A 230,686-nucleotide genomic window follows, 5' to 3' on the forward strand; every position below is an offset into this window, starting at 1 on the left:
TATAAAGAACTTTTAACACCTGAACATTATAAAATTGTAGAGTATAGTGATCCATATAAAAATTATTGTGATGCTCAAAACCAACAATATATAAATTATAATATTTCACAAAATAGGGACTATGCTTACTTGAAAAATGCTGATATAGAAAATGGCAGTCTAAAAAGTGCTGATGTAGAAAACATTCTCCCAGAAAGTAATATTTCAGAAAGTTATGATTCAGAAAACACCGTCTTAGAAAACAGTGCTTTGGAAATTGCTGATTCAGAAAATACCGTCTTAGAAAACAATACTTTGGAAATTGCTGATTCAGAAAACACCGTCTTAGAAAACAATACTTTGGAAATTGCCGATTCAGAAAACACCGTCTTAGAAAACAATACTTTGGAAATTGCCGATTCAGAAAACACCGTCTTAGAAAACAGTGCTTTGGAAATTGCTGATTCAGAAAACACCGTTTTAGAAAACAATACTTTGGAAATTGCCGATTCAGAAGATACCGTCTTAGAAAGTAATACTTTGGAAGATACTAATCCAGAAAACATTACCATTGAAAACCATAAAACAACTGTTATCTCGGAAACATTGCCGATTTGTGAAAACATTCCTCATACTTCCCAAGTTACTAAGGGACCTGTAATAATAAAAGCTCCAGTAGTAATAACAGAATGTAAAGTAATCATTAATATTGAATCTTCCCTTAAACTGGAGGATTCTATACTAGAAATTAAAGATATCAAAAAAAATGTATATTTAAACCAATGTAAACTTATTCCCGACTGTGAAAGTCACAAGCCTGATACCGGAATATTATTTATAAATGGTTTTATTAGGAAAAATATTGAATACACTACAAAGGAATATGTGGATGAGATAAGATTAAAAGGTAAATTAAAACATGCTGCAGTTAAAGTACCTTTTAAGTGTACTACTAGAGTCACATTCAAAACTCCCCCTAAACTTGTATCTTCTGTCTCTCAAGATAAAGTGGATATGTCAGAAAACAACATTAAAACTTGTGATTCCTGCAAAGAATATCTGCTGGGCTCAGATATTCATGAACAAAATTTTAGATCAACTGAGTTATTTAATGAAGAAGTATTCTGTGAACTAATAAATTCAGAAATTACTGAAACCGACATTCTTGAAAACCCAGAAAATGAGAATTGTAAATTATCTTTAGATCAGGGATTCCATATCATAACTGAAAAAGTAGTATTGCTTTTGACAATAAAACTACTGCAAAATCAGGATGTGGAAATTTTGAAATAAGGCAATTTAGTTAATAGCCGTAAGAGTTAATGGATTAAGACACAACTTATGGCTATATTATTGCCTAATTTTTAATTAAGAAAGAATTGTGTGCAATCATAATTAAAGTTAATAAAGTATTTTACAAATAGTAAAAGCCCTAGTTCCCAATAGAAGGTAATTAAGGCTTTTACTTAACAATATCTTTTAGATCTAATTTCTATAAATATGCCACATGGCATTGTTTGTTCCTCTAGCAAATACATCCGTTCTGTTTGGTCCCCAGGATACCGCAGCTGGTTCAGAAGTTATGTTTCCACCTATACCCTGCCAATTACTCCATCTGGCTCCATTCCATGACATTGTAATCAATTGGTTATTTGATCCTCTTGCAAACACCTCGAGTCTATTTGCTCTTCTCGAAGAAGCTGCGGGACCTGAAGTCAATCTCCCTCTGAGATCCTCCCATGAACTCCATCTGGATCCATTCCACCATAGATGATATAATCGATTACCTTGTCCACGCACAAATACATCAATTCTATTATTACCCCACGACACGGCAGCAGGTGCTGAAGTCAATGTACCTCCAAGGCTTTCCCAGTCACTCCACCTGGATCCGTTCCACCATTTATGCCAAAGAGCATTATCTGTACCTCTTACAAAAGTATCCAGCCTGTTAGGTGCCCAGGATGAAACGGCAGGTGCTGAAGTCAATGTACCCCCCAGGCTTTCCCAGCCACTCCAGCGAGAACCATTCCAGAATATATGCCACATGGCATTATCTGTACCTCTTACAAATACGTCAATTCTATTATTACCCCATGATACAGCAGCAGGTGCTGAAGTCAATGTACCTCCCAGACTTTGCCAGTCACTCCACCTGGATCCATTCCACCATTTATGCCAAAGAGCATTATCTGTGCCTCTTACAAAAGTATCCAGCCTGTTAGGTGCCCAGGATGAAACAGCAGGTGCTGAAGTCAAATTCCCTCCCAGATCCTCCCACCTGCTCCATCTGCTAGTTAAAATTGGAGGAACGACCATATTTCTATAATCTTCTTCATAAAAGGATCTTAAGTCTTCAGAATCATTATAATATCCAGGATTATAAAAGTTCCTCATCCTTTTATTTAAAAAAGGACAAACAGCTTCACCAGAGCAATAGGGGCAACGGAAAAATTCATTATTATACATTAGGAACCTCCTTGTATTCTTGTTCCTGCTTAAATAATTACCAATTATATTGTATGGGTAAAATTAGAAAATGTTACAAAAATAGCGTTCTTAATTTAAAATATAAATTCTGCTTTAACTTAAAACATTAATTCAACAATTTTCAGAGAAACATTTAAGGAAGGACATCTCTGCCCTTCCTTAATCCATTTACAATATATCTTCACATAGATAACTCCACATAAACAATAAAAAACAATTTATTATTTAAAATACTCCTGGCCTAATAAATCAGCTGTCAATATGGCATCATACAGTTGATTCGGGGTCACGTCACCTGCCAGATGATGAATTGTTTCACCAGGCACACACGCTTTTTTTGCAGCTATATGGACTCTTTCCTCATCCATTACACCAACCTCTTTTAAGGTGATTGGAAGGCCTACACTATAACAAAAATCCATAACTTCTTTTATTTCTTCCCTAGGAGCACTTTCCAGAATAAGCTGCACAATGGTACCAAATGCAACTAAAGAACCATGCATACTCTTCTCACACTCTTTCAATGCTGTAAATCCATTATATACAGAATGAGCAACTGCCAATCCACCATTGTCAGCACCTACTCCGCTTAAATATACATTGGCTTCGATTACAGCTTCCAAAGCCGGTGTTATCAAATGCTTTTCACAAGATAATTTTGCCTGGTAACCAGATTTGAGCAAAGTCTTATAACATAGCTGGCATAGAGCCATAGCCGACAATGCTATACCTCCATTTTCCAGACTTGGTGAATCAGTTCTGATGCAGGCTCTAGCCTCAAAATATGTGCCCAGTGCATCGCCCATTCCTGCTACAAGAAACTTTACAGGAGCATTTGCAATAACTTCACTGTCTACGATTACAGCTTCTGGATTTTTCGGATAAAATAAGTATTTGTCAAAGGTACCATCATCATTATATATAACCGAAAGTCCAGTACAAGGTGCATCAGTGGCTGTAACTGTAGGAACAATGGTCACAGGACATTTCTCATAATAAGCAGTTGCCTTGGCAGTATCAATGGCAGATCCTCCTCCAATACCTACAATCACTTTAATTTGTTCTTTTCTTACAATTTCCCTCATTTTTTCAATTTCTCCATTAGAACTGATACCTTTAAATATTTCAAAATGCAGCTTGCAGTCCGTTTTTTCAAAACTCTTTTCGATTTTTGCATGGGAATTCTTATATCCGCTTCTACTGCAGATAAATAAATATGATGATCCTAAATCCTTGGTTTCTTCATAAAAATTCAGCAATGCCCCTTTACCTTGTATATACTTTAATGGAGCCCTTAACAATTTTAATATTGCCATAAATAAAACATCCTTTCCTCAGTATCTATGAGTGTAGTATTCCCTACTCTTCCCTTTAATTTTTCCAGAACAATCCCTCCCAATAATATTTAAATAAAGATACTAGCAATAGAACTGCATTCGTAAGCAATTACATTGATGTCCATACTTTTTTCTCTATAAATTTAATTTAGCAAAAATCATGCCAGGAATAAAAGAATATTATATGCCAATTTTGACCTGTAAAATAATTTAATTAAAAGATTATATTAAATACTTTTCTCATAGATGGAAAAATCATTTCCCATTTTTGTACTAGTTGGAATTTTCGCTATTAATAGAATATTCAATTATTAATTATGTTTACAATACTTTTCTTTATATACTCAGATACTAGGAAATCCGTTACAATATCATCTTTGGGGAAATAATCTATTTTTTTTGCTTCATCTATCTTAAAAGTTTTACACACATCTTTATTCCTTTTTTCTCTTAAAGAAATGAATTTCATATTAAATACATTTTTATATTTTCCCAAAATGGAATTTAAAATAACCAGCTTTTGAACTTCATTTGTTCCTTCATATATTGTGAACATTTTAGAACCATGATATACTAACATTCTGCATGAAAACTTCTTACATAAACTTCACAAACAACAATAAGGCTTAAACCTTCCTGTTACTGTTTAAGCCTTATTATTTTTTATATTATCTAAATTTTCCTCTATGCTGCCAACTCGGCCATTTTCTTTTTCTCTAAATGTTTATTCATAAGAACCATTATGACCGGGCACAAAAATGCACTTATAATACAAGATGCTGCTATTTGCGCCGTGGCTGCCCCCAATATGGGAGCTAAGGATTTGTCCACAGCAGCTATAGCTACCGGAGTCCCTACGGAGTTGCCTCCTGTAGAACCATTGGCAAAAGCTGCAATAGGTCTCTTTTCTCCAATTGCCTTAAGGGCAAAATACCCTCCAAAGCCTGTTAATACAGCTGTTAGCACTCCCAATAATACTCCTGGCAATCCTGCTTTTACTATACTTGTTAAATTCATTCCTGCTCCCAGTGGAAAAGCAAAGAAAGGTATAAGTAATTTTTGTCCGGAAGCCAGAAATTTACGAATTTCTTCATCCAAACTTCCCAAAATCATTCCCAAAACTATAGGAGCCAAAACAGCCAGGAAAGCTGTAATCGGTACAGCAACCAAACCTGAAGCACCCAAAACTAACATAGTAAAGAATGGTCCATTATTTAATGAAAGTACAGCCACAGCACCTACATCGCTTTCATCTCCATACTGTTCTGTCAGCGCCACAAAAAGCCCGCTGTTTGTATTGGTCATTGCAGCTATAATTGCCAGTGGTGTCAATCCCCAGATTCCAGCAGCTCCAAATATCTTTCCTACAGCTAATCCTATAATTGTACCAATTCCACATTTGGCTACTGTTAGAACAGCACCTTTTTTAAAGGATTTCGGCGCCACTTTCAAGCTCATTTGAGAACCCATGCAAAACATAAACACTCCTAAAATTGGCAGAGATCCCTGTTTAAACATTGCAGTGGTAAATCCACCGATGGTCAACAGCTGCGGGAAAAACGTATTAATGACCGCCCCCAGCAATAGAGGTATTACCATTATTCCTCCTGGTACTTTATCAATTGTTTTTTTTATTTGCATATATCACCTTATATAATGAATATAATATATATTCATTATACCCTTTCCCTTATCAATAATAATTTAACGTCGTTAATATATATTTGGTTTAGAATGTTGATATAAGTTTCAATATGCCAAATTCTCTGTGATTAAGTGATTCTGCTCTGGTTTTTCTGCCATTTATTACCTGAAGCATTTCAGCAAAAATATCTTCCCCTACCTGTTTAACAGTTTTGGATCCTTCAATTATAGTTCCTGCATTTATATCCATATTATCACGCATATTTTTAAATGTTTCCGGATTACCCGTTACTTTTATTACCGGTGCAATAGGATTTCCAGTAGGAGTTCCCCTCCCTGTAGTAAATACAACCAGCTGGGCACCGCCGCTTACCATGCCGGTCATAGATTCAATGTCCTGTCCTGGCGTATCCATAACATATAATCCTTTACTTTTTGGTGCTTCTGCATAATTCAATACTCCCTTTATGGGCGCAGTTCCACCTTTATATATACACCCTAAAGATTTTTCCTCTATTGTTGTCAAGCCACCTTGAATATTACCCGGAGTAGGCTGTCCACCTCTCATGTCAACTCCCATTGTATTGGCTTTCTTCTCACAATTAGAAACTATTTCCAATATCTTGTTTCCTATTTCCTTGTTGACAGCTCTCTTGGCCAGTATATGTTCAGCTCCTATGAATTCTGTAGTTTCTGAAAATATGGATGTACCATTTAGTGAAACCAATTTATCTGATGCATATCCCACTGCGGGGTTTGCAGCAAGCCCTGATGTAGTATCAGATCCACCACATTCAATTGCCAGAGTTATTTCTGATATATCTATTTCCTCTTTTTTAATCTCAGCTGCTTCTCTGGCCATGGCAGCTGCAATTCTAGTACCTTTTGTAACTGTGTTTATGGTTCCGCCGCATTCTTGTATTATTAAATAGTCAACTTTTTTACCTGTAGATGCTATATCTTTTGCAACTTCTTTTGTTGGAACTCCTTCACATCCCAGCCCAACTACAAGCACTGCTGCTACATTAGGATTTTTCCCCAGTGATTTCAATGTGGCTATTGTAAGATCCATATCGGCACCAACTTGACAGCATCCATGCTGATTTGGTATTGCTATGGCACCATTTACATGACTTGCAATTCCTGCTGCAACCTCACTGGCACAAACTGATGCAGGAAGTATTAATATGTGATTTCTTATACCTACTTGTCCATTTTCTCTTCTGTATCCATAAAGTTTCATTATTTAGACACCTCCAAGTCTCCACGTCCTCTTTCACTTACAACATTATGCACATGAACATAATCTCCAGACTTTATATCTTGAGTAGCTTGTCCTATAGACTCCTTATACTTTATTATTTCTCCACCCTTGGATATATCCTTTACAGCAAACTTATGGCCGAAGGGAATATCTTCATTGAGTACTATCTGAATTTCTTTGCCAAATACATCAATTAATACCTTTTCACCTTTTTTTAAATTTTTTACTGCAGTAGCTACATTATCATTTTCATTTGCTATAACCGCAAATTTTAGCATGTGTATTCCTCCCTCTATAATTTTTTCATTTATACTATGTAGCAAGTATCATGCCAAATTTATTTACTACACAATAGGTATATATAACAATCATCAGTTTCATAGTGGAACAAAATTACGTTTCAAAAATGAACGATGATGCATTATGCATCATCGTTCATTTTCCTCCACAAAGTTGTTCTGCTGATCTTTAATATTTTTGACGCCTTACCTACACTGCCATCACAATAATCCATGACCTGTTTTATGTATTCATCTTCAACCTGCCTTAAATTTTTAAACTTTATCTTATTTGAACCGATGTCTTTTTTATTTTTTATATCCTCTCTTTCAGTTTCCTCTAATAATTGCACATCCTCTAACCTCAATGCATTACCATTGCAAAGAACTACTGCTCTTTCTATAATACCCTGAAGTTCTCTGACGTTTCCCTTATAATAATAACTATTTAAGTAATCTCCAGCCTCATCTGATATGTGTTCAATCTTTTTATTGTATTTTACAGAGTATTTATTTATAAAAAATTTTGAAAGCTCAATTATATCCTCATTTCTATCATTCAATTCAGGTACCAAAAATGAAAGTATATTAATTCTGTAATATAAATCTTCTCTAAATTTCCCCACACTTACCATATCCTTTAATTTTTTATTTGTAGCAGATATTATTCTGACATCTATAGGTATTAACTTGTCGTCCCCTATTCTCATAACCTGTTTTTCCTGAATAACCCTGAGCAATCTGGTCTGCACATCAAGTGGCATTTCCCCTATTTCATCTAAAAATATTGTACCTCTATGAGCGAGTTCAAACACACCTGCCTTACCACCTTTTGCCGCACTTGTAAATGCTCCTTCCACATATCCAAAAAGTTCGCTTTCTATGAGATTCTCCGGCAGGGCTGCACAATTTATAGCTACAAAAGGCATATCTTTTCTATTACTGCTGTTATGAATACTTTGGGCAAATAGTTCTTTTCCAACTCCCGATTTACCTAAAATCAAAACCGGAGAATCATAGTGGCTATATATTTCAGCTTTTTTAATACATTCTTTCATTTTACCGCTTCTATATATTATGTCCTTAAAATTGTACTTAGCTGTAAAACCTTTTTTCTGGAGTTTAATTCTTATTTTCTGCTCTAACTCCTGTAATTTAGTAATATCCTGAAATGTTGCCACTACTCCATTTATCTTATTATCCACAATAAAGGGCACCCTGTTAGTTGCTATTCTGCAATTATTCACATTTTGAATTTCCCCCAATTGCACACATCCTGTTTTTAATACTTCATCCAATTTCGTATTTTTGACTACATCTTCAATTCTTTTTCCAATTGCCTCTTCTTTTGAAATATCAAATATTCTCTCAGCTGTAGAATTGAATATAGTAATTTTTTCTTCATTATCTACAGATATTATTCCATCATGGACAAAATCCATTATAGTTTTAAACCTTTCTGCTTTTTGTTTTTCAAGTTGTATGCCCTTGAATATTCTTCTGGATTCTCTCATTGCATCTATAATGGATTCTCTTCCGGATTCTATTATATAATTTTTACAATTTAACTTATTGGCCGCATAGGTGCCTACAGTGTCACCTACAAATATGCTTATACCCTCATCAACATATGGCTTTAATAATTCTTCAGATTTTTTTTCATCATGGATTTCAATCTTAACTATATCCAGATCTAAAAGATCCCCTATTATTTCACACCTGTATATTATATTTTTATATCCAGCCGCACCAATTTTACCTTTATAATTAAATAAATCCCTGAACCCTCTTAAAATATCAAATGAGCTTATGCTGAGTTCAACTACGGGTATATCTACAACATCCTTTATCATAGTGTATGTTCCACCCCTGGATATAATTACACTTGCCCCATCTTGTACTGCCTTTTTAGCGGCAATTACCCCTGCACTTAATCCACCAACTACAATTTCTATATTATTATATTCTTTTATTTTAATCACTTGCTCCGCCAAATCAGCTAAATTTTTAAATGGAGCTATAAATGCTATATCTTTCATCATTATCTCCTTCAGTAAAATTATAAAATACTATTTTATAATTAATTATCCTGTTTTATACCTAAACTTGCAATGTAAAATTTTACTTCTTAGTATATTCAAGCTGCAGGCTGCTATACAGTTTTTTCATAATTATTTTTTATCCAGGATATTTTTGATTGTTTTTGCACTGTACCCTGTAATTATAATGGAAGGTGAAAACAGATATTACATATCTCACAATAAGTATAAATTAATTATTGACAGTTTAAAATATTTTTTACTCAATTTTAAATACTGATAAACCTTTTCTGAAAATAAAAAACTATATGGCAATTAGGTGTAATATGTAATGATTATGATAATATTAAAGATAAATAAATTTTTTTATTTATAATAAAAGAATTTATGAAATTATTAATTTATAGTTGGGGGCTGATTTATTTGGATAAACGATTATCTTTGTCGTCGTACATAGTAGTTGGATCTATGTTGTTCGGACTGTTTTTTGGGGCAGGAAATTTGATATTTCCAGTACATATGGGGCAGGAGGCAGGTGCACACGTATCTGCTGCAACAATTGGATTTCTCATAACAGCTATTGGTCTTCCCTTTTTAGGTGTTGTTGCCATTGGTGTTTCTAGAAGTACAGGTCTATTCGATCTGGCAAGCAGGGTTCATCCTTTTTATGGTTATGCAATGACACTGCTGCTCTATTTGACAATCGGACCATTCTTTGCATTACCTAGAACTGGAACAGTTTCTTATGAAATTGGACTTGCTCCTTTTATTCCAGGTCAATATGGTAAATTGGGGCTTGCTCTGTTTACCGCTGTTTTTTTTCTTGCAGCACTGTTTTTTTCCTTAAAGCCAAGTGAAATTCTCACCTGGGTGGGAAAAGTTCTAAATCCGCTTTTTTTAATATTTCTTGCTATTTTAATAATAACAAGTATTGCTCATCCTATGGGAACTGCATCTAGTGCAAAAATTGTTGATGCCTATACCAATACTCCTTTTTTTAAAGGATTTTCGGAAGGTTATAATACTATGGATGCACTAGCTTCCCTGGCTTTTGGAATTATAGTTGTAAGAACATTAAGAGACCTTGGAGTCACAAGTGCCAAAGGAATTGCAGTAGGAACTATTAAATCAGGTGCAGTAACTATTTTACTCATGGGGCTGATTTATGGATGTTTAGCTTATGTAGGCGCTACAAGCGTGGGGAAATTCCCTGTTTCTGAAAATGGAGGAATCGCACTGGCTCAAGTAGCCAGATATTATTTCAACTCCTGGGGCAGCATTTTGCTTGCATTAATCGTAACAGTAGCCTGCTTAAAAACTGCAATTGGCCTTATAACTGCTTGTTCTGAAACATTTTATGGATTGTTTCCAAGGAGTTTTAGCTACAGAGGTTATGTAATTATTTTTACACTTATAGCTTGTCTCGTGGCTAACGTTGGATTGACTCAGATAATTCTACTTTCAATTCCCGTTTTAATGTTCTTGTATCCATTGGCCATTGCATTAATTATACTTGGTTTACTGTCCCAGTTTTTCAAAAACCGTCAGTGTGTATACGTACTTACTACCTTGTTTACTCTTTTTGTAAGCGTAGCCGATTGCCTGAATGCTCTGCCATCTGCAGTTAAATCGCTGCCTTTTGTACAAAATATCTTGAAATTCTATGGAAATTACGTACCATTTTTCAGCCTGGGTATGGGATGGGTTGTGCCTATGTTTACAGGCCTTATTCTTGGACTTGTTATCTGCTTTTTCACAAGATCAAGGACAAGCCTCATTTAGATTTTTATTTTAAAATTATAACAAAAAAGAGCTGTGCATAATTAATTCTTTATTTAATTATGCAGCAACTCCTTTATATCAATTTCTACAGATCTTTTTCTTTTAAAATTCTATTAAGAACAGGCACAATTTCGTACAAATCACCCACAATACCATAATCCGCATTTGAAAATATAGGTGCATTTTCATCAATATTAATGGCAGTTATGATCTTTGCATCACGGATGCCGCCCAGATGCTGAATCTGACCGGATATTCCTATAGCCATATAAAAGGATCCCTTGAATTTCTGTCCGGATATTCCTACAAACCTGTTCAGCGGCAGCCATTCCCTTTCTTCAGCAAAAGGTCTTGAACAGCCAAGTTGTGCTCCCATATTTTGGGCCAGCTCCTGTATTATAGGCAGATCATCTTTGGAAGCCAGTCCAAGTCCTATACTGCACACTCTATCCGCCTCTCCAATATTATCACCCAGGGGTACAGCTGACTTGCCTTCAATTTTCATGTTTTCACTGTGAAGATAACTTAAAAATTTGCGTACTTTTTCTTCTGCAGTTCCCTCTTTTATAATAACTCTCCTGCGATTTCCCGTTATTGCCTTTGATGCTGATTTTTTTACTGCTGTATCAGCAGTACTGCCGGCAGTATTTTCTGAAGGAGCTTTTTTAGGTTTTCCTAAAATGAAATTAGAAATAACCAGCTTTTGGATTTCATTTGTGCCCTCATATATTGTACATATTTTAGCATCACGATACATACGTTCCACGGCAAATCCCTTGATATATCCGGAACCTCCATAAATTTGCACTGCCTCATTGACAACTTCCAGACAAATATCAGAAGCATACAGCTTTGCCATGGCAGATTCAGTTCCATAGGACTCATGCTCCTCTTTCAATACAGCTGCACTGTATACCATGAATCTTGCTGCACGAATTTTAGTAGCCATATCAGCAAGTTTAAATGCAATAGATTGCTGTCTGGAAATGGGCTTGCCAAATTGAATCCTTTCCTTAGCGTAATTCAGTGCTTTTTCATAAGCTCCCTGGGCAATTCCAAGTGCCTGTGCAGCAATGCCGATACGCCCACCTTCCAAAGTCATCATGGCAATTTTAAAACCTTCCCCTTCTTTGCCAAGGAGGTTTTCCTTAGGTACTTTCACATCATGAAAGAGCAGCTCAGCTGTAGCAGAGGAACGAATACCCATTTTATTATAGTGTGTGCCAAAGGTGAATCCTTTCCATCCCTTCTCCACAATAAAAGCACTTATACCTTTGGTTCCAATTCCCGGCGTTGTGACTGCAAATATTACATAAGTATCGGCATAACCTGCATTTGTAATGAACACCTTAGCACCATTGAGGATATAATAATCACCATCTAGAACGGCAGTAGTCTCTGTTCCCCCAGCATCACTGCCAGCATTTTCTTCTGTCAAACCAAATGCACCAATTTTCTTTCCGGAAGCTAGTGGAGTGAGGTATTTTTCTTTTTGATTTTCTGTTCCGAATTCCATAATGGGCCATGATGCCAATGATACATGTGCCGATAAGATAACACCTACCCCTGCATCTACCCGGGACAATTCTTCCACTGCAATGATATAGCTCAATACATCTTTGGCAGCTCCTCCATATTTTAATGGATATGGAATCCCCATAAAGGATGATTGCCCCATTTCCCTTACGATTTCTTCCGGAAACATATTTTTTTCATCTAATTGAAATGCTATGGGCTCAATTTTTGTTTCAGCAAATTTTCGAACAGCATTTTTAATGGCTTCCTGCTCCCCAGTCAATTTAAAATTCATAAAACCATCTCCCATCGTAATATAATTTTTTATAAAATACATAAAGAACTAACAAATGTGTAAACAAAAAATTTCAGCTGCATAATAGCATAATTTTCTATTTATAAATAATTATACAATATCTTATTATTTATACAAATCACTTAAAATAAAAATAAAATCCCTGATAAAAAACAAGCAGCTTATAGGCTGCTTAAATTAAAATTATATGGGGGAAACTTTATTTATTATAAGAAAAATTACAGGGTTCACCATCACAATTCAATACTAGGTCATCTGTTTCAGTTGCAAATATTTCCTTTTCATCTATAACATCTTCATATATTCTTTCTTCTAATCTAAAATTTTTTTCATTTCTCATAACGAATGCCTCCGTTTATCAAATTTAAATAATCATTTATGTAATCTAAATAATAATCACTATTTATTAATTATTATTATAACACATATCAATAATTAATCAATACTTTCTTGATATATTTTTTTATTTAATAAAAATTATCTATCTGAATCTAGGAATCCCTTTATAAAGAATGCAAGGTGATTATTGTGATTGGTTTTGCAGCAGCCTTTTACCCAATTCGTAAGCCTTTTTGCAGTCCTGTGGGAAAATTTCATGGTGTCTTTTTGTTTTCTTCTGTGAATCAAATATGGTATTGACATATTTGGAATAATCGGGAAATTGTAAAGTATTCGTTACATAGAGTGATTCCGCTGGACCAAAAATACGGGTCATAAGGTCTTGATTTCTTTGAAAATACTGTTTGTATCCTGCTTGAGTCATGTTGTCTTCATCCACATTCATAGTATAAATCAAGCCCACTGGAATTGTTTTTTTCAATAAGGTAGATTGCTTTTTGTCATAAACTAGATATTGAAACACCAACCGTTCCAGAAAAGAACGCAAAGCCCCTGTCACATCACCCAGATAGACCGGCGACCCCATCAGCAGTGCATCAGCCTTCTCAATTTTTTCAAAAACTGGTGTCAGATCATCCTGCAGTGCACATTTTCCATAGCTTTTTCCTCCATCCAACTTACAGGAAAAGCAACTGATACAGCCCCTATATGAAAGATCATATAGATGAGTCATCTCGGTTTCAGCGCCAAGGGACGCTGCTCCGTCCAATGCGCTTTTCAGCAGAGTAGCAGTATTCCATGTTTTCCTAGGACCTCCATTGATTGCAATTACTTTCATTCTACTCCATCTCACTTTCATATCATCGTAAATATCTAAAATCAATATATATTTAGTATACCATTTATAGTAAACTCCAAGTCAATAGTTTTTTCAATATCATCTTTGAGTTTAAATTCCACCAGACAGTTAAATTTAAATTTTTCCATGAATGCTTACCTTACAAAACATGGAATTTCATTACCTTGACGTTAACGTCTAGAAGTAGTATAATTTATTTTTGTTACGAAAATATATTTGACTTAAAATTGAAGAAGGCGATATTATGAATCATGATAATTATAAAATAGAGGAAGTAGCTTTAAAAACCAAGCTGACAAAAAGAACTCTCAGATATTACGAAGATATAGGTTTAGTAATTCCCCAAAGAACTGAATGCGGCTACAGATTATATTCTGATGAAGATGTAGGAAAAATCGAAAGAATTAAGGATTTAAAAAACAGTCTGGGCTTTTCTCTAAAAGAGATAAAAAACTTAATGATGATTAAAATTTCAGTAGCTGACATGATTGAGGACAGCAGCAATAAAAATACTGATAAAATACATAAATATATTGAAAGTATAAGCTCACAGATAAATTCTATAAATGAAAAAGAGAAATCTTTAGAAAGAATAAAAAAGCGATGTTATGATCTGCTAAATAAATTGCAGAAATTGAATGACAATACATACAATATATAATCTATTTTCATAGAGTTTTTAGAGATATTAATTTATTTTCAATTATAAAATAGGGGATGACATAAAATGAAAAAACCAAGTTATAAATGGATTGCTCTTTCGTGTACAACTATAGGGGCTCTTTTTTCTGTTTTAAGTGCAAGTACACTCATGATTGCACTGCCTGTAATTATGAAAGACCTAAATTCAGGTATAGGTATAATAATGTGGACAATAATGGGATATATGTTTTCACTGACTATTTTAGTACCTTCTATTGGCAGAATAGCAGACATGTTTGGGCGGAAAAAATTATATGTTTCAGGATTCGCCCTATTTACAGTAGCATCATTATTTTGTGCATTATCTTTAAATGGAGTTCAGCTTTTAATATTTAGGATGATACAATCTATAGGTGCCTCCTTTATGATTGCAAACAGCACTGCAATCATAGCAGATGCTTTCCCCAAGGGAGAACTTGGAAAAGCACTTGGAGTAAACTCCATGGTGGTAAGTGTAGCAGCTGTTATAGGTCCAATTCTTGGAGGATTTCTAATAAATTTCGGCTGGAGAAATATATTCTATATAAATATTCCTATAGGAATTATAGGAACTATCTGGGCTGCGGTATCTCTTAAAGAGATGAAAGAAACTTCTAATCATGAGGAATTCGATTTTAGAGGTACATTTACCTTCACTTTTGGATTGTTCTCATTACTTCTTGCCCTTACTATAGGAGGATTTACACAGTGGTTCAGCAAATCCGTAATAATATTATTTTCAATTGCAATATTGCTTATCGGTTCATTTACCTACATTGAAAATCACACAAAATATCCTATGCTGGATATGAGACTTTTAAAGACAAGACTTCTTGCTTTTGCCTATGCAAGTACACTTTTAAATGGTATTGCAAGAGGTGCTGTAACCTTCCTTCTCATATTTTATTTTGAAGGTGACAAGGGCATTGATCCAATTACAGCTGGTATGCTTCTATCGCCCTTTGCAATTGCCATGATGGCCATGTCCCCTATAAGCGGATGGATTTGTGATAAATATGGTTCGAGAATATTGAGTTCAGCAGGTCTTTTTGTTTCTGCTTTAGGTTTGATTGGTTTTATGAAAATAAGTACAACTTCCTCCATGTCCACTTTAATAATCTGCATGGTAATTACAGGGATTGGATCTGGAATGTTCTTTTCTCCAAATACCAGTGCTATAATGGCAAATGTACCAGCTGATAAAAGAGGAATAGCAGCAGGCGTAAGAACTATGTTCAACAATGCTGGAATGGTACTTAGTATAGCTATATCAATGGCCATAATTTCCTCGAGTATATCACCTGGTGCCATGCAGGCACTTTTCGTACATTCCCATGTTTCTTCAGCCAGTATTGCCTCCACCCAATTTATAAACGGACTTAGAATGGCTTTTACAATTTCTTTCTTCTTCAGTTTATTTGCAGCTTTTATATCATATTTGAGAGGTCCGGCACCAAAATGGAATTCTCAATCAGCTAATTAAACTATTTTACAGCCTGCCGGATATATGTGGAATTAAATAAAGATTTAATTCTATCTGAATTTTATGTATAATTAAGTCATGATAAGAAAAACTCATAAATATAAAATAAAGGAGGCAGCACTATGAAACTCAGTGCAAGGAATCAATTAAAGGGAAAAGTAATTGAAATCAAAGATGGAGCTGTTAACGGTGAGGTTATAATAGACATAGGAAATGGAAACAAAATATGCTCTATTATAACAATGGATTCAATAGCAAGTCTAGGACTTAAGGTTGGCTCTGAAGCTACAGCAGTAATTAAAGCGTCAAATGTAATGTTGATGGCTTAAGAGTATATGTTATATAATTCATTTTGAAATTACTATAGGATTATGTTCCTGTAGTAATTTTCATTATAGCACGGAAATGAACGTAGATTTACTTTTTACAGAACCTACGCTCACTCCTGTAAGTTCCCATATCATTTATTAGCTTTGCAATTCTCACCCTTTCATTTATTCCAATAGCTATACAGACTTTTTGGTCATCTTCTCTTAAAATTGTAATATGCTTAATATTTCTTAAAAAATTAAAAACAATAAGTTAATTGGTAAATTTTAAAATCTATCTAATGGTGAAATAAACGAATTCCCGTAAATGCCATTGACATATTATACTTATCACACGTATTAATTACATTATCATCTCTAATTGAACCTCCTGGCTGAGCAACATACTTTACACCGCATTTATGGGCATATTCTATATTATCCCCAAAAGGAAAAAATGCATCGGATCCTAAAGAAACATCGGTTAACCCTGTTAACCACTTTTCCCTATCTTTTTTAGTAAAAGGTTCTGGTTTTTTTACAAAAAATTCTTCCCAAATTCCGTCTTTTAACACATCTAAATAATCATCTGACAAATATACATCTATAGCATTATCTCTCTCAGGTCTTCCTATATTGTTTTTAAAAGGTAAATTTAAAACTCTGGGGTTTTGTCTCAAAAACCATATTTTAGCTTTATTTCCTGCTAAACGTGTACAATGAATTCTCGACTGCTGCCCGGCACCTATGCCTATAGCTTGTCCATCTTTTACATAGCATACAGAATTGGACTGGGTATATTTTAGTATAATCAAAGAGATAAGAAGATCTCTTTTTATTTTATCTGAAAAACTTTTGTTTTTTGTGGGAATATTTTCTAGGCACTGTTCAGTAATTTTTATATCATTTCTTTTTTGTTCAAAAGTAATTCCAAATACATCTTTTCTTTCAATCACATTGGGAATAAAATCAGGGTTCATTTCAATTATATTATATTTACCTTTGCGTTTATTTTTCAATATATTCAATGCCCCCATATCATATCCAGGAGCAATAATTCCATCAGAAACTTCTCTGGAAATTAAATTTGCAGTATCACTATCACATATATCTGACAACGCAATAAAGTCTCCATAAGAAGACATTCTGTCAGCTCCCCGTGCTCTAGAATATGCTGCAGCCATGGGTGATAGCTGCAAATCATCAACAAAATAAGCTCTTTTCAGATCATTGTTCATGGGAGTTGCTATTCCAACCCCTGCTGGACTGACATGTTTAAAAGATGCCGCTGATTCCAAATTTGTCAATTCTTTTAATTCTTTAACCAATTGCCATCCATTTAGCGCATCAAGTAAATTAATATACCCTGGATTTCCATTTAAAATTTTAATAGGTAATTCGCCGTCAGATATAAAAATTCTTGAAGGTTTCTGATTTGGATTACATCCATATTTCAAATTTAACTCTTTCATAAAATACACTCCTTTTCTAAAAGTAAATGATAATGGAAACAAATAAAAAAAGCCTACAGTCCGGGGTTATTGCCCAGACGGTCGACTTAATAAAATTATATTCCCTGTGGTTATTTCCACTTCCGCCAGTTATATAATAAAATCAGCTTAACATAATGCAATAGGCTTGTCAATAGCTTGTTTTGATAGCGGAAAGAACAATTTCCATGCCGCAGCAAATGTTATTTTTCTGACAAAAATCAGCTCCACAGATATGCTCTATACTGCCGTTTATAATAAAATATTTTTAAGAATCAGGCAAGGTAACATTTCTTATCCTTATTGCTGCTGTATAGCCTAAATGCAGTTATTAAAGCACCCATCAAACACAATACAGCAGCACATATGTACACCCATCTCATCCCATACATAAATACATTATCCTTTCCTTTTACATAATCAATTACCCTATACCCCATTTTGTGGCTCATTCTATTATACAGTAGAAGAGTTGAAAGAGAAGTTCCCACAACAAATCCCAAATTTCTGACAAGTGCATTAACGCTTCCTGCAATACCCAGCTTATTTCTCGGCACAGTAGACATAATCAATGAATTATTAGGTGATTGAAACATTCCATTTCCTATGGTCATAATCACTATGTAAATCACTATCATAATTAATGGAGATTTTTCGCTCAAACTGGATATAAAAAATAATCCCAGACTTGTAAAAAACAACCCAATCAATGTAAGAACCTCCGAGCCCATTTTGTCTGATAGATGTCCGCTTAAAGGAGCCACTATAGATAATACAACGGGGGATACCATCATATACAATCCAGTGGAGGCCGGAGAAAGCTTCATGGTATCCTGAAAATAAAATGGCAATATTATATTGGACGCACTTATTGCAACAAAAGAAATAAATCCACAAATTATGCTTATGGAAAACAGGCTGTTTTTAAAAATCTCCAATTGAAGCAGTGGTAGTTTTGTTTTGGTTTCTACAATAATAAATATTATAAACGCTATAAATGAAATTATAAATGAAGAAATCATAATTGGGTTATTGTATCCCATACTCTGTCCTTCAACCAATGCCCCAAACATCAATACAACAGATACCATAAATAAAAATGAACCTTTACCATCAAGTTTTTCATCAAGTACTTTATCTGACTTTGGAAATATTTTTATAGACATTATAAACACAATTATTCCTATTGGCACGTTTATCAAAAATATATATTCCCAGCTGGCGGCGGAAATAATAAATCCACCTAATGGAGGACCTGCCATTCCTCCTAATGCAACGGATGTTCCTATTATTCCAAGTGCACTTCCTCTCTCATTTGCTGGAAAGACTTGAGTTATAATTCCCTGGTTGGTTGCCATGGTGGCAGCCGCACCTACTGCCTGTATAGATCTTGCTGCTATTAAAAATGGAAGTGAATTTGTCAGCCCACATAGAAGTGATCCCACAGTAAATAATACAACTCCAAACCTAAATACTTTTGTCTTTCCCTTTATATCACCCAGCCTTCCGAATATCAAAATAGTAGCTAAAATTGTTATCAAAAATCCGGTAACAACCCATTCTATACCTGCCATAGCCACATGCAATTTAGCAGACATATCCGGCAAGGCTACATTTACAATACTTCCATCAAGTGTTGACATAAATGTAGCTGAGACAACAGTAAATAAAATCATCCATCTCTTGTCATATGTTTTGTTGTTTTTATTATTCAATTTTTTCACCTTCTAGTATATTAATTTTTATAGTTATATTTATAGTTATATTTAGGATCTAAAAATATTTTTAATCTTCTCCAGATAACCATTGATAATGTTAATTATAGAAAAAATCTCAAAAAAATAATAGCCCCCTGTGCAAATGGATGGCTACTAGTTTATCTAAATAATTAATAGTAATATTAGTTGCTTAAGCAACTAGATTATATTATACTTACAGGATGTTAGCAGCACCCTGTTATTCTTTATTTTACGTTTATATTATATCACATTTTATTATTTAAATTCAACTGTCTGTCTTTTTGAGTATCTTCGAAGACTTGCATATCCAACTAACTGGTGTTATAATTCAAATTATTTGTATATACAGATAATTTGAATTTCATGATCAATTATAACTTTTACCCGGGAGGAAAATCAGTTGATATTTAAAATAAAAAGCAATCAAAAAAGTTTGCCTGTGGGTCTCATTATACTATTAGGAACTTTAAGTGCCTTTGGTCCGCTTTCAATGGATATGTACCTGCCATCACTGCCGTTAATTGAAGCTCAAATGCATACCAGTGCCTCCTTGACACAAATGAGTATTACAACCTGTTTAATTGGACTTGCTATAGGTCAATTATTAGTGGGACCTTATAGTGACAAACACGGGCGGAAAAAGCCCCTTGTAGTGGGACTAATTATTTTTACAGTCATATCATTCCTATGTTCTTTTGTCACTTCAATTTGGATATTAATTGTTTTAAGATTTATTCAGGGATTATCTGGTTCAGCAGGCTTGGTAATTTCCAGAGCAATTGCCAAGGATTTATACGATGGTACAGAATTGACAAGATTTTTTTCATTATTGATGGCAGTAAATGGTGTATTCCCAGTTTTATCTCCTATTTTCGGGGGTATAATCTTAAAATTTACTACCTGGAAAGGTATCTTCATTGTTTTAGGTGTTATTGGCGCAATCTTATTTCTAGTAACACTTCTCTGTTTTAAAGAAACATTGACAATTGATGATTCCCCAGAAAGCGAATCTCAACATCCGCTTACCATAATTAAGTCCTTAATTCGCGACAGGGTCTTTATCAGTTATGCCTTAATACAGGGATTAGTTATGGGCGCAATGTTCTGTTATATTTCCGGTTCTTCTTTTGTACTGCAAAATATGTTTGGTTTATCTTCCCAGGGTTTCAGTCTGGTATTTGCAATTAATGGTCTAGGTATTGTCTTAATGTCCCAAATTACAGGTAGACTAGCTAGTAGATTGGGAGAAAATTTATTATTACAAATAGGTATTTCCGTTGCTGGATTAGGAAGTATGGCCTTATTTGCCAGCCTATTTTTACCAAGGCATTTATTAATGGTAATTGTTCCACTGTTCTTTATTGTGTCAATGGTGGGTATGGTAAGCACATCTTCCTTTTCTTTGGCAATGCAGAATCAAAAAAAATCAGCTGGAAGTGCTTCTGCAATACTAGGGCTTGGTATGAACTTAATTGGCGGATTGCTTTCTCCATTGGTAGGTGTTGGTGGAAGTTACACTTATGTACCAATGGCTGCACTTATTCTCATTTGCGATATCAGCGCCGTTTTGATTTTCTATTTTTATTTGAACAAGCAAGCTCCAAAGAGTAAATCTAAGGCTATTTAAATCATCTTGTTACCTTTTTTGTTTTTTCTAGAATAGCTGTTTTTACCACCAGATGTTTTCTTCCTTATATCCCTATTTTTCACTGCACCTGAAGTGCCTATAGCCACACTTGAACTATTCACAGTATATGGATGTTCTTCAATGATCCGTATTGACTTTGATATGATTTTTTCAATGTCCATGAGATATTGCCTTTCTTCCTCATCACAAAATGAAAGTGCAGCTCCTTTTGATCCCGCCCTTCCAGTACGTCCTATTCTATGAACATAGGTTTCTGGTACGTCCGGTAAATCAAAATTTATTACATGAGATATTTTTTCTACATCAATGCCCCTTGCAGCTATATCCGTTGCTACTAAAACCCTTATTTTCTTTTCCTTAAAGTTACTTAATGCAAGTTGCCGCGCATTTTGTGACTTATTACCATGAATAGCTTGAGCCTTTATCCCAGCTTTAACAAGCTCTCCCGTTATTTTATTTGCACCATGCTTTGTTCGAGAAAATACAAGAACAGATTCAAAAGATTTATCCCTTAGCAGATGAATAAGCAAAGACCTTTTATTTCTTTTCTCAACAAAATATACCGCCTGACTAATAGTGTCAATAGTAGATGAAACAGGAGTAACTTCTATTTTTACTGGTTTTATTAGAATAGAATCTATTAATTTTGAAATTTTCCGGGGCATAGTGGCGGAAAATACCATGGTTTGTCTGTCTTTAGGAAGTTTTGCTATAATTCTTTTCACATCATGTCCGAGTCCCATATCAAGCATTCGATCTGCCTCATCAAGTACGAAAAACTTTATATGTTGTAGATTTATATATTTTTGCTGCATTAAATCAAGAAGTCTGCCAGGTGTTGCAATTAAAATATCTACTCCTGATTTTAATGCATCGGTCTGTGGTTTTTGTGAAACTCCACCAAAAATAACAGTATTCTTTAGTCTTGTATATTTTCCATATGAAGTAAAGCTTTCTCCTATCTGCATAGCTAATTCCCTGGTGGGAGCTAGAACCAATGCCTTAATATTTGAAGATCCTTTTTGAACTATTTGGCTATTATAAATAAGTTGCAATATAGGAACAGCAAAAGCTGCTGTTTTTCCAGTACCCGTCTGGGCACACCCCTCAAAATCATTTCCTCCAAGTATAGCTGGGATAGATTGTTCCTGTATAGGAGTAGAACCCGTATATCCCTGGTTTTTTAAAGCTCTTAAAATAGGGTCAATAATATTTAATTTTTGAAATAACATTTTTCTCCTTTGTAAGCAACTGCCAATTTTTTATGCCTTATTGAATTTACTCAAACTGGCCGTCCCGCTTATTATTTTCTGCATATTTTTTATTTTAGTTACTATTCCAGCTTGTCTTAAAATTTAATTATAGACAAGTAAAAAACCCTAAAATAGATTAACTATTTAAAGGGCAAAATATTCATTAACTATATACTAGAAATGTTTCCTGATTAAAACTTTCTGACCTTCTCTAAATGATCTGTATTTCATTATTAGCTATTGATTTAAGTCCTTAATAAGGATAACATTGTTTATTATATAAAGCAAGTTATTTTAGTCTTCAGCCCCTTGCAGCCGGTTAAGTTTTGACAGCCATAATCAATACCTTGCTTATTCTCTTCCTGTCACACTGCAGCACAATAAATTCATAGTTTTCATAAGTTATTTTGTCATTAACCTGTGGATAAGAAGGCAGCTGTGAATAAATCCATCCACCTACCGTATCAATATTTTCACTTTCAATGCTGATTTTAAGCAGATTATTTACATCCTTAAGAAGAATTTTACCATCTAAAATATAATTTCCATCTTCAGTCTTATTGATTTCACTGCCTTCTTCATGAAACTCATCCTGAATTTCGCCAACAATTTCCTCCAAAATATCTTGAACAGTCACAAGTCCAAGAGTTCCTCCATATTCGTCTATAATTATTGCCATCTGAGTTTTTTCTTTTTTGAACACTTTAAGCAGCTCACTTATGGAAATCCATGTTGGAATAAACTTAACTTGACGAATAATATTTTTTACACCTTCTATTTGGCCTTCAATTTTTTGCTTGTATAAATCCTTAATGTGTACGAACCCAATAATATTATCTTTACTGTTCATGCATATTGGATATCTTGTATGCTGATGTTCCAGCGCAAAAGCTACAATTTCTTCAAAAGAGTCATCAACATAAATACAGCACATGTCAGTACGTGGTATCATTATATTCTTTACAGTTTTATCAGAAAAATCAAATATATTATCTACAAAAGTCAGCTCTGTTTTATCTATAAGCCCATTTTTGTAGCTTTCTTGAAGCAATAGTTTTATTTCTTCATCCGTATAAGCATCATCATTTTCATTAACTTGTGAAATCCCAAATATTTTCAAAACAAGATCTGTACTGTGATTAAAAGTCCACATTACCGGGTAAGTTGCTTTATAAAATATAATAAGAGGCAGCGCCGTACACATGGCTATTTTTTCTGTACTAACAATTGCCAATGATTTAGGTGCAAGCTCCCCTAGCACAATATGAACAGCGGTTATAACTGCAAATCCAATTACAAAACAGACTGAGTGTATAACAGTTTCAGGAACATGAAACAAATTAAACAGCGGCATAAGCATGTCTGAAACTGCAGGTTCTCCCACCCACCCTAAACCTAAAGATGCCAAAGTTATCCCCAGCTGACATGCAGATAAATATGAGTTCAGATCCTGTATTATTTTCAAAGTAAATTTTGCACTTTTATTTCCATCAAGTACTAATGTTTCTATTCTAGATTTTCTAACCTTTACAATGGAAAATTCTGTAGCCACAAAAAAAGCATTCATGAACACAAGCAAGCATATGACAATGATATTTATTAAAGTAATCATAATTTAGCAGTTTCCCTTTCCTGTCACCCATATATTATGGTGTGATGCGGGCTCAGGCTGTGATTTCATTAAAAATTCCTCCTTGAAATATAAAATTTCCTTATTATAATAATATCATAAAACACCAATCCAATAATAGAATTTTTTTATTTTTTTCTGCATTAGTATTATAAAATTCAGTTTTATTATTATAACTAAGGCTGTAACAGCTGATATTATAAGTGGCATTTTAAGACTTATACTTTTGAAATTATATATTTCGGATATATCACCTTCACACATCATACCCCATATTTCATTGCTGTAAGGTGGATTTATCAAAATGCCCTTTCCACCCACCATTATGTGCCTGTAATCCGGATAACCGGGCCAGCAGTCTAAATTGCTCCCATTCTTTATAGTATTTTTTACGCCTTGATGTAAATCTCCTGTTTTAGGATCAGTGAATCTTATTTCAAATTCCGTATGTTTTTTAATTTTGACAACTCCCCAGTTAGATGTTCTTACTCCCTCTTTAAGGTTATCACCCTTAGTGAAAGTATTGTCTTCAAACCTGCTTCTTGAAATAGCTGTTCCCGGCAATATATCTCTATACGTTTTTACAATAAATAGATAGTTGTCTCCGGAATCTTTATATACATGAGTATCTTCATCCTGGATTACATTGCTCATATCGTCATTGAGAACTCGTCCTAAAAGTATTCTTTCATTCCCCAAATAATTGGTATATGGTATGGAAAACATCAAAGTGACTTCAGCTGCAAATTTTTTCTGGGATAGATCAATGTCCATGGTATTTGTGTCCTCATAAGGACCATACATTAACTTTTCATTTTTCATGCTGCTTTTATAGTTTGGAGAATTCCTCATATCAAGTCCCATATGTTTTTCGCAGGTAGATTCCAATACTTTCGCCTCATCATCCAATATAAAAAATTCGCAGCAGATACATTATCTTTCCATATCCTAAAAAATAGAGATCCATACATATTTATATAACCTAATGGTCATACTAGAGAGAAAGAGGAGTGATGATAATGTTTAATCCGTTTGACCAAAAGCCCATACCCCTGGAAGATGGTATCATGGACTGGAAAACCATGTATCCAAAGTCATATTCAAAACAAAATGTGGATCCTTATACAAAAGTCCGTATCATTTTGATGAATGGAATTGAAGTAGAAGCAGCTCTTTTCTCTCATCAATTCCATCGTCATTGCAGCAACAATGACCTGCGCCGGGAATTGGCGATGCTGCGCCGAATTGAACAACAGCAGCAGAAACACATTAACTGGCTCAAACCTATTGATGAAACACAGCTTGAAACAACTATCGGATACGAACATGTTGCTGTGGATCTCACCGCCTGGCTGGCACAAAATGAACCCAATTCTTATGTGAAACAGGCACTTGATTTTGCATTGCTGGAGGATTTTGATCATCTTTACCGTTATTCAAATCTATTGGATTTAGATGAAAACATTCCTTCACAGCAATTGGTAAAAAAATATGTAGACATTACTCCGGGACGTCCAACCATTGCAGAACACCGTTATCCGGAAGAGGAAGCCAAACGATTTGTTGATTTTAAAACAGCGGATATCCGCACAAAGTTAAGCACCATGATAATTACCGCAGGAGAACAGCAGACCATGAATTTCTACATGAACCTAGGCAATACATACTACAACGATGTTGGACGCCAGCTTTACATGGAAATCGCCATGATAGAGGAGCAGCATGTAAGCCAATACGGATCGCTTATTGACCCAAACTGCACATGGCTGGAAAGTCTGTTGCTGCATGAATATATGGAATGCTATCTGTATTATTCCTTCTACCAGGATGAAGTGGATATGAATGTAAAATCCATTTGGGAGATGCATCTGCAGCAGGAAATATCCCATTTGCACAAAGCAGCCCAGCTTCTTGCCAAATATGAAAACAAACAGTGGGAACAGGTTGTTCCTGGTGCTTTTCCAGAATTGCTTAAATTTCACGACACCAGGGACTATGTGCGAAACCTTCTTGCAAACCAAATTGAACTGACTGCCGATAAAGAAGATTTTAAAAATGTTCACGATCTTCCTTCAGATCATAAATTCTTCTATTACCAAAATAAAATGAACCATGACATTTCCGCCGTGGCCAGTCATGTAGTAATCCATCAGCATCAGAAGAAGAAAAGTGAAGATTATCGTTCAGAATTGCATCCAAATCCAGTACCTGAATTATCAGATCGAAAGCAAGACAATACTACCATAGCAAGAACAAATAAATCCATGTCAATAATTTAGATACAAAATAGTAATTGAAATTGTGGCCCTAGTTTTAAGACTTGGCCACAATTTTAATATGCCTTGATTTGTATAAAAGCCTATTTTTTCTTCACTGTGATTTTTCTTGATATATTCCCCCAAAAATCCACAGTCCTTATTTCATACTTGGATTTTTCTGAACTATTCCTACATACAAATTCTCCTAATGATTGTTTATTATTCCCTCCATACTTTCTCTGAACTGAGGGTGAATATATTTCCTTTCCATTACAATATAATTTATACCCTGCTACATTTTTAGTTGTTTCCCATTGAATCAAAGTCTCATTATTTCCTTTATTAATTTTAATCCATTGGGGTGCATGGGGTTTTTTATTATAAATTTCATGCTGGTACAAATATCTTTTATAAGCCCTGTGAAAACCGCTGTTTATATTATTTGGGCTATAATAATGACTATAGGCAAAAGTTATCATGTCATCTACAAATGGATTCTCAAATTTCATCTGTTTTATAAATCTCTTTATTGGGGCACTAGACCAACTAATGTGATCAAAAGTCTCCACGTTGGCCCAGAATAAAATACCCTTTTTTGACTTTACAGCTTTGTTAAGAGCATTAAACCAATCTTTTACCTCCGTTATATGAAGACCGCCTCCACCAACTGAGTCCTGAGGGCAGAAAATATCTCCTTTTTTTAAATTAGTCAGTTCAAAAAAATGCTTCCAATTATCTGCATAAACTTGTGGGATTGAATATTTTGAGTTCATAAAAGGCGATATCATAAATGGCAGTCTTGTATTATTGTCATCCATATAATTTAAATTTATATTGACAGCATTAGCCAATATTTTAAAATCCCTTGAGTTTTTAAAATTAAGATTATCCACTTCATATACCCAATACCATCCATAAAAAGCATTTTTATATTTTTCATGGTATTTTTCATATAATTCCCTTACTATCAGGTTTCCGCTTTTCATCTGGTTGTACAGCCATTCTGGTTTTCTAGGTCCCATTTTCCACCACATACTGTTATAATCAATTCCCAGGAATACTTTAAATCCAGCTTTTTCACAGTTTCTTAGACATATATCTACTACATCGTATGCTCCTATTTTACTTTCATTTTTTATTGAGGTTTTATATATTCTCCTAATATCTTGATTTTGAACAATAAAAGTATTCATAACAATATACTTCATTTTAACTTCTTTTAAATAGGAAAGCTCTCTCTGCCATTTTAAGTCATTCCAGTTCATCACCATATCCGGTTGAATAAATGTCCCTGACACTTGTGGAAAATATTTCTTTCTTATTTCTTCATAAGAATTAATCAATCCGTAAAGAAACTTACTGATCATATAATACCCCTCATCAGACTTTCAATTATTTATATCTTCTATAAAATGGATATGATTTTTCATGATTTTATAGAACCTTTAATTAATTTTTAAGTTTGACACAAATATTTATCTACTTTATAATTTAGTTACACAATGAAAGAAAATAAGGAAGCGAAAATTAATATGATAAATATTATCAAAACTGCAATTATAACTATAGTAATATCATTTATATCTGGATTACTGTTAGATTATTATAAAAACCTGGCGCCTAAAATATTATGTACCATAGGAAATGGTATACCTATGGTGATAAATAACAAAAGGATTTTTGCATACATTATTACTGTCAGCAATGTATCCAATAAAATAATTCATCAGTTAACTCTAAATATACAAAGTTCACAAAATAACTTAAAAATTACAGATGCCAAGATAACAAAAGGTTTGAAATTTGATTCCTCAATAAAAAATAATATTTTAGATGTGTATATACCTTTTTTAAGTAATGGTGATAAATTTTCAGTTACATTATATGTGGAAAATGCAGTACCCAGCAAACCTGCTATTATAATCAGATCACCTGAAAATTTTAAGAGGATAGACTCTATAGAACAAAATGGGATCCTGTCCTTATTGTTTAATATACCTAAAAGTATAAATCAAGCACTACGGAAAACAATGGGAAAAAACAAAGCAGCAGTTTCCAATAAAAAAGATGATTTTCCAAAGGTTATAAATAAGGCATCAGACGATGGGAAAACAACAAATATGGGAAATAGAGAATTTATGCATAAAAATAAGAAACCCAGCAAAAATAAAAAGGCAATGATAATTATTGTATCAATTATTTTAGTTATGATTGTTGGAGCTTTAGGGAAATCTTATTTAAAGGGAAAACCTAATAATACAGCAACTCCTACTGTAAAAACTACTGTTCACGGACAATCCAATAATGCAGCAGGGTCAACAGGTGGAACAAATAAAAGCACAGATACAAAGACATCAACAGATGGGACCACCGGAAATTCAGATTCAAAGACATCAACTAGCGGAACATCCGGAAATACAAATTCAAAGACATCAACTGGTGGAACATCCGGAAATACAAATTCAAAGACATCAACTGGTGGAGCATCCGGAAATTCAGGTTCAAATTCATCAACTGGTGGAACATCCGGAAATTCAGGTTCAAATTCATCAACTGGTGGAACATCCGGAAATTCAGATCCAAATTCATCAACTGGTGGAACATCCGGAAATACGGATTCGAATTCATCAACTGGTGGAACAACTGGAAATTCAAATTCATCAACGGGAAATACTGGTGGAACAACTGAAAATACAGGCAATTAACTTATCAATATATTTTTTGAAATACATTGTATACTACAGGATGTTTGCCGCATCCTGTAGTATTTTCTGTATTTCTAATTATTTATCACAGTTACCCCCAACTACTTAAATACATAGTTTTGTCTTATTATGATAAAAAGTTGTTGACAAAGACATGTACACAGTTTAGAATTAAATTCATCAAATAAAAGTTATGATGGAGACAAGTAAAAAATATTTCACCAACAGTGAGCTGGAGATAGTGTGAACCCAGCGGCAGAGTTTTTTTGAATAACACTCCGGAGCTGCAAACTGAAATATTTGCAGACTGTCTTTTAAACCAAAGGTTTGAAACAGTTCCATATAAAGTAGGGGCGTCGTATTCCATGCGTTATTTGGATACCAGTAGTAGCTGGAAAGAGACCAATATTATGATATGGTAAATTAGGTGGCACCACGGATAAGCGTCAATTCGTCCTATTATTAAGACGAATTGACGCTGTTTTTATATCTAAGGAGGGCTATTAATATGTGTACAATTATGTGTTATACAGGAACAGATATGAAATATGAAAAATTTGCAAAAGCATTGCAGAGAACCGAGTCGAGAGGACCGGATATGATGGAGATTCTTAGTTTGCCATCTGGTATTTTGGGTTTTCAAAGACTTTCCATTATGGATTTAAGTTTTAGCGGAATGCAGCCATTTACAAGGAAAATGGATGCAGCTATATGTAATGGTGAAATTTACGGCTTCCGTGAAATCAAAAAGGAACTAATAAAAAAAGGACATAAGTTTATTTCTAATAGTGATTGTGAAATATTGCTTCCCATGTATTATGAATATGGACTGGATATGTTCTCAAAATTAGATGCAGAATTTGCAGCTATTATCTACGATGGGAAAAAGAACAGTTACATTGCAGCACGAGATCCAATTGGAATTCGTCCTCTATTCTATGGTTATTCTAAGTCAGGTAAAATTATATTTGCAAGTGAATCCAAAAATTTAATTGGTCTTACAGATAAGATTATGCCATTTCCGCCAGGACATTATTATGCTGATGGTAAATTTACATGCTATTGTGATATTGCTGCAACAGATGCTGACTACTGCAAAGACGGCCTAGAAGTTATCTGCAGCAAAATTCATGATAAATTGGTAGCTGCTATAGAAAAACGTATGGATGCCGATGCTCCTGTAGGTTTCTTGCTAAGCGGGGGACTGGACAGTTCGTTGGTATGTGCAGTTGCTCAAAAAATAGCTCCTGGAAAGCCAATCAGAACATTTGCCATAGGTATGACCGAAGATGCAATTGACTTAAAATACGCACAGGAAGTTGCAGATTATATTCATAGTGATCACACTGTTGTTTATATGACAAAAGAAGAAGTGCTTCAATCCCTTGATGAAGTTGTTAAAATTCTCGGGACATACGATATTACCACAATAAGAGCAAGTATGGGAATGTATTTGATTTGCAAGAAAATACATGAAATTTCTGATGTGAGAGTACTTCTGACCGGTGAAATTTCCGATGAATTATTTGGCTATAAATATACCGATTTTGCTCCAAATGCAGAAGAATTCCAAAAGGAATCGCAGAAGAGAATCCAAGAGCTTTATATGTATGATGTACTTCGTGCAGACCGTTGTATCAGCTCAAATTCGATGGAAGCAAGAGTACCTTTCGGAGATTTGGATTTTGTAAAATATGTTATGTCTATCGACCCTGAAAAGAAACTGAACAAATACAACAAGGGCAAGTATCTTTTGAGACATGCATTTGAAGGCGATTATCTGCCGCAGGATATTTTATATCGTGAAAAAGCAGCATTTAGTGATGCTGTAGGACATTCTATGGTAGATTATTTAAAAGAATATGCAGAAACCTATTATTCTGATGAGGACTTTGAAAAACTATGCATCAAGTATGAATATCACGCTAAACCATTCACAAAAGAATCTTTGTTATACAGAGAAATTTTTGAAAAATACTATCCAGGGCAGGCAGAAATGATAGCAGATTTCTGGATGCCGAATAAACAGTGGAAAGGCTGTGACGTAAATGATCCCAGTGCTAGAGTATTGGCAAATTACGGTGCCAGCGGTAAATAATCAAGAGAATATAATTTGTATAAAATAAATAAGACTTAGTTTTATATAACTGAAAATTTTAATTTTCAGTTATATTTTTTTATATCTTGAAGCATCACCTACATGGCTTACACATTTTTAGGGTTTTTCAGTATCGAAGCTGCTTCCGGAAACAAATTTTTAGCTTTAGTGGATGTTATCACACATTCCCGTGATAAACATTTTGTGTAAATAATCATGTTTGTATATTTTTGTACCCGGAATGATGTGAAAATGCCAGTTTAAGTAAAACAGGCGTTATAATTGTAGTCAAAATTACCACAATTAAAGTTGGAAGAAATATTTTCTCTGAAATTATTCCCTCCTGAAGCCCTATATTTGCAGTAATTATAGCCACTTCTCCCCTTGAAATCATACCGGTTCCAATTTGAATGGATTCATGCCTGCTCATTTTGAGAAGCCTTGCAGCACCTCCACAGCCTATTAGTTTTCCAGTCACTGCTGTAATAAACATAACTATGGTGATAAAAAGCACTTCCAGATTAATTCCCTTTAGATTTGCTTCAATTCCAACACTGGCAAAAAATATAAGGGATAAAAATCCTGATGAAATTGCCTTTATGTTTCTCTCCACATATTCCTTATGGGCAAATGATGAAAATATAAGACCGCATATATATGCACCGGTAATAGCTGCTATACCCAAAACTTCAGCAATATATGCAACTAACAGGGCCGAAGCTATGGAAAAGGTAAGCAGTTCCCTGCCTGGTTTTATATGATTTTTGAATTTATTTATAAATTGAGGCAGATATACTACTCCCATTATAGCAAAAACACAAAATAAAATTATTTTTATAAATACAAATACAAGCGATAATATTTCCGCTTCTCCAGTACTTGATCCAGAGGTTTGTGCCACCGCAAGAACTACTGATATAAGCATAAGACCCAATATATCATCTATTACTGCTGCACCGAGAATATTTATACCGGTTTTCGTGTTAAGTTTTCCAAGTTCTTTAAGAGTTTCTACTGTAATACTCACGCTTGTAGCAGTTAAAATAACCCCTACAAATACATTCTCCAAAAAGTTGTCAAAAAATAGATAGGCACTTAAGGTTCCAAGTACAAGCGGAAGCACTATACCTGCCACTCCAATTATGAATGAAGAAAATCCTGCTTTTTTAAATTCTTCCACATTGGTTTCAAGACCTGCTAAAAACATAAGCATAATTACACCAATATCTGCAAGGAGCTTAATATTATCATCATATTGTACAATATTCAATACAACCGGACCAAGTACTACACCTGCAATCAACGCTCCTAAAACTTCAGGCATTTTCAATCTTCTGCTTATCATTCCTCCTATCTTTGTAAATATGAGAATCAATACAATATTAAGCAATATCTTTTCCATATATAATTCCTCCTGGACAAAAAAATAGAAAGCCCCTAAAAGGACTTTCCACCCTAAAAGTCATATTATCTTGAAATCAAATCACTTGATTCAACCGGCATTAACTAGCTTAATCTACAGACATATCATTTTGATAATCATAACATATCTAAAAATATTACGCAATAATTTATATATGCCATTACAGGGCAAACGCATGAAAAGTTATAATCTCTTATGTCCCAGATAAACTCTGGAATAAATTCTATCATTGCTAAATTTTCACATATGGTGGTATGAACCAATAGCTTTTTTTTAATTAACCAGATAGTCCTTGTTATTGGATATATCCCGTGACATCAAAAATAAGCCCTATTTTATCAAGCCAAAAATGTATGCTTTACAATTGAATCAAGAAAATCTTCATTTGTCATTGCTTTAGCCCTTTTCCTTGGGCCACTCATAGGTTTTTCTGTTTCTATATTTCTAAGTATATTAAGTGCAAACTTCCTAAGTAATGATAGATTCTCTGGACTGTGTTCCTTTCTTGTCCTGTTAGAATCTTCATTAAACACTACATCAAGTACCCAATGCATACTTTCAATTCCCCAGTGCTTACGCACAGCATTTGAAAATTTTACAGCATCAGCCGGTAGAGAACTTATATAGTATCTTTTCTCTATTGTTATTTTCCCTTTTTCTTCACTCTTTCGTACAGCTATTCCTATACTTTTTAAACTTTTCCATTCACTGCGTGTACTGAGCCAATCTATACTTTCTGTAATGTAGTATTTTCGTACTTCATTTCTTCCATGTCCCTTATCTACTGTCATTGTATAATTGTATGGAATACCTTTAAAGCCCGTTTCTACTGCATCATCTAAATATTCTTTAACTTCTTCATAAAAAAGCTTCTGGTTTCCTTTTAGTGCAAGCACATAATCAGAATTCTTATCCACTATCGCTTTTACTATATCTTTCTGACATCCCATTGCATCAGTAGTTACAATACATCCATTAATATCTAGTAATTTTAGAAGTTCTGGAATAGCCGTAATTTCATTACTTTTTTCGGCAGTTTTTACCTGTCCTATAACTATTCTATATTTACTTGCCCATGCACTTACTATATGTATTGCTGATTTTTCTTCAGCTATATTACGTGCTCCGCATACAGTCTTTCCATCAATCGCTATAATAGATCCATTCAAACTTGCTGATATTTCTTCTATCCATTTCATAAAACTACTTCTAAATTCTTTTGGGTCAATCCATTCAAAAACTCTTTGCAAGGTATCATGAGAAGGTATCCCATATGGCAAAGTCAGATATTTTTTGAAGAAATCGATCCTGTCGTTTGCAAAATCTTCTATAGCCACCCAGCTGTCACAATTTGCTAATGTTGCAACTACAGCTATGAATAATATTGATGTTAGGTTATGTTTAATTTTTGTATCCTGTCTTTGATCTGTTATAAGTCCAAAATAATGTGTTAACATTTTACGTTTTACCATGGTATTTTACCTCATATAAATTTATATGATTTATAATACCACAATAATATGTTTAAAAGAAGCTCCAAACTTACTATTTTAGGCATTTTAACACTTTGTTTACTCATGCGTTAACCCTGTATGCCATTATGCTTTTATCAGCACATCTTAAGGCCTGTATTTTCATTTTAAATATTCATTAATTATTATAGTACTGTAAAACAAATTCTAGTAGTAATTGAAAATAGGTAACTATAGTTTTTTACAGACATCTTCAGCCCATTTTTGGGCTTTTTCTACATTTTTTTTCGTATCATTTTTAAGAGGATTTTTGAATTCAATTTCACCTAAAAATTCATTTTTCCCAAGTTCACTTTTCATATTTTCAAAAGTTCTTCCATTATTCCCACCATTGCAGCTAAATAAAGCTATTTTCTTGTGGTTTAAATTTGTCCTGTTAAAAAAACTTCTCATGGCAGGAGCAAAATTCCACGCCCAAACTGGAGTTCCAATAAATAAAGCATCATACTCTTCCGGTTTTATATCATAGGGCAAAAGTTCCGGTTTTTCCCTGGCCATAGATTTTTTACCGCCTGTAAGATATCTCATCTTGCTGTTTGGATCTATATCCTTTTTGGGCTTTATCTCCAGTATATCACCTGATACAGCTTTTGAAACAGTTTCAGCTATCAACTTCGTATTTCCTTCAAGGGAGTAGTATACAACGAGAATTTTATTTTTCATAACAAAATATACCTCTTTTCCATTTATTAAAAATTCTTCTCTGTTTCTTGAATCAGGTTCCAGGATCAGCATGGACCATCAAGGAGCACCTGATTGATTTTCTTCTCATTTGCCATGGTTCTTTACTCTATTCTCCATGCTATATCGCAGGACTTTTTTTGGACATATGTCCACACATTCTCCACACAGAATACATTCCGGGTTACTGCATTCTCCTTTGGATACCATTTTCTCCACATCTAGACTCATGGGACATTTTATGCTGCACTGACTGCAGGAAATGCATTTGTCTTGTTCTGCTTTGATATGCAGCTGCGGAATATACAACAATTTACCCACCTTTGTACCAATTACCATGAATGGTGCCATCCAACAGAAATAATGGCAGGCGGCCCTTTTACCAAACAAAACTGATGGAATAAAAAGCAATAGCAATACGCCATAATAGATAATATAATCATAAATATTTGATATGGATATCCCATGGTCAGTCATATGAAACGGATTGATCGTCACATTATTTTTACTTAAAATAAAACATGCCGCAATTGAAACTATCCAAATAAACCAGATACCATACTTTATATTATTTTTCCATCCCTGTTTCAGTGATTTCTCATTTACCAGCATAGCACATTCTTGCAGACCACCTGCTGGGCATAAATATCCGCAAAAAAATCTTCCAAAAAATATTGAGCCGAACAACATCATTGAAAATGTAATGAAACTTCCATTAATTATCCTTTCCATGGCTCCCATAATAATGATGTCTGGTGAAAAATACCACATCGTTATCGGAAATAATAAAAATGCTGTTATCAGCAGCAGTTTTCTAACCTTCTGCCTTTTCATACCTCATTCCCCCTATATCAACTTACTTATTGATTTAAATGAATTTAATCAATAAATAGATTTCTTGAACAAAGCTGTACTAATGCCAATATCACGATAACTCTCTTTGGTGCAATTATGCTATACCACTCATATTCAATATTTTCATTATCATCTTTAGATACAATTATTATAGTTAGATTTGGTACTCTTGACAATAGATACTCATTTTTAATATTCCTTGTCTAAAAACAAATTACAATCTAATGTTCATCTATAAATTTTTGCAATTCATCGTACCATACATCAGGTTCAAATGTTCCAATTCCAGTTTTCTCTCCAAACAAAAGATCTACTTAAATGCACAACCTGGCACATAGACTTATTTCATTGCAATCCCTCCAAACAAATATTCCATTATAAATATATTTTATCAGGTAATTTTTATTAAAAACAAAAATAATATTAATTTGTTATTAAGAAAATTATATCATCTTGTACAATATCTTACTATTATTATATATATCAATACCTTCACTAGATAGCTCCACATCTCTTGATAGATTAAGCAGACTCAACTTGAATTTAAAGAATTACTTGATACCTAAAAATTTTTTTATAATTTCAAAGGCTAAATCCATTCTTCCAACTTGGCAATGTTGTTCACCACCAGTTTCTCTGGTAAAAAGATGTGTCTGGATGTTTTCAGAATGAATTAATTCTTTTTTTATTTTTTGAAGTCTTCTGACAGGAACGTATTGATCCTCTTCTCCAGCCAGTAACAGGCATTCTTGATTTACAAATTTTATTATTTTTCCTGTATTGTACCTTTGTAAGTTCCTTATTAAATCATATGCGTTGTCTTCTCCAGTTATTTGACATCCGTTTTTTACCTTCCATTTTAAATCAATGTCTTTACAAATAACTTTCTGAATAATTGAATTGAGTAATCTTTTTGCTTTGAACTTCAATAACAATTTTAAAACCCAATATTTTGAAATCCCCAAATTCATTTTTAAAGTATCCATAGGTGTATAAAAAATATCCATAGCAACAACCTTATCTATTCTTTTTTCAAAGGCTGCTGCCCGTAATACAAAATATCCACCCCATGAGAGACCAATGGCATCTACTCTGGGTAATTTGAAATAATCTAATATGACAGAAACAGGCTGCTCGAAATTAGGTATAAACCTCATGCCTCTTGAAGAAGTATTTCCCTGACCAGGTCCATCAAAAATTAAAATATTGTAATTTGTTCCTTTCATATACTTAAAAAAAGTTGCAACTTCCTCTAAATATCCATCGAAACCGCCAATTACTAATAGTGTTTTATCAGCATTTTGATTTTTCAAAAATAATGCAGGAAGAAAGCTATTTTTATAGGCAACTTTATATCTTTCATATTTAAATGTATGAAATCCCTTATAAAAGCATCTGATAAATCCTTCGTACAGCTCTTTTTTTCTCAAATCCTCATTAGTTAAATAAAACATAGCAGCCTTGTAATAATTAGCTGCAATATTGAATTTTTGTTCTTTTTCCTTCTTTTCTGCTGATTCAGACCACCAGATGCACCATGAATTCAAATCCTTTATACTTTTTTTCATATCCTTCAAGTCACTTTGAATAGATGAATCATTTTGAAAATCTGAAGTAAAGCGGTTGATCTGGAAATCCAGTTGTTTGTTCCCTGTAATTGTCATCACCTTAAATCACTCCTTTTAATCTAGAGTAAAAGAAGTTAATATAAAAAGGAAGAACAAAATAATACAAATTGTATGAAATCGTACATACTATTCAAATTTGTTTTATATCAGGAGGATTTACATGGAAGATATCAGAGTTGCTAAAACTAAGGAAAGCATTAATCAAAGTTTTTTTTATTTACTAACAAAATTTAGCTTTTCACAAATCACTGTAGGAAATATTTGTGTTAAATCTCGAATTAGTCGTTCAACATTCTATTTTCACTACGAAGACAAATACCATTTACTTAGGGAAAATATAAAAAAATATGTAGAATTATTTGATCCTTCTCTAAAAATCAGATTTACTCACATCAAAGAAAAGAAATTTGTTGAGCTCCTAAATACATTATCTCAAAAAGTACTCAGTCCCAACCAAGAAAGACTGCTATTGCTGTTCAATATCCATGAAAAACAGGGTGGAGACTTAGAAAAAGCTCTCAAAAATAAGCTACAACAAAAATTTAAATTTGAAATACTAAATAAAGTAAAAACAGACATTACATGTGAATTGTTGTCGGAATTATATTGTAATAATGTAATTACATTGATCAAATGGGCACTTAGAAATGAACTGTCAATAAACGATATAAAATTTGTAGCATATACCCAGGAAATTCTTTTAAAAAAAGTTGTAAATTTTACTCATTAGTATACCTTGTTTTATATTTATTTACTATTACAATTTGCTTATACGTCGCATTTACCTATTCCCCAACTTTGCTAACTTCACATACAACAGTATTCTTGCCTTGTTCTTTAGCTTTGTAAAGAAATTTATCCGCTCTTTGCAGCAGTGATTCTGTATTCTCATTTTTTTGGAGGGACACAAGTCCAAAACTGCAGGTAACATTTTCTACTCCGCCACATTTGTTTTCCAGAATGCAAATTCTCATCCTTTCTGTTATTTCAAAAGCCTGGTGGATATCAGTATTTGGAAAAAGTACTACGAATTCCTCCCCACCCCACCTGGCAAAAATATCGGTATTCCGAAGATCACTTTTTATTGTTGATGTTATATTCTGCAGAACACTATCGCCAATAAGATGTCCGTAATTATCATTGACTTTTTTAAAATCGTCAATGTCAAGGATAACCAGTGAAAGGGGATTTCCGTACCTGTTACAATAATCAATCCACCAGTTAAGCTCCTGATCAAATTTCCCCCTGTTGTAAATGCCTGTAAGCGAGTCGGTTACTGACAATCTTAAAAGTTCCCTGCTATCCACAAACCGTTTCCTCCTATAAAAATTGGTCAGGTATGCCTGCATATTTCCAAATATAATAAATATTATACTGTATTCAATAACTTTCAAAAGTACACCGGTTTCCATATTCTCTATATAATTAGTATAAAGCATGAAAAAAATCAGGTTGAAAAAGATAGAAATAATTTGTGCATTAACGAGCTTGTTAGGCGTAATATATACTGCCAGAGTGATAGCCATTATACTGAAGATTGGTGTTAATCCATTAGGTCCATATTTAAGTATTATCATTATAAAAGAAATAAAAAATCCAATCTCATATGCTGTTATCAAATAGATCAGATTGGAATAATTATTGATTTTCTTTACGGCAAAATATATAATTATGGATAAAATAAAAAATAATGTTCTGATTAGTACTATGATCATAAATAAAGAGGGACTTTCAATGGTGAAATAATCAGAAATTATAAAGGACATATATATTACTCCAAATATAAGAGCAATATATCCTGTGATCCTGGAATAATACTTCATATCATAATGTAAAAATTCTCTTTCTAAAGTCTTGTCCACAAATTCACAGGAAAAGGATATATCATACTTGCCTTTACTTTTCATTGATAAGAAACCTCCAAGCTTCAATTTACCATTACCACTGCTTATTCATATATATAAAATTTTACTACTGTTAGCCAATTTTCTCAACAGAACAGGCAAGGAAGAATATTAAATGGATGAGATAATAAAACTTTTTAAAGAAAATGGCTTTGGATTTCTAGCAACTGTGGATAATGGAAAACCTATCTACATATTTTGACTTCCCTCAAGATATAAGAAAAATAATATATGCTACCAATGCTCTGGAAGGTTTCAACAGGCAGCTTAGGAAATTCACTAAAGTAAGAACAGTATTTCCTACAGATGAATCTCTTCTGAAGGCACTATAACCTGGCAACAGAGCAAATAATGTTAAAATGGACATCACCTTATCCAAACTGGGGTAATACACTTGCTCAATTAACTATAATGTTTAAAGAGTGAATAGAACCATTTATATAAAATTATTGCCCGTACTATTTTGTATAAAAATGAATAATAATAGTATTATTGCAAACAATACTATTATTAGAAAGCTACAACATCCCATTATTAGTTATTCCCTAAAAAATAAAAATTACTACAGGAGCTTAATCCCATAGTAATTTCCAAATGGATTTTTCTCTATCTATCTTATTTTACACAAATCTATGAACGTTCCCAATAAATATTTAGTAATGCATTTGAAATTTTCTCAAATCTTTCATCAGTTATACCAAGTTTTTTCTTAAATCTTTTATCTTCCATTCTTGCAACGATTACCTTGTTAGGAGATATTTGTCTAATAATATCTTTTATTTTCTGAATTGATTCTTCATCATCGTTATAGCCCTTAATGATAGTAATTTCAAATATAAATTTTCCTTTGTACTGTTTATTAAAGGCGACCATATTTGAAACATATTCTGACAATGTATATCCTTCAATAGGTCTTTGAATTTTTTGAAAATCCTCTTCTGTTATTATTTTTATTTCTCCAACAATTTCATCACATTTATTAGCAATTTTCATATATTTATCTCTACCTAATAAATATCCATTAGAAAGCAGTCTTACAGGTAAACCTTTGCCTTTGATAAAGTCAATAATATCATCGATTTTATCATTTACTAAGGCTTCTCCTTTTGAGTTAATAAATATTAATTCTGGTTTTGTATTTTCTATCATACTTTCTATTTCAGCCAATGAACTTTCTATTTTATTAAATGACCTTTGAGTATCTACTTTATTTTGAGACCTTCCAATAGGACAAAATATGCAGTCAAAGTTGCAATACTTTTCTGGAAGTATGTTAATTTCCAGTACCCTTTTTCCATCTTCAATATAAATATCTTTATAACTGAAATCGCCCATTGCCGTATCCTCCTCAAATTACTTTATTGATACTTCTTTGTTGTTAATATCAAGAATTGAAATCTTACATGTTCCGCCTAAATTATCACGTACTGTTTCTGCTAAATCTTTTAAAGCATTTTCAAACTCTTTTAATCTTCTTTCATCAATTAATTCAACGCATAAAAAAGCATTCTTTGTATTTTCAGTGAGCATTGTTCTTACTGATTCCCGCCAATTAAAACATCTGCAAATTGCTCCTTCATCATCTTTATATACTATTTCACCTTCATATGGTGGTTCATTTTTATCCGTTCCTAATGTAATAAAATTTTCATTTCCGACTGCCTTAGTTAATCTTATATTCCCAACAAATGCATCAATATCTTCGCCACCACAAGGCATAGCATATCTTAAAGAAATAGAATTGTAAATATCAACTAATCAATTAATAGTCCCTATATGATTTCCTTTATGCACTCGTTTTAGCAATGCTTCAATAGATGATCTTGCACCTTTCTTTGTTTTAAATTTTTTGAAGGCTTCTCTCCATACTTTTATAACTTCATTACTACTGAATTCTGCATTTTCCAGATATTTTAAGGTTTTCTCTTCTGAATCATGAATCATATCCTTATATTGCTTTTCATTTTTTATAGAGTTATCTATGCCATGACAAACAACAACTCCTATCCTGGCACCTGGAAATAAACTCCAAAAATCATCTTCAATGACAAACTTTTTCACTAAAATTCCTCCTTCATATTAAAATTAAATAGCTGCATATTTTCTTCTTATTATTTTTCTTTCAGTAAAACTATACTTATTTTTTACTATTTTTAAATTATATACGATAATTAATCTATTGATATTAATTTTAAACCAACGATTCCAAGAACTATAAATGCAATACAAATCATGCGCATTAAATTAATCGGTTCTTTGAATAAAATAATACCTAAGATTACGGTGCCAACAGTTCCTATCCCTGTCCAAATTGCATATGCATTGCCTAGTGGTAAGCTTTTTAAAGACAATGATAAAAAATAGAAACTTACAACCATTCCCATAATAGTTAATATACTAGGTAATATTTTTGTAAGTCCTTGAGAATATTTAAGCCCTATTGCCCAACTTACTTCAAAAAAACCTGCTGTAACTAAATAAATCCATTCCATAAACCTTACCTCCCTAAATTAGTAGTTAAGATTTATAGTAATATTTCATGGCTTATTTAAAAGAAAATAAAAAAAAGCCTAAGGAAATATTATAAAAATATCTCCCAGGCTTTTATCCTTCCGTGTACACAATTAAATGTGCGTTCTCTCTCGGACCGGCCAGTTACAAACTGCGGAACCCTAGAAAACTTAAATATATAATTAAATTATGATTCACAAGTTTAAACTTACAGGTTGATTTTAGCATAATATTAAGATTGCGTCAACTATATGCCTTCCTTCGCAAAATCTTACTGTTACGTATTAATTATATAAAATAATATTATTAGTTTTTACAATAATTTAAAATATATATTAACTATTCCAATTTAAATTATAAATAAACTTCTTTTTCTGCTTTGCGTTCCTGTGATAACGCTGTTTTCTTAATGCCTTGAATCACACCTTCCAGTGCTAACAATCTATAAATACATGCAGAGCAATTATAGTATTACCTATTAAGGCAATAAAAAATAGCAACCCCTGCTGCAAATGGATGGCTACTATTTTTTATTATAAATTACTAGCCACACCAGTTAACTGAGCAACTAGATTGTACACTACGGGATGTTCTCAGAATTAGGAATTTCCAATATTTCTCTAATCCAGAGAATTCGTCTTTTCAAGATATTCAAAATCCAATGGAATCTTACTTTCATCACCCCTACGTATGTTAGTAAATCCACACTCAAATAACATTCTGCGGCAGCGTGCCATATCCATACCACGATTTTTAGAAGTATCACCCTGACAGTCACGAGGATTTGCTCCGCTTTCTGCAGTAATGATATTTGCACCTGATACATAACTAAGCTGGTTTGGCTCATGAACACCCATGTAAGCCATAGTAGGCAGGGTGACAGTACATAGTGCAATAACAGCAACAATGTGTGCAAGCCTCAATTCACTGATTTGGCCATACTTTGCAAGAGGTGTACCCGGTACCGCTACCCTGCGCATTGCAGCATGCTGGTATATTCCCATTTCTGCACCAATAAATATGTTGTCAACCAGCTGATCTATTGTGTGCTCAGGGCCAATTGGTTCACAGCATGTATAAAGCTCCAGACCGGCATCAAGAGCATTTTGCATTGTCCGGATTCTATTTTCAGGTTTTAAGTTTGTATCCATACCTTCTCCCAGGCGGCAAACGTGATACACACCGGTGACACCCGCTTCTCGTATTTCTTTAAATGTATCAAGGTCGGTATCCCCTATATTTGCCCATATCTGTGTGGTTACAGGAGCAATCTTTTTTGCACGGTGTATAATATTTAGGAAATTTTCAATATTATACTCATGCATTGTCATAAGGTACAGTCCATAAAGGTCTCCTTCTTTACAGAAACTTTCCATTTTCTCCTGCAGTTCCTCCTGTCCAATATGACTGTATTCAAACTTTGTATGCCCGTCTCCAAAGGTACAGAACTTGCATTTGCCAGGGCATGGAGATGTTTCCACGCCAATCTGACCCAGTATGATGGCCGAATTGTCATTTTTCCCTCTGATTATACTGTTGGCAGTACTGCGTATCAGCCCGGACTCGTAGCTTGTCTCATCAATAGACAGCAGGTATTTACATTCCTCCCGCTTTAGGGGGATATTACTCCAGGCTTTATCTAAAATTTGCTGAAGTTTTCGTTCAATTTTCATTTTTTATCTTCTCCTTTTAACTGCATATCCTCTGATAAGATCTCAGCTAAAACCTCTGTGACATAGGCCACCAATTTGGGACAAAAGCTAAAGAGCAGTCCCTTTTCCAGAATAATTTTCATTTCCTCCGGTTTACTGATGTCATAACCCAGCAGTTCCCTGCAAACTGTAGAATCATACCTCATTAAAAATTTTTTTCTGAATTCGTTTACTTTAACTATATTTTGATTTTTGATATCCGGAGTGTTCTTCAAATAATGACCATATTTCAAACCAATTGCTATCAATGCACCGATGACTGCACCACAGGTTTCTCCACAGAACATGCCGGCCCCAAAGCTGGCAGCCATTTTATTTGTCTGTTTTGTATCCATGCCAAGTTCTTTTGCAAAGCTGGCAAGCACTACCTGGCCACAGTCAAAACCCTGTTCAAACAATTCTGCAATTTCATTTTCTCTCATTGAAGCTTTCCCCCTGTCTCTGAATAACTTTATTCCATATATCTGTTACTTGTTTAAGTAGTAACCCCTCCGCAGCTAGAGCCGCTGCCAGCCGTACAGGCATAACAATGATTCCCAAAAACAATCTTTCGAGAGGTCATGCTTCTTCCTTTTAAATCTTGAATTTGGCCAACGCCCTCTGCTGTCATTCCAAGAGCCTGATTAAAATCACAGTCATACAATAAACCATCCCAACCCACTGACAACTGGCTGCGGCACATCATATTTTCTAGTGCTTCAGGGTTAAAGGCAGACACCAAACGATTCATATAAGACTTTAGATTTCCACTTCTTTCTAAAAATTCACCAAACCGACCGATGGGATTATTCGTAATAGTATATAACTTATTAAATGTAATTCCGTATTGTTCCATCAGTTTCTTTTTGTACTCCAATGTCAGCCTGTCCTGCTTTGGTGGTAAAAAAGCACCGCCTGGATTGTATACCAAATTCAGCACCAAATCTGGCGTTTTACCATATCCCAGCTGGTTAAATTTCTTCAGCATATCAATGGATGCCTTAAAAACCCCAATGCCTCTTTGCCGGTCAGTATCCTTTTCTGAGTAGTATGGCAGAGATGCTACAATTTCCACCTTATGCTGAGCATATAACTCTGGCAAATGAGTATAACCTTTTTCCGTTAGAATAACCAAATTAGATCTAACTATAGTATGTATAGCCTTTTTCGATGCTTCCTCTACCAGCCATTGAAAATCAGGATTCATTTCAGGTGATCCTCCTGTAATGTCAAGTACGGAGAAGTCATTTTCTTTAAATACCTGCAGACAATCTTTCATAGTTTGGCGGTTCATGATTTCTGTGCGTGTAGGACCGGCCTCCACATGGCAGTGTTTACAGGCTAGATTGCAGCGATTGCTGATGTTTATTTGCATGACATCCAGTTGGGGCTTTGTTATACAAAAGTCTTGATCCTGAACCTTTTCCGAAAAAGGAGGGATTCCATCAATGTGCTCCAAATATAAATTTTTTTTCATGTTTGTTCCCCCTAAAGTTCAAGTTTTCTAATTACATTCTTTGCCTGCATACCATGTGCTAATGTAGCTCCTCCCCTGATAGCTGCAGCAACGTGAACAGCTTCAATCATTTGCTCCTGATTCACACCCATTTCCAAAAGCGTCTGTGTATAAGAATCAATACAATAAGGACATTGGACAGCATGTGCCACCGCAAAAGCAATAAGTGCCTTTTCTTTAGCGGTCAATGCTCCATCAGCAAATACCTGACCATAATAAGCCATAAATTTTTCCCACATTTCGGGCGCATCTTCTCCCATATTCCCAAACTGAAGTAAATCTTCCGGATTATAATAAGTATCCATTTTTTCCTCCTTCTGTATATTAAATAAATTATTAGACATTATCTAATAGTTATGCTATAATTTTATAATATTATAAATAATCTGTCAATATTCTTTCACAAGAAACTCTAATTTAAAGGGAAATATTTCATGATATGAATTTTTATATGGAATAAACCCACCCGAAATAAATAATATGAAAAAATTTGCTGATTATATTTATGAAATATGGCTAAATATAAAATACTTAAAAGCAGAAGGTGTTTAATATTATGAAACTTTATACAAAATGTTCCTGTGAAGGTGGTAACTTAGATAAATTCCTTCACCCAATAATACTTAAAATACTTTATGAATGTGATGCTTATGGTTATATAATTTTAAAAAAAATAGCTGAGTCTTCCATGATAAAAGGTACTAAACCTGATCCTACAGGGGTATACAGACAATTAAAGGCTATGGAAGAAAGAGGACTGCTTACATCAAAGAAACAGGTTTCTGACAATGGGAATTTAGTAAAATGCTATAGTATTACTAAAGATGGCACAGAATGTCTTTTTAAATGGATTCACACACTTAAGAATTATAGGGATTCTATAGATCTTTTACTTGAAGAAATACAAAAAACAATAAAATAAATAAAACTAATATGGAGGCGTTAAGAAATGGGGAAAACTAAGCTTTGTATAATTGGTGGATTTTTAGGTGCCGGCAAAACAACACTTCTTTGGGAGTCAGCACGGAAACTGACGGATCAAGGGAAACGCGTGGGATTAATAACCAATGATCAGGCATCTGAATTGGTGGATACAGCATTTCTTGAACTGGCAGGCGGTACTGTATCAGAAGTCAGCGGCAGTTGTTTCTGTTGTAATTTTAATGGTTTTACTGATGCTATTTCAAATTTAGAAGCCCAAAAACAGGTTGATATAATTATTGCTGAGCCTGTAGGCAGCTGTACAGATCTCTCTGCAACAATAATGCAGCCATTAAAACAAAGGTTTGAAAAGGATTTAATTATTTTACCGCTTACAGTGCTGGTGGATCCAGAAAGATTGCATGATATACTTCATGGAGGGACATCAGGTCTACATACAAGTGCAGCTTACATTATTGAAAAACAGCTTGAGGAAGCAGATATCATTGCAATTAATAAAACAGATTTGTTATCACAGGATTGTCTTGATGAATTAAAGAAACTCACAGCTGCCAAATGGCCTTTAGCTACAATTCTTACATTGAGTGCAAAAAATGGGGAAGGCTTGGAAATGTGGTTAAATGAAATTATGAATAGTGTGGATGCAGGAAACCACCTGGCAGAAGTAGATTATGACGTTTACGCAGAGGGTGAGGCAGTTCTGGGTTGGCTTAACACCACATTAATGCTGCAGGGTAAATCTGCAAACTGGGACAATTTAGCGGAAAAGTTGTTGAAGGAATTAAGTCATCGATTTGATACTTTAAAATCAGCTGTTGGGCACGTAAAATTATTAATTGAAACAGGAGAACATTATGTTATTGGTAATTTGACAGGTAGGAAAGAATCACTGAATATTAGAGGCAGTGCAGGCATGGGAAATAAGGCTAAAATGATTCTTAACGCTCGCATTGAAATGGATCCAGCGGACTTAGAGCGTATAGTATCAGAAGCAGTTTCTGCAGTATGTGCAGAAGAAGGTATTACTCAAAAGGTTGAAGCATTAAAATGCTTAAGCCCAGGGCGGCCAAATCCAACTCATCGATATAATTATATAGTAAGGTAAATTTTTTTGATTGCAATTTTCTTCACTAAAAGAAGCTGAAAATTATATATTATGGAGTCACCAACTGATACTGACTATAGAATTATCACATTGGGCATGCTATAATTTATTAGTACAATTTAATAGGCTGTGTGTAGGCTGCTGGTATCACTTATCCCTCTTGAAGGGAGGTGATACAATGAGTAATGACATCTTAATGTTACTTTTTGAAGCAGGATTATTCCTCATTTCACTATTAACATTTATAGTATTACTTATTAAAACAATAAAAAATAGCAGCCCCGATTCGCAAGTGAATGACTACTACTTTATTTATTTAATAATTTAGTGATACCAGTTGCTTGAGCAGCTAGATTATATTCTACAGGATGTTACCATAATCCTGTTTTTATTTTCTCTCTTTGTATTTATATTATAACACATTTTACAATTTAAAAACATATTTTTGTGAAATCTTTTTATCCATATGAACTTTAAACTAATCCCTTAAACCAACTCACATCAGAACATATCACAAAAAAACTGCACTTCTTATGATATTTTCTACTCCATAACTGCTATAATGCAGATTTTATTTTAACAAATAAAAAATTACAAAATAGTTAAATGAGCAAAACATTTATCATAAACAACCTTCATATGAGCCTAAGAATCACTTGATTTACGTTTCATGCTTTTAATAATTAACTTTGTCCCATTATCAACTCTGTAAGATTCTGTTATTTTCTGAAGTGCTTTATTATATGTAAAATCATCTAAAGAATTATTCTTTAAGTATATCATCGTCTTTTCGGGAAACTTTATATAACAAATTGACACAGCCCAGGCAACTGCCATTTTTACATAATAGTCATCTTTCTTTATCCCATCCAAAACATCCAGCACAGTATTTATGTAAACTTCATCTATATAGAAATCCAGCAGAACCACTACACCAAAACGAATATAAAATTCTTTATTTGATTTCAAATAAGGCTGTATAAAATTCCAGACTCTTTCTTTATTTGACTTTATAAATTTAAGTCCATTGCAAAAGCTGTCACAAATACCCCAACCATCAATCTTGGGAATAAACTCGCCAATAAGCCGAAGCCTTTCCTCCACATCCACCCTTACACACCCTATCACTATCCCCTGAAGAATTATTTCCTAATAGTACTCACTTTCAGCTGTTTTGAGATATTATTTCCGGTCTCCTTTTGCTATTTTCTTTGCAAGTTTTCTCAAGAGAGGCATTCTGACTCCAATTATACTGGAATCAGTAGGAGATATTTTAGTATGGAATTCTTTATATTTTTCATCTGCCAGTTCAAAAATTTTTTCTCGTATTTTTTGATTCAATTTGATTCTCCTTATCTTAATGGGTGCATTTAATTAAATTGCTGGAATACCTTGTATTTTAAAATTATGTTTTATCATGATGTTTATCTCCCATAAATTATAAATAATTCATCTAATAAGATTATTGTTCATTATACAAATTGTTGTTTAGTTCATCATTTCTTTAACTACCTCAAAATTATTTTGCAAATATCTGCTGTCAATAAAATCATATGCCAGAATATTTGTATCAAGCCATAATTGCATTACTCTATACCGCTCCCAAACGTTAAGTAAACTATCAATCATATCGTTAAATCGTTGCGTAATTTCTTTCCAGAAGCAATACTTAATATTAATGCGGTATACACGGTGCACATCATTATTTATGGCATCTGTGCTGCATGAGCAGATTAAGTTTTTTATATGGAAAAGCATACCACATATTTCAGTGACTTTCCACTACATTTATGCAAGCATTGACTGGCAAATACTTGAAATGTAGATGGTGGAAACAATGAATATCTTACTTATAGAAAAGCTGTCGGAGTTTTCAGATGCGCATCCGGCAGTAAATTATTCGGATGCACATAACACAGGGATCATCCTTTATTTCAATGATTCTCAAACACTGCTGGAGCTTGGTTTATTACCAAATAATGGTATAGCAAATATTCAAACGTAGTTTATATCACATTAGGGCGCTTGAAACCATGTATATGCTCAAAAAGCAGGCCAGCTCCTACCTTATGTGCCGACCTGCTCGGTCAGTTTCTTATTATGCTTATACTATTGGCCTGTTCTTTTTGTGGTATAGCACAACGGTTACAATTGAAACAAGAACAATCACAGCATTTGCGGTAATGGTTCCCACCCAAGTCATAGTCATGGTGCCAAATATGGGGGATGCCGCATTAAACATAGTGTGGAATAATACGCACATAAACACACGGCCTTTTCCTGATATTTTGTAGATTGCCCCGTTAAAAAAACGAAACGCAATGAGCTGAACTGCAAACATCCAAAAGTTAATGAGTCCCTCGCCGTGATTCGTCCCCGGAATGAAGAAAAGAGGAATATGCCATGCCGTCCAAACGATTCCAGTAAAAATAGAAGATAAAATAAAGCCATATTTTTTGTTGAGCCCAGGCTGCAATATGTACATCCAACCAGCCTCCTCCAAGCCACCGATAATAAGATTGCCAGGCAGAGAAAGGAAGAACGTATAAAATGGAAGCACCATTTTTGTGCGGCCTGAAACTGCAATGTGTATCAAAAAATACAGTACAAGCCCTGCAACAACGAACAAATAGAGAGAGATGTTATTTTTGGCATAAAAAACAGTTTTCAACCATTCCTTAAAATTCGTTATTTTGTTATTTTTCTTCAGAACCATATAGGAAGCAATGGCAGGCGACAAAATATAGACTGCAAAAGGAATATTCATCCCAAATTCCTGTAACGAGTGAACCCAATTGTGAACCGAATATCCGAATTGCCCAAGAGCAATCAAAGCACCTGACACAAGATAAGCTATGCAAAATGTCAGGATTGTAAATTGTACTATGATTTTTTTGTCTGTCACGATTTCTTCACCTCGCATTTTGAAGTATACATTAAATTGTAACAGATGAACCCCTTGACTTTTATCATCTAATGTTTGCTTTCTGTCAATTAATTTAAAGCTGCGCTTCGCAAAAATATAAATACTGTTGGTCCGCCTCATCACTTTATTGCCAACATCCGATTATATAAATACTGAGTAATTCAAATTTTTCATTATTTATCGTACCATATGTTTCCACAAATTTCCACTATCTTTGTGCAATGATTGACTGAACTATACTTGGCATGTAGAAAAAAGAGCAGTCTAGATTTGTAAAAATAAATCCAAACTGCTCGATAAGTTGGAATTTGTTTATTTGATTATAATGCTTAAACTATAGACTAACAATAGACATTTTTATATATTATTCCAAAATAATTTGTTTTATTTGCTTAGTTAAACTTCTTAGAATTTCATAGAGTTCCACTTTTGTAGTTAGCTAGTCTTTTCCAAAGGCTTTATTTGTTAATCCTTTTAGTATATCATCTGAAATGATCTCAATCTCTCTTATATACTGACCTAAACCATAATGAGCGAGACAGTTACGAAATTTTCTATCAAATAAACAGTCATCTATATAAAAATCAGTATTCTTTTGAGTATTCACCTCTTTAATGAAATCACAAAGATAATACATTTCCGTACATCAGTTTTTTAAACAGTCCTAAGTACTCATCTGATTCTTGAATTATGCTACTACTAAAAAAAACAAAATCATTTAATTTATCTTTATACTTGTTTACAGCTCTATTTGTAGAAGCTCTACCAAAACCATATTTTGAAAATTCATCTATAGATACATTGATTATTCTATTCTTCTTCTCTTATAGTTGAACTTTTCCCGCTTTCCATCTTATGCAATATAAAACTACGCTACAAATTTTTTATTTATAATACTTTCTTCTGAAGTAACTCCTGTACTTTTATATCCCGATAGTTACAGGGTTCTTTATTTAAAGAATCATTTTTATATTCAATGGATTGCTTTGGGCACCAATGTATACAGGCTAAACGTTCTTCAACATTGATGCTGTCACACAGGCCTTTTATCAATTATTTTATTGGGGATAATTGTAACAGCAATCTCAATTGAGCCCATGGCTATTGCAAAAATACACAGCATCCTTACTTTAGATACAGAAGTATTGATGTTACCTACATTTCCATATGGGAAAATATTAAATATTAAAATATTTACCTGCAGGATTACCAGAATCCACGGTAGGCATACATTGGAATCAACGATTACTTGAAATATTATAATTATAAAAGGCCGCATCAAAGCCTTGGCTATAAGACTCATGCTGAAATATACAATAAATAATTTATTTTCCTTCCTGAAAAAATTATACCTGCAGATGGAAATTACGTCAAGAATGATGACGCACCATCTACGATGGCAGCTCTCTTACACAATTTTCATTCACAGATGAAGTGTATTTAAGTGAAATCATTAAGATACTATTTATTTACCTAACTATAAATTTGCTAAAAAATTGTCTTGACAAGGGGTGCACTTTACTATACAACGTATATATAAGGATGTATGCTAGAGATATAATTAAATTATTTCATCTAGTTCTCATAGATGCTGTAAAATATTCACTTGTATTATGCGTCAATTGATACAGACTAAAGCAAGAAAAGAGTTTGCAAATGAATAAAATATTAAAATTATGGAATTTGATAAAATCCAAGTTACTGTATTTACTGCTGATTTTATCTGTAATACCCAGGTTATCATACACAAATAAATTATATCCTGCTGATGTGATTTTTATAGGTTTAGTTATATTGCAGTTTATCCTTACATATATGCAATTTAACACCATGAAATACAGTGAAAAGAAAGCATTGATTTTCCTTGCATTCTGCATGGCATTGAGTGTAATACTCCTGCTTTTAAATTCAAACAACAATTTCATATTATTTTATTATTTTTTCATACTGGATAATGTATTTGAATTTGACAACCGGAAAACAAGAAGATCACTCATTTTCTGCCATATGTCAGGGTTTATCCTGTATTTGCTGGTGGATAATATTTTAATAAGCAAAATTCCCTTCTATAAAGATATACCTTCTTATATATCTGGCATTTTTGTATATATTATAGTTTTATTTGTATATATCTGCATTCATGAATACAGATATGAAATGAATAATCTCAAGATGCTGAATTGTTCTTTAATCGACTATTCATTTAAGGAAAGAGAACATCTTATTTTAAACGAGAGAAATAGAATATCCCAGGAGCTACATGATTCTCTGGGCCATTCACTTATGGCTCTCTCTATGAATATAAAATACATCAAAGCAATAAAAGACAGGGAAAAAATAAATCATGAAATAAACGAATTGGAATCTCTAATAAGCAAAAGCATTCAGAGTTTACGGGAGACTGTATACAATCTCAGAAAACTTGATGAAAATTTCAGCCTTCATAATGAAATAACATCAATAATCTCCAAATTCAACAAGTTGAATATTATAAAAATAACACTTGATTATGATAACAATATAGAAAAATCATCAATTGCAATAAAGAATATCTTGATTTCAACAATAAAAGAATCCATAACAAATAGTTTAAAACATGGAAATTCAACCAAAAAAAATTACATATCCAATATTCTAAGAAAATTGAACTTAAAGAGAAGAACTCAGCTGTCAGCTCTTTTTATAAAAAAATAATAGATTATATATATGACTTTAGTCATTGTATATTAGTCTATTTTTTTGCAAATTATTACCTAATTCACCTTCCAATTTCAAACACAGAAGTTATAATAATAATTGTTATTAGCAATATATCGGGGGAGGATTTTAATAGCATGAATTTATTTGGCTATAGATTTTTTTCAAACACATTTGAACACAATATCTTTCAGGACATTTTCTGCATATGGCTGATTTCCGAATGCATAATTTTTATATTCACTTTCCATAAATCATTTTTCAGAAAAAGCAGCAAAAAATTCAAAGATAAAGGTTCCTTTTTTTCAATTGTAATTGGCGTTTATGCCTGTATCTATTTTAGTTTTTTATTTAGGAACAAATTAAATTTAATTTTACCGCACCCTTTTTTCTTTATTGGAGTAATTTTCATGATGACTGGGATCATTATAAGATGCTGGGCGGTTTTTACACTGAGAAGATTCTTCTCACTTTCTGTCATAATAGAATCCAAACAGTCCATTGTAAAAAATGGTCCATATAAATTAATAAGACATCCAGCATATACAGGATCCATACTCACACTTGTTGGAATCTCAATTTCAATTAGATCCATAACATCTATATTAACTACCCTAATAATAATCTCAATTGTATATGGATATCGAATAAAAATTGAAGAGAAAACTCTTATAAATTCATTTGGCAATGAATATCTCGATTATATTAAAAGTACATGGAGAATAATACCATTCATATTTTAAAATAAAGAGGTTTATTCCCCATTTCGCCTTTGGCATTCATATTTTTTCCTATTAATACGGCAAATAAAAACACTTTATCTATTATCAATCTTTTCGGGATAAAGATCATGATAATAAAGTCTTTTGGCAGCAACACGTTCCCATGGCGTACCTTTTTTACCGTAGTTGGTATAAGGATCAATTGAAATTCCTCCCCTTGGAAGAAATTTTCCCTGTACTTCTATGTATTTTGGAGACATAAGTTTTATAAGATCCTTCATTATTTTGTTCATGCAGTCTTCATGAAAATCTCCATGATTTCTAAAACTAAAAAGATAAAGTTTAAGTGATTTGCTTTCTACCATCAGCTTGTCCGGTACATAAGAAATATAAACAGATGCAAAATCCGGCTGGCCGGTTATGGGGCAAAGGCTTGTAAACTCAGGACAGTTAAACTTAACAAAATAATCGTTATCCCTGTGTTTATTAACAAACGTTTTAAGGATCGATGGATCATAATCAAACTTATAGCTTACATTTTCTTTGCCCAGAACAGTGGAATCCTTCAATTCATTCTCCCTGTCATTCATATTATCAACTCCAATCAAAATTTTATTTTACTCTCTAGATGTTTAACAAGCAGTACTCCTGCAATAGAAGGTATAATCTGACCTATACACAAACTTACAGCAAGTATGGTATAGTTCACATTTAATATTTTTGACAGCCATATGGGCACAATAAGCCCAGGCCCGCAAACAAGCGGTATAATCATAAGCCATCGATTAAAGTGTGCACGCTCTATCAAATAGGTAAACGTACTTGTTATAACACCTACTAAAAATCCTCCCAATATATCATAAATTCCCATTCCACCCATAATCGTATTGCTGATCATATTTCCAATTCCAAGAGGAACTATCAAGTAGGGAGCAAGTGCACTTAATGAATATAGTGCTGTAGCTATCCTTATCTGATACTGACCAAATGCAAATCCCTGGGTAAGATACATTAATATAGCATATAATGCAATTACTATTCCCGATGTTGCAATCTTTCTTGTGCTAAAAACTTTTCTGTTTTCCATTTTTCCTCCAATCCAGAGGTAAATACAAAAATAAAAAGCACCTAGGTGCTTTTTTAAAAGGATTATTAAATAATCCATACCCCTAGTTTTGTTTAAAGACAGGATGGTTACGAACTGTCTTTTTCAATTTTACTTTCATCATTATATATCATAAAATATCTGAAATCAAGAACTTTATAAGTAGATTTTCTGCAGTTGTAATATAATAGAAATTTACGTATAATAATTATGTAATTACATTTTGGCTCTTTATTATTAATAAATACGTTTTGTGTATTTTTAAGGGATGGTGAAATTTGTAAATGTATGAAGATGACTATATAAAAAGGCTGATAAAATCAATCAGTGAAATGGCAGTTGCCATCGTTGCAGGACGAGATGCTGTACAAAGCAATATCAAACTGGATAAATTTAATATATCCATTTCTGAAGATGGATTACTGGAAATGATGGTTAGAAAATATGTAAGCGGCGGCAAAATTAATGAAGCTCAAGATATGATAATTGATGCCATAAAATCACATAGATCAAAGCAGAATTATAAGATAGCATTAGCATTTTATGAAGAAATCAATAAATGGGATGAAAATAAACTTAGTAAATGTAATTTTTCAAAGCAAAAAATAATAGAGGGATTAAAAAATATAAAAAAATTATATACTCAACCTTAATAACAAATTTCCCACCTTCTTTTCAAGGGAAAAGTTTCTTTCAAAATTATTGAGTCTGGAAACTCAAATTCTCATATAAGAAATTTATATATCAATAAACCAATTCCAATTATCTTGTCATTACTCCAAGTATATCTAACATTTTCTTAGGATTATTCACAAATGATTTCATTATCTGATAAGTTTCAGTATCTTCATAATCAACTTTTCTTAATCTGTCATCCAATTGATAAATTATAGAATCTGGATAAGCCAATACTATTGGTGAATGAGTAGAGATTATGAATTGAGAATTTTCCTCAATTAAATCATGTATTCTCGAAATTAGAACCATTTGTCTTGTTGGAGATAATGCAGCTTCCGGCTCGTCTAAAATATATAAACCATTTCCTCTAAATCTATTCATAATCAATGACATAAAAGACTCTCCATGAGATTGTGAATGTAATGAATTCCCGCCATATGAGTTAGCAGCCTCTATATCGTCAATATTCGAGGCTAAATTATAAAAACTTTCTGCTCTTAGAAAAAAACCATCTTTGGGCATTCTAGTTCCTTTAATCAATTTTAAAGTTTTCCATAAATCAGAGTGGGTGTTTCTTGTTGAAAAATTAAAGTTTTTGGATCCCCCTTCAGGATTGAAACCATATGCTACAGCAATTGCTTCAAGTATGGTAGATTTACCAGTTCCATTTTCACCTACTATATATGTTACTTTAGGATGAAGTTTTATAGTTGATAAATTTTTTATTACAGATAAACAATATGGATATTTAGAAAATGAATTTATTCTTTTTCTATTTAATTTAACTTCTCTTATAAAATAATTAAGTTCCATTTTATCCTCTCCGTATTATATAAATATTGTCCACTATAATTTACTACTGTAAATTACTATAGGTATTATATCATTTTGTTAAACTTTAGGAAATACAATGGATATTGAGAATTTGCCATTATTATAAAAAGCTTCTATTGTTCCATTCAACTGTCTGGTAATTTCCCTGGCTATTGTCAGTCCCAGTCCTGTAGTCTTTTTATTTCTAGATTTATCCTGCGTGTAGAAACGTTCAAAAATGCAATCTAAATCATCTCTGGTCATGGGCTCACTAAGATTGGAAAAAGTAAACATATAACTGGATGATTCCTTCGATTCCTGAATTTCGAAACAATATTCTCCCCTGCCATGTATAACTGCATTGAATAAAATATTTGAAAATATTCTTTTCACTCCCTGTTCATCTCCTCGTATCATACAGGACTTTTCCGGAAAGTGAACAGTTGGTTCCTCCCCTTTCTTGTAAAAATCATCATAATACATCACAAGTGTATCCATCAAAACTTTTTTTGCGTTCATAGGCACATGTTCATAAGTAATCTCCCCTGATTCAATACGTACATATTCAAATAACTGTTTCAGCAGTGTCTTGACCATATTCTGCCGTTCCAATACTATTGCCAGATACTCTTGCTGTTCTTCATCTGCAGCATCTGCCTGGAGCATTTGAACGTACCCGCTGGCAGTTGTAAGTGGTGTACGCAAGTCATGTGAAATATTAATTATACTTTGTCTGAAATTCCTGTTCAGCCTTTTAATTCCTATGCGGGACACTCTTACATCCCGAATTAAATTATTGAGCTGATTAACCATCTCTGTAATATCCCTTTGTTTTGCTGTTACTGTCAGCAGCTGATTGGTATCTGTATTCATAATTTCTTTTAATTGTCTCGTAATATGCTTGATATTCATATGATAATACAGATGATAAAAAACAAGTATGATAAACATAAATATCAATAAAAAAGTTGTGATTACCCAGATATATTCCATATTGACTCCTTTATGTGAATTACCCTGTATCTTTCATTATTTCTATAATACATTTATTTAATATATTTACAAGAATTAAACTGGTCTTTGAATATCTTCAAGCCTGTCAGTCAATCTACATCTCTCTTTGAGAACAACAAACTGGACCCCAGAATTGTAATTATTCCAATTAAGAAAAATACAATTGAACACTTCATAACCTCCTCTGGTTTTGAAGTAAAATCAATTATAGTCTTACGCATATTTGTAAGAGAATATCTTGTGAAAACATCATTCCTGGTTAATAAAGCAAGCAGATTTGCTATGAAATTGCTGCCTGTAACTAGTAAAATAGAAACTATAATTGTAATACCTTCGTTTTTTAATAGATAAGATAAAAAAGTGCCAATTCCTGCAGTACCCCAGAACATGCAAATCACCCCAATATTCATCCGAATAAATGCAGCTGTATCAATTTCTCCTAATTCAGATAATATTGTACATGATAATAAATTTAAAATTCCAAACCCCAATAGAATTATCGTAATAACAGAAGACATGGCTATATACTGTCCAAGAACCAATTTCCATCTGGCTATTCCATGACAGGCCATTTGCCGTATACTGCCATTTGAATATTCAGCAGTAATTAGGCAGGCTATAAAAATAGGGATGATATAGAAGATAAAATCTGCGCCATAAGAGCCTTGATAATTGGAAAATCCTGTTCCTGACATCTTTCCTTTTACCTTGAGAGAAACAGAGGCTGCAAAGGAAATACAATTCATTGCCAGCAATATAATTGATATAGCATAAAAAACCCTGCTTTTAAATATTTTATAGAATTCACTGGAAACAACATTCATCATTATTGATTGCCTCCCATCATCTTCAGGAAATATGCCTCTGTATCATTTCCTTCCAGGCAAATTTCTGATACTAAAACACCATTCTCAACCAATTCCTTATTGATCTGTTCAGGTATATCCAGGCAGTCATAAATGCAGATTTTTCCTTCATCAAATACTTTGAAATCTTCACTTTCCATGTTATTTTTTAAAATGTAGGTTGCTTTTTCAGAATCATTTACCGCAATGACAAGACATTTTTTGCAGCGCTCTTCCAATTCCACTGCCTGAAACTCATCCACAAGTACTCCTTTATCTATGATCCCATATTTTGTTGCGATTTTGGCAAGCTCTCCTAAAATGTGAGAGGAAATCAATATGGTAATTTCATTTTCACTATTTAGTTTTAACAGCAGTTCTCTAACTTCTTTGATACCAGAAGGATCCAATCCATTGATAGGTTCGTCCAGAATAAGAAAATCAGGATTACCCAACAGGGAGATTGCAATGGACAGACGCTGTTTCATGCCAAGGGAAAAAGCCTTGGTTTTCTTTTTACCTGTATTTTGTAAACCAACCAGGCCCAGAACCTCATCCACATTGCCATAGTCCGTAATACCAAGCAGCTTATCATAATAAATCAGGTTTTCTCCTGCTGTCATGTCAGGATAAAGTGCCGGCTGTTCAATAACACATCCCATTCTTTTTCTGTTTTTTTCTAAATTGCTGCTTTCAAACAGCTGGATATCACCCTCATCCTGGTAAATCAATCCACAGGCAATTTTCATAATTGTTGTCTTGCCTGCACCATTTTTTCCTATTAATCCGTAGATATCACCCTTCTCAATATTCAAATTAACCTTATTTACAGCTGTTTGTTTTCCATATTTTTTAGTTAATCCATCAGTCTGTAATACCAACTCCATATATTTTGCCTCCTATTTTTTATAATTAAAGTATTATTTAAACCTATATTTAAATAATAGATAAAAGGTATTAAAATAGAGTTTAGAATTTATCAAGAAAGTACAAAGTTTATACATTAATTGTCCTGCATTTTATACCCTATTCCCCAAACTGTTTTTATGTATGCTTCTCCATGTTTCAATTTATTGCGCAAATTACTGACATGTACCGTAACCACTCTTTCATCCACAATACATTCCTCAGACCAGATGCTTTCAAATATATTCTGTTTGGTAAATACTTTCCTTGGATTACTAATCAACAATTCCAATATACTATATTCTTTCATTGTAAGTTCAATAGGCTGGCCCTTGACAGTTACGATATGATTTTCACTGTCCAAAACCAGATCTTTGAATTGAAATATATTGGTTTTATATGTAGTTGTACCCTTGTTCACTCTTCTCAATACTGCACCTATTCTTACAATTAATTCCTCATTATTGAAGGGTTTTGTTATATAATCATCTGCCCCATCTCGAATGAGTCCAAGTTTAGTGTCCAAATCATCTTTTGCAGATACACATATAATAGGAATTTGGAATTGTTCGTTAATTTTCGTTAAAATCTCTTCCCCGCTCAATCCGGGCAGCATCAGATCCAATAAAATCAAATCAAAAGACTCTTTTTCCAATAACAAAAGAGCCTCTGTGCCGGAAAATGCAGCTGCCGCTGTGTATTTATTTTTTCTCAATAAAGTTTGCAGCATTTTGTTGATTTCAGGATCATCCTCTACAATTAATATCTTATTCATCCTTCTCTACCCTTCTATAAATAATCTATATATCATATATTTTTGCCTTCTGTTTGCTTTGCTATATTTTCTGGATATTTTAAAGCGTTTATTTTTAATATGGCTATTAACAGCTTTACCTGCTAAAAAGTCAAACGCATATCGTACCAAACTGCTCCGCCATGTGTTGATTCTGAAATTCCTCCATTTTTAAATCCGAATTTTGCATAGTAGTGCAGCAGTTTTTCTTTGCAGGTAAGCACTAATCCCTTACGTCCCTGTGTCCTGGCATCGTCAATAACCCTGCTGATTATTTTTTCTGCACAACCTTGCCTGCGATACTCAGGAATAGTGTTTACACCAAAAATCATCTGCCACTTACCATTTTCATCATGCAAACTGGCATCTTCAAACATATCATCAGATATTTTCGGTTCATTTGTCACCATTCCATTTACAAATCCAACCAGCTTTCTGTCATCTTCCAGAAGCCAAAAATGATTAGGATACACAATCAATCTCTTTTTAAAATTACTTTCTGAAGCAGCTTCCGCTGCGGGGAAACATATTAACTCAACAGCAGTAATGGCCTGTAAATCTTCAATGGTTGCAAGTCTTATATTCATATTTAAAATTTTCTCTACATTCATATATTTTCGCCTCCTGTTCTGGATTTGGTGATTTCAACCTGAATGGCTGGGTTTTCATCCAGTATATGAAATCGTACTTCATATAGGGTAAAAATAATTTCATTTTCCTAATATCTACTTTTTCAAATTTATAATTTTTCTATTTTCCTTTCCGTAGTTGAAATACAAAAAACCCCATAGACCCAAATACTAAAATTAAAAGAACTGGCAGGAATAGAGATGATAGATTTTTTCCAGTGGTTGAGTATATGGTTAAATATGAAAATACCAGGGCTAGTGACAGCTTTATAGTTCCTATCATGGTTTTTAAGATTCTATATACTTTTTCTTTGTTTTGATCCGTTACTTGCATTCCTGCATTCCATATTTGCGGAAATTTTTCTACAATTGATAATCCAACAAACATAATCCATCCAACAGCCAAAAGCACAATCAAAGAACTTTTATCTGTTATTTTGTCAACCTCACCAGCAGCATTATAATGTCCGGGGATTTCAGCTGGGATTGTCTCCCACGAAACAATCAAAAAAATAACTGCTCCTGCTAGGGATAATAGACTTAAAAAGTTAACGATTATATCATATTTATTCTTTTTAATCTTCATTTACATATTCCTTCCCGGATTTTTTAAACATATTATAAATTCCCTATTTGCTTTTCCTACAAGAAATGCCTTTAGATTACTAAATAGATTATATCATTTTTATACAATATCCTGCACCTCGGGATAATTTTTTTATATAGACAATATAACCGATTGTCTTTTAGTATTTTTATAATCCTCATTTCAAATTATAAGAGGCAAGTAATCTACTCACCTCTTCATAAAATACTTATGTCAGTCACTTTTAAAATACTGCTTACAGCTTCCATTAGTTTGAAGCTAAATACATACCTGCAGCTGTATAAAGATAGTAAGAAAGTCCAATCTGCTGCTTTTCAAGCATATTTCTATGAAAATCATCATCTAAAAAAAACCTTGTCTGGACTGCAAATGACTCTGCATCAACCTTATGACCATGCTTAATTAAAAATGTAATATGATTTTTCAATACCTCTTGTATTCTTTCATCATCAGCCTTCCATCCATTCTTCAGACCATCACTTATATAGACAATAAATTTCTTTGCTTCCGTGGCCTGTTCATTCATAATATCCACGTCTTGTACCTCGGGCATACCATATCCATATTTATCTTTAATATATTCACTTTGTTCCGAGAGTGCACCTTCCCATTCTTTTTTGTTAAATCCATAAAACATTGCTGATTTATCCATAATTCCTCCTTTCTTACCAAGGACAATCGAATCATTTATAGTCTTTAATAAACAATCTAGTCTCTGCCTGCGCGCAAGGAGCAGTTTCTGCTGTTCAACTAAACACTCTAATCGATTTGGTTCATCCTTCAGTGCTTTTTTGATATCCTTGAGGGAAAAATCAAGTTCACGATAAAATAATATTTGCTGCAAACGCTGAATTTCATTCATCCCATAGAGACGATAGCCGGCATCAGTTATCTCACAGGGTTCCAGCAATCTTATTTTGTGATAATAATGAAGTGTTTTTATAGTAACACCTGTCAATTTTGCAACTTCTTTGACCGTATACAGCATAATTCTTCACCCCAAGTGTAATCATAATCCCTCCTCCAAGGTAAGAGTCAAGGTTATTTCTTAATTTTTTATTTGCACTCAATAATTACTTACTATTTTACATTTTTTCTTATTTAATTTATACTGTAGTTATTACGTTATTTACGTATTAAAAATCAGTTTGTATTATGAGCAGTCATCGTGAACTCTCCTCATTACTACATACTTTTAAACTCACGAAAATATAATCTTACCAAAACCTATCGCACCAGCCACCCATAATCCTGTCTGCAATCCACGATATAGTCAATGAACACCATCTGGTCCTTAATCTGATACAGAATCAAATACCATTTCTCAACAAACATCTTGTGATACTTGTTCAGCGGTATAAACTCGACATTTAAAAAAGGAAAACGCTCCGGCATATTGGAAAGGGAACGGATAGCTGTCATCAATTTATTTTTTGTTCTACGGGCAGTCAGGGGGCTTTTCTGTGCCAGAAACTGAACATGGCCCATCAGCATCTGACGGGCACGGTCAGAGACAATCACTTTATATTGAGGTTTATTTTCCATGTTCCACCTCGTCAATTATGCTGTCCAGGCAGCTGTCCAGTTCATCCGGCGTCACTCCGGCACGTCCGGCCAGACGGTCTTCTTCAACGGACAGCAGTTCTTCACGCAGCTTGAGCATTTTTTCCCTACGTATAAACGCCTCTATATCCATAACCACGAGATCACCCTCGCCGTTTTTGGTAAGATACACAGGCTCACCGGAGGCTTTGCACAAAGCCGCAATCTCATTATAGTTCTGCCTGATGCTTGCGGACGGTTTAATCTGCATGGTATCAACTCCTTATAGTAATATTCTAACCATATTATACTTCTTTCATGCTATGAAATCAATTGAAAATTTGCCCTTAGCCGTCATCCCAGTCAAACTGCTGTTCTTGGCATTTCCAGTGTAGTGGGCTGTACTGATGATAGCAGTCAATACTATTTTAATACCGTACTGTTCGGCAGGTACATATCCTGCTTTCAAATAATATTCTTCACTACCCAAAACCACTGAAAATTCATACCCCATCCGGACAGCAATTTTATGGCCCTGAGCAATTAACGCTTTTCCTATACCCTGGCGTTGATATTCAGGTAAAACTGAAAGTGGTGCTAATGCCAGTTCTGTTTTCCCGCTTATGTGGATTTCAGTAAACATAATATGTCCAAGAATCCTTTTATTTTCTTCTGCAACCAGAGATAGTTCTGGTACATATTCTGCACTTTTCCGTAAAGCAACAACTAAATCCTGCTCGCTGCCATCACTATGCTCTACTTCTTCAAATTAAATTGATCCATCTCAATTTCTGCAACATAACATGTTTTCTGCTTCAAATCAACGATGATCTCCCGTTTCATAGCACCATTTTGCAATATCTGCAATCAGTTTCAAAGGAAGCGGCTTATTATATGGCAGCCGCACAGTGCCTCTGCTTGTTTTATATTCTGTTAAACGGCTGCTGAAATTCTCGATGGCCTTATCGCCAGGATACAATCCGATATGATTTTTGAATGCTGCGAAATGGATGATGTTATGCTTGTTCCAGTAAGTCGGCATACTCTACGAGATACATTCCTGTGCCTCCGGCAATACGCCGCGAATGGTATCCCTAACCTGATGTAAAAACGGCTGAATACTCTCAGGCTGTGCGGCAATATATGCATCAATTGTTTTCGGCGGCTCGCCGCAAAAATGATCTTGATTCCGTTTCTTGAACTCACGTCCACATTTTGGACATTTCCACATGAAATATTCACCTAACCCTCTCCTTAGTAGTAACTTTTACGCTGTCACCCAGCTGCTTGCCTATTTTGGTTCGAATGTCCTTACGCAAGCCTATAATGCAGCACATGAATTTCATGTTTCAGTACAAACAGCCCACAGATATTTGATGGAATATAGATAATATTTGCAGGCAATTACACAAAACCTTGCAGTATTACACATGATACATCTTTATTCTTTCTGCCAATTCCCTATTTTATAAGTATACTTTTTCTGTTTATCTGAAGTTCATTTGATATCAACTAAATAATCAATTCCTCAATTGCTGGTATACTGGCCACAGCACAAATTATAGGAATTAGTACACCTGTATCAATATAAAGAAACAGTACTGGAAATATGCACATGAATACAAGGTTTTTCATTACAAGTGCCGAAATTCCCTATGAGACTGATTATCTCATAATCACCCTGATCAAATAACTTTTTCGTAAAAACTTTTGTTTTAAGCTGATAATAGCCTAGTACTGCACTGTCACAGGTCCCTATTCCGTTATAAGTCAATGCCATAATCCCACTTATATCAACTCATTACATAAAAAATCTACGTTATTTGTGGTCTGTATATGTCAATTTTGATCTTCGTTTTCTTAAAATATGCAGTAAGTACTATTAAAGACATTGTGATTTATTTGTATTTATATATTCATGTGCCCATTCAGATAGATTTTCTAAAATTGGAATAAGAGTTTTTCCGGTATAGGTAAGAGAATACTCTACTCTAGGTGGTATTTCATTGTATACAAATCTATTAACAAGTCCATTTCCTTCAAGTGACTTAAGCTGCTGTGTAAGCATTTTTTGTGTTATTTTAGGCATTTTCTTTTTTAATTCTCCAAACCTTAGAGTATTGCTGCTCAAATACCAAAGAATAATTGGCTTCCATTTTCCACCTATTATATTTAAAGTTAATTCCATAGAACATTGGTATTCTGTATTTTTATATTTTATCATTGGGAACATCTCCTTAAATAGATAGTATACAAATGGTTACTATAGCACTTGTAAGTGCGTACTTGCTATGTTTTACATTGATGTATATTATTATAACGTAAGTAATTTTCGTATACAAATTTTAAACAAAAATGAGGCGTAGATGATGAAATTAATTAAGATAAACAAAGAGAAATGTATTAAATGTGGAATTTGTACAAAAGTGTGTCCAACAAAATTTTTACATATGGACGAAAATGGCACAAGAGAGGTCGTTGAAAAAGTTTGTATCGGTTGCGGACAGTGTACTGCAGTGTGCCCTAATAGTGCAATTGATAATATGAAGACTCCTTTAAAAGATCAAGTTAAACTACAAAAATTTCCTGTAATAAATGAAGTAGCAGCGGAAAAATTTCTTAGATCACGCAGATCAATTCGCTGTTATAAAGACATACCTGTAGAAAAAGAAAAGCTTATAAAATTAGTTAATATTGCAAGACTTGCTCCTACGGCAAGTAATAGCCAGGGAATTTCATATATTATTATTAAAAATAAAGAATTGCTTAGGGAAGTAACAGACACTGTCATGGAGTGGATGGAAGAACAAGTAACTAAGTCCTCAGGATACTGGAGTTTTTCTGCTCATGTTAAAGATTATAAGGAAAATAGAAACGATGTAATACTACGGGATGCACCCAATTTGATTCTGGGAACTGCTTCTAAAGATTTAAAAAATGGCAGACAAAATACAGTTTCACAGTTTACATATATGGAGCTTTTTGCAACCTCTTTAGGACTAGGAAGCTGCTGGGCCGGACTATTTGAAATGTGTGCTTTTGCAGAATATGCATCTCTATTAAATTTGATTAATATTCCCCAAGATAAAGTAATAACGGGTGCTGTTATGGTTGGATATCCAAAATATAAATTTCAGAGATTAGTTAATAGGAATCCGCTAGAAGTTAATTTCATTGAATGATATTCTAAGGCTAAAAAATATTTAGACTTGAAAAAGCACTATCATCACCCTATTCTATTTTTTACAGTGACCATAGTGCCGATTTTTTTGGTACTTGAATGAATCCATGCCTGACTTTTCAATTTAAAATTTTACATTATTTAATTATACAAGTCTGGATTTATCTGCTTGATGCTATACTTATAATTTTTCCAGCATCTCATAGCTCAATGTACGAAATACCTGACAATAATTTTGAAATCCATCCTGCCCGATAATATAAATATTAGGCATATAGTCCAATCTCTTTTTTGAATACATAATACGTTCCAAGCCATTATCTATAGCTGTATGATTACTTAAAGCCACATCTACCTTTTTACAAATTGCTTCACTTATAAAGTAATCCAATGACTTGAGATATTGTTTCACTTCATTCTTATTCTTTGTCCATGGTGGTGTCGTTCCTCCCCATAATGCTGCCATATGCATTTTCCCTTTTTCCTTTACAGGGAAAATGTAGCTTAATCCTCCCGGAGTATGACCAGGAGTACCATAAACATATATTGTTTTATCACCTAATGTTATGGTATCACCATCTTGAATATAAACATCAATTTTGTAATCTTTCCACGTTTCCGGTCTATCAGGCTTTGTTGGATGTTCTTCCCAAAAAATATCATCCACTTTAGAAAGGTATGTATCAACATGATATTTTTCAACAAACCATTTACCACATCCTGTATGATCAACATGTCCGTGTGTCAAAACCAGCTTTTTTATTGTATCAGGATTCCAGCCAACATCTTTAATGGAATCTACTATTGCCTTAAAAGCTTCTTTTGCGGGCCAAACAGCATCCATTACTATCAACCCTTCACTTGTCTTTAATACAAAACAATTTGTTTGTTTTTGTGCAACAATTAGCAAATCGTCAAAAATCTTAGCATGTGTGAAAAATGACATATCTTCCATTTCCCTGATTGTTTCTTTCGTAAAAACTGGTTTATTTAATCTATTCATTTAATATACACTCCTCTGTACAGTAATAATTTTATAGTTGCACAGAGGATAAGCGATTTCTTGGATGCATTCGTAAAAATATCTTCACAACTTCACCTTCCCTACAAATTTATTTTTTGTCTGTATATTACCTTTAAATAATCGTTGTTTCGCATTTTTAGAATATTATGTATTAGTATTACTAAATATTTAATAATGAACTTGAAATTTCCTCAAATCTTTCATCAGTTATACCAAGTTTTTTCTTAAATTTTTCATCTTCCATTCTTGCTACAATTATTTTGTCAGGAGATATTTCCTTAATAATACTTTTTATCTTCTCAATTGATTTTTCATCATCATTATAGCCCTTAATGATAGTAATTTCAAATATAAATTTCCCTTTGTATTGTTTATTAAAGGAAACCATGTTTGAAATATATTCTGCTAATGTATATCCTTCAATAGGTCTTTGAACTTTTTGAAAGCCTTCTTCTGTTATTATTTTTATTTCTCCAATAACCTCATCACATTTATTAGCAATTTTCATATATTCATCTCTACCTAGTAAATATCCATTAGAAAGTAGTCTTACAGGCAAACCTTTGGCTTTGATAAAGTCAATAATATCACCAATTTTATCATTTACTAAAGCTTCTCCTTTTGAGTTAATAAAGACTAATTCTGCTTTTGTACTTTCTATTATGTTTCCCAGTTCAATCAATGAACTGTCTATTTTATCAAATGACCTTTTGGTATCCACCTTATTTTGCGACCTTCCAATAGGACAAAATATGCAATCAAAATTACAATACTTTTCTGGAAGTACGTTAATCTCAAGTACCCTTCTTCCATCTTCCATATAAATATCTTTATAACTGAAACCACCCATTATCTCATCCTCCTTCATGTTAAAACTAAATAGCTGCATATTTTCTTCTTATCACTTTTCTTTCATCAAAATTACATTTATTTTTGCTATTTTTAAGTTATATACAATTATTAGTCTATTGATGTTAATTTTAGACCAACGATTCCAAAAACTATAAATACAATACAAATCATACGCATTACATTAATGGGTTCTTTAAATAAAATAACGCCTAAGACTACAGTGCCAACAGTTCCTATCCCTGTCCAAATTGCATATGCATTGCCTAGTGGCAAGCTTTTTAAAGACAATGATAAAAAATAAAAGCTTGCAATCATTCCTATAACAGTTAAGATGCTAGGTAATATTTTTGTAAATCCTTGTGAGTACTTCAGCCCTATTGCCCAGCTTACTTCGAAGAAACCTGCTGTAACTAAATAAATCCATTCCACAAACTTTACCTCCCTAAATTAGCAATTAAGATTAGTATAGTAATATTTCATGGCTTACTTAAAAGAAAATAAAAAAAGCCTAAGGAAATATTACAAAAATATCTCCCAGGTTTTTATCCTTCCGTGTACACAATTAAATGTGCGTTCTCTCTCGGACCAGCCAGTTGCAAACTGCGGAACCCTAGAAAACTCAGACATATAAACTTTTTTATAATTTATAAGTTGCAACTTATAAATCTAATTTAGCATAGTAGTGGATTTAAATCAAGTCAATATTTTTTCTTTGCAAAATTTTACTACTATAAATTAATTTACAAATAGATTATATCATTTTATACAATGCTCCGTACTTTTTTAAATAGCTTTTTTGTATATTTATAGTGGATGTACAATAGATTTATTAATGCTTCCTATAGATACTATATTAATCAGAGTTGGTTTATTCTTATTATCAAGACAACATATCATAAACTCTTCTCTATCTGCATTTTCAAGAAATATTCTCCCTAGCTTTTCTACATCCCTTGATGAATTTATAACTCTCATATCAAATAATATATTCTTCTCCCTTATCATTTTTATTGAAACTATGCCTATCCTCTTGCGAGGAATAATTTTAGATTTACTTGTTTCAGATATCTCTTCATTAGTTTTATTTTTCATCTTTCAACTCCCCTTTGCTCTTATTTTTAGGCTGCTTTTGATTCAACAGTTCACCCAAATTCTTTATGAATTCCTTTGAAAATACCAAATTATCTATAGCCTATTTTATCAATTCAAGCAGTTCTTCTTCCGTTACATCCAGTGACCTTGGAATATACCTCTGCGGTGTCAATGTTGTATCTTTGTATAGGCTAAACCTTATTTCTTCTCTCTCTTTGACCTTTACAAATATTTTCTCAATACAGTAGGTATATTCTTCATCTGATATTTTTCCCCGGCTGAATATCTGACAGTATTTAGTATCCTTTATGATTTTTCTAGCCATATTACTCCCCTTCCATTAAAACCAAAAAAGGCGTTAACCACTATAAATACAGCAGTTAAGACTTTTTAAACAGAAAAATAACCATCCAATCTCTTTCTTTAATTCGAGATTGGGTGGTTATCTGTTATCTTCTATCCACTTTTTAACTTCATTATCCATGTTGTTCTTTAGCAGAAATATACTTAGTGCATATTCATTGTTGCAAACTATGCATATACTCTCCAGTTTATCTTCTCCTATAGGTTGTTCATCAACCCATTCCGGAGTTGCTCCTAAAAGTCCATTGTCTTCTGGATTCAATCCTATTTCCTTCAAATCCTAAACATTGTCTCCATCTTCGATGTATACAATTATTCCATAGTCTTTTAGTGAAAATTCATTTATTGTCTTTTCTTCTGGCTTTCCTATGTCGTTGTATACATTCTTGAAATATTCTTCAATTAAATAGGTTGCGCGTGGGCTACTGGTATCACTTATCCCTTTTACAAGGGAGGTGATACAATGAGTAATGACATCTTAATGTTACTTTTTGAAGGAGGATTATTCCTAATTTCACTGTTAACATTTATAGTTTTACTTATTAAAGAAATAAAAAAATAGTAGCCCCCGCTGCAAATGGTAGCTACTATTTTATCTAATAATTAGTGACACCAGTTGCCTAAGCAACTAGATTGTATACTACAGGATGTTAGCCGCATCCTGTTTTTATTTTCCCTCTTTGTATTTTTATTATAACACATTTTATAATTTAAAATCATATTTTTATAAAACTTTTTATTAATAGTAACTTCAAGCAAATTTCTTTAACCAGCTCATATCAACCAATTACACAAAAGCTGCGTTATTTATGGTAAGGTTCTCCCTTAATTATCTTAAATCCCCTATAGACCTGCTCCAAAAGCATTACCCTGAAAAGCTGATGTGGGAAAGTCATCTTTGAAAAACACAATTTATAATCAGACTTTTGTAAAATTTCCCTGGAAATACCAAGTGAGCCTCCAATTATAAAAGTTATGCTGCTGTTTCCAGCTAAAGCCAGCTGCTCCACTTTACTGGCAAACTCCACGGAGGAGATCATATTTCCTTTTAAGTCAAGAACTATTATATAATTTTCCTCCTTCAAATGTTTCAATATTCTCTTGCCCTCCTTTTCTTTTATCACATTTTCTTCTTTTTCAGAAGCATTTTCTGGAGTCTTTTCATCCATGACTTCAATGACATTCAGTTTACAGTATCTGGAAAGTCTTTTTGAATACTCCCCAACTGCATCTTTTAAATATTTTTCTTTCAATTTACCTACTGCAATTATTGTAATATTCATATTATCTCCATTTCCTAAATATCCAATTTAAAAATTCTAAGCCTATAGGCATTCACAGCTGTATTCTCCAGTTTTTCCATCAACTTATAATTGGCATATGCACCTACTACTGCCCCAATTTCAAGAATAAAGCTGTTCATTTTTTCCTGAATATTTTTTGTAAAATCATTTACAGCACTAGCTTTACTTTCCATGTCTTCTTTCCACTTAAATAATTCTTTTAAGGCTTTATCCTCATATAAACTCATATAATTTTCCCTTTTTATATTTTTATTTTCTATTTAGACTTTTTAATTTATTTAAAATACTTTTATACTCCACCTCAAGCATTTCTTTGTCACAATTTGGAAGTGACATTTTAGAAATAATCTCAGTAAGTTTCATCTGCAAAATTGATTTCTCAATACTATAGTTGTTATTATCATTTTTCAACTTCTGCTGTTCCTGGAATTCTTTCAGATTCCCATGGAATTCCGTTATTTGCCCATCTTTTAATAAAAGCAGTCTCTTCGCAACTGAATTTATAAATCTACTGTCATGGGACACAAATACAACTGTCCCGTCATAAACTTTAATAATATCTTCAAGAGCTTCAATTGAATATATGTCAAGATAGTTGGTAGGTTCGTCAAGAAGCAGTACATTGACATCTGAAACAAATAATTTTGCAAAGGAAACTTTTATCTTTTCTCCTCCGCTGAGTACAGAAACTTTTTTGTATACCTCATCATCAAAAAACAATAATCTTGCCAAAATTGTTCTTACAGAACTCTCGCCCTGAATGGAATTTTCCATTACATTCTCAAGTATGGTTTTATCATAATAAAGATTTTGAAAGTCTTGATAAAAATAACCTATTTTTACCCTGGGTACTTTATATATTGATTTAAAATTACTGTATATAAGATTTAGCAGCGTAGTTTTCCCCGAACCATTAGGTCCCATAACAGCTGTTTTACTTTTATTGTATATTTTAAAATTGGTATTATTCAAAATAACATTGCTTCCATAGCTAAAACATATATTGTCACCTGATATAACTATTTTATTCTTAGGAGGATCAGTAAGGGAAAAATCAAATTTTACCTCTGGAATTCTATTCAGTTTTTCTTTAACCTCCAGTTTCTCAAGACGGGTTTCTATGATTTTTGCTGCTCCTTCCACTTTTTTTCTTTTTTCACCGGACTCTCTCCTGTGAAGCCTTGCTTCTGAATTTCCCATTCTCTTTGGAGTTTTTTTCATGGATTTTGATTTACTTTCTCTTTCAGTAACAGCCTTCTCAAGCCTTGATTTTTCACTTATATATTGCTCATATTCATTTTGTACACTTTTCATTTTTATAGATTTTTGTTTTTTATAACAGGAATAGTTTCCTTCATAAAAGACAAGTTTCCCATTTTCTATTTCAATGATCCTATTACAAAGTGAATCCATAAACTCTCTGTCATGACTTATTAATACAAAAGTTTCTATTTCGCCCAGCTTTTTTCTCAAAACACTGATACCTTCATAGTCCAGATTTGAGGTGGGCTCATCCACCAGGAGCAGTTCTGTGCCCTCGCTTAATGCAGCTGCAATATTGAGTTTGGTACGCTCGCCTCCGCTGACGTTTCCAGTGTGAACTTTTTTCTCAACCCTGAATTCTTTCAATATTTTACCCTGGGCTGTTATATTTTCATCTGAAAATTGTTTCATGTATGAAATAGAACAGTACCTGTGAATACTCCCTTCATCTTGCTTCACTTCCCCAGCTAAAATATTTAAAAAAGTACTTTTACCTGCACCATTTCTCCCTACAACTCCTACCTTGTCTCCAGTTTTTATCTTTAAATTCTTAAGAGATATAATCAACCTGTCACCATAATATTTTTTTAGATCATTAGCCTCTAAAATAAGCATAAAAAAATCTCTCCTTTGCATAAAGCCGGAAAGATAAACAAAAAACAAGTACATAAATGATGCACTGCAGCTGCAGCATCATGGTATTGTTGTTTCATTTAAACTAATCCAGCAAAATAAAGACCTAACGGCCTGTAAAATTTAAATTCAATTTGATTTAAAAGCTGAATTAGTTGTTCTTCATTAATTACATACCCTGCCCTTTCATAATATTGATTATATTTTATCAGATTTATTTATAAACATCAAATTATCCATTTTGAAAATTCATCCATTTATATTATAATATTAATAAACTCAAGTTGCATTGGAGGCTTGTTATATGAAATTCAACGAATTTAAATATGAAAGACCTGATTATGATAAAATCAAAAAATCAATTGATTCTCTTGTGAATAAACTGAAAGTTTCCCACAGCTGTGAAAAACAGCTCGACTGTATAAATCGCATAAACCACATAAGAAATCACCTGCAGACTATGGGAACCCTTGCTGAAATAAGGCACAGCATAAATACAAAAGATAAATATTATGATAAAGAGAGAGCTTACTGGGATGAATATTCCCCTCTGTACGATGAACTGGATTTTACATTTTACAAAGAACTGGTTCAGTCAGAATTCAGAAAAGAACTGGAAGAAAAGCTTGGTACACAATTTTTCACTCTGGCAGAATTTTCTCTAAAGGCTTTTTCACCAAAAGTCATAGAGGAGCTGCAGTTTGAAAATAAATTATCCTCTGAATACACAAAATTACTGGCTTCTGCAAAAATTCCCTTTATGGGTGAAACCAGAAACCTATCTGGTCTGACGCCTTTTATGCAGAGCAAGGATAGAGAAATAAGGAAAAATGCTTCAGATGCCAAATACAAATTTTTTGCAGACCATGAAGATGAAATTGACAAAATATATGACGACCTTGTGAAGGTGAGAACTAAAATAGCCAAAAAATTGGGCTTTAAAAATTTTGTGGAACTTGGTTATATAAGAATGAAGAGAAGTGACTACACTCCTGAAATGGTGTCCAACTTCAGAAATCAGGTTAAAAAATACCTTGTACCTGCTGCTTCAATCCTCTATGAAAAACAGAGAAAAAGACTTGGACTTGACTCTCTCACCTATTATGATGAAAGTTTTGAATTTACCACAGGAAATGCCAAGCCAAAGGGAAGTTCTAACTGGATAGTTGAAAATGCCCGTAAGATGTACTCCGAATTATCTGATGAAACCGGAGAATTTTTCAATTTCATGCTGCAGGAAGAACTTCTGGATCTTGTTACCAAAGAGAACAAGGCTGGGGGCGGATACTGTACCTATATACCGGATTATAAGGCTCCCTTTATATTCTCAAATTTCAACGGCACTTCAGGAGATGTGGATGTTTTGACCCATGAAGCCGGTCATGCCTTTCAGACTTACCTGTCCCGATGGATTGAAGTTCCGGAATGTATATTTCCAACTTACGAGAGTTGTGAAATACATTCAATGAGCATGGAATTTTTCACCTGGCCCTGGATGGAACTTTTTTTCCACGAAGATGCGGATAAATACAGGTTTGCCCATCTTGAAAGTGCCGTAAAATTCATACCTTATGGAGTAACTGTAGATGAATTTCAACATTATGTATATGAAAATCCGGAGGCAGCTCCTGAAGATAGAAAAACTGCCTGGAGAAATATAGAGAAAAAATATCTGCCTCATAAAAATTATACCGGATGCAGCTTTCTGGAAAGAGGAGGCTGGTGGTTTCAGCAGTCCCACATATTCAATGTGCCTTTTTACTATATAGATTATACTCTGGCACAGATATGTGCCCTGCAATTCTGGGAAAAAGCAATGGGCAATAAAAAATCCGCCTGGGAAGACTATATAAAGATATGCAGAGTTGGAGGCACAAAATCCTTCTTAGGAATTGTTGAAACTGCAGACCTAAAGTCACCTTTTCAGGATGGCTGTATAAGTTCAATTATGAAACCTATAAATGAGTGGTTCAATTCCATAGATGATAAAGAGCTGTAATTTTAGAATTTCACCAGAGTAAAATCAATCTTACTCTGGTGTTTCTTAACACTTAATTGGGTTCAGTGGTATTTCAAGTATTACAAGAGCTCCCCCTGTGATTTCAGAATTTGACAATTTCACAAATCCCCCATGAAGTTTCATAAAGGACCTGGCAATAAAAAGCCCCATACCATAATGATCTATTGAGTTTCTGCTGCTGTCACCCCTGTAAAACTGCTCTCCAGCCAGCTGCAGTTCTTCCTCTGAAAATCCCCTTCCACTGTCTTCAACCGAAAACATTATACTGTTGCCGTTTCCCTCCAACTTGAAATTAATTTTCTCACCTTTTGGTGAATATTCAACTGCATTTGATATCACATTTACAAGGGCCCTGTACAGCAGCTCTTCATCTCCATGGAAAAATTCCGGCACATTTTCCCCTTTGCCGCTGACAAACTGAATATCTTTTCTATCTGCAAGAGTCTTCCCTGCGGTTTCCACTCTTTTGAAAAATATTTTCCTGTCTATTTTCACCGGGTTAAATACAATACTGTTTTCCGATTTTATCATATCCATAAGCAGTGTCAAATAGCCTTCAATTTCACTGGCGCTTTCAAGAATATACCGGTTGTATTTCATAGCCCCAGAATCACTGCAGCTCTCTTTCATAAGTTCTGCATTTCCCTTTATAATGGTAAGTGGTGTCTTTATGTCATGGGCCAGTGAAGAAATTTGATTTTTTCTTGCGTTTTCCATATTCCACTGTTTTTCCAGTGAATCCTTCAATGCCCTTTTCATCTCATCTAAAGAATTTATAACCTTATCAATTTCATAGATTCTTGAATGCCCGGGACTAAAATCAAGATTCCGCTGTTTTATCCTCTCTGTAATTTTCATCAATATACCCATCTCTTTTGAAAAATATCTTCCAAATCTTGCAGAAAGTAAAAGTACCTCCATTATAAAAATTAAGAATGCAAGAATATATAATAAATTTTCGATATCAGGAAAATATTTCCTGAGAAATAGATTTGTAAACTGCGCTCTCAGCGGATACCTGACAATACAGATTTCATTACTTCTGTAAAAAAACTTGTAATAGCGATTTCTCCCTGAAGTCACTTTATTGTTTTTAAAATCCCTCCATACCTTCTGAAATTCTCTGACTTTAAAATTTCCATAGAGAACTTCACCCTGCCTGCTGTAAACACCATACTGACAGCCTTCAGGTACCAGAGCTTCAGTTACCTTTTCCACCCTTGTAATCTCATTCCCATTTTGTTGGATTTTCTTCTCAAAATAATTGGCAGGAAACACAATATTTGCTTTAAGCATAAAATCAAATCCAAAGAAGACAAACAGAAAAAGTATAAAAGTGCTGAAAATAAAATATATAATATATTTCACAAATAAACTTCTAAAATTTTTACTGTTCTTTAAACCCATTTGTAGCCAATCCCCCAAACCGTTTCAATTGGATGACAATTTACCTTATGGAACTTTGCCCTTATGTTCTTTATATGTTCCACAACAGCAGAACTGTCACTTTCCCTGTCAAATCCAAATACGGACTCATATATCTTTTCTCTGGAAAACACCTGGCCGTGGTTTAGTGCTAAAAATTCACTGATTTCATATTCTCCCTTTGTCAAAGGCACCAGTTTGTCTTTGACATATACTTCTTTTGCAGACATTTTAAAATTAACCCTTCCTATGGCAAAACTGTTGTGCTTCTCCCTGTGCTCTCTTCTTAGATGAGCTGCTACACGGGATCTCAGCTCTCCAATCCCAAAGGGTTTTGTGATATAATCATCTCCCCCCAGTCCAAGTCCCTTTATAATATCCCCTTCAGAGGTCTTTGCCGTCAAAAATATAATAGGACAATCCACCAGATCCCGGATTTTCCTGCAGAGGGTAAATCCATCCATATCCGGCATCATTATATCCAGAAGTATCAGATCATAATCCTGACATTTTTCCACCGTAAAATTTGAAAAATTGCTGACAGCAGTAACTTCATGTCCTTCCCTGAAAAGTGCAGCTTTTATAATTTCAAGAATCCCCTCTTCATCGTCAATTGCCAGTATCTTAGCCATTTTATCACCTCATCTGCTCAGTCTTCATTTCTTCCCTCAAAATAATGAAAGAAAACCACACTTATTATAATTATAGCAATTGTCATTGCAGTGCAGGTATAAATTCCACTTTTAAAATCCCATATAATATAAGCACTATTTGTAGTATTTGCATTTAAGCCAATATAATAATCAGAAAATCTTACTCCAAAAGCACAGGGAATCCACTTCCATATCTTATCTCCAAGACCTGTGAGCATTAAAGCTGAAATCAGACTTTCCCCGATTCCAAGACCTATGGAGGCCCCGCTGCCAAATTTCAGACTGCAGAGTGCATGGAGAAAATATAAAAATACCGTGCTTGAAAAAAGCAGTAAAACAATTTTTCCACAAATTGCTGCAGAGATGAGATTATCATTATTTGAAAACTCCATTCCAGCTTCAAAAACGCCTGCTGCGATAAACAGGGAAAATAACTCCAGCAGGAAAAGCATTACTATTTTGCTGAAAAAGCTGCCCATCTTCCTCCTTGCCATTAAAAGCTGCTGAAAATTTCCCGCATCTGCCTCCTGCTCCAGTGCATTACCTGTAACTATTCCGATTATAAGTGGAAATCCTATGGACAATACTTCGAAATATCCGGATATCTTTGAAAATGTATTTACAGTAGAATTTGAATAGTAAACTATAAACGCCGCCGCTATAAAAAAAGGAACTAGAATGTGAATCCACAAAATAGAGCTCCTCTTTATTTTCTGGAAATCCCCCCTGACAAGCCTAAAGAACTGAACCATCTATTTTGCCTCCTGTCTTTCATACCACTTTGAAGTTGCAAATGCAAGCACTAAAAACAAAATCAGTGAAATTGCAATCCCGGGCAAAATAACACCCTTTGAAAGAAGCTCCGGCCTGAAAGTCTGATTTCCCGGGACAGCCGGCAGGCCATTTGGAAGAATTTTTAAAATGGGGCACATGAGCCTGGCGGGAATAGCATAGGGTATCATCCAGAGCAAACCTTTTACCGAACACAATATTCCAAGAACCATATAAGCTGCCATATTTATGATAATTGTGAGGAACATTCCTATTTTGCTTCCAAGGAAAAGGCAAAGGGGAATCTGCCACAAAAAAGTGAGTACAAGCACTGAAACTCCTTCAAACTGGTTTAAAAGAGGCAATTTGAAAATGCCTACACCTAAAAGGTTCCCAATGACTACAGCACCGGCCAGAATAACAGCTGAAGCTTCCACCACAAGAAGTATGCACAAAAGTATCTTGGACATCCATACTTTTTTAACATCCACCGGCAGTGACATCACTGCCATATTTTTCATTCTGCCGTCCTGTTTTGCCACAAGGGTACACACTACGGATATCATTCCCGGAAGTATCATTACATACCACCAGTTATAGATATTCTGATGGAAATAGGCTGCAGAGAGGAAAAGTACCACTACTATGGTAAAAACAGGTGCCAGAAAAACAAGTTTTGTTGAAAAGCTGTGTTTTGCCTTCAAAGCCTCGGACTTGAAATATGCTGCCATGTTATTCGCCCTCCCTTCTGTACTTTCCTGCAACTTCCACAAAAAGTTTTTCCAGATCCTCTCCTGCTTTCATGTGTCCCTGATAGCCCAAAACTCCGCCTGAAATAATTCCTATTTCCTGGGCCACCTGTTCTACTTCACTCAATATATGACTTGACAATATAACTGTTATACCCTGCTTTGGAAATGATTTTACAAGCTCTCTAAACTGCTGTATTCCAAAAGGATCAAGTCCGTTTGTAGGCTCGTCCAGAATTAAAAGCTTGGGATGGTTTATAAGGGCCAGAGCTATCCCAAGACGCTGCTTCATACCCATGGAAAACTGATGTGTCCTCTTTTTCCCTGTATTTTTAAGATCAACTATGCCCAGCACTTCGTCAATTCTGTTCTCCGCCAACCCCAAAACCGTGGTTCTCACCTTAAGATTTTCCCTGGCAGTAAGGTTTCCATAAAGAGGCGGGGATTCAATAAGGGCCCCTATATCCTTCAAAGCACTCCTGCTCCAGGGCTCATTTTCAAATAAAATTCTCCCCCTTGTGGGACGAAGCATACCTGTCAGCATTTTCAGTGTGGTGGATTTTCCCGCCCCATTGGGTCCCAGAAGTCCATAGATGGAATTTTTCTTTATCTTGAGGGATATGTTCTTCACCGCATATTCTCCTTTGAAGGCCTTACAAAGATCACTGGTTTCCAAAATCAAATTATCCATTTCAATCATCCTTTCCTGTATAAAGATGATAGCAGATAATTATAAGGATTTTATAAGGAACGTAAAAAACTTTTCTTATTTGATGCTGAGCTTCTGCTCATTCTTTTTTAACTTGACATGGTGAAAGTAGAGGCATATAATAGGTTAGTATTCTTAAAATTAGAATTCTAACTATATGGAAGGTGATATATATGACATACGAAGAACTAGGAGAGCTGCATGATCTGTTATTTAAAACCGTAGGACTGTTTCATGAAAAATTTCTCCGCCAATTTCCAAAAGAAAATCGTCAATACCATGGAATTAAAAAAAATCACATTATGATCATAGGTTTCCTTTATCAGAATGAGATTCTTACTGCAACCCAAATTTCAAAGATGCTTAATATGGAAAAAGGCAGCTTAACCACCTTGATTGATCAATTAGAGGGGTTTGGTCTGGTTGTTCGCTGCGAAGATGCTAATGACCGCCGGAAGACCCTAATATCCCTTACAGCTGCCGGAAAATCAGAAATGGAAAATATAACGAGAAACTCCATTGAATGTATAAGCAAAATTTTAGGTAATGCACAATCTGATGAACTAATGAAATTTGTGGATAGTCTTAAATATGTTGTGGAATTCATGAAAAAAATTAAGAAGGTGAATTAAAAAATGGATAGTACAACGGAACTTAGAGATGGAAAAATTAGTAGTCTGCTGTGGAAGTTTTCCTGGCCAGCTGTTATAGCCATGCTGGTAAACTCCATATACAATATTATTGACCGTATATTTGTAGGCCGTGGAGTGGGTTCAATTGCTATTGCAGCTATAACCGTGGCCTTTCCAATTATGCTTATTCTCATGGCGGTGTCTGTGCTAATTGGTGTTGGTGCTACATCACTGATATCCATTCGCCTGGGAGAAAAGAAGCCAGAAGAGGCTGAAAAAATAGCCGGAAATGCCACATTGTTGTTGATATTACTGCCAATATGCATAAGTATCATTTATTTTCTTTTCAGCGATCCTATTCTTACTTTTTTTGGAGCAAGTGCTGAGGTTCTGCCTTATGCCAAAGATTTTACTCACATTATAATGCTGGCATCAGCCTTGGGTTCTATAAGTATGGGAATGGTAAATTTTATCAGAGCTGAAGGTAATCCTAAAATGGCCATGTTTACCCAGATAATAGGAACTGTGATTAATATAATCTTAAATTATGTTTTTGTAATAAGATTAGGCATTGGAATTAAAGGATCCGCACTGGCCACAATCTGTGGTCAGATATTTTCATCCATTTGGGTTTTAAGTTATTTCCTTTGGGGACCTAGTCTGCTTAAAATACGACTAAAAAATCTCAGATTACAGAAAAATATAGTCATTAGTATTGCATCTATCGGCTTTGCCCCTTTTTCCATGCAATTGGCCAACAGTCTGCAAAATACCATTTTAAATAAAGCGCTTATGACCTATGGTGGAGATATGGCACTATCGGCCATGGGTATTGTGGGAAGTATATCTACTTTAATGTTTATGCCTATTCTTGGCGTTAGTCAAGGTGCCCAGCCCATTATCGGATTTAACTATGGTGCCCGACAATTCAATAGAGTGAAAGAAGCTTTAAGAAAAGCAGCTATTGTTGGTACGGTCATAGCGGTAGTCAGCACTGCAGTGGTGCATTTATGGCCCACTCAAATTGCTAACATGTTTATCAGCAATGATATAAAACTAACCCGGCTCACCGCTCACGCACTGTCAGTCTTTTTTTTGATGTTTCCTGTAGCTGGTTTTCAAATTGTGTGTTCCCAATACTTTCAGGCAGTGAACAAACCAATTCAATCCACAATTTTGGGATTATCCAGGCAGTTGTTTTTATTGATTCCCCTATTGCTGATATTGCCACACTTTTGGGGTATTGAAGGTGTATGGAGGACTCCACCTATAGCTGATATCCTGTCTGCTTTGATAACCGCAGGCTTTGTCTTCTTGGAAATGAAACACATTAATTCACGAAGTTCTTGTGTCCCAAATGGATCAAGTCCATTAGCAGACTCATCTAAAATGAACAGCTGAAATTTAACTATAGTGAAAGATTTAATATAAGACAAGTCTCTTCACCCACATAGACAAACTGCCCCTGACTCTACAGACCCGACTCTTTAAATTTGTGCTCTGATTTGTCAGTTAATTTTTGAAGAGGTTCTTTTAAAATGGAAATAATCAAAAATACACCTGCAAAAACCATTAAAGCAAGAAAATCCTTATACACATTATTCCAGACAGGCCCTGCTATAGCCTCTCTGAATCCATTTATTGCATACGTAAAGGGCCAAAGCGGCTCCAGCACTCCAAATATCTGAGGCAGGGTTTTTACAGGATAAATTCCTCCTGCCCCAGCAATCTGAAAAACCATTATTACCACTGCAGCTGCCTTTCCTATATTTCCAATTACAGATACCAATGTAACTATAATAATGGTAAAAGTAAAACTGCAGGCAAGGGCAAATCCAATCATAAGCCCTGGATTTACAGGTTTTACTCCCACTATATACATATCTCCCAAAGTTATAATTGTGGTTTGTATAATTGATATCATCAAAAACAGAAGAAATTTTCCAAAATACTTATGGGAGGATTTCAGTTTTTCCCCACCTTCAAGTTCCCTGTATTTCATGGTCAGTATGGAAGATAGCAGCAAAACTCCCACCCATATTGCAAGAGTAGTATAAAAAGGTGCTACTCCATATCCAAACAGTCCTGAATTATATATTTCAACATTTTTCACCTCAATAGGGGATGATATAAGGCTGGATATTTTATCCGGATTCTTTTCCATTATATTTATTATTGAAGTTAAATTTTTATTATTCAGCTCCTTTATTTTGCCGCTTAATTTGTTTAACTTATTTTGAATGTCTGTCAATTTTTTATCTAGTTTACTTCGCTGATTAATTAAATTTTTGCTGTTGGATATGCCGGATTTTGCAAGAACTTTTAGTTCAGGCAACAAGTTCTGGGTTGTATCCAATGCTGAATCAATACTGTCTAAGCCAACTTCCAATTCATCTGATAATAAATTCATTGCTTCATATATTCCTGAATAAAATCTGTCTGATACATTGCTTATATTAGTGGATATACCCATACTTAATGCAGAAAGCTGATTTATGATTCCATTAATGTTGTCTTTTGAAGAACTGCTGTTTATCAACATTTTTAACTGTGTTAAATAACCTGCTTCAGTGTTTAGTGAAGTTTTCAACGATTCCAGACAATCTATAAGATCACTTACTGAATTGACAGGCATAATTTTATTTATAGTATTCAGAATTCTGATATCAGTATTTACTTTGTCTATTAGGGAATTGTTCAACCCATTCAGATTATCTATCATGCTGCTGGCTGAACTTGCACCAATACTTGCATCATTCATATTTTGCAAGTTGTTAAGTAACAATTGAAGTTGGTTTTCTTTTGATTCAATTTCATTTATATCTTTATCCAGATCACTTTGTGCAGAATTTATAGATTGTTTGGTGGATAAAGTCAATATCCTTTCCTGTGCTACAATGTCATGAAGATTGTTTATCTGCTGGGACAATTTTGGCAAATCCGTCTGAACTTCACTGAGATATTTTTGAAGATTTTCTGAGTTGGAATTTTCCTTGGATATATGGTTCTTTATACTGTCCACAGTAGCTATGGCCTCCGGTATAACATACTTCAGCTGTAAAATTTGCGGTTTATCTGTTTCAAGCTTTTTACCCATAGAATTTAATTGTTTTAGGGCCTCTTTGTTTACTGATTCTATAAAAGTGCTTCTTATATTATTTATCAGGGTAGTTTTAGCTGACTCCGTAATTTTAGTGGCTATTCCATTGAGCTTTTCATTTGACTTATATATTATACTGGGTTTTTCAGGGGATGGTGTAGTCAAAGTTAAAAGCTTGCTGGAAAAGTCAGCCGGTATTTCTATAAGTGAATAATATTTTCCTGAATTAAGTTTATAATTTCCCTGCCAGTCATCTATAAAAACCCAATTTATAGAATAATTTTTTCTTAAGTCTTTAACTATCTCATTTCCAACATTTATATTTTTTCCGTTAAAAGTTGTGCCGCTATCGTTATTTACCACCCCTATGGGCATTTTATCTGTATTGGCATATGGATTCCATGAGGCTTTAATATTGATCCACGCATAGAGAGATGGCAGAAAACACAATAATAAAATTAAAGCAAGCACTGATGGAATTGTTGTTATATTTTTCAAATCCCTTTTTAATAACTTAAATACTGTCTTCAATGCCTTTCCTCCTAAAATCAATATTAATCTAATCTCCCATACCAGATTCCCTAAATTTCATCCTGAATTTATAGGTTTTATCCTGTAAAGGTTTTTTCAGAAATAAACCAAATAGTATAAAAAATATTGAAATTAAAATCATAATTACAAAATCCATAACTACAGTGCTTATAAGCGGACCTGCAATAGCTTCCCTGAATCCACTTACAGAGTAGGTAAAGGGAAACAAAGGCTGCATTATCCTAAGAATAGGTGGATCAAGCTGTATTGGATAAGTAGCTCCGCTGCCGGCTATCTGAGTTATAAGCAAAATAATGGATATTGCCTTTCCTCCGTTTCCAAACATGGAAACAAGAGTGTATGTTATTACCATGAAAGTAAAAGATGAAAGCAGTGCCACCATTATCATCAAAAACACATTCACCATTTGAACATTCAGTAAAAGTTTGTCTCCAACAACTACTATAAGTCCCTGCACCAGTGCAAAAGTTACGAAGGTTGTCATTTTGCCAAGATATCTTTCCCTTGGTGGAAGTTCCTCATCCCCTTCAAATCTATCTGCATCTGTTTTAAAAATGGATACAAGTACAATGGAACCAATCCAAATTGAAAGTGTTGTATAAGCAGGAGCCATAGCTGAACCAAAATTTGAAATAGTGTATATGTTTTGATCCACAACATTAAATGGATTTGATATAAAGCTTCCTATAAAATTAGGATCATCCTGCAATATAGTAATTATCCGTATTATATCATTATTATTTACCAGCTTGAGTTTGTTTGCCAATCTAGTAATAATATCCTTGAATTCAAGCAGCCTGCTATTTAGCTTACTGGATGAATCTGCTGCCAGTTTACTTCCATCCATTAATGCATCTATGGAATTACCTTCTTGGGAAGTAAGCCCCTGTATGGCTGCCAAGACAGAAGAAGCACCATTTGCGGATTCAATAAGTTCATTTGCTAGAGAATTTAAATTTTTTCTTACCTGCCCATTGTATTTGTTAGTTTCATCTATTAACTGCTGATTTATATTTGCCATATCATTTGCTAGTGAGTTCATCAAATTCTTATTCATTCCATTTGAATTATTAAGCTGCTTTTGAATACTGTTTATCTTGTTTTTCTCTACATTCAACGAATCTCTGGTATTTTTTAAAGATTCCAAAAGTCTTGATGTACTGTCATCATGCTTGAATTCATTGATTTTTTCAAGAAAGGTAATGATTGAATTTATTTTATTATATAATATATTTATTTCATAATTGATTTTATTTGCGGTGGAATCTATATTGGAATACTTTACATCTGCAGCAGTTGAATTCAAATCTAATATTAAATTTTGAATTCTATATACATCAGTCTTTGCAGTATTTAAATTAACTCCAATATTGTCAAAGGAATTATTCATGGAGGATTGAATGGACTGTATATATGACTTGCTGTTTTCATTATTATTTTCTAAATTATCTATTCCTGAATTTATCACCGGAATACCTGACTTAATCTGGGAAAGCATTGAATTCAAATCACTTGAGCCATCACTTATACCTTCAAGAACATCTGTTATAATATCCATATTATTACTTAATTCTATTATCCCATCCTTTAAATTTATAATGTTCTGCTTGTTTTCATCTGCATTTTTCCCAAGAGTATTCAAGGAAGAAAATATAGTTTGATTTACTGTATATATAAAACTGGATTTTATCTGATCCACCAGAGTGTTTCTTGCTGCATCAGTTATCTTAAGGGCTACGGGACTGTTTTTTGTATCCACTTTATAAATAATCTGAGGCTTTTTAGGAGTATTTGATATTATACTTGCAAGATCCTTTGAGAAATCTTCTGGAATTTTTATCATTGCATAGTATGTTCCATCTACAATACCCACATCCGCATTTTTGCCGTTTACAAATTTCCATCCTATTTTATGATTATCTTTTAATTTTTCCACGATCTTGTTACCCGCATTTAAATCTCGGTCTCTAAACTTTGTACCTTTATCCTCATTTACTATGGCCACAGGAATATTATTTGTATTTCCATAAGGATCCCAACATGCCTTTATATTAATCCATGCGTATAGAGATGGAAGAACACATACGCCTGCAACAATCAACATTGTCATCTTATTTTTCAAGGTACTTTTCATATCTCTTTTAAAAACTTTTACAATATTTTTTAACATATATTAATCCTCCTATTGCAAATACCAAAAAACAGATGTATATTTCAAAATTTCATATTTTCTAGTAAACATTTAATAACTCCGCGAAATGATACCAGCCAATATAAACATTCTTTAAAAATAGTGCTACTTATTTATAGATCAAAAAAATAGCAGTTCATCAACAAAGCAGATGCTACTATTTTACTTATTTTTTGTACAGTTTATACTAAAAGCCCCTTATTTATGATAAAATTCTACACATAATAATATATCCATGGTCAGGCTGTAATGAAAATAGAACTGCCTATATGGGCAGCTCTAAACCAGCTTTTCCAGGAAAAGCCAAGTGCAAAATTTTCTTAAATTCCATTAAATACTTATTAGATGACTGCATTGAAACATATAGTTTTTATTCCACACGTTTTTGTGGTTCTTCATATTCTTCTCCAAAAGTTTCTACAGTTACATTTTTCATCTTTTGATCTTCATAGGGTTTATCATTATAATCTCTCTTTTGTGATACTATTTTATCTACTTCCTCAATTCCTTCTATAACTTTTCCAAATGCAGCATACTGACCATCAAGATGAGGGGCATCATCTGTCATTATAAAAAATTGTGAACCTGCAGAATCCGGTGCCATAGTTCTAGCCATGGAAATTACTCCTTTTTTATGCTTTAAATCATTGGCAAAATTATTGGATGAGAATTCACCTTTAATTGAGTAGCCTGGGCCTCCCATTCCCGTACCTTCAGGATCTCCTCCTTGAATCATAAATCCCGGTATAATCCTGTGAAAAATCACACCATTATAAAAGCCTTTTTTTACTAGTGATATAAAATTATTTACTGTATTCGGTGCAATATCTGGATAAAGCTCTATTTTTATCAGTTTTTCATTTTCCATTTCAATTGTAACTATAGGATTTTTCATTTATATTCCTTCTTTCCAAAATATCTAAATGTACAAGGTATTACAAACCCCTTGTCATGGTAATTTATACATAGACTGCATATAATCAATGCAGTCTATAATTCTTATATAGTATACGATATATTACTATATGTATTTATACAATAAATTCTTTTACAACTATTGTCAAGCAAATAATTTCTTCCTCCATATCTTATATAAATATTTAATTGTATATGTGCTTTTAACCTGCTGATATCAACCACTATGACAAAAATTCTCCTAATTTGTGCAAGTTTCATTAACCATGTTTATATAATTCCATAGTGTTCTAATGTATGTTTGATTCCATCTTCTTCTATATCCCTTGTAACAAATGACACTAAATCGAATAAAAGGGGTGTGGCATTTCCCATGGCTATGCTGTTAGGTACGTATTTAAGCATTGGCAAATCATTAATACTCTCTCCATTTATCCATACTACAAACTTGTCAAAGTTCAGTTCCGGATCATCCCAGGATTTTGAAACATCAAAACCCCGTGAAATAAATAATGAACATGGATTTGATGTTTATACAAATCCATGTTCATTGCCTGCGTGAAAATATTTCTATTCAATTAAGGCAATTGATTTTTATACTGGTCATTGCTTATTTTTTCTATAGGCTCAACATATTCTTCATCTTCATCCGTATACTCTTCCACTATATTTTCTCTTCTATTGAATTTGCCTACTGTCTGATAACTATCTTCCGTATCAAATTCAACTTGATTGTTATGTACACCATCCATGGTATACTCAATGATATCTTCTTCCGGAGGCCTGTTTTTTCTTTCGTCAGGTTTTAAATTATCAATACTTTTTTGACAATCAATACAATATTCCGCATATGGAATATATTCCAGACGCTCCCTGTCTATCTCTCTTCCACATTTTTTACAAACTCCGTAAGTACCATTTTCTATATTTTTTAGTGCATCATCTATTTTTTCCACAATAATTTCTTCATTTTTTTGAAAAGCCATTCCTCTTTCCTTATCGTATATACTGCTTGCACTATCTGCTGGATGATTGTCATAAAAGGATAATTCCGCAGACATTTCAGCATTGGATTTTATTGTTTGATTCCTTTCCATTTGTTTTAATAAGTCATTTGCTTCATCTCTTTGTGATTTTAATTTATTCTTAAAACTCTCTAATAATTTATTATCCATAATTATATAAGCACCTCTTATTTATATTTCAATATAAATATATTTTAACTAAAAAATCATTGTTTATTCTATAGTTATGAATTCTTATATTGTCTTTATGATCAAATCTATTATCATCCCAGAGCAGTTTTTCAGAATCTCCAACCCCTAAATCAAAATGATACAAAAATTGTCTAAGAATTTTCGCAGGTTCCATAACATAAGTTTTAGAATACCAAAAAGCAAAGTGGCCACTTATAGTCAGATAGTTTTGCTGTTGGCAAAATCAGAAATTCCAGAATAGTTGAATGGGATATCAAGAAAAATGCCTACCTGTGAGTTTTACCTTGTAAGTACGCTGTTATAGTACTATAATATGTGTTAAATCCCTGTTTTAATAAAAGTAATATATAAAAAGGTAGTAGATAAAATGAAAATAAGTGAAAGTTTTAAGAAGATTTTGATTGAAATGCAGTCAAGGGAAATAACTGAAAGACAGATATATATAAATGTGGCTAAAATTACAAAGGATGAAAACAACAAAAATATACTTCTAAAAGTAGCAAAAGATGAAGAAGAACATTATAGATTTATAAAAACATATACTCATATGAATGTTTCTGAAAATAAAAAAAGAGTATGGTTTTATTCCACAGTAGCAAGGATCTTTGGTTTTACTTTTGCTGTAAAACAAATGGAAGGAAGAGAAAATGAAGCCATTAAGGGTTATAGTTATGGTGAATTGTCAAAATCTCTTCCCGAATTTTCCAGGTTAGCTGAAGAGGAGGAAAAACACGAGTTCTTGCTTATTGACATGCTGGATGAAGAAAAGCTCAAATATATTGGTTCCATAGTTCTTGGATTAAATGATGCACTTGTAGAAATAACAGGCAGTGTTGCCGGATTCACACTTTCCATGGCAGATACAAAAGTAATTGCACTGGCTGGAATGATTACAGGAATCTCAGCTACTCTCTCCATGGCTGCCAGTGAATACATTGCAGAAAAAGCAGAAAGCACAAAAAATGCTGTAAAATCCAGCATTTACACCGGTGGATCCTATTTAATAACCGTTATTTTGCTCATACTTCCTTTTCTTTTTATGCCCAGAAACATGTATATACAAGCGTTGGTTATAAGCCTTGTTATTGCTGTAATTATAATATCCATATTCAATTATTATATATCTGTAGCCAAAGGATTTAATTTCAAGCAGCGATTTCTGCAAATGGCTGGAGTAAGTCTGGGAGTTTCCCTTTTCTCCTTTATTGTAGGTCTCATAGTAAAAAATATACTTGGAATAAATCTATAACATATTTTTTTTAACCTAATCTTTTATTTCTTTAATAGACAGCTTCCCGTCAAGATTAAATCAGCGAAATATATTATACAGCAATTTTAAACAAATAAGCAGCGGTAAATAATACCCGCTGCCTAAAATCAAATATTAAAAATCAACTTTTTTCCCTTCATATATATATTGGAAAAGTTTTTTCATTTCCTCTTCAGTTATCTTTGCAGGATTTGCTCCGGTACAAGCATCACCCATGGCATTGTGAGATATACGATCCAGATTCTCTTTAAAACTGCTTTCACTTATTCCATAATCTTTTAATGTAAGAGGAATATTCATGCTCTTGTTCATCTTTTTAATCATGTCAGTTAATGAATCTATCAGTTCATCATCACTATCTCCAGGAAGTTTAAGTGATCTGGCTATTTCTGCATATCGTTCCGGGCAGGCACCCTTGTTAAAATCTATAACATAAGGCAGGAATATGGCATTGGCACATCCATGCGGTATATGGAATACTGCACCAGTTTTATGGGCCATACTATGTGTTATTCCCAGAAGCGCATTTGAGAATGCCATTCCTGCCAGACATTGAGCTATGTGCATATGTCCTCTGGCTTCTGTATTCCCCTTATAGGATTCAAATAAGTATTTATCAATCATCTTTATAGCATGCAGTGCAAGTGGATCTGAAAAATCCGAACGCAGACTTGCTACATAAGCTTCTATTGCATGAGTCAATGCATCCATACCAGTGTATGCCACAAGTTTTTTAGGCATGGTCTGTGCAATCGCCGGATCTATTATTGCTATATCCGGAGTTAAATTAAAATCAGCCATAGGATATTTTATCTGAGTTTTGTAATCAGTTATTACGGCAAATGAAGTTACTTCAGTTGCTGTACCACTTGTAGACGGTATAGCTATGAACTTTGCTTTTTGTCTCAATTTAGGTATTCCAAATGGAACTACTGCTTTTTCAAAGGTAAAGTCAGGATATTCATAAAATACCCACATGGCTTTTGCCGCATCAATTGGTGAGCCTCCACCTATTGCTATTATCCAATCAGGCTCATACTCTCTCATAATCTTGGCACCGTCCATAACAGATTCAACAGATGGATCTGGCTTAATTCCCTCAATCAATTTAACTTCAATGTTTGCTTCTTTTAGATAAGATTCAATCTTGTCCAAAAAACCAAACCTTTTCATGGAGCCTCCTCCTACAACAATTACAGCTTTGTGACCTTCCAAACTCTTTAGATATTCCAAAGAATTTTCACCAAAGTAAATGTCTCTTGGCAGTGTAAATCTTTCCATTTTTTTAATTCCCCCTAATTTCAATTTTTGTATTACTTCATGTTTTAACCAATAAAACATTATTAAATATGTTTCAGCAATATATATGCCAAAAAACGGATGTTGATTTCACTATACTCCCTTGAATGCATAAACTTTGTGTTCATTTTTTTGTCAAAATCTACAATAAATCCTGTAACTTTTTCGAACAGTGCTTTATTTTATATCACTTTTCCAATTTATTTCCCCTTTGAATAGCTGTAAGTCCTGTACGTATGATTTCTTTAATTCCATAGGGTTTCATAATTTCAATAAAAGCGGATATTTTTTTCTCATCACCTGTTGTTTCAATTATAAGGCTTTTTTCATCCATATCCACTATATTCCCTCTAAAAGTATTTACAATTTCCATAATCAATAATTTACTATTTGAATCTGTAGATACTTTTACCAAGGATAGTTCCCTGCAAACGGATGGAACATCTGTTAAATCTATTACCTTTATAACTTCAATTAATTTATTTAACTGCTTGCTGATTTGTTCAAACATATAATCATCTCCCAGGGAGACAATAGTCATTCGTGATATTTCAGGATCTCCCGTAACTCCTACAGTAAGGCTGTGAATATTGTATCCCCTCCTGCTAAAAAGTCCGGCCACTTTACTTAAAACTCCCGAATGATTTTCCACCAATACTGACAGCACATACCTTTTTATAGTGATCTCCCCCTTTTAAAATGTACTTTCATTAGGATCTACCATACATTCTATTAAAAATGTCCTTTCTGAATGCAGAGCCTCCTGAAAAGTCTCCTTAAATTCATTATCATTTTTCACTCTTTTTGCCGATAATCCATAAGCTTCCGCCAATTTAACAAAGTCCGGATTGGTTTTAAAGTTAACTTCAAATTCCTTAAGACAGTTATTCTTTTGAATTTCTCTAACCAATCCCAGTCCCGAATTATTAAAAAGTACTATGATCATATTTATTTTTTTCTCTGCAATAGTAGCAAGCTCAAACATACTCATCTGAAAACCGCCGTCACCAACAAAAGCCACTACCTTTTTATCCGGGCAACCTATTTTAGCTCCAATAGCTGCCGGCAGTGAATATCCCATAGTTCCAAGTCCGCCGGAAGTAAGAAATTTCCCTTCATCCACAATTTTAAAATTACGGGCACACCAGATCTGATTTTGTCCTACATCTGCAGTTAAAATAACATCTCCCTTCAATACTTCGGATATGTTATGTAAAACATACTTTGGATTTACTTTGTCCGTATTTTTTCTCTGTATTTGTGAATTCTTTTCCCATTCCCTGATTTCATTTATCCAATGTTCACTTTTCACTGGGCATATTCCTTCATACAGTTTTTCTAAAATATTTTTTATATCACCCACTACGGGAATATCAGTATCCAGATTTTTTCCTATTTCAGCTGGATCGATATCTATATGAATTATATCGGCTTTTTCTGCAAATCCACTTATACCACAGCTTGTTCTATCTGAAACTCTAGCTCCAATGAGTATTAAAACATCTGCATTTTTTACAGCCTTATTGGCATAATCAAAACCATGAGTTCCTATCAAACCTACATAATAATCACTATCTTCATTCATTGCACCCTTTCCCATCAGTGTATTGACAACAGGTATATGAGATTTCTCTACAAATTCTCTCAATTGTTTTTCACCTTTGGAAAGAATAACTCCTCCTCCTGCACAGATAAGGGGCCTTTCACTGGTTTTAATTCTATCCTCTATTTTTTTTATCTGCCCTGCATGACCTCTGGTAGTAGGTTTATATCCTCTTATATCAACGGTTTCTGGATATTCAAAATCAATATCCACATCCATTACATCTACAGGTATATCTATAAGTACAGGACCTTTTCTTCCAGTTTGGGCTATATAAAATGCCTCCTTTACAATTTTAGGTATGCACTTTGCATCTTTTACAAGGAAATTATATTTTGTAAAGGATTCTGTAGCACCTGTAATATCCAATTCCTGAAACACGTCTCTTCCAATTAAGGTGGACTTTACCTGTCCAGTAATAATCACCATGGGAATGGAGTCCATATAAGCAGCAGCAATACCCGTAATAAGATTAGCCGCACCCGGCCCTGATGTCACAATACAGACACCAACTTTTCCGGTAGCCCTGGCATATCCACTGGCAGAATGACCTGCTGCCTGCTCCTGTCTTACCAATACATGTTCAATATCTGATTTTCTCAAAGCTTCATACATGGGAATCACCGTAGCACCAGGGTACCCAAATATTATTTTTACATTTTCTTTTTTGAAACATTGGATGATTGCCTCAGCCGATTTCATATTCATCTCTCCTCACCGTTAGTTAATATACCACTTCTTTCTATGAATAAAATCTAATATATTTTTTATGCACAACAAGCAAAAATAATCTGCTTGTTGTGCATAATCAACACTACAAAACTCATCTATCCATTTTTTTAATTTTACCCGCCCAGTAACTTGCAAGAGTGGGGCCTGAAATATTATGCCAAACACTGAATATCGCCGCTGGTATAGCTGACACAGGAGAAAAAAAGCTCATGGCCAGTGAAACACCTAAAGCCGAATTCTGCATTCCAACTTCAAATGAAACTGCCTTTCTTTTTGCATAATCCATTTTCATTATTTTGGCAGCTAGATATCCAAACAGGAAACCAAACAGATTATGAAGCACCACAGCTCCTATTGCAATTGCAGCAGTTGTAATAAGCTTCTTTGAATTTGCTCCTACAACCCCTCCAACTATTAAAACTATAGCTATTACTGAAACAATAGGCAATATATTTACTACCCTGGAAGCTGTTTTACCTGCAACTTTATTGAAAACAACTCCAAGAACAATGGGCAGAATCACTATTTTTGCAATATCAATAAATAATGCCAGAGTAGGTATTTCAACCCATTTACCTGCCAATAGCAATATTAGAGCCGGTGTAAAAATGGGAGCTAAAATTGTGGATACGGAACTTATACATACAGAAAGTGCTAAATCCCCCTTTGCTATAAAACACATTACATTAGATGCAGTTCCACTTGGACAGCATCCTACAAGTATTACCCCAATTGCAATATCCCTGGGCAATTTTAAAAGAACACATAGTGCATAAGCTACAGCCGGCATTATAATATAATGAGCAACTACTCCAACCAGTACATCTTTGGGCCTTGTAAAAACTTCTTTAAAATCTTCCTTCTTTAAAGTCATTCCCATTCCAAACATTATGACCCCCAGTAAAAGGGACACTCTGGGAACCACCCATAAAAATGTATTAGGCTTCATTAAAGCTATTATGGCAATTATTATAACTAAAAGTGCAAAATATTTATTACATATGTTACTGATTCTTTTAACCAATTCATTTCCCCTCTCTTATTATTTAAGTACTGCTCCTGTATTTGCAGAAGTTACAAGCTTTGCATATCTGGACAAATATCCTGTTCTTATCTTTGGAGCAGGTTTTACATACTTTTTCCTTCTTTTCTCCATCTCTTCAGTATCTACTTTCAATTCTATTTTTTTATTGGTGATGTCTATAAAAATATTGTCTCCCTCTTCTACAAGTCCTATTAACCCGCCTTCCATAGCTTCCGGTGATATGTGTCCTATAGATGCTCCCCTTGTAGCTCCTGAAAATCTTCCATCTGTAATAAGTGCCACATCCTTGTCAAGTCCCATACCTGCTATTGCCGAGGTTGGTGAAAGCATTTCCCTCATTCCGGGTCCTCCCTTTGGCCCTTCATATCTTATTACAATTACATCCCCCTTATTTATTTCATTGCCGAAAATAGCTTTTACCGCTTCTTCTTCCGAATTATAGACTCTTGCAGGTCCCTGGTGTACCATCATCTCCGGAGCTACTGCGGATTTTTTAACTACTGCTCCATCTGGTGCAAGGTTTCCCCTTAAAATTGCTATTCCACCTTCACTGCTGTAAGGTTTATCTATGTGTTTTATAACCTGGTAATCAAGTACCTCATATTTCTTTATATTTTCACCTACAGTCTTTCCTGTAACAGTCAATTCATTTTCCTGTATCAGACCCTTTTTTGAAAGTTCATTCATAAGAGCCTCTATTCCGCCTGCCATGTGAAGGTCTTCCATATGATGTTTTCCACTTGGGCTTAATTTTGTAAGACAGGGTGTTTTCCTGCTTATTTCATGAAATAAATCCAGATCAAGTTTAAGTCCTGCTTCATGTGCAATTGCCGGAAGATGAAGAACAGTATTTGTAGATCCTGCCATGGCCATATCTACAGTTATGGCATTTTTAAATGCATTAAGCGTCATTATATCCCTTGGCTTCCTGTCATTTTTCACACAATCCATCACATACATTCCTGCATACTTTGCCAGCTGATTTCTCTCTCCTGTCTGAGCAAGTGCAGTTCCATTCATAGGTAACCCCATTCCAAGAACTTCAGTAAGACAGTTCATGCTGTTTGCTGTGAAAAGTCCTGAACAGCATCCACATCCCGGGCATGATCTTTTAACTTCTTCTTCCAGCTGCTTTTCTGTTATCTTACCATCACTGCAGGCTCCCACCTGTTCTATACAGGTACTGAAATCAAGTTTCTTGTCATTTAACCTGCCTTCTCTCATAGGTCCTCCGCTCACCACCACAGCTGGTATATTAAGTCTGGCAGCTGCCATTAGCATTCCTGGAACTATCTTGTCACAATTAGGTATTAAAACAAGTCCATCAAATTCATGGGCAAGTGCCATTGATTCAATTGAATCCGCTATAAGTTCTCTTGATGGAAGTGAATATTTCATGCCTATATGTCCCATAGCTATTCCATCACAAACTGCAATTGCAGGAAATTCCATAGGTGTTCCGCCCGCCATAGCCACTCCAAGCTTAGCTGCTTTTGCTATTTCATCCAGATGCATATGTCCTGCAACAACTTCATTTTGTGAATTTACTATTCCAATCAAAGGTTTTTCAATTTCTTCTTTTGTAAATCCCATTCCATACATAAGTGCCCTAGCAGGAGCACCTTTAATTCCTTTCTTTGCCAAATCACTTTTCATTTTTTAAAACCTCCTCGCATTTATATAGCCCAGCAATATTTAAAGTTGCAATTCTGTATATATGTAAACAGCTTTGGCCTGCAGGATCTCACTTTACCCCGCTCTCTGTAAAGTCTTTTACTGTTTATTTTTTTTCCGTATATTTTCTATGTTATTTTAAAGCCCCTTTTTATTTATAGGGCTGCCCTGCCAAAGCTCCCCAGCTCCTCCAAAATAAAGAAGAATAAGCAGTAACAACCCTCACATAAGTTTTTTCCTTATTCACAATTCACAGCTCATAAACAAAATCCATCTGATATCAAGAACTTTGTTTATGTTTGCAGAACAAACTATTCATTATCCGGATTTTCATTTATCCAAGGCATCATCGACCTGAGTTCCTTACCGACTTTCTCAATAGTTGAATTTTGCTCCAGCCTTCTCCTTGCAGTAAATCCTGGTCTTCCGGTTTTATTTTCAAGCAGCCAGTCTCTTGCAAATGTTCCATCTTGAATTTCCGTAAGAACTTTTTTCATCTCAGCCCTTGTATCTTTGTTTATTATTCTCTTCCCAATCTTATAATCTCCATACTCTGCAGTGTCGCTGATGGAATATCTCATTTTATTTATTCCGCCTTCATACATTAAATCAACTATCATCTTCATCTCATGCATGCACTCAAAATATGCATTTTCTGGAGCATATCCTGCTTCGGTAAGAGTGTCAAAGCCCGCTTTTATAAGTTCAACAATTCCTCCGCAAAGTACTACTTGTTCTCCAAATAAATCCGTTTCTGTCTCTACTCTAAATGTTGTAGTCATAACACCTGCTCTTGTTCCGCCAATTCCTTTTCCATAAGCCAGTGCAATATCTTTTCCTTTTCCTGTAAAATCCTGATATACTGCATAAAGACATGGAACTCCTGCACCCAATGTATATTCTCTTCTAACTATATGTCCAGGTCCTTTAGGTGCAATCATAAGTACATCTATATTCTTAGGTGGAACTATCTGGTTAAAGTGAATATTGAAACCATGGGAGAAGAACAGTGCATTTCCTTCTGACAAATTATCTTTTATGCTCTCTTCATAAACCTGTTTTTGTTTTTCATCGGGAATGAGGACTGCTACAATATCAGCTTGTTTAACAGCTTCAGCTGTTTCATATACCTTGAATCCATAATCTTCAGCTTTTTTCCAGGACTTGCTGCCTTTATACAATCCAACTATTACATCAAGACCACTGTCTTTTAAATTTAAAGCTTGTGCATGTCCCTGACTTCCGAAACCTAAAACAGCTATTTTCTTTCCCTTTAAAAGATCCAGATTAGCATCCTCATCATAATAAACTTTTAACTTTTCCATAATATTTTCCTCCTGAATAATTTAATTTGTGCCCACTGTACATTGTGAATTTAATAATTCTGAAATAAGACACATCAAGTCCCCTTTTTAATTAAATGAAAATTAAGATAATTAAAAATGTTATGACTATTATTTTTAATATATTACCCTGCTTTATAATAAATGTTCCCCATAACTTATCCATAAAGCCTAAGTCAAAACAAAATTCCTAAAATTTTGTATAAAAAAACAACCAACATTCTCTCCTTGGGGCGAGAAGTTTGGTCGCGCGGTACCACCCAATTTTTTTACTCAAAGTAATAACGGTTTTACCGGTAAAGCCTACTTAATTTCAGCTCACAACTTCAAGGCTACCTTCAATAGTTATATTTATGAGTTTTCACCAAAAATCTCACTCTCTAAAAAATATACTCCTATTTACTCTTCCTTATCATTGTCTTTATACTCTATAATATTTATGCTAACTTTCATAACAATTTATTTTATTAAAATTTAGTGTATGTGACGATAATAATACGCCTTTAGAAGAATGTCAAGGGTTTTTTTTATAAAAGTTTTACTTTTTGCAGTATTATTTTTTTATTACATTATATACAAAAAAATAATTTTTTCATTTTAAAAGTCAATTATTAAAAATGTATTTCCTGCAAAAAAATTTAAATTATATTGTTGACATATATAATTTTTTATAGTATAGTAAATGCAATAAATATAAAAAACTTTGACGGAGAAGAGTAAATAAAGATATACCTTCAGAGAATGGGTGTTTGGTGAGAGCCCACAGGTTAAATTTATTGAAAATCACTCCTGAGTTGCATACTGAAATTTATTTAAAGTAAGTTATGCCGGCACAGCCGTTATACATATGAGTAATAATTTGGGTGGTACCGCGGTAGACTTTCGCTCCAGGATGGACGTATGTCTGCTTTTTTTATACCTTATTTTTATACTAAACTGTTCAATCAATTATTTATTTAAAATTATTAGTGTATATGTTCTTAATATTAAAATAAAATTAATTACACATTTCATATTTGTGTAGACATTGGGATCCCTTAATACATAAATCAAATATTCAGCTGTTATTTTAGATTATTTTATTTGCTAAAGTTAATTTTATTGTGTCTGAAATAAAGTTTCCCTCAATGGAAAATATTTCAGGCTGTATTTTATTTGTTTTATTTTTGATACTTTATGAGTTTTTGCGTTCTATTTACTTTAATTAAAAAGTCCGATTTATATCGGACTTTTTAAATGAAATTTTGCTTGCAATTATCTGTATGTTTTCAATCAGCTCTAGGTACACTAGTTGTCCTCATCCTCTTAAAGATGTCTCACCCATCAGATAGTAATCAACTTTTTGAGCTACCCTTCTTCCATCTTTTAGAGCCCATACTACAAGGGATTGCCCACGTCTCATATCTCCTGCAGCAAATATTCCTTCTTTATTGGTCATATAATTTTTATCTGTTTTCACATTTCCCCTTCCATCAAATTCTACTCCAATATCATTTAATAAGCCCTCATGTTTGGGATGGATAAAACCCATGGCTAAAAGAACCAGATCAACTTTTTGATGAAATTCCGTACCAGGTATATTTATCATTTTCATCTTTCCATTTTCCTTTTCCCATTTAACCTTTACTCCGTGAAGAGCTTTTACTACCCCTTCTTCACCTGTAAATTTTTCTGTGCTTATACACCATTCCCTCTTACATCCTTCCTCATGAGAAGTGGTTACCTTGAGAATTTTTGGGAAAGTAGGCCATGGCATGGTATCATCCCGCATCAATGGCTGTTTAGGCATGACCTCATATTGATATACAGCTTTGGCACCCTGTCTTATGGAAGTGCCTATGCAGTCCGACCCAGTATCTCCCCCGCCTATGACTACCACATTTTTTCCCTTTGCGGTTATTTCCTCTTCCATAATCCTTTTGCCCGCCAATCTCATATTCTGCTGTTTTAAAAAATCTACTGCAAAATATATTCCCTTTAACTCTCTTCCCTGAATTTTAAGATCTCTTGGGATTGTAGAACCTCCTGTTAAGATCACTGCATCAAAATTCTCAATTAATTTATCAGCAGGATAATCTTCACCCACATTGATATTTTTTCTAAAATTTATTCCTTCAATTTTCATTATATTTATTCTTCTATCCACTATGTGTTTCTCAAGTTTAAAATCCGGGATTCCATATCTAAGCAGTCCTCCTATTTCGTCCGACCTTTCAAATACAGTAACATCATGCCCTACGGAATTAAGTTCTTCTGCTGCTGCAAGTCCTGAAGGACCCGAACCTATTACAGCTATCTTTTTTCCCGTTTTTACCCTTGGTAAATTAGGTGTTATCCAACCTTCCTCAAAAGCTTTTTCAATTATATTAAGCTCTACCTCTTTTATAGACACCGGCTCCCGGTTTACTCCCAGAGTACAGGCCCCTTCACAGATGGCAGGACATATCCTCCCGGTAAATTCCGGAAAATTATTGGTAAGGCAAAGTCTTTCAAAGGCCTTCTTCCATTCATCCTTATATATGAAATCATTCCAGTCTGGAATTATATTCTCAAGCGGGCAGCCCCAGTTGCAGAATGGAGTGCCGCAGTTCATACATCTAGCTGCTTGAATTCTCAATTTATCTTTGGGAAATTTACAATATATCTCCTTATAATCTTTAATTCTTTCTTTTATCCCGCGTTTTTCAGGATTCTCTCTTTTATATTCTTTAAAGCCAGTTATTTTTCCCATAATGCTGCCTCCCTGCCTCCTACATATTAGAAGCAGCAACTGCTTCTGTTTCTCTTTCCGTTTTTGTTTGTCTTAGTATGGATTTATATGCCCTGGGTATTATTTTTTTAAATTTTTCCTCATATATATCCCATTGATTGAGTATATCCTGAGCTTTTAAGCTGTTTGTATATTTGTAATGATCCTGTACCAATTTATATACTGTATCAATATCCTCATCATCTGTGATTTTTTCTATATCAACCATTTGTAAATTGCATTTATTGTTAAAAGAGTCATCCTCGTCTAACACATAGGCCACACCGCCGCTCATACCTGCTGCAAAATTTCTTCCCGTCTTGCCTATGATAACTACTGTTCCTCCAGTCATATATTCACAGCAGTGATCTCCTACACCCTCAACTATAGCTGTAGACCCACTGTTTCTCACTGCAAACCTTTCTCCTACACTGCCATTTATAAAAGCTTTTCCAGAGGTAGCTCCATATAAAATAGTATTTCCAGCTATAATATTTTTCTCTGCCACAAAAGTTGATTCCTTAGGCGTCTTGATAATTATCTTACCTCCGGATAATCCCTTTGCTACATAGTCATTGGCATCACCCTCAAGTATTAAAGTAAGTCCATTTACTCCAAATGCACCAAAACTCTGCCCTGCGGATCCTTTAAAATTCAATAGGATTGTATCCTCAGGCAGCCCTTCACTTCCATACTTCTTAGCGATTATACCGCTTAGCATAGCTCCTACCGCACGATTTACATTCTTTATTTCCATAGTTGCATTGACCCTTATCTTATCATTTATTGCCTTTTTTGCCATTTGAATAATCTTGTAATCCATAGCTTCCTTCATACCATGATCCTGAGGTATTACACAATAGGATTTAATTCTCTTGGGCATATATGGTTTATATAAAATAGCAGATAAATCCAGTCCCCTGGCTTTCCAATGTTTAATTGTTTCTTTTGCCTGCAGCATGTCTACCCTGCCAACCATTTCGTTCATTGTCCTAAATCCAAGTTTAGCCATATATTCTCTTACTTCCCGTGCAATAAAAGTTAAAAAATTTATTATATATTCCGGCTTGCCTCTAAAGTGCTTTCTAAGTTCAGGATCTTGTGTGGCTATACCCATATCACAGGTATTTAAATGGCATTTTCTAAGCATAGTACATCCCATTACCACAAGAGCAGTAGTTGCAAATCCAAATTCCTCAGCTCCAAGAAGTGCTGCAATCACTACATCCCTGCCTGTCTTTAACTGCCCGTCTGTTTGAATCCTAACCCTGCTTCTCAAATCATTTAATAAAAGTACCTGCTGAGTCTCGGATAATCCTAATTCCCATGGAATTCCAACATGCTTTACTGATGAAATTGGTGCTGCTCCTGTTCCACCATCATACCCGCTTATGAGTATTAAATCTGCATGAGCCTTTGCAACCCCCGCTGCAATTGTCCCAACTCCTACTTCTGAAACTAATTTCACACTTATATTTGCCTCAGGGTTTACATTTTTCAAATCATATATAAGCTGGGATAAGTCCTCTATAGAATAGATATCATGATGTGGCGGCGGAGAAATAAGATCTATCCCCGGGGTAGAGTGCCTTGTTTTAGCAATATCCCTGTTAACTTTTTTCCCCGGAAGCTGACCGCCCTCACCAGGTTTTGCCCCCTGAGCTATTTTTATCTGAAGCTCATCTGCATTTACCAGATACTCTGTAGTAACGCCAAAACGTGCCGAAGCTATCTGCTTTATAGCACTTCTTCTGGAATCCCCATTGAGATCTAATTTATACCTTTCAGGATCCTCTCCTCCTTCTCCGGTATTACTTCGTCCTCCTATTCTATTCATAGCTACGGCTATGGTTTCATGGGCCTCTTTACTTATGGATCCAAAAGACATAGCTCCAGTACAAAATCTTTTAAGTATTTCGCTTACAGGTTCAACCTCTTCTATGGGAATCTCATTTCCCTCTTTTAATTTTAATAATCCTCGTATGGTACATAAATTTTTATCCTGTTCATTTATAATTTTGGCATAATCTTTATAAAGTTGATAATTATTGGTTCTAGCCGCAACTTGAAGTCTATATATGGTTTCAGGATTAAAAAGATGAAACTCTCCCCCCCTTCTCCATGAATAATTACCACCTACATCCAGCTGTGAAATGGGCTTTCTTATCTTATTAAATGCATTTTTGTGCCTTGATAATACTTCACTGGCTATTACATCAATGCCGATTCCGCCTATTCTTGAAGGTGTTCCCTCAAAATATTTGTCCACAAATTTCGAATCCAGACCTATGGCTTCAAATATCTGTGCACCATGATAACTTTGAAGAGCAGATATTCCCATTTTAGAGAGCACTTTTAATATTCCCTGATTTATGGCATATATATAATTTTTCTTTGCCTCATCCACAGATGTTCCGGTTATATCCCTGTTCTTTACCATCTGATCTATAGTCTGATATGCGAGATATGGATTTACCGCTGAAGCTCCATAACTTACAAGCAGTGCAAAATGCATGGTTTCCCTTGCCTCTCCTGTTTCTACAATAATTGAGACCTTTGTACGGGTCTTTTCCCGGATGAGATGATGCTGCACTGCTGAAACTGCTAAAAGACTTGGAATTGCAGCTTCATAGGAATCTACATTTTTATCACTTAATACCAATATATTATATCCCTCTTTTATTCTCTCTGAAGCCCTTTCGCAGATTTTTCCAAGAGCTTCCTTAAAGCCATCTATTCCCGTATCACACTTAAAAGTAATTGGAACTGTAGTAGATTTAAAATCCTTATTTCTTAGACTTTTTATCTTTAACATTTGCTCGTCTGTCAAAATGGGACTGTCAATTTCTATAAAGGGATCTTTTGTAATTTCATCATTCAGTATGTTGGCCTGGGGAGAACCTATATAATTCAAAAGAGACATTACCAGTCTTTCTCTTATAGAATCTATGGGAGGGTTTGTTACCTGTGCAAAAAGTTGTTTGAAATATGAGAAAAGCAATTGATTTTTATTTGAAAGTACAGCAAGCGGTGTATCATTTCCCATAGAACCCACTGGTTCCTTACCTTCCACTGCCATAGGCACTAAAATTCTTCCTAAATCCTCAAGAGTATATCCAAAAGCCTGCTGTTTCTCCCTTAATACTTCTGGAGCTATCTGTTCTTTTCCCACAACCGTATCAAACATATCCAGATTAAACCTTAATTTCTTCAATATTTTTTCATAAGGTTTGCTTTTACATATTTTTTCTTTTAATTCCTCATCCTTTATAATTTTTCCTTTAGCTGTATCCACCAGAAACATCTCTCCAGGTTTTAATTTACCCTTTTCCAGTATATCTTCATTTTTAAATTCCAGTACTCCAGCTTCTGAAGCAAGTACCGCAAATCCACTTTTTGTTATTAGATATCTGGCAGGCCTTAACCCATTTCTGTCAAGAGTGGCACCAACCTGAACGCCATCAGAAAATGAAACAGCTGCCGGTCCATCCCAGGGCTCTATTAATGAACCCTGGTATTCATAAAAAAACTTTTTATATTTTTTACTATGTCCATTTCCTTCCCAAGCCTCCGGTATAAGAAGCATAAGTGCATGTGGAAGAGATCTCCCATCTTGATATAAAAGTTCCAGTACATTGTCAAGAGAAGCAGAATCACTGCCGCCGCTATCTATTATGGGGAAAAGGTTCTTTATATTTTCACCAAAGGTTTTGGATTTAAGTACACCCTCACGTGCTTTCATCCAGTTCCTATTTCCTCTTATGGTATTTATTTCTCCATTATGCCCCAAATATCTAAATGGCTGGGCCAAGTCCCAGGTTGGAAAGGTATTTGTGCTGTATCTCTGGTGTACCAGCGCTATGGCACTTTTAAAATTTATATCATTCAGATCAATATAAAATTTTTTTATCTGATCCGCTAAAAGCAGACCCTTGTACACTACAGTTCTGCTTGAAAGGCTGCATACATAAAAGGCATTTGCAGTTCCTTTAAAATTTTCCCTGACCTTATTCTCCACTTCTTTTCTTATTATATAAAGTTTTCTTTCAAATTCAGTTTGATCCTCTGCATTTTTGCCTATAAATATCTGCTTTATAATTGGTTCAGTACCCTTTGCAGTTTCGCCTATATCCCTATTATCAGTGGGAACATCTCTCCAGCCCAGAACCCTCTGGCCTTCTTTTTCCGTAATTCTCTCAAATATTCCCTCACACTGCAGTCTTAAAGCGGTTTCTCTGGGAAAAAACACCATTCCCACTCCATATTCTCCAGATCCAGGCAATCCTATACCTAGATTATCGCAATTTATTCTAAAGAATTCATCCGGAATTTGAACAAGTATACCTGCTCCATCTCCAGTTTTGGTATCAGAGCCTACTGCCCCCCTGTGTGTTAAATTAACTAAAATCTGAATGCCTTTTTTTACAATACCATGGGTTTTCTCACCTTTTATACTTGCTATAAACCCCACTCCACAAGAATCTTTCTCATAATCAGGATCATACAAACCCTGTTTTGAAGGAAATCCATTATTACAATTCATGCTACAAAGCCCCCTTTTAGAATCATTAAATAAATACCACCAGCTTAACTGGTGGTTTTATTTATACAGCAAAGATGCATTTTTTAAGCCCCAAAATACATCTCAAGCTTTTTCTTTTTAATTTTTAACATTGTACTTCAAATTAAAAAATGCAAAGCCCTAAAAATGTTATAATCTTTAATGATATTTTAGTAAAAATATTATCACAGTTTTTTATTATATGCAAGTCATATATAAAAATATTTCACTTTTATATGTGTTTTATAACCTGCGTCCCATATTTTCTAATATTAACTGCTGAATTTGCTCCCCATATCATTTATGAATTGCATAAATGTACTTCCGATATTATCTAGTGACCACAAACCGGTGGCCTTGAAATCATATGTGTTATAAGCACTATAGTCTTCATAATCTATATTATAAGTCTGTATTATAGGATATATTGGCTTGTCCAATCCATAAGTTTTATAATCCTGAACCATCTTATTCAAACATGAAGCAACGGACCACTGCATATCTCCCCAATAACATTGAGGTGCCGAAAAATCACAGTATTCATTAAAAACTGAATAAGGTATATCCTGATGATAACTAGCTATCGGAAAAGATGTATATCCAATTATGGCATTAGGGCACTTGTTTCTTATAATTTGACATACCTGCTCCGCCTGCTGGGTTTTACCTGATACAGCATCTTCAGCATCAAAAACATAATAGTCACTATTGTTTAAGGCCTCTATTATAAGGCTGGCTTCATCTTCGGGATAATTAAAATGATTATATCCCCAGGTACCTACTATAAATCCAGCTTGTTTGAAGTTTCCCACATACTTTAAAAAATCATCTCTAAAGTTTGTCCCTCCTCCTGAAGGGCTTGAACCTTCATTGTATTTAATACATACATTGTTTATTCCCATGGATTTTAATTTTGCAATCAAATTATCTATACCACCATAAGCATCCACTTGGCTTTGAAGCTGCCATATCCACATGGAAGTAGAAGCTACGGCCTCCACATCCTTATTTGAAGGCTTTATAGTAACATTTAAATTCACAGGTTTATCATACCCAGCCACATTGCCTTCATAAACATAAGTTCCTGGCGAATCCTCAGTATTAACACTTTTATTCCACACAACCCCCACTTGCTTTACACTTCCATCGGACATGGTTGCCGTTACTATATCAGGAAGTACATAATTATCTCCCTGGCTTATTGATACATTTAAATCATTTACATTTGTTATCTGCAGGGTAGTTTTAAAATCCATACTAAAGCTGCTTTTTAAAGACCTGTTATATTTAGATTTTAAATTGTCAGCTACACTTAGGGTATATTCACTGTTGGGAGTATAAGACTGCTTAGGTGACACATTTACATAGAAATCATTATTACTCAAGGATATATCAAGGGGTACTTGTCCATTAGTCTTTTTATCTGTTATTTTTACACTCTCCTGAGCAGATGATAAATCTACAGGCTCATTAAATTTTATCGTCCACTTTTTATCAACAGGTACATTATCCCTGTTATCAGAATTGCTTTGTGTTATGTATTGTTGAGATCCACTTTTTAATGCTGAATCATCAGCTAAAACAAAATTGCAGTAATTTAGTTGATACACTAAAATAACTACTGCAGATATCAGAATATTTCTTGGTAATTTAAACAAAAAACTCCTTCCTTTCCGCATAAAAACAATATATTTTCTTTATTTTCACTCCCTTCTTCAAATTTTACAAAATAGTATATATTAATATATTATTTCCTTAAGATTATAGCCATATGAACAATACATTAATAATGTGTAAACAATATGTGAATTCCACGTTTCATATATTGTTTACACATTATTATATAGAAAAAATACAGATCAGTTATTATTATCTTCCTTTAAAAAATATAAGAGCAATTCACCCCGTTTTTTTTGTATCTTTTTTAGAACATCTGGTGACCAATTGTAAAATCCTCTTTTGCTTTTACTGCCCAATTCCCTATTCTTAACCTTGCTTTTAAGCAGTGAAGAAGGCTCAGTTGAATTACAAAGATCCTTAAGCAGGTATGCAGATACAGAATTTATTACATCAAGTCCTGCCAGATCAGCAGTACATATAGGACCTGTAACCGGCAGCCTTCTTCCCAGTCCATATTCAATGGCTTTATCGACCTCTTCAACTTTTGCCCATCCCTGTTCCACTATAAATAAAGCTTCTCTTAACAAGGCATGTTGAAGTCGGTTTCCTATAAAACCCAGGCATTCCTTTTCCATAGGAATTGCTTTATTACCTATAAATTCAATCCATTCAATAGTTTTTGCCATAATTTCTTGTGAAGTTTTTTTTCCAGGTACTACTTCTACAAGAGGAATTAATTGAGGTGGGTTCCAAAAATGAGCAGCTACTACTCTTTCAGGATGTACTGTGTATTCAGCTATATCTGTTGGCAAAAACCCTGATGTACAAGTTGCCAAAATCACATTTAAAGGACATAATTCATCTAAAATTTTAAAAAAATTCTGTTTCAGCCCTATATTTTCTGACAAGCATTCAATTACTAAATCAGCATCTTTGGCTGCATCTTGAATTGTCTTAACTCCCCTTATGTCATTTGAAATTTTTTTACACTGTCTTTCTGACAACCTTCCTGCGGCTTTCCAAAAATTTAGACTAAATTCTATATTTTTGAACCCCCTGTTTAAACTCATATCAGATCTTCCATAAATGACTACCTTCAATCCAGCCTGTGCACAAAGTAATGCTATGCCTGGCCCCATGGTTCCAGTACCTAATACTGATACATTTTTAATATTCATATAATCATCTCCCTGCAGCCAATGCTGCCTATTTGTCAAGTATCACTTATTACAGTTCCAGTGCCGCCGCATAATGCCTCCTTAATTTTTTCAAGAGATGTTATTATAGCTTTTTTGCCTTTTTTTGACTCTGCAAACATGACAGCCGCCTTTACTTTAGGAAGCATAGAACCTGGTGCAAACTGTCCTTCTTTCATATATTTATAGGCATCTTTAACACTCATTGCCGATATATTTTTCTGATTTTTTTTATTGAAATTTATGGCAACTTTTTCAACGGCAGTTAATATAAGCAGTGTATCTGCATCAATTATTTCAGCTACTTTTTCTGATGCATAATCCTTGTCAATCACTGCAGCAACTCCTTCAAGGCTGCCGTCATCTTTTTCTATCACCGGAATTCCTCCTCCTCCCACAGTAATTACAATATGACCTGCCCCAACAAGTGTTTTAATTACTTCTTCTTCTACAATAGTTTTTGGAAGTGGAGAAGGTACAACCATCCTCCATCCCCTTCCTGCATCTTCTTTCATCAAGCAGTTGATTTTAGACATCATTCTTTCAGCCTGCTTTCGTGTAAAAAATGAACCTATAAGTTTCGTTGGGTTTTTAAATGCCGCATCATCTTTATCTACAATAACCTGTGTAATTACTGTTGCTGCCTGATTACTCATTCCCCTTCTCTTTAATTCCTTTTTCAGTGCCTGCTGAAGATGGTAGCCAATATATCCCTGACTCATAGCTCCACATTCCTGAAAGGGCATTACACCTTTTGACCTATCAGCTAAAGCTGCAGTTTCATAAGTTGCAATAATCTGACCTATCTGAGGACCATTCCCGTGAGTAACAACAATTTCATTGCCCTCTTCAACAAGATCTACAATAGATTTTGCCGTCCTATAACAGGTTTTAAGCTGAGATTCTGCTGAATTATCCTTAGGATTCGCCTGAAGTGCATTCCCTCCTAAAGCTACCACTATCCTTGACATACAAGATTCCTCCATTTTCATTATTTGATCCAAAACCGAAATATTCATAACGCAGATAATATAAGTATTGTCAATACATTATTCTTACACCCCAATATGAACATCCGAAGCTGTTATATCAGATTTTATTTCGTATTTTTCATTCATTATTCCAAACTTACCCAATACATAGAAAATAATCGACAGGATAACTCCGACAACAGCTGCAAATGCCATTCCCTTTAACTGCACTGTTCCAATATTTATGCTGGCTCCACTTACACCAACTACAAAAGTAATTGCGCCTAAAACCATGTTGTAATTTATACTGAAATCAACCTTTGATTCTACAAACATTCTAATACCCTGAACTGCTATTATTCCATACAGCAGCATAGTAATGCCGCCCATAACCGGACCTGGAATAGCCTGTATTGCAGCTGCTATTTTACCTATGCATGAAAAGATTATTGCAAATATGGCAGCTCCTCTTATCACCCATACAGAATAAACCCGGGTAATGGCCATTACGCCTATATTTTCTCCATAAGTTGTATTTGGTGTTGACCCTGTAAAACCTGAAATAACATTACTAATACCATCTCCAAGAAGTGAACGGTAAAGTCCGGGATCCACCAGTAAATTTGAGCCGGTTATTTTGCCTGTAACTATCAGGTGGCTTATATGCTCTGCAAACACAACTATACAGGCAGGAGCAATTATAAAAATCGCACTCCAGTCAAATACAGGAGCCTGAAACTTAGGGAGTGAAAACCAATTTGCATCTGCAATGATCTTTGTATCCACCATTCCCATAATAAATGCAAGAATATAACCTGCAACTACAGCAATTAAAATCGGTATAACCTGTGCAAATCCTCTGAATATAACGGAACCAAATATTCCCACTGCCAGGGTGAATAGAGCTACAAAAATGACTTTTGGATCAGCTACATAAGGCTGAACAACTTTTCCAACTGCCGTAGCCGCAGGAGCAAGACCCGATTGAATTGCTGCATTTGGAGCAAGTTCAAGTCCAATTACTGCAACCACTGCACCCATAACAGCAGGAGGCATGACAACGTCAATCCACTTTATTCCAAACCTTTTTACAATATAGGACATCAATATGAAAAACAGTCCAAAGAAGATAAATCCTGATTGTGCATGACTGAAACCACCAAAAGATGTGATAATTAAAATAGTAGGTGATATGAATGCAAAACTTGAGCCTAAATATGCCGGAATTCCGCCTTTGGTTACGTAAGAGTAAATCAATGTACCAATACCATTCATCAAAAGACAGATTGCAGGGTTCACCCCAAGAATTAGCGGTACAAGAATGGTAGCACCGAACATGGCCGTCAAATGTTGAAAACTAAGTGGTATAGTTTCAACAATGGGTAGTTTCTCATGAATTCCTATAACACGTTTCATAAATTTTATTCTCCTCCTTAAATAATTTTATTTAATGCTTCATATACTTTATTTGCTGAAAATGGTGTCTCAAAAAGCTCAGCTCCTGTTGCATCTGCAATTGCATTTCCAATAGCAGAGGTTACTGAAATCATAGGGTGTTCTGCACAACCTCTGGCGCCATAAGGCCCATCAAGCTGCGGAGTTTCTATAAAATGCACTTTAACAAGTTCCGGCAAATCCTTCATTGTAGGTATTTTGTAATCTACAAAGCTCCTGGTCAAAAGCCTGCCTTGAGAATCATATTTTAAAGTTTCCGATAGGGCTGTTCCTATTCCCTGAATAATTCCACCAACCATTTGTCCTTTAACTAACATTTTATTTATAACATGACCTAAATCTATGGCTGTTACCACTTTCAATATTTTTATATCTCCAGTATTTATATCCACCTCTATTTCAAAGGCATGAGCACCATATGTCCAATCAAGTGCCGGTCTGCCTTGCCCTGTTTCCTTATCGAGAATTGTCAATCCCTGTGCTATATATTTTCCTCGTCCAATAAGTGGACCACCTATACCGTTTCCATTTGGATAAGTATAACCTACTGCCATTTCTTTATAAAACACTTTATTTTCTGGAAACTGCTTTACATACACACATTCATCACCAAGTGCAAGATCCCTTTTTGAGGCACGAAGAACAATTGCCCCTACATCAAAAATTTGCTCTTCAATATCATCGCAGGCCTGAAGTACGGCATTTCCTCCCAATATGGTCATTCTGCTTGCCACAGTCTGCCAATCATAAGTCGCTGAATCCGTATTTGTTTTAAACACTGCATGAACCTTTTCTATAGGCACGTGCAATCTCTGGGCTATCATCTGACTCATGGCTGTATATGCACCCTGGCCCATATCTATTCCTGCCACATTAAATCTAATGGAGCCATCTTCATTCATCTGAATCAAAGCAGAAGTAGCTGCATTACTTGGCATGGCAGGTGCCTTATGAAGTACTGCTATACCTTTTCCCCTATATATGCCAGTTTTCTTCTCAAAGGCTTTTTCAGCTTCCGTCTTACTTTTTCCCCATCCTATTTCCTCGGCAACAATTTTCAAACATTTGATAACGTTTCCAGACTGCTCATAAATAGGTTCGCCTGTTATGGTCTTAGAGCCAGGTCTTAATAGATTTTTCATTCTAAATTCCAATGAATCCATTTTCAATTTTTTTGCTACAAGTTCTATTTGTCGTTCTATTGCCCAAAAAATTTCAGCATGCCCAAATCCCCTGTAAGCTGTACCAAAAATATGATTTGTATAAACGGTATAAGAATCAAGTTTAACATTTTCTATTTCATAAGGACCTGCACCTGAATATCCAGTTGCCCTTGTTATATTTACTCCATAATCCGCATATGCTCCTGCATCCCATAAATATTCAATTTCTTCGGCTACAATTTTCCCGTTTTTCTTAACACCTGTCCTGAGCTTTGCAGTAAGCCCCTGTCTGCAGGGGAGGGTTGATATTTCTTCTTCTCTTGTTGCAACAAATTTCACCGGTTTCCCTTTAGCAGCCTTTGAAAGAAGTGCAACCAATGGTTCCAGATGAATACCTGCTTTGCCTCCAAAACCACCTCCTACATAAGGTACGGTAACATCGATATTTTGAATTGGAACTCCCAGTGCCACGCTGAACAGATTACGAAGCGTATATGGGGATTGGGCACTACTCCAAATCTTTATTTTATCTCCAGTTCCCCATTTTGCTATAACTGCATGTGTTTCAAGGGGAACATGCAAAATTTGCGGAACTTTGAATTTATTTTCAACTATCAGATCTGATTCATCAAATCCCTTTTCAATATTTCCCTTTCTGAGCTTGAAATGATTTGCTATATTTGTATCAGCTTCCGGAAAAAACACATCTGGAATTGTCTTATAATTTTTCAGATCCGGGTGAATCAATATGGAACCGGGCTTTACAGCTTCTTCTACATCCAGCAGTACTGGCAAAGGTTCATATTCAACTTCAATAAGATTCACGGCTTTTTCAGCAATATCCAAACTTACAGCTGCAACGGCCGCAACAGCTTCTCCGAAGTATCTCACTTTATCTACTGCCAAAATAGATTTATCCACAATATAGATTCCAAGCTTTTGATAAGCTTGTTTACCAGTCAACACTGCTTTTACTCCTGGTAAACTTTCTGCCCTGCTCACATCAATGCTTTTAATTAATGCATGTGCATAAGGGCTGGTCTTGAGCTTAGCATACAGCATGCCTTTGAAGCTCATATCCTGTACATACTGTGCTTCCCCTGTAACTTTTTCAATGCCATCTACTCTGGGTATACTACTTCCCACATAATTGAAATTCATAATTATTCACCTTCCCCTGCAGCAGCTTCAACAGACTCTATGATGTCCTCATATCCAGTGCACCTGCACAGATTTCCTTGTAACGCTTCTTTAATCTCGTCTCTGCCGGGATGCGGGTTTTTCATAAGCAGCGCCCTGGCTGACATAATCATCCCGGGAGTGCAGAAACCACACTGAAGGCCATTATGCTTTATAAAAGATTTTTGTAATTTTGATAATTCTCCACACTTTGCTTCACCCTCAATGGTTTGAACTTCCCCTTCCGCAGCTTCCAGTGCCATAACACAACAGGAATTTACAGCTTTGCCATTCAGAATAACCGTACATGCACCACATTCACCTGCACCACAGCCTTCCTTAGTACCTGTAAGCCCTAATTTTTCACGCAAAAACCAAAGCAGAGTACTATTTGACGTCACTTCTTCAAAAACCTCGTCTCCATTTACATACAAATGCAATTTCTCCATATAATTATTTTCCCCCTTCCAGTTCATCCACTATTTTGCAGGTTAGATATCGAGCCATTGCAATCCTATACTCCTTAGTAGATCTTACATCAGCAATAGGCTTGATCCTTGTCACGACAGTATCTACTATTTTATTTTTATACTCCGTAAAATTACATGTTTTTGAATGTTCTGTATATTCTATAAAGACCGGTGTAGTTGCCACTGCGCCCAGAGATAATTTTAGATTTCCGTCTTTCCTCAAATAACCTGCTGCGCTTATCTGTGAAAGATCATGGCCTCTTATTCTCGACCTTTTAATAAATCTGCCCTTTCCCTGAATTGGTGGATAAATTACTTTTACAACCACTTCATTTTCTTTTAAAACATTTTTCTTTACCCCTGTAAAAAAATCTTTTAGAAAAACCTCTCTATGTCCATTTACTGATGATATACAGATTCTTCCTTCAAGTACAAGTGAGGCTGGCAGCATATCTCCTCCCGGCGATGAATTGCATATATTTCCAACCAATGTCGCTCTATTCCTAATCAGTGTATTTGCAAGAACTTTAGCTGCATCAATTAATATTTGATAATCTGAACTTATGTCATGACAATCTATAATTTCATTCAGCGTCACTGCAGAACCTATGGTAAGTCCAATTTCATCATTATAAGATATGCTGTGAAGTTCTTTAATCCCCTTAATATCAACAAGATATTTGCAATGGATAGAATTATTTCTCAACGCAATTACTGCATCAGTTCCTCCAGCTAAAATCTTTGCCTCGTTTCCATACATATCCATCAGTTTTAAAACCTGCTGTAAAGTCTCAGGCCTAACGTATTGAAAATCCTGCAATTAAATCCCCCCAATCAATATGAATATATATTTAATGCCCCTAAAGCATTTTATAATTACAATTAATCATACAACCTGCATCTTTAGGGGCATTTCACAAATCCTACACAATTCTTTATCGGCGTTTTCGTTTTTATTTAGCTTCTTTAAAAATAAATCCACAACAATTTCTATTGACGCTTTCTTTAACAACTCCTACAGTTGAAATAAGTTTCATACCAATTACAGGATTTTCAACCTCCAATTGGCCTGTAACCTTAAGTCCATTTTTAAATTCAGCAACTCCAAAATACAAATAAGGCTTCATATAACCTTCTGGAAGGTTATATACTTTTGTATAGGTCAAAAGCTTCACATCTCCCTCAAGGGGTATCTTCTCAAATGTTCTGCTGCCACACTTTTTGCATACATAATGCTTAGGATGGTGGAGTTTTCCGCATGATGTGCATTTGTAGGCATACATTTTTTCACCCATAACTACTCCCCCTCCTTTGTCACTATAGTAGCCACAACATTATTTCCAAAGCCGCCAAAATTTACTGCAAGCCCTGTCTTTGCACCTTTTACCTGACGTCCATCTGCCTCACCCCTAAGTTGTTTAACCAATTCCACAACTTGGGAAACACCTGTAGCCCCAAGTGGATGTCCTTTAGCCTTTAATCCTCCGGAAGTATTAATTGGAATTTTACCATTTATCTTGGTTTCGCCGTTTCTGGCTGCAATATGTCCTTCTCCCCTCTTAAAGAATCCTACTTCCTCAGATTCCACAATTTCTAGTATCTGAAATGCATCATGAAGTTCTGCTACATCAATATCCTCAGGTCCTAAATTTGCCATTTCATAAGCTCTCTGTGCAGCTAATCTCACTGCCAGCAGATCTGTAGGTACTTCCCTTTCGGCCATGGCATGGGTATCGGTGGCTTGACCTATTCCAGCAATTTTTACCGGCTTCTTTGCAAATCTGTCTGACTTATCCATAGCACACAGCAGAACTGCTGCTGCACCGTCAGATACTGGACACACCGAATACAGTCTGAGCGGAGATGCCACATATGGATTTACTATCCCCGCATCTTCATCTTCTGTAATAGCATAGAGGTTTGGCATGGTATGAATGTGAGCCACTGGATTGTGCAGTGCATTTTCATGATTTTTTACAGATACTATGGCCAAATCCTTCTCTGTTATCCCGTATTTTTCCATACACAGCCTGGTAAACATCCCTGCAAGCGACGGTAAAGTTATGCCATAATCATATTCTGCTTCTGGATGAAGCATTGTAGCAACAAAATCAGTGCTCTCCCATCCACTGACAACTCTCATCATCTCTCCGCCCACAATTAAAACTGCATCACACATACCACTGGCAATTGCCATATATCCCAATTTTACTGCAGAAGCACCTGATGCCGGGCCATTTTCTACGGTCTCCGCCATAGCCGGCCTCAAATTCAATGTATCCACAAGTGCAGATGCAACACCACATTGCTTGTTTAAAATGCCGGCCCCCATTGTAGCTACAAAAACCTGATCTATCCCATGTTCTCCCTCCACGGTTTTTACTCCAGCATCGTCAAGAGCCTGTACTGCTGCCATACACAGCATATCCATAAAGGTTCCCTCAGACATTTTACCAAACTTTGTATGGCCTACTCCTACAACTCCTACTTCTCGCATCTTTTGTACCCCGGAATCTGAGCATAGGTAATTGGGAGAATGGAATTTTCTGCAGTCTTAAGAAGTTCTTCTTTTACCGGTCTGCGCCCTGCCAATTTATCAGCTTTGTGTTTTTCCCAAAGCTCTTTTGTCAGCACATATGTCGGTACACCACCTAGTTCATGCCATATTTCCGGCCTTGATTCCAGTTCATATTCAATCATCCATCTCTTGAAGCCGTTTGGACTTTCAGCCACTATCCAAACCTCTTCTTGATTCAAAATATCCAGATGATACTCCATTTTTGCTGCAAACAACTGTGCACCGATTCTAAGACCCTGTTTTAAAGCCATGGTATGATAGGACATACCTACCTTCTCATCTACCATACGCCCATTTACAATTCCAACTATTATTCCATCTATTGTACCAACTAAACAGTACTCATTTTTAACTCTGTAGCGATAATATCCTAAAAGCTCTGCATACAATCTAGAAGCAACAATATCATAAAAATCTTTTTCCACTGTCATGAGAGGTTTAACTGCTTCTAAAATATGAGGTACCTCTTCTCTGCTTATTTGACGAATTACCAGCTTATCCCCGCTGGCCATGGAAATCACTTTGGGAGGATATGGTTTCATAGGTAATTCAACAGGTCTTAAACTCTGTTCCATTTTGTCTACTATCATTTTCTATCATCCTTTCATATCATAATTTTATTTTGACAATTTACTCTGCATCAAAAGCCACTATTCGGCATATACAGGATTCTCCGCCTTCAAATCTCCATGGGAAACATCCAATTATCAACCTCTTTCCAAGCACCTTGTCTATATCTCCGCCAAGATTTTCAGCATGTACAATATTATATGGGAACAGATCATAGTGCATCAATTGATAGTCTTCATCCGGCCAAAAATCTTCAAGTCCTTTTCCATATTTAGATCTCAAGAATTTATCAGCTTTTTTTGCTTCTTTCGGAGCCCATTCACGAATTTTGGTATTCATAGGATGATCTGCAGAGCCGCAGTCAACACCTATCCATTTAAATTTCATTTTTTTACACCAATTTGCAAATTCCTTGGTTGGTCCTGGATGCCTCATCATAACTCTTTCTTCGTCAGCTTCAGGCTCATCCCAGGCATATCTATGATATCCCGTATGAATGATAAGTATATCTCCCTCTCTTACATCTGCTCTATCCATAATATCTTTTGAAGTATAGATCCCGTAATCTTCGGCTATATCAGATATATCAACAACTACTCCTGGTGCTACCAGTTCTTCCAGCGGGATTGCAGAAATGTCTCTGCCGTGAGTACAAAAATGCAGTGAACCATCAAGATGAGTACCTACGTGGTTTGAGTGAGTCAGTACCTGTCCATTGGCACCATTTGAAGAAAGTCTTTTGAAAAATTTGATCTGCAGCGGCTCATAAGTCGGCCAGGGTGGTGTCAAATGACTTATCTTTTGAGTTAGATCATACATTTTTACTGATTTAAAGGAATCAATAATATTCATAATATAACCTCCATTTATAATAAATTGTATTTATTGATAAAAAATTTTAAAGCGTCTTCAAAACATTTCATAGGCGGATTTACCACGCCTGCTCCAATTTGGCCAACACCTGCTTTATTGCTGGCAATGCCCGTATTTATTACCGGCGGTATTCCTGTTTCTATAACTTTCCTCATATCTATTCCAGTAGGAGTTCCCCTGAAATTGATGCCGGGTATTTTATAGGCATTATTCTCTGCATATGTTATCTCATACATGGTATTTGTATAATTAACGGCATCCTTTGGAGTACCGCCAACAAATTGTACAATTGCAGGTGCTGCTGCCATAGCAAAACCACCTATACCTGCTGTCTCAGTTATACAGCTGTCCCCAAGATCCGGGTTGGCATCTTTTTCGTCAAATCCCGGAAAATACAATCCCTGTACCATTTCACAGGGAGCTGTAAACCACTCTCTACCCGTGCCAACCATTCTGATTCCAAAATCTGTTCCATTTCTTGACATCGTATACAATATGGTGCAGTATTCAATGCCTTCCAGTGGATCAAGGCTGCATTTGCAGGCAGGCATTGATACATTTAAGAAAAAATGATCATTTTTATCTATAAAAGTCAATACCTCTTCTTTTTGCTTGTCTGAAAAATCCGTCCTCACAACAGCTGGTGCAATCTCTCTAAACAAAAGCGATGTAGCAGCCTTATTTCTATTGTGACCTTCATCCCCCATTTGAAGAAATTGGGCAAATATTGTCTTTAAATCTATGCTCCCCTTTATCTCAAGAGCTTGTTTAAGCACAGGTGCAAGATAATTCTGCATCCAATACAGTCTATCAAGTACTTCCTTTCCATAAGCTCCAAATCTCAATACTTTTCCCAGTCCTTCATTGAATGTACAATATGCATAGTTTCCAAATGTTTTATTCTGCACAATCCAAACCGGCATGGAGTAGGTAACCACACCTGCCATTGGTCCTACTGCCGAATGATGATGGCAGGGTTCAAAATTTAATTCACCAGACAATACCATTTTTATGGCTTCATCCTTATTGCCGGCCAATTTTTCATAAATCAGTCCGCCAATTATGGCTCCTTTAACTGGTTCACTCATTTTATCCCAGGCTATAGGTGGTCCTGCATGAAGTATGGTTTTTTTGGTCATTCCAGGTATAACCTCTCCAGCCATACCTACACCTACAAGAACTGGCTGGGCGGACAATAATCTATCTATAGCTTCACTGTTTGCTTTTTCTATCTTATCAGCTATGCTTTCATCTTCCAGCAGTGAAAGCCACCTGCTTGCCTGGCTGGGCGGTTTCCAATTGATCTGGATACATGGTATATGCTGACTTTTTAAATCATTATAGAAAGATTCCAGTCCCAAATTAATTGCCTTAATATCTTGTTTAAACAATCTGTTAATTGCAGTCAAATCAATCACTTCCATTCATATATTATTTATTCAATCTCCTCATCAACTTCGCACAGAACCTGACAGCCTGCGCATTTGAAGGCATGACTATAACACCAGCTTGTTCTAATTTTTCCTTTTGTTTTTTTAAATTCTGTGGATCAGCTTCCGTACCGCACACATATCCAACTACACAAAGATATTTGCCTCTGTTTTGTGCATTTTTCTTTGCCTCAATAATTTGCGGGAGCATTTCTCCTGCTGGATCAACATGGCATCCATAGCCTATAACAAAATCCATCAATATAATTGCCACTTCTCCATCACAGGTTTCTTCTGGCAGTCTTTCCACTCTTCCCATAGGATCAATCATAGGATGAGGCCTTCCTACAGTAAAATCGTCATCTCCTAAATCAATGCAGGTATTCTTTTCACTTTTCGATATGTCCTTAAGCCTGTACTGAGGTGAGAGAGGTATGTTTGAATACATCACATACCCTTCTTTATCAAGAAGCTTCATAGCCTCATCAGCTAAAGTGCCTCCTGTATACAATGCCCTTATATATTTTTGTTCACTGTCAAATTTCAAGGCTTCCCTTTCTACCAATGCATCTATTTCATTTTCCGTCTGTGTAAATCCTGTATAGTCAAAGACAGGATTTCCTTTAGATAGTGCCACAGCTTTATGGGCTGCATCTTCCAGGCTAACACAGCTGTAAGCCCCATGAGATTCAATTTCTTCCCTGTCTCCGCCTATAAAATCAACTACTACAGGTTTATCTACACTGTCCACTATATTCAAAATCCTTTTATAGACCTGTAAATCAGGCGGTTTTGAAATCAACACTATTACCTTTGTATCCGGATCATCTATCAATGACTTGAATCCCTCTATCATCATGATCCCGCCTACAGCACTTTTTAGGTCTCTTCCGCCAGTTCCAATGACCTGAGATACACCTCCTCCCAGTTTGTCAATAAGTACAGTGACCTCCTGAGTACCTGTTCCAGAGGCTCCTACAATTCCTATATCTCCTTTTCTAACCACATTTGCAAAACACAGCGGAACATGATTTATTATTGCAGTACCACAATCAGGACCCATTACCAGCAGCCCTTTATCTCTGGCGAATTTTTTCAATTCTATTTCATCTTCTATGGAGACATTATCACTAAACAACATTACATTCAGTCCATTTTTTAAAGCCCTTCTCCCTTCATCTGCTGCATATTCCCCGGGGAGAGAAATAATTGCCAGATTTGCATCCTTCATATGCTTGACAGCGGCCTTCAATGTATTAGGTTTATATTCATCTTCACTCCCTGTTTCTTCCTTCTTGAAATTTAAAAGTTCATCTACTTTATTTATAATATTCTCATAAGCATTATCCTCCTCTTCATTTACCAATGCAGCAATAAAAAAATCATTGGGAGTTAAATTCTTTACATCAGTACTGCTTAATTTCAAATTGTCTGCCAGATCCTTATTGAGATCTGTTCCCATACCCACAATTATTTCATTTACATAGGGTAGTTTTTTTATTTCTTTGGTAATAACCATTAGGGCTACAGAATCGTAATAAGTATTTTTTCTAATATCTACACAAAGTTTCATTTAAACAAACCCTCCTATATTCTTTCTATACGCTATATTTGTCAATATTTTGCTTCCTACATAAATTCCAAGAACAGTATCCGTCCCAGATGTTTCACCATAATCAATTGTATTTAACAGTGATGAAACAATAACTTTTCTGTCTTTACAAGCTATAAGGGACGTCAAAAGCTTTCTAACTGCATCATTCGTTTCTCCTACAGCAGAATGCCTCAACATTTCCGCACTGATCCTCGTAGTTCTGTCCAGTCCACTGCTGATAATCTTTTTATTCAATTCACATATGCTGGAAAAACTTAAATTGCAGCAATTCCCAAAATATATAAAAGAAATCATGAGTCCACTGATAAAATCATCCATTGCCGGAGTCAGTCCGGGACCGTATCCAATAATACTTTCTCCTCTTTCTCCCAGCTGCCGCCAATCACATTTTAATAAGTCCCTAATAAATTGTATAAATCTGCACTTTATAAATTCAAGAGCTTTTTTATAAGGACATATACAAAAATGTCTAAGCTGCAGTTCAGGTACTTCATCACTCAACGCGCTTATCAACCATCCTATTCCATGAAACTTACCATAAACACCAAGTTCCTCTTCCAATACTTTTATATTTTCCAATATCTCCTTTTCTGTGCATTTGGGGGCTTTTATCAACACCCCTGAATACCAGCTTCGTACATTATTTAGTTCAATAAGAATATTTTTTTCTGTATTATAGATAACGTTTTCACTAAATACAAACTTTAAATCTTTTCTTATGCCAATATCTATAAAATTAACTTGTCTATGATTGTCTACTAGAATACTCATAGGTGCCATATTCCTGTCACTGCTAAGCAGTGTGACAAGACCCTTCCGGGTTTCCATATTACATGCACTTTTAAATACAGAATGAACCTTGCCTTCTACTATTTGCTCATTTATTATTGCATCCAGTAAATTCTCACATATGAGAAATGCCTTCATGCCATCAACCCTTTTTTTACATTATACATGTATAATTCTAAATCTTTATCTTTCTAATAACATATTAACACGTTTATTTCCAGATAGCTTTATGTAATATATCTAAATATTCTATCAATTTATTGTTAATTATTAACAACATAAAAAGAACTGCCTCCTTATGGAGACAGCTCTTTTTATAATAAGCTTCCATTATCAACTATAAACTCAAAAAACATTTTTTATGATCATATCCTTGTCTTGAAGTTAAAAATCACCTGATTATATTCCAGGCTTTAATTGCTATTTCAAGATCCAGCCTTTCTTCTGCATTTTCTACATCCATTCCTATTATATCTTTAATTTTTTGCAATCTATATATTATGGTATTATAATGCATAAACATCTGCTTTGACATTTTTTTCATATTACCATTGCATTCAAAATAAATTTTAAGAGTTTTAATCAATTCAGTGCCATTTAATCTATCATATTCCACCAGTGGTTTTATAGTATCATTGCAAAATTTAGCAAGTTCTCCCTGAAGGCCATTAAAACACAGTATTCTATATAATCCCAGATCATCATAATGTATAATACTCCCTGAAAAAGACTTGTTCAGTTTTTCCACAATGAATTTTGCCTGTTGGTAGCTTTTATTCAGCTTATAGGCATCATTATAGCAGCGTCCAATTCCTATTTTGAATTGTTTCTTCTTGAATTTCTTGGAAATATCCATTAATATGTCATTACAAAGACTTTTTACTTTTTCCTTTACTGCTTGTGAATCCTCAGACAGATTATTTTCATATAAAATTATAATCCTGTCATTCTTATCCACATACAATATTTTTTCTTTGCTGGTTCTTGCCACTCTTCCAGTAATAAACAGCAGTGTACTGGTAACATCACTATTAAAATTTACATCCCCTAAACCTGTATTTTTAATTTGAAAATTATCATTTAAATATATTACAGCCACTCCATGCTTCTTATCCAAATGAAAATCAAAAGTCTTGGCTCTGTCCATAGCTTTATTCTGCCTATCTTCATTGTCACTCAGTAAATCATCGAAAAATTCCAATTTATAACGGCTTTCCATTTTTGATATAGAAAGCTTTTTGACAAAATCCAAGGCAATAATATGAACATAGGATTCTATAAGGATTTTATCCAAAGGTGCCAGTTCCTTTTTATCCAGCCAGATAAAAATACATCCATATTCAACCTTTTCAATAATTATTGGAATAATAACCCTCTTAATGCTCTTTCCCTGGATTGTATCCATACTTTCATTGTAAATTTCATCGGATTCATCTTCTATTCTTTTATAACTTAAACTCAGATGTTCATTAATAAGCTTATCAATTACATTTGTACTTATCTCCTCAGTACAAAAAGTTTCACAATTACCATCCATATTTTCATATATTACCAGAGAATTTTCCATATTCTCATATAGCTTTTCCCCAATTTCCTTCAAGTTCCCACCCTTCATCATTATATCCATTACTTCCCTGTTAAACTTTTCTATGGTCAATAATTTATTCATTTGATCTTCGATTACTGCATCCAAAACAATTGATATCACTTCCCTGTGGGAAACATCAATTGGTATTTCAATAATGGGAAAATTTATTCTATCTGCTAAGTCAATAATATTATGGGGTAATTCTTTTATATATCTGCCAATTTTAATTCCAAGAGCAGCCACACCCTTTTCATTCAATTCAGGAATAAGTTCCATGAGTATATTTATATTATCTTTAATAGAATATACCGTAGTAATTAAAAGCTCTCCTTCTCCAACCCATTCTATAATATCGGGAACTTCCATCACATCCACTTTTGTTATTCTCTTATTCATACCACCTTTTCCTGCTAGAATCCTGGCTCCCCTCAATTTTCCAATCTGCAGAAGTCTTTGTAAAGAAATACCAAGGTAATTATACAAGATACCCACATCCTTTGAAAATTCAGTAATTGTGAAATCTTTATGTTTTTATATTATATTTTTTAATTTTATTATATAAGGTATTTCTTCTTATTCCAAGGGCATCTGCTGAATGGGTGATATTTCCCTTAAATCTTCTAAGCACCTTTGCCAGATGCAATTTTTCCACATAATCCAATTTTAAGCATTCATCATTAATGTCCAGGATTATCTTATCATCACATTTTTCTTCGCCAAAATAATTTGCAGGTATACCTCCTGAATTTACAATGAGTTCCACAACATTTTTCAATTCTCTTATATTTCCCGGCCAATCATATTTTATCATCTTCCTCAAATATTCTTCAGATATAATAAGATCCTTTTTGCCCAATTTTTTTGATATACTGCTCATAAAATGCTTTACAAGCAATATTATATCGGATTTTCTTTCCCTTAAAGGTGGTAAATAGACAGGTAATACATTAAGCCTATAATACAAGTCCTTTCTAAATCTTCCTAATTCCACTTCCTTTTTTAAATCCTTGTTGGTAACAGCTATAATCCTCACATCTATAGGAATGGACTTGCAGCTTCCTATTTTTGTTATGACTCCTTCCTGAACTACTCTTAAAAGTTTTGTCTGCATATCAAGAGGCATTTCTCCAATTTCATCCAGCATTATGGTACCGCCATCAGCCAATTCAAATTTGCCAGGATTTCCTCCCTTTTTTGCACCTGTAAATGACCCCTCTTCATATCCAAAAAGTTCAGATTCCATAAGCTGCTCGGGAATAGCTCCACAATTTAATGCTATAAAAGGCCCTTCTGATCTGCTGCTGTAATTATGAATGGACTGTGCAAATAATTCTTTTCCTGTACCGCTTTCACCTATTATAAGAATAGTAGACTTGCTGCCTGAAATTTTCTTCGAATATTCTATAACCTTTATAAAATTTTCATCTTCCCCAAGTATCTTATCGAAGGTATAATATGCCTGATCGCTATTTTTCCTTTTTATATTTTTTATATCTTCAAACACATATATTATTTCAATAGCATTTTTTTCAGAATTATAAACCGGACTGGCAGTTAAATGGCATCGTACTCTATTTTTTGAAACATTTATATTCACTTCCTGTGAAATACTTTTTCCCAAGTATATGTCCTTTTTTACATTTATCCAATTTTCTATAATATCCTTCATCTCACATACTTTTACCTTATTGCTGCCCAGTGTACTTAAAGCTTTTTCATTGCAAATTTCTATTTTTCCATCTATATCAGAGGTTATTATTGGCATTGGAATAAAATTAAACAAGGTTTTTTTATATTTGTTATTTATATCATTTATTACTTCATATTCTTTTATCTTTAACATTTCTTCTACTGCATTAGAGGCGGCAATAACCATTCCCAGGGTATGGGAATGTACACTTTCAATATATCCTGTAAGATCAAGAACAGCTATAAGATTACCCTGTCTATCTCGTATAGGTGCGGCAGAACATGTCCACTTATGATATTCACAAATAAAATGCTGATTTCCTGAAATTTGAATTGGTTTATTAGTTTTAATAACCATGCTCATTGCATTAGTTCCTATATTTTCCTCATTCATAAAAGCTCCAGGTATCATCTTCATAGAAAATGATTTTGAGAGTATTTTTTCATCGCCCATGGCATTTAATATACAGCCCTCTTTATCTGTAAGCAATATAAAAAAATTAGAGCCTCGTACAAAATTCATTAAATTTTCTATATAAGGTTCTGCAGTTAATATCAAATTCCTATTAAAAGTAAATTTTTTTTGTAATTCCGTATCACAAATAATCCTTTTACTGAAAACCTGATTCCTTTTAATTCCCATTTTTTTGCATCTTTCATGGGAACGCTGTAATTCCCTATCAGGTTCACAATAAGTTTCCCTCATAATCTCCATAAATACCCCCCTCATATAATACAATAAAAGGTTTATAGCAACTTTTTAACCCTGTATATTCACTCACATATTCAGACAAAACTTCTCTTTAATCCATATTTTTCTCTCATTGTCCCAATATAACTCATTTATACATGCATAATTTTGTTTTATTCTAAATATGTCACAAAGTGGGATGGACAAAATACTGCCCAGTATTACCCTATTTACTCCTGCATGAGTAACAACCATTATATTGCCTGTACTGTTTTTTATGATATGCATTATTTTGGGCATAACCCTTTTTTGAAGCTGCCTAAAACTTTCTCCCCCTTCAGGTATAAAAGTATCTATATTTTCTCCTCTTTTCCTAAATTCCTCAGGGAAAATTTTTTTTATATATCCGAAGGTTTTTCCATCCCATTTTCCCATATCTATTTCTCTAAATTCTTCTACTAATACTTTTTTCACATCTCTGCATCCCAAAATTATATCTGCTGTCTGCACACATCTCTTCAGCGGGCTCAAATATGCTTTTTCTATATGAACATCAGAAAAAACTTTTTTTAATTTCCTGCATTGCAGAATTCCCTCTTCACAAAGTGGTAAATCAATATTTCCTATATAACACTTTTCATTTCCCATATCTATTTTACCATGTCTCACCAGATAAATTTTTCTACAGGTATTCAATTTTCTTTCCCACTGCCTTTTCCACTTTGCTCATTATTCTTTCTGCATCCTGTAACCTGTTTTTGATTTTTCTTTGAGCCTCCAGGTTATTATTATATTTTAAAAGTAATCTGTCAAATCTTTCTTTAAGTAAAATACATCTATCTTCTTGTACAAGTTTATCTGACAGATATAATATTTCATTTTCACTTATTTCATCGTTCTCATTCACTTCTATATCCATATGAGTACCTATTAAATTCCCCACACGTTCATATCCAAGTTCCTTCAATATATTTGCTCCAGCCTCTGCATGATTTTTTGACTTCCTGCATATATCATGCAGCAGTGCTGCTGCTTCCAGAATATCTTCACTAAAATTATACCCTTTTTTATTCAGTTCTCCTAAAATATGACCACATACCTGAGATACCTTTCTGCAGTGTCTTATTATACTATCGGATACATTATAATCATTTAAAATGCAGTAACACTCTTCTTTATCCGGAGCTTTGGAATTAAAATATTTTAAAAGCCTTAAATAATCTTCTTTAGTATCCATATCCATTACAGAGCCCTTATCAAATACAGGAATATAACTTGAATCATCCTCAAATCTGCTCAATAATCCCTTTAACCCTCCGTCACCATTCCAATTTTCTATTTCATTTTTATATCTGCAGTCTATTAAAGGCGGATGTCCCCTCTTCCCCATAAATGTAGGATAAAAAATTCCTTTATTACATATTGTATATTTACTTTTAAGCAGCCTTAAAGTGTTGGTCTTCACAAGGGGAATGTCCACAGGAAGTATAAAAAACGCTTTTGCTCTGCTGTCCAAAGTTTTTACAGCTTCTACTATGGAAGAATACATACCTTGAGAATAAGATTTATTTTCTATACACCGAACTGTGAAATTCTTCAGGGCTTCTCTTACTTCACCTCCCCTGTATCCTGTAACAACTATAACATTATGAATTCCTGAAGATATAAAGGTATTTACAGCCACTTCAATTGAAGTATATTCTCCAAATTTTAAAAGGGGTTTAAAATCGCCCATCCTGGATGAATATCCAGCTGAAAGAATTATTCCGGCAAAATCATCACAGCTCATTTTAAACTTCTCTTCTGACTTTAATCATTTCAGCTGTAATGCTTATGGCTATCTCTTCAGGAGTTTGGGCTCCTATGGAAATGCCTATAGGGCAATGTACCCTTTTTAAATCCTCTTCAGTATAGCCTTCTTCCCTAAGTTTGTTATATACAAAATCTCTCTTAGTTTTACTGCCTATCATACCTATATATTTTGCCTCAGTCCTTAAAACCTGTTCCAGTACTTCTTTGTCATAGGCATGACCTCTTGTAACTATTATAACATAACTCCCATTGTCTATTTTTACATAATTCAATATATTTTCAAAAGATTCAATGACCTTCACTTCATCTGCAGTTTTAAAATTTTCTCTGTTGGCAAATTTTGCTCTATCATCTAAAACCACGGTTTTGAACTCAAGTATTTTTGTAATAATTGCAATTTTTTGAGATACATGTCCTGCTCCCATTATATAAACACTTTCATTATTTAAAACAGGCTCTGCAAGATACAGGCCGTTATCTCCTTCAATCTTCTGAAAATGAAGGTTTCTAAAGTCTTTTCTTATGCTCCTTAATATTTTTTGGGCTGTATCATTTTCCTCTCCGTAGAAACCGGTTTCAGTACAAATCCACTTATCAATGCCGCTTATATAATTTTCATCTTCATTCAATCTGGTTATAAATACAAAATTTTCACCTTTACTTTTCAATTTAAAGGCCTGAGCATATATAGCATTCATAAGCTTGTCATCAGGATTTATATATTCCAAAAGAAGCTTTAGATCTCCTCCGCAGGCAGCTCCAATAGAAGAGGCACCTTCATTTGAAAGTGTAAACCTTCTAATAATAAATTTCTTATTATTGAATATATCAGCTGATAATTTTATGGCCATAGCTTCGAATATACCTCCGCCTATAGTACCTTCGATGGAAAAGTCCCTTTTAATAATCATTTTTGTGCCCTGCTCCCTGGGAGCTGAACCTGATTTTTCTAAAATAGTTGCAAGTACAAAATCTTGATTTTTAAATATCAGATCATTTATTGCCTCATATATATCCTTCACTTTAAAACCTTCTTTCTACAATCATATATTTTTCTCTTTAACATGCTGTTTTTTATCTCAATATTTTTTTTCAAAGGATAGACTATAATTTTGCCTGGAATTATAGTTTGAATCTTCTCAGCCACAATGTCCTTTAATCCATGGAAGTCTTCTTCAGTAAATGTGTTTATTCCTATTGTTATCTTGTTGTCATATATACCCATTTTATAATCTATAACTTTTTCAAATGATAAAATAATTTCATCCAAATCCTTCATGTAAATAAGTTTATTGTCACCGATTTTTATTATATTGTCTTTTCTTCCAATAACTTTGTCCATAGTCTGTAAAAAGGTACCACATCTGCAATTTTCTTTTTTAAAAGAAGCTATATCACCTGTAGCATATCTTATAAGAGGCATTCCCTCTCTGGTAAGAGTGGTAAAAACCACTTCACCCTGATTTCCGGACTCTAAAACTTTTTTTGACACAGGATCTATTATTTCAAAATACAAATCCCCTTCTCTTAAATGATATCCATTTAAACCTTCACACTCCACACCACCCCCGTAACCCATTTCAGTCATTCCATAATGGGTAAAAACCCGGCAGTGAAATTTATCCGTAATCTCCTTTATAAGTATTTCCGGTACATAATCCGTACTTAAAAGTATGCTTTTTATATTATCTGCAAATATTTCCGGGTAAATTCTGCTTAATTTTAAAACCTGTATGGGTATTCCCACAATACAGCTTATTCCCCGGCTTTTTATAAATTCTGCGGTATATTCATAATCTCTTATGATACCACCTATAAAGCACTTTATTTTCAGAGCACCTAAAGCTGTTTTAAGCAGGTTGCCTATGCTTCCATAACTATCTCCTGGCAGAAGTACCAGTACTGTGTCATTTTCATTTGCAATGGATTTCATGCCGAAGCAGAAAAAGTCAACAGTTGACTGCAAATCATTATCTGTAAAATAAACCCTCTTTTCCATTCCACTTGTGCCTGAAGTTCTAAGTGTGACTATCCTGGAAATACACTTTGATGGTACACATAAGAAATCCATGGAATTGCAGCTTACCTGCTGTGGAAGTGTAAATGGAATGTTCTCAAAATCTGCAAAGGAACTTATTGTATCTGCTGATATGTCTTTTAAATACTTTTTATAAAAATTACTGTGCTCTTTTACATAATATAAAGTCTGTTTTATTTTATATAATTGGTATGCCTTTAGTTCTTCTCTGCTTTTATTTTTTATCTTGGTCTTTCCCATTATCCACTTTTCAATAGGTGTGCAATCCATCTTTTCCTCCTCATATCTAAAAGGGTTCAGCATTTCTGTATATATAATCCCCCTTTGTATCTGTCATGTTGTAAATACAAAATGGAATAAGTTTTCCTTTGGGATTTACCACATGGATACAGCAATCTTTAAGTCTTTCCAGATCAATATTCCATATATCCTGAAAGGCCATGGCAGATATACTGAAAGAATAATTTCTTATGGTATAAAGTATATTTTGCCAGGTATCCGGCCTTTCTAAGTGCAATTTTTCTTCATGAGCATTTTTTTCTCTTGAAGACCAGTTTCTTGAAACAAATTTTATAGACTTCTTTGCACCTTCCTCTGCCTTTTCAACACCACAGCATCCGTTGGAATTGTTGGTAACACTTATAAGCTCTTTTTTATTCTTTAAAATATAATTGCCATGAAAGGAACACAGTGAATTTTCACAACCCGGCGGCTTCATACTGCTCACCTTTATTTTCCCTGATGTCTGATTCTCTACAGCATCCATAACTTCTGGAAGAGTGATTCTATATTCGTCATTTGGACTATATGGTATTCTTCCAAAATAGCTTACAGGCTGAAAATGAACCCCTCTTACAACAGGCAGTTTTCCCACTGCAAATTTTATTATTTCTCCTATATTGTCCGTATTTATACCAGGAACTAAAGTTGGGACAAGTACTACTCCTATTCCATATGAACTGCAGTTTTCCACAGCTTTTATTTTTACATTTAAAAGATTCCTTCCCCTGAGCCTTTTATATATACTGTCCCGAGTACCGTCAAATTGCAGAAATATAGAATTAAGCCCTGATTGTTTAAGTTTTTTTACATACTGTTTATCTTCTGCCATACGCAGTCCATTTGTATTTATCTGTATAAATTCAAATCCAAGCTTCTTTCCCATAGATACTGCCTGAGGCAGATCGTCTCTCATTGTAGGTTCTCCCCCTGAAAGCTGTATATTGCATTTTCCAGAAGATTTTAATATTGATTCATACCAAAACTTGATCTGTTCTAAAGAAGGGTCCCTGGATGCAGCTGTACTGGAAGAACCTGCAAAACAGAACTCACAATTTAAATTACACCTGCCTGTAACTTCAATTAAAGCTGTACAAGTACGCTGCCTGTGACTGCTGCATAATCCGCAGTCAAATGGACACCCTTTTTCAACAGCTGTACCTGGGTTTTTAATATACATTCTCTCTTTATTTCTCACCCATCTGTCAATAGGTGTACTTCCTCTCCATAAAATGGTTTTGAATTTTCCATGTTCATTACAGTATTTCTCCATGTATACTTCATTATCCTGCAATACTTTCACCGCGCTTATTTTTTTTCTGCAAATGGGACACAAGCTTTCAGTTTCAGAAATTACTTTCATATTGTCCATTTATCCCCTATCTCCAAATTCATAATTGTGCTCATCTAATATATATTGAATCTTCATATAACTTTTTTGAAGTATTTCCCCGCATTTTACAGGATAGCCCACTTTTTTCCCCACATCCTTTATATTTTGAATTCCAGCCAAATCCCTGCAGTCAGTGCTTTTAAATTCACGTTGAAACCAGTTTGTATATTCATCCATCATCTCCGTAAAATCCTCTTTACAATCTTCCTCTTCATTTCCCTTGCCTGCATAAAGACCTATAATACCTATACCTCCTGTAAGTACACCACAGGTTTTCTCCATAAAATTTATACCGTTGCACATTCCCCTAAAAGCCCTTACTAAATCTTCATTATCATTTTCTTCTTCCTGAAGAGCCATTTTAACCATTATCTGTGTGCAGCAGAAGCCTGATGAAGCAAGTTTATACACTTTAAATGCAGTGTCATTATCCATTGAATTTTTCTCCTTTCTTTGCCATGAGGACAAAATAGCCTGGTTTGCATTTTCTGAGTACATTTTCAAATTCACATCCATCTATAGAACATCCTGTTGTCCTATTCCAAAAATCGCCCATGGATCCATGGGAAAATATTATTTTAACCATAAGGGACTTCAGCATATCACTACAATCCTCTACATGGAGTATTTTAAATCCATTGTCCATAAGAGATTTTTTCAAAGATTTCAAATCATGCAGTCCCCTCATACAGCTGTTGATTGGAAATTCCTTCATTTCCTCTAAAAATTCAGGCCTTTTGGCATAAACATCATTTATAACAAACCATCCATCCTTTTTTAATACTCTGTACACTTCTTTTAAAACACAATTTAAATTCTTCATAAGTGAAAGAGTGCATTCAGCAAATACTCCCTTAAATTTATTATCTTCAAAAGGTATTTTTTCACCTGTTCCATAAACCAAATTTATGCTCTTGTATTTATCTCTTCCCATCTTTATTAATTTTTTAGATGGATCCACTCCTGCTGCCCTTATGCCGTATTTCTCAAAAACATAGTTCACTGTAGATCCCATGCCGCTTCCCAAATCAAGCAGTATATCTTTAGGTAAAAATTCACAAAACTTCATTGCCTTGTCTGTCAGTTCAAATCCGCCTGGCCGCAGAGTTTCACCGGTAATATCTCTCATATATTCACTTTCATAGGCATTACAGCACTTCATCATTTATCCTCCAGACTCTTTTCCACTTCCAGCATTTCACCCATTGCAAGTTTTTCATCTATAATTACCATTTTACACTTTGGGCACTGCATGAGCTTCACTTCAAAATTTCCTCCAAGATAACGTACCGTTACCTTTCTAGGCTCCAGCTTTTCTTTACATTTATCACAAATCCATGGAGTTTTTTCTGCTTTATTAATATTCATATTCACTCCTCCACTATTTGCATTCTATGCATATAAACTTTATCTACAAATAATCCACCATCAGTTTTTTCATATTCCACCCAGTGAGTTACATTGTCAATTCTAAGTCTGGCCAGATAATGAGAATTTTCAGGATTAAAGAATCTTTCATTGTTCTTCTCCGCATTATCAATAACCTTTTTCACATCTTCAATAAGAATAAACCTGTCTTCCATTTCCTCTTTCACATTTTCAGACAAAATGAGTTTGAAACCATATTCTCCATTTAAATTTTCCATATCTTCTCCCCATATGTTTTTCAGCAAGCTGACTTTAACCTTTTCTCTGTTCTCATGCCTTTTAGAAAGGGTCGGCATCTTTTTTAAAGAAATATTTTTCAAGTCATCCCCATAGATCAAATCCAGGATGTGATAGGTTTTCTTTCCAAAGGATACAAACAGATCCTTGCACATTGCACAATACACCAGGTAATCCTGATTCCCCTCTTTTATTCTATCTTTTATAAATTCATTTGACTGCTCCCTGTTTGAAAAAAACACAAGCCCGCCGTAACCACAGCATTTTGTGATTTTCCTTGAAAACTTCAGCTCTTCTATGGTATATCCAAGCTCACCTGCTATATTTCTTATGCTTTTATGAACTTTTTCATTGTATCTGGCAGTACAGGCATCATGTATATTTAATATATGCTTTTCACCTGTAATTTTATTTTTAAGAGGCACGCCATACATTTCCATTATTTCCCACAGTGAGATTATCTTTATAAAAGGCATGTATTTTTCAAATATGCTGTAACAAGTTGAACAAGCCAAAATAAAAGTAGGCTTTTCCATGTCATTCCATGTACTTTTTATTTTCTCCATGGACTTTTCCATCAAGTCCTGCCTTCCTGACCAATCTGCAGGAGCCCCGCAGCATCCTAAGACAAGTCCTACACCTTCTGTAATATTTGACATGAGATATTCATAAGTTTTTTCAATATAATCAGGCTGCGAAGCGGGAAGCTGACACCCCGGATAAAATACATATTTTACATTTTCATATCCCGGCTGTTTTTTAGCCATTGAAAAATGAGTTCCATTGCTGAATTCCATATCCTTCAGTGCAAAGTCATGGGCGGACAGAGGCATTTTATTTCTCTCCACCATACTTTTTCTTGTTTCATTTATTGCATCTTTCATACTTATACAAGATGGACACACCTCTTTACATAATCCACAGAGGGTACAGGAATTGATAACTTTATTTGCATAATGATTTCCTAAAACTATATCCTCATTATGTCTTATCTCCCTTAAATATTTTTTTGGAATCCTATTGTATTTTTTAAGGTGGCTGCACGCTTTAACACACTGTGTACAATGGCATTTCAAGCATCTTCCTGCTTCTTCTGACGCTTCTTCAGCACTATATTTTTCACAGGTTTTTTTCACCCTTTCTTTGATTTCAATATCCTCTGTATTAAAATTAACGGGAGATACATAGGAACCTTCCCTTTCCCTTACAGCTGTCATGGACTTTTTCTGAACATATCTGTCAATAGATACAGCAGCTCTTTTTCCCGAGCTTACAGAATATATAACTGATTCATTTTTGTTTAAAAGTCTTCCCCCAATAAATATAGGGGAATCCTCTATTTGAAAAGTTTCCTCATCAACTCTTAAATCCCCTTTCCATGTACCTGTACCTAGATAAACAGCATCATACTCTTTAACTATAACATCTAATTCTTTTCTATGAATTTTCCTGTTCAACTTTATGTGTATATCCCTATCAGCCAGTATATTTAACTCCTCCTGTATAATTTCCCCGGTAAGTTCCTTTCCCTGGTAAAGCCAAAATCTTCCTCCTAGTTTATTGTCACTCTCATATATTGTAATGCCATAGCCTTTTTTATCAAGGCTGTCAGCTACAGTCACACCGCTTATTCCCCCACCTATCACTGCAATATTCTTTCCATTCTTCGGAATTTGAAGCCCTTTTTTATTTTTTGAAAATCCATATTCTACAGTAATTTTCTCAAGTTCGCCTATATTTATAGAACCTCCCAAATCCTTTCTCACACATACATCTTCACAGGGGTGATCACATATTCTGCCTATTATTCTTGCAAAAGGCATTTTTTTTGCCATTATTTTATATGCCTTTTTAAAATTTTCTTTTCCTATTTCATCCATAATACCCATTACATCCACATGAATAGGACAGTATGCTGTGCAGGCTGGAGGTTCCTCTGTAATACATCTGTCACTCATTTCCAGTAATTTACTTAAATCCATATAAAATGCCTCCCATCCAACTCAATAGCATTTATATAAGTTTCAGGGCAGTTTAATAAATGCAGTCAATTTAAATCATTACACATACAAACTTACCACCCTGAAAACAAAAACTTATTTACATTTCACCACTGGCAAATATAATAAATGCTAACTGTTCATTGCTTTTAATCCTGCCAGAACCTTTTCAGGTCTTGCCGGCAATTTAGTTATACGTACTCCGCAGGCATCATAAATTGCATTTACAATTGCGGCATGTGGTGCTGAAAGCGGCATTTCACCTGCTCCGGATGCCCCATATGGGCCATTTGGTCTTTGAGTTTCTACATACTGTACATTTATATTATCAGGTACATCTTTTATTTGAGGTATTCCACAACCTGTCAATGTAGTATGCTTTTTCAAATCTTCAAAATCCTCGCTTAAAGCTAGACCAATACCTTGAGCAAGTCCTCCATACATTTGTCCATCTACTACCAATCTATTTATTATAGTTCCTACATCAGATACCAGACTCAAGCCTTGTACCCTGGTTTTTCCTGTCTTAACATCAACCTCCACTTCTGCTACAAGAGTACCATACATATAACATGGGAATGGATTTCCCTGCCCTGTCTGTACATCAGGAGTAGTACAAGGTGCTGTCCATTTTCCATCATATCTAAGGGGCAGTTTTTCAGCTATCATTTCCTCATAAGTTCTATAAGTTCCATCTGGTTTTCTTAAAGCTTCTACCAGATTTTCACAGGCAACTTTTGTAGCATTTCCTGTGAGGACATTGGAGCGGCTTCCTCCGGCAGGTCCACTATCTGGAGTTTTCTGCATATCATTCATAACCAATTTTATCTGTTCAGGTTTTATACCCAGTGGTTTTAAAACTTCATAACTAATTGTCAAAGTTCCCATATCTGCGCCCTGTCCATGATCCTCCCAGGAATTACCTACGGCTACTCCCGTAGGTGTTATTTCAGCCCAAGCTGCAGATGTATCTGCACCATCAAGACCGGAACTGTATAAAAGGAGTGACATACCTGCGCCATATTTTTTATCTACACTGTTTTTATTTTTATCTGCAGCTTTTTTCTTAGCTTCCTTATAAATTGGTCGCAGTTTATCCAGCATAGTTGGCAGACAAATTACATCCGGCTTACAGCCAGTAGGTGTAGTTGACCCTTCTCTGTATACATTTTTATATCTGAGTTCAAGGGGATCCACTTTCATCTTAGCAGCTAGTTCATCTATCAATACTTCTGAAGAAAATAAACTTTGAGGCGATCCATATCCCCTAAAGGCTGAACCCCAGGCATGATTTGTAAAAACTTCTCTTCCCTGTCCATTTATATTTGGGATATCATAGCCGGCTCCTATAAACTGTGAACCTCTTGTAGTAAGCAAATCTCCAAATTCACAATATGGTCCATGATCTACTGTCCAATCTGATTCTAATGCCAGTAATTTTCCATCTTTATCTGCACCCATCTTAACATGCATGAAGAAAGGTGATCTTTTTCCCGTATAAGTTATTTGCTGATACATATTAAAGCCTAAATATACAGGCCTCTTTGTTATCAGTGCAGCTACTCCCAACAGGGCTTCAATAGTGGGACTGAATTTATATCCAAAAGTTCCTCCTGTAGGGTTCTGGACTATTTTTAATTTTTCCAGAGGGATTCCTATACCTTCTGCTACCATGGCAGCATGGGCATGTATACCTATGCTCTTTGAATGAACTATCAATTCTCCCGATTCATTTATATATGCAAAACCTACATCCGGCTCCAGCGGAAGATGAGGCTGCCTGCCTACATAAAAATCATCTTCAACTACATAAGCTGCCTTTTTCATTATAGCTTTAGTATCCTTGCCTTTATCTATACCTGTCTCAAAGAACACATTAGGTGTTCCCGGGTGAATTTCAATAGCATCTTCAGCCATTGCAGCAGGTGCACTCATATATGCGGGAAGTTCCTCAATTTCAACTTTGACTTTATCCACAGCTGCCTGTGCCTCAGATGGAGTATCTGCAAGTACCATGGCTATGGCATCTCCAAATTGAAAAATCTTTTTATCCGTAAGTATAGGTCTTTCCTTTCCATCACCTTTATTGTTCGGGAATGCCAATCCATTTATCCTATTAGTTCCCGGTACATCTTTGTATGTTATAATCTTATAGACTCCCGGCATTTTCTCAGCTTCAGAAGTATCTATTGATAATATATTTGCATGGGACACCTTAGCCTGTACGAGCTTTATATGAAGAGTATTTTCAGGCAGCTCCAAACCCAAATCAGCTCCAAATTCCCAATTTCCAGTTACTTTAGCCAAAGCTGAAGGACGAATGGCTTTAGTTCCTATAAGACTTTCTCCATCTTTAAATTTCAACATGAGATCCTCTTTTTTTATTTCTCCTCTCATAAGTCTTGATGCATCCATAACTGCATCTACTAATGGTTTATATCCGGTACACCTGCATATATTTCTATGCTTTTGGAACCAATCTCTCACTTCTTCTCTAGTTGGATTTATATTTTCATCAAGAAGAGCTTTTGTTGATATTATAAATCCAGGTGTGCAAAACCCGCATTGTGCTGCACCATTAACCATCCATGACAATTGAATTGGATGAGGATTTTGCTCAGTTCCTATACCTTCAATAGTAGTGATTTCGGCTTCATCAGGTACTCTTTTCATTCTGACAATACAGGACCTTGTAACTTTCCCGTCCATTATTACAGAACAAGCACCACATTCACCTTTTCCACATCCTACTTTAGTCCCAAGCAAATGCAATTGATTCCTCAATACATCCGCCAAAGTTATATCCGGAGTGGATATTACAGTTCTGGCAATTCCATTGACAAATAAAGTTTTTTTAAACATTTTGAAATTCCCCCTGATTATTATTTGTTATATAAACCCTATGTTTTTATTGGGTTATATTTAACTAAAGCAATATACGTACCAAAGGACAGGTGTTGATTTTACTGCATTTTCTTTTAACTATTAATTTCATGTTCAATTTTTGAGCAATTTTCGGGCAATTTTTTTGTAATCTTTTTGAACAGTGATTCATTTTAACGCAGTAAAAAACCTCAAGATAACTTCATTTATGATATCTTGAGGCTTTTCATTCAATTAACTTGATTTAGTCTTTGTCTTGCCTATGAGAACAATTTAAATCAAAAAAAGTTTTTTACTATTTATGCATATGTTCCAGGGCTGTTCCATATCCTTAACTTTTTTCCACATTTCCTTGGTTATTTCCCATCGTAAAGATTTGGTTTTAACATAATTCTTTTTTTCCACACTATCTAGATAAATTGCCACAGTAAAGGGACTTTCATTTACATAATTCACAGAGCATTTAAAAGTGTTTTCCTCTGGATATTTGCTGACCAAAGTAATATAATGGGATCTAATTCCCACATAAGATGGAGAACCTTTAATTTTTTTGTCTGTCCTAAGAGTGCATCCCCATTCCAGTGCCTCTATGGTATTTTCATCCAGCACCTTGATTTTTGATATATTTTTACAGCCAGTAAGCTGTGCAGTAGCAAGGGTGGCAGGGTTTTTAAATATGTACTCCCTGTCACCATAATTTTCTACCCTTCCTTTATTGATTATGGCAATATTTCTGCAAATACGATATACCTCATCCCTGTTATGTGATACAAACACTGTAGCTCCACTGTAATCAGATAATATATGTACAAGTTGTTCTTCCATCTTATTTCTCAAATGACTGTCCAGTGCTGAAAAAGGCTCATCTAGAAGCAGTATTTCTGGTTTTACAGCCAGAGCTCTTGCAATGGCAACTCTCTGCTGCTGTCCCCCTGAAAGCTGGTTTGGAAATCTGTGTTCCAGCCCCTGAAGGTTCATCATATTTATTTTTTCACTGACTATTTTATTTTTTTCATCCCGGGACATTTCCTCCAAAGCAAAACTTATATTTTGACTTACAGTCATATTGGGAAACAGGGCATAATTTTGAAATAAGAAACCAACTCTTCTTTTACGGACAGGTATGTTTATTTTTTTTTCGGAATCATATAGTACTTTTTCATTTAATATGATTTTACCGCTTTGAGGTGTTTCCAATCCTGCAATACATTTAAGCGTCATACTTTTACCGGAACCTGATGCCCCAAGCAGTCCTATTATATTATCTTCTGTATCAAACTGAATATTCAAACTGAATCCAGGTAAATTTTTTTTAATGTCAACATAAAGTCCCATTTTACTTTCTCCCAACACCATATATATTTTTTTGCTGATGATCATTCCAGTAATTCATTAAAAAAATCATAACTGTTGAAATCATAACAATAATTATAACCCATATAAGAGCATTTTCCATCTCCCCATTTTCAGCTGCAAAATAAATAGCTATAGGAATAGTCTGGGTTTTACCAGGTATATTTCCTGCTACCATAAGGGTGGCTCCAAATTCTCCAAGACATCTTGCAAAAGAAAGAACAGTTGCTGCACCTATACCCGGCCATGCCAGAGGCAGTGTAACTTTCCAAAATACCTTCCATTCAGATACTCCAAGAGTTCTAGCAGCATTTACAATATTATTATCTATTTGTTCAAAAGCGCCTTTGGTTGTCCTGTACATTAACGGAAATGCCACAATGGTTGCTGCTACAACTGTAGCCGGCCATGAAAAAATCAAAGTTTTTCCAAACCTCAATAGTATTTCACCTATAGGACCATTTCTCCCAAAGATGAGAAGTAAAAAAAAACCAACCACAGTTGGCGGAAGTACAAGAGGAAGTGTAAATACGGTATCTACAACACTTTTCAATTTCCCATTATAATTAGTCATCCAATAGGCAGCGATAATTCCTATAAAAAATGTTATAATGGTAGCTAAAAAGACTGTCTTTATAGAAATCCAAGCTGGTGAAATATCGAAGCCCACAACAAATTCCCCCTCCCTAAAATCAAGCAATTCTCAGACCTGGTAAAGTTTTGCCATAAAAAATACTTTTCTCCACAGACAAAGTCTTAGAAGAACTTATCCATAGGCGCAGCAGTGCTTTCAGCAGTGCTGTGCCATGGGATAAAATTAATCATCAATTATTTTCCTACTTTAAAACCATATTTTTCAAATACAGACTTGGCCTTATCTCCTGATAAGAACTTAAGAAAATCTTTGGCTGCATCTACATTTTTGCTGTTTTTAATCACAGCAGCAGGATAAACTACAGGTTTATGAGAATCTTCCGGTGCCGTAGCTATAATGTTTACCTTCTTTGACACCAGTGCATCGGTTTTATAAACAATACCTGCATCTACATTTTTTGTTTCAACCCAAGTTAAGACTTCTTTTACATCCTTACCGTAAACAGCTTTTGGCTGAACCTTGTCCATTAACTTTAAGTTTGTAAGTATATCCTGAGAATATTGTCCTACAGGAACACTCTTGGGTTCACCAAGTGCTATCTTTTGAGCTTTGTCTGTTGCCAGATCATCAAAGGTTTTAATCTTTGACGAATCCTTAGGTACTATAAGCACTACGTCATTTTGCAGCAAATCTTTCACGGTATCGTTTACAAGCAAATTTTTATTCTTTAACTCATCCATTTGTTTTGTTGCTGCAGACATGAATATATCAGCTGGTGCTCCTTGTTCAATTTGCTGCTGAAGTGTACCTGATGCTCCAAAATTATATGTAATAGTAACATTAGGATGTTCTTTAGTATACAATTGTTTGATTTCATTCATTGAATCTTTCAAACTTGCAGCAGCTGATACAGTTAAGGTAACAGCCTTTTCCTGTTTTGTGGATGAAGCATCTTTTTGATCATTGGAGCTTGTACTGTTTGTGGTTCCACAGCCTGCTGCCAAAGATGTGATAAATAAAGTCAAAATAGTGAATAACATTTTTTTAGATCTTCTCATATAGTGTAATCCTCCCCATTTAATTATATTTTCACAATATAACATGACAGAACATGACATAAAATGTATAATCAAATTCATTCATATTATGTTATATTATGTTATATATTACATATGATTATATAGTGAAAAAAGTAATTAGTCAAGCTGTTTAAAGGATTTGCCATTATAATGTTTAAAGGATTCCGCATTATACTGCATAAATGCCACGGAACTCAGGTTTAAATAATGTGGTGTTCTAAAAAATGTACAACTTTCCATAAAAGTAGTATTATTAATTTATTCATATCCAGCATTGCTAAACTAAAAAATTACTGAATTAAATATTAAGAGGTGAACCTATTGAAAAACAAAATAATTGAAGATTTAAAGAAAATTGTAGGAAATGACTGGGTTATAGATAAACTATCACAGATGGAAAATTATTTAAATGATGAAACCGAATCTTTAATTCGACTTAATCCTCCAAAAGATTGTGTTGTAGTTAAACCAAGTTCCCCGGAAGAAATATCCCATATATTGAAATATGCAAATGAATTTCTCATACCTGTAGTTCCAAGGGGAGGGGGCACTGGAGTATGTGGTGCAGCTGTACCTTTAAAACCCAGTATAATCCTGTCTCTGGAAAGATTGAACAGGATAATTGAACTTGATGAAAAAAACCTGATGATTACAGTAGAGGCGGGAGCCACCTTGTCGGATTTGCTGGAATCATTAAATAAACAGGATAAGTTGTTTTTTCCTATACACCCTGGTGACGAAGGCGCACAAATAGGTGGTATGGTTATGGAAAATGCAGGAGGAACTAAGGCTGTAAAGCATGGGATTATGAGGAACCATGTCAAGTCCCTGGAAGTAGTTCTTCCTACGGGAGAAATTGTCACTCTTGGCGGAAAACTCATAAAAAACAATATGGGTTACGATTTGCTCAACATGATGATTGGAAGTGAAGGAACTCTTGGTGTTATTACAAAAGTCACCTTAAAACTCTATGCCAAAAATGATTATACCGGAACCCTGGTGATTTCATTTAATACAAGAAGAGATGCCTGTGATTCAGTACCTAAAATACTTCAGGAAGGAATTACACCCCTGGCTGTAGAATACATGGACAGATTTATTTCACAAAAAGCTGCGGAACATTTAGGAACAATATGGCCTGCAAATAAAGGTTCTGTGGATTTAATGTTCATGCTTGATGGTAAAACTGAAGATGAACTGTATTCTGGCAGTGAAAAAATTGTAGAAATATGCGAAAAGCATAATGCAGTAGACAGCATTATAGCAGAAACTTCAAAGGAACAAAAAGAACTTTTAGACATAAGAAGCAATGCCTATACTCCTTTTAAAGAATATGTGGCAGACGGACTTGATATGGCCGTTCCCCCTTCATCGGTGCCGGATTTTTTTGATGATATAACATTGCTGGCTGAAAAATACAATACCACCATTCCAGCTGTAGGTCATATAGCAGATGGCAATATACATAATTTCATTATGAGTGATAACGGAACTTTGCCCGTTTATTATGAAAAATTCAAACAGGAAATGTATAAAATTGCATTAAAATACGGCGGAACAATAACAGCAGAACATGGTACAGGAAAAACCAGGAAAAAATATATGCCACTTCAATTTACCCCAAGGGAGATTGAGATTATGAAAGGGATAAAGAGAGCTTTTGATCCAAACGAAATCCTAAATCCAGGTACCATAATAGATTAAAATTGATTTCATATAAATCAAAAATTTATTCAAGGGCCAGCAAGTGCTTATCATCATCCACCTAAAAAACATGTGTGTTGGCAATGCTGGCCTTTTTTACATTCAATTATTATATAATGGTTTTTTCTATATTGTTTCCCTTATAAGTTATCCAGTCACTCCAGCTGCCGCTGTAAAGTCTGGCCTTTATTCCAATTTCATCTAATGTTAGAAAGTTAAAGGTGCCATCTATACCTGAGCCACAATAAACTATTACTTCTTTTTTGCCAGATGCATCCTTAAATCTTTCTTTTAAATAAGCAGTATCTTTAATAGTATTATCCTCATTTAAATTTTCTTTCCAATAATAATTTACTGCTCCAGGTACATGCCCTGCTATTTTATCTATGGGTTCATCTTCCCCTCTATATCTTATAGGCGTCCTTGAATCTATTATCATGCACCTGTCATTATATTTTATATTGTTTACATAGTTAACATCCACTCTCATATGTTCATTTACATTTAATTTAAGAGTACCTTTTTTAATGAATTTTACTATATCCTTAGAAATGTGATTTCCATCCTTTACCCATTTATCTATTCCACCGTCTAAAACATAATTAAACTTGTGACCCATATAATATCTGAGCATCCAGCATAATCTTGCTGCATCCGCAATTTTATAATCATCATAGGCTACAACTACAGTGTTATCATCTATTCCTAAGTTCTCTGCAGTATTTTTAAATTCATCAGGTTCTGGAAGAGGATCTCTTCCTCCATGTTCCCCCGGTGTAGAGGATAATTCAGTACTTAAGTTTACAAAGGCTGCTCCTTCTATATGTGCCTTTTCATAAGCATTTCTCCCATAACTCTTGTCCAATAAATCACCCCTGCAATCTACAATTATTAAATTGTCATCCTTCAAATGTTCTTTAAGCCAGTTAGTAGTAACAAAATTTTTCATTTAATCTCCTCCATACTATATGAATTTATCCTCATAACTTTACTGCAATTATATAATCAGTCAAATTATTTTTTATCTAAATTTTTTTCTATTATCAACTTAATCATTAAAGGTAAGTTCTTTTTCTGGTTTGTACTTAAAAGCTTTACATCAATGGGTTTATCAATAACTAATTTTACTTGTGCAGGTACAAGTTTTTTTCCATTATTATCTTCAAATATTTTATAACTGCCATCAATAGCTACTGGAACTATAGAAACACCAGATTTAATTGCAAGTTTAAAGCTTCCTCTTTTAAACTCAAGCATTTTATGACCTCTGCTTATAGTACCTTCAGGGAATACAACCATGGAATATCCTTTTTTTAAATTATCTATACCTTTATCAATAGCCCTTACTGATTGCCTTATACTTTTTCTGTCCATAAATACACAATGAATTTCTTTCATGCATCCCCTTATAATCGGTATTTTCAATAATTCTTTTTTTGCTATAAATCCTATAGGTTTATGGATATAAGCAAGCATTATAAATGGATCAAAATTTCCCTGATGATTTGAAACAAATAAATAGTTTTTATCTGTTAGATTTTTATTTCCAGTTACATTAACTTCAATGCCGATTTTATCCAAAATATTTTTTGCCCATTTTGATACCAATTTTGATATAAGTTCATCTGCTTCTTTTCTAGTAAAATTTTTGTCAATAGCTTTAAACTTAAATTTTAAATACAATGTATAAATCATATAAAATACAAAGTACAAGTATAAAAATACAGTCCTCATTTTATTTTTTTCTCACCAACCAATATTAATTATATTATATCATTTCCAGCTGTAAAGTAATATCTAAATAAAACTTCTTAGAAAAATAAAGGCAGACTTATTTAACCTCTGCCTTTATTTATAGGTTTTATTCTTCAGGAGATTTTGAGCCGTGTTCCCTGCAGTGCACCCATCCGGCATATTCCGGATCCTTTTTGTCTTTTTTTAATGCTTCTCTTTCATTTAAATATTTTCTAGCATTATATCCATATATTTTCCTGTCAGCTCCTATAGGACAAACTTTTATGCATACTCCGCAGGGATAACAATATGCATTTTTAAGCTTGGCATGATATGATGCACATTTTTTCTTGTCCATGTCTGCTATAAAATTTTCCGTGGTCTTGAATGAAGAGGTTGGACAACATTTTCTGCACATTTCACATTTAATACATAAGTCTTTTTCTAAAACTGGATCTTCTGGAATCACAGCATCTGTTAAAACTGAAACCAGTCTTACCCTTGGTCCAAATTCTTTAGTTATCAAGGTATGATTGTATCCAATGGTTCCAAGTCCTGCATATTTTCCGGCTAATACCTGGGAAAAGGCTGCTGCTGGTTTCTTCACAAGAACGGAAATATCTCCATAACAATCTCTTGGAAAAAAGAATCCTTGATTTCCCAATGTATTCAAGTAATTGGCAATTTTATAAGCAGCTTCATCCAGAATTCTATTAGATGTATTATATAGCTCTGAATAAACAACAGAAGGAGTTGTTTCAAGCATTGGCAAATATATTTGGGCACCCATCACAATAACCGTTTTTATACCTGGCCATATGTTCTGGGGATAATATTCCGGATCAATTTCCTTATACTTTTCCCATCTTTCTACAGGGGCAAATCCCACCATATTCATACCTAATTTTTTTGCCCTGCTTATAATATCAAGTTTCAACTTACAATCTTCTTTTAAAGCATTTGACATATTGGTCACCTCATAAATTATAAATGAATTTACTTCAAAAAGACTAAACTCTTTAAGATACAGCAAACACACCTTGTTACCGTATTTAAAAGTTCAGCCTTTAGTTTTTCTAATCAGCTAATATATAATAATTTCTGTAAACAAAAAATTTCTAATGTACAATATGATATATTGTTTTAATTAATTTGTCAACTATTCGGTCTGGTTAATGAGGTTATGTATATCAGCATTAAAAATAATATCTGCCATTTTCCCATTTCCATTGGCATTTAAATGAAGTCCATCAATGTAATATTTTTCTTTTCCCTCCCCATTATCTTTAATAAAAAAGGAATAAAAATCTATGATTTGTATATTGTAATTTTTACAGAAACCTTTTAATAAACTGTTTAATTCTTTCAATTTATTATTTATATCACAAATGTCCATCAAAAAATTCCACTTTTCTTTTGCCATTTCAATACAAATTGGTATAGGCAATCCGAATATAGGTATTATATTATTTTGCATAAGTTGAAACGCTATGGCAGATAAATTTGCTGCAGTTTGATCTATATTTAAATTCCATACAAAATCATTTACACCTCCCATAATCATACTATGGGTCGGATTATTTAATATAACATCATTATAGGTTCTAGATAGCATACCTGCCGAAGTATCTCCCGGTATACCCTTATTTATAACTTCAACTCCTGATTTTTTTTTCAGAGTAGTTGTCCAAGTTTCACTTCTTTTCACTCCGTATCCATAAGTTACACTATCCCCCAAACAAACTAATTTCATTTTTAACACTCCTCCCTTTACTTATATTTCTCGTACAAATTTCTTTCAAAATTAATGCATTAATTTAATTTTTATATTTTTATGTAAACTCATTGAAGATATATACCATTAAGGATAAAATAATAGCAAGTGAACAATAATATAAATAATTTCGTTGGATTAAATATAAACTATACTGTGGGAAGCGATAAATCTTATGTTAACAAATTTATTTAGAGGAGTACTTATAGGATTAATAACAGGCATGCCCCTGGGACCAATTGGTGCCATGTGTCTCAGAAACACCCTTTCTTTTGGACGCAAATACGGTTTGGCTTCCGGACTTGGATCAGCAGTTACAGATAGTATTTATGCCTCACTGGCTGTTCTCGGTTTTATAATAATAGAAAAGTTTATTGTAGTACATGAATTATATTTTCGCACTATAGGCGGCCTTATATTGATTTTTTTCGGTATTTATCCTTTTATAAGTAAAAAACAAATTAAGACCTTAAACAAAAGCACAGATAAAATTAATATGGAAAGTGTCTCCCCAAATGATAATTTATTATTTAAAGCCTTTGCTTCTACCTTTTTGATGGCATTAGCAAATCCTGCCACCATTTTTTCATTCATGGCCGTATTTACGGGATTACATCTGTCAAATGTGAAAACAAGCCCCACCAACAAATCTTTTTTAATTCTTGGCGTATTTACAGGAAGCATGATATGGTGGTTTTTACTTGTTTCCACAGCTGGAAAATTCAACAGCAAGCTTAATGTTAAAAATACAAAATTCATAAATAATATTTTAAACACAGCAATAATATTCGGGGGAGTACTGGTATTTTTAAGTTCCTTTAATTCCTTCAATATCAGAAAGCCTCCATTTTTACATTCAAAATTATTTAAAATATTTTTTAATATCAGATCTAAAATACCCTTCCATAAATAAAAAAACACATTGAATCCACTGTGTATTATTTTTTAAAAAACTTTAGGTTTAAAACCTTTGCCTCGTACTTCATTTGCATCCATAATTGACATAACTGCATTGGCATCTAAATCATGAATAAATCTCTTGGCCTCTTCCACCTGTCTGGAACTCATTATGGAATATATAATTTTTTTCTGAGTTCCAGTATAAGCCCCTTCCCCATAAAGATAGGTAACTCCTCTGCCAAGCTTTTCAACTATAGCCTTTTCTATACTTTCATTGTCACTGGTTACTATAAACATTATTTTTTCCCTGTCAAATCCTTCAATTGCTCTATCAACTACTACAGAATACATATACATAGATATCAAAGTATAAATTGCAATTGGCAAATTTCCTATAACCATACCTACTGCCACTATTACCGCATTAATTGCAAAGCCCATCTTTCCTATTGAAATCCCATATTTTTTCTTTACTGCCACTGCTATTATATCCGTACCTCCCTGAGAAGCCCTGCATTTAAATACAATTCCTGCTCCAATTCCTGTAAGCATTCCGCTGCATAATGCTGATAGAAGAGGATCCGGCAGATAATAAAGAGTGTTCACTGATCTTGTGAATATCAGGGATAAAGACATGGCTGCCATACCGATAAAACTAAATATTCCAAACTTCCTGTCTACGATTTTAAATCCTATTATAAATATAGGTATGTTTATAGCTATGACAAAATATCCTGAGGGTATGTCTGTTAAATACTGAAATATAATTGCGATACCCGATACTCCGCCGCTTAAAAATTTATGGGGAATGATGAACATATTGACTCCAATAGAATATATGACATTTCCTATTATAATTACCAGTATTTTTAATATACTATTTTTTATATTTTTCATATTACCTCTCCATTTCAAATCTTTATTGCAAATAGATTTTATTATATATGTGTATAATGGTCAATTATGATAACCCATCATTAATTTGTAACATTATCTATATGCAAGTATAATCATGAATTATATAAGTCACTTGTCCCATATCGTTCCCTATCTAATGAATGCTCTTTTATCTTATTGCCAAATATTCAGATAAATATATAAAATTTAGCTGAAATAAAATAATCTTCACATTAAAGGATAAACAGAATAAAATATTATGAGAAGTAAAATCATGAGGAGACTTAAAAATGCTTTATTTTAATTATCCCGATAATTCAAATTATACATTTAATATTGGTGACACCTGCTTAAAGTTCTACAGAAATGATGAGAGTTCAGATTCCGTAAAATTAAATGAGCAAAAATTATCACCTGCTAATTTTAGTATTAACTATCCTGTAATATCAAATGAAAAAGACACAGAACCTCTTACAAAAATTAATAATATTATTGCAGATGAAGTAAGCAAACTTTTTAGAAGTCAGGTTCTGCTGCCCGAAATTGTAGATTTCCACGATGTACTGGGGAATTATGAGATAATGTTAAACCAGAAAAATATTCTCAGCATACTTTTTAATATGGGTATTTATATAAATCATGCTGCTCATGGATATACAAAATATTCTTCTATAACAGTGAACACTGAGACAGGCCAGGTATATGAGTTCAGCGATCTATTCAATTCTAAAGTATATTATACTAAAATACTGAATGAACTGGCCCAGCAATATATTGAAGAAAATAATATTGATTTAATCGATGAATATAAGGGAATAACAGAGGATCAACAGTATTACCTGACTCCGGATAGTCTGGTGCTGTATTATCAGATTTATGAGTATACCCCTTATGTATATGGCCTTTTTAAGATAGAAATTCCATACAATAAAATAAGTAATATTATTAACCCGGCAGGTCCCATCGCCAGGCTTAATAGATAGAGCAACAAATTTTATTTTGAAAAGGCAATGTCAATAGTACCTGACACCTTTTCTATTATTTTGCCAATTTATACTAATCTAATAATAATATCCTCTTTCAGTTCTTTTTCTAATTTTCTCCCTATTTCATTCAGAGTATTTCTTATATCCTCTTTGGATTCTAAAATTTTTACTCCTTGAAATATATCGGCAGCACTTATATTAACCGTCTTTTTTAAATTACATTCAGGTGTCTTATCCCTGCCTGCTGTATGCTTTTGTCTAATTGTTAACGACTTCCCGCTGACAGCTTCAAAACATCTGAGTTTTAATCTGTCACTTTCTTCCTTCATGGCAATAACCTCATAGAAATTACTTGAACTATCAAGTCTTGTCATTAAATCATCAAAAGAATTTTTAAATCTCCCATAAAACTGCTCTTTAAAATCATATTTGTTCAGTTCGTTCAATACCTCTTTACGATCCTTTTCTATTACAGTCCTGACAGGTTTACATTCACTTTCCAAAAGTTCCTTAAATATCAATGAGAACTTATCTATTAAATCCGGCAGCTCATGAATTTTGGAATAGGGTCTCTGGCTTTTTATTATTTTTTCAATTTGCTCTATTAAACCAGCAGATCTTTTATTCAGCAAATAAATTTTATTTTTTTTATACATATCTATAACATTCACTGCTTTATCAAAAAAGTCCTTCTGATTTTCAAAAAATTTCTTTATATCCACAGAATCTTCTTCATAATCCAATAGATCATCTTTTAAATCTTCAAGTTTTTCATAAAATTCTACCGAATCATTTATACCTTTAATTTTTTCAAGTATTTTCTTTCCTGAAAGCAGGATATTTTCTCCCGGATATTCAAACTGCTTATAATATGTTAAAAGTTCATTTATCTTTGCCACTTCATTCCATGATAAATCCTTGAATTTTATCATTAGACAATCTTCATCACCTGAAAAATCCGTAATTTCAAAAAGCTCCTTGAGTAAATTTCTTGCAGTTTTAATCTGATTTACAGGAATTTTCCTTCTTTTTTCCAAAAATAGTTTATCCTCGTAATCCTCCCTTGTGATATATTTTATCACTTCCCTGTCAGAAATATCTATATATTCACTGTTTAATTTCAATCTTATTTCCTTCATCTTAAATAGTTTTGCCACTGTTCCCTCTATATCAAGCCGATTCCATCCAAAAGGCGCTTTTGAATATACACTGTTCATTGTTTCCATTTTAATTGGTACATGACGGACTGTGTTCCTTTCAATATAATTATTAATCTCCTGAACTGCCAATTTATTTTCATCATTTTCTATATTTGACATAAGCATGCCGCTTTCAGTAAATATGGCATTTATATCTTCGAAAGAATCCATGTATTTATTTATATAGTTTAATTTGTCATATATACTGTCTACCAGTATTTTTAATCCGCTGTTGATTCTGTCTTCAGGACGTTTCTCTTTAATATCCAGCTTCTGAGAATATACGTACATATCAGCATTTTCAAGTGCATCATAGAGTAATATTCTCACTCTATCCCTGCGTTCTATAACCTCCTTGCTTTTTTTTATGTTTATTTCTTCTGCCCTGTCAGTAGATACTGTACTGCATTTTTGCAGTAAATATGCCTGAATTTTTAATATTTCTTCCATCTCCTCTATAAAATCTGTGTTTCCCGGCAGTTTTATTATAAGGTTGTTCTCCTGAAAGGACATTAACTTTAATTTCTGAACTGTAAGCTCTGCACTATGGTGAAAATATGGAGTTATTACCCTGATACCCATTTCACTATTTTGATTACCTCTGAATATCCTTCCGTCTACCATAGAATTAAAGTTAAAAATATATCTTGCAGAGTATCTGTATTTTTTATTCCTATATATTTCTTCAAATATTATCTGGGAAACTTTCTGTATGATTTTTTCCGGATCAATATTTATACTTCTGATTTTCTTATTGGCAGTTTGTTCTTCATAGGTTAAAAATATATACTCTTCCCCATTTTTCTCCACCATTGCTTCTTTTATCAGTGTTTTTAAAGAACTATCTACTTTATTTCTTAAATCTATTTTATCCTGATCTATGGATTCAATCATAAGAGTTGCAATATTTTCAATAGTTGATGGAATTTTTTTAAGGTATTTTATCATAAACAGCACCTTTAAAATTTCTAAATCAAAAGATTTTAATTTTTGATTACCTTCAGCATAAATCATTATATTGCTTACATCAAAACCCCGGATGTCATCCAATGTATGGTAAAAGGCTGAAAATGGTATAAGTGTCCCTATTTCATTGTCCTTATAAGCAATTCCTGCTTTTTGAAAGCAGGAAAGCATGGAACGTTCTCCTTCTGCCAGATGCTTTCCTGAAACTCCATTAATGCCAAGAGATACAAATACCTGCTGAAGCAGATTGAACTGGTAAGGCACAAAAGGGTATACTTCAATAAAATCTTCATAATCCCTATAGGGGGTTTCCCCAGGTGTATCTTCGGAAAAGGTTATAAGGTTTTTGAGTATTGAATTCTTTTTATTATATAAAAGCTTCAACGCATCATAAGCTCTGCTGTTTTTTTTCAAAATCCTCTTTTTAATCACTTCACTTACATTGGAACTTGAAAGTGATAATCTTGTATCAAATCTTCCCTGTATTTTAGAAAAATCATTTCCACTGGCTTTTGTAACTGTATCTATATCCTGCTGGCTTGTCACTATAACCCAGGCTTTTCCTCCGCATTCTGCTGCAAGATCTTCTACTACAGTTTGAAGATTCAACAAGAGCCTGTCATTATCGCCTATATACTGTCCTATCTCATCTACCAAAAACACCAGATGATAATTTTCGCCCTTGCCTTCTATATATTTCTTCACCCTTCGGGCAAATTTTTCTACACTTAACGAATAATTTTTTTCTCCTCTGTGGAACCAATTTCTGGCAGATTCGCAGCTCATTTTTGTAGATTTTGATAGTGCTTCAATTAAAGAATCTTCCTCATAATAAAAATCTTCCCTGACATCGTCCCATTCTCTTCCTGCTGCTTCCCTAAAGGCACTTTTGAATTCATGGTAAGTCCCATCTATTTCCATCTGTCTTTCAAGATCAGCCAACCAGGGTATAGAACCACAGAATCCCTGCATATCGTTAAATGCTCTCATAAATACTTTCACTATGACATCCTTATTTACCTTAAAATCCAGATCACTTTTGGATTCTATATTAAAAAGAATTACCTCCGTCAAAGTATCTCCTGCCAGCTTAATGTCCTCCATAACTTGGGGATCTTCAATTTTATCATTAAAGTATTCCACTGCTTTCCTGTTCCCCACTGTTTTATTCTCAAGAAGATATGCCAATATTTTTAAGAAGTGAGATTTACCACTGCCAAAAAATCCTGATATCCATACTCCAATTTTATCAGTATTTCCTGTTATACTATTTTTATATGCATTAAAAAAATGGCTGAAATGTTTTGAAAGTTCCCTTGTAACTACATATTCATCCAGTTCCTCATTGGCATTTTCTTTATAATCCCCTCCTATTTTAATAACACCTTTTATGTTCCTGTCAATATTTTTGTAGAATATATCTTTAATTTTCATAATATAAAATGTGCCCCCTGCTATCTTTTAAAAAGTGCAACTTTCTTATAATGATTATCATACTTTATACATTGAAAAAGCACTAGCTTATTTTTATTATTATATCATAAAAATTTAATGAGAAATTGAGATGACTATCATATATTATCAGTATAAGATTCAAATGCAGAAGGAGGTATACTAAATGAGAAGTATCAAAAAGATATCCGGCAGAGAATTAAGAAAAATGCTGGAAGACCAGTTTCCTCCACTTTTAATCGACGTTAGAACTCATAGGGAATTTCATAAAGGACATATCTCCAACAGTAAAAATATTCCTATTGAACATTTTAAAGACGCTATAAAAAAGATGCAGTTAGATCTAAATTCTATTATTGTAGTATACTGCAAATGCGGTATAAAATCTGCCAAGGCTTCCAATATATTAAGAAAACTGGGTTTTAAAAAAATTTATGATCTAGGTGGAATTGACAATTGGCATCATAGGCTTAAGCATTAATTTCATAAAAGACAGAGGAATTAGGTTATTTTATGCTATAACAATATATAACAATATATCTCAACCTAATTCCTCCTGTTTGTCTTACTTATATGAATTTTTAATACTATTGCACTGTTATTAAGTCTTTCGGATAATGATTCAGCACTTCACATCCATCTTCAGCAGCAATTACTAAATCTTCTATTCGCACTCCAACTTCTCCCGGTATATAAATGCCTGGTTCAATAGAAAAAATTTGTCCTGGCTGAACTACATCAGTATTCACTGAAGAAACATCGCCAAAATCATGATCATCTATTCCTATAGAATGTCCCAGCCTATGAGTAAAGTATTTTCCATAACCTTTTTCCGTAATATAATCTCTTGCTGCAGCATCTATATCACAAAACCTTACTCCTGCTTTAGCTTTTTCTATTCCCCTTTTATTTGCTTCAAGGACTACATTGTAAACCTCTTTGCTGTGCTCTGGTACATATTTATAGAAAACAGTCCTTGTCATATCCGAACAATAGGAGTCTTTTTTACAGCCAATATCAATAACTACACTGTCCCCTTCTTTCACAGTTGAGCCATCCATTACATGATGTGGATTTGCTGCATTGACACCATAACCTACAATTGGATCAAAAGAATGGCCTTCAGCTCCCAGTTCCTCCCATATATCAGAAAGTATCTTTCCCATTTTCTTTTCCGAATATTTTTTTGGAATAAGCTTAATCATTTTGCCTACAGCAATATCATTTAACTTAGAAGCATTTCTCATCAATTCTTTTTCTCTTTCATCCTTGCACATTCTCACCTTGTCAATAATTCCTGAGGCATTTACAAATGTACTTCCACCTTTTAATTCCATCAATCTAAGCAGAAAATGTGACGGCCAGTTCTTGTCAATACCCATAGGCTTATCTTTTTCAACGTATTCTGCAAGAATTTCCACAGGATTCTGCACATCATTATACCATACAGTCTCTATTCCTATACCTTCACTCATAGGAAATAACTCATTGATAAATAATTTGTCATGTCCACTTAATGTTATATAAAGTGCCAGCATTCTCTCACCAGGTAAAATCCACTTTCCGGTAAGATAAAATATAGCAGATGGATCTGAAATTATCATTTGGGGTAACTTTTCTTTTTCCATAAGTCTTAAAACTTTTTCAAGTCTTTCTTGTATCATTATAGATCATCTCCTAATATAAATTATTATTTTAATTTCCTATGTTTTGTAAAAATAATAAACTAATAATCAGAAAATTATAATAGTTTCTTTACAATTACAATATTATCATATTTTTTTTGGCATGTACACATTTTTTTAATAATACAGTAACTATTTTTGATTACACAGTAATTACTTTTGATTATAACTCTTTTAAAATCTTTGGTATTATTTAAGACATATTTTATTGAATATATCTTTTTATTATGATATCATGTTAGAATGAAAACTTATATAAAAATTCTAAATTCAAGATTATGGAGGGAAATAATGATTGGTAAAATAGCTGAAAAAATCCACAATTTAAGAAAGGGAAATAATCTTACTTTAAAAGACTTAAGCCAGAAAACCGGTCTTTCAGTTAGTTTTTTATCTCAAATAGAAAATGGCTCTTCTTCGCTTGCAATTACTTCCCTAAAAAAAATTTCAGATGCCTTGAATGTTAACATAAGCTATTTTTTTAAAGCTCCTGAAACTCATAATTTTTTAGTTAAGATAGATGAAGAAAAAACATTTAAAATGGAAGGTTCCAATTCAGAATTTATAAGAATAAGCGGTGATTTTCCATCAAGAAGCATGGAGTCAATGCTGGTGATAATACCTCCTGAGCAGATGCACGGAAGCAAATTCAATCATCCCGGTGAGGAATTTGTATATGTATTGGAAGGCGGTCTCATTGTTACTTTGGATGGAACCGAATATTTTGTTGAAGCCAAAAATTGTATACAATATCCTTCCACCATTGTACATTCATGGAGAAATCCCATGAAGCAGGACACAAAATTGATTTGTGTAATAACCCCATTGATTTTTTAGGCTGTGGGAGTCAAATTTGTGAATTGTATTAAAGTAATCATTCATTATGGTTCTCTCTTTTAATAGGATTCATGAATAGATAAAAATACAAGCTTTATTCATCAACAAGTCTGTATCCCACTCCTACCTCTGTGTATATATATTCAGGTCGTGTAGGGTCTTTTTCCAGCTTTCTTCTCAAGTTTGCCATGAACACTCTGAGAGACTGGGTTTCATTTCCCAAAACAGATCCCCAAATTTCATTTATAATAAAATTATGAGTTAGTACTTTTCCCGGGTACCTGCATAAAAGTTCCATTATTTTATATTCCGTAGGAGTCAAATGTATATTTTCCCCGGCTATAACCACTTTTCTTTTTTCAAAATCAATAACCAGATCTTTAACTCTGAATTCTTTTATCTCTTTTTTCTGAACACTGTTCATGCCGTTGTGCCTTAAGGATACACGGATTCTGGCAAGCAGCTCTCCTATTCCGAAAGGTTTTGTCAGATAGTCATCCGCTCCTCTATCCAGCGCTTCAACCTTCTGTCTTTCATTTTCTCTGGCAGAAACAATTATAATGGGAACTTTGGACCATTCTCTTATTCTGGATATGACCTGGACTCCATCGATATCCGGAAGTCCCAGATCAAGTATTATAAGATCCGGATTATTTGACATGGCAAGAGCCACGGCTTCATTTCCCATGTCCGTTTCAATGTACTTGTAATTTTGAGCCGACAGTGCAGCAGTTATAAACCTTCTTATAATTTTGTCATCTTCAACTACCAGAATATATGGTTTGCTATCCAACTGTCATTCCCCTTTCTTTAATCTATTATCTTTTTGCCGGGAATATTAAATCTAAAAACAGCGCCTCCATTTTTTTTATTAAAAGCCGCAATTTTTCCGCCGTGAATTTCCACAATGGATTTACATATGGCAAGCCCCAATCCAACTCCCCTTCTGGAATCGGATATTTTACTTCCATCGGTAAAAAACCTGTCAAATATATGAGGCAGTATTTTATCATCTATGCCTGAACCATTATCAATAACTTCAAAAAACACATCATTGTCTTTTCCATAGGCTTTTACCTGTATGAGAGATCCCCTTGGAGAAAATTTTGAAGCATTGTCTATCAAATTTATAAGCACCTGTTCAATAAGTTTTCCATCCATAGGAACCATTATCATTTCACCGGGAAGGCTTATTTTTATCTCATGATCCTTGAAATACTTGGAACTTCTCTGTGCTGCTTCCGTCAGCACTTCTTCCACCAGTTCCATATTTTTATCGATTTTCACACTTCCATCATCAAATCTGGTCATACTGAGCAGATTTTCCACCAGCCTTATAAGCCATTCAGTATCGTCATAAACACCCTTTAAAAGATTCTGCCTGACTTCTTCAGATATGGACTTGCCATCCTCCAAAATTGTACTCACAGCACCTTTAATTCCCGCCAGGGGACTTCTCAAATCATGTGAAATAGACCTTAAAAGACTGCTTCTCAGCCTTTCCCTGTCAATAGCCACCTTTGAGGCCTCCTGCTGACTTACGAGAACCTCCCTGTCCAGTGCAACAGCCATCTGGCTTGTAACAGTTTCCAGTATGAATTTCTGATCCGGCTCCAGAAAGCCTTCAGAACAGGATACACCTATAACTCCCAATATCTTCATACCAATTTTTATAGGTATGTAATATCCCTGTGCTCCATAGAAGGTATCCGTCCCTGCTCCTGATTCCTTTCCCTTTAAAAAGCTCCAATAAGCTGCAGCATTTTCATTTTTGTCTGAAAAGGAAATTGGGGATTTTCCTTCATGCTCATTGTAAACAAAAGGGGTGGACAGTTTTCCGTCTTGTGACAGATAGCATACAACAGTTCTGCCAATAAGTCTGGAAATATATTTTATACCTATGGATACCACATCAGAATTTCCAACTGCACTGAGCAGCCTGCTGCTTATTCTATAGAGAGTCTGTGTTCTTTTCTCCCTGATATCTGAATCAGAAGCATTTTTTTGAATCCTATTGGTAAGATTTCCAATTATAAATGCCACGACAAGCATAATGGCAAAAGTAATCAAATAGTTTTTATCATAAAATTGAAATGAATACTTCGGTTCAATAAAGAGATAATTAAACAGTGCCACCCCTATTATTGAAGACATTATTCCCATAAAATATCCTTTGGTTCTGATATACACAATTATAACACCCAAAATTAAAATCATAAATACATTTGATTCAGAAAATCCAATATATTCACAAAACAGGGCAATAAAAGTCGTAATTAATGTAATTACAGCAGCCTCCAAAATATCCCTCACAGACAGAGCAAAATCAAAGTTCAATTTTGTAAAAAATCTTTTCTTTTTTTCCTCATATAATGAATTAGGTATAACATAAACATCAATATAGGAATTGGAATCCATAAGTTTGTCAACCACATCCTTGGCATAAAAGTGAAACAATCTACTGGTCTTTTTGTTGTTCTTTCCTATTATGATTTTTGTTATATTCCTGAATTTAGCATATTCTATTATCTGATCGGATATATCATCTCCATATACCGTAGCTATTTCCCCACCCAATTGTTCTGTCAAATTGAAATAGTAATTCAGTCTTTTTACATCACCCTTTTCATTTTCGTGATTTTTGGTGGTTTTTACATAAAGCACTACCCACTTCGAGTGATAGACTTCAGCCATTCTGGCCGCAGTACGTATTACCCTTGCAGAGGAAGGAGAAGAGCTTATGCATGCCATTATTTGATCCGAGGTAGGCACTACGGTAATCTGTCCCCTGGAAAGTCTGTCAACTTCCACTTCATAATTTACCCTGTCTGCGGTCTTCCTAAGTGCTATTTCCCTCAGGGCATACAGATTATTTTTAGTGAAGAAGTGGACAAAAGCCCTTCTTACCTGTTTCCTGCTGTATATCTTCCCATCGCTGAACCGCTTTAGGAGCTCATCCGGTTCTATGTCTATTATTTCCACTTTGTCTGCATCTTCAAACACCTTGTCGGGAATAGTCTCCCTCACAGTCATGTGAGTTATGCTTTCCACTATATCATTCAGGCTTTCAATATGCTGCACATTAAGGGTGGTGTATACATCAATTCCCACATCCAGGAGCTCATATATATCCTGCCATCTTTTTCTGTTTCTTTTGCCTTTTGCGTTGGTATGTGCCAATTCATCCACAAGTATTATATCAGGCTTTCTCAAAAGGGCTTTATCCAAATCAAATTCCTTTAGAATCATACCTCTGCAATTGATCACCCTTGGAGCTATACTTTCAATCCCTTTGGTCAGTTCCATGGTATCTTTCCTTCCGTAAGGCTCTATATACCCTATTACCACATCTTTTTTAAGCTGCTTTACTTCCCGGGCCTCCCTGAGCATGGAATAAGTCTTTCCCACTCCTGCCGCATATCCAAAAAATATTTTCAACTTTCCCCGCTTGTTTTCGCTTTCATCTTTTTTAATTTCCTTTAAAAGATAGTCAGGATCCGGATCTCTATACTGGTTCATAAAAAAACAACTCCTATTATCTGAAAATTAACTTACACCCGTAATTATACCAATTCATACCAATTGAAAATCCTATTATTCCAATGATGATGGAACTCAATATATACATGAATGCATTCAGTTTTTCATTATCTTTAAATAGATTAAATCCTTCATACATAAATGTAGAAAAGGTTGTATATGCTCCTAAAAAACCATCTCCAAGAAATGAATATATGTTTGTGTCAATTTGAGCTGAAGTCAAAGCTCCAAGCATAATGGCTCCTGTTATATTTATTATAAAAGTTCCAATAGGGAATCTACTATTAGAATGTGTTAATATAGCTTTTCCAATACCATATCTTGCAATACTTCCCAATATACCGCCAGTACCAACTAGTAAATAATTCATGTTATTTCCTCCTGTGATTTAAACTACTTTATCTATATCTTGAACATCTTCATCGTAATCCGGCCTGTGGTGATTCTTTGTTATATTTAAATTTAATTTATTTCCAGCCATTATACCTAAGTACACTGCTGCAAGTCCTAAAATTGCTGACATAATCATATAAGATGCTGCCGCATAATAGTATTTTCCGGTAATTAAGTTTACCGTTTCTTTACATAATGTAGAAAAGGTCGTATACGCCCCTACAAATCCTGCTGAAATTCCAAGTTGTATATTCTCATCAATTTTTAACTTCTTAACTGCAACTGTAAGTACAAAAGCTAATATAAAACTCCCAGTAACATTTATGAATAATGTATCCAATGGTATGATAGTTGTTTGATTGAATATATGAATGTTTTTTATAAAGCTCCTTGTTATGGCACCTAAAAATCCACCAATGCCAATAAAAATAAATTTCCTCATTTGTTAGTTTCCCCTTCATTTTTAATATAATCTTTTGTAAAACACTTGATCTATTTTAGGCAAAGTTTATCATAGCCTTATAACCAATACCTGACAATGAGCACTTATTGTGACAGATACAGCTACACTTCCCAGCAAAAACTTTGATATTTTATTTCTGCCTCTATGCCCTATAATTATTAAGTCTGAATTCACACTATCGGCACAGGCTACTACTATATTTTTATATATTTATTTAACCTCCTCATTATCTGTTTCTTGATCTTTTATATCTTTATTGCTTAAGAGACATTGCTTCCGGCTTTCAAAAAATAAAAATGTATAAACAAGCTAAAAATTATTGCCGTGAGCTTATCATTCAGATATTTCTGTTTCTTAAAAAATGGAGAAAGTGCCAAACCTATTATATATGCGTGCAGTACCGCTTCTACATTAGCCAACGTAAGAATTATACTCCCTGCGCCTGCGAGAAAATCGATCCACTGATTCGTAGTTAAATTCATAAGATTACCTGCTGCAATACCCACCAATATCTCAACTAGAGATATTGAAATGCCAGAGTAATATGCTATGATACCTGTGATTATAGAGAGTACAATCCACTTTGAAAATAGAAGCCATATCTTTCTAATCCTCCTATAAATTTATTATTTATAAATTGCAGGAGTCATTAACATAAATATACATTTAAGACGAACCCCATCGTCCTCATTTAAAAATAGGCATAAAAAAACTTCTACTGACAATAGCAGAAGTCATTAATCACAAAGGATACTTAAAGGCAAACTTCATTACCTAAATCTTAAATTACTTTATTATATTATCATAAATTAAGATATATATCAATATATAATAGTAAAAAAATACAGAACAGCGTTCAGATTGTCTTGATACTTCCGATAATGCCATTCTTTCAATCACCCTTCCAATTAGACCTGAGATCGGCAGGAGCAATGTCTCCAAGCTGTACGACCACCATATCATTCTTGCATAAATTATCTTCATCAATATCAACCAGTTTTCCACTTTTAATAATCGTTACAGAATTATCCTTCAAAACATCACCCCTAAACTATTTAAAGCAATCTTTATCCCTGAATAAAAATTTTAATTTGCTTATGAATGTCGCTCAGTTCCTAAAATACCTGTTACTCTGTAATACCATATTTTCAAGGCGTCCAAGATCAACATGGCAAAAAGCGTGATGATGAACAACATCATGATAGATAAGAAGGAAACCGATGCCGTCACCCAGCCGAAGACAGCCATTAATGTGGCAAATACAATATTGATACCAACCATCCCAAGAACCCACTTACTTGGTGCAAAGGACCAGAATGGATCCCGGGTTCGCGTCATCATAATGGTTTCCATTGCCGAATAAATCAGGTATAGGAACATTAAAGAACTGATCTGTGCTGCACTTAAATTTTGAAATTTGAAGTAGAACCAGAGAATTCCCAGGCCAAGAGCCAGCCACCCTATGGTAAAAATAGCGGATATCTTTGCCAACTGAGGCATATTCCATGTTTCGGGAACTGTGGTTGGCCAGGCTTTGTCGGTTCCCAAGGTTAGGGTAACCATATCGTTCATCACAACAATGAATACAATCAGGCTCAACGAAACCGGGAAAAATCCGGTAAAGATAAATCCAAAGGTCAGAAGTGCAGCCAACTCAGCCGTACGGGCCAGCTTTGTAATAGTCCAGGTCATCATTCGCCTGTAAACACGATGCCCCCCATCAATTACTCTGGCGATATCAGACAAATGTGGTTCGGTTAAAACGACTTTGGCCGATGATTTTGCCACATCTGTGGCGGTACTTACCGCAATGCCCACGTCTGCTTGTTTCAGAGCTGGAGCATCGTTAATTCCATCTCCGGTCATTCCGACAACCATTCCTAATTTCTGTATGGCCTGAAGGATCTTGTACTTATCTTCCGGATATACATTGGCAAATCCATCGAAATCCAAGGGATTGGATAAGGCATCCTCTAATGTCCCAATTCGGCTGCCAATTCCCACCTGCTCGGCAACCGCTCTGGCGGTGCCGCTGGTGTCACCCGTTATCACGATGATGCGAATACCTAAGCTTTTGATTTTTGCAATCGATTCTTTAGCATCATCCCGCAGTGAATCAGCCAGGGCAATAAGACCCCGGCAGACCAGTTTTCCACTCTCCCCAGAAGCAACTGCCACAACCCTGGAACCTTTCGAACTCAACAATTTAACCTGTTCCATAAACTGATCCGGCACTGTCGCAATTTCAGTAATGACTGCAGGTGAACCAAGAACCACATCCACTTGGCTTTCATTCTCGTTAATCTGAGCCCTGGATATTTTGTGAACTGGATCGAATGCAATAAAGGACGTCCTTTCCGGAACAGATAAGTTTTGTATTTTTAAAGCTCCGAGTATTGCGGTGCTGATGGAGTCATTGGAGGTGTCATCGCTTGCGGCAGCCGCCAGCTTTAACAATTCGGTATTTCCCATCTGTCCAAACGAAATCAGCCTAGCAATTTCAGGACGATTGTTTGTCAATGTCCCTGTTTTGTCCACGAGTAGGACGTTCATACTTGCAGCTTCCTGAATTCCAGTCAATCCTGTTATCAATACATGGTCTTTAGCCAAATTCTGCGCTTCCAGTGAATTTGCTACAGTAAAGCTGGCAGGCATTGAAATGGGAATAGTGGCAATAAACAAAATCACCAGAAACGGCAGCAGCTCTTGCCAAGAAGTTCCATGAATGAATGCAGTGACTGCAAGGATAACAGCAAGAACAATATCCAAATATGCGAGATAACGAACAATGTTGAACAGCAATACCTGAAGCCGCCCCGGAGCTCCAGCTGTTCGAACCAGTTCTGCAGTTTTACCATAGGAACTCTTCGTTCCAATTGCAGTTACGCTTGCAATTGCCTCACCATGGCTGATGGTAGAAGCAGAAAAAATCGTTTCTCCAGCCTGTTTGGTGACATCAATGGATTCTCCTGTCAGTGCAGACTCATCAATGCTTACAGTACCGCTGATGATTTCCATATCCGCCGGTACAATATCCCCAATTCTGACGTGTACAATATCTCCAGGGGCAATCTCCCGAGACAGCAGCATCTGCCATGTTCCATTTCTCAAGGTTCGGACACCGATTTGCAGTTGCTTGTGCAGATAACCGACAGCATTCTTTGCACGTTTCTCTTGAACTTCTCCAGTAACCGCTGAAAAAACAAGTAACAGAAGAACAACTGCTGCCTGAATACCTTTGCCCAGAACTAGTTCAAATATCATGGCTGCCTGGAGCAGCCATGGAATAGGTCCCCACATCCGCCTAAGTGTTCCCATGACCGGTCCTACTCGTTTTTCCGGAATTTCATTATAGCCGTATTGTTTTCGCTTTGCTTGAACATCGGAATTACTTAATCCACTTCCCTTATATGAATTTTCGATACCAGCCGTATCTTTACTTCGAGCCATTAAAATTTCCTCCTTTTATTTTAGATTACCATTTCTCACAAATCATTAAATATGACAATTGATTCTTCTATTGTAAAAGATCCAATCAAGGTATGAGCTTATTTCTTTTTAAGATAGAAACAATAAAGGGTATGAAGATCATCTGGATTATAATATTGACAGAAGTGTATGTGCCGAATGTTTCCCAGCAAAACTCTCTTTTCTTTTTAATACCCTCGGTTGCAATATTATAAAACTCTCTCACAACATCAGAGTTTTTTATGCAGTAGTTATTCAGATCTAAAAAGATATTTGGATACAATTCTGCTACCAAATTCAACACACCTGCTCCAATATGCTCGGCATAGGGTTTATCAGAAATACTCTGAGTGTAACATTTTGTGTCATCACAGCTGAATCTCTGAAAAGCTTGTTCAACTTTTGGAGTTAGAGTCAATTCATCATCATATTCATCTGGTTTTGTAAGATACTCACTTATTTTTTGCATTTCAGCTGCGATGTCATAAATATATCCCGAAAATGCCTTTATTTTCTTAAACAATGCTTCACATTCAAGGTCTTGCATAACTTCCTGGCGGTAATATATTGTATCTTCATTATGCAGAGGTTGAAGGAAAAACGGTTTTAAATTGTATTTCTGCATTCCAGATATGATTGTATCTATAATTTGCTCAATATTCAGATCTTTAAAATATGAGGGAACTTCCTGAGATCCTCTATTAATAGCTGCATCATTTTTCTGAAATAAAATACTTGTGAAGGTCATTTTGCAGCTCCACCTTTCAAAAAGAATATAAAAAAGCTGATAGCTCCTTTTTATAGAAGTCATCAGCTTTTTAGCGTTTAGGCTCTTGCCTGGGAAAACTTCATTTCCCTTATTTAGCTTTCATTATAAATGATACCGTCCAAAATTTCAATATCAATATCTGTTAGCTTATTCTCTGAGAGTAGCCGTAATTCTTTTTGGGTTCAGCAGCAGCATTAACGCATCCTCGCTGCTTTTTACAATAATGTCAGCCTTTAATAGCGCTTTGGCAGAACAGCCTTCCTCACCGATTATAAGGATAGACAGGGCACAAATTTCAAACATCCCAATATCATTTTTCCCATTGCCTATACATATTGTATCCTCAGCACCAAGCAGCTGTACAAATTCTTTCTTTTTCACACTACCACTGCTGCCTTTTAAGACTTGAACTTTGGCACCGATGTCTTTGCATTCATTCTGCACTGAGCCATATGTATCCGATGATAAAATATAAATATCCAAAAATCTTTCGATTTCAACCAGTATTTTTTTCACAGGTGATTTTAATTTGCCGTCTGTGGCAAGAGTCCCATTAAAATCAAAAACAACGTTTTTAACAGAGAACTCATTTTGTCCCGGTATTGTTATTCTCAGCATATTTCATACTCCTCCCCCTTAATAAAACCATTTTACAAAATCATTACAACTTCAACTAAAATTATAAGAATAAATATTTATTTAATCAACTGCTTAATCGCAGAAATATTATGACTATATGTTACATTAAAGTCAAGAGTCTTTAATAACATATGAAAAACTAAACCTTTCAAGAAATTTATTATTATGCTATAATAACATAAAAAGTATATTGTAGGTGATGAAGTTCACCTTTAAATGTCTCTTTTGAGATTAATGACTTCTATTATGTTTATCATAAATAGAAGTCATTTTTTTGTTTTAGAATTCCATCTTTTAATAAAATAAAAACTTCTTAAATATAGAATATTAAGTATATCAACCAAAATTTCTGAAAAATCTATAACATCAAGTGATAGTATAGTAACTTTGAGGGGGAAAAATATGAGTAAAAATATTAAAAATATAACTGCAAGAGAGATCTTTGATTCAAGGGGAAATCCAACAATTGAAGTAGATGTTCTGTTAGATGATGAAAGCTTGGGTAGGGCAGGCGTTCCATCTGGTGCCTCAACAGGAGATAAAGAGGCCGTTGAAAAAGCAGGTTATATACCGGGAAAAAATATTTCAATTGCTTTAGATCCAGCTGCCAGTGAATTTTATAAAGATGAAAAATACAATTTTGAAAATAAAAAATTAACTTCTGAACAGATGATCCAGTACTATGAAAAGTTAATAGATAGTTACCCTATTATATCAATAGAAGATGGACTTTCTGAACATGATTGGAGTGGCTGGCAGGATTTAACTGAGAATTTAGGTAGCAGGATTCAATTAATAGGAGATGATATTTTCGTTACAAATCCATCTATTTTACAAGAAGGTATTAAAAAACATATCGCAAATTCAGTTTTAATTAAATTAAATCAGATTGGAACTGTGACAGAAACTATAGAAACCATGAAAATAGCACGTAAAGCTGGATATACAACTATGATTTCCCATAGATCTGGAGAAACGGAAGATACGTTTATTGCAGATTTTGCAGTAGGATTGAGTGCAGGTCAGATTAAAACCGGTGCAATAGCAAGAACAGAACGAGTGTCCAAATACAATCAATTTTTAAGAATCGAACAGGAATTAGGTGAAGATTCTATTATGACACAATTTACTTTGAAAAATTAGTATAGCAGCATTGAGAATACTCCTATATAATTGTTTGGTAAATAGTTGAAAATATCAAGGGTATCGTCAATCCTTTCGTTCCGCTACCCTCTACTTGTTTCTTGAAAGCAGCTATATCACCATTCATTTGTTCCATCCTTTCCTTCTGAGGTTTTCGGATTTTAATAACTATCATTCCAGCGCCTTACAGAATTTCAACATACCCATCTGTTCCGTTTATCCGTATTCTTTGTCCATCTTGAATACGCCTAGTGGCATTTTCCACACCCACAACCGCAGGCAGGCCGTATTCTCTGGCAATTACAGAACCGTGGGTCATCATACCGCCTACTTCCGTCACTAAACCTTTTATGGATACAAACATGGGTGTCCAGCTGGGGTCAGTAAATGCAGTGACCAAAATATCGCCTTCCTCTATGTGGGCCTCCTCCATTTTCAGAACGACCCGTGCCCGGCCTTCAATGATTCCGGATGAAGCAGGTATACCAGCTAAAGCACCTTCAGGGATATTGTCATTATCGTATTCGCCGAATATAACCTCGCCCTCGGAAGTCATTATCCTCGGCGGTGTCAGTTTTTCATAAACCTTGTATTCCTCTTTTCGCAACCTTATAATGCTGTAATCCAGACGGCTTGTACGGACAGCCTCACGAAATTCCTCAAAGGATAGGTAGTAGATATCCTCCTTTTCCTGGATAATCCCTTTTTGCACAAGCTTAACAGCTTCTTTCATCAGTGCCTGCTTGATAATCCAGTAATGCTCAACCATGATATATTTCGGATATTCCCGATAGCCGGCAAAATTGCGCAGGCGGTCAATCATCTTTTTCGTCTTCTTAAACTTTTGTTTTCCTCCAGACAGCTGTTTCAAACGGCTTAAGAGATCCTGTTCCTTCTGTTTCGCTTCCAGCAGGCCTTGCTCCAATCTATCCTTGTGAGCACCCGGCTCAAAGTTTTTAATATTGTTGAGAATCATGGGAATGAGGGCGGTTGGCTGTTCACTGAAGCGAGTTCTGGTAATATCGATCTCACCGGAGCAGCGCATACCATATTTCTCAAGATATGCCCCTATGGATCTGCTGACGGCACTACCGCCTTCCAGCTCCGCTAAGTCCTCAAAAAAAGTGTCATTATTGGCGTGCCCCAAATATTCCAGCACCGCCGGATATTTCCGAACCACATCTGCCACATCCAGCAGTTCCAGCCCCATCTCAGATGTGACGTTGTTGGGTGCCGACTTGGAAAGTGAGTCTGCCGCACTTTTTTCACCCAGCCACTTTTTCATTTTCTTATTAATCCAGCTTATTGCATATACACCAACGTAAATTGCTGCCATGCCCTGCGAATCACACATAGCTTTCTTTAGCAGCTTTAGATCTTTTATAATGAAATCAAACAACTCTTCTTCAGACAGTTTTGCAATCTTTTGCCGCAGATCTACGATAGACGCCTCATTCTTGGACATTAGAGCTTTAACAATGGCTCCATCACCGCTGTGGTATATTTTAATAAACTGAACGGGCAGCGCCCATGTAAAATACCCTGTACCCATGCTGAAAAATCCTTTACCGCCATGCGCTAACAATTTCATAAATTTCTTTCGCTTCATCAAGTTCCTGATGGCTTTAAGCACAAGGGGATCTATTTTGCCCATGGCAATAAGTGCTATCCTTCGTCCCAGAGGAGAAGACAGATCCTGCGACAAATCCATGAAAAATCTTCCGCCAGCTTGAATAAGGAGAGTTTTCATTGAGTTATCCTCAGGTTCCTCTTCAAACTCCAGCTGAAAAAAAGATAACCCCAGTGGTTTCATTGCATCAGTCATCATCTGCTGATGTCCAAAGGACATATACACATGGTTTTTTCCGTCCTTAACTTCCGGTACGGGGTAAAGTGTAGTGATGGGACGGCTCTGCAGTATAAAAATTTTATGTTCATACAGGCACCACTCGATGTCCTGGGGTTTTCTGAAATATGCTTCTATCCGCCTGCCTGTTTTTTCAAGTTCCAGAATCTGCTGGTCTGTCAGCGTCTGCATATTCTGGTGTTCGGCATCGAGCTTTCTTTCCTCTGTACCACCTTCTTTTAAGGCATAGACAGCCAGCTTCTTTGTGGATATCTTCTTATCAACAATACTGCCCTCACGCACCTTATAGTTGTCTGCATTTACCAGTCCGGAGACCAGAGCTTCACCCAGCCCGAAGCTTGCATCCATGGACACAACCTTCCTGTTCATCGTAATAGGATCTGCAGTAAACATGATTCCTGCAGCCTCCGGAAAAACCATCTTCTGGATAACCACGGACAGGTAGACTTTGCAGTGGTCGAAACCGTTTTGGATGCGGTAGATTACGGCTCGCTCGGTAAACAGTGATGCCCAGCATTTGCTTATATATTTCAGGACAGCTTCCTTTCCGATAATATTTAAATAGGTATCCTGCTGACCTGCAAAAGAGGCTCCGGGCAGATCTTCCGCCGTGGCACTGGAACGTACAGCATATGCACTTTTTTCACCAAGTTGTTCAAGATAACGGGTAATCTCATTATCCATACTCTGTGGAATAGCTGTTCCTTCAATGGCCCTGCGGATTTTGGCACTGATTTCACCAATGTCTTCCCTATCCTCCGCTTTTAGAAGGGACAACTCATCCAGCAGTAAATTGAACTCCTTGTTATTCCCAATAATTTCTCTATAGGCTTCAGTAGTAATGCAAAAACCTTCCGGCACTTGTATTCCCTCAATTCTTGACAGTTCCCCCAGGTTGGCGCCCTTTCCTCCCACAATTGCAATCCCGGTTTTATCCATTTCCTGAAAGCCAAGCACATATGAATTCATACATATTCTCCTCTCTATTTTACGCATATTGGGTAAATCAAATATAGGGTTACAGGTATTTCTCCCTGTAAAAATTTCTTTTGAACAGATTTATATATTCATCAAATTCTTCACATAAAGCATCAAGATCAATTCCTGTTCTAGGCATTTTACTTAAATACCCGTCAGTAATCCGGTCAAGTATTTTCATGACCAGCTTTGGATTAATGTGATCTTTGAATTTTGAAGCATCAATGCCTTCAAAAGCAATTTTGCTTCTAAATCTTTCACCTTCACTATTTGCAAGAAAAGCTTTTACCTCCGCTTTAACTTCATCATCATTTTCAAAATACACACTGTTTAAAAAAGGGAAAATGGCAGGGTGCTTTTTCATAATTGAAATTTCAATGCTGGCTGCAAGTTCAATTCTATCAAAGAAATCAGTAATGCTATTATCAAACTTTTTGTCGATTTCATTCATTATAGTACTGGTACATAGATCAATTAGGTATAAATACAAAGACTTTTTTGTGCCAAAGTAATGAAATACCAGTGCTTTTGAAATTTCCGCCGCAGCGGCAATATCGCTAATGGAAGTTTTTTTGTAACCGTTAGTACCAAAGCAGGTAAGGGCAGCATTTACAATTATATCCTGCTTCTCTATAGGTAAACTTAAAAATTTCTCCAAAAAACTCACCCTCCTAATGTTCTAATGATATTGACCTAATCGGTTAATAACATAATAACGCTATTAACCGATTAGGTCAATAGCGTCCGAAAATTTTTAACTTGTCTGAATGATCCTTTAACTTCAGACTTCAATACCTCTAAAAAATTTTTTTCTAAAGGATAGATAATAAGAATAAATTCCCGGACTTTTCAGCCCGGGAATTTATTCTTATTACGGAAACAGCTGCACACCTAATACAGCTCTTCCTTTATATTTTATCCTTTGGCAAACTTGTCATTGCCACTTTCCTTAAAAAATTCTTTCCAGGTTTTTTCAGCATAGGGTGCAAATTCTTTCGACGATTTTGTTATCTTTTCATGAAATTCAGGATCATGAAGCATTTTCTCTGCCCCGACATCATCCGGCTTTGCCCCTACTTTCTTACATACATCTATTATGACATTGGTATTATCTATCATGCTGCACGGCCTCAACATATTTTTATTATAGGGCTGCATAGATCTTAATTTCTTAAAGAATGGATCCCTGAATGCATCTATCAGATGTCTGCCTTTTAAGTTAACAGTTGAAAAGTGTGAAAATATGCAGGGTTCAACATCCTCTTTGGAATTAACATGGAAAAAGTATTTACCTGCAATGCATCCTCCAACATATGGGGCATCATTAAAGAAGTCTATAGTAAAATATGGTTTATTGGCTCTTATTTCTCTGGATCTTCTTCCCAGATAATCTCTCTGTTCTCCTGTAAGCATCATATCAAAGTCTTCATCTTCCCCGTTTACAGGCATGAATAAAAAGTACCAGCTCATTTTAGAACCTTTTTCAATCAACATATCTGTAAATTCATCACTGAGTACTGTATTTATATTAGTCCTAGTAACAGCTGAAGACACCCCGAACAGTATTCCTCTCTCATGGAGTATATCCATGGCCTTCAATACCTTTTGATATGTGCCTTTTCCTCTGCGTTCATCAGTATCCTTTTCGAAACCTTCAACTGAAAGCATAGGTATCACATTGCCGCTTTTCTTAAGTCTGTCTGCAATTTTTTCATCTAGAAAAAGTCCGCTAGTAAATGGTGTAAACATTACATCATCATATTTCTCATAAATGTCCAGAAGATAATCATTAAAGAAAGGTTCTCCACCTAAAATAATAATATAATAAATTCCAAGATCTCTTGCTTCTCCTATAATTCTGTCAACCTCCTCCGGGGAAATGTCATCCTTCTTGTCAAAACTTGAAGCGTAACACCCCTTGCAGTGAAGAGAACATCTCATGGATGGGCTTAGAAGCATAACAAATGGTATTTTAGTATCTTCTTCATCCAAATATTTTTGTCTTCTTGGTCCGGCAAACCAGTTTGCATTTGCAAAAAAGCATGAGAAAAATTTCTTCAGACATTTAGTATCCGTATTTTTTAAAATATTCTGAATGTATTCATGTTTATATTTATCATCGTTATAGTAATTCTCAACAAATTCAATTTGAGCCAATGCAGATTGGTCTTTAGTCAGCATTTTAATAGCCTTAAAAATTTTATCTATATTTTTTTCCGGATCTTTATCAAGATAACCAACAATCTTGTTTACAATAGCCTGTTTAGTAGTTTTTTCTAAATTATCTCTTATTGTCATGAAAATTCCTCCTCATAAAATATTTATGAAAATATAACAGCAACCAGTTAATATCCATATACCTGTTTTATCTTTAAGTATTAGTGCGGGTAATATTTATAACAGATTTTTTTATTGTTTTTCATCTATTAATTATATTTCAAAGCTCCATACTGAAATATTTTTACAGCATTTTTAATAATATTTTCATCATTATAATTTCTATCTTTCAAGGGCAGCATTTCTTGTAAAAATACTAATGACCAGATGGACCCAATAAAAAATTTAATTGACATCACAGGATCTATATCACTGGAAGTATAAGATTTTAACATCTTATTTAAACCTTCTGTAACTTTTCCAAGTATCTGGCAAAAAAAGAGTTCACCTATTTCTGGAAAGTTAGGAGTTTCTGCAATAATAATCCGCATTAATTTTAATTTCCGCGGATTCTTAAATATAGAAAGAAGTATCATTCCGATTTCTGTTAAAAATTCTTCTACATTTATAGACTCTTTATTAAATTTAGACAGATTAAAAATGGTCTGTATTTGTGAAAATTCTCTAATTGTAGAAAGGAATAGTTCATATTTATTATTAAAGTATTGATAAATAAAAGCTTTTGACATACCCATTTTATTGGCTATATCTTCCATATTTGTGCAGGAATATCCTTTCGTTCCAAAAACATCAAGAGCCACATCCATTATTTCTTTACGCTTATTGTTCTGAGAATAAGATACATCCTTTAAATCCATTCTTCCTATATCATTGAGGATTTCTTCCTTATTTTTGTAATATCGATAGATAGTACCTACTGATATTTTTGCACTTTTTGAAATTTCCTTAATTGTAGTACCTCTAAACCCCTTCTGCAAAATCAATTTCTCTGCAGCTTTTTTTATTATTTGTTTAATGCTATAATTCATTTATTTATATCCTCACTAAATTTTATGAATGCCAAACAACTGTATATTCACTATCTATTCCTATTATAATAGTATTACAAGTCAATATAATTAGTATTCATTCATAAATTTAAAATATCGCCTCCCCCTGCATCAAAATAAGAAGTATCCAAAATATATTATTAAGTAATTTTATAATTGTATAAAGATTTAATCTTACTGTTACTTGGCAATAACCTCTGCTTTCATTGGTATTGCTTCAACTTTACTCTGCCAGTCATGATATAGGCTTTAATGATTATGCAGAATAATGAACATTATTCTACCAGTTATTCATTGTTGATTATAATCTTAGCACTTTTACTTTTTCAAATCAATATATTTACATATAATTAATAATTCCTTCTATTTATAAAAGCTTTTCTTGAAAAGCCTTATATATGGTTCAAAACCACTTAAATACTTATCATATTCATTAAAGTAATCTGCTGTAGACTTATCAGGATTTGTTTCATTTTGTGAATAACCTTCAATAGTATATATGATGACGCTGATTGCCGTATCCACATCTATATCCTGACGGAACAAAGTGCGGTCGATGTCATAAAACAATTTAGGATATACTTCATTTGTAAGTCTATTTTTCCGCTCAAGAATGTTGTCTCTGACAGATTCACTGTCGGGAAAAGATGCATGTGCAATGAAATTAAAAATCATAGGATGCTTTTTCATCAATTTCATCTTGAGCAATGCAATCTGTTTCCACCTTTTCAGGATATCTCTCTCTTTCAAGTTGATTAAATCATAGAACTCCTCCATTACAGTTTTGATTGCATAATCATATGCATACAGGAATAAATCTTTTTTCGATCCAAAGTAATGATACAACAGCCCCTTTGACACACCGGCAGATTTGACGATGGCATCAGTGGAAGCTTTTTTATAACCATTGCAGAATTCCGCCATTGCCGCATTCAAAATACTCATACGTTTGGAAACTGCATTTGTATTGTTTCCTTTTGCCATAATGCCCCTTCTTTTATTGTTGACTTTTAGCCTATCTTTATTTTAGCACGTTGACTAAATTAGTCAATATATTTTTAATATTATATTCCAATTTAGTCAACTATATTTTTAGGCCAGCACTGAACAAAAGCCTTTGATATCGTCACCTGAAACCTTCTGGACACTCTCACCCTCCGCCGCACCGGCCTCAAATAGTTCTATCAGGTTATAATGAATCTTTATCCAGTCATTCCTCAAGCACACCTTTGAGCATTTCCGTTAAGTTTTCCAGCACAATCCCTCCTCTGCTATTTTATATGGCTTGTATAAAGTATTACTTACTGCTGCTATATAGTATTACGTATTAGATGACCCCTCAATAATTTAAGACAAAACTAAAATATCCTTGTAATAGTCCTCAGCACAATATTCATTTTAACTTTTTGTTAAAGCAAATCCTGCAAAACGGCTATCCCTCGTCTATTATATAAGGCACAGTTACTATGGCTATATTTCTTCTTTTAAGAAGCATGGTTTTGATAAACAGCGAAGTCTGATTATGAAGTATATTCCCCCACCATTTTGTAACCACAAACTGAGGCATGACTACAGTTACCGTGTCCTTTGAGCCTGCGGCATATTCTTCCGATTCTATGAATTTAACCAGAGGCCCCACTATGCTCCTATAAGGTGATTTCTTGACTACTATGGGTATATTCACACCGTACTGATGCCATTTTTTTAGAAGTTTTTCTGTAGCGGCATCCTCTACGGAAACATGAAATATTATTATATTGTCCGATATGGTTCTGGCATAATTGAGAGCCTTTAAAAAGGATTTATTGAGAGTATCAATAGGCACTATTACATATCTTTTCTGTGAAGCAAAATCTATTTCCCTGGGTTTCTCATCCATGGATAGCTTTAATTGTCTGGCTGCCTCCGTATAATGTATTTTTATTTTTCTCATAATACAAACTGTAAAAGGTATAAGTATAAAAACCACCCAGGCTCCATGTATAAATTTAGTAATTCCTATGATAACTGCAGTTACAAAGGTCATAAGGGCACCCAGTCCATTTATAACTGCCTTATGCCTCCAGGCAGAGCCTTTGTTTTTAATCCACCTTTTGAACATACCTGCCTGTGATAAGGTAAAGGATACAAATACCCCTACCGCATAAAGAGGTATCAGATAATGGGTATCTCCCTTAAAAATTATGACCAGTATACAGGACAATAACCCCAGCATAATTATTCCATTAGAATAATTGAGCCTTCTGCCCCGTTTTGCAAACTGCCTGGGTGCATAACCATCCTTGGCCATAAACGCCAGAAGCAGCGGAAGTCCTGCAAAGGCGGTATTCCCGGCTAAAATCAATATGACTGCAGTAGTTGCCTGAATTATATAGAACATAATACTTTTATCAAATATCTGCTGGGAGATCTGAGCCACCACGGTTACCTGTGAATTTGGGACAGCATGATAAAGTGTAGCCAGATAAGAAATTCCCCCAAATACCAGCAGCACAATGAAAGCTAAAAATCCCAGCACCATTTTGGCATGTTTCTGTGAAGGCTCCTTGAAACTGGGAACACCATTGCTCACTGCTTCTATACCTGTCAAAGCCGTGCACCCACCTGCAAAGGCCTTCAAAAAAAGAAAAAGAGTTATGCTTTCTGAAGCTTCAGGTACCTTATAGAGCGGTACAGGCGTATATCCCATAAAATGTATCTTGATTATTCCCCAGATTATCATGGACAATACGGAAATTATAAAAAGATAAGTAGGTATTCCAAATAATTTGGAGGATTCCCTTACTCCTCTCAGATTTCCGATAACAAGTAAAATTATTAGTCCCAATGTTATTCCAACTCTGTGGGGAAGTAAAAAAGGTACTGCCGAAGTAATAGCTGCAGTACCGGAAGAAGCACTTACTGCTACAGTCAGTATATAATCTATGGTGAGAGAAGCACCCGCTATAAGCCCTGCATTGGTTCCAAGATTGTCCTTGGCTACAACATAGGATCCTCCCCCGGAAGGATAGGCATCTATAGTTTGTCTATAAGAAAATGTAAGCATGAACATTAAAAACACAATGAGCATGGAAACATACAACATATACCTGTAAGACAGCAATCCTATTGCTGGAACCAGTATCCACAGTATTTCCTCACCTGCATATGCCACAGATGAAATAGCATCACTGGACATTATAGGAAGTCCCCAGAATACACTGAACTTTTCCCCCTTTAATTCTTCAGTTTTTAAACTTTTTCCTGTCAATCCATTTAAAAAATTTCCTAATTTAAAGCTCATTTTTAACACCTCTAAAAGTAAATTTTATCCTTAAATAACTTTCTTCCATAATGTCCAATTTTTATAACTTATAGTTCATAACAAATACAATATATTTTAATGTATGTGTTTCTTCCTGATACAATATATCACTCTAGGTATAAAGTTAAAATTAAGATTTACCTGTCCATATAAAGATTTTATAAAGATTTTATATTAAGGCAAAAAAGCGCATATCCCTAAATTAATAAATTTTCCTATTTTTAAGTAACAAAATTTATATTGGAAAATAACCTAATATTGTACACGACTTTATAAACTTGTAATAAATTATAGATGGAGGTTATTTCCATGAATTGTATCGACGCTGGAGGTCCATATTGCCCATGTCATCTTGCAGAGACCTCGGATTGTGTGCTTTGTTCACAGCTTTCCGGCAAAGAATTCTGCCAGTGTAAGGACTGGTGCGGCGTTTGCATATACGACCAATATATATCAAACGGCAGTAAGGCTAAAAATTTAAGAAAAACTTATACCTGTACTATATTAAAGAAGAGTCTTCCCGATAAAAACTTATGCTTACTTACCTTGAATGCTCCGGGAAATCTCACAAGAGAACTTATTTATCCAGGAAGTTTTATATTTTTAAGAAATATAGGAAATGCAGATTACTATGATGTTCCAATATCAATAATGGAAGCTAATATAGATAAAAACACTTTAAAGATTGCAATAAAATTAAATGGGGCTAAAACAAAAAATCTATTTAAATTGAATGAAAAAGATCAGGTATTTGTTAGAGGTCCATTTTCAAATGGAATAATGGGTCTTTCAAATGTTTACGGAGCCAAGAACGGTACCTCGCTGATTATAGCCCGCGGTATAGGTCTTGCACCTTCTATTCCTGTTATAAAAAAGTTATATTCAAATAATAACAAAATCATTTCCATAGTTGACACACAATTTAATGACAGCTTCAGTAAAAAATATTTTGATGGTTACAGTTCAGATATAGTAAATTGTACAACCATAAAAGGTGAAAATCTTACAGATAAATTCAAAACCATTCTCCAGGATTTTTTAACTGCAGAAGATATAAATATAATTCATTGTGGCGGTCCTGATATATTGATTTATAAAATTCTCCAACTTGTAGACAAAACCATAAAGTTTTCCTGCTGCAACAATTCTAAGATGAACTGTGGTGAAGGAATATGTTCCAGCTGCACCAAACATTATAAAAATGATGTAGTTAAGAGACTATGCAAGGTTCAGATGGACCCAAGAGATTTATTTAAAGATAGAAATTTTATATAGGGGGCATTTTTTATGAAAGTAATAGTAATTGGTTCTGGGTGGTCCGGATGTGCTGCAGCTCTGACTGCTAAGAAGGCAGGTGCAGATGTAACTATTTATGAAAAAACAGATATGATTCTGGGCCTGGGAAATGTAGGCGGAATAATGAGAAACAACGGCAGATATACCGCTGCCGAAGAAATAACAGCTCTCGGGGCAGGTGACCTTATAAATATTACTGACAGTCTTACCAGACATAAAAACTTGGATTTTCCAAATCATGCTCATGCATGGCTTTATGACGTAAATAAAATTGAACCAATTGTTAGAAAATATATCTTAAATAAAGATATAAAGATAAATTTGATGTCAAGGGTAGTAGATGTTAAAATGGACCTCAATAAAATAAAGGGAATCTATACCTCTGATGGGAATTACGAGGAAGCTGATGTATTTGTTGAAACTACCGGTTCCACAGGACCCATGGGAAACTGCATAAGATATGGCAATGGCTGCTCCATGTGTATACTTAGGTGTCCATCATTTGGTCCAAGAATAAGCATAAGCAGCTGTGCCGGAGTGGAGGACCTCCATGGGGAAAGAGCCGATGGAAATTATGGGGCTTTTAGTGGCTCCTGTAAACTTGCAAAAGAAACAATAGGCAAGGATTTATTAAATAGAGTTGAAGAAAAGGGTGTAGCTGTACTCAAAGTTCCCAAAGAGGATATAAATCTGGATAAACTGCAGGCCAAGGTATGCCAGCAATATGCCTTAAAGGAATTTGCCGAAAATATAATTTTACTGGATACAGGCCATATAAAACTCATGACTTCATATTACCCTCTTGATAAATTGAGAAAAATACCTGGACTTGAAAATGTGAAATTCATTGATCCTTATGCCGGAGGTAAGGGAAATTCCATAAGGTATCTTTCTGTAGCTCCTGTTTCCAATGATCTAAAGGTATCCGGAATAGAAAATCTATTCTGCGGCGGAGAGAAAAGCGGATTATTTGTTGGACATACAGAGGCAATATGTACCGGATCTTTGGCAGGTCATAATGCTGTTCGCCATGGTCTTGGAATCCCTCCATTGATTCTACCAACCAGTACCGTAATAGGTGATATAATAAATTATGCAAATCAGAAAATACGTACCAGTGAGGGGAGAAAAAACAGATATACTTTTTCCGGTGCTGAATATTTCAATAGAATGAAAGAAAAAGGCATGTATACCATAGATAAAATTGTTATAAAAAATCAAATATCAAGCCTGAACCTGTTGGATATATTCAACAAAAAACTGCTCTAAAATAGAATTCACCTACAAATACTGCCGGATAATAAAACAACCGCAGTATTTGTATTTTTCGTAAATAAGCAGTAATCTTTACCTTATTCATTCCATAATTTATCCCTCTCTTAATATCATTCCACCTGCCATACTCCCTCTTTTAAAAAGTCAGAAGCATTTTCCTGTGCCCTGTTTACTATATGGCTGCTGTACCCTAAAATGCCCAAAAGTTTTATTGCATTTTGAGTTTGGGATCTTCCATCATGTATTTTATAATCAAAGGATATATTATCATCTATAATATTTTCTTCAAAATGATAGTTGGAAAAATACCTTTCAAGTATATGGGTAAGTTCCACATCATGAGTGGCAGCCACACATACACAATTGTTTAAAGTCAGATATTTAAGTACCTGGGAAGAAGCTGATATCCTTTCTACAGTATTGGTCCCCCTGAGTATTTCATCTACAAAACATATAGTAGGAATTTCATCCTCTATACTGTCTATTATCCTCTTTAGGGATTTAGTTTCTACAATATAATAACTTTCATTATTGAATATATTGTCCTTTAACGCCATGGAAGTATATATTTTAAAATAACAGCATCTAAACTCCGAAGCCAGACAGGTGTATATGGTCTGGGCTAAAATAATATTTATGGCAACTGTCTTTAAAAATGTGGACTTTCCAGATGCATTGGAACCTGTAATCAGAATGGAATCCCTCATCACTATTGAATTGGGCACTGGATCTTTTATAAGTGGATGCAGCACATCTTTAAAAATGCTGGCTTGCTCCTGTTTTTTACTGCATCTGGTCAATTCAGGTGTGACATAATAATTCAGTCTTTTTCTATATGATGCTACAGCCATACAGCTGTCTATGGCACCTATGGCTTCAAATATAACTTCAAACTCCCTGCTTTTTTCTATAAGCATATCAGACATCTTTTCATAATTGATAAGCTCTACAAGGAAAACCATTCCCGCATATTCTGTAAGAATTCCTGTATCCGTACCATTATTGCTTTGGCTAAAGGAAGCATTTTTTATACTTTTTATCTCTTTAAGTGCGTGTTTCAGCTTTTCATTATAATCTTTAAGTGGTTCTACCTGCTCTTTTAAAATTAATCCTGCATATTTTGCTATTCTCAATATGTACATAAAAGCTTCAAATTTATGTATTATTTTTTTCTTTCTGCTGAAATATACCCCTATGTTTAGACAGAAAGATATAACTATTGTACTCAATCCAATATATGGATTTAGAAATAACACTCCTATGCCCAAAATGGGGATTCCTGCCAGAATCCTGTAATAAGTCAAAAACGACTTTCTTTTTCCTTCTTTCTTATAAAAATAATCTGATATAAAACATCCTCTATTTTTACCCAATCTGGCAAGTATATACTGTATTTTTTTTCTTTCCGCTTCGTTATTCTGAAAAAATTCTATCAATTTATTTCTATTCTCAAGTTTTTCATGATCATATAAAGGTTCTCTTAACATATTATATAAATATTGTTCTCCAGGACTGCTCTCCGTGGTATTAATATTTTTAAAAATATCATCCATACTCAAATCATTCCAGGTAATTTCATCAATAAAAAATTTACTTTTATCACTTTGCCTCTTATTATTAAAATATTCAGCTACAGTCTTCATATCATCATCACTATATTTTTCCTTCTTTTCCTTTCCCCAGTTATTTTCTATTCTTTCCCTGATTTCATTATTTGCTTTAAAATTTGAAAATACAGAAAACAAGGTGCTTACTAATATAATTATCAATATATATACAACAATAGCTGTCATAATTAACTCTCCCTTAAGAATAAATATTTTTTAATTTTTTCTTAGCAGCATATACAATTAAAACAAAATATATTCAGATTATACCATAATAGGTAATTGGAAATCAAAACAGGATTTCAAAAATTTTATTTGACATATATTTATTAAAGATATATAATATAATGATACAAGGAGGTGATAGAATGAATAACAATAAATCTGTATTAATAACGCCTGAAGTCATGGAAGAATGTTTATGTGAATCTTTGGATATAATTGAAAAAAACAGCCAGTCACATAAGAAAAATAAAAAACATTTAAAATAGTTTTTTATTTGTAAATAAATGAGTGTAGCAGAAAGTTTTATCTAGTAAAGTTTGCTTTTTAATGCCCATCAGTTAATCTTTGCATATTGTTCCTTTCTTAACAATAATTTTCTTTTAAGAGTTTATATTTTTAAAAAATACCCTGTAAATTTTCCACTGCTCCTCATAATATATTTGAGGAGAATAAAAAGTGGTATTTTTATAGGATTGCAAATGAGATCCACTGATCTAAAGGCTTTAGAAGTATTTTTTTGTTTTTACAAGTAATTTTCTACCATAAATTCAATTTTAAGTATTATACCCTATAATTTTCTCTACACTTACTTTAATATATTAATATTTATGAACCTTGCCAAATTCCAGTCCAAAATTGAACTATCCATTTTATCTTTTTTATTATTTCCCAGCAATTTTCTCTTATCAAATTCTTTTCTATCAATCTAGAGTGCTAGTTTAGTCATATTATTTAATATTTAGACTATCAATAATAACAAAGATAATTTATCCAATATAGGAGAAATAAATAATACCACCGATAAAATAACTATAAATAATACTGTTATCCAAATTACTGTATTTTGAAATTTATTATTCGTATAATCTCCCATTATATCTTTGTTGTTTGTTAATAGTACCATGAATATTAATATTACCGGACATAGAATTCCTGCAATCTGCTGGGTAACGAGCATTATGCCCACTAATGATAGCTTAGGTATCAATACTAGAGCTGAACTAAATATAATCATAAAAGTAAATATTCCATAGAAAACTTTTGCTTCGTTAAATGAGTCATTCAAACTACCTTCAAAACCAAATGCTTCACATATAGCATAAGTAGTTGACAATGGTATTACCATAGTAGCCAGAACTGAGGCCCCAAATAAACCTATGGCAAAAAGTACTGTAGAATAATTACCAACCAGTGGCTTCAATGCCATGGCAGCTTGTTCTGCACTGTTGATTGTTATTCCAGATCTATGCAATGTTACCGCCGTACATATTATTATAAAAAACGAAACTAAGTCACCCCAAAATGCTCCTAAATATACATCCAACTTTTCATATCTATAATCTTTTAAACTTAATTTCTTATCTACTATAGATGATTGAAGGTAAAATTGCATATATGGAGTTATGGTTGTTCCTATCATGGCAATAAAAGTCAATATGTAAGCTTTATTAAATTCTATAGATGGTGTAATGGCTGCTTTCATAACTTCCATCCAATTTGGATGAACTTTTATACAGGTTATGATATAAGAGAAAAACACAAAAGTAAATGCCAGAAAAGCCTTCTCTGTTCTCCTATAAGACCCCTTAGTTATTAAAAACCAAACTAAAAATGCTGTTAAAGGTATTGTAATATATTTGCTTATTCTGAAAAGCTCCAAACTTGCAGCAATACCAGCGAAGTCTCCAACGCATACTCCAAAATTGGCTATAAACAATATACTCATTGCAAACAATGACCACTTTACGCCAAAGCTTTCTCTTATTAAATCTGACAATCCTTTTCCAGTAACTACGGCCATCCTTGCATTCATTTCTTGAATAACGGAAAGGCTAAAAGTTATTATCAAAATTCCCCATAACATTTTATATCCATAGGATGCACCAATTGTTGCATAAGTAGTTATACCGCCGGCATCATTGCCAGCATTGACAGTTATAAGGCCTGGGCCAATAATACTTAATATAAATAAAATTCTATTGGTCTTTTTCATGTTTTTCCCTCCTTGGAATATAGGAGAGCAGCTTATAACTCTATCAATTAAAACAGTACTATCCTACATTTTTAAATTCTTGATATGTCCCTTTCACTTAAACATAAATAACTAAGGTATGATTCCATTAGTTTACCTCCAATAAAAATAAAAAAAGCCTAAAAAAGGCTCATCAATAAAACAACAACAAGAAATTTTTTATATCCTTCGTTGAGCTTTAGTACTATACAGCTTTGGAATATTCCAGCTACATTAAGTAAAACCTTAATCCGGCAGTACCTGTTGACCCATTGGTATCTTTCGATATTTTTGGGTAGCAGCATATATCTAGTATAGGAACCTCACCTAACAACATACTTATTAAATTTAATTCGGATAAATAATACTACCAATAGCAGCTGATGTCAATAACTATTTTCAAATAGAACATTTATTTGTAAATAATATTATATAGTATAAAAACACCTGTATAATATTTGAAATATATTATCCAATAAGCACTAAGCCATAACAGTTAATTTGATCCTTACCGTTTTTATCCTTTAACACACCTATTGGAAAACCATTTGCCTTTATTGTGGCAAACACATCTATTCCACAGGCTTCCATGGAAGGCCTTGCTTCATTAGGATGTCTGCAATTTCCTATATCACATTTTTCGCACAGCCTACAGGGACCAGCTCCGAATCCAAAAGCTTTATAATTACCCGACAAAAAAATACTTTTCTCCATATCAACTATAATTTTAGTGGTTGAGCTTAAATCCATCCCAGCTGCAACTTCAGCAGCTGAATCTGAATTCAACTTGCACTGTATAAGGAGAGCTTTATTATAACAGTTGATTATTTCTCGAGTTTCCTTATAGGAAGGGGCATTAGGAGGGCAGCAATTACTCTTGTTATAATTGTTACATCCAAATTTGCACTTCATTATTGTCCATGCAGCTATCTCTATAGTATTTGTATCAATTATCTTAGCATCATATGCACCCAGTTCCTTTGCTTTTTCAACATATGTTTCCAAATCATCATTCATTTAAAATTCCCCCTTGAAATCAAACAATTAATTGATAAACTATATTTAATTTAATTATACACTAAATAAGAACTTATCCCAATCAAGATAAGTCTTTATTTTATAATTATTAATTTTTAAAATTCTTCAATGATTCAAATATTCTTTTGGAAATAGCCTCATAACCTGCGGAATTAGGGTGGAAATTATCGGCGGCAAGATAATTTTGAGAATTATATTTAAAAAGATCATAAGTGGGAATATATACTGCATTGTCATATGATGACACCAAATCCTCCGTTTTATAATTCCATTCATTTAACAATTCCAGTTTATCTGCAGTCAGCTCATCCCCAAAAGGATTATATAACCCGATAAACGCAACAATGCTGTTTTGATTTTTACTTCTTATTAGTTTAAAAATATTCTCCAGGTTTTTCAGGTACCTATCCTGAACCGCTTTCTCATTATCTGGCTGAACAACTGCTGAAGATGCATCTGTACTTCTAAAATTTTTGATTTCATTGCCTCCAATGGAGATGAATATCATATGGGAGTCCTGTATATATTGAAGATTTTGCTGATCCTTTACAATATTTAGAAGTCCGGTCGACACATCACCATTAACTGCAATATTGGTAACCTTTATAGATTTTTTAGTTTTACTTCTCCACAAACTGGAGAAATCATTTGCAAACCCTTTGTTGCTTTCATCCCCGGTACCTCTTGCCAGAGAATCCCCCATAACCAGGATATTATATGAATTACTGTCCAATTTTTTTATTTTAGTATTCACAGCTTTATTTTCACTTCCTTTATCTTTTGCTATAGAAGTATTATTTTTACTGGGTGCATTAGTAATTGAAATGGAATATATAAAACCTGTTGACAATACTGCTGTAATTATCAGTGCAAAAATCAGTATAGTTAAAAATCTTATTTTTTTATACATCAGACTCCTGCCCCCCGACTAAACCAATATGTCTTGTTTTTGAAACACATTAAAGCTTATAATTAAAGCTGCCAGCGACCATGCACATAATACCAACACGGAAAAAGTAAGGCTCATACCTTGTATTGGCTGATAAGATCCTGCTAAATACTGAGTCAAATCCAAATTTACTGCAAAGAAGTATCTAACTAAGGGCCAATCTGATAAAAACATTTGAAGAAATCCTCCTCCTATGAGGGAAGCCAGCATTATACCTATGGAAGTTGCAGTGTTTCTCACTATTACAGAAACCATAAAAGATAAAGTTGCAATATTAATTGAAGTAAACCATCCAAGAGAATACACCAGAATGGCATATTGCCATTGATAAATTCTTATAACGCTTGAAGAATCCAGCTTGTCACCTATAACTTTAAATCCCGTTGCCATGGGTTCATTCCAGCCTCCATTGTGAAATATAAAACTTGACACAACTATACACATAACAGCTGATTCTAAAATCACTATACAGGATAAAAGCAAAACTGCAATATACTTGCTAAGTAATATCTTCCACCTGGGAACGGCCCGGGTCAGAAGCATCTTTATTGTCCTTGAAGAAAATTCTCCTGAAACAACATCTCCCGCCAGTATTATTATGAGGAGAGGTAAAAACAGATAAACTGACTGCTGCATAAAATCAATAGTAAATTTTGCACTGCTTGGGGTTATGGGATTTATATTATGGTTTAAATAATATTCCAGCTGAGCTATTTGAATATTTATGGAATTTTTTCTATCCTGCTTAATGTATTGATTATTGGCAGTATTTTTCAAATACAGTATCTGCTGGTTTACCAGTGATTTCCAATTGTAATTTTGAGTTTGAGCTGGTGTCCCTGAAAATCTTCTTATTGTATGTTTGTAAGATGCATTTTCACCATAACAAAAAAGAGATACCAGTATTAATAAAATTGCCGAAATAAAAATAAGCTTTTTCTTTGAAAGCATTTTAAATATTTCATTTTCCACTAGTTTTAGCAAATTTATCATCCCCACCCCTAAACAATTTCATTTCCCCCTGTCAGACTTAAAAATAAATCCTCCAGAGTTTTATGTTTATTATCTACATATTTTATCTTCAAACCCTGCTCTATAAAATAGGAATTTATTTCTTCCAGTTTATCCGGGGAAACCTGTGCCTCAAGCTTTTCTTTCACTATCTGCCCATTAATTTTCCATATATCTTCTAAAATCTGTTTTCCCCTCTCATTGTCACTTAGTACCCAGAATACATTTTCATTGTTTAATAGTTTATTTACATCTGAACTTTCCAAAATCGTTTTTCCATTTTTGATTATAGTTACTTTATCACACATGAGTTCTATCTCAGAAATAAGATGGCTTGATATCAGTACGGAAATATTCTGCTCTTCTGCTATTTTCCTTATCAAATTTCTAAGCTGGCTTATACCTGATGGATCCAATCCATTAGTTGGTTCGTCTAAAATAAGAAGCTTTGGATTGTGCATTAAGGCTTGTGCAATTCCAAGCCTCTGTTTCATTCCCAATGAATATGTACTTACCTTGTCTCCTATCCTGTTTTCTAAGCCTGCCAGCTTTATAGAATTTATTATATCCCCTTTTCCAACATTTTTACTCATAGATGCCAGCATTTTAAGATTATCCATTCCACTCATATAATTATACAAATCAGGTCCCTCTATAATACATCCCACATTTGACATGGCCCTTACATAATTTTTAACTATTGAACATCCGCATATTTCGATATTCCCCGAGGTAGGTCGTGAAAGCCCTACGATCATCCTGAGAGTAGTGGATTTACCTGCTCCATTTGGACCGAGAAAGCCCATTATTTCTCCTTCTTTCATGGAAAAGCTTATTCCTTTAATTATACCCTTACCCCTTATTGTTTTCGTTACATTGTCCAGCAGCAAAACCTCTTTTTCCATAACATACCTTCTTTTTAAAAATTATATAATATACATTTTATTATGATTAATTTTGCAGTATATATCAACATTATAAATACAATTTAATATTTTATTCATTTAAAATATTATCTTATTGATAATTATATATGAATTGATATATAATTATCAATCAGTACAAGTTTAATTCTATTTATAAAAATTCACTAATATAATCAAATATATTTATTTTTTATATAATAAAGTAAATACGCTATTACTTAACTAATTATACGGAGGGTGATACCATGCAAAGAATATGTGTATATTGCGGTTCAGGTTTAGGTGCACGTAAAGAATATACTAAAGGTGCCAGATTACTTGGAAAAGAATTAATCAAAAATGGAATACAGCTTGTATATGGTGGATCCAGTACTGGGCTTATGGGGGAAATTTCAAATGAAGTTCTAAAAAATGGTGGAAAAGTTATTGGTGTTATTCCCAAAATGCTTCTTTCAAATGAACCACCTAATAAAAACTTAACTGAACTTATCCAGGTTGAAAACATGAGCGAAAGAAAAGAAAAAATGTCTGATCTTTCTGATGGATTTATAGCTCTTCCAGGAGGACTTGGTACCTATGAGGAACTATTTGACACCATAAGCTGGGCCAGACTTAAAATTCATAAAAAGCCCATAGGATTGCTGAATATAGAACATTTTTTTGATCCGCTTTTAGACATGCTTGAAAATTCCTGCAGAGAGGGTTTTATAAGTGAACTCAGCCTGAAACTTCTTTTAGTTTCAAACAATGCTCATGAATTGATATATAATATGAAAACTTATAAACCTGACTAAATATCAAGGGAAAATTTTATTATAAATTTTCCCTTAAACTGTATCACTTAATAACCTGTGCAAGTATCCTTGCCACATATTTCATGGAAGCCTTGGACTCATCCGTAGTATTTATCTGTGCTCCAATCTCCATGAGTATTGCATTATTGCTCATACCCTGGTTAAAATATCTTGTTCCATAATTATAATCCAAATTGATACCTCTTGAAAAACCTGGATATAACTTGTTCGAAAGATCTACTATTTGATTTGCCAGTTCCATATTTTTGTCAAAATGAGGGTTTTTCTTGGTCATAACAAGCATAAATTTGGACACATTTTCACCATTTATTTTCATTGTCACCGAATTTTTGTCTTCTGCATAATCTCTGTGCATATCTATTATCAGTTTAAAATCTCCATATTTTTTTAAATATTTACCCAGTGTAACTGAAGACCTGGCATAACTCTGGGTATATGCTACTGCATCATGTACAGTTGTATCATTTATTGCAGATATACCATATTTATTCAATTCAGTCACCAGCTGCTGTCCCACAGCACAGACATTTTTTGTATCATCAAAACTATTGGCATCTCCAGGTTTATAGCTCTCTGTAGTATGGGTGTGATATATAAGTACATCAGGCTTTTCACTATTCATCTTCCTGTTTAAACTGGGGTCATATACACTTGTATTTTTAGTTGAAGTATTGGAACTATCTCCTCTGCTCAAATTATCATCTGTTTTAGTTATTTGTTTATTATCCAGTTTAAATTCATTGACACTGTTATTGGGAATATCCTTTCCTATAAAGGCCACTTCCTTTCCCAGTATGCTCAATGGATTTTTAGCATCTATATTAAACACTTCCAAAGCCAAATTTTTCAATGAGAAGTTGTTTTCCGCCATATCATCTTCATCAAAGCAAATGGTTTTAACCGCCGGCATTGAGTAATTCAGTACTTGAACATAAAACATATTTCCTTTAATATTATTATTTGTATTGCTGCCGGCTTCAACCAAATAGGGTAAAATAATTACAAATATAAGGCTTATAATTAAATTGAACATTTCAAACTTAGGTTTATCTTTTCTGCTAAATCTTCTATAATTCAATATATTTACTGCTTTAGCTTAAAAGCAGTTTTCCCCCCTTTCATAAACAAAATCACCAGTTATTTTTTATCTAAAACCCAATATACAAAAACAGTAATTGGAATTGTAAATATCAATCCTATACTGCTTGCAAAAGTTTTTATTATATCTGAAGCAATCATATCCTGATTTATTATATCAGTAAAACTGCTGCTGCTGGCCATATACCCCAATACCAGAAATATGGCTCCGCTTATATATGCCAGTGTTCAAGTAGTAGTCATGGTTCCTATAGTATCCTGCCTACACTCATTCCAGCTCTTATAACATCTCTATTTGAAATTTGTGGATTACTCTCCTTTAATTGTTTCTGCCTCACTATCTGATATACACCAGCTGAATTTATCTTTCCAGTATTATCTTCACTTATTGTCAGAAATACCTCATCACCTGTCTTAAACTCTATATTATCTGGCTTGAATGGCTGGATGTCATGGCTAATGTCAACCTCTTCACCATTATGCTTCCCTTCTATAATCTTTACTTTCAGGTTTTGTTGTTTTACAATAATATTTTTATCCGTATCGTTTGCTTTATTTGAAGATACTATATTTACAATATTTTCTTTTACTATACTTCCAGCATTGGCATTATCACTTTCACTTCCTTCTGCTTTTACTCTAATAGGACTAAATAGGATAACTGGAATTATCAATAGTACTATAAAGAGTACAAAACATTTGTTTATCTTAGACAACTTCATCACTCCTTAATTCAGTGTTTATTAAATAATATTCAAGTATTTTAAAAATATAACAGTTATATATTTAATGAAGCTTTCCTATATAATTAATAATTACACTAGAATATTTTTTCTTATGTTTATTGACAAGAGTTCATTCATCTATTATATTATATATGTAAATGCATATCTATTGCATTTACATAATTTTAAGGAGGTACTATATATGTTTAAAAAAAATAAGTTATCTGTATTAGCTGCTATGTTCAGCTGTATTATTTTTATTTTTTCCGGTTGCAATGGCACCAGTGGAACAGCCACAGATAATAAAACTCAATCCAAACCCAAAGTAGTGGTGTCCTTTAATGCTATGAGGGAATTTGCTTCAGCTATTGGGAAAAACAAAATAGATATTACAACTATAATTCCAAATGGTACGGAACCTCATGATTTTGAACCAACTGCAAAAGATCTTAAAATTTTAGGCAATGCCAACGTATTTGTATACAGCGGACTTGGAATGGAGTCCTGGAAGGATAAAGTTATAAGTTCAGCAGGTAATAAGAACTTAATTGCAGTAGATGCTTCAAAGGGGATAAGTCCAATTAAAAATACTGATAATAATGAAATAAAAGATCAGGGCCAGTACGATCCACATACATGGATAAGTTTAAAAAATGCCCAAATTGAATCAAAGAACATAAAAGATGCTTTAGTTAAAGCGGACTCTGCAAATAAGAATTTTTATGAAAAAAATTACAAAGACTTTTCAAAACAGCTAAATGAGCTCTACAATGAATACAATACAAAATTTTCCACTGTGACAAATAAAAGTTTTGTAACTGGTCATGCTGCTTTTGCATATCTCTGCAGAGACTTTGGATTAAAGCAAAACAGTGTGGAAGGTGTATTTGCTGAAGGAGAACCTTCTCCTCAAAAGCTGGCAGGGCTTGTAAGCTACTGCAGGAAAAACAATATAAAAACCATATTTGTAGAAGATATGGTAAGCCCTAAGGTCTCCAATACTCTGGCCAAAGAAGTGGGAGCAAGGGTGGAAAAAATATACACAATTGAAAGTAAAGAAGACAACAAGAATTATATTCAAAGCATGAAATCTAATTTAGAAATGATTTACAACAGTTTAAAATAGCTTTACGCTATAATTTATAAGAAGGACTTTAGAGTGTTTTTCTGCGGTCTTTTACCTTTTTATCTGTGTTATAATATAGTAAAAAACTGAAAAACAAATAAGGAGCTGTCCTATAATGCTAAATATAATTGCAGCCATTAATCAAAATTATGTACTAGGCCGGGATAATCAATTAATATGGCATATACCTGAAGATTTAAAAAGGTTCAAAAAAATAACATGGGGTAAAACCATTATAATGGGAAGAAAAACCTTTGAGTCGCTTCCCAAAGTACTTCCGGGTAGAAAACACATTGTGGTAACCAGGGATGAAAATTATTCTATTTTGGATAATAGAGTTACAGTTATACATTCCATTAAACACATCTTAAAATATAAATATTCACCCCAGGAAGTTTTCATAACAGGCGGGGCACAACTCTACACGCAGATGCTGCCCTACTGCAGCAGATTGTATTTAACTGAAATAATGTCTTTTGAAGATGGAGATGCACATTTTCCTGAATTCAACAGAAAGGGTTATAAAGTAATTGAATATGAGAAGCACTGTGATAAAAACATTAAGTATACTTTTTTAACTTTTGAAAAAAATTTTCAACAAAAATAGCCAACCTGAGCCTGTCTCCAGCAGACCCAGGTTTTATACTATTTTTATAAAATTCATATACAACTTGGATTAATTATTCTCCAGTGCTGTAAGTGCTGCACCTATGGCACCTACTATCTGGGGTTCTTCAGGTATAAACACCTTATTCCCAAGCTTTTCTTCCAGACACCTGACCACACCTATGTTTTTTGCAACTCCTCCTGTCATCATATAGCCTTCTTCCCTGCCCACCCGGTTTACAAGTGAAACTGTTTTTGTGGCAACTGACTTATGCAATCCATGAATTATATCTGATATCTCCTTGTTTTGGGCCACAAGGGATACAACTTCAGATTCTGCAAACACGGTGCACATGCTTGTTATATTTATGTCTTCATTCCAGTTCAAAGATTTTTTCCCCATTTCACTCAGCGGTACTTCAAGGGTACGGCTCATCATTTCAAGAAACCTTCCGGTACCTGCTGCACATTTATCATTCATGGCAAAATCCAGTACCTTTCCCCTGTCATCCAGTTTTATGGCTTTGCTGTCCTGACCCCCTATGTCAATTATTGTTCTGACCTTGTTATTTAAAAAATATGCTGCTTTCCCATGACAGGTGATTTCAGTTATTTCCCCGTCTGCAAATGGAATACTTACACGCCCGTATCCTGTTGAAATTATCTTGGAAAGTTTATCACGGCTTATATGGAGTTTATCCAAAGCTGCCTTCATGGCCTTTTCTGCTCCGCTTTGGCTCCTGGCACCGGTTCGCACTATAGAATAAGAAAGTATTTCCCTGTTATTATTCATTATCACTACATTTGTAGATGTAGAACCGCTGTCTATACCTGCAACTAAAATATCACCTTCTGCCTTTTTATTATAACTTTTTTCATCCTGTTTATTTCTCGATTTAATTGTTTCAATAAAAGCTTCTATTCTGGTTTTCATCTGACCACTACCTTCTTCTGTATAATCTGTTTCTATTTTTAACATGGGCACTGAGATTATATTTCTGAGTTTGGCATATTCAAAAGAATATGCGTCACAAAACTTTGTGGTATGATATATCAAACCATCTATGCTGCCCAAATTTTCATTTAGAATTTTAATTCTGTGGTCATTATCCACCATTCTCATACATGGAAATGAATTCAGCAAAAATGAAGCATAATTTAAAATAAAGTCCTCATTCTTCATAAGCACCGTTGACTTTGCAAAATTTCCCGTGCAGGTGAAATTGAAATTTACAGAAGCACCTGTATCCTGGATTTGTTTTACTGTGGAGTCCTTTACTCTTGATCCCATAAGTGCAATATTTATATCCGAGGGTTCGGAAGATTTTTGCGGCACTTCTGAATTGACTATATCTATAAATTTATCTTCATCAAATTTTTTCCCAGTAAATTTCTCCATGGAATTTATGAATTTTATAATTTCGCTTTTCATAATAAGATAGGAAGCCCTGTTTTTTTTCCTTGGTACATCTATAAGATATACAAAATTAAAGTCAGGACTGCTTTTCAAAACATCATATAACCTTTTAATGCTGTCACAGCAATTTACAAGGACTACATTGGAAATAGCAGAATTAATACATTCTTCAAGTACTGCTTTTGCATAAGTGCATATATTGGGATGCATCAGTGTTTCAGCTTTATCAAATCCCGAAACATGAGGATCTATTTTTACTGTCTTCTCTCCAAAAGCCTTTATAATGTGAAAAGGTGTATACTTACAGACATAACCTATCATCTTGTCACCCTCCGTCTGCCGTTTAATATTTCCATAAATGCTTCAACTCTTGTCTTTACCTGACCCTCATGGGCATTTCGTCTATCCACCCCATCACCATCTATGGATAGATAAGGTATATTCTTTTGTTTAAGAGCCCTTTTTAAAAGCATTGTCCCTCCGCTGCACTCTTTACAGCCAAAAGAGCAGAGATTTATTACACCACTGGCCTTAAAATCTTCAGCAATTTTTATTACATTTTCTATTTTCATTTGAAAAGGACCATTGAGTTTGTTTTGAAGAAATTTTTTTGCTAAAGCCTCATAAGGGTGTTTATAGTCCATTTCTTCTATATTATCCAGGTTATAGTCACAAGCTAAAAGCTGATAATCCGAATTTAAATTGAAATAACTTTTAAGTACCTCACTGTAGAATGGTATCACGTGACTCCAGAGAATTCTCTTTCCATTATAATCAGGATATTTTTCTATATCTTCAGCCTGCATTTTATAAAATTTCAGTGTTTCACTTCTGCCTATTCCCAAATGAGATGCAAATAATCTGTACATCTCCAGGGTAAGCGTATTGGGGAAATATTTACGTTCAAGGCCTTTATAAAATTTACGCATATACATTTTAGTATCATTTTCAATTTTTATTACTTCCTTGAATCTGTCTTCATCAAATTTAACCTTCATTATATCCTGAATAAATTCTACCATTTCATGCAGCTGGCCTGCCACATATTTTTCCGTATCCTCATTGTATTCATAGGGTATGTCAAGATAGTAATAAGGTATATTGTATTTATCTGAAACATACCTAAAGGTATTCAAATTCCCATCACATATCATGGACGAAGTTATGGCAAATCCGGGTTTTGGAACTACCTTTGCTTCTACAGCTCCTATAAAAGCTTTGTGATAACTGCAGAGAGTGTCAGAAATACCTGATTTCTCGGCACAATCTATAAATACATCTTCACATTGTGTACCTGAAAGAAAGGATGAAAATCCCTCAATCAAAAATGGAGTTATGCCCATGGCATGAAGTATTTCAACCGGCGAAAATATAGTGATAAAAGCTGAATTTTGCGGATTTTTAAGGGGCTTGAGTATAAAATCAACACAGAGTTCATTTAGATAATTAAGGGAAGGCGGGAGATTCTTATCCTTAAATTTTGAAACCAAAAACTTTTCAATAGAAAATCCAGCCTTTAATAAATTCAATGTTTTATAAGGATTATCTGTATTCTTTTTTATATATTTCCCATAGGATTTAACCAAATTCATTTTAAAGACCTCTTTATTTTATAATATTATCCATATGTATATAAGACAAAAAAGCCCCGCCTCTTTATATCAGAGGAAAAAGCCTGCTTTTTCCATCTCTTTTACCCTGGTTATACAAATGTTTGTTAATATTTTACTTACATTTGACTATAAAATTATGTTATCATATTATAATGTAAAATGCAAAAAATTACAAAATAACAGTATCCAGCATCTGTAATGTAACTACCTGAATCAAAAGACAACAAGGAGGATTCAATTTTGAAAAATTATAATGAACTTCAAAAATTACTATTATCAATAGATGGGAGAGGTTATTCTGCCTACAAGGAACTAAGGGGAGAATATGCCGTTGGAAAATATATACTTTCCATTGATCATGTTCAAGCTGATCCCTTTGCCCCTCCTTCAAAGGCCCGTATAATTGTATCCCGCAGTGAAGCGGGTTTTCCACATAAGTTTTTGGATTCAAGCTGCAAAATAAGGGCAGTATCGGATTTTCTAACCAGAGCCTTCCGAAACAGTATAAATAATTTTAACTATGGCGTGAATTTTAAAAAGCTGAGTGAACATTTAACCATGGATAACTGTGGTCAGGAAATTCTTGAAAGAACTTCCATACTCATAAAACAAAACCGTATTGAAGCAAGTTTTGAAATTAAACTGCCTGCTGCAGGGAGAAGAATTCTAGGTAAATCTGCCAATAGCATTTTTTCTAATATTCTTCCCAAAATCGCAGATAGTTCACTGCTTTTTAAAAACATCGATCAGAACGCACTGAAAAATCAAATAGAACTGATTCTGGATGAAGAATACATTAGAGGTGAATTGAAGAAAAGAAATCTAGTGGCTTTTATAGCCAACGGTTCTATTTTGCCCAGGGAAAACGGCATATCCGACAAACCCCTGTCACAGGGGAGAGTTCCCTTTCAAAGTCCTGAAGATCTTGAACTGGAACTACTCCTTCCAAACCATGGTGCAGTGAAAGGGATGGGAATTCCAGAGGGAATAACCTTGATTGTAGGTGGCGGATATCATGGAAAATCAACTCTGCTGAAAGCCCTTGAATTAGGAGTATATGATCATATTTTAGGTGACGGTCGTGAGTTTGTCATAACCAGAAGTGATGCAGTGAAAATACGTGCCGAAGATGGCCGCAGGGTGGAAAAAGTCAACATAAGCCCTTTTATAAACAATCTGCCCAACAACAAGGATACCATAAGATTTTCTACGGATAATGCCAGTGGAAGCACTTCCCAGGCAGCCAATGTAATGGAGGCACTGGAAGCAGGCAGCACTCTCCTTCTCATAGATGAGGATACTTCTGCAACAAATTTCATGATACGTGACGGGCGGATGCAAAAACTTGTCTCTAAGGACAAGGAACCTATTACACCTTTTATTGACAAGGTGAGGCAGCTGTATACCCAGCATAATGTGTCAACCATATTGATTGTGGGAGGTTCCGGAGATTATTTTGATGTAGCGGATCATATAATCATGATGGATGAATATATTCCCAAGGAAGTTACAGCTCTTGCCAAAAATATTGCAGGTACCAGCGGGTATAAAAGAGAAGGAACAGATGAAAACAGTTTTGGAGACATCACAGCCAGAGTACCTCTTAAATCCAGTTTTAATCATAGGGGAAAGCAGCCCAGAATAAGATCCAAGGGACTCCATACCATAATATATGAAAAATCAGCCATAGATCTTTCAGCCCTGGATCAACTAACAGACAGCAGTCAGACAAACTGCATGGCAGTAATGCTGAATTTTCTGTCACAAAAAATAATAAATGATCAGATATCAATTTCTCAGGCTGCAGATAAATTATTTAAACAGATACAAGATTTCGGTCTGGATTCAATTTCCCCTTATACAGGACATCCTGGAAATTTGGCCCTGCCCAGAAAATACGAACTTTGCAGTGCAATAAACCGTTACAGAGGTCTGAAAGTAAAATAATAAATATACTCAAATATAAAACAGGGAAAATTTTCAGTTGTCACCGAAAATTTTCCCTGTTTTTCTCTGCCCCTTATAAATTGTCCATTGTGAATGGTGCATTGTGAATTGACAATTAGGATCTGAATACAACCTCTTCTTTGGAAAACATGACCTTTGCCAAAAATACAGTGGCCACTACATATACAATATGCCATCCCAATACCACTGCAATATGCACAGGGTTGAATATTCCTGCAATAGCTTCTTTCATAACCACCACTGCATTTACAATGGGAATATTAAAAAACATGAAACCTATATTTTTAGCATCCATCATAAAAGGCACATATGTCAAAATCATTACCGGTACCAGAAATCCTCCAAGATATGTATTTGCCTCTTTCATGGAACGTGCAAATATGCTTATGGATATCTCTATGGAACTAATTGCTACAAGTACAAATACAGATACTATTCCTATAAGGGCAAAAGCACCTATGGGAATGGTAAATTTACCTCCGCCTGAAAATATATACAGCATGGAACCTATCATGGAAGCCAGCGTAACTATCAATGTAATGAGCGCTACGGAGGAAATAGCCATAAGTTTTCCCCAAAATATGGACATTCTTCCTACAGAAGTTGATAAAAGCGGCTCAAAAGTCCCTCTTTCTTTTTCCCCGGCTACCAAATCAGCCGCTATTCCTATGGTAGGGCTTATCATGAAAATGATCAATATAGTTGGAAGTACACTTAAAATACCAGCTGCTATAGGACTATCATCCTCTTTAGTTAAAGTCTGCTCCTTTATTTCAAAAGGTGTCAGTATCTGACTGTTGATTCCCTTTGCCTGAAGCCTTCCGTCAACAATGGATGCACTGTATTTATTGAAAATATCCTTTATTATGGAAGCTGCCATGGAGGACTTGTTTGAATCCTTGTCATATATTATTTTAATATTGGTTTTATCCTCACCTGCAACTTTTAAATCAAAATTTTCAGGCACGTCAATTATGAGGGCTATCTTTCCCTTCTTCAGCTTTTCAGACTCGTCTCCGCTGTTGTCCATTGTTATATTCTTCATGCTTTCAAGCACCTTATGGATGGAAGAATTTTTATCTCCCCTGTAGGCAATGGTGATATTTTTCTGGAGGGAGTCCGTAGTATTTTTCATTGTAAGATCTATTATCTTAAACATGGCCGGATACATTATAATAGGCAGGAGTATGGTAAATATAAGAGTTTTCCTGTCTCTGAATATATCTGTAAGTTCTTTTCTTAAAATCACCCAGAAATTATTCACCTGCATTACCTCCTATCAATTTTATAAATACTTCTTCAAGGCTGCCATTATTGTACTTTTTCTCCAAAGCCTCTATTGTTCCCTCTTCCACCAATTTTCCCTTATGAATTATTACGACCCTGTCACAGAGTTTTTCAACTTCCGACATGGAATGAGAGGACAGAAGAATTATCTTGTTTTCACTTTTGCATTTTATAATAAATTCATGTATGACCCTGGCCGCTGAAACATCCAAACCCGTACTGGGTTCGTCAAAGAGCATTACATTAGGTGAATGTATTATGGCCCTGGCTATGGATACCTTCTGTTTCATTCCCCTTGAAAATTTACCGGCTTTTCTGTCTATATACTCCTCCATTTTTAAATCCATCACAAGTTCATCTATTCTCCCATTTATTTTTTCTCTTGACATTCCATATAATTTCCCAAAGTATTCTATGTTTTCCCGTGCTGACAATCTGTCGTATATCCCGACTTCACCGCCAAATAAAATGCCTATCTCTCCCCTAACCTTGGAAGAATCCTTAACTGCATCGTATCCATTTACTTTTATAGTTCCCCCGGTTGGCTTTAACATAGTGGAAATCATCCTCAAAGTTGTGGTTTTCCCTGCACCATTTTCGCCAAGAAGTCCCACTATCTCTCCTTCATTAACCTGAAAGGACAGTTCCTCCACAGCCTTTATGTCTTTGAATTTTTTGCTTACATTTTTTACATCAAGCATTTTTCCCTCCACTTATTTTATTAAATTCCGTTATATACCACTTACACTTCCACTAATTCTTAAATTTTTTCATATCCTCCAACCCCTGAAATATTTCTTTTCTTGAAAAATTTCCCTCAGAAAGCTGCTCATCACTTTTTGAAAACAGCATATCATAAAAATTTTCCCCTATATGAATCAATTCATCTGAAGGATTCTTATTCAGTTCCTCAAATAACATATTTTCTGCCTCATTGTATTTACCTTGAATGATCATTTTTTTTAATAGTACTGTCAATATATCCTCTACAGACATTGATTGGACATCTATATTTTGAAGTTCCCTGCCCTGATCCTGTCTATTGGAAACAAGGTTTTGGAGAAACTTTCCTGCAGATTCTATTATCCTCAATATATAATCATCATTCATATTAAAATTCTCCTTCTAATTATCTAATATAGCAAACCACTATCCATAATACAAGAGCTGCGAACCAAACCATATAAAACATTGCCATACCTACGTGAATGCCATAAAATATATTGGAAAAGACTATTAATATAAGCAATAAAGTCATAATTACGGCAATTACATAAATTGCTCTCCTCTTTTTGCTGAAGGTTTTATTTTTCACTTCACCAACCCTGTTTATCCTCAAATAATAGGATACGCAGGGAAGTCCTGAAAAAACAGCTACAACAAATACAGGTATTAGAAGAATATTAAAAACAATTCCATAAATATATGGTATATAATCATACCTTGATAGTAATATTATAATCAAAAAAAGGACACAACCTATAGAAGACGGAATTGCTGCCTTTTTACTTGATTTGTATTGTTCTATATATTTTTGGGCTTCGGTACAACTGTCCGTGTAAATGGGTTTTATTCCTGGAGGTGCACTGAAAATATGAAGTGACTTTGCCCAAGAACATACATGGGACCATCCAGCTTCCTTGAAATATGAAAAATATTCTTCATCTGGATCTTTTCTATAATCCAGAGAATACTGCAGGTCTCTAGGAGGATTTCTTTTCAGTTTATACCCGCAAAAACCAAATTTATATAGCATCCACCCTTTTTTAGCGTAGGCTGACAGCATTTCCATTTCCTCATCTTCTGCAAATGCCAGCCCTTTACTCATAACATATTTTTTGTTAAACATACTTTAAAACATCCCCCTGTCATTAAATGCTTTTTCAGCAGTCTTCACCATTTCACGTTTTTTTTCAACATCCTTTTTTAAAAATTCAATACCTCTGTCTGTTATTACATAAATTTTCTTTTGCTGAGATTCCTCCGTAAGTTTTATAAGTCCACCCTCAAGGAGCTTTTTTATGCTGGTATATAAAGAAGCAGGACCTATTGAAAAAGTATTTTTTGATATTGTTTCAACTGATTTCATAATCAGATATCCATGCTTTGGCCCCATTAAAGAAAGTAAAATATAATAATATGTATCTGTAAGCTCACCTTTTTTCAAAGAATTATTTCTAGCCATATCTGCCTCCAAATATATCATTTAATGATACATTATTCTTTACACAAACTATATCATTAAGTGATATAGTTTGTCAATACTTCTAGCCTCAGCCTAAATGTAAAAATTACTATAGGAATATATGATAAATATTCTCTATAGTAATTTATGATAATTTTACCTTCATTATTAAAATATGTCCATTTAGTTCTTTTATATCTTAAATCTTAACACCATTTCGTTCAAATTTTCAGCAAGCTGTGCTTGATTTTGTGTAGCTTTTGCCACCTGCTGTATTGCTCTCGTGGTTTCATCCACATTTGATTTTATTGATTCTGCGTGTTCTGAAGACTTCTGTGATGTGTTTGCCATGCTTTGGACAGCTTCACTGACCTGGTTTACTGTTGCAGTGAGTTCTTCTGACATAGATGCTATTTCATCGGACATTTTACTTACAAAATCAGAATCGTCATAATACTGAATTCCCATTTCTTCAAAACTCTTAAACCTGGTATTCACATTTTCATTTATAAACTTCAGCACGTCTTTACTGTATTGAGAAAGATTTTTAAAAGCTTCTTGAACCTTTTTTATAGTATCCTGAATTCCAGTTACAGCTTTTGAAGATTGATCTGCCAGCTTTCCCACTTCATCTGCCACCACTGCAAATCCTTTTCCCTGTTCTCCTGCCCTTGCTGATTCAATAGAAGCATTTAATGCAAGAAGATTGGTCTGTTCGGCTATACTGGCAATAGTATCTGCCATAATTTTTATGTCTTCTACTACCTTTCCATCTTCAATTGCCTTAATAACATTATTTGCCCTGCTTTCATACAATCTCTGTGATTCTTCCATAGCATCTTTTCCATTCTTTCTTACATCAGCAGCTCTTATTTTAGATTCATTTGCATTATTGCTCCCTTCCAGCGCCTTTTGGGAAAGTTCATTTATGCTGGAATTCACCTCTTCTACAGAAGCAGTTATTTCCTCAGAAGCTGCACTATTTTCTTCAACGCCAGCAGCTATATTTGCAACCGAATCATCAATATTAACAGCTTTTTCAGATAGTTTTTCCACTACAGAATAAAGCTCCTGACTGGAGGCATTCATCTCCTGAAAACTGTCAGAGATCTTTTTTACAAAACCTCTCAGGTTTTCTTGAACTTTTTCCATGGCTGAAAATGTTTTTCCAAATTCATCTTTCCTATCATTTTCATAATCATATGTCAAATCAAACTTAGATAATCTTTCAGCTAGCTCCATCATCTCTAATAGGGAGTTGTTTATGTCTCTGGGTATAAAGATTTGAAATATTACGGAAAGTACTATTCCAGATATTATCAACACTGTGGTGACAATGCTTTTTCCGGGAAAAGAAATTACTCCTATAATTCCTATAGCAAAAATTAATACAGCCATGATTCCAAAACATAATGATAGTTTTGTTTTTATTCTCATGTTTTTAAAAATTTTCATATCAATATCTCCTCATTAATAAACTTGGTTAAACTCCCATATTTAAATTTCCAGCCGATTTAACAATACCTTTTAAAATTATCATATTACCTCCATAAATTTGTATATTATCTACAAATGATTTATTATTTAAATTTAATCGATAATAGCACTTTTCAATTATATGTTATAATTGCAATTATTTAGCTTTTATTATTCATTTTATATCATTTTATGTTTAAAAATGTAATATATTTTATAGTATACACATTTTTTTATACAATTACAAGTGTATTTTACACTTACAGTTTGTTATATGTTTTGCTAAAAATAGCTAAAGTCAGAATAGGTGATGCAGATGAAAACAAATTACAAAAAAATGGGGGATCGTATTAAATCAGCCAGAAAAAAGAAAAAGATTACTCAAGAGCAGCTGGCAGAAATGACCGGACTTTCAAATAATTATATAAGTAATATTGAAAGAAACTGTTCTATACCAAGTATTGATACTTTACTGAAAATTTGTAATTCCCTTGGTATAACTCCAGATTTTGTCCTATTGGATTCAATATACACTTCCAATGAATACTTAAAAGATGAAATTGCAAAAAAACTCAATAAATGTGATAATAAAAACATAAGACTTGTTTCCAAATTCTGTGATCTGCTTTTAGAAGAACAGGAAGGCAATAAAAAATAAGCACCCTAATAATGGGTACTTATTTTAAGGGAGATAATCCTTAACACATTGTCTACACCCTATAAATTTTTCAGTATCTATTTTATCATGACCATATACTCCTTTAAAGTACAGGAGCTTAAGCTTTTTTAGTTTTTGTCCAGCAATAGAAGACATTTAAAATGTCTTCTAGATTCTGAACTCCACCATAACCCTTAAATAAACTATTTTCTTTAATACATTTAAACCAATTACTGCTGCTGTTCTGTATATACACAGTATCAAAACTTTCGGTCTCATAAGCTGTATCAAATAAGTCAATGTATACACACCACCCAGAATTATTTACGGTTTCTATTTGTATTCCCGTACAAATGCTGCTCTCACATATATTTTTATACCATTCTTGAAGTACTTCTATAATTGACATAAATTACTCCTTTTTTGTTTCAGTCTAAATATTTATATTCTTTGTACTAATATAATACTACATATATATCCATATTTCAATACATAGTTATAAAAACTACATTTCTTGGTATATGCAGCATTTTACGAGAAATGGAAAATCGTAATTATTCCTTTTTGCTTTTAATAGTTCTTTGCTTCCTCCCTTGTCATCCAAAAATGAATACCCGTAGTAGAGTCCATCCATCGATCCTCATTAAAGTTCTTTACTTCTACCCACTGGCCCACACGGTAAACAAAATTTTCATCTACAAGAGACCAAGCTTCCCTGTAACTTTCTTTATAGTCAAAACTTTTTATTGTGAGAACTTTTGCCCTGTCGCAGCGGCAAGAAGGTAAAGTAGCCGAAGTGCGCTTTGCATCTGCCGGGATTAGAAGCTGCACCAAACACTCATTAAAACACTTTTTATACCCAAGAAAAGCTCCCTTCTCCGGGCAATGTAAATGAAACCATTTTGTATTCTCATCGGAAATAATCCCATCCAATTTAGCATGCTCTAACACTGCGCCATATAAATTTGCCCATTCAATATTACAACCTGCCATATCTGCATATCGAAGCACTGCACATTCTAAATTTGCATGTCGGAAATTCGTCTTACGTACAGTACATTCATCAAACAACACATTAGAAACACTGCTGTACTCTAGATTTGCCTTATCAAACCTAACTTGATGGAATGCGCTGAAAGAAAAATCAATATTAGATAAATCCCAACTTGTAAAATCCATATTGAAAAGCTCTATCTCTTCTAAAACAAGCCTTTCTTTTGGTTTTCTAGTCTTTAATATATCTTTAAGTTCCTCTTGTGATAATTTACGTATAATATTCCCCTCCTTTTATATGCCGGCAGACAACAAGCGTCTAGTTAAATTTTAACATAGTTTCTGCAAATACTGTGAATGCTGATTTTCTTTTTAAAAAAATAAAGCCCTGCAGATTAAGCTGCAGAGCCGAACAATATTTATACAAATTTATCACCTAATAAAATTTGTAAATACTTTTTTCTCCTTTTCAGGTTCCGGGATCTTTCCCTTACCGTTCTGGACCAATTTCATAAGCCATGCCATATTCTTTCCAAGCATTCTCATAATCTGTATTCCCTCTTCATCTTTTTCAGAATCCCCTGGAACTGTACCATTTATAACATTCCAGTAATTTGAAGATGGCATCAGCATCTCCCCATAATTTATATAATTATTCAATTGATTAAAAGTAGGAACTCCACCTGCACGTCTTACTGCAACAACGGATGCACCCACTTTATGTCTGAGAAGCCCTCCGTTACAATCTGCAACATAAAAAAGTCTATCCAAAAATGATTTCATTGTTCCACCAATTCCGGCAAAATAAGTAGGTGATCCCAATATTATTCCATCTGCTGTTTTTACTTTTTGAATACATTCATTGAGAATATCATCTTTAAATATGCACTCTTCATTTTTATTTTTAAAACACCCATTACAGCCGATACAGCCTCTGATCTTTGCAGCTCCAACATTAATGATTGTGGTATTTATTCCTTCTTTTTGGAGTTCATCTGCCACTATCTTTATGGCATAATAAGTGTTTCCCGTTTTATTAGGGCTTCCGTTAAAAGCTATAACTTCCATTTAGTATTCCTCCTTTTACTTAGTTAAGATTATAGATTATTTCAATTATCTATACAAGTCCCATACTATTAAACCACTATTCCCACAGCTTTTTTTGCCAGGAGATCTGCCATATCATTATATTTATCTTCTCCTGAATGAGCCTTGATTTTTTTAAATCCTATATTTATCTTTTTCATGTATTTTTGCATAAAGTCCCTATAATCTTTAGTGAGAATTTTATTTGCCTTCCATTCACCTGTGGCCCAGCACTCTATACCCTTGTAATCATACGCAATAACTATATCTGTAAAATCATTGGCCAGCGCCAGTTCCACAGCCTTTAAAGCTCCCCTTATCTCACCAAATACATTTCTGCTTTCAATCATGTCAGTAATTCTAAAAGCTCCCAAATCCTTAAAAAGCACAGTATCATTCTTTACTATTACCACTCCATATCCTGCTATACTATCACCGTTGTTGTAGGAACCATCCACATAGGCATATAGGACATCTTTTTCAGGCACATTTTGTGGCGAATAAGTTTTATCCTGACTTATAAATTCAAGTGCAGAATCATAGTCCTTAAATTTTTTATATACAGCTCCGGAAAATCCTTTGATCTGTTTTTCACAATCTTCCCAGCTATTATATACCCCCGGGATTTTTCCTTCTCTTACGCCATAAAAATTTGGCATTTCATACGCACTCTCCTTATTCTATGAGTTTAACAAGTTCCATAGGGCTGTTAACCAGTGCTTTGGCACCATTTTCTAAAAGCTCATGGACTTCTCTAAAGCCCCATGTTACACCTACAGCATACATACCGGCACTATTGGCTGTATTCATATCCACTCCTGAATCACCAACATAAAGATACTCTGATGGCAGAATTTTTGAAAGTCTGGATATTTCCAGTGCTGAAGATGGATCCGGTTTTTTAGGTATACCTTCTCTTGCACCAAGGACGAAAGCAAAGCGTTTCAGTCCAAAAAATTTGTCGATTATTATTTTAGTAAAATTATCAGGCTTATTTGAAAGTACTGACATGGTTATCCCCATAGAATGAAGCTTGTCTATTAATTCCCCCATTCTCTTATAGGGCTTTGTCAATCGATCCCATCTCTCATTATATTCCCTTTTGAATTCTGCCAGACACAACTTCACCGTTTCATCATTTGCACTGTCTGGAGGCAAAGCCCTCCACACCAATTTCTCCATACCGTTTCCAACAAAATTTTTATACTTTTCTATATCATGCACAGGAAACCCCTGTTTATTTAACACAATATTCATTGAATCTGCCATATCGGCAAGTGTATTAAGCAGTGTACCATCAAGATCAAAAATAATTCCGGAATAATTCATTATTGCAGTACCTCCAATTAACATAAATTATATTAATTATACCATCAAAATAAACAGGTTGATAATAATATGAACTAAAACTCATATGCTTCCCGCAGCATTTTAATTTCCTCGGCATACCCCTGCAGTTCATTGGGGGTTTCCAGATAAAACGGCAGGCAGCACAATTTTGGGTGATTGATAATTCTAATCACAGCTTCTTTCCCAATGGATCCTTCTCCAATTTTCTCATGACGATCTTTATGACTTGAAAAAGGATTCTTACTGTCATTTAAGTGTATTGCCTTAAGCTTATCCAGTCCAATAATTCTGTCAAACTCATCCAGAACTCCATCCAAATCATTTACAATGTCATATCCGGCATCATAGACATGGCAGGTATCAAGGCACACACCCATTTTATCAGGAAGGCTAATGCCATCAAGAATTTGCTTCAGCTCCTCAAAATTCCTGCCTATTTCCGTACCTTTTCCGGCCATTGTTTCTAGAAGCACAGTAGTAGTCTGCTCTGGCTTTAATATGGTATTAAGCATATTTACAATATATTTTATTCCAACCTGGACACCCTGTTTTACATGACTGCCGGGATGAAAATTATATAAATTGTTAGGCAGATACTCCATTCTTTTTAAATCATCTGCCATAATATCAAATGCAAATTCCCTTGTTTTTTCATTTGCAGAACAGGCATTTAATGTGTACGGTGCATGAGCAATAATTACAGAAAATTTATTTTCCTTCATAATTTTTAACAGTGCTTCTATATCTTCCGGATCAATTTTCTTAGCCCTGCCTTCTCTTGGGTTACGTGTAAAAAATTGAAAGGTATTTGCTCCTATTTCAAGAGCTTCTTTTCCCATGGCTTCATAACCTTTTGAAGCTGATAAATGACAACCTATATTTAACATAATCCCTGCCTCCAATAAAATACTACATTTTCTTTTCTATTCTCAAAAGTTTTACCCTTCTCTCCTCCATCCAAAGAGTAGTATACAACAAGTGTGCTTAATTTTTTGTCTTCCATGGTTAAATCAGCCGCCTTTCAGATTCAAAAGTTAAATACTTACAACTTATCTTAACATATTTTATATTCCAATGTCATTTTCAATATCTGCAGAAAAATAAAAATTTCATTAGGAAGCCGATAAACCCTGCAATTATTTTACAGGGTTTATCAATAATATCACTTAAAATATTTCATACTGGTTTTTTTTAATTCTTTTATACTATATAATACTTTATAATCTTCAATTCCTGCTTTATAGGATATATTTTCAATGATTTCATTGCATTTTTCCCTATTTCTTGCATGTATCATTGTATATAAATTATACTCCCATAAATCACAGACTTTTCTTTCATAACAATGACTTACATAAGAAAGAGATGCCATGTAATTTCCAACAGAATCCACATCTTTTTTACTGACTTTCCAGGCTACCATTGCATTAGCTTTAAAACCTGCTCTTCTGTGATACAATACAGCTCCTACTCTTTTTAATATTCCAGTTTCATTATAGTATTTCATTCTATTTATAAGTTCATCTTCATCTATACCCAATTCCTCTGAAATGTTTTTATAGGGATCCGTGGTTATGGGAATTGATTCCTGTAATCTATGTATTATTTTTTTATCAAGATCAGTAAGCATTTTCATTTGACCCCAGATTCAGGATTACTTTAACCTTAAATAATTTATTTGAAGGTAAATTTATTATATCTTTTAACCCTGTATTTATTTTTATTTCTTCAAGTATGCTGTATAGGCTTTCCTCAGAAGGTGTTATAATTGTAAACCAAAGGTTATAATTATCTTCTCTTATATAATTATGTGTTATTTCATCATACTTATTTATATATTGGGCAATTTCATCTACTCTGTAACCTGGAACCTTGACCCCGCAAAGAGTACTTGTGTATCCTAATTTTCTTGAATCAAAAATTCCACCTATTCTTCTTATGAAACCTTTTTCTTTCAATTTATTTATCCTCTGTAATACTTCTTCTTCTGTAATCAATAATTTTTTCCCCAGTATTTTAAATGGTCTTTTATCAATTGGGATTTCGTTTTGTATTAACTCAAGTAATCTTTTATCTATCTCATCCATAAAAACCCTCCTTGTAAAAGTTTTAAAGCTTAAAATATGCATAATTTATCTGATTCCATATAATTTCCTTTATTATAGTATGCGGCTCTTGCTCTGCATCCGCCACAAGTATCTTTATATTTACAGCTTCCACAGCTTCCTTTATAATTCTGGGTCCTTAAATTATTAAACAAAACACTATTTCTCCAGATTTCATCAAAGGTTGTTTTTCTTATATTCCCGGCGCATTGTGATAAATAGGCACATGCCTGCACATCTCCTTTTGGATTTACAACGCAATAATTTATCCCTGCAATACATCCACGTTTAAATCTTATATCAATGCCCAAACTTTTAGCAATTGGTACAAATTGAGGAGCACAAGTAGGCTTTAATTCTATATGAATCCCCTGTTGTTTTTTCATTATAACTGTTAACAACCTTCCATATTCTTCAGATTTTAATACTTCATCTTCTATATTTTTTGCTCTTCCTGTAGGTATAAGAAAGAAAATATGATGTGCAGCTGCCCCCATAGCTACTGCAAAATCACTTATATCAATTATTTCCTCCTTATTCCATTCCATAACTGTAGTATGGACTTGAAATCTTATACCTGCCTCCCTGCAATTGTTCATTGCATTAATAGTATCTCTAAATGCTCCATCATGACCTCTAAAGATATCGTGTTTTTTTGAATCAAGACTATCAAGGCTTATCCCTACTCCAGCAACGCCGGATTCTTTCAACCTCTCTGCTGTTTTCTTAGAAATCAAAGTTCCATTAGTCCCAAGAACAGGTCTCAGACCAGCTTGTGAAGCATAACTTATAAGTTCAAATATGTCATCTCTCATAAGCGGCTCTCCACCGGAAAATATCATTATCTTAAATCCGGCTTTTACAATTTGATCTATTAATGTTTTTGCCTCTTTAGTAGTTAATTCCCCTATAATTTCTTTACCTGAATCCCTATAACAGTGACTGCATTTTAAGTTGCACCTATTTGTTGTATTCCATGATACTATCATTTATCATCATTCACCTCCAATAAACAAAATTCTAAAATTAGTCATCTGATTTCCTCATCTGTAAGGTAACAGGCCGGATCTTCTGCCCAAAAATCTCCTGATACCGATTCCGCCCTGGTTCTAAAGTTTCCATTACACACATTGATCCACCTGCATTTACTGCACCTGCCTTTAAGTAATCTTTTTCTATCTCGAAGTCCACTTAATATTTTATGACTGCCATTTTTCCATATGGAACTAAATTTTTCTTCCTTAACATTTCCAAAAACATACTGCCATGTAAACTGATCTGCATGCACATTCCCATAAAAATCCACGTCAGCAAAAGCCATACCAGATCTGTTTCCTCCATTGTTTTTTAAATAATACAATATTCTTTCTGATTTATCCCTGAACATTTTTAGAGATTTTAAATATGTATAAACTCCATCTGCATGATTATCCACAGTAAGTATTTCTACTTTCGGTCCAAATTCCAATGACTTTTTTATAATTAAGTCCAAAACCTGCCGTGTTTTCTCTTTTGAAATATCTTCATCCATCATCTTATTTCCTCTGCCTGAATACACCAGGTGATAAAAACAGACTCTTGGTATATTTTCCTCCTTTATCAAATGAAAGATCCCTTCAATTTCTTTATAATTATTTCTATTTATGGTGAATCTAAGGCCAACCTTCAGGCCTGCTTCTATGCAATTTCTTATTCCTTTTAATGCACTGTCAAATGCACCTGGAACACCCCTGAATTTATCATGGCTTTCTCCTATTCCATCAAGACTTACACCTACATATCCAACATTTAATTTCTTCAACGTTCTACATATACTTTTGTCTAGGAGCGTTCCGTTAGTGGATATAGTGCTTCTAATCTTTTTTTCATTGGCATGAGCCAGTATGTCGGAAAAATTCTTTCTCATAAGGGGTTCTCCACCGGAAAACAGCAATACCGGAACATTAAAATTTTTTAGATCATCTATAAATTCTTTCGACTCATTAAGTGTCAGTTCCCCCTCATATCTTTTACTGTCTGAATTTGCATAGCAGTGTCTGCATTTTAAATTGCAGGTTTTTGTGCAGTTCCATGCAACCACAGGCCCTCTGCCCTTACTTACGCCACACTTTTCCAATGCAGCACCTTCTATATATCTAAGATTATCTCCATAATTATGCGAATTCCACAGCAGTTTAGTTATACTTATCAATTTAGAGATTCCCCTTTTCTATTTATTGTTTTTACAGCAATAGACTTATGTAAGTCCATTATAAATTAATCGAAGAAATGATTACACATTTCATCAGCAAAAACTATTAAGTTCCTCATATTTCAGTATTTACCAACAATTATCAACTTATTCTATGTCTTAGAGATGGGAATGGTAATTTTTATAACTGTTCCAATGTCCACCTGACTCCAGATATCTATTTTCCCATTGTGCCTGTCAATTATCCATCTGGCGATAGAAAGCCCCAGTCCTGTTCCTCCGCTGGATTTTGTTCTGGACTTATCCGCCCTGTAAAATCTGTCAAATATGCGGGGAATGTCTTCTTCTGAAATACCTATGCCTGTATCCGACACAACTATAACAGCTGCATTGTCCTTGAGATAAGAGTCCAGCATTACTGTCCCTCCAGAAGGAGTATATTTAATACTGTTGTCAATAAATATCCTAAAAGCTTCCTTCATAAGTTTTCTATCCGCAGAGATATCAATCTTATCATTGTAATCACTTTTTATAATATGATCTTTGTCAATTAACCTTGTTTCCTTTATCAGATCATCAATCAACTCATTGAGCATAAAATTTTCTTTTTCGACTTTTTGTGTGTTTTTATCCCCTCTTGCCAGAAATAAAAGCTTTTCTACAAGTTCCTTCATGTTTTCAGCTTCACTTTTAATAGATGCAATGGATTCTTCAAGAACAGACCTGTCATCTTTTCCCCAGCGATCCAAAAGATTTGCATATCCCTGAATCACAGAAATAGGGGTCCTCAATTCATGTGATGCATCTGATATAAACTGATTTTGCTGCTCTACTGAATTCTGTATCCTATCCAGCATTTCGTTGAAGGTTTTTGCCAAATCCTTCAATTCATTTTTTGAGCCTTTTACATCAATACGTCTTCCAAGATCATTTATGGATATTTCTTTTACAGTTTCATTCATATTTTTTACCGGGGACAAAAATTTTTTGCTGGCTCTTGACCCCAGAATAATAATTGCAGTCAAACTTATAATACCCAATATGAATACAACAGTGCTTAACAACACTGCATAATCACCTTGGCTGCCATTTTCCATATAATATCTGAAACTCATTACCGCACCTGTACCCATAAATAGAAAAGCTATTAAAAACATAAAAACATAAGTTATTGTGATTTTAAAGCTTATGGAGAATCTGAGTTTTTCAAAAATAATTTCAATAATCCTGCATATCATATTATACAAAAAAATCAAAATAGATTTAGTTATATCATATATTATTTTGAATATGGATTTCATGCTATTCATATTTCAGTTGATACCCCACTCCACGAATAGTATAAATAAATTTATCATTGAATTTGTCATCAATTTTACTTCTTAAATAGCGAATATATACGTCTACTATATTTGTATCACCTATATAATCATATTTCCAGACATTTTCCAGAATATTATTTCTGGAAAGCACTATATTTTTATTGATCATAAAATATTTAAGCAGATCAAATTCTTTTTTAGTCAGATCTATCACATTATCATGGTAGGTCACAACGTATCTGTTCATATTCATCTTCAATTTTCCCACAGTAATAATTCCAGATTGAGCCACACGCTTTTTATGTTTGAATATAACCCGAATACGGGCCAGAAGTTCCTCTATGGCAAAAGGCTTTGTGACGTAATCCTCAGCCCCTATATCAAGTGCCATAACCTTGTCCGTAACTTCATCTTTTGCAGTAAGCATGATTACCGGAACCTGAGATGTCTGCCTCAGCCTTCTGAGAACCTCCATTCCATTTATAGACGGAAGCATCACATCAAGAATTATAAGATCATGATTCCCCTTTAAAGCTGTATTCAGTCCTGTTCTTCCATCCTGGCATTGCTCCACTTCATATCCTTCGTGTTGAAGTTCCAATTGAACAAATCTAGCTATTTTTATTTCATCTTCAATAATAAGAATTTTTTCGCCAGCCATATATACCTCCTATTTGTATACATTCAGATTATCTAAATGTATTATACCCTTTTAATGCCATTAGGAAAATATAAAATAAAAGCCTGTCCCATGAAAATCACAGGCAGACTTGGTTTTTAAGCGTTGGTAAACTTTCTGTTTACCTTGTTTGTAACATGTTCAACTGCTTTACTGACTTTATCTATTTTGTCATTAATACTGCAATCATCACCGCTTTCTCTGTTAAATCTTATTTTGCAGCTGGTAATCAGTGCAATTACAAGGGATATTATAACAACCGGCATTGCAAATACGGTAAATAGTACAGCCAGTGTTAAAGGTAAATTCAATATAGTCTTTTCACTTTTTGAAATTACAATGCTCATTTTGTTGCCTTTTGAAATCACCTTTTTTATTTTTTTCACAAGGGAAGATCCTTTTAAAAATTCTTCTTCAGACTTGATTTTATTTTCCGATTCCAAATATGAAAGGGCTTCTACTACATCCCCGTTGCATTTTTCAAGTGCTTCCTTTGCCTCTTTATAACCTACATCTGCTCTTTTTCTCAATAAATCAATTTGTTCAATAGTAATAGACATATTAATTCCTCCAATTTACTTTTATTAACCTTACATATGAGTTTATATTTATACAATACAGCACTCTCATTAGATTAAAATTAGCAAAACATTAGAATTCCATTAGAAAATTAAAATTGACAAAAATATTTATTTTGTATATACTGTGTATATATCGATATATACAGTATATACGATTTACAAAAGGAGTACTGCTTATGAACATAATTATTTCCAACATATCCAAGGATCCTATTTATGAACAGATTACAAAACAAATAAAAGACAACATAATAAAGGGCATAGTCTCCGAAGGCCAGCTTCTGCCTTCCATAAGAAATCTTGCCCAGGAACTTAAAATAAGTGTAATAACCACCAAAAGGGCCTATGAGGAACTGGAAAGAGAAGGTTTTATTGAAACAGTTCCCGGAAAAGGCTCCTATGTATCAGCTCAAAACAAGGAGTTCCTAAAAGAAAAAAAGATGAAATCAATTGAAGATAAACTCATGGAAGCCATAGAGGACAGCAAAATCATTGGTCTGACGAAAAAAGAATTAAAAGAAATGCTGGATATTCTATATGACAATATGTAAATTTGGGGGGAGAATTATGAATAACATTTTGGAGATCAATAACTTAAGTAAAATTTACAAGGGTTTTACACTGAATAGTATAAGCTTTAACCTGCCCAGAGGATATATTATGGGACTCATTGGTCCAAACGGTGCCGGCAAGAGCACCACTATAAAACTCATAATGAATCTTGTAAAAAAGAATTCAGGACTTATAAAGGTTTTTGGACTGGACAATATAAAGTATGAAAAGCAGATAAAACAGAAAATAGGTTTTGTATATGATGCAAATTACTTTTACTTGGATTTGACTACAACAGCCATGAAAAATATCATATGCCGTTTTTACAAAGATTGGGACGACAAAACTTTCAATAGATATATGGATGAATTCAACCTGCCTGGCAACAAAAAAATAAAACAGTTGTCCAAGGGAATGAAAATGAAGTATTCTCTTGCCATGGCCCTTTCCCACAATGCCGAATTCATTATAATGGATGAACCCACTTCAGGACTGGATCCGGTCTTTAGAAGTGAAATGCTGGATACCCTTTGTTCAATAATCCAGGATGAGAATAAATCCATACTATTTTCCACCCACATCACCACGGATCTTGAGAAAATAGCGGATTACATCACTTTCTTGAATTCCGGCAGGATAGTTTTTTCAGATACCAAGGACAATATTCTGGACAGTTATGCCATTGTAAAAGGTGATAAAAATCTTTTACAACCTGATATGAGGAAAAAGTTTATAGGCATAAGAGAAACCTCCTTTGGTTTTGAAGGCTTGACTAATAATAAACTGGAAACAAAAAAATTATTCAAGAACAAAGTTATAATTGAAAAAGCCACCCTGGATGATATCATGGTATACACTGTGAAAGGGGAATAGGCAATGTGGAATTTAGTCCTAAAGGACATACTAATACAGAAAAAAACTTCCCTGTTTTTCATAGCATTTTTAATATTTGGAATCCTATTGTTCCAAAGAACAAATGGTAATTTCAGCGGGTATATTTCGCTTGTACTTTTTTGTATTTCCAGCAATTTTATAGAAAATGCTGCTTTGAAAGATGAAATATCCCAAAAAATTATTGTCAGCCTTCCCCTTAAAAGGTCTGATATAATTTCAGCCAAATATCTGTCCATGTTTGTATCCATGGGCATTACCATAATCATATACTATCTCATTTTACTTGTATTGACTGCCTTTGGATTTGTTAATGACCAAAAATCCATGAATTCAAATATATTATTTATATATATGGGGCAAACCTTATTTTATAGCTCACTGTATTTTCCTGCAAATTTCAAATTTGTGTATTCAAAAATCCGATATTTAAATATAATTTTAACTATACTTGTTGCTTTTGGCCCTCTATTTTTTGAAGGTCATTCTCATTTGAAAAATATTATTCTAAAAATCACTTCATATTTAAATGATGCATTTAATTTAGGATGGGCCTGGATTTGTACATTTTTATTAATAATATTGCTTTTAATATCTTTTATAATATCCTGCCGGGTATATAAAAACAAAGATTTAAACTGAAAAAGGAGGAACAGAAAATGTGGAATTTAGTTTTAAAGGACTTGCTTATACAGAAAAAAACTTTTATTATAACAATTTTAACTTGTTTACCCCTGGTTTTTGCTTTTAAGGGCAATTCCGGTGACACCAGTGTTGTGTATTCCTTTGTAGCAACCTTCACTGCTTATGCATTTTTAAGCAACAGCTTTTATAGGGATGAAGGTGCCGAGGTAATGTTAAACAGTCTTCCAATAAACAGAACAACTATAATTATATCCAAGTACTTGTCATTGCTTGTATTCGTACTTATCAGCATGATAATTTTATTTTTATTTCTCACTTTTGCACAGTATACAGGATTGATACACTTGGCTAGAACTATCAATACAGAAGGTATACTGGGGGGACTAATAGCAGTTCTATTTTTAAGCTGCATACTTTTTCCCCTGTATTTTAAATTTGGATATTTAAAAACAAGATATGCAGTAATGGCATTATTTTTAGGCATATTCTTTGTTTTTACGGCCTTTGCAAAAGTATTGGGTAAAAAAGTTCAGCTTGTTAGTACCTATTTGAAAGGTATTCCTGAGATCTCAATGAAATTTATCATAATGGCAATATGCTTCATTGTATTTTCAGTATCTTTTACTTTGTCCTGCAAAGTATACAGAAATAAAGACTTTTAATCCAAGCATAGGGTCAGACCCCCTGACAATAAATGTCAGGGGGTCTGACCCTATAACATTTTCTAACAATATTCTATATATAAGAAAAAATTTTAAAGACCTGTTTGCCCTTTTATGGCAAACAGGTCTTCTCATTGATTTTTATTTTATATTTTCATTTCTATCTGAATTTTATATATGATGGATATTTCCACTTTTTCAATTCTTCCTCAGGTAAAACATTAGGTTCTTCATGATTATTCATAAGAAGTACCCTGTAATACATTTCCGCTATCTCCTCCACATATTTTGCCTTGAGATAGGTACCCTCTATATCTTCACCTACAGTTATAACCCCATGACTTTCAAGAAGGCATGCATCTGATTTTTTAAGGGGTTCAACTACTGACTCCGCAAGTTCTTTTGTGCCAGGCCTTCCATAAGGTGCCACATGTACAGTGCCTCCATAGTACACAGCTTCATACACAATAGGGGGAATTTCCTTTTTCAATACTGCAAAAGATGTTGCAAATCTTGAATGGGTATGTACTACAGCATTTATATCCTTTCTTGAATTATATGCATAAACATGCATAAGGACTTCACTGCTGGGTTTATGATTTTCCCTATTCTCTATTACATTCAATTCCGAATCCAATACGCATATATCATTCCCCATTAAATTTTTTCTGTCTACGCCTGAGGGAGTTATCAATATGAAGCCCGTATCTTTATCCCTAATACTGAAATTTCCTGATTTATGCTTGCATAAACCTTCTTCATCTGCTTTTCGTGCTACTAAAGCCAATTCCTCTTTTTTATCTTCAAGCATAATACTCCCCTCCTATTTTACATTTCCAACTTTTACATTCTTTTTTTCTATGGTTTCCATTTCCCTGTCCATTCTTTTCATATATTTAGCATACCAGAAAAACAATCCTATAAAACAAATAAAGGCTACAAGTCCCATTACGTCTCCATTTATTATATTAGCCGCATGTGCTATACTCCACCTAAATTCCGGCCCTTCTATTCCATAATAAGTTAAAAATTGTCCTTGGGGAACTGTCAGGGTCTTTTGTACTCTGGCCAGATTTGTAAGTATAGGTGCAAATTGTGAAGAAACAATTAAATATATAGGGGTTGTTATTACACCCATTATAAACATTTTTACTATGTTCCCTCCTGTTACTATAAGAGCCGGTACTGTCGCCGCCACATTTATAATTGCAGCCAGAGGCAGAACACTGTTTACTCCGAATTTGGCAAGTATTATGGCAAATACAAGTTCCACGGGAACAAGCAAAATAGATGTAACCCATAGTTCAGAACTTCCTCCAAGCACGGACCAATCTATGCCTATGCAAAATTCCCGTCCCTTATATTTTTTCTTCATATATTCACCAGCAGCTTCAGCTATGGGACCCAGTGATTCAAGGAAAAGATTTGCCACCAGAGGGAAAAGCACCAATGCTGTTGCAATCTCAACACCAGTCTGCAGTGTAACCTTCACACTGCATCTTCCAATGGCTGCAATCAAAATTCCTACTATAAATCCCATTACACTGTTTTCCCCGAATATTCCAATCTTTTCTTTCAATTTATTTGAATCCAGATTTATTTTGTTTATTCCTGGAATAAAATCCAAAAGTCTGCTTATAGGTGCCAGTATAACTCCCTGTAAATTCATTACATGAGGACAGGTTACGTTGCTTATTTTAGATAATCTGTATACTGACTTTTGAACCAAATCCGCATTCCTCAATTCCAGTACCACTTCAATTGCTGCTGCCGCAAGAGCAAGCGGTATACTGTGAGTTATTGCAGCAACTATAGTAGCTGTAAGTATTTTACCCCATACATTCCACATATCCACATTCAAGCAGTTTGTCCATCCAAGTGCCAGCATCACTATATTTATACCTATTTGTATTGGAAAAATTATAAGTGCATAAGGCCATGCCCACGCTATGGCTGCTACAGGGGACCAGCCTACATCTATTGTAGTAAGTTTTATACCTGTAATATTTACAAATGCATTGGCAGCAGGGCTGATGGACTTAAACATAAATCCCAGCACTACATTCATTCCTGTAAAGGCTATTCCAAGAGTCAAACCACATATTATGGCTTTTTTTAATTTCATTTTAACTCCCAATGCTATTGCAATCATAATTATAGGCAGAAAAACTGCAGCTCCCAGATCCAGTATATATTTTATTACATCACCCATTTTTCTCCTCCATATTTCAGTTTATTCTTCTAGTTAAACTCCCTCTCTTTTCTATAAAAAGCCAGCTTCTTGAAAAAGAAAGGGAGCAGACAAAATCTATTTTAATATTTTTTTCAGATTTTCTCCAAAAGGAGGATATACTATGCCTTTTTCAGTTACTATGGCAGTTATATTCTCATGAGGGGTTACATCAAAGGAAGGATTATAAACTTTAACTCCCTTAGGTGCTGTCCATACTCCAAACCTGCAGGTAACCTCCTTTGGATCTCTCTCCTCTATAGGTATGTCCTTACCTGTTGGAGTATTTAAATCTATACTTGGGGTAGGTGCAGCTATATACATTGGAATATTGAAATATTTAGCCAAGATGGAAACTCCAAAGGTGCCTATTTTGTTTGCAGTGTCACCATTTGCAGCTATCCTGTCACAGCCTACTATTACAGCATCAACTTTATGCTGGCGCATAATTACCGCTGCCATGTTATCCGTGATAGTTGTCACATCTATCCCTGCCATATAAAGTTCTAAAGCAGTAAGAGTGGAACCTTGAAGCCTTGGTCTTGTTTCATCGGAATATATTTTAAGATGCCATCCCTTTTCCTTTGCAAGGTACATTGGTGCTGTAGCTGTACCATACTTTGAGGTGGCCAGCTGTCCTGCATTGCAATGAGTCAGTATTCCCATGTCGTCCTTCAACAGGGTAATTAGATTTTCTCCTATGGTTCTGCATATCTCTATGTCCTCACTGTGAATCTTTTTTGCTTCTTCTCTAAGTATTTTCTTTATATCAGCTATATTCCTGCGCCTTTCATCTTCAATTTTCCCAATCATTCTTTTAAGTGCCCAGGAAAGATTTACAGCAGTAGGTCTGCTGGAATTTAAATAATCGGCCTTTTCTACAACATATTTATAAAATTCCTCAAAAGAAGTTTCAGGTGCACTTTTAATTCCGAAATACAAACCGTAGCCTGCCGTTACTCCTATAGCCGGAGCTCCTCTCACCACCATGGTCTTTATGGCATCATAAACTCCCTCCACAGTATCATAGCTTTTATACTCTATTGAATTAGGCAATTTGGTCTGATCCAATAGTATAAGTTTATCCTCTTCATCCTTCCATTCAATTGCAAATAATTCAGACATGATTTTATCCTCCTATAATTTTAATTTGAAGAACCTTCAATTAATCTTACAAACTCATCAATGGATCCAATACCGTCCCTTTTCAAAAGAATTGATTGTCCAATTTTCAGACCCATTATCTGTGCCTTGGCCCTCTCTTTCAGATCCTCCATTATATCCATATCAGGTACATGTGCCATACCGACGATTCTCCTCATAACTTCACAAGCACAGAACCCAATGGTTTCATGAAGAAGGTTTTCTATATAATATTCTCTGTAGCCTTCAACCTTTGTTATAATATCCTTTGATTCATTTTCCCAAAGATAATTAAATTCCTTTAAAAATTCTCTCCAAATTTCTTTTATGGAACTGATAATATGATTTCTGTATTTCTCTATATCCTCTTTATTTTTATCCCTTCTGCCTTCCCAGGAAGCATAATTCAAAATAAAATTGGCAAACAGCAGACCTATATCATATCCATAAGGACCATAAAATGCAAATTCACAGTCAAATACCACAGTTTTCTCCTCATTTATGAATATGGAACCTGTATGCAGATCTCCGTGAAGTAAAGATTCAGCCTTTGTCATAAATATATTTTTCAATTTTGAAACCTCAAGAGCTATTCTTTTATCCTGCCACATCTTTTCCACATAATCTTTTATATATTCGTTTACATCATTTGACTGGGCATCCATATAAGGATCGTTCAAAACAAGCCTTTCCGTTATATCACACAATTCAGGACTTATAAATTTTCCCACAATTTTTTTCTTCTCCATAGGGCTCATTCCCATATCAGAAGTAAGGAATAAATTCCTGGCCATGAATTTTCCTATCTGTTGTGAAAACTTAGGAAATGTTTTCATTTCCATCATGGCTTTTCTGAGAATTTCCATATCCCCCAGATCTTCCATAACCGTAAGTGCATATTCGTCACTGTGATAATATATCTTAGGCACACTGCCAGGACATACTTTATCCTGAAGCTTCAAAGTTTCAGCTTCTATCCTGTTTCTGTCCAAAGTGAGCTTCCATCCGTCTCCTGCAATTTTAAGATAAGGAAGTGCCTGCTTTACAATAACCCTCTTATCATCATCCAGATCAACCACTCTAAAAACAAGATTCAGATTTCCATCTCCAACTTCTTTGCTGGCTAGCTTGTGATTTTTAGGAAATACTCCTTCTTTTTTCAGGTAATCACCTATAGTTTCGTTGTTCATAGCTTCATACTGGCTCATTTTTTTAACCTCCGTTTATCTTTATTGGTAATACTTTTTATTTAAATAAGTTTATGTTTATAAATAACATTTATTTGTTTAAATATTACACCTATATGTGAAAATTCACAAATGCTGTATAATAGTAAAATCTATTGAATTTCATTAATTGTAAATATTATATATATTTTTTCTAATTCTATCTAAAAAAACGACATTTTTAGTCCCTATTCTTTTATAAATCACACTACTATGATATATTTATATTATATTGATTCAATTTAATCTTCGTTTAATGGGGAGGTATATACCGTGACACAAGAAGAAAGAAGATTATCAATTAAAAAAATCTTAAATAACTATAAAAAAGTTGAAATAAAAGATCTCAGCAGAGATTTAAATGTATCTGAAATGACCATAAGACGTGACCTGGAATATCTTGAAAAAAAAGGTGTATTAAAAAGGGTTCTCAAAGGTGCCATAGCCACTTCCATAAACAACACGGATCCCATTGATGACAGTTTGAAAATAAGAACTCGTCAGAATATAGCAGAAAAAAGCGCCATAGCCAAATATGCCAGCACCCTTATAAAAGATGGAGACATAATATTCATGGACGCTTCCACCACTGTATATGCATTATGTCCTTACATAATAAACAAAAAAATAACCATAGTCACAAATTGTATAAGAATATGCAATTATTTTAACAGTGTTAAAAATATAAACATCATACTTGCAGGTGGGATTTTAAGATATGGAACCCTTTCTCTTATAGGAACGGATACAAACCGATTTTTAAAGCAATACAATACCAACAAGCTTTTCATATCAGGCAAGGCCCTGTCTTTAAAAGATGGACTCACGGATGTAAATACTTTCGAAATAGATGCTAAAAAGGCAGCCATGGAAAACACCGAAGAAATCATATTACTGATGGACAGCAGCAAATTAAACAAAACCTCTTTGATTAAAGTCTGCCATATCAATGATATATCCAAAATAATAATTGATGGTTTCAACGATTTTTCATCCCAGCAGCAAAACACATTGGATTTGATAAAAAATAACAACACTCATGTAATTATAGTCAATTAGCCCTTCAATTACTAATTGACTGCAAATTTTCACCATTGTCTTTTCTATTTTATCCCATTGTACTAAATTCTAGATTGTTTTTTTCCTAAAAACACTTTATTTAACATTATTCTCCTGTATTTATATAATGGGTTCATTCTTTCTTGGAACCATAGGACTTACCCTAGAAACCGAAATTAGTAGTATATACTAAAAAAAGCGGTGATAATAAATGAAATTAACCAAAGGATGGGAAATGTTTAGAATTTATATTAGTAAGGCCGCCAGATACAAGAAGTACAGCTTATACCATTCATTAGTTTTAAAATTAAAAGAGATGGGAATGGCAGAAGTAACCATGACAAGATGCCTGGAAGGCTATGAAAAATCAAAAAATTTATGAAGCCATCTAAATAATCTCAGAAGTTAGGGGAATGAGATCAAAAAGCTGGCTTCAGCTTATATTCAATCATAATTAAGATAGATGTCAATTGTTTTTTAATTTTAAATGAATTTTATTATAACCTTACAACTAGTACTTGGCAGTGTGCACTTCTCGTAACAGAAACAGCTACGCTTCCAAGTAAAAATTTTGATATTTTATTACGTCCTCTATGACCTATAATTATTAAATCTGAATCTATGCTATCAGCATAAGCTACTATACTCTGGGCTATATTACCTGAGATAATTTTTTTACATATACTTATTCCCAACTTATTAGCTTTTTTTTCTGCTGTATTTTGTGCATCATCATAAAATTTTGTTCCATCTTTCATCATCCCATCAAATTCACTTTTTGTTTCCACAAAATCTGGTACATGAACTACAGATACCAAATGTATAGTTGAATCAAAATTTTTCTTAAATTCTACAGCAACATCAAAAGCCTTTTCAGAATATACAGATCCATCATAAGCTACTACTATCTTTTCATACATCTTTATTTTACCTCCTCGTCATTTACACTATTTACATTTATTTTTCCAACATTATTTACAGGATTAAAAAATCTTTGAGCTATAAGAGTTGGCACAACAGCACTTAAAATCACTGTTGTCACTATAATAGAATACTGAATTTTACTTATAAAGCCATGGCTGAGTCCAAATAAAGCAGCTATCGAGCCAAAGGTTAATCCTGTTGACATAAGTAAAGTAGTATATATTCCTTCTCTCTTTTTATATTTATACAATATGGTAAGTGGCCTCACCCCTATATATTTAGTAATTATTTTTATACCTAAAAATACCAATACTATCCATGCGTAGTTTATAACATGGTAAGAAACATTGCTTCCGGCTTTTAAAAAATAAAAAGGTATAAATAAACTAAAAGTTATAGCTGTAAGTTTATCTGATAAATATCTTTGTTTCTTAAAAAACGGTGAAAGTGCTAATCCTATTATATATGCAGGCAATACCGCTTCTACATTTGCCATTGTAGCTATGCCACCACATAAAAATAAGATCAGGAATATATATTTTATCTCCAGTTGATATGTTTTGCCGCCAAATTTATCATTGAATTTAGTGGTGACTTTATTCAAGAAAGGTGTGATTGCGGCCATTAATATTATAAAAAGGATAAGCCATTTATTAAAGTTGGCAAATATAAGTCCCAGTGCTAAAACAGTACCTAAATCCGTAACAAAACAAGCAGCTAAAATTTTCTGCCCTAATTCTTTTTTATCCAGGCCCGTTTCAAGCATTACTGAATAAACTACGGCGACAGAAGTAGTTGAAAGTGATATTCCACAAATTTCTGAAGAATTCAAAGTCCATCCCAAAATATAATAGGACCCTAAAAAACATAATATAAATGGTGCCACAAAAGATAATATCCCTATGGATAAACTTTGTTTTAGATTGGATTTTAATATATCATGGTCTATTTCTGCTCCTGCCTGAAATGTAAGAATTATACTTCCCGCGCCTGCAAGAAAGTCAATCCACTGATTTGTAGATAAATTCATCAGATTACCTGCAATAATACCAACTATTATTTCCACTAAGGATATTGAAATACCAGAGTAGTACGCGATAATTCCTGCGATTATGGATAGGATAATCCACTTTGAAAATAAAATCCACATTTCTCTAACCCTCCTAAATTATTTATAATAAAAAAATTTATAGGAGTCATTAGCACAAATGTGCATTTAAGACGAACTCCATCGTCTGTACTTAATTATTTATTTTTATAAAAAAACTAATTCATATTTTAAAACTTATTTCAAATTAAATATACTTATACTATATTAAAAAAAGCTAATATTAAAATAATACTTCCTAACAATATTCTATATATAGAAAAAGGTTTTAAAGACTTGTTTTGTAAATACTCAATAAATTTTTTAATACTAAATAATGAAATTATAAATGATATAATAAAACTTAGAAATATGCTAAAGATTTCTACATTGCTTAACATTAGTTTACTTATAAATAAACTCCTATAATCAGAAATTATTGATGAATATATTGATAATATGGCAATAAAAAAGGAAAATTCAGCAGCAGCTAATAATGATACACCATTTATCATAGATGCCATAATCACAGCTGCAGTTCTAGACATTCCTGGTATAAGTCCAATACAGCTAAAAAGTCCTATTTTCAGAGAACGTACTAATCCAATATGGTTAAAACTTTTAACTTTATACATGTTTTTAAATTTATTTTCAACAACTGCTAGCAAAATACCACCAGTTATTAACGTTATGCCCATATTAACAAAATTAAAAAGATTTTTTTCTATAAAACCTTCCAAAGCTGAATTAACTATAATTGAAGGATAAAATCCAACTAATACCATAATCCAAAACCTAAATCCCCATTTACCAAGTCCTATATTACAAAATGATTTTAAAATAAACTTTCTGTATGTATAAATAATTGCAATCAATGTTCCCAACTGAGTTGATATAATAAATAAGGTTAAAATTTCTTGTTTAAAATCAAAAAATTTAACTAATAATGCTATATGTGCATCAGATGATATGGGAAGTAATTCTGTTATTCCTTCCACAATACCTATAATAATAGCTTTTACTATCAATTCAAGTTTTCCCCCCTCCGCAATAATAATAGACACAACAAAAAACTTCTACTAACAATAGTAGAAGTCATTAATCGCAAAGGATAATTTAAAGATGAACTTCATCACCTAAAATTTCAATTTATGGTTTTATTTTATCATAGATTTGTATATATGTCAATCTATGATAGAATAAAATTAAACTTTCCAGGCATAGGGTCAGGTCTTTTGACAATAAATGTCAGGGGGTCTGACCCTATTCCATTTATTTGAACAATTTTATAATTTCCTCCTGTGATAACGAGGCAATTCCCTGACTTCCGGAAAGCTCTCCTCCAAGCAGACTGTCTATAAGCCTTTTCTTTTCCTCCTGCAGCTGTATAATCTTTTCTTCAATAGTGCCTTTAGCTACAAGCTTTATTACTTCCACCACATGTTTTTGGCCTATTCTGTGCACCCTGTCCGTAGCCTGCTCTTCTACAGCAGGATTCCACCAGGGATCAAAATGAATTACTATGTCTGCAGAAGTGAGATTGAGACCTGTTCCCCCCGCCTTTAAACTTATTAAAAATACTGAATTTATTCCTGAATTAAACTCTTCCACCAATTTCATCCTATTTTTTGAAGATACAGAACCATCCAGGTAACTATACTCTATTCCCTCTTTGCTTATTCTCCCTGCAATATTTTTAAGTACAGAAGTAAATTGTGAAAATACCAGCACTCTGTGCCCTTCACCTATACTCTGTGTTAAAAGCTCCACCAGTGCTTCTATTTTTGCACTGCTTCCGCTGTAGTCTCCCATTACTACAGATGGATCAAGACAAAGCTGCCTGAGCTTTGTAATATATGCAAGTATTTCAATTTTACTGTTTTTAAATTCATCTTCTTTTACTTTATTTTCAATAAGATCCAGTGCATGCTTTGCATAGGTTCCATAAACCTTCTCCTGTTTATCCTTTAAATGAACCATAATTGTCTTTTCTATTTTATCCGGCAGTTCTTTTATAACATCTTTTTTCTTTCTTCTCAAAATAAATGGTTTTACAAGCCTGTTGAGATCTTCAATTACTACAGGATCCTCTTTAAATTTCTTATAATATCTCACACTGAATCTCTTTTCATCATATAAATAGCCCGGCATTATGAAATCAAATATGGACCAGAGCTCCATAACAGAATTTTCTATAGGGGTGCCTGTCAGTGCAAATCTTCTCCTTGCTTTTATACTTTTTACACTCTCCGCATTTTGACAATGAGGATTTTTTATATACTGGGCTTCGTCCAGCATACAGTAGTCAAATTCTATATTATTATATATTTCCAAATCCCTTTTTAAAAGATTATAAGTAGTTATAACAGCCTGATATTTATTTATATTTTTCAGCAGTTCTTCTCTTTCTTTTCTTGGTCCGTTAACTGCTGCTACTTTCATATCCGGAGCAAATTTTTCAAATTCATGAATCCAATTGTATACCAGGGATGTAGGTACTACAATCAATGACTTGCTGCCTGGATTTGAAAGTAAAAACGCAATTGCCTGAAATGTTTTCCCAAGTCCCATCTCATCTCCCAGTATTCCGCCAAACCCCAGATAATCCAGTGTCTTAAACCAATTATAACCTACTTTTTGATATTCCCTTAAATCAATCTTTAATTTCTCCGGTTCCTCAAATTCAAAGTTTTTTATGTTCTTCAATTTATCTCTTATTTTTTTAAGTTCTAAACTGCCCTTAATATATCTTATATTGTTTTCTTCTATATATGAATCTAAATAAATACTTTTATTTTTACTTATTTTCATATGATTGTCTACAATATTATCCTTTGAGACCACATCCAATAATCTCAAGAACTTTCTAAGTTCCAATTCTTCCAAATCAAGGTATTCCCCGCTCTTTAACTTATAATATTTAAGATTATCTCTAAAAGCCCTCAATATGGCAGCTGTCTCTTCTGATGGTATGTCATCCAGCTTGAATTTCATTTCAAAATAATCATATTTTCCTGATTTAACGTCTCCACTTATATTTTTACTGCTTATGGATTTTATACCTTTGAAGTTTTCAGAGTAAAACACCTCTCCTATTTTCTGAAGCTTTTCTATTTCCACTTTGAAAAATCTAAATATATAGTCATCCCCCCACATAAGATAAAACTTGTTATCCGACCTTTCAAATCCCAAAGATCGCAATATTTTCAAAGTCCCTGCTTCTCTTTTAGAATCCCTGTATATGATCTTCTCAGTACAATCCTCAAAAATATTAAACTCAAAAGCCCCATATTTAACTTTCACAATTAGAGCAACCTTCTTGCCTTCCTTGTCAAAATAGAACTTAAACTCACATTTTTCATTTACTATCTTATCTCTTATAGATTTGGACAATACAACATTATCTGATAATAAATTAAGGTCAGGAATTAAATCTCTAAGTATGGTATCTTCCTCAGATCCCTGCAGTATAACTGTTCTAGCTTCATTGAACACTGTAAGATAAGGATTTATTTTTGAACAATATTCAGCATCAGGAAGATATATAGTTGATCCATAAAAAAATACATTATTTCTTGAGCCCAATACCATAGGCATTCCGTTTGGCAGCTTTAAGACATAATCTTTTTTCACTATATTCAAATCAAATTTCAGCGGTGGATTATCTTCCAGCACCTCAGTTTCAATGCATCTGTATAAAAAGCCTTCATCTAAATAAACTCTATGCTCTTTTATTACCTGAAAAAATTCCCTTACCAGATAATCCGGTATGTGTATATACTTTCCGTCTACATTTGATTTTTTTACCCTGCCTCTATATATGGAACTTCCCTCTATACTTTTCAGCATCTGAATAAAATCTATAAGGCATTTGTCTTTCACACTCAACTTATCCTGTCTCATATCCAGAGTAAAATTTTTTCCGTAAGATACAGGTATACCGCTCAAGATTGCCAGCAAAAACTGGTTTATATCTTTTAAAACATAAAGGTTACTTGAGTTCATGGAAATAAGCCCTATTTTAAACTGGGCAGAAATTTTATTTTCCCATTGATTTCTATTTACGTAAACCTCTATTTTTATTTCACTCCTGCCCTTTTCATCACCTAAGAGCGTGGATAGTGTATTCTTATTACATTTGGTCCGAAAAATATTTTCAGTGTTTGATTCATTTAAAAGGGGATGTTTTACTAATTTATCAACTGCCCTGTAAAATGTGGCTATTAAATGCTTACAGCAGTAATTGTCTTTTCTGAATTCATTATTTTCATAATCCATGCAGCTGCAGTAAGTTGAAACTATGTTTTTATTTTCAGTATCCATTTGAATTTCCGTGTTATATTCATTAAAAAGGCTTTCTGAAATAACCCTGCCCTTTATGTAAATAAGATCTTCTTCACTTGAAATATCTACAGAAGAAACCAGGTCGTTATCTATAATTCTCATTCCCTTGCCATGGTTTTTCCCGCTTATCTGTTCATTAAATAATTGTAATAACTTATCCTTATCCATCATATCACCCTGGTTTATATATTTTATCTAACTGCTGTGATTTATTATTGCTGCAGTTTCCATCTGCAGTATAAACCAATGCTTATCCCTTAATAAGTTATTTTAAGATTCATATGGGAAAAACAATTATTGGAAATAAATACCACTTGAATCCAAAAATAACTTTATACAGAACTTAATTATAACATAAATAGACTTCCATGAATTCAGATAAAATTTTTACGTTCTCTTCCCTGTAATTTTTTATTATATATTAGCATAGATTATATCATAAACAATTTTTTTGGAGTAATTATGCGTTATAGAAAAAACTTATCCTATTCTAGAATGAAAGCTGTAAATTATGCTTTAACTTATGCCCAATCACCAAATTCTGCTTACAGATATTTTCTTGTACAGGGTGATAATGGCGGCGACTGTACAAACTTCATATCTCAATGCCTTAAAGCTGGGAATGCTCCCATGGTTTCTTCAGGCAAAAGCACATGGTGGTACAGCAAAAATAGCTGGTCTGTTTCCTGGGCCGTAGCCGGTTCACTTTACTGGTATTTAAAAATCAATGCTGCTGAAAAACTATATGGTGTGAAAGGTATACAAGTTGATTCTGTATCCATGCTGGAGCCGGGAGATATAATATTTTATGAGAACAAAAGAGGTAAAATACAACATTCCGCCATAATAACTTCATTTAACAGGAATTATCCTCTGATATCCCAGCATACTCCAAATCTTCTAAACATATCTTATGAAAAAGATTGGGCAGTAAAGATGTATTTTTTAAAGATATCTCTATAAACTTGAATTTATATTTTTGATTTTCTGTATCCTGCAGCCTGTGCCTCTTTTTCTGTATTAAACCATGCCTCCGGATTTGTTTTATCATAATATTTATCCCCTGGCATATGATAAATTTTCTCACCTTTTGAATTTATATTGCCCTTTATGAGTCCATGCTCCGAAGAAGTACCGTTTTCACTGGATGAATCGGTACCCGAAGAAGTACTTCTGCTTTTTATATTTGATGCAGAACCTGCAGTTCTTTTTATACTATCTCCTCTTGTAGTCCCATTGGAATTTACAGACCATAAACCTCTGTCGTTTTCTCTGGCCTCTGTACAGAACTTCTTAAAATAATCCGCATATTTTACATTGGGTTGAATTGTCATCTGCTGTGCATAACCATTGACAGCCAGTATGGCATTAAACATCTTGTTTATAATTTCGCTTTCATTTATTTCCGCAGGCGGTGAAAGCCATACATATCTTAAAAGCCTTCCATATTTGTCTGTATCACCTGTATCCTTTTCAAGATATACAGTTTTACCTAAAAGCTTTGATTTAGTGTAATTGCTTGCTTCTTCTCCATACTGCTGGTGTTCTGTTGTGCTTTCAGGTGTATTTACACCTATAAATCTCACTTTCACATCTTGTCCATTTTCCAGCTTCACATACACTGTATCTCCATCTATATGTTTGATTACCACTGCTTTTTCAAGTTGTATTGGTGATTTGGATTCTTGGTTTATAGTCTTGTTGGAATCATTATTTTTTACAGCAAGTGTTTGTGTGGGTTTATCTGCATTTTTATTATCACTGCTGGAATCTGAACATCCTGCTGCTGAAAACAGTAAGATTCCGGCAATACAAATTGTTAGAATCTTGCTAATGAATTTTTTGTTTTTCATCTTATCATCCTCTTTTAGCAATTTTTATGGAACCACAATGATTATATCACATTTATTATCTACTCATGTTATAATAATAGGGCAAAGGATGTGTAAGAATGAATTTATTAACTGCGGAAAATATAAGCAAAAGTTACAGTGAAAAAATACTGCTTGACAATATATCTTTGGGAATAAATGAAGGAGATAAAATAGGCATCATAGGTGTTAATGGTACCGGGAAATCAACACTTTTAAAAATTCTCTCCGGATTTGAAACACCAGATAAGGGCAGAATCATAAGAGCAAATAAATCTGAACTAGGATATTTACCCCAGAATTCTGATTTTAATAATAGTAGTGAAACAACGGTACTGGAACAAATTTTCAGGGGCAGTTCTCCTGTAATGAAACTTTTAAGAGAATATAAAACCATTCTCAGACTTATTAAAAAAGATCCTGATAATGTAAAGCTGCAAAATCAAATTTTTAATCTTAATTCTAAAATGGAAGCAGAAAATACATGGGAAATTGAAAACCAGGCTAAAATCATACTTACAAAACTGGGTATTGTTGATTTTGATGCAAAGATATCTACACTTTCAGGAGGACAGAAAAAGAGAATAGCCCTGGCCTCTGCCCTCATAACTCCCTCAAATATCCTAATACTTGATGAACCCACAAATCACCTTGATGATGAAACCATCGAGTGGTTGGAGGAATTTTTAATCAGCCATAAGGGCGCTCTGCTCATGGTAACCCATGACAGGTTTTTTTTAGATAAAATCACCAATAGAATACTTGAACTTCATAATGGAAATTTATACAGTTACACAGGTAACTACAGTACTTTTCTTGAAAAAAAGGCAGAAAGACTTGAAAGAGAGAACAGCGATGAAAGAAAAAGAGAAAGCCTTATAAAAAAAGAACTTGCCTGGATAAGAAGAGGTGCAAAAGCAAGGAGCACAAAGCAAAAAGCCAGAATTCAAAGATTTGAGCAGCTTACAAATGAAGAATCAATTTCAGACAATTCAAAACTGGATATGGATATTAAAAGTTCAAGGATTGGTAAAAAAGTCATAAACATAGATAATATAAGCAAGAGCTTCGGAGACAAAACCATTATCAAAAACTTTTCATACAATATATTAAATAACGACAGAATAGGGATAATAGGCCCAAATGGCTGTGGCAAATCAACGCTGATGAATATTTTAGCCAAAAAAATCCTGCCTGACAGCGGAAGCATAGATATAGGTGAAACCATCAAAATAGGATACTATTCCCAGGGAATATCCAACATGGACATGAATCAAAGGGTAATTGAGTATATAAGAGGAACATCAGAATATGCCGCCACTGCAGAAGGTGAAAAAATAAGTGCCTCTGCTGTACTTGAGAAATTTCTCTTTCAGCCCTCGGTTCAATGGACTCCACTGGGAAAACTCTCAGGTGGAGAAAGAAGAAGGCTTTATCTTTTAAAAGTGCTTATGGAATATCCTAACCTGCTTTTACTGGATGAACCTACAAATGATCTTGACATAGAGACACTTACAATTCTTGAAGATTATATTCAAAACTTTAAAGGGGCGGTTGTGGCCGTATCCCACGATAGATATTTTCTTGACAAAATAGTAAACAAGATATTTGCATTTGAAGGCCAGGGGCAGATCTCCCAGTATACCAGCAGCTATTTCTATTTCCGCCAGATACAAAAGAAGAAACAAAAAGAAGTCTCAAAAGAAAATATTAAAAAAGTCATTGAAAAAAAGGATTATACTCAGCATCAAAAAAAGAAGTTAAAATTCACCTATAAAGAACAGCTGGAATTCAGTGAAATAGATGGTATAATTGAGAACCTGGAAAAATCTATATCTCAAAAAGAAACAGAAATAGGACAGATCTCTTCTGATTATATGCGTCTTGAGGAACTTACAGCTGAAAAAGACGGTCTGGAAAAGGAACTGAATGAAAAAATGGATCGATGGACTTACTTGAATGAGCTCAATGAAAAAATTCAAGAAAATAAAGACTGAGAGTATAATAAAAGGCCCCCTAATGTCAGTCCTGCATAAGACAGTATAAAAAACTATATTGTTTATGGGCAACTGCCAAGTGAAATGTCAAAAACAAGCGTATTGTTCTCAGCGGACGATACGCTTATTTTTCGTTTTTTGTTCTAATAAGTAGAACAAAATATTTGTATAGGGGACAAAACAATATGCCGAAACAGAAACGAAATCTACGGTTACATGTTATGGTAACGCATGAGGAATTAGCCGCCATACGAGAGCGTATGACAAAAGTGAACAGTCAAAATCAAAGTGCTTTTCTCCTCAAAATGTGCAAGTGTGTGCACACTTGCCCTGCTTGCTGATTAGCGAAAGACAGGAAAAAGCCTTGGTAACTCATAGTTATTCTAACGCTAAAAGTAAAGGTTTAGCACTATCGAGAAAAAGCGATAAAGCTATTTTTGTTAGTTCTTCTGGCGTTTCCTTCATTTCATGAGAAAACCATAGAATATAAAAATTATAAATTCCTCCAGTATGAAAGTATAATTTATACTGTTCTTCTATGCTGATATTCTTCCCAGTTCTGCTTTGCTCAAATTGATAATTCAATACATCTAAAATTAAGTAAGCCAATCCATTTTTATAAATTAGTAAAAGTTCTTCTTTATACTTGTGGAAGTGCTTGAAAAGTGTAAGCATATAATTTTCAAATGAATATTTTTTTGAGTTTTTATAATCGCTCAAATAATCCTGCATAATATTTGAAAAATAGAACTTAAGTATATCTTCTTTTGATGAAAAATTACGATAATAAGTAGAACGATTGACTCCTGCCTTGTCTGTAATTTCATTTATGCTAATACTTGTAAAATCTTTTTCTGCCATGAGGATTAATAGGCTTTTGGATATATATTCTTTCATCATATGTGTTGTAATATTTTTACGTTTCATTAAGCAACAAACTCCTATTCAATGTCGCAATTAACGATGTTCTACCTTTTCAAACTTGTAAACCATCTTGCGCAGTGATATACTTTATTTAAGCAACAAACGTAGCTTAAATAAAGTATATCACTGTTCAAACTAAAGTCAATTTAAAGGAGATAAAAATATGACAAAAATCTATCCAGACCTTTACCAGTTCACTGATATTATAGAACCGATAAAACTCTCAATGCACCAGTATTTATTGCTCACCGATGAAGCTGTCCTTGTTCAAACGGGCGCTGTTCCACAAGCACAAGCTACCCTGCCACAGTTAAAGCAACTTCTTGGCGACAAACCGCTTAAATACATTTTAATTTCGCATTTTGAATCGGACGAGTGCGGTGGCCTATCCATAGTGTTGCAGAAATATCCTAATGCGGTAGCTGTATGCTCAGAAACAACTGCTCGCCAGCTTTTGGGCTTTGGAATTACTCAAAATGTAGAGATTAAGAAACCGGGGGAAAGGCTTTGCGGAAATAACTTCGAGTTTAATATTATTGGATACCCGTCTGAAATGCATATGTGGGAAGGCTTACTTTTCATGGAGTCGAAGCGTAGGATATTTTTCAGCAGTGATCTAATGTTTCAAATGGGCGAAACACATGGACAAGTTATAGAAAGCCGATGGGCTGATACAATGGCTTTAAGTGGAGCTGACCAACTTCCCACTTCTGAAATGCAAAACAAGCTGTTAGACGATTTGGGGACGCTTACCCCGGCGTTTGTAGCTTCTGGACATGGTGCTTGTATTAAAATCATTGAATAAATTAAGAGAAGTGCCAAAGGACTTCGGGCCAAGTTGGCCCGAAGTGAACCTCAAAAAAATATGAAAACATACCCGTCGCTTATGCGGAAAAAGAAAAACTGTTGCTCGGTGGGTGGATAGTTATGCTATAAAAAACGTATTACCAATACAGACTTAACGGAACTTACCCCTACCATTTTGAATGATTTGGTTAGCAAGGTGTTTGTAGAAGCACCAGATAAATCGGACGGAAAGCGTAGACAAAATATTCATATCAGCTATGATATGTTGGGGATTTTGCCAAAAATGGAAGCCCTTGCACATGAAGAAATGGCGTAGCATTTACGCTACGCCATACTTCCAAAACATACTGTCTTATTAAGGACTGACTAAGGGGCCTTTTTTATTTTTTTACCAGAAGACTACATCTAGTCGGACACACTAAAAAACAGCTGATTAATTAAGTCAAAATAATCAGTCATAAATATGCTTCCCTTCAATAAAATTTTATCATTATTCCAATATAAACAGCTCTTCTACTGAAACATCCAGGTATTTCGCAAGATTCATTGCCAATTCCAGAGTAGGATTGTACTTATCATTTTCTATGGCTATGATGGTCTGTCTTGTAACTCCAACGGTCTTTGTCAGTTCTTCCTGAGTTAGTTTATATTTTTATATATGATTTCGAAAATTATAGTCCAAATTTTAAATCTGCAGTTGATTATTTAATGATAAATTATCAACCATTTGAGTAACTTCATATAATATTATAGTAATTAAGTTATTTTGAAGGTGAATGGTTATGGCAACAAGGCCGCAAATTTTACTTGCAGGAGATACAGTGGGAATAGTTACTTTAGGGAGTCCATTATCTGCAGATATCATTAATGCTCGTATACAGACTCTTAAGAATATGGGCTTCAATGTAGTTTTAGGAAAATACGTATATTCTTATGGCGGATATATTGCAGCCACAGAACAACAGAGAGCCTCTGATCTGATGGAAATGTTTGAAAACCCTGATGTGAGGGCTATTATACCCTCAAGGGGCGGCGTAGGTGTTGCAGGTATCATACCATACCTTGATTATCCTGTCATCGCACGGAATCCTAAAATTATCACAGGGTACAGTGATATAACAATTTTATTAAATGTTTTGTATGTATGGGCTAACCTGATTACTTTTCACAGTCTTCTTTTAATAGACTTCAAACCAACTACTCCCGCATACAACCTGAATCAGTTTTTTACTGCTACATCCACCCTTATCTCGCCAAGAAAACTAGAAAATCCCCCCGGAATGCCTTTAGTAAGCAGAATTCCCGGCAATGTAACCGGAGTTATAGTGGGTGGTAACCTTACATCCTTTGTAGATAACCTTGGCACCCCATTTGAAATTGATACCAGAGGAAAGATACTTTTGATCGAAGAAGTCCATGAACCTATCAATACAGTCTATAGACATATAAATCATCTTATATTAGCAGGTAAACTTAGAGATTGTGCAGGTATTATCATGGGTGAATGCACAAATTGTGAATCTGCATATGGGAAATCCTATGAGGATTTAATTAATGAAGTTATAATGCCATTGAATAAACCTCTTATGACAAATTTGGCATCTGGACACGGCACATACAAGATGGCTATACCTATAGGTGCTCAAGCTAATCTCAACACTTATAACAATACACTGACAATACTTGAACCAACAGTGCATATGTGAAAAAACTCGGCCTGTAATACATCATCTGTATTCAAAATTCCTATAAGCCGGTTAGAGTTTTCTCCCGTTAAATCTGAAATTGTTGCTGTACCATGTTCAATATACAATATTTTAAAAAAGAGTCTTCCAAAAAAACAATTTCTTCAAGTATTCGTAGGTCTATTTTGGGGTCTGTTCGTTGATTTAGGAATGAATATATGTAGTTTTATAAATCCCAATATTTATATATGAAAAATACTTGTTTTACTTTCCGGTTCCTTTTTCATCGTTTATTTTTAAAGACCAAAAACTAGAAATCTTTCACTGATTTCTGTTTTTATAATCTCCGGTGCCGCAAAAGCAATGATTTGAAAATTCAATTTGTCTGCTATGGTAAATATAGGATCAAGTACATGTGCTCCGGATGCTTTTCCTTTCTTTCAAAAACTTGTATATGTTCTTTACATACTCCCATTCCATTAAGGAGTTGAACTTTTATGAATTATACAGCTAAAAACAAAACTTATACTTATATAGACTGCAAGAATTAGTATTTCAAAAAAGTAATTATAAAAGTGGTTCCAACACCAAGCTTACTCTGTACATTTATAATTCCGTCATGCGCTTCTATTATGGATTTTGAAAGTGCCAGACCTATCCCTATGGAGTCATTGTTTCTTGAAGTCCTAGCTTTATAAAATCTTTTGAATATGTTTGGAAGATCCTCTTCAGATATGCCCTCTCCATTATCCGATATGACTATTCTCCTGTAAATAGGATTTTCCATAAGAGCTACATCTATTTTTCCTCTTTTAGGGGTATGCTCCACACAGTTTTTAATAATATTTATCAATGCTTCACAGAGCCATTCCCTGTCATGAGGAAATACAACTTCATCACCTTCATTAAGATTCACCTCTACATCTGCAGCCTTTATTTTATCATCAAGGGCCTCTATGGAATATCTTGTAGTTTCATTCAAGCTCTGCTGCTCCATAT

210 protein-coding genes, 9 pseudogenes, 9 riboswitches and 4 other annotated features (2 of these 232 cut by a window edge) are annotated in these 230,686 nt (G+C 34.2%); of the genes and pseudogenes, 48 read left to right on the forward strand and 171 right to left on the reverse strand.

Going from position 1 to position 230,686, the window contains the following annotated elements; all coding sequences use genetic code 11:
* On the forward strand, positions 1 to 1,272 hold the 3' portion of the coding sequence (locus tag ACYUJ6_RS08910) for a CsxC family protein (protein WP_461842448.1). Its footprint begins 351 nt before the window's first position; 1,272 of the gene's 1,623 nt are visible here — the last part of the coding sequence; its start codon lies beyond the left edge, outside the window; its stop codon occupies positions 1,270 to 1,272.
* A 192-nt stretch (positions 1,273 to 1,464) separates the two neighbouring features.
* On the opposite strand, the gene ACYUJ6_RS08915 is transcribed toward ACYUJ6_RS08910, so the two are convergent.
* The 7 genes from ACYUJ6_RS08915 to ACYUJ6_RS08945 form a co-directional block, all read right to left on the reverse strand.
* Entirely contained in the window at positions 1,465 to 2,448 is a 984-nt protein-coding gene (locus tag ACYUJ6_RS08915; protein WP_461842449.1) for a PLL family lectin, read from the reverse strand.
* Positions 2,449 to 2,690: 242 nt separating this feature from the next.
* On the reverse strand, positions 2,691 to 3,785 hold the full coding sequence (locus tag ACYUJ6_RS08920; RefSeq protein WP_461842450.1) for a glycerol dehydrogenase: 1,095 nt from the start codon (positions 3,783 to 3,785) through the stop codon (positions 2,691 to 2,693).
* 325 nt (positions 3,786 to 4,110) lie between these two features.
* Positions 4,111 to 4,386 carry a hypothetical protein gene (locus tag ACYUJ6_RS08925; protein WP_461842451.1) on the reverse strand — a complete coding sequence of 92 codons (276 nt, stop codon included), beginning with the start codon at positions 4,384 to 4,386 and terminating at the stop codon, positions 4,111 to 4,113.
* Between the two features lie 104 nt (positions 4,387 to 4,490).
* Positions 4,491 to 5,447 carry a 2-keto-3-deoxygluconate permease gene (locus ACYUJ6_RS08930; protein ID WP_461842452.1) on the reverse strand — a complete coding sequence of 319 codons (957 nt, stop codon included), beginning with the start codon at positions 5,445 to 5,447 and terminating at the stop codon, positions 4,491 to 4,493.
* An 88-nt stretch (positions 5,448 to 5,535) separates the two neighbouring features.
* A complete protein-coding gene (locus tag ACYUJ6_RS08935) occupies positions 5,536 to 6,693 on the reverse strand; it encodes a UxaA family hydrolase (protein WP_461842453.1) in 1,158 nt (385 codons plus the stop codon).
* On the reverse strand, positions 6,693 to 6,992 hold the full coding sequence (locus tag ACYUJ6_RS08940; protein WP_461842454.1) for a UxaA family hydrolase: 300 nt from the start codon (positions 6,990 to 6,992) through the stop codon (positions 6,693 to 6,695). Before ACYUJ6_RS08940 ends, ACYUJ6_RS08935 begins: the two co-directional genes overlap by 1 nt.
* 143 nt (positions 6,993 to 7,135) lie before the next feature.
* Complete coding sequence (locus tag ACYUJ6_RS08945; protein ID WP_461842455.1) at positions 7,136 to 9,031, reverse strand: sigma 54-interacting transcriptional regulator; 1,896 nt, start codon at positions 9,029 to 9,031, stop codon at positions 7,136 to 7,138.
* A gap of 423 nt (positions 9,032 to 9,454) precedes the next feature.
* On the opposite strand from ACYUJ6_RS08945, the gene brnQ reads away from it, so the two are divergent.
* Positions 9,455 to 10,813 (forward strand): branched-chain amino acid transport system II carrier protein, encoded by a 1,359-nt coding sequence (brnQ, locus tag ACYUJ6_RS08950; protein WP_461842456.1) that lies wholly within the window; start codon positions 9,455 to 9,457, stop codon positions 10,811 to 10,813.
* Positions 10,814 to 10,898: 85 nt separating this feature from the next.
* On the opposite strand, the gene ACYUJ6_RS08955 is transcribed toward brnQ, so the two are convergent.
* From ACYUJ6_RS08955 to ACYUJ6_RS08965, 3 genes are all read right to left on the reverse strand, one after another.
* Entirely contained in the window at positions 10,899 to 12,623 is a 1,725-nt protein-coding gene (locus tag ACYUJ6_RS08955; protein ID WP_461842457.1) for an acyl-CoA dehydrogenase family protein, read from the reverse strand.
* Positions 12,624 to 12,843: 220 nt separating this feature from the next.
* Positions 12,844 to 12,984 carry a hypothetical protein gene (locus ACYUJ6_RS08960; protein WP_461842458.1) on the reverse strand — a complete coding sequence of 47 codons (141 nt, stop codon included), beginning with the start codon at positions 12,982 to 12,984 and terminating at the stop codon, positions 12,844 to 12,846.
* Positions 12,985 to 13,167: 183 nt separating this feature from the next.
* Entirely contained in the window at positions 13,168 to 13,821 is a 654-nt protein-coding gene (locus tag ACYUJ6_RS08965) for a flavodoxin family protein (RefSeq protein WP_461842459.1), read from the reverse strand.
* 265 nt (positions 13,822 to 14,086) lie between these two features.
* Between ACYUJ6_RS08965 and ACYUJ6_RS08970 the strand changes: the two genes are divergently transcribed.
* The 3 genes from ACYUJ6_RS08970 (at position 14,087) to ACYUJ6_RS08980 (ending at position 16,335) form a co-directional block, all read left to right on the forward strand.
* Positions 14,087 to 14,503: a MerR family transcriptional regulator gene (locus ACYUJ6_RS08970; RefSeq protein ID WP_461842460.1), complete on the forward strand. Its 417-nt coding sequence runs from the start codon at positions 14,087 to 14,089 to the stop codon at positions 14,501 to 14,503.
* Between the two features lie 66 nt (positions 14,504 to 14,569).
* Positions 14,570 to 16,006, forward strand: a complete 1,437-nt coding sequence (locus ACYUJ6_RS08975; protein ID WP_461842461.1) for an MFS transporter — start codon at positions 14,570 to 14,572, stop codon at positions 16,004 to 16,006.
* Between the two features lie 122 nt (positions 16,007 to 16,128).
* Complete coding sequence (locus ACYUJ6_RS08980) at positions 16,129 to 16,335, forward strand: TOBE domain-containing protein (protein ID WP_461842462.1); 207 nt, start codon at positions 16,129 to 16,131, stop codon at positions 16,333 to 16,335.
* Between the two features lie 278 nt (positions 16,336 to 16,613).
* On the opposite strand, the gene ACYUJ6_RS08985 is transcribed toward ACYUJ6_RS08980, so the two are convergent.
* Together ACYUJ6_RS08985 and ACYUJ6_RS08990 are read right to left on the reverse strand one after the other, a co-directional pair.
* Positions 16,614 to 17,786 carry a phosphoribosylaminoimidazolecarboxamide formyltransferase gene (locus ACYUJ6_RS08985; protein WP_461842463.1) on the reverse strand — a complete coding sequence of 391 codons (1,173 nt, stop codon included), beginning with the start codon at positions 17,784 to 17,786 and terminating at the stop codon, positions 16,614 to 16,616.
* 64 nt (positions 17,787 to 17,850) lie between these two features.
* Positions 17,851 to 17,929, reverse strand: a riboswitch (ZMP/ZTP riboswitch).
* A 150-nt stretch (positions 17,930 to 18,079) separates the two neighbouring features.
* A complete protein-coding gene (locus ACYUJ6_RS08990; RefSeq protein WP_461842464.1) occupies positions 18,080 to 19,519 on the reverse strand; it encodes an MFS transporter in 1,440 nt (479 codons plus the stop codon).
* A gap of 424 nt (positions 19,520 to 19,943) precedes the next feature.
* On the opposite strand from ACYUJ6_RS08990, the gene ACYUJ6_RS08995 reads away from it, so the two are divergent.
* Positions 19,944 to 21,170: a multidrug effflux MFS transporter gene (locus tag ACYUJ6_RS08995; RefSeq protein ID WP_461842465.1), complete on the forward strand. Its 1,227-nt coding sequence runs from the start codon at positions 19,944 to 19,946 to the stop codon at positions 21,168 to 21,170.
* Here ACYUJ6_RS08995 and ACYUJ6_RS09000 read toward each other — a convergent pair.
* The 3 genes from ACYUJ6_RS09000 to ACYUJ6_RS09010 form a co-directional block, all read right to left on the reverse strand.
* Positions 21,167 to 22,423 (reverse strand): DEAD/DEAH box helicase, encoded by a 1,257-nt coding sequence (locus ACYUJ6_RS09000; protein ID WP_461842466.1) that lies wholly within the window; start codon positions 22,421 to 22,423, stop codon positions 21,167 to 21,169. The genes ACYUJ6_RS08995 and ACYUJ6_RS09000 overlap by 4 nt on opposite strands.
* Positions 22,424 to 22,763: 340 nt before the next feature.
* Positions 22,764 to 24,056, reverse strand: a complete 1,293-nt coding sequence (locus tag ACYUJ6_RS09005) for a hemolysin family protein (protein ID WP_461842467.1) — start codon at positions 24,054 to 24,056, stop codon at positions 22,764 to 22,766.
* Positions 24,057 to 24,170: 114 nt separating this feature from the next.
* Positions 24,171 to 24,962, reverse strand: a complete 792-nt coding sequence (locus ACYUJ6_RS09010; RefSeq protein WP_461842468.1) for a hypothetical protein — start codon at positions 24,960 to 24,962, stop codon at positions 24,171 to 24,173.
* A 131-nt stretch (positions 24,963 to 25,093) separates the two neighbouring features.
* On the opposite strand from ACYUJ6_RS09010, the gene ACYUJ6_RS09015 reads away from it, so the two are divergent.
* A complete protein-coding gene (locus tag ACYUJ6_RS09015; protein ID WP_461842469.1) occupies positions 25,094 to 26,353 on the forward strand; it encodes a hypothetical protein in 1,260 nt (419 codons plus the stop codon).
* 80 nt (positions 26,354 to 26,433) lie between these two features.
* On the opposite strand, the gene ACYUJ6_RS09020 is transcribed toward ACYUJ6_RS09015, so the two are convergent.
* Positions 26,434 to 27,699: a DUF4434 domain-containing protein gene (locus ACYUJ6_RS09020; RefSeq protein WP_461842470.1), complete on the reverse strand. Its 1,266-nt coding sequence runs from the start codon at positions 27,697 to 27,699 to the stop codon at positions 26,434 to 26,436.
* Between the two features lie 165 nt (positions 27,700 to 27,864).
* On the opposite strand from ACYUJ6_RS09020, the gene ACYUJ6_RS09025 reads away from it, so the two are divergent.
* Together ACYUJ6_RS09025 and asnB are read left to right on the forward strand one after the other, a co-directional pair.
* Positions 27,865 to 29,037 (forward strand): hypothetical protein, encoded by a 1,173-nt coding sequence (locus ACYUJ6_RS09025; RefSeq protein ID WP_461842471.1) that lies wholly within the window; start codon positions 27,865 to 27,867, stop codon positions 29,035 to 29,037.
* A 184-nt stretch (positions 29,038 to 29,221) separates the two neighbouring features.
* Positions 29,222 to 29,499: a binding site (T-box leader), on the forward strand.
* Positions 29,500 to 29,545: 46 nt separating this feature from the next.
* Positions 29,546 to 31,135, forward strand: coding sequence for an asparagine synthase B (gene asnB, locus ACYUJ6_RS09030; RefSeq protein WP_461842472.1), 1,590 nt, complete (start codon positions 29,546 to 29,548; stop codon positions 31,133 to 31,135).
* Positions 31,136 to 31,349: 214 nt separating this feature from the next.
* Here asnB and ACYUJ6_RS09035 read toward each other — a convergent pair whose 3' ends face one another.
* The 5 genes from ACYUJ6_RS09035 to ACYUJ6_RS09055 all read right to left on the reverse strand — a co-directional run bounded on the left by ACYUJ6_RS09035 (position 31,350) and on the right by ACYUJ6_RS09055 (position 37,290).
* Positions 31,350 to 32,537 carry a cation:proton antiporter gene (locus ACYUJ6_RS09035; protein ID WP_461842473.1) on the reverse strand — a complete coding sequence of 396 codons (1,188 nt, stop codon included), beginning with the start codon at positions 32,535 to 32,537 and terminating at the stop codon, positions 31,350 to 31,352.
* 42 nt (positions 32,538 to 32,579) lie between these two features.
* Positions 32,580 to 32,633: a sequence feature (sodium ion sensor (DUF1646 type); this cis-regulatory element may regulate processes involved in with the transportation of sodium ions), on the reverse strand.
* Positions 32,634 to 32,896: 263 nt separating this feature from the next.
* Positions 32,897 to 34,030, reverse strand: a complete 1,134-nt coding sequence (locus ACYUJ6_RS09040; protein WP_461842474.1) for an ISAs1 family transposase — start codon at positions 34,028 to 34,030, stop codon at positions 32,897 to 32,899.
* 231 nt (positions 34,031 to 34,261) lie between these two features.
* Positions 34,262 to 34,753, reverse strand: coding sequence for a flavodoxin family protein (locus ACYUJ6_RS09045; protein WP_461842475.1), 492 nt, complete (start codon positions 34,751 to 34,753; stop codon positions 34,262 to 34,264).
* A 105-nt stretch (positions 34,754 to 34,858) separates the two neighbouring features.
* A complete protein-coding gene (locus ACYUJ6_RS09050; protein ID WP_461842476.1) occupies positions 34,859 to 35,605 on the reverse strand; it encodes a 4Fe-4S binding protein in 747 nt (248 codons plus the stop codon).
* A gap of 572 nt (positions 35,606 to 36,177) precedes the next feature.
* Positions 36,178 to 37,290, reverse strand: coding sequence for an alpha/beta fold hydrolase (locus ACYUJ6_RS09055; RefSeq protein WP_461845475.1), 1,113 nt, complete (start codon positions 37,288 to 37,290; stop codon positions 36,178 to 36,180).
* A gap of 124 nt (positions 37,291 to 37,414) precedes the next feature.
* Here ACYUJ6_RS09055 and ACYUJ6_RS09060 point away from each other — a divergent pair, with 124 nt between their 5' ends.
* Positions 37,415 to 37,984 (forward strand): hypothetical protein, encoded by a 570-nt coding sequence (locus ACYUJ6_RS09060; protein ID WP_461842477.1) that lies wholly within the window; start codon positions 37,415 to 37,417, stop codon positions 37,982 to 37,984.
* 55 nt (positions 37,985 to 38,039) lie between these two features.
* Here the strand turns inward: ACYUJ6_RS09060 and ACYUJ6_RS09065 are convergent, their stop codons facing one another.
* Complete coding sequence (locus tag ACYUJ6_RS09065) at positions 38,040 to 39,161, reverse strand: GGDEF domain-containing protein (protein ID WP_461842478.1); 1,122 nt, start codon at positions 39,159 to 39,161, stop codon at positions 38,040 to 38,042.
* Between the two features lie 176 nt (positions 39,162 to 39,337).
* On the opposite strand from ACYUJ6_RS09065, the pseudogene ACYUJ6_RS09070 reads away from it, so the two are divergent.
* Positions 39,338 to 39,584: pseudogene (locus tag ACYUJ6_RS09070) on the forward strand (transposase); the annotation flags it as partial.
* A 204-nt stretch (positions 39,585 to 39,788) separates the two neighbouring features.
* Here ACYUJ6_RS09070 and ACYUJ6_RS09075 read toward each other — a convergent pair.
* The 8 genes and pseudogenes from ACYUJ6_RS09075 to ACYUJ6_RS09110 form a co-directional block, all read right to left on the reverse strand.
* Positions 39,789 to 40,493: a radical SAM protein gene (locus ACYUJ6_RS09075; RefSeq protein WP_461842479.1), complete on the reverse strand. Its 705-nt coding sequence runs from the start codon at positions 40,491 to 40,493 to the stop codon at positions 39,789 to 39,791.
* A gap of 18 nt (positions 40,494 to 40,511) precedes the next feature.
* A pseudogene (locus ACYUJ6_RS09080) lies at positions 40,512 to 41,219 on the reverse strand (B3/B4 domain-containing protein).
* Between the two features lie 110 nt (positions 41,220 to 41,329).
* On the reverse strand, positions 41,330 to 41,650 hold the full coding sequence (gene sugE / locus ACYUJ6_RS09085; RefSeq protein WP_461842480.1) for a quaternary ammonium compound efflux SMR transporter SugE: 321 nt from the start codon (positions 41,648 to 41,650) through the stop codon (positions 41,330 to 41,332).
* A gap of 99 nt (positions 41,651 to 41,749) precedes the next feature.
* Positions 41,750 to 41,845: riboswitch (guanidine-I (ykkC/yxkD leader) on the reverse strand.
* 178 nt (positions 41,846 to 42,023) lie between these two features.
* Positions 42,024 to 42,128, reverse strand: a pseudogene (locus tag ACYUJ6_RS09090) (competence protein TfoX); the annotation flags it as partial.
* A 161-nt stretch (positions 42,129 to 42,289) separates the two neighbouring features.
* Positions 42,290 to 43,342 (reverse strand): biotin synthase BioB, encoded by a 1,053-nt coding sequence (locus tag ACYUJ6_RS09095; RefSeq protein WP_461842481.1) that lies wholly within the window; start codon positions 43,340 to 43,342, stop codon positions 42,290 to 42,292.
* Positions 43,339 to 43,803 carry a C-GCAxxG-C-C family protein gene (locus ACYUJ6_RS09100; RefSeq protein WP_461842482.1) on the reverse strand — a complete coding sequence of 155 codons (465 nt, stop codon included), beginning with the start codon at positions 43,801 to 43,803 and terminating at the stop codon, positions 43,339 to 43,341. Before ACYUJ6_RS09100 ends, ACYUJ6_RS09095 begins: the two co-directional genes overlap by 4 nt.
* Before the next feature lie 53 nt (positions 43,804 to 43,856).
* Complete coding sequence (gene arsS / locus ACYUJ6_RS09105; RefSeq protein WP_461842483.1) at positions 43,857 to 44,837, reverse strand: arsenosugar biosynthesis radical SAM (seleno)protein ArsS; 981 nt, start codon at positions 44,835 to 44,837, stop codon at positions 43,857 to 43,859.
* A gap of 11 nt (positions 44,838 to 44,848) precedes the next feature.
* Complete coding sequence (locus tag ACYUJ6_RS09110) at positions 44,849 to 45,181, reverse strand: arsenosugar biosynthesis-associated peroxidase-like protein (protein ID WP_461842484.1); 333 nt, start codon at positions 45,179 to 45,181, stop codon at positions 44,849 to 44,851.
* Between the two features lie 251 nt (positions 45,182 to 45,432).
* On the opposite strand from ACYUJ6_RS09110, the gene ACYUJ6_RS09115 reads away from it, so the two are divergent.
* Together ACYUJ6_RS09115 and ACYUJ6_RS09120 are read left to right on the forward strand one after the other, a co-directional pair.
* The gene (locus ACYUJ6_RS09115) at positions 45,433 to 45,798 is read left to right on the forward strand and encodes a PadR family transcriptional regulator (RefSeq protein WP_461842485.1); all 366 of its coding nucleotides are present in this window, start codon (positions 45,433 to 45,435) and stop codon (positions 45,796 to 45,798) included.
* Positions 45,799 to 45,825: 27 nt separating this feature from the next.
* Positions 45,826 to 46,923, forward strand: a complete 1,098-nt coding sequence (locus ACYUJ6_RS09120; RefSeq protein ID WP_461842486.1) for a GTP-binding protein — start codon at positions 45,826 to 45,828, stop codon at positions 46,921 to 46,923.
* A 645-nt stretch (positions 46,924 to 47,568) separates the two neighbouring features.
* Here ACYUJ6_RS09120 and ACYUJ6_RS09125 read toward each other — a convergent pair.
* A pseudogene (locus ACYUJ6_RS09125) lies at positions 47,569 to 48,264 on the reverse strand (DNA alkylation repair protein).
* Between the two features lie 763 nt (positions 48,265 to 49,027).
* Positions 49,028 to 49,828, reverse strand: a complete 801-nt coding sequence (locus ACYUJ6_RS09130; protein ID WP_461842487.1) for a CPBP family intramembrane glutamic endopeptidase — start codon at positions 49,826 to 49,828, stop codon at positions 49,028 to 49,030.
* A 1,258-nt stretch (positions 49,829 to 51,086) separates the two neighbouring features.
* On the opposite strand from ACYUJ6_RS09130, the gene ACYUJ6_RS09135 reads away from it, so the two are divergent.
* The 3 genes from ACYUJ6_RS09135 (at position 51,087) to ACYUJ6_RS09145 (ending at position 53,289) form a co-directional block, all read left to right on the forward strand.
* Positions 51,087 to 51,173, forward strand: coding sequence for an integrase core domain-containing protein (locus ACYUJ6_RS09135; RefSeq protein ID WP_461845476.1), 87 nt, complete (start codon positions 51,087 to 51,089; stop codon positions 51,171 to 51,173).
* 332 nt (positions 51,174 to 51,505) lie between these two features.
* Positions 51,506 to 52,543, forward strand: coding sequence for a sensor histidine kinase (locus ACYUJ6_RS09140; protein ID WP_461842488.1), 1,038 nt, complete (start codon positions 51,506 to 51,508; stop codon positions 52,541 to 52,543).
* 140 nt (positions 52,544 to 52,683) lie between these two features.
* Positions 52,684 to 53,289, forward strand: coding sequence for a methyltransferase family protein (locus tag ACYUJ6_RS09145; RefSeq protein WP_461842489.1), 606 nt, complete (start codon positions 52,684 to 52,686; stop codon positions 53,287 to 53,289).
* 74 nt (positions 53,290 to 53,363) lie between these two features.
* Here ACYUJ6_RS09145 and queF read toward each other — a convergent pair whose 3' ends face one another.
* A complete protein-coding gene (gene queF, locus ACYUJ6_RS09150) occupies positions 53,364 to 53,858 on the reverse strand; it encodes a preQ(1) synthase (RefSeq protein WP_461842490.1) in 495 nt (164 codons plus the stop codon).
* A 14-nt stretch (positions 53,859 to 53,872) separates the two neighbouring features.
* Positions 53,873 to 54,355 (reverse strand): QueT transporter family protein, encoded by a 483-nt coding sequence (locus ACYUJ6_RS09155; protein ID WP_461842491.1) that lies wholly within the window; start codon positions 54,353 to 54,355, stop codon positions 53,873 to 53,875.
* A gap of 302 nt (positions 54,356 to 54,657) precedes the next feature.
* Here ACYUJ6_RS09155 and ACYUJ6_RS09160 point away from each other — a divergent pair, with 302 nt between their 5' ends.
* Positions 54,658 to 55,026: a DUF6483 family protein gene (locus ACYUJ6_RS09160; protein WP_461842492.1), complete on the forward strand. Its 369-nt coding sequence runs from the start codon at positions 54,658 to 54,660 to the stop codon at positions 55,024 to 55,026.
* Positions 55,027 to 55,135: 109 nt separating this feature from the next.
* On the opposite strand, the gene ACYUJ6_RS09165 is transcribed toward ACYUJ6_RS09160, so the two are convergent.
* The 14 genes and pseudogenes from ACYUJ6_RS09165 to ACYUJ6_RS09230 all read right to left on the reverse strand — a co-directional run bounded on the left by ACYUJ6_RS09165 (position 55,136) and on the right by ACYUJ6_RS09230 (position 64,424).
* The gene (locus ACYUJ6_RS09165; RefSeq protein WP_461842493.1) at positions 55,136 to 55,864 is read right to left on the reverse strand and encodes an AAA family ATPase; all 729 of its coding nucleotides are present in this window, start codon (positions 55,862 to 55,864) and stop codon (positions 55,136 to 55,138) included.
* A gap of 78 nt (positions 55,865 to 55,942) precedes the next feature.
* Positions 55,943 to 56,857, reverse strand: coding sequence for a sensor histidine kinase (locus ACYUJ6_RS09170; protein WP_461842494.1), 915 nt, complete (start codon positions 56,855 to 56,857; stop codon positions 55,943 to 55,945).
* A 110-nt stretch (positions 56,858 to 56,967) separates the two neighbouring features.
* Positions 56,968 to 57,705: an ABC transporter permease gene (locus ACYUJ6_RS09175; protein WP_461842495.1), complete on the reverse strand. Its 738-nt coding sequence runs from the start codon at positions 57,703 to 57,705 to the stop codon at positions 56,968 to 56,970.
* Positions 57,705 to 58,610, reverse strand: a complete 906-nt coding sequence (locus ACYUJ6_RS09180) for an ABC transporter ATP-binding protein (protein WP_461842496.1) — start codon at positions 58,608 to 58,610, stop codon at positions 57,705 to 57,707. The genes ACYUJ6_RS09175 and ACYUJ6_RS09180 overlap by 1 nt, the downstream gene beginning before the upstream one ends.
* Positions 58,611 to 58,726: 116 nt before the next feature.
* The gene (locus tag ACYUJ6_RS09185; RefSeq protein ID WP_461842497.1) at positions 58,727 to 59,404 is read right to left on the reverse strand and encodes a response regulator transcription factor; all 678 of its coding nucleotides are present in this window, start codon (positions 59,402 to 59,404) and stop codon (positions 58,727 to 58,729) included.
* Between the two features lie 122 nt (positions 59,405 to 59,526).
* The gene (locus tag ACYUJ6_RS09190; RefSeq protein WP_461845477.1) at positions 59,527 to 60,009 is read right to left on the reverse strand and encodes a GNAT family N-acetyltransferase; all 483 of its coding nucleotides are present in this window, start codon (positions 60,007 to 60,009) and stop codon (positions 59,527 to 59,529) included.
* Positions 60,010 to 60,172: 163 nt separating this feature from the next.
* Positions 60,173 to 60,637: a DUF1648 domain-containing protein gene (locus tag ACYUJ6_RS09195; protein ID WP_461842498.1), complete on the reverse strand. Its 465-nt coding sequence runs from the start codon at positions 60,635 to 60,637 to the stop codon at positions 60,173 to 60,175.
* Between the two features lie 268 nt (positions 60,638 to 60,905).
* Complete coding sequence (locus ACYUJ6_RS09200; RefSeq protein ID WP_461842499.1) at positions 60,906 to 61,646, reverse strand: MerR family transcriptional regulator; 741 nt, start codon at positions 61,644 to 61,646, stop codon at positions 60,906 to 60,908.
* A gap of 239 nt (positions 61,647 to 61,885) precedes the next feature.
* Positions 61,886 to 62,203 carry a type II toxin-antitoxin system RelE/ParE family toxin gene (locus tag ACYUJ6_RS09205; protein WP_461842500.1) on the reverse strand — a complete coding sequence of 106 codons (318 nt, stop codon included), beginning with the start codon at positions 62,201 to 62,203 and terminating at the stop codon, positions 61,886 to 61,888.
* On the reverse strand, positions 62,193 to 62,471 hold the full coding sequence (locus ACYUJ6_RS09210; RefSeq protein WP_461842501.1) for a type II toxin-antitoxin system Phd/YefM family antitoxin: 279 nt from the start codon (positions 62,469 to 62,471) through the stop codon (positions 62,193 to 62,195). The genes ACYUJ6_RS09205 and ACYUJ6_RS09210 overlap by 11 nt, the downstream gene beginning before the upstream one ends.
* Positions 62,472 to 62,516: 45 nt before the next feature.
* Positions 62,517 to 62,906 (reverse strand): annotated as a pseudogene (locus tag ACYUJ6_RS09215) (GNAT family N-acetyltransferase); the annotation flags it as partial.
* A 114-nt stretch (positions 62,907 to 63,020) separates the two neighbouring features.
* Positions 63,021 to 63,431 (reverse strand): annotated as a pseudogene (locus ACYUJ6_RS09220) (iron chaperone).
* A gap of 351 nt (positions 63,432 to 63,782) precedes the next feature.
* Positions 63,783 to 63,980, reverse strand: a complete 198-nt coding sequence (locus ACYUJ6_RS09225) for a PCC domain-containing protein (RefSeq protein WP_461842502.1) — start codon at positions 63,978 to 63,980, stop codon at positions 63,783 to 63,785.
* Between the two features lie 102 nt (positions 63,981 to 64,082).
* Positions 64,083 to 64,424, reverse strand: a complete 342-nt coding sequence (locus ACYUJ6_RS09230; RefSeq protein ID WP_461842503.1) for a winged helix-turn-helix transcriptional regulator — start codon at positions 64,422 to 64,424, stop codon at positions 64,083 to 64,085.
* Positions 64,425 to 64,569: 145 nt separating this feature from the next.
* On the opposite strand from ACYUJ6_RS09230, the gene ACYUJ6_RS09235 reads away from it, so the two are divergent.
* Positions 64,570 to 65,382 (forward strand): nitroreductase family protein, encoded by an 813-nt coding sequence (locus ACYUJ6_RS09235; protein WP_461845478.1) that lies wholly within the window; start codon positions 64,570 to 64,572, stop codon positions 65,380 to 65,382.
* Positions 65,383 to 65,562: 180 nt separating this feature from the next.
* On the opposite strand, the gene ACYUJ6_RS09240 is transcribed toward ACYUJ6_RS09235, so the two are convergent.
* From ACYUJ6_RS09240 to ACYUJ6_RS09265, 6 genes are all read right to left on the reverse strand, one after another.
* Positions 65,563 to 66,384 (reverse strand): MBL fold metallo-hydrolase, encoded by an 822-nt coding sequence (locus ACYUJ6_RS09240; RefSeq protein ID WP_461842504.1) that lies wholly within the window; start codon positions 66,382 to 66,384, stop codon positions 65,563 to 65,565.
* Positions 66,385 to 66,565: 181 nt separating this feature from the next.
* Positions 66,566 to 67,255 (reverse strand): radical SAM protein, encoded by a 690-nt coding sequence (locus tag ACYUJ6_RS09245; protein WP_461842505.1) that lies wholly within the window; start codon positions 67,253 to 67,255, stop codon positions 66,566 to 66,568.
* 110 nt (positions 67,256 to 67,365) lie between these two features.
* Positions 67,366 to 67,686 carry a DMT family transporter gene (locus ACYUJ6_RS09250; protein ID WP_461842506.1) on the reverse strand — a complete coding sequence of 107 codons (321 nt, stop codon included), beginning with the start codon at positions 67,684 to 67,686 and terminating at the stop codon, positions 67,366 to 67,368.
* A gap of 100 nt (positions 67,687 to 67,786) precedes the next feature.
* Positions 67,787 to 67,882: riboswitch (guanidine-I (ykkC/yxkD leader) on the reverse strand.
* Between the two features lie 179 nt (positions 67,883 to 68,061).
* Positions 68,062 to 68,349 carry a JAB domain-containing protein gene (locus tag ACYUJ6_RS09255; protein ID WP_461842507.1) on the reverse strand — a complete coding sequence of 96 codons (288 nt, stop codon included), beginning with the start codon at positions 68,347 to 68,349 and terminating at the stop codon, positions 68,062 to 68,064.
* A 100-nt stretch (positions 68,350 to 68,449) separates the two neighbouring features.
* A complete protein-coding gene (locus tag ACYUJ6_RS09260) occupies positions 68,450 to 68,674 on the reverse strand; it encodes a hypothetical protein (protein WP_461842508.1) in 225 nt (74 codons plus the stop codon).
* Positions 68,675 to 68,791: 117 nt separating this feature from the next.
* Positions 68,792 to 68,989 (reverse strand): hypothetical protein, encoded by a 198-nt coding sequence (locus tag ACYUJ6_RS09265; RefSeq protein ID WP_461842509.1) that lies wholly within the window; start codon positions 68,987 to 68,989, stop codon positions 68,792 to 68,794.
* A 204-nt stretch (positions 68,990 to 69,193) separates the two neighbouring features.
* On the opposite strand from ACYUJ6_RS09265, the gene ACYUJ6_RS09270 reads away from it, so the two are divergent.
* Positions 69,194 to 69,274, forward strand: a complete 81-nt coding sequence (locus ACYUJ6_RS09270) for a putative holin-like toxin (RefSeq protein WP_254904849.1) — start codon at positions 69,194 to 69,196, stop codon at positions 69,272 to 69,274.
* 241 nt (positions 69,275 to 69,515) lie between these two features.
* Here ACYUJ6_RS09270 and rlmH read toward each other — a convergent pair whose 3' ends face one another.
* Genes rlmH through abc-f form a run of 3 tightly spaced genes read right to left on the reverse strand, consistent with a single transcriptional unit; the run spans position 69,516 to position 71,894 of the window.
* Complete coding sequence (gene rlmH / locus ACYUJ6_RS09275) at positions 69,516 to 69,995, reverse strand: 23S rRNA (pseudouridine(1915)-N(3))-methyltransferase RlmH (RefSeq protein WP_461842510.1); 480 nt, start codon at positions 69,993 to 69,995, stop codon at positions 69,516 to 69,518.
* 14 nt (positions 69,996 to 70,009) lie between these two features.
* Positions 70,010 to 70,243: an EcsC family protein gene (locus ACYUJ6_RS09280; RefSeq protein WP_461842511.1), complete on the reverse strand. Its 234-nt coding sequence runs from the start codon at positions 70,241 to 70,243 to the stop codon at positions 70,010 to 70,012.
* Positions 70,244 to 70,265: 22 nt separating this feature from the next.
* Positions 70,266 to 71,894, reverse strand: a complete 1,629-nt coding sequence (gene abc-f / locus ACYUJ6_RS09285; RefSeq protein WP_461842512.1) for a ribosomal protection-like ABC-F family protein — start codon at positions 71,892 to 71,894, stop codon at positions 70,266 to 70,268.
* A gap of 322 nt (positions 71,895 to 72,216) precedes the next feature.
* On the opposite strand from abc-f, the gene ACYUJ6_RS09290 reads away from it, so the two are divergent.
* Entirely contained in the window at positions 72,217 to 73,911 is a 1,695-nt protein-coding gene (locus tag ACYUJ6_RS09290) for a M3 family oligoendopeptidase (RefSeq protein WP_461842513.1), read from the forward strand.
* A gap of 45 nt (positions 73,912 to 73,956) precedes the next feature.
* On the opposite strand, the gene ACYUJ6_RS09295 is transcribed toward ACYUJ6_RS09290, so the two are convergent.
* The 5 genes from ACYUJ6_RS09295 to ACYUJ6_RS09315 form a co-directional block, all read right to left on the reverse strand.
* Entirely contained in the window at positions 73,957 to 75,228 is a 1,272-nt protein-coding gene (locus ACYUJ6_RS09295) for a HAMP domain-containing sensor histidine kinase (protein ID WP_461842514.1), read from the reverse strand.
* A 101-nt stretch (positions 75,229 to 75,329) separates the two neighbouring features.
* Positions 75,330 to 75,989 (reverse strand): response regulator transcription factor, encoded by a 660-nt coding sequence (locus tag ACYUJ6_RS09300; protein WP_461842515.1) that lies wholly within the window; start codon positions 75,987 to 75,989, stop codon positions 75,330 to 75,332.
* Positions 75,990 to 76,006: 17 nt separating this feature from the next.
* The gene (locus ACYUJ6_RS09305) at positions 76,007 to 76,762 is read right to left on the reverse strand and encodes a lantibiotic immunity ABC transporter MutG family permease subunit (RefSeq protein ID WP_461842516.1); all 756 of its coding nucleotides are present in this window, start codon (positions 76,760 to 76,762) and stop codon (positions 76,007 to 76,009) included.
* Positions 76,763 to 77,512, reverse strand: coding sequence for a lantibiotic immunity ABC transporter MutE/EpiE family permease subunit (locus ACYUJ6_RS09310; protein ID WP_461842517.1), 750 nt, complete (start codon positions 77,510 to 77,512; stop codon positions 76,763 to 76,765).
* Between the two features lies 1 nt (position 77,513).
* The gene (locus ACYUJ6_RS09315) at positions 77,514 to 78,221 is read right to left on the reverse strand and encodes a lantibiotic protection ABC transporter ATP-binding protein (RefSeq protein ID WP_461842518.1); all 708 of its coding nucleotides are present in this window, start codon (positions 78,219 to 78,221) and stop codon (positions 77,514 to 77,516) included.
* A 191-nt stretch (positions 78,222 to 78,412) separates the two neighbouring features.
* Between ACYUJ6_RS09315 and ACYUJ6_RS09320 the strand changes: the two genes are divergently transcribed.
* Both ACYUJ6_RS09320 and ACYUJ6_RS09325 read left to right on the forward strand, forming a co-directional pair.
* On the forward strand, positions 78,413 to 78,871 hold the full coding sequence (locus ACYUJ6_RS09320; protein WP_461842519.1) for a MarR family winged helix-turn-helix transcriptional regulator: 459 nt from the start codon (positions 78,413 to 78,415) through the stop codon (positions 78,869 to 78,871).
* A gap of 3 nt (positions 78,872 to 78,874) precedes the next feature.
* Positions 78,875 to 80,272, forward strand: coding sequence for an MATE family efflux transporter (locus ACYUJ6_RS09325; RefSeq protein WP_461842520.1), 1,398 nt, complete (start codon positions 78,875 to 78,877; stop codon positions 80,270 to 80,272).
* Between the two features lie 70 nt (positions 80,273 to 80,342).
* On the opposite strand, the gene ACYUJ6_RS09330 is transcribed toward ACYUJ6_RS09325, so the two are convergent.
* The 5 genes and pseudogenes from ACYUJ6_RS09330 to ACYUJ6_RS09350 all read right to left on the reverse strand — a co-directional run bounded on the left by ACYUJ6_RS09330 (position 80,343) and on the right by ACYUJ6_RS09350 (position 86,804).
* Positions 80,343 to 82,502, reverse strand: coding sequence for a YhgE/Pip domain-containing protein (locus ACYUJ6_RS09330; protein ID WP_461842521.1), 2,160 nt, complete (start codon positions 82,500 to 82,502; stop codon positions 80,343 to 80,345).
* 28 nt (positions 82,503 to 82,530) lie between these two features.
* Complete coding sequence (locus tag ACYUJ6_RS09335; protein ID WP_461842522.1) at positions 82,531 to 84,693, reverse strand: YhgE/Pip domain-containing protein; 2,163 nt, start codon at positions 84,691 to 84,693, stop codon at positions 82,531 to 82,533.
* A 391-nt stretch (positions 84,694 to 85,084) separates the two neighbouring features.
* Positions 85,085 to 85,609, reverse strand: a complete 525-nt coding sequence (locus tag ACYUJ6_RS09340) for a peptidylprolyl isomerase (protein WP_461842523.1) — start codon at positions 85,607 to 85,609, stop codon at positions 85,085 to 85,087.
* A gap of 290 nt (positions 85,610 to 85,899) precedes the next feature.
* Positions 85,900 to 86,136 (reverse strand): annotated as a pseudogene (locus ACYUJ6_RS09345) (HAD hydrolase family protein); the annotation flags it as partial.
* Between the two features lie 71 nt (positions 86,137 to 86,207).
* Positions 86,208 to 86,804, reverse strand: a complete 597-nt coding sequence (locus ACYUJ6_RS09350; RefSeq protein ID WP_461842524.1) for a TraR/DksA C4-type zinc finger protein — start codon at positions 86,802 to 86,804, stop codon at positions 86,208 to 86,210.
* Positions 86,805 to 87,213: 409 nt separating this feature from the next.
* Here ACYUJ6_RS09350 and ACYUJ6_RS09355 point away from each other — a divergent pair, with 409 nt between their 5' ends.
* Positions 87,214 to 88,095, forward strand: coding sequence for a VIT1/CCC1 transporter family protein (locus ACYUJ6_RS09355; protein WP_461842525.1), 882 nt, complete (start codon positions 87,214 to 87,216; stop codon positions 88,093 to 88,095).
* A 135-nt stretch (positions 88,096 to 88,230) separates the two neighbouring features.
* Here the strand turns inward: ACYUJ6_RS09355 and ACYUJ6_RS09360 are convergent, their stop codons facing one another.
* From ACYUJ6_RS09360 to modA, 37 genes are all read right to left on the reverse strand, one after another.
* Positions 88,231 to 89,397 (reverse strand): iron-containing alcohol dehydrogenase, encoded by a 1,167-nt coding sequence (locus tag ACYUJ6_RS09360; protein ID WP_461842526.1) that lies wholly within the window; start codon positions 89,395 to 89,397, stop codon positions 88,231 to 88,233.
* 205 nt (positions 89,398 to 89,602) lie between these two features.
* Positions 89,603 to 90,094 carry an acetolactate synthase small subunit gene (ilvN, locus tag ACYUJ6_RS09365; protein WP_461845479.1) on the reverse strand — a complete coding sequence of 164 codons (492 nt, stop codon included), beginning with the start codon at positions 90,092 to 90,094 and terminating at the stop codon, positions 89,603 to 89,605.
* 15 nt (positions 90,095 to 90,109) lie between these two features.
* A complete protein-coding gene (gene ilvB, locus ACYUJ6_RS09370) occupies positions 90,110 to 91,720 on the reverse strand; it encodes a biosynthetic-type acetolactate synthase large subunit (RefSeq protein ID WP_461842527.1) in 1,611 nt (536 codons plus the stop codon).
* Positions 91,721 to 91,841: 121 nt separating this feature from the next.
* The gene (locus ACYUJ6_RS09375; protein WP_461842528.1) at positions 91,842 to 92,774 is read right to left on the reverse strand and encodes a bile acid:sodium symporter family protein; all 933 of its coding nucleotides are present in this window, start codon (positions 92,772 to 92,774) and stop codon (positions 91,842 to 91,844) included.
* An 18-nt stretch (positions 92,775 to 92,792) separates the two neighbouring features.
* Positions 92,793 to 94,451 carry a dihydroxy-acid dehydratase gene (gene ilvD / locus ACYUJ6_RS09380; protein ID WP_461842529.1) on the reverse strand — a complete coding sequence of 553 codons (1,659 nt, stop codon included), beginning with the start codon at positions 94,449 to 94,451 and terminating at the stop codon, positions 92,793 to 92,795.
* A gap of 329 nt (positions 94,452 to 94,780) precedes the next feature.
* A complete protein-coding gene (gene ilvC / locus ACYUJ6_RS09385) occupies positions 94,781 to 95,794 on the reverse strand; it encodes a ketol-acid reductoisomerase (protein WP_369704997.1) in 1,014 nt (337 codons plus the stop codon).
* Between the two features lie 244 nt (positions 95,795 to 96,038).
* Positions 96,039 to 96,237 (reverse strand) — a binding site (T-box leader).
* Positions 96,238 to 96,506: 269 nt separating this feature from the next.
* Positions 96,507 to 96,705 (forward strand) — a binding site (T-box leader).
* Between the two features lie 404 nt (positions 96,706 to 97,109).
* Positions 97,110 to 98,543: a glutamate synthase subunit beta gene (locus ACYUJ6_RS09390; protein WP_461842530.1), complete on the reverse strand. Its 1,434-nt coding sequence runs from the start codon at positions 98,541 to 98,543 to the stop codon at positions 97,110 to 97,112.
* A 19-nt stretch (positions 98,544 to 98,562) separates the two neighbouring features.
* Complete coding sequence (gene gltB / locus ACYUJ6_RS09395) at positions 98,563 to 103,104, reverse strand: glutamate synthase large subunit (protein WP_461842531.1); 4,542 nt, start codon at positions 103,102 to 103,104, stop codon at positions 98,563 to 98,565.
* A 290-nt stretch (positions 103,105 to 103,394) separates the two neighbouring features.
* The gene (locus tag ACYUJ6_RS09400) at positions 103,395 to 104,780 is read right to left on the reverse strand and encodes an Ig-like domain-containing protein (RefSeq protein ID WP_461842532.1); all 1,386 of its coding nucleotides are present in this window, start codon (positions 104,778 to 104,780) and stop codon (positions 103,395 to 103,397) included.
* Between the two features lie 201 nt (positions 104,781 to 104,981).
* Positions 104,982 to 105,920: a 3-hydroxyacyl-CoA dehydrogenase family protein gene (locus tag ACYUJ6_RS09405; RefSeq protein WP_461842533.1), complete on the reverse strand. Its 939-nt coding sequence runs from the start codon at positions 105,918 to 105,920 to the stop codon at positions 104,982 to 104,984.
* Positions 105,921 to 105,955: 35 nt separating this feature from the next.
* Entirely contained in the window at positions 105,956 to 106,909 is a 954-nt protein-coding gene (gene arcC / locus ACYUJ6_RS09410) for a carbamate kinase (RefSeq protein WP_461842534.1), read from the reverse strand.
* A gap of 84 nt (positions 106,910 to 106,993) precedes the next feature.
* Complete coding sequence (gene uraA, locus ACYUJ6_RS09415; protein ID WP_461842535.1) at positions 106,994 to 108,325, reverse strand: uracil permease; 1,332 nt, start codon at positions 108,323 to 108,325, stop codon at positions 106,994 to 106,996.
* Between the two features lie 17 nt (positions 108,326 to 108,342).
* Entirely contained in the window at positions 108,343 to 110,688 is a 2,346-nt protein-coding gene (locus ACYUJ6_RS09420) for a xanthine dehydrogenase family protein molybdopterin-binding subunit (protein WP_461842536.1), read from the reverse strand.
* A gap of 2 nt (positions 110,689 to 110,690) precedes the next feature.
* Positions 110,691 to 111,155, reverse strand: coding sequence for a (2Fe-2S)-binding protein (locus ACYUJ6_RS09425; protein ID WP_461842537.1), 465 nt, complete (start codon positions 111,153 to 111,155; stop codon positions 110,691 to 110,693).
* 4 nt (positions 111,156 to 111,159) lie between these two features.
* Positions 111,160 to 111,996 carry an FAD binding domain-containing protein gene (locus tag ACYUJ6_RS09430; protein WP_461842538.1) on the reverse strand — a complete coding sequence of 279 codons (837 nt, stop codon included), beginning with the start codon at positions 111,994 to 111,996 and terminating at the stop codon, positions 111,160 to 111,162.
* A 133-nt stretch (positions 111,997 to 112,129) separates the two neighbouring features.
* Positions 112,130 to 112,471 carry a Zn-ribbon domain-containing OB-fold protein gene (locus ACYUJ6_RS09435; protein WP_461842539.1) on the reverse strand — a complete coding sequence of 114 codons (342 nt, stop codon included), beginning with the start codon at positions 112,469 to 112,471 and terminating at the stop codon, positions 112,130 to 112,132.
* Between the two features lie 2 nt (positions 112,472 to 112,473).
* Positions 112,474 to 113,673 carry a thiolase C-terminal domain-containing protein gene (locus ACYUJ6_RS09440; RefSeq protein WP_461842540.1) on the reverse strand — a complete coding sequence of 400 codons (1,200 nt, stop codon included), beginning with the start codon at positions 113,671 to 113,673 and terminating at the stop codon, positions 112,474 to 112,476.
* A complete protein-coding gene (locus tag ACYUJ6_RS09445; RefSeq protein WP_461842541.1) occupies positions 113,661 to 114,344 on the reverse strand; it encodes a hypothetical protein in 684 nt (227 codons plus the stop codon). The genes ACYUJ6_RS09440 and ACYUJ6_RS09445 overlap by 13 nt, the downstream gene beginning before the upstream one ends.
* Before the next feature lie 40 nt (positions 114,345 to 114,384).
* Positions 114,385 to 115,176, reverse strand: a complete 792-nt coding sequence (locus ACYUJ6_RS09450) for a cyclase family protein (RefSeq protein WP_461842542.1) — start codon at positions 115,174 to 115,176, stop codon at positions 114,385 to 114,387.
* A 14-nt stretch (positions 115,177 to 115,190) separates the two neighbouring features.
* Positions 115,191 to 116,606: a YlbE family protein gene (locus tag ACYUJ6_RS09455; RefSeq protein ID WP_461842543.1), complete on the reverse strand. Its 1,416-nt coding sequence runs from the start codon at positions 116,604 to 116,606 to the stop codon at positions 115,191 to 115,193.
* 22 nt (positions 116,607 to 116,628) lie between these two features.
* Positions 116,629 to 118,200 carry an acyl-CoA synthetase FdrA gene (fdrA, locus tag ACYUJ6_RS09460; RefSeq protein ID WP_461842544.1) on the reverse strand — a complete coding sequence of 524 codons (1,572 nt, stop codon included), beginning with the start codon at positions 118,198 to 118,200 and terminating at the stop codon, positions 116,629 to 116,631.
* Complete coding sequence (locus ACYUJ6_RS09465; RefSeq protein WP_461842545.1) at positions 118,201 to 119,169, reverse strand: oxamate carbamoyltransferase subunit AllH family protein; 969 nt, start codon at positions 119,167 to 119,169, stop codon at positions 118,201 to 118,203. It lies immediately after the preceding gene.
* A 253-nt stretch (positions 119,170 to 119,422) separates the two neighbouring features.
* Positions 119,423 to 121,102: a PucR family transcriptional regulator gene (locus tag ACYUJ6_RS09470; protein WP_461842546.1), complete on the reverse strand. Its 1,680-nt coding sequence runs from the start codon at positions 121,100 to 121,102 to the stop codon at positions 119,423 to 119,425.
* A 40-nt stretch (positions 121,103 to 121,142) separates the two neighbouring features.
* Positions 121,143 to 123,014 carry a sigma-54-dependent Fis family transcriptional regulator gene (locus ACYUJ6_RS09475; RefSeq protein WP_461845480.1) on the reverse strand — a complete coding sequence of 624 codons (1,872 nt, stop codon included), beginning with the start codon at positions 123,012 to 123,014 and terminating at the stop codon, positions 121,143 to 121,145.
* A gap of 72 nt (positions 123,015 to 123,086) precedes the next feature.
* Positions 123,087 to 123,695, reverse strand: coding sequence for a histidine phosphatase family protein (locus ACYUJ6_RS09480; protein WP_461842547.1), 609 nt, complete (start codon positions 123,693 to 123,695; stop codon positions 123,087 to 123,089).
* The gene (locus ACYUJ6_RS09485) at positions 123,682 to 124,788 is read right to left on the reverse strand and encodes a DVU_1551 family NTP transferase (protein WP_461842548.1); all 1,107 of its coding nucleotides are present in this window, start codon (positions 124,786 to 124,788) and stop codon (positions 123,682 to 123,684) included. Before ACYUJ6_RS09485 ends, ACYUJ6_RS09480 begins: the two co-directional genes overlap by 14 nt.
* 1 nt (position 124,789) lies before the next feature.
* Complete coding sequence (locus ACYUJ6_RS09490; RefSeq protein ID WP_461842549.1) at positions 124,790 to 125,833, reverse strand: XdhC family aldehyde oxidoreductase maturation factor; 1,044 nt, start codon at positions 125,831 to 125,833, stop codon at positions 124,790 to 124,792.
* Positions 125,830 to 127,119 carry a DVU_1553 family AMP-dependent CoA ligase gene (locus ACYUJ6_RS09495; protein WP_461842550.1) on the reverse strand — a complete coding sequence of 430 codons (1,290 nt, stop codon included), beginning with the start codon at positions 127,117 to 127,119 and terminating at the stop codon, positions 125,830 to 125,832. Before ACYUJ6_RS09495 ends, ACYUJ6_RS09490 begins: the two co-directional genes overlap by 4 nt.
* 16 nt (positions 127,120 to 127,135) lie before the next feature.
* Complete coding sequence (trsS, locus tag ACYUJ6_RS09500) at positions 127,136 to 128,500, reverse strand: radical SAM (seleno)protein TrsS (RefSeq protein WP_461842551.1); 1,365 nt, start codon at positions 128,498 to 128,500, stop codon at positions 127,136 to 127,138.
* Positions 128,501 to 128,956: a DVU_1555 family C-GCAxxG-C-C protein gene (locus ACYUJ6_RS09505; RefSeq protein ID WP_461842552.1), complete on the reverse strand. Its 456-nt coding sequence runs from the start codon at positions 128,954 to 128,956 to the stop codon at positions 128,501 to 128,503. It abuts the gene before it with no gap.
* The gene (gene trsM, locus ACYUJ6_RS09510) at positions 128,949 to 129,683 is read right to left on the reverse strand and encodes a DVU_1556 family methyltransferase (RefSeq protein WP_461842553.1); all 735 of its coding nucleotides are present in this window, start codon (positions 129,681 to 129,683) and stop codon (positions 128,949 to 128,951) included. The genes ACYUJ6_RS09505 and trsM overlap by 8 nt, the downstream gene beginning before the upstream one ends.
* Complete coding sequence (locus ACYUJ6_RS09515) at positions 129,683 to 129,889, reverse strand: DVU_1557 family redox protein (RefSeq protein WP_461842554.1); 207 nt, start codon at positions 129,887 to 129,889, stop codon at positions 129,683 to 129,685. The genes trsM and ACYUJ6_RS09515 overlap by 1 nt, the downstream gene beginning before the upstream one ends.
* 2 nt (positions 129,890 to 129,891) lie before the next feature.
* Positions 129,892 to 132,168 (reverse strand): pyridine nucleotide-disulfide oxidoreductase/dicluster-binding protein, encoded by a 2,277-nt coding sequence (locus tag ACYUJ6_RS09520; RefSeq protein ID WP_461842555.1) that lies wholly within the window; start codon positions 132,166 to 132,168, stop codon positions 129,892 to 129,894.
* 150 nt (positions 132,169 to 132,318) lie between these two features.
* Positions 132,319 to 135,048, reverse strand: coding sequence for a molybdopterin-dependent aldehyde oxidoreductase (locus ACYUJ6_RS09525; protein WP_461842556.1), 2,730 nt, complete (start codon positions 135,046 to 135,048; stop codon positions 132,319 to 132,321).
* 294 nt (positions 135,049 to 135,342) lie between these two features.
* Positions 135,343 to 136,404 (reverse strand): sulfate/molybdate ABC transporter ATP-binding protein, encoded by a 1,062-nt coding sequence (locus ACYUJ6_RS09530; protein WP_461842557.1) that lies wholly within the window; start codon positions 136,402 to 136,404, stop codon positions 135,343 to 135,345.
* A gap of 1 nt (position 136,405) precedes the next feature.
* The gene (modB, locus tag ACYUJ6_RS09535) at positions 136,406 to 137,092 is read right to left on the reverse strand and encodes a molybdate ABC transporter permease subunit (RefSeq protein ID WP_461842558.1); all 687 of its coding nucleotides are present in this window, start codon (positions 137,090 to 137,092) and stop codon (positions 136,406 to 136,408) included.
* 158 nt (positions 137,093 to 137,250) lie between these two features.
* Entirely contained in the window at positions 137,251 to 138,075 is an 825-nt protein-coding gene (gene modA, locus ACYUJ6_RS09540; RefSeq protein WP_461842559.1) for a molybdate ABC transporter substrate-binding protein, read from the reverse strand.
* A gap of 342 nt (positions 138,076 to 138,417) precedes the next feature.
* On the opposite strand from modA, the gene ACYUJ6_RS09545 reads away from it, so the two are divergent.
* Positions 138,418 to 139,800 carry an FAD-binding oxidoreductase gene (locus ACYUJ6_RS09545; RefSeq protein WP_461842560.1) on the forward strand — a complete coding sequence of 461 codons (1,383 nt, stop codon included), beginning with the start codon at positions 138,418 to 138,420 and terminating at the stop codon, positions 139,798 to 139,800.
* A 109-nt stretch (positions 139,801 to 139,909) separates the two neighbouring features.
* Here ACYUJ6_RS09545 and ACYUJ6_RS09550 read toward each other — a convergent pair whose 3' ends face one another.
* From ACYUJ6_RS09550 to ACYUJ6_RS09565, 4 genes are all read right to left on the reverse strand, one after another.
* Positions 139,910 to 140,749 carry a sulfurtransferase gene (locus tag ACYUJ6_RS09550; RefSeq protein ID WP_461842561.1) on the reverse strand — a complete coding sequence of 280 codons (840 nt, stop codon included), beginning with the start codon at positions 140,747 to 140,749 and terminating at the stop codon, positions 139,910 to 139,912.
* 65 nt (positions 140,750 to 140,814) lie between these two features.
* The gene (locus ACYUJ6_RS09555; protein ID WP_461842562.1) at positions 140,815 to 141,534 is read right to left on the reverse strand and encodes a lysophospholipid acyltransferase family protein; all 720 of its coding nucleotides are present in this window, start codon (positions 141,532 to 141,534) and stop codon (positions 140,815 to 140,817) included.
* 127 nt (positions 141,535 to 141,661) lie between these two features.
* A complete protein-coding gene (locus ACYUJ6_RS09560; RefSeq protein ID WP_461842563.1) occupies positions 141,662 to 142,501 on the reverse strand; it encodes a 4Fe-4S binding protein in 840 nt (279 codons plus the stop codon).
* A gap of 192 nt (positions 142,502 to 142,693) precedes the next feature.
* Positions 142,694 to 143,287, reverse strand: coding sequence for a GDSL-type esterase/lipase family protein (locus ACYUJ6_RS09565; RefSeq protein WP_461842564.1), 594 nt, complete (start codon positions 143,285 to 143,287; stop codon positions 142,694 to 142,696).
* A gap of 196 nt (positions 143,288 to 143,483) precedes the next feature.
* On the opposite strand from ACYUJ6_RS09565, the gene ACYUJ6_RS09570 reads away from it, so the two are divergent.
* Positions 143,484 to 144,221 carry a LysE family translocator gene (locus ACYUJ6_RS09570; protein WP_461842565.1) on the forward strand — a complete coding sequence of 246 codons (738 nt, stop codon included), beginning with the start codon at positions 143,484 to 143,486 and terminating at the stop codon, positions 144,219 to 144,221.
* Between the two features lie 32 nt (positions 144,222 to 144,253).
* Here ACYUJ6_RS09570 and ACYUJ6_RS09575 read toward each other — a convergent pair whose 3' ends face one another.
* Entirely contained in the window at positions 144,254 to 145,105 is an 852-nt protein-coding gene (locus ACYUJ6_RS09575) for a YitT family protein (protein WP_461842566.1), read from the reverse strand.
* A 290-nt stretch (positions 145,106 to 145,395) separates the two neighbouring features.
* On the opposite strand from ACYUJ6_RS09575, the gene ACYUJ6_RS09580 reads away from it, so the two are divergent.
* Positions 145,396 to 146,088 carry a DUF3298 and DUF4163 domain-containing protein gene (locus ACYUJ6_RS09580; RefSeq protein ID WP_461842567.1) on the forward strand — a complete coding sequence of 231 codons (693 nt, stop codon included), beginning with the start codon at positions 145,396 to 145,398 and terminating at the stop codon, positions 146,086 to 146,088.
* A 68-nt stretch (positions 146,089 to 146,156) separates the two neighbouring features.
* Here ACYUJ6_RS09580 and brxC read toward each other — a convergent pair whose 3' ends face one another.
* The gene (gene brxC, locus ACYUJ6_RS09585) at positions 146,157 to 149,690 is read right to left on the reverse strand and encodes a BREX system P-loop protein BrxC (protein WP_461842568.1); all 3,534 of its coding nucleotides are present in this window, start codon (positions 149,688 to 149,690) and stop codon (positions 146,157 to 146,159) included.
* Between the two features lie 184 nt (positions 149,691 to 149,874).
* Here brxC and ACYUJ6_RS09590 point away from each other — a divergent pair, with 184 nt between their 5' ends.
* Positions 149,875 to 150,189: a rhodanese-like domain-containing protein gene (locus ACYUJ6_RS09590; RefSeq protein WP_461842569.1), complete on the forward strand. Its 315-nt coding sequence runs from the start codon at positions 149,875 to 149,877 to the stop codon at positions 150,187 to 150,189.
* A gap of 106 nt (positions 150,190 to 150,295) precedes the next feature.
* On the opposite strand, the gene ACYUJ6_RS09595 is transcribed toward ACYUJ6_RS09590, so the two are convergent.
* Positions 150,296 to 151,372, reverse strand: a complete 1,077-nt coding sequence (locus tag ACYUJ6_RS09595) for a M24 family metallopeptidase (protein ID WP_461842570.1) — start codon at positions 151,370 to 151,372, stop codon at positions 150,296 to 150,298.
* Between the two features lie 312 nt (positions 151,373 to 151,684).
* Here ACYUJ6_RS09595 and ACYUJ6_RS09600 point away from each other — a divergent pair, with 312 nt between their 5' ends.
* A complete protein-coding gene (locus ACYUJ6_RS09600) occupies positions 151,685 to 152,230 on the forward strand; it encodes a helix-turn-helix domain-containing protein (protein WP_461842571.1) in 546 nt (181 codons plus the stop codon).
* A 94-nt stretch (positions 152,231 to 152,324) separates the two neighbouring features.
* Here ACYUJ6_RS09600 and ACYUJ6_RS09605 read toward each other — a convergent pair whose 3' ends face one another.
* From ACYUJ6_RS09605 to ACYUJ6_RS09650, 10 genes are all read right to left on the reverse strand, one after another.
* Positions 152,325 to 153,023 carry a response regulator gene (locus ACYUJ6_RS09605; protein ID WP_461842572.1) on the reverse strand — a complete coding sequence of 233 codons (699 nt, stop codon included), beginning with the start codon at positions 153,021 to 153,023 and terminating at the stop codon, positions 152,325 to 152,327.
* A 17-nt stretch (positions 153,024 to 153,040) separates the two neighbouring features.
* The gene (locus ACYUJ6_RS09610; RefSeq protein WP_461842573.1) at positions 153,041 to 155,749 is read right to left on the reverse strand and encodes a DUF4118 domain-containing protein; all 2,709 of its coding nucleotides are present in this window, start codon (positions 155,747 to 155,749) and stop codon (positions 153,041 to 153,043) included.
* A 16-nt stretch (positions 155,750 to 155,765) separates the two neighbouring features.
* A complete protein-coding gene (crcB, locus tag ACYUJ6_RS09615; RefSeq protein ID WP_461842574.1) occupies positions 155,766 to 156,140 on the reverse strand; it encodes a fluoride efflux transporter CrcB in 375 nt (124 codons plus the stop codon).
* Positions 156,141 to 156,158: 18 nt separating this feature from the next.
* Complete coding sequence (locus ACYUJ6_RS09620) at positions 156,159 to 156,605, reverse strand: fluoride efflux transporter FluC (RefSeq protein ID WP_461842575.1); 447 nt, start codon at positions 156,603 to 156,605, stop codon at positions 156,159 to 156,161.
* 69 nt (positions 156,606 to 156,674) lie between these two features.
* A complete protein-coding gene (locus tag ACYUJ6_RS09625; protein WP_461845481.1) occupies positions 156,675 to 156,836 on the reverse strand; it encodes a universal stress protein in 162 nt (53 codons plus the stop codon).
* Between the two features lie 50 nt (positions 156,837 to 156,886).
* A complete protein-coding gene (locus tag ACYUJ6_RS09630; protein WP_461842576.1) occupies positions 156,887 to 157,108 on the reverse strand; it encodes a hypothetical protein in 222 nt (73 codons plus the stop codon).
* 239 nt (positions 157,109 to 157,347) lie between these two features.
* Positions 157,348 to 157,410, reverse strand: a riboswitch (Fluoride riboswitch).
* Positions 157,411 to 157,518: 108 nt separating this feature from the next.
* A complete protein-coding gene (locus ACYUJ6_RS09635; protein WP_461842577.1) occupies positions 157,519 to 157,662 on the reverse strand; it encodes a hypothetical protein in 144 nt (47 codons plus the stop codon).
* A 59-nt stretch (positions 157,663 to 157,721) separates the two neighbouring features.
* Positions 157,722 to 160,076, reverse strand: a complete 2,355-nt coding sequence (locus ACYUJ6_RS09640; RefSeq protein ID WP_461842578.1) for an HAD-IC family P-type ATPase — start codon at positions 160,074 to 160,076, stop codon at positions 157,722 to 157,724.
* Between the two features lie 85 nt (positions 160,077 to 160,161).
* Positions 160,162 to 160,842 carry a hypothetical protein gene (locus tag ACYUJ6_RS09645; RefSeq protein WP_461842579.1) on the reverse strand — a complete coding sequence of 227 codons (681 nt, stop codon included), beginning with the start codon at positions 160,840 to 160,842 and terminating at the stop codon, positions 160,162 to 160,164.
* A gap of 46 nt (positions 160,843 to 160,888) precedes the next feature.
* A riboswitch (Fluoride riboswitch) is annotated at positions 160,889 to 160,959 on the reverse strand.
* Positions 160,960 to 161,010: 51 nt separating this feature from the next.
* Positions 161,011 to 161,481: an HAD family hydrolase gene (locus tag ACYUJ6_RS09650; RefSeq protein ID WP_461842580.1), complete on the reverse strand. Its 471-nt coding sequence runs from the start codon at positions 161,479 to 161,481 to the stop codon at positions 161,011 to 161,013.
* A 207-nt stretch (positions 161,482 to 161,688) separates the two neighbouring features.
* A riboswitch (Fluoride riboswitch) is annotated at positions 161,689 to 161,753 on the forward strand.
* A 151-nt stretch (positions 161,754 to 161,904) separates the two neighbouring features.
* On the opposite strand from ACYUJ6_RS09650, the gene eno reads away from it, so the two are divergent.
* Positions 161,905 to 162,645: a phosphopyruvate hydratase gene (gene eno / locus ACYUJ6_RS09655; RefSeq protein WP_461842581.1), complete on the forward strand. Its 741-nt coding sequence runs from the start codon at positions 161,905 to 161,907 to the stop codon at positions 162,643 to 162,645.
* Positions 162,646 to 162,829: 184 nt separating this feature from the next.
* On the opposite strand, the gene ppsA is transcribed toward eno, so the two are convergent.
* The 7 genes from ppsA to ACYUJ6_RS09690 all read right to left on the reverse strand — a co-directional run bounded on the left by ppsA (position 162,830) and on the right by ACYUJ6_RS09690 (position 172,000).
* Entirely contained in the window at positions 162,830 to 165,481 is a 2,652-nt protein-coding gene (gene ppsA / locus ACYUJ6_RS09660) for a phosphoenolpyruvate synthase (RefSeq protein ID WP_461842582.1), read from the reverse strand.
* A gap of 49 nt (positions 165,482 to 165,530) precedes the next feature.
* Positions 165,531 to 166,148, reverse strand: coding sequence for a TetR/AcrR family transcriptional regulator (locus tag ACYUJ6_RS09665; RefSeq protein WP_461842583.1), 618 nt, complete (start codon positions 166,146 to 166,148; stop codon positions 165,531 to 165,533).
* Between the two features lie 257 nt (positions 166,149 to 166,405).
* A complete protein-coding gene (locus ACYUJ6_RS09670; RefSeq protein ID WP_461842584.1) occupies positions 166,406 to 167,788 on the reverse strand; it encodes a radical SAM protein in 1,383 nt (460 codons plus the stop codon).
* Positions 167,789 to 167,916: 128 nt separating this feature from the next.
* On the reverse strand, positions 167,917 to 168,696 hold the full coding sequence (locus tag ACYUJ6_RS09675; RefSeq protein ID WP_461842585.1) for a TetR/AcrR family transcriptional regulator: 780 nt from the start codon (positions 168,694 to 168,696) through the stop codon (positions 167,917 to 167,919).
* Between the two features lie 384 nt (positions 168,697 to 169,080).
* Complete coding sequence (locus ACYUJ6_RS09680; protein WP_461842586.1) at positions 169,081 to 169,701, reverse strand: TetR/AcrR family transcriptional regulator; 621 nt, start codon at positions 169,699 to 169,701, stop codon at positions 169,081 to 169,083.
* Positions 169,702 to 169,809: 108 nt separating this feature from the next.
* On the reverse strand, positions 169,810 to 169,944 hold the full coding sequence (locus ACYUJ6_RS09685) for a DUF1048 domain-containing protein (protein ID WP_461842587.1): 135 nt from the start codon (positions 169,942 to 169,944) through the stop codon (positions 169,810 to 169,812).
* Positions 169,945 to 170,149: 205 nt separating this feature from the next.
* Complete coding sequence (locus ACYUJ6_RS09690; protein WP_461842588.1) at positions 170,150 to 172,000, reverse strand: APC family permease; 1,851 nt, start codon at positions 171,998 to 172,000, stop codon at positions 170,150 to 170,152.
* Positions 172,001 to 172,330: 330 nt separating this feature from the next.
* Here ACYUJ6_RS09690 and ACYUJ6_RS09695 point away from each other — a divergent pair, with 330 nt between their 5' ends.
* Both ACYUJ6_RS09695 and ACYUJ6_RS09700 read left to right on the forward strand, forming a co-directional pair.
* Complete coding sequence (locus tag ACYUJ6_RS09695) at positions 172,331 to 173,296, forward strand: sulfide/dihydroorotate dehydrogenase-like FAD/NAD-binding protein (protein WP_461842589.1); 966 nt, start codon at positions 172,331 to 172,333, stop codon at positions 173,294 to 173,296.
* A gap of 12 nt (positions 173,297 to 173,308) precedes the next feature.
* Positions 173,309 to 174,586, forward strand: coding sequence for an FAD-dependent oxidoreductase (locus tag ACYUJ6_RS09700; RefSeq protein WP_461842590.1), 1,278 nt, complete (start codon positions 173,309 to 173,311; stop codon positions 174,584 to 174,586).
* 116 nt (positions 174,587 to 174,702) lie between these two features.
* Here ACYUJ6_RS09700 and ACYUJ6_RS09705 read toward each other — a convergent pair whose 3' ends face one another.
* The gene (locus ACYUJ6_RS09705) at positions 174,703 to 176,385 is read right to left on the reverse strand and encodes a MutS-related protein (RefSeq protein ID WP_461842591.1); all 1,683 of its coding nucleotides are present in this window, start codon (positions 176,383 to 176,385) and stop codon (positions 174,703 to 174,705) included.
* A 182-nt stretch (positions 176,386 to 176,567) separates the two neighbouring features.
* On the opposite strand from ACYUJ6_RS09705, the gene ACYUJ6_RS09710 reads away from it, so the two are divergent.
* Complete coding sequence (locus ACYUJ6_RS09710; protein WP_461842592.1) at positions 176,568 to 176,690, forward strand: hypothetical protein; 123 nt, start codon at positions 176,568 to 176,570, stop codon at positions 176,688 to 176,690.
* A 473-nt stretch (positions 176,691 to 177,163) separates the two neighbouring features.
* Here ACYUJ6_RS09710 and ACYUJ6_RS09715 read toward each other — a convergent pair whose 3' ends face one another.
* The 5 genes from ACYUJ6_RS09715 to ACYUJ6_RS09735 form a co-directional block, all read right to left on the reverse strand.
* Positions 177,164 to 178,417, reverse strand: coding sequence for an Nramp family divalent metal transporter (locus ACYUJ6_RS09715; RefSeq protein WP_461842593.1), 1,254 nt, complete (start codon positions 178,415 to 178,417; stop codon positions 177,164 to 177,166).
* 195 nt (positions 178,418 to 178,612) lie between these two features.
* A riboswitch (M-box (ykoK) riboswitch) is annotated at positions 178,613 to 178,777 on the reverse strand.
* Positions 178,778 to 178,903: 126 nt separating this feature from the next.
* Complete coding sequence (locus ACYUJ6_RS09720; RefSeq protein ID WP_461842594.1) at positions 178,904 to 179,452, reverse strand: DUF2284 domain-containing protein; 549 nt, start codon at positions 179,450 to 179,452, stop codon at positions 178,904 to 178,906.
* Between the two features lie 109 nt (positions 179,453 to 179,561).
* Complete coding sequence (locus ACYUJ6_RS09725; RefSeq protein ID WP_461842595.1) at positions 179,562 to 180,383, reverse strand: GDSL-type esterase/lipase family protein; 822 nt, start codon at positions 180,381 to 180,383, stop codon at positions 179,562 to 179,564.
* Positions 180,384 to 180,401: 18 nt separating this feature from the next.
* Positions 180,402 to 181,406 (reverse strand): ABC transporter permease, encoded by a 1,005-nt coding sequence (locus tag ACYUJ6_RS09730; protein ID WP_461845482.1) that lies wholly within the window; start codon positions 181,404 to 181,406, stop codon positions 180,402 to 180,404.
* A 17-nt stretch (positions 181,407 to 181,423) separates the two neighbouring features.
* Positions 181,424 to 182,338 (reverse strand): ABC transporter ATP-binding protein, encoded by a 915-nt coding sequence (locus tag ACYUJ6_RS09735; protein ID WP_461842596.1) that lies wholly within the window; start codon positions 182,336 to 182,338, stop codon positions 181,424 to 181,426.
* A gap of 266 nt (positions 182,339 to 182,604) precedes the next feature.
* On the opposite strand from ACYUJ6_RS09735, the gene ACYUJ6_RS09740 reads away from it, so the two are divergent.
* Entirely contained in the window at positions 182,605 to 183,153 is a 549-nt protein-coding gene (locus ACYUJ6_RS09740) for an LOG family protein (protein WP_461842597.1), read from the forward strand.
* Between the two features lie 43 nt (positions 183,154 to 183,196).
* Here ACYUJ6_RS09740 and ACYUJ6_RS09745 read toward each other — a convergent pair whose 3' ends face one another.
* The 3 genes from ACYUJ6_RS09745 to ACYUJ6_RS09755 form a co-directional block, all read right to left on the reverse strand.
* On the reverse strand, positions 183,197 to 184,252 hold the full coding sequence (locus ACYUJ6_RS09745; protein ID WP_461842598.1) for a stage II sporulation protein P: 1,056 nt from the start codon (positions 184,250 to 184,252) through the stop codon (positions 183,197 to 183,199).
* Between the two features lie 59 nt (positions 184,253 to 184,311).
* The gene (locus ACYUJ6_RS09750) at positions 184,312 to 184,455 is read right to left on the reverse strand and encodes a YibE/F family protein (RefSeq protein ID WP_461842599.1); all 144 of its coding nucleotides are present in this window, start codon (positions 184,453 to 184,455) and stop codon (positions 184,312 to 184,314) included.
* A 65-nt stretch (positions 184,456 to 184,520) separates the two neighbouring features.
* The gene (locus ACYUJ6_RS09755; RefSeq protein ID WP_461842600.1) at positions 184,521 to 184,988 is read right to left on the reverse strand and encodes a hypothetical protein; all 468 of its coding nucleotides are present in this window, start codon (positions 184,986 to 184,988) and stop codon (positions 184,521 to 184,523) included.
* A gap of 211 nt (positions 184,989 to 185,199) precedes the next feature.
* Between ACYUJ6_RS09755 and ACYUJ6_RS09760 the strand changes: the two genes are divergently transcribed.
* Both ACYUJ6_RS09760 and ACYUJ6_RS09765 read left to right on the forward strand, forming a co-directional pair.
* Positions 185,200 to 186,123 (forward strand): metal ABC transporter substrate-binding protein, encoded by a 924-nt coding sequence (locus tag ACYUJ6_RS09760; RefSeq protein WP_461842601.1) that lies wholly within the window; start codon positions 185,200 to 185,202, stop codon positions 186,121 to 186,123.
* Between the two features lie 115 nt (positions 186,124 to 186,238).
* Positions 186,239 to 186,730, forward strand: coding sequence for a dihydrofolate reductase (locus ACYUJ6_RS09765; RefSeq protein WP_461842602.1), 492 nt, complete (start codon positions 186,239 to 186,241; stop codon positions 186,728 to 186,730).
* A 69-nt stretch (positions 186,731 to 186,799) separates the two neighbouring features.
* Here the strand turns inward: ACYUJ6_RS09765 and ACYUJ6_RS09770 are convergent, their stop codons facing one another.
* Both ACYUJ6_RS09770 and ACYUJ6_RS09775 read right to left on the reverse strand, forming a co-directional pair.
* Positions 186,800 to 188,467 carry an acyl-CoA dehydratase activase gene (locus tag ACYUJ6_RS09770; RefSeq protein WP_461842603.1) on the reverse strand — a complete coding sequence of 556 codons (1,668 nt, stop codon included), beginning with the start codon at positions 188,465 to 188,467 and terminating at the stop codon, positions 186,800 to 186,802.
* Positions 188,464 to 189,738 (reverse strand): 2-hydroxyacyl-CoA dehydratase subunit D, encoded by a 1,275-nt coding sequence (locus ACYUJ6_RS09775; protein WP_461842604.1) that lies wholly within the window; start codon positions 189,736 to 189,738, stop codon positions 188,464 to 188,466. Before ACYUJ6_RS09775 ends, ACYUJ6_RS09770 begins: the two co-directional genes overlap by 4 nt.
* Positions 189,739 to 189,999: 261 nt before the next feature.
* Between ACYUJ6_RS09775 and ACYUJ6_RS09780 the strand changes: the two genes are divergently transcribed.
* On the forward strand, positions 190,000 to 191,706 hold the full coding sequence (locus tag ACYUJ6_RS09780; protein ID WP_461842605.1) for an ABC-ATPase domain-containing protein: 1,707 nt from the start codon (positions 190,000 to 190,002) through the stop codon (positions 191,704 to 191,706).
* A 115-nt stretch (positions 191,707 to 191,821) separates the two neighbouring features.
* Here ACYUJ6_RS09780 and ACYUJ6_RS09785 read toward each other — a convergent pair whose 3' ends face one another.
* From ACYUJ6_RS09785 to ACYUJ6_RS09810, 6 genes and pseudogenes are all read right to left on the reverse strand, one after another.
* Positions 191,822 to 192,997, reverse strand: a complete 1,176-nt coding sequence (locus ACYUJ6_RS09785) for an ABC transporter permease subunit (protein WP_461842606.1) — start codon at positions 192,995 to 192,997, stop codon at positions 191,822 to 191,824.
* Positions 192,984 to 193,715, reverse strand: a complete 732-nt coding sequence (locus tag ACYUJ6_RS09790) for an ABC transporter ATP-binding protein (protein ID WP_461842607.1) — start codon at positions 193,713 to 193,715, stop codon at positions 192,984 to 192,986. The genes ACYUJ6_RS09785 and ACYUJ6_RS09790 overlap by 14 nt, the downstream gene beginning before the upstream one ends.
* A 52-nt stretch (positions 193,716 to 193,767) precedes the next feature.
* Positions 193,768 to 194,124, reverse strand: coding sequence for a DUF6483 family protein (locus ACYUJ6_RS09795; protein ID WP_461842608.1), 357 nt, complete (start codon positions 194,122 to 194,124; stop codon positions 193,768 to 193,770).
* A 19-nt stretch (positions 194,125 to 194,143) separates the two neighbouring features.
* Positions 194,144 to 194,863, reverse strand: a complete 720-nt coding sequence (locus ACYUJ6_RS09800; protein ID WP_461842609.1) for a DUF2812 domain-containing protein — start codon at positions 194,861 to 194,863, stop codon at positions 194,144 to 194,146.
* 3 nt (positions 194,864 to 194,866) lie between these two features.
* Positions 194,867 to 195,199, reverse strand: a complete 333-nt coding sequence (locus tag ACYUJ6_RS09805) for a PadR family transcriptional regulator (protein ID WP_461842610.1) — start codon at positions 195,197 to 195,199, stop codon at positions 194,867 to 194,869.
* Positions 195,200 to 195,391: 192 nt separating this feature from the next.
* Positions 195,392 to 196,078 (reverse strand): annotated as a pseudogene (locus ACYUJ6_RS09810) (methyl-accepting chemotaxis protein); the annotation flags it as partial.
* Positions 196,079 to 196,991: 913 nt separating this feature from the next.
* Here ACYUJ6_RS09810 and ACYUJ6_RS09815 point away from each other — a divergent pair.
* On the forward strand, positions 196,992 to 197,333 hold the full coding sequence (locus ACYUJ6_RS09815; RefSeq protein WP_461842611.1) for a helix-turn-helix domain-containing protein: 342 nt from the start codon (positions 196,992 to 196,994) through the stop codon (positions 197,331 to 197,333).
* Between the two features lie 118 nt (positions 197,334 to 197,451).
* On the opposite strand, the gene ACYUJ6_RS09820 is transcribed toward ACYUJ6_RS09815, so the two are convergent.
* The 14 genes from ACYUJ6_RS09820 to ACYUJ6_RS09885 all read right to left on the reverse strand — a co-directional run bounded on the left by ACYUJ6_RS09820 (position 197,452) and on the right by ACYUJ6_RS09885 (position 207,619).
* The gene (locus ACYUJ6_RS09820; protein WP_461842612.1) at positions 197,452 to 197,742 is read right to left on the reverse strand and encodes an Imm53 family immunity protein; all 291 of its coding nucleotides are present in this window, start codon (positions 197,740 to 197,742) and stop codon (positions 197,452 to 197,454) included.
* Between the two features lie 161 nt (positions 197,743 to 197,903).
* Complete coding sequence (locus tag ACYUJ6_RS09825; protein WP_461845483.1) at positions 197,904 to 198,605, reverse strand: DUF5758 domain-containing protein; 702 nt, start codon at positions 198,603 to 198,605, stop codon at positions 197,904 to 197,906.
* Positions 198,606 to 198,758: 153 nt separating this feature from the next.
* Positions 198,759 to 199,394 (reverse strand): flavodoxin family protein, encoded by a 636-nt coding sequence (locus tag ACYUJ6_RS09830; RefSeq protein WP_461842613.1) that lies wholly within the window; start codon positions 199,392 to 199,394, stop codon positions 198,759 to 198,761.
* A 68-nt stretch (positions 199,395 to 199,462) separates the two neighbouring features.
* On the reverse strand, positions 199,463 to 200,071 hold the full coding sequence (locus ACYUJ6_RS09835; RefSeq protein ID WP_461842614.1) for a ribonuclease H1 domain-containing protein: 609 nt from the start codon (positions 200,069 to 200,071) through the stop codon (positions 199,463 to 199,465).
* A 16-nt stretch (positions 200,072 to 200,087) separates the two neighbouring features.
* Positions 200,088 to 200,741 (reverse strand): HAD family hydrolase, encoded by a 654-nt coding sequence (locus ACYUJ6_RS09840; protein ID WP_461842615.1) that lies wholly within the window; start codon positions 200,739 to 200,741, stop codon positions 200,088 to 200,090.
* Positions 200,742 to 200,815: 74 nt separating this feature from the next.
* Positions 200,816 to 201,649 carry a deoxyribonuclease IV gene (locus tag ACYUJ6_RS09845; protein ID WP_461842616.1) on the reverse strand — a complete coding sequence of 278 codons (834 nt, stop codon included), beginning with the start codon at positions 201,647 to 201,649 and terminating at the stop codon, positions 200,816 to 200,818.
* Positions 201,643 to 201,765: a hypothetical protein gene (locus tag ACYUJ6_RS09850; protein ID WP_461842617.1), complete on the reverse strand. Its 123-nt coding sequence runs from the start codon at positions 201,763 to 201,765 to the stop codon at positions 201,643 to 201,645. The genes ACYUJ6_RS09845 and ACYUJ6_RS09850 overlap by 7 nt, the downstream gene beginning before the upstream one ends.
* 159 nt (positions 201,766 to 201,924) lie before the next feature.
* Positions 201,925 to 202,392 (reverse strand): siroheme decarboxylase subunit beta, encoded by a 468-nt coding sequence (ahbB, locus tag ACYUJ6_RS09855; protein WP_461842618.1) that lies wholly within the window; start codon positions 202,390 to 202,392, stop codon positions 201,925 to 201,927.
* The gene (gene ahbA, locus ACYUJ6_RS09860) at positions 202,382 to 202,849 is read right to left on the reverse strand and encodes a siroheme decarboxylase subunit alpha (RefSeq protein WP_461842619.1); all 468 of its coding nucleotides are present in this window, start codon (positions 202,847 to 202,849) and stop codon (positions 202,382 to 202,384) included. Before ahbA ends, ahbB begins: the two co-directional genes overlap by 11 nt.
* A gap of 29 nt (positions 202,850 to 202,878) precedes the next feature.
* A complete protein-coding gene (gene nirJ2, locus ACYUJ6_RS09865; RefSeq protein WP_461842620.1) occupies positions 202,879 to 203,856 on the reverse strand; it encodes a putative heme d1 biosynthesis radical SAM protein NirJ2 in 978 nt (325 codons plus the stop codon).
* A gap of 41 nt (positions 203,857 to 203,897) precedes the next feature.
* A complete protein-coding gene (nirJ1, locus tag ACYUJ6_RS09870; RefSeq protein WP_461842621.1) occupies positions 203,898 to 205,058 on the reverse strand; it encodes a putative heme d1 biosynthesis radical SAM protein NirJ1 in 1,161 nt (386 codons plus the stop codon).
* A gap of 152 nt (positions 205,059 to 205,210) precedes the next feature.
* Positions 205,211 to 206,368 carry a sensor histidine kinase gene (locus ACYUJ6_RS09875; RefSeq protein ID WP_461842622.1) on the reverse strand — a complete coding sequence of 386 codons (1,158 nt, stop codon included), beginning with the start codon at positions 206,366 to 206,368 and terminating at the stop codon, positions 205,211 to 205,213.
* Positions 206,361 to 207,041, reverse strand: a complete 681-nt coding sequence (locus tag ACYUJ6_RS09880) for a response regulator transcription factor (RefSeq protein WP_461842623.1) — start codon at positions 207,039 to 207,041, stop codon at positions 206,361 to 206,363. The genes ACYUJ6_RS09875 and ACYUJ6_RS09880 overlap by 8 nt, the downstream gene beginning before the upstream one ends.
* Before the next feature lie 116 nt (positions 207,042 to 207,157).
* Positions 207,158 to 207,619, reverse strand: a complete 462-nt coding sequence (locus ACYUJ6_RS09885; RefSeq protein WP_461842624.1) for a DUF4342 domain-containing protein — start codon at positions 207,617 to 207,619, stop codon at positions 207,158 to 207,160.
* 197 nt (positions 207,620 to 207,816) lie between these two features.
* Here ACYUJ6_RS09885 and ACYUJ6_RS09890 point away from each other — a divergent pair, with 197 nt between their 5' ends.
* From ACYUJ6_RS09890 to ACYUJ6_RS09905, 4 genes are read left to right on the forward strand one after another with little or no spacing between them, the layout of a single operon-like run.
* On the forward strand, positions 207,817 to 208,191 hold the full coding sequence (locus tag ACYUJ6_RS09890) for a GntR family transcriptional regulator (RefSeq protein ID WP_461842625.1): 375 nt from the start codon (positions 207,817 to 207,819) through the stop codon (positions 208,189 to 208,191).
* Between the two features lie 16 nt (positions 208,192 to 208,207).
* The gene (locus ACYUJ6_RS09895; RefSeq protein ID WP_461842626.1) at positions 208,208 to 209,065 is read left to right on the forward strand and encodes an ABC transporter ATP-binding protein; all 858 of its coding nucleotides are present in this window, start codon (positions 208,208 to 208,210) and stop codon (positions 209,063 to 209,065) included.
* Positions 209,066 to 209,068: 3 nt separating this feature from the next.
* Positions 209,069 to 209,725, forward strand: a complete 657-nt coding sequence (locus ACYUJ6_RS09900) for an ABC-2 transporter permease (RefSeq protein WP_461842627.1) — start codon at positions 209,069 to 209,071, stop codon at positions 209,723 to 209,725.
* 17 nt (positions 209,726 to 209,742) lie between these two features.
* Complete coding sequence (locus tag ACYUJ6_RS09905) at positions 209,743 to 210,390, forward strand: ABC-2 transporter permease (RefSeq protein WP_461842628.1); 648 nt, start codon at positions 209,743 to 209,745, stop codon at positions 210,388 to 210,390.
* Positions 210,391 to 210,550: 160 nt separating this feature from the next.
* Here ACYUJ6_RS09905 and ACYUJ6_RS09910 read toward each other — a convergent pair whose 3' ends face one another.
* From ACYUJ6_RS09910 to mtnK, 4 genes are all read right to left on the reverse strand, one after another.
* A complete protein-coding gene (locus tag ACYUJ6_RS09910) occupies positions 210,551 to 211,201 on the reverse strand; it encodes a class II aldolase/adducin family protein (RefSeq protein ID WP_461842629.1) in 651 nt (216 codons plus the stop codon).
* Between the two features lie 12 nt (positions 211,202 to 211,213).
* Positions 211,214 to 212,602 (reverse strand): PTS galactitol transporter subunit IIC, encoded by a 1,389-nt coding sequence (locus tag ACYUJ6_RS09915; RefSeq protein WP_461842630.1) that lies wholly within the window; start codon positions 212,600 to 212,602, stop codon positions 211,214 to 211,216.
* 96 nt (positions 212,603 to 212,698) lie between these two features.
* On the reverse strand, positions 212,699 to 213,745 hold the full coding sequence (mtnA, locus tag ACYUJ6_RS09920) for an S-methyl-5-thioribose-1-phosphate isomerase (RefSeq protein ID WP_461842631.1): 1,047 nt from the start codon (positions 213,743 to 213,745) through the stop codon (positions 212,699 to 212,701).
* A 20-nt stretch (positions 213,746 to 213,765) separates the two neighbouring features.
* The gene (mtnK, locus tag ACYUJ6_RS09925; protein WP_461842632.1) at positions 213,766 to 214,971 is read right to left on the reverse strand and encodes an S-methyl-5-thioribose kinase; all 1,206 of its coding nucleotides are present in this window, start codon (positions 214,969 to 214,971) and stop codon (positions 213,766 to 213,768) included.
* 291 nt (positions 214,972 to 215,262) lie between these two features.
* On the opposite strand from mtnK, the gene ACYUJ6_RS09930 reads away from it, so the two are divergent.
* Together ACYUJ6_RS09930 and ACYUJ6_RS09935 are read left to right on the forward strand one after the other, a co-directional pair.
* A complete protein-coding gene (locus tag ACYUJ6_RS09930; RefSeq protein WP_461842633.1) occupies positions 215,263 to 216,048 on the forward strand; it encodes a DeoR/GlpR family DNA-binding transcription regulator in 786 nt (261 codons plus the stop codon).
* Positions 216,049 to 216,259: 211 nt separating this feature from the next.
* Positions 216,260 to 216,430 carry a DUF190 domain-containing protein gene (locus ACYUJ6_RS09935; RefSeq protein WP_461842634.1) on the forward strand — a complete coding sequence of 57 codons (171 nt, stop codon included), beginning with the start codon at positions 216,260 to 216,262 and terminating at the stop codon, positions 216,428 to 216,430.
* A gap of 115 nt (positions 216,431 to 216,545) precedes the next feature.
* Here ACYUJ6_RS09935 and ACYUJ6_RS09940 read toward each other — a convergent pair whose 3' ends face one another.
* The 4 genes from ACYUJ6_RS09940 to ACYUJ6_RS09955 all read right to left on the reverse strand — a co-directional run bounded on the left by ACYUJ6_RS09940 (position 216,546) and on the right by ACYUJ6_RS09955 (position 222,574).
* Positions 216,546 to 216,968, reverse strand: coding sequence for a universal stress protein (locus ACYUJ6_RS09940; RefSeq protein WP_461842635.1), 423 nt, complete (start codon positions 216,966 to 216,968; stop codon positions 216,546 to 216,548).
* A 2-nt stretch (positions 216,969 to 216,970) separates the two neighbouring features.
* Positions 216,971 to 218,122, reverse strand: coding sequence for a cation:proton antiporter (locus ACYUJ6_RS09945; protein WP_461842636.1), 1,152 nt, complete (start codon positions 218,120 to 218,122; stop codon positions 216,971 to 216,973).
* Between the two features lie 33 nt (positions 218,123 to 218,155).
* A riboswitch (Fluoride riboswitch) is annotated at positions 218,156 to 218,217 on the reverse strand.
* Between the two features lie 60 nt (positions 218,218 to 218,277).
* Positions 218,278 to 219,087: an undecaprenyl-diphosphate phosphatase gene (locus ACYUJ6_RS09950; protein WP_461842637.1), complete on the reverse strand. Its 810-nt coding sequence runs from the start codon at positions 219,085 to 219,087 to the stop codon at positions 218,278 to 218,280.
* 54 nt (positions 219,088 to 219,141) lie between these two features.
* Positions 219,142 to 219,205: riboswitch (Fluoride riboswitch) on the reverse strand.
* A gap of 126 nt (positions 219,206 to 219,331) precedes the next feature.
* Positions 219,332 to 222,574, reverse strand: a complete 3,243-nt coding sequence (locus tag ACYUJ6_RS09955; protein ID WP_461842638.1) for a DEAD/DEAH box helicase — start codon at positions 222,572 to 222,574, stop codon at positions 219,332 to 219,334.
* 291 nt (positions 222,575 to 222,865) lie between these two features.
* Between ACYUJ6_RS09955 and ACYUJ6_RS09960 the strand changes: the two genes are divergently transcribed.
* Positions 222,866 to 223,366, forward strand: coding sequence for an amidase domain-containing protein (locus tag ACYUJ6_RS09960; protein ID WP_461842639.1), 501 nt, complete (start codon positions 222,866 to 222,868; stop codon positions 223,364 to 223,366).
* An 8-nt stretch (positions 223,367 to 223,374) separates the two neighbouring features.
* On the opposite strand, the gene ACYUJ6_RS09965 is transcribed toward ACYUJ6_RS09960, so the two are convergent.
* Positions 223,375 to 224,256 carry a thermonuclease family protein gene (locus ACYUJ6_RS09965; protein ID WP_461842640.1) on the reverse strand — a complete coding sequence of 294 codons (882 nt, stop codon included), beginning with the start codon at positions 224,254 to 224,256 and terminating at the stop codon, positions 223,375 to 223,377.
* 98 nt (positions 224,257 to 224,354) lie between these two features.
* On the opposite strand from ACYUJ6_RS09965, the gene ACYUJ6_RS09970 reads away from it, so the two are divergent.
* A complete protein-coding gene (locus ACYUJ6_RS09970) occupies positions 224,355 to 226,271 on the forward strand; it encodes an ABC-F family ATP-binding cassette domain-containing protein (protein WP_461842641.1) in 1,917 nt (638 codons plus the stop codon).
* Positions 226,272 to 226,649: 378 nt separating this feature from the next.
* On the opposite strand, the gene ACYUJ6_RS09975 is transcribed toward ACYUJ6_RS09970, so the two are convergent.
* Positions 226,650 to 227,198 carry a TetR/AcrR family transcriptional regulator gene (locus ACYUJ6_RS09975; RefSeq protein ID WP_461842642.1) on the reverse strand — a complete coding sequence of 183 codons (549 nt, stop codon included), beginning with the start codon at positions 227,196 to 227,198 and terminating at the stop codon, positions 226,650 to 226,652.
* Between the two features lie 160 nt (positions 227,199 to 227,358).
* Between ACYUJ6_RS09975 and ACYUJ6_RS09980 the strand changes: the two genes are divergently transcribed.
* Together ACYUJ6_RS09980 and ACYUJ6_RS09985 are read left to right on the forward strand one after the other, a co-directional pair.
* Positions 227,359 to 228,000 carry an oxygen-binding di-iron domain-containing protein gene (locus tag ACYUJ6_RS09980; RefSeq protein WP_461842643.1) on the forward strand — a complete coding sequence of 214 codons (642 nt, stop codon included), beginning with the start codon at positions 227,359 to 227,361 and terminating at the stop codon, positions 227,998 to 228,000.
* A gap of 138 nt (positions 228,001 to 228,138) precedes the next feature.
* On the forward strand, positions 228,139 to 228,318 hold the full coding sequence (locus ACYUJ6_RS09985; RefSeq protein ID WP_461845484.1) for a DUF4368 domain-containing protein: 180 nt from the start codon (positions 228,139 to 228,141) through the stop codon (positions 228,316 to 228,318).
* A 174-nt stretch (positions 228,319 to 228,492) separates the two neighbouring features.
* Here ACYUJ6_RS09985 and ACYUJ6_RS09990 read toward each other — a convergent pair.
* Positions 228,493 to 228,645 (reverse strand): annotated as a pseudogene (locus tag ACYUJ6_RS09990) (helix-turn-helix transcriptional regulator); the annotation flags it as partial.
* A gap of 139 nt (positions 228,646 to 228,784) precedes the next feature.
* Between ACYUJ6_RS09990 and ACYUJ6_RS09995 the strand changes: the two are divergent.
* Complete coding sequence (locus ACYUJ6_RS09995; RefSeq protein WP_461842644.1) at positions 228,785 to 229,708, forward strand: S66 peptidase family protein; 924 nt, start codon at positions 228,785 to 228,787, stop codon at positions 229,706 to 229,708.
* 526 nt (positions 229,709 to 230,234) lie between these two features.
* Here the strand turns inward: ACYUJ6_RS09995 and ACYUJ6_RS10000 are convergent.
* A protein-coding gene (locus ACYUJ6_RS10000; RefSeq protein ID WP_461842645.1) for a sensor histidine kinase crosses the window boundary here: on the reverse strand, positions 230,235 to 230,686 show its end. Its footprint extends 790 nt past the window's final position; only the last 452 of its 1,242 coding nucleotides appear in the window; the start codon falls outside the window, past its right edge — the gene reads right to left on this strand; the stop codon is at positions 230,235 to 230,237.

It is taken from the genome of Clostridium sp. JNZ X4-2 (assembly GCF_054889485.1).

Coding starts and splice junctions, on each gene's coding strand:
- ACYUJ6_RS08915 (WP_461842449.1), bottom strand. CDS start 2,448: ATGTATAATAATGAATTTTTCCGTTGCCCCTATTGCTCTGGTGAAGCT.
- ACYUJ6_RS08920 (WP_461842450.1), bottom strand. CDS start 3,785: ATGGCAATATTAAAATTGTTAAGGGCTCCATTAAAGTATATACAAGGT.
- ACYUJ6_RS08925 (WP_461842451.1), bottom strand. CDS start 4,386: ATGTTAGTATATCATGGTTCTAAAATGTTCACAATATATGAAGGAACA.
- ACYUJ6_RS08930 (WP_461842452.1), bottom strand. CDS start 5,447: ATGCAAATAAAAAAAACAATTGATAAAGTACCAGGAGGAATAATGGTA.
- ACYUJ6_RS08935 (WP_461842453.1), bottom strand. CDS start 6,693: ATGAAACTTTATGGATACAGAAGAGAAAATGGACAAGTAGGTATAAGA.
- ACYUJ6_RS08940 (WP_461842454.1), bottom strand. CDS start 6,992: ATGCTAAAATTTGCGGTTATAGCAAATGAAAATGATAATGTAGCTACT.
- ACYUJ6_RS08945 (WP_461842455.1), bottom strand. CDS start 9,031: ATGAAAGATATAGCATTTATAGCTCCATTTAAAAATTTAGCTGATTTG.
- ACYUJ6_RS08955 (WP_461842457.1), bottom strand. CDS start 12,623: ATGAATTTTAAATTGACTGGGGAGCAGGAAGCCATTAAAAATGCTGTT.
- ACYUJ6_RS08960 (WP_461842458.1), bottom strand. CDS start 12,984: ATGAGAAATGAAAAAAATTTTAGATTAGAAGAAAGAATATATGAAGAT.
- ACYUJ6_RS08965 (WP_461842459.1), bottom strand. CDS start 13,821: ATGAAAGTAATTGCAATCAATGGAGGTCCTAGGAAAACATGGAATACT.
- ACYUJ6_RS08970 (WP_461842460.1), top strand. CDS start 14,087: ATGAATCATGATAATTATAAAATAGAGGAAGTAGCTTTAAAAACCAAG.
- ACYUJ6_RS08975 (WP_461842461.1), top strand. CDS start 14,570: ATGAAAAAACCAAGTTATAAATGGATTGCTCTTTCGTGTACAACTATA.
- ACYUJ6_RS08980 (WP_461842462.1), top strand. CDS start 16,129: ATGAAACTCAGTGCAAGGAATCAATTAAAGGGAAAAGTAATTGAAATC.
- ACYUJ6_RS08985 (WP_461842463.1), bottom strand. CDS start 17,786: ATGAAAGAGTTAAATTTGAAATATGGATGTAATCCAAATCAGAAACCT.
- ACYUJ6_RS09000 (WP_461842466.1), bottom strand. CDS start 22,423: ATGTTATTTCAAAAATTAAATATTATTGACCCTATTTTAAGAGCTTTA.
- ACYUJ6_RS09005 (WP_461842467.1), bottom strand. CDS start 24,056: ATGATTACTTTAATAAATATCATTGTCATATGCTTGCTTGTGTTCATG.
- ACYUJ6_RS09015 (WP_461842469.1), top strand. CDS start 25,094: ATGTTTAATCCGTTTGACCAAAAGCCCATACCCCTGGAAGATGGTATC.
- ACYUJ6_RS09020 (WP_461842470.1), bottom strand. CDS start 27,699: ATGATCAGTAAGTTTCTTTACGGATTGATTAATTCTTATGAAGAAATA.
- ACYUJ6_RS09025 (WP_461842471.1), top strand. CDS start 27,865: ATGATAAATATTATCAAAACTGCAATTATAACTATAGTAATATCATTT.
- asnB (WP_461842472.1), top strand. CDS start 29,546: ATGTGTACAATTATGTGTTATACAGGAACAGATATGAAATATGAAAAA.
- ACYUJ6_RS09035 (WP_461842473.1), bottom strand. CDS start 32,537: ATGGAAAAGATATTGCTTAATATTGTATTGATTCTCATATTTACAAAG.
- ACYUJ6_RS09040 (WP_461842474.1), bottom strand. CDS start 34,030: ATGGTAAAACGTAAAATGTTAACACATTATTTTGGACTTATAACAGAT.
- ACYUJ6_RS09045 (WP_461842475.1), bottom strand. CDS start 34,753: ATGAAAAATAAAATTCTCGTTGTATACTACTCCCTTGAAGGAAATACG.
- ACYUJ6_RS09050 (WP_461842476.1), bottom strand. CDS start 35,605: ATGAAAAGGCAGAAGGTTAGAAAACTGCTGCTGATAACAGCATTTTTA.
- ACYUJ6_RS09055 (WP_461845475.1), bottom strand. CDS start 37,290: ATGACAATTACAGGGAACAAACAACTGGATTTCCAGATCAACCGCTTT.
- ACYUJ6_RS09060 (WP_461842477.1), top strand. CDS start 37,415: ATGGAAGATATCAGAGTTGCTAAAACTAAGGAAAGCATTAATCAAAGT.
- ACYUJ6_RS09065 (WP_461842478.1), bottom strand. CDS start 39,161: ATGAAAAGTAAAGGCAAGTATGATATATCCTTTTCCTGTGAATTTGTG.
- ACYUJ6_RS09075 (WP_461842479.1), bottom strand. CDS start 40,493: ATGGGCGATTTCAGTTATAAAGATATTTATATTGAAGATGGAAAAAGG.
- sugE (WP_461842480.1), bottom strand. CDS start 41,650: ATGGAATGGATTTATTTAGTTACAGCAGGTTTTTTTGAAGTAAGTTGG.
- ACYUJ6_RS09095 (WP_461842481.1), bottom strand. CDS start 43,342: ATGAAAATTGAACGAAAACTTCAGCAAATTTTAGATAAAGCCTGGAGT.
- ACYUJ6_RS09100 (WP_461842482.1), bottom strand. CDS start 43,803: ATGAGAGAAAATGAAATTGCAGAATTGTTTGAACAGGGTTTTGACTGT.
- arsS (WP_461842483.1), bottom strand. CDS start 44,837: ATGAAAAAAAATTTATATTTGGAGCACATTGATGGAATCCCTCCTTTT.
- ACYUJ6_RS09110 (WP_461842484.1), bottom strand. CDS start 45,181: ATGGATACTTATTATAATCCGGAAGATTTACTTCAGTTTGGGAATATG.
- ACYUJ6_RS09115 (WP_461842485.1), top strand. CDS start 45,433: ATGAAACTTTATACAAAATGTTCCTGTGAAGGTGGTAACTTAGATAAA.
- ACYUJ6_RS09120 (WP_461842486.1), top strand. CDS start 45,826: ATGGGGAAAACTAAGCTTTGTATAATTGGTGGATTTTTAGGTGCCGGC.
- ACYUJ6_RS09140 (WP_461842488.1), top strand. CDS start 51,506: ATGAATAAAATATTAAAATTATGGAATTTGATAAAATCCAAGTTACTG.
- ACYUJ6_RS09145 (WP_461842489.1), top strand. CDS start 52,684: ATGAATTTATTTGGCTATAGATTTTTTTCAAACACATTTGAACACAAT.
- queF (WP_461842490.1), bottom strand. CDS start 53,858: ATGAATGACAGGGAGAATGAATTGAAGGATTCCACTGTTCTGGGCAAA.
- ACYUJ6_RS09155 (WP_461842491.1), bottom strand. CDS start 54,355: ATGGAAAACAGAAAAGTTTTTAGCACAAGAAAGATTGCAACATCGGGA.
- ACYUJ6_RS09160 (WP_461842492.1), top strand. CDS start 54,658: ATGTATGAAGATGACTATATAAAAAGGCTGATAAAATCAATCAGTGAA.
- ACYUJ6_RS09165 (WP_461842493.1), bottom strand. CDS start 55,864: ATGGAACTTAATTATTTTATAAGAGAAGTTAAATTAAATAGAAAAAGA.
- ACYUJ6_RS09170 (WP_461842494.1), bottom strand. CDS start 56,857: ATGGAATATATCTGGGTAATCACAACTTTTTTATTGATATTTATGTTT.
- ACYUJ6_RS09175 (WP_461842495.1), bottom strand. CDS start 57,705: ATGATGAATGTTGTTTCCAGTGAATTCTATAAAATATTTAAAAGCAGG.
- ACYUJ6_RS09180 (WP_461842496.1), bottom strand. CDS start 58,610: ATGGAGTTGGTATTACAGACTGATGGATTAACTAAAAAATATGGAAAA.
- ACYUJ6_RS09185 (WP_461842497.1), bottom strand. CDS start 59,404: ATGAATAAGATATTAATTGTAGAGGATGATCCTGAAATCAACAAAATG.
- ACYUJ6_RS09190 (WP_461845477.1), bottom strand. CDS start 60,009: ATGAATATAAGACTTGCAACCATTGAAGATTTACAGGCCATTACTGCT.
- ACYUJ6_RS09195 (WP_461842498.1), bottom strand. CDS start 60,637: ATGAAGATTAAAAAGAATAAATATGATATAATCGTTAACTTTTTAAGT.
- ACYUJ6_RS09200 (WP_461842499.1), bottom strand. CDS start 61,646: ATGCTGTATACGGTCAAAGAAGTTGCAAAATTGACAGGTGTTACTATA.
- ACYUJ6_RS09205 (WP_461842500.1), bottom strand. CDS start 62,203: ATGGAAAATAAACCTCAATATAAAGTGATTGTCTCTGACCGTGCCCGT.
- ACYUJ6_RS09210 (WP_461842501.1), bottom strand. CDS start 62,471: ATGCAGATTAAACCGTCCGCAAGCATCAGGCAGAACTATAATGAGATT.
- ACYUJ6_RS09225 (WP_461842502.1), bottom strand. CDS start 63,980: ATGGCATTGACTTATAACGGAATAGGGACCTGTGACAGTGCAGTACTA.
- ACYUJ6_RS09230 (WP_461842503.1), bottom strand. CDS start 64,424: ATGATAAAATATAAAAATACAGAATACCAATGTTCTATGGAATTAACT.
- ACYUJ6_RS09235 (WP_461845478.1), top strand. CDS start 64,570: ATGAAATTAATTAAGATAAACAAAGAGAAATGTATTAAATGTGGAATT.
- ACYUJ6_RS09240 (WP_461842504.1), bottom strand. CDS start 66,384: ATGAATAGATTAAATAAACCAGTTTTTACGAAAGAAACAATCAGGGAA.
- ACYUJ6_RS09245 (WP_461842505.1), bottom strand. CDS start 67,255: ATGGGTGGTTTCAGTTATAAAGATATTTATATGGAAGATGGAAGAAGG.
- ACYUJ6_RS09255 (WP_461842507.1), bottom strand. CDS start 68,349: ATGAAAAATAAAACTAATGAAGAGATATCTGAAACAAGTAAATCTAAA.
- ACYUJ6_RS09260 (WP_461842508.1), bottom strand. CDS start 68,674: ATGGCTAGAAAAATCATAAAGGATACTAAATACTGTCAGATATTCAGC.
- ACYUJ6_RS09270 (WP_254904849.1), top strand. CDS start 69,194: ATGTTACTTTTTGAAGGAGGATTATTCCTAATTTCACTGTTAACATTT.
- rlmH (WP_461842510.1), bottom strand. CDS start 69,995: ATGAATATTACAATAATTGCAGTAGGTAAATTGAAAGAAAAATATTTA.
- ACYUJ6_RS09280 (WP_461842511.1), bottom strand. CDS start 70,243: ATGAGTTTATATGAGGATAAAGCCTTAAAAGAATTATTTAAGTGGAAA.
- abc-f (WP_461842512.1), bottom strand. CDS start 71,894: ATGCTTATTTTAGAGGCTAATGATCTAAAAAAATATTATGGTGACAGG.
- ACYUJ6_RS09290 (WP_461842513.1), top strand. CDS start 72,217: ATGAAATTCAACGAATTTAAATATGAAAGACCTGATTATGATAAAATC.
- ACYUJ6_RS09295 (WP_461842514.1), bottom strand. CDS start 75,228: ATGCTTAAAGCAAATATTGTGTTTCCTGCCAATTATTTTGAGAAGAAA.
- ACYUJ6_RS09300 (WP_461842515.1), bottom strand. CDS start 75,989: ATGGCTAAGATACTGGCAATTGACGATGAAGAGGGGATTCTTGAAATT.
- ACYUJ6_RS09305 (WP_461842516.1), bottom strand. CDS start 76,762: ATGGTTCAGTTCTTTAGGCTTGTCAGGGGGGATTTCCAGAAAATAAAG.
- ACYUJ6_RS09310 (WP_461842517.1), bottom strand. CDS start 77,512: ATGGCAGCATATTTCAAGTCCGAGGCTTTGAAGGCAAAACACAGCTTT.
- ACYUJ6_RS09315 (WP_461842518.1), bottom strand. CDS start 78,221: ATGGATAATTTGATTTTGGAAACCAGTGATCTTTGTAAGGCCTTCAAA.
- ACYUJ6_RS09320 (WP_461842519.1), top strand. CDS start 78,413: ATGACATACGAAGAACTAGGAGAGCTGCATGATCTGTTATTTAAAACC.
- ACYUJ6_RS09325 (WP_461842520.1), top strand. CDS start 78,875: ATGGATAGTACAACGGAACTTAGAGATGGAAAAATTAGTAGTCTGCTG.
- ACYUJ6_RS09335 (WP_461842522.1), bottom strand. CDS start 84,693: ATGTTAAAAAATATTGTAAAAGTTTTTAAAAGAGATATGAAAAGTACC.
- ACYUJ6_RS09340 (WP_461842523.1), bottom strand. CDS start 85,609: ATGAAAAATCCTATAGTTACAATTGAAATGGAAAATGAAAAACTGATA.
- ACYUJ6_RS09350 (WP_461842524.1), bottom strand. CDS start 86,804: ATGGATAATAAATTATTAGAGAGTTTTAAGAATAAATTAAAATCACAA.
- ACYUJ6_RS09355 (WP_461842525.1), top strand. CDS start 87,214: ATGAAAATAAGTGAAAGTTTTAAGAAGATTTTGATTGAAATGCAGTCA.
- ACYUJ6_RS09360 (WP_461842526.1), bottom strand. CDS start 89,397: ATGGAAAGATTTACACTGCCAAGAGACATTTACTTTGGTGAAAATTCT.
- ilvB (WP_461842527.1), bottom strand. CDS start 91,720: ATGAAATCGGCTGAGGCAATCATCCAATGTTTCAAAAAAGAAAATGTA.
- ilvD (WP_461842529.1), bottom strand. CDS start 94,451: ATGAAAAGTGATTTGGCAAAGAAAGGAATTAAAGGTGCTCCTGCTAGG.
- ilvC (WP_369704997.1), bottom strand. CDS start 95,794: ATGGAAAAGTTAAAAGTTTATTATGATGAGGATGCTAATCTGGATCTT.
- ACYUJ6_RS09390 (WP_461842530.1), bottom strand. CDS start 98,543: ATGGGAAAAATAACTGGCTTTAAAGAATATAAAAGAGAGAATCCTGAA.
- gltB (WP_461842531.1), bottom strand. CDS start 103,104: ATGAATTGTAATAATGGATTTCCTTCAAAACAGGGTTTGTATGATCCT.
- ACYUJ6_RS09405 (WP_461842533.1), bottom strand. CDS start 105,920: ATGAATATTAAAAATGTATCAGTATTAGGTACTGGAACCATGGGGCCA.
- arcC (WP_461842534.1), bottom strand. CDS start 106,909: ATGTCAAGGATAGTGGTAGCTTTAGGAGGGAATGCACTTCAGGCGAAT.
- uraA (WP_461842535.1), bottom strand. CDS start 108,325: ATGAAACGTGTTATAGGAATTCATGAGAAACTACCCATTGTTGAAACT.
- ACYUJ6_RS09420 (WP_461842536.1), bottom strand. CDS start 110,688: ATGAATTTCAATTATGTGGGAAGTAGTATACCCAGAGTAGATGGCATT.
- ACYUJ6_RS09425 (WP_461842537.1), bottom strand. CDS start 111,155: ATGGAGAAATTGCATTTGTATGTAAATGGAGACGAGGTTTTTGAAGAA.
- ACYUJ6_RS09435 (WP_461842539.1), bottom strand. CDS start 112,471: ATGGGTGAAAAAATGTATGCCTACAAATGCACATCATGCGGAAAACTC.
- ACYUJ6_RS09440 (WP_461842540.1), bottom strand. CDS start 113,673: ATGCGAGAAGTAGGAGTTGTAGGAGTAGGCCATACAAAGTTTGGTAAA.
- ACYUJ6_RS09445 (WP_461842541.1), bottom strand. CDS start 114,344: ATGATAGTAGACAAAATGGAACAGAGTTTAAGACCTGTTGAATTACCT.
- ACYUJ6_RS09450 (WP_461842542.1), bottom strand. CDS start 115,176: ATGAATATTATTGATTCCTTTAAATCAGTAAAAATGTATGATCTAACT.
- fdrA (WP_461842544.1), bottom strand. CDS start 118,200: ATGAAACTTTGTGTAGATATTAGAAAAAATACTTATTACGATTCTGTA.
- ACYUJ6_RS09465 (WP_461842545.1), bottom strand. CDS start 119,169: ATGAAGGCATTTCTCATATGTGAGAATTTACTGGATGCAATAATAAAT.
- ACYUJ6_RS09475 (WP_461845480.1), bottom strand. CDS start 123,014: ATGAGGGAAACTTATTGTGAACCTGATAGGGAATTACAGCGTTCCCAT.
- ACYUJ6_RS09485 (WP_461842548.1), bottom strand. CDS start 124,788: ATGAGCTGTGATGATTTTGCCGGAATAATTCTTTCAGCTGGATATTCA.
- ACYUJ6_RS09495 (WP_461842550.1), bottom strand. CDS start 127,119: ATGGATTGCACACCTATTGAAAAGTGGATAATGGGAAAGACCAAGATA.
- trsS (WP_461842551.1), bottom strand. CDS start 128,500: ATGGACAATATGAAAGTAATTTCTGAAACTGAAAGCTTGTGTCCCATT.
- ACYUJ6_RS09505 (WP_461842552.1), bottom strand. CDS start 128,956: ATGGATAATGACACTGCATTTAAAGTGTATAAACTTGCTTCATCAGGC.
- trsM (WP_461842553.1), bottom strand. CDS start 129,683: ATGAAGTGCTGTAATGCCTATGAAAGTGAATATATGAGAGATATTACC.
- ACYUJ6_RS09515 (WP_461842554.1), bottom strand. CDS start 129,889: ATGAATATTAATAAAGCAGAAAAAACTCCATGGATTTGTGATAAATGT.
- ACYUJ6_RS09520 (WP_461842555.1), bottom strand. CDS start 132,168: ATGGATTTAAGTAAATTACTGGAAATGAGTGACAGATGTATTACAGAG.
- ACYUJ6_RS09525 (WP_461842556.1), bottom strand. CDS start 135,048: ATGTTTAAAAAAACTTTATTTGTCAATGGAATTGCCAGAACTGTAATA.
- ACYUJ6_RS09530 (WP_461842557.1), bottom strand. CDS start 136,404: ATGGGACTTTATGTTGACATTAAAAAAAATTTACCTGGATTCAGTTTG.
- modA (WP_461842559.1), bottom strand. CDS start 138,075: ATGAGAAGATCTAAAAAAATGTTATTCACTATTTTGACTTTATTTATC.
- ACYUJ6_RS09550 (WP_461842561.1), bottom strand. CDS start 140,749: ATGAAAAATTTTGTTACTACTAACTGGCTTAAAGAACATTTGAAGGAT.
- ACYUJ6_RS09555 (WP_461842562.1), bottom strand. CDS start 141,534: ATGAGGACTGTATTTTTATACTTGTACTTTGTATTTTATATGATTTAT.
- ACYUJ6_RS09560 (WP_461842563.1), bottom strand. CDS start 142,501: ATGTCAAATGCTTTAAAAGAAGATTGTAAGTTGAAACTTGATATTATA.
- ACYUJ6_RS09565 (WP_461842564.1), bottom strand. CDS start 143,287: ATGAAATTAGTTTGTTTGGGGGATAGTGTAACTTATGGATACGGAGTG.
- ACYUJ6_RS09570 (WP_461842565.1), top strand. CDS start 143,484: ATGTTAACAAATTTATTTAGAGGAGTACTTATAGGATTAATAACAGGC.
- ACYUJ6_RS09575 (WP_461842566.1), bottom strand. CDS start 145,105: ATGAAAAATATAAAAAATAGTATATTAAAAATACTGGTAATTATAATA.
- ACYUJ6_RS09580 (WP_461842567.1), top strand. CDS start 145,396: ATGCTTTATTTTAATTATCCCGATAATTCAAATTATACATTTAATATT.
- brxC (WP_461842568.1), bottom strand. CDS start 149,690: ATGAAAATTAAAGATATATTCTACAAAAATATTGACAGGAACATAAAA.
- ACYUJ6_RS09590 (WP_461842569.1), top strand. CDS start 149,875: ATGAGAAGTATCAAAAAGATATCCGGCAGAGAATTAAGAAAAATGCTG.
- ACYUJ6_RS09595 (WP_461842570.1), bottom strand. CDS start 151,372: ATGATACAAGAAAGACTTGAAAAAGTTTTAAGACTTATGGAAAAAGAA.
- ACYUJ6_RS09600 (WP_461842571.1), top strand. CDS start 151,685: ATGATTGGTAAAATAGCTGAAAAAATCCACAATTTAAGAAAGGGAAAT.
- ACYUJ6_RS09610 (WP_461842573.1), bottom strand. CDS start 155,749: ATGAACCAGTATAGAGATCCGGATCCTGACTATCTTTTAAAGGAAATT.
- crcB (WP_461842574.1), bottom strand. CDS start 156,140: ATGAATTATTTACTAGTTGGTACTGGCGGTATATTGGGAAGTATTGCA.
- ACYUJ6_RS09620 (WP_461842575.1), bottom strand. CDS start 156,605: ATGAGGAAATTTATTTTTATTGGCATTGGTGGATTTTTAGGTGCCATA.
- ACYUJ6_RS09630 (WP_461842576.1), bottom strand. CDS start 157,108: ATGAATTTAACTACGAATCAGTGGATCGATTTTCTCGCAGGCGCAGGG.
- ACYUJ6_RS09640 (WP_461842578.1), bottom strand. CDS start 160,076: ATGGCTCGAAGTAAAGATACGGCTGGTATCGAAAATTCATATAAGGGA.
- ACYUJ6_RS09645 (WP_461842579.1), bottom strand. CDS start 160,842: ATGACCTTCACAAGTATTTTATTTCAGAAAAATGATGCAGCTATTAAT.
- ACYUJ6_RS09650 (WP_461842580.1), bottom strand. CDS start 161,481: ATGCTGAGAATAACAATACCGGGACAAAATGAGTTCTCTGTTAAAAAC.
- eno (WP_461842581.1), top strand. CDS start 161,905: ATGAGTAAAAATATTAAAAATATAACTGCAAGAGAGATCTTTGATTCA.
- ppsA (WP_461842582.1), bottom strand. CDS start 165,481: ATGAATTCATATGTGCTTGGCTTTCAGGAAATGGATAAAACCGGGATT.
- ACYUJ6_RS09670 (WP_461842584.1), bottom strand. CDS start 167,788: ATGACAATAAGAGATAATTTAGAAAAAACTACTAAACAGGCTATTGTA.
- ACYUJ6_RS09675 (WP_461842585.1), bottom strand. CDS start 168,696: ATGAATTATAGCATTAAACAAATAATAAAAAAAGCTGCAGAGAAATTG.
- ACYUJ6_RS09680 (WP_461842586.1), bottom strand. CDS start 169,701: ATGGCAAAAGGAAACAATACAAATGCAGTTTCCAAACGTATGAGTATT.
- ACYUJ6_RS09690 (WP_461842588.1), bottom strand. CDS start 172,000: ATGAGCTTTAAATTAGGAAATTTTTTAAATGGATTGACAGGAAAAAGT.
- ACYUJ6_RS09695 (WP_461842589.1), top strand. CDS start 172,331: ATGAATTGTATCGACGCTGGAGGTCCATATTGCCCATGTCATCTTGCA.
- ACYUJ6_RS09700 (WP_461842590.1), top strand. CDS start 173,309: ATGAAAGTAATAGTAATTGGTTCTGGGTGGTCCGGATGTGCTGCAGCT.
- ACYUJ6_RS09705 (WP_461842591.1), bottom strand. CDS start 176,385: ATGACAGCTATTGTTGTATATATATTGATAATTATATTAGTAAGCACC.
- ACYUJ6_RS09710 (WP_461842592.1), top strand. CDS start 176,568: ATGAATAACAATAAATCTGTATTAATAACGCCTGAAGTCATGGAAGAA.
- ACYUJ6_RS09715 (WP_461842593.1), bottom strand. CDS start 178,417: ATGAAAAAGACCAATAGAATTTTATTTATATTAAGTATTATTGGCCCA.
- ACYUJ6_RS09720 (WP_461842594.1), bottom strand. CDS start 179,452: ATGAATGATGATTTGGAAACATATGTTGAAAAAGCAAAGGAACTGGGT.
- ACYUJ6_RS09725 (WP_461842595.1), bottom strand. CDS start 180,383: ATGTATAAAAAAATAAGATTTTTAACTATACTGATTTTTGCACTGATA.
- ACYUJ6_RS09735 (WP_461842596.1), bottom strand. CDS start 182,338: ATGGAAAAAGAGGTTTTGCTGCTGGACAATGTAACGAAAACAATAAGG.
- ACYUJ6_RS09740 (WP_461842597.1), top strand. CDS start 182,605: ATGCAAAGAATATGTGTATATTGCGGTTCAGGTTTAGGTGCACGTAAA.
- ACYUJ6_RS09750 (WP_461842599.1), bottom strand. CDS start 184,455: ATGGCCAGCAGCAGCAGTTTTACTGATATAATAAATCAGGATATGATT.
- ACYUJ6_RS09760 (WP_461842601.1), top strand. CDS start 185,200: ATGTTTAAAAAAAATAAGTTATCTGTATTAGCTGCTATGTTCAGCTGT.
- ACYUJ6_RS09765 (WP_461842602.1), top strand. CDS start 186,239: ATGCTAAATATAATTGCAGCCATTAATCAAAATTATGTACTAGGCCGG.
- ACYUJ6_RS09770 (WP_461842603.1), bottom strand. CDS start 188,467: ATGATAGGTTATGTCTGTAAGTATACACCTTTTCACATTATAAAGGCT.
- ACYUJ6_RS09775 (WP_461842604.1), bottom strand. CDS start 189,738: ATGAATTTGGTTAAATCCTATGGGAAATATATAAAAAAGAATACAGAT.
- ACYUJ6_RS09785 (WP_461842606.1), bottom strand. CDS start 192,997: ATGCAGGTGAATAATTTCTGGGTGATTTTAAGAAAAGAACTTACAGAT.
- ACYUJ6_RS09790 (WP_461842607.1), bottom strand. CDS start 193,715: ATGCTTGATGTAAAAAATGTAAGCAAAAAATTCAAAGACATAAAGGCT.
- ACYUJ6_RS09795 (WP_461842608.1), bottom strand. CDS start 194,124: ATGAATGATGATTATATATTGAGGATAATAGAATCTGCAGGAAAGTTT.
- ACYUJ6_RS09800 (WP_461842609.1), bottom strand. CDS start 194,863: ATGTTTAACAAAAAATATGTTATGAGTAAAGGGCTGGCATTTGCAGAA.
- ACYUJ6_RS09805 (WP_461842610.1), bottom strand. CDS start 195,199: ATGGCTAGAAATAATTCTTTGAAAAAAGGTGAGCTTACAGATACATAT.
- ACYUJ6_RS09815 (WP_461842611.1), top strand. CDS start 196,992: ATGAAAACAAATTACAAAAAAATGGGGGATCGTATTAAATCAGCCAGA.
- ACYUJ6_RS09820 (WP_461842612.1), bottom strand. CDS start 197,742: ATGTCAATTATAGAAGTACTTCAAGAATGGTATAAAAATATATGTGAG.
- ACYUJ6_RS09830 (WP_461842613.1), bottom strand. CDS start 199,394: ATGGAAGTTATAGCTTTTAACGGAAGCCCTAATAAAACGGGAAACACT.
- ACYUJ6_RS09835 (WP_461842614.1), bottom strand. CDS start 200,071: ATGCCAAATTTTTATGGCGTAAGAGAAGGAAAAATCCCGGGGGTATAT.
- ACYUJ6_RS09840 (WP_461842615.1), bottom strand. CDS start 200,741: ATGAATTATTCCGGAATTATTTTTGATCTTGATGGTACACTGCTTAAT.
- ACYUJ6_RS09845 (WP_461842616.1), bottom strand. CDS start 201,649: ATGTTAAATATAGGTTGTCATTTATCAGCTTCAAAAGGTTATGAAGCC.
- ACYUJ6_RS09850 (WP_461842617.1), bottom strand. CDS start 201,765: ATGGAAGACAAAAAATTAAGCACACTTGTTGTATACTACTCTTTGGAT.
- ahbB (WP_461842618.1), bottom strand. CDS start 202,392: ATGCTTACTGATCTTGATAAAAAAATAATACATAGATTACAGGAATCA.
- ahbA (WP_461842619.1), bottom strand. CDS start 202,849: ATGGATGAGATAGATAAAAGATTACTTGAGTTAATACAAAACGAAATC.
- nirJ2 (WP_461842620.1), bottom strand. CDS start 203,856: ATGATAGTATCATGGAATACAACAAATAGGTGCAACTTAAAATGCAGT.
- ACYUJ6_RS09875 (WP_461842622.1), bottom strand. CDS start 206,368: ATGAATAGCATGAAATCCATATTCAAAATAATATATGATATAACTAAA.
- ACYUJ6_RS09880 (WP_461842623.1), bottom strand. CDS start 207,041: ATGGCTGGCGAAAAAATTCTTATTATTGAAGATGAAATAAAAATAGCT.
- ACYUJ6_RS09885 (WP_461842624.1), bottom strand. CDS start 207,619: ATGTCTATTACTATTGAACAAATTGATTTATTGAGAAAAAGAGCAGAT.
- ACYUJ6_RS09890 (WP_461842625.1), top strand. CDS start 207,817: ATGAACATAATTATTTCCAACATATCCAAGGATCCTATTTATGAACAG.
- ACYUJ6_RS09895 (WP_461842626.1), top strand. CDS start 208,208: ATGAATAACATTTTGGAGATCAATAACTTAAGTAAAATTTACAAGGGT.
- ACYUJ6_RS09900 (WP_461842627.1), top strand. CDS start 209,069: ATGTGGAATTTAGTCCTAAAGGACATACTAATACAGAAAAAAACTTCC.
- ACYUJ6_RS09905 (WP_461842628.1), top strand. CDS start 209,743: ATGTGGAATTTAGTTTTAAAGGACTTGCTTATACAGAAAAAAACTTTT.
- ACYUJ6_RS09910 (WP_461842629.1), bottom strand. CDS start 211,201: ATGCTTGAAGATAAAAAAGAGGAATTGGCTTTAGTAGCACGAAAAGCA.
- ACYUJ6_RS09915 (WP_461842630.1), bottom strand. CDS start 212,602: ATGGGTGATGTAATAAAATATATACTGGATCTGGGAGCTGCAGTTTTT.
- mtnA (WP_461842631.1), bottom strand. CDS start 213,745: ATGTCTGAATTATTTGCAATTGAATGGAAGGATGAAGAGGATAAACTT.
- mtnK (WP_461842632.1), bottom strand. CDS start 214,971: ATGAGCCAGTATGAAGCTATGAACAACGAAACTATAGGTGATTACCTG.
- ACYUJ6_RS09935 (WP_461842634.1), top strand. CDS start 216,260: ATGAAATTAACCAAAGGATGGGAAATGTTTAGAATTTATATTAGTAAG.
- ACYUJ6_RS09940 (WP_461842635.1), bottom strand. CDS start 216,968: ATGTATGAAAAGATAGTAGTAGCTTATGATGGATCTGTATATTCTGAA.
- ACYUJ6_RS09945 (WP_461842636.1), bottom strand. CDS start 218,122: ATGTGGATTTTATTTTCAAAGTGGATTATCCTATCCATAATCGCAGGA.
- ACYUJ6_RS09955 (WP_461842638.1), bottom strand. CDS start 222,574: ATGATGGATAAGGATAAGTTATTACAATTATTTAATGAACAGATAAGC.
- ACYUJ6_RS09960 (WP_461842639.1), top strand. CDS start 222,866: ATGCGTTATAGAAAAAACTTATCCTATTCTAGAATGAAAGCTGTAAAT.
- ACYUJ6_RS09965 (WP_461842640.1), bottom strand. CDS start 224,256: ATGAAAAACAAAAAATTCATTAGCAAGATTCTAACAATTTGTATTGCC.
- ACYUJ6_RS09970 (WP_461842641.1), top strand. CDS start 224,355: ATGAATTTATTAACTGCGGAAAATATAAGCAAAAGTTACAGTGAAAAA.
- ACYUJ6_RS09975 (WP_461842642.1), bottom strand. CDS start 227,198: ATGAAACGTAAAAATATTACAACACATATGATGAAAGAATATATATCC.
- ACYUJ6_RS09980 (WP_461842643.1), top strand. CDS start 227,359: ATGACAAAAATCTATCCAGACCTTTACCAGTTCACTGATATTATAGAA.
- ACYUJ6_RS09995 (WP_461842644.1), top strand. CDS start 228,785: ATGGCAACAAGGCCGCAAATTTTACTTGCAGGAGATACAGTGGGAATA.